Annotated in this window: 185 protein-coding genes, 1 pseudogene, 1 riboswitch and 1 other annotated feature; of the genes and pseudogenes, 46 read left to right on the top strand and 140 right to left on the bottom strand. The window is 44.8% G+C overall.

Features of this window, described 5'->3' with window-relative positions:
• Positions 1 to 242: 242 nt before the first annotated feature.
• Together rpoN and cspD are read right to left on the bottom strand one after the other, a co-directional pair.
• The gene (gene rpoN / locus QYB97_RS17190) at positions 243 to 1,562 is read right to left on the bottom strand and encodes an RNA polymerase factor sigma-54 (RefSeq protein WP_301167245.1); all 1,320 of its coding nucleotides are present in this window, start codon (positions 1,560 to 1,562) and stop codon (positions 243 to 245) included.
• A 117-nt stretch (positions 1,563 to 1,679) separates the two neighbouring features.
• Positions 1,680 to 1,880 (bottom strand): cold-shock protein CspD, encoded by a 201-nt coding sequence (gene cspD / locus QYB97_RS17185; RefSeq protein ID WP_061971998.1) that lies wholly within the window; start codon positions 1,878 to 1,880, stop codon positions 1,680 to 1,682.
• A 263-nt stretch (positions 1,881 to 2,143) separates the two neighbouring features.
• Between cspD and yvfG the strand changes: the two genes are divergently transcribed.
• Positions 2,144 to 2,356 carry a protein YvfG gene (yvfG, locus tag QYB97_RS17180; protein ID WP_301167244.1) on the top strand — a complete coding sequence of 71 codons (213 nt, stop codon included), beginning with the start codon at positions 2,144 to 2,146 and terminating at the stop codon, positions 2,354 to 2,356.
• A 244-nt stretch (positions 2,357 to 2,600) separates the two neighbouring features.
• The gene (clpP, locus tag QYB97_RS17175) at positions 2,601 to 3,200 is read left to right on the top strand and encodes an ATP-dependent Clp endopeptidase proteolytic subunit ClpP (protein WP_301167243.1); all 600 of its coding nucleotides are present in this window, start codon (positions 2,601 to 2,603) and stop codon (positions 3,198 to 3,200) included.
• A 206-nt stretch (positions 3,201 to 3,406) separates the two neighbouring features.
• On the opposite strand, the gene QYB97_RS17170 is transcribed toward clpP, so the two are convergent.
• The 16 genes from QYB97_RS17170 to QYB97_RS17095 all read right to left on the bottom strand — a co-directional run bounded on the left by QYB97_RS17170 (position 3,407) and on the right by QYB97_RS17095 (position 18,514).
• The gene (locus QYB97_RS17170) at positions 3,407 to 3,664 is read right to left on the bottom strand and encodes an HPr family phosphocarrier protein (protein ID WP_301167242.1); all 258 of its coding nucleotides are present in this window, start codon (positions 3,662 to 3,664) and stop codon (positions 3,407 to 3,409) included.
• Positions 3,665 to 3,706: 42 nt separating this feature from the next.
• A complete protein-coding gene (gene whiA / locus QYB97_RS17165) occupies positions 3,707 to 4,651 on the bottom strand; it encodes a DNA-binding protein WhiA (RefSeq protein ID WP_301167241.1) in 945 nt (314 codons plus the stop codon).
• Positions 4,652 to 4,735: 84 nt separating this feature from the next.
• Positions 4,736 to 5,680 carry a gluconeogenesis factor YvcK family protein gene (locus QYB97_RS17160; RefSeq protein WP_301167240.1) on the bottom strand — a complete coding sequence of 315 codons (945 nt, stop codon included), beginning with the start codon at positions 5,678 to 5,680 and terminating at the stop codon, positions 4,736 to 4,738.
• The gene (gene rapZ / locus QYB97_RS17155; RefSeq protein WP_301167239.1) at positions 5,681 to 6,556 is read right to left on the bottom strand and encodes an RNase adapter RapZ; all 876 of its coding nucleotides are present in this window, start codon (positions 6,554 to 6,556) and stop codon (positions 5,681 to 5,683) included.
• A gap of 72 nt (positions 6,557 to 6,628) precedes the next feature.
• Positions 6,629 to 7,087 carry an 8-oxo-dGTP diphosphatase gene (locus QYB97_RS17150; protein WP_301167238.1) on the bottom strand — a complete coding sequence of 153 codons (459 nt, stop codon included), beginning with the start codon at positions 7,085 to 7,087 and terminating at the stop codon, positions 6,629 to 6,631.
• Between the two features lie 235 nt (positions 7,088 to 7,322).
• Positions 7,323 to 8,267, bottom strand: coding sequence for a thioredoxin-disulfide reductase (gene trxB, locus QYB97_RS17145; RefSeq protein WP_301167237.1), 945 nt, complete (start codon positions 8,265 to 8,267; stop codon positions 7,323 to 7,325).
• Positions 8,268 to 8,369: 102 nt separating this feature from the next.
• Positions 8,370 to 9,971 (bottom strand): tetratricopeptide repeat protein, encoded by a 1,602-nt coding sequence (locus QYB97_RS17140; protein WP_301167236.1) that lies wholly within the window; start codon positions 9,969 to 9,971, stop codon positions 8,370 to 8,372.
• Between the two features lie 282 nt (positions 9,972 to 10,253).
• On the bottom strand, positions 10,254 to 11,498 hold the full coding sequence (gene tyrS / locus QYB97_RS17135) for a tyrosine--tRNA ligase (protein WP_301167235.1): 1,245 nt from the start codon (positions 11,496 to 11,498) through the stop codon (positions 10,254 to 10,256).
• Positions 11,499 to 11,545: 47 nt separating this feature from the next.
• Positions 11,546 to 11,768 (bottom strand) — a binding site (T-box leader).
• A 260-nt stretch (positions 11,769 to 12,028) separates the two neighbouring features.
• Positions 12,029 to 12,715 (bottom strand): bifunctional phosphoribosyl-AMP cyclohydrolase/phosphoribosyl-ATP diphosphatase HisIE, encoded by a 687-nt coding sequence (gene hisIE, locus QYB97_RS17130; protein ID WP_301167234.1) that lies wholly within the window; start codon positions 12,713 to 12,715, stop codon positions 12,029 to 12,031.
• Positions 12,712 to 13,470 carry an imidazole glycerol phosphate synthase subunit HisF gene (gene hisF / locus QYB97_RS17125; protein WP_301167233.1) on the bottom strand — a complete coding sequence of 253 codons (759 nt, stop codon included), beginning with the start codon at positions 13,468 to 13,470 and terminating at the stop codon, positions 12,712 to 12,714. The genes hisIE and hisF overlap by 4 nt, the downstream gene beginning before the upstream one ends.
• Positions 13,471 to 14,199 (bottom strand): 1-(5-phosphoribosyl)-5-[(5-phosphoribosylamino)methylideneamino]imidazole-4-carboxamide isomerase, encoded by a 729-nt coding sequence (gene hisA / locus QYB97_RS17120; RefSeq protein ID WP_301167232.1) that lies wholly within the window; start codon positions 14,197 to 14,199, stop codon positions 13,471 to 13,473.
• A complete protein-coding gene (gene hisH / locus QYB97_RS17115; RefSeq protein WP_301167231.1) occupies positions 14,196 to 14,831 on the bottom strand; it encodes an imidazole glycerol phosphate synthase subunit HisH in 636 nt (211 codons plus the stop codon). The genes hisA and hisH overlap by 4 nt, the downstream gene beginning before the upstream one ends.
• Positions 14,832 to 15,422: an imidazoleglycerol-phosphate dehydratase HisB gene (hisB, locus tag QYB97_RS17110; protein ID WP_301167230.1), complete on the bottom strand. Its 591-nt coding sequence runs from the start codon at positions 15,420 to 15,422 to the stop codon at positions 14,832 to 14,834.
• A complete protein-coding gene (gene hisD / locus QYB97_RS17105; RefSeq protein ID WP_301167229.1) occupies positions 15,415 to 16,695 on the bottom strand; it encodes a histidinol dehydrogenase in 1,281 nt (426 codons plus the stop codon). The genes hisB and hisD overlap by 8 nt, the downstream gene beginning before the upstream one ends.
• A complete protein-coding gene (hisG, locus tag QYB97_RS17100; protein WP_301167228.1) occupies positions 16,692 to 17,336 on the bottom strand; it encodes an ATP phosphoribosyltransferase in 645 nt (214 codons plus the stop codon). The genes hisD and hisG overlap by 4 nt, the downstream gene beginning before the upstream one ends.
• Positions 17,333 to 18,514 (bottom strand): ATP phosphoribosyltransferase regulatory subunit, encoded by a 1,182-nt coding sequence (locus tag QYB97_RS17095; RefSeq protein ID WP_301167227.1) that lies wholly within the window; start codon positions 18,512 to 18,514, stop codon positions 17,333 to 17,335. The genes hisG and QYB97_RS17095 overlap by 4 nt, the downstream gene beginning before the upstream one ends.
• 214 nt (positions 18,515 to 18,728) lie before the next feature.
• On the opposite strand from QYB97_RS17095, the gene cax reads away from it, so the two are divergent.
• Positions 18,729 to 19,787 (top strand): calcium/proton exchanger, encoded by a 1,059-nt coding sequence (cax, locus tag QYB97_RS17090; RefSeq protein ID WP_301167254.1) that lies wholly within the window; start codon positions 18,729 to 18,731, stop codon positions 19,785 to 19,787.
• 55 nt (positions 19,788 to 19,842) lie between these two features.
• Here cax and QYB97_RS17085 read toward each other — a convergent pair whose 3' ends face one another.
• Positions 19,843 to 20,085: a zinc ribbon domain-containing protein gene (locus QYB97_RS17085; RefSeq protein WP_301167226.1), complete on the bottom strand. Its 243-nt coding sequence runs from the start codon at positions 20,083 to 20,085 to the stop codon at positions 19,843 to 19,845.
• A gap of 92 nt (positions 20,086 to 20,177) precedes the next feature.
• Here QYB97_RS17085 and QYB97_RS17080 point away from each other — a divergent pair, with 92 nt between their 5' ends.
• Complete coding sequence (locus QYB97_RS17080; RefSeq protein WP_301167225.1) at positions 20,178 to 21,182, top strand: TlpA disulfide reductase family protein; 1,005 nt, start codon at positions 20,178 to 20,180, stop codon at positions 21,180 to 21,182.
• Between the two features lie 295 nt (positions 21,183 to 21,477).
• On the opposite strand, the gene QYB97_RS17075 is transcribed toward QYB97_RS17080, so the two are convergent.
• The 9 genes from QYB97_RS17075 to QYB97_RS17035 all read right to left on the bottom strand — a co-directional run bounded on the left by QYB97_RS17075 (position 21,478) and on the right by QYB97_RS17035 (position 27,644).
• Positions 21,478 to 22,059 (bottom strand): hypothetical protein, encoded by a 582-nt coding sequence (locus QYB97_RS17075; RefSeq protein WP_301167224.1) that lies wholly within the window; start codon positions 22,057 to 22,059, stop codon positions 21,478 to 21,480.
• 87 nt (positions 22,060 to 22,146) lie between these two features.
• On the bottom strand, positions 22,147 to 22,662 hold the full coding sequence (locus QYB97_RS17070; protein WP_301167223.1) for an acyltransferase: 516 nt from the start codon (positions 22,660 to 22,662) through the stop codon (positions 22,147 to 22,149).
• Position 22,663: 1 nt separating this feature from the next.
• A complete protein-coding gene (gene ppaX / locus QYB97_RS17065) occupies positions 22,664 to 23,305 on the bottom strand; it encodes a pyrophosphatase PpaX (protein ID WP_301167222.1) in 642 nt (213 codons plus the stop codon).
• A 23-nt stretch (positions 23,306 to 23,328) separates the two neighbouring features.
• Positions 23,329 to 24,144, bottom strand: coding sequence for a prolipoprotein diacylglyceryl transferase (gene lgt, locus QYB97_RS17060; RefSeq protein ID WP_301167221.1), 816 nt, complete (start codon positions 24,142 to 24,144; stop codon positions 23,329 to 23,331).
• Between the two features lie 27 nt (positions 24,145 to 24,171).
• The gene (hprK, locus tag QYB97_RS17055) at positions 24,172 to 25,107 is read right to left on the bottom strand and encodes an HPr(Ser) kinase/phosphatase (protein WP_301167220.1); all 936 of its coding nucleotides are present in this window, start codon (positions 25,105 to 25,107) and stop codon (positions 24,172 to 24,174) included.
• Between the two features lie 78 nt (positions 25,108 to 25,185).
• Positions 25,186 to 25,716 carry a GNAT family N-acetyltransferase gene (locus tag QYB97_RS17050; protein ID WP_301167219.1) on the bottom strand — a complete coding sequence of 177 codons (531 nt, stop codon included), beginning with the start codon at positions 25,714 to 25,716 and terminating at the stop codon, positions 25,186 to 25,188.
• Between the two features lie 53 nt (positions 25,717 to 25,769).
• On the bottom strand, positions 25,770 to 26,144 hold the full coding sequence (locus QYB97_RS17045) for a phage holin family protein (RefSeq protein ID WP_301167218.1): 375 nt from the start codon (positions 26,142 to 26,144) through the stop codon (positions 25,770 to 25,772).
• Positions 26,145 to 26,174: 30 nt separating this feature from the next.
• A complete protein-coding gene (locus QYB97_RS17040; RefSeq protein WP_301167217.1) occupies positions 26,175 to 27,242 on the bottom strand; it encodes a DUF4097 family beta strand repeat-containing protein in 1,068 nt (355 codons plus the stop codon).
• Positions 27,243 to 27,341: 99 nt separating this feature from the next.
• Positions 27,342 to 27,644: a hypothetical protein gene (locus QYB97_RS17035; RefSeq protein ID WP_301167216.1), complete on the bottom strand. Its 303-nt coding sequence runs from the start codon at positions 27,642 to 27,644 to the stop codon at positions 27,342 to 27,344.
• A gap of 212 nt (positions 27,645 to 27,856) precedes the next feature.
• On the opposite strand from QYB97_RS17035, the gene QYB97_RS17030 reads away from it, so the two are divergent.
• Complete coding sequence (locus QYB97_RS17030; RefSeq protein WP_301167215.1) at positions 27,857 to 28,060, top strand: TMEM199/VMA12 family protein; 204 nt, start codon at positions 27,857 to 27,859, stop codon at positions 28,058 to 28,060.
• A gap of 50 nt (positions 28,061 to 28,110) precedes the next feature.
• Here the strand turns inward: QYB97_RS17030 and uvrA are convergent, their stop codons facing one another.
• Both uvrA and uvrB read right to left on the bottom strand, forming a co-directional pair.
• A complete protein-coding gene (gene uvrA, locus QYB97_RS17025) occupies positions 28,111 to 30,987 on the bottom strand; it encodes an excinuclease ABC subunit UvrA (RefSeq protein ID WP_425589817.1) in 2,877 nt (958 codons plus the stop codon).
• Positions 30,988 to 30,998: 11 nt separating this feature from the next.
• Positions 30,999 to 32,981: an excinuclease ABC subunit UvrB gene (gene uvrB / locus QYB97_RS17020; RefSeq protein ID WP_301167214.1), complete on the bottom strand. Its 1,983-nt coding sequence runs from the start codon at positions 32,979 to 32,981 to the stop codon at positions 30,999 to 31,001.
• Positions 32,982 to 33,442: 461 nt separating this feature from the next.
• Here uvrB and QYB97_RS17015 point away from each other — a divergent pair, with 461 nt between their 5' ends.
• Together QYB97_RS17015 and QYB97_RS17010 are read left to right on the top strand one after the other, a co-directional pair.
• Positions 33,443 to 33,715: a hypothetical protein gene (locus QYB97_RS17015; protein WP_301167213.1), complete on the top strand. Its 273-nt coding sequence runs from the start codon at positions 33,443 to 33,445 to the stop codon at positions 33,713 to 33,715.
• A gap of 67 nt (positions 33,716 to 33,782) precedes the next feature.
• Positions 33,783 to 33,929, top strand: coding sequence for a hypothetical protein (locus QYB97_RS17010; RefSeq protein WP_301167212.1), 147 nt, complete (start codon positions 33,783 to 33,785; stop codon positions 33,927 to 33,929).
• 98 nt (positions 33,930 to 34,027) lie between these two features.
• Here QYB97_RS17010 and QYB97_RS17005 read toward each other — a convergent pair whose 3' ends face one another.
• The 8 genes from QYB97_RS17005 to QYB97_RS16970 all read right to left on the bottom strand — a co-directional run bounded on the left by QYB97_RS17005 (position 34,028) and on the right by QYB97_RS16970 (position 41,453).
• Positions 34,028 to 34,444, bottom strand: a complete 417-nt coding sequence (locus tag QYB97_RS17005) for an anti-sigma regulatory factor (RefSeq protein ID WP_301167211.1) — start codon at positions 34,442 to 34,444, stop codon at positions 34,028 to 34,030.
• Between the two features lie 323 nt (positions 34,445 to 34,767).
• Positions 34,768 to 35,055, bottom strand: coding sequence for a hypothetical protein (locus QYB97_RS17000; RefSeq protein ID WP_301167210.1), 288 nt, complete (start codon positions 35,053 to 35,055; stop codon positions 34,768 to 34,770).
• A gap of 83 nt (positions 35,056 to 35,138) precedes the next feature.
• Entirely contained in the window at positions 35,139 to 36,038 is a 900-nt protein-coding gene (locus QYB97_RS16995; RefSeq protein WP_301167252.1) for a cation diffusion facilitator family transporter, read from the bottom strand.
• Between the two features lie 158 nt (positions 36,039 to 36,196).
• Entirely contained in the window at positions 36,197 to 36,640 is a 444-nt protein-coding gene (locus tag QYB97_RS16990; RefSeq protein WP_301167209.1) for a GtrA family protein, read from the bottom strand.
• Positions 36,637 to 38,352, bottom strand: a complete 1,716-nt coding sequence (locus QYB97_RS16985; protein ID WP_301167208.1) for a DUF6044 family protein — start codon at positions 38,350 to 38,352, stop codon at positions 36,637 to 36,639. The genes QYB97_RS16990 and QYB97_RS16985 overlap by 4 nt, the downstream gene beginning before the upstream one ends.
• Before the next feature lie 36 nt (positions 38,353 to 38,388).
• Positions 38,389 to 39,267 (bottom strand): UTP--glucose-1-phosphate uridylyltransferase GalU, encoded by an 879-nt coding sequence (gene galU / locus QYB97_RS16980; RefSeq protein WP_301167207.1) that lies wholly within the window; start codon positions 39,265 to 39,267, stop codon positions 38,389 to 38,391.
• Between the two features lie 155 nt (positions 39,268 to 39,422).
• Positions 39,423 to 40,409: a Gfo/Idh/MocA family protein gene (locus QYB97_RS16975; RefSeq protein WP_301167206.1), complete on the bottom strand. Its 987-nt coding sequence runs from the start codon at positions 40,407 to 40,409 to the stop codon at positions 39,423 to 39,425.
• Between the two features lie 72 nt (positions 40,410 to 40,481).
• Complete coding sequence (locus QYB97_RS16970) at positions 40,482 to 41,453, bottom strand: CobW family GTP-binding protein (RefSeq protein WP_301167205.1); 972 nt, start codon at positions 41,451 to 41,453, stop codon at positions 40,482 to 40,484.
• A 213-nt stretch (positions 41,454 to 41,666) separates the two neighbouring features.
• Between QYB97_RS16970 and QYB97_RS16965 the strand changes: the two genes are divergently transcribed.
• Both QYB97_RS16965 and QYB97_RS16960 read left to right on the top strand, forming a co-directional pair.
• On the top strand, positions 41,667 to 42,686 hold the full coding sequence (locus tag QYB97_RS16965) for a permease (RefSeq protein ID WP_301167204.1): 1,020 nt from the start codon (positions 41,667 to 41,669) through the stop codon (positions 42,684 to 42,686).
• Positions 42,687 to 42,699: 13 nt separating this feature from the next.
• Positions 42,700 to 43,662 carry a TIGR03943 family putative permease subunit gene (locus QYB97_RS16960; RefSeq protein ID WP_301167203.1) on the top strand — a complete coding sequence of 321 codons (963 nt, stop codon included), beginning with the start codon at positions 42,700 to 42,702 and terminating at the stop codon, positions 43,660 to 43,662.
• A 49-nt stretch (positions 43,663 to 43,711) separates the two neighbouring features.
• Here QYB97_RS16960 and rpsN read toward each other — a convergent pair whose 3' ends face one another.
• The gene (gene rpsN, locus QYB97_RS16955; protein WP_301167202.1) at positions 43,712 to 43,981 is read right to left on the bottom strand and encodes a 30S ribosomal protein S14; all 270 of its coding nucleotides are present in this window, start codon (positions 43,979 to 43,981) and stop codon (positions 43,712 to 43,714) included.
• A gap of 201 nt (positions 43,982 to 44,182) precedes the next feature.
• On the opposite strand from rpsN, the gene QYB97_RS16950 reads away from it, so the two are divergent.
• Positions 44,183 to 45,112: a metal ABC transporter solute-binding protein, Zn/Mn family gene (locus tag QYB97_RS16950; protein ID WP_301167201.1), complete on the top strand. Its 930-nt coding sequence runs from the start codon at positions 44,183 to 44,185 to the stop codon at positions 45,110 to 45,112.
• 36 nt (positions 45,113 to 45,148) lie between these two features.
• Here the strand turns inward: QYB97_RS16950 and QYB97_RS16945 are convergent, their stop codons facing one another.
• The 4 genes from QYB97_RS16945 to QYB97_RS16930 form a co-directional block, all read right to left on the bottom strand.
• On the bottom strand, positions 45,149 to 46,039 hold the full coding sequence (locus QYB97_RS16945) for a manganese catalase family protein (protein ID WP_289478206.1): 891 nt from the start codon (positions 46,037 to 46,039) through the stop codon (positions 45,149 to 45,151).
• A gap of 57 nt (positions 46,040 to 46,096) precedes the next feature.
• Positions 46,097 to 46,321 (bottom strand): YuzF family protein, encoded by a 225-nt coding sequence (locus QYB97_RS16940; RefSeq protein ID WP_301167200.1) that lies wholly within the window; start codon positions 46,319 to 46,321, stop codon positions 46,097 to 46,099.
• A gap of 115 nt (positions 46,322 to 46,436) precedes the next feature.
• Positions 46,437 to 48,179 carry a glycine betaine ABC transporter substrate-binding protein gene (locus QYB97_RS16935; RefSeq protein ID WP_301167199.1) on the bottom strand — a complete coding sequence of 581 codons (1,743 nt, stop codon included), beginning with the start codon at positions 48,177 to 48,179 and terminating at the stop codon, positions 46,437 to 46,439.
• Complete coding sequence (locus QYB97_RS16930) at positions 48,176 to 49,384, bottom strand: quaternary amine ABC transporter ATP-binding protein (RefSeq protein ID WP_301167198.1); 1,209 nt, start codon at positions 49,382 to 49,384, stop codon at positions 48,176 to 48,178. The genes QYB97_RS16935 and QYB97_RS16930 overlap by 4 nt, the downstream gene beginning before the upstream one ends.
• A 390-nt stretch (positions 49,385 to 49,774) precedes the next feature.
• Between QYB97_RS16930 and cls the strand changes: the two genes are divergently transcribed.
• Entirely contained in the window at positions 49,775 to 51,223 is a 1,449-nt protein-coding gene (gene cls / locus QYB97_RS16925; RefSeq protein ID WP_301167251.1) for a cardiolipin synthase, read from the top strand.
• Between the two features lie 165 nt (positions 51,224 to 51,388).
• On the opposite strand, the gene cccB is transcribed toward cls, so the two are convergent.
• Positions 51,389 to 51,712: a cytochrome c551 gene (gene cccB / locus QYB97_RS16920; RefSeq protein WP_301167197.1), complete on the bottom strand. Its 324-nt coding sequence runs from the start codon at positions 51,710 to 51,712 to the stop codon at positions 51,389 to 51,391.
• A 16-nt stretch (positions 51,713 to 51,728) separates the two neighbouring features.
• Positions 51,729 to 52,607 carry a LysR family transcriptional regulator gene (locus tag QYB97_RS16915; RefSeq protein ID WP_301167196.1) on the bottom strand — a complete coding sequence of 293 codons (879 nt, stop codon included), beginning with the start codon at positions 52,605 to 52,607 and terminating at the stop codon, positions 51,729 to 51,731.
• Positions 52,608 to 52,716: 109 nt separating this feature from the next.
• Between QYB97_RS16915 and QYB97_RS16910 the strand changes: the two genes are divergently transcribed.
• Positions 52,717 to 53,823, top strand: a complete 1,107-nt coding sequence (locus tag QYB97_RS16910; protein ID WP_301167195.1) for a citrate synthase/methylcitrate synthase — start codon at positions 52,717 to 52,719, stop codon at positions 53,821 to 53,823.
• 39 nt (positions 53,824 to 53,862) lie between these two features.
• Here QYB97_RS16910 and QYB97_RS16905 read toward each other — a convergent pair whose 3' ends face one another.
• The 10 genes from QYB97_RS16905 to QYB97_RS16860 all read right to left on the bottom strand — a co-directional run bounded on the left by QYB97_RS16905 (position 53,863) and on the right by QYB97_RS16860 (position 63,896).
• On the bottom strand, positions 53,863 to 54,420 hold the full coding sequence (locus tag QYB97_RS16905; RefSeq protein WP_301167194.1) for a bifunctional transcriptional activator/DNA repair enzyme AdaA: 558 nt from the start codon (positions 54,418 to 54,420) through the stop codon (positions 53,863 to 53,865).
• Positions 54,421 to 54,441: 21 nt separating this feature from the next.
• Positions 54,442 to 55,425, bottom strand: coding sequence for a methylated-DNA--[protein]-cysteine S-methyltransferase (locus QYB97_RS16900; RefSeq protein WP_301167193.1), 984 nt, complete (start codon positions 55,423 to 55,425; stop codon positions 54,442 to 54,444).
• Positions 55,426 to 55,514: 89 nt separating this feature from the next.
• Positions 55,515 to 56,555 carry a hypothetical protein gene (locus QYB97_RS16895; RefSeq protein WP_301167192.1) on the bottom strand — a complete coding sequence of 347 codons (1,041 nt, stop codon included), beginning with the start codon at positions 56,553 to 56,555 and terminating at the stop codon, positions 55,515 to 55,517.
• Positions 56,556 to 56,629: 74 nt separating this feature from the next.
• Complete coding sequence (locus QYB97_RS16890) at positions 56,630 to 57,934, bottom strand: murein hydrolase activator EnvC family protein (protein WP_301167191.1); 1,305 nt, start codon at positions 57,932 to 57,934, stop codon at positions 56,630 to 56,632.
• Positions 57,935 to 58,183: 249 nt separating this feature from the next.
• Positions 58,184 to 59,041, bottom strand: coding sequence for an alpha/beta fold hydrolase (locus QYB97_RS16885; protein ID WP_301167190.1), 858 nt, complete (start codon positions 59,039 to 59,041; stop codon positions 58,184 to 58,186).
• A gap of 35 nt (positions 59,042 to 59,076) precedes the next feature.
• On the bottom strand, positions 59,077 to 59,718 hold the full coding sequence (gene ycaC, locus QYB97_RS16880) for an isochorismate family cysteine hydrolase YcaC (protein ID WP_301167189.1): 642 nt from the start codon (positions 59,716 to 59,718) through the stop codon (positions 59,077 to 59,079).
• A 375-nt stretch (positions 59,719 to 60,093) separates the two neighbouring features.
• Entirely contained in the window at positions 60,094 to 60,399 is a 306-nt protein-coding gene (gene cyoD / locus QYB97_RS16875; RefSeq protein WP_301167188.1) for a cytochrome o ubiquinol oxidase subunit IV, read from the bottom strand.
• Positions 60,400 to 60,999 (bottom strand): cytochrome o ubiquinol oxidase subunit III, encoded by a 600-nt coding sequence (gene cyoC / locus QYB97_RS16870; protein WP_301167187.1) that lies wholly within the window; start codon positions 60,997 to 60,999, stop codon positions 60,400 to 60,402. It lies immediately after the preceding gene.
• Complete coding sequence (locus QYB97_RS16865; protein WP_301167186.1) at positions 60,999 to 62,957, bottom strand: cbb3-type cytochrome c oxidase subunit I; 1,959 nt, start codon at positions 62,955 to 62,957, stop codon at positions 60,999 to 61,001. The genes cyoC and QYB97_RS16865 overlap by 1 nt, the downstream gene beginning before the upstream one ends.
• Positions 62,958 to 62,978: 21 nt before the next feature.
• Positions 62,979 to 63,896, bottom strand: coding sequence for a ubiquinol oxidase subunit II (locus QYB97_RS16860; RefSeq protein ID WP_301167185.1), 918 nt, complete (start codon positions 63,894 to 63,896; stop codon positions 62,979 to 62,981).
• Positions 63,897 to 64,158: 262 nt separating this feature from the next.
• On the opposite strand from QYB97_RS16860, the gene QYB97_RS16855 reads away from it, so the two are divergent.
• Positions 64,159 to 64,755, top strand: coding sequence for a cupin domain-containing protein (locus QYB97_RS16855; RefSeq protein WP_356948192.1), 597 nt, complete (start codon positions 64,159 to 64,161; stop codon positions 64,753 to 64,755).
• 48 nt (positions 64,756 to 64,803) lie between these two features.
• Here QYB97_RS16855 and QYB97_RS16850 read toward each other — a convergent pair whose 3' ends face one another.
• The 6 genes from QYB97_RS16850 to QYB97_RS16825 all read right to left on the bottom strand — a co-directional run bounded on the left by QYB97_RS16850 (position 64,804) and on the right by QYB97_RS16825 (position 71,968).
• A complete protein-coding gene (locus QYB97_RS16850) occupies positions 64,804 to 66,000 on the bottom strand; it encodes a PDZ domain-containing protein (RefSeq protein ID WP_301167184.1) in 1,197 nt (398 codons plus the stop codon).
• A 196-nt stretch (positions 66,001 to 66,196) separates the two neighbouring features.
• Complete coding sequence (locus QYB97_RS16845) at positions 66,197 to 67,657, bottom strand: S41 family peptidase (protein WP_301167183.1); 1,461 nt, start codon at positions 67,655 to 67,657, stop codon at positions 66,197 to 66,199.
• Between the two features lie 153 nt (positions 67,658 to 67,810).
• On the bottom strand, positions 67,811 to 69,016 hold the full coding sequence (locus QYB97_RS16840; RefSeq protein WP_301167182.1) for a murein hydrolase activator EnvC family protein: 1,206 nt from the start codon (positions 69,014 to 69,016) through the stop codon (positions 67,811 to 67,813).
• A gap of 37 nt (positions 69,017 to 69,053) precedes the next feature.
• A complete protein-coding gene (ftsX, locus tag QYB97_RS16835) occupies positions 69,054 to 69,947 on the bottom strand; it encodes a permease-like cell division protein FtsX (RefSeq protein WP_301167181.1) in 894 nt (297 codons plus the stop codon).
• Positions 69,937 to 70,623 (bottom strand): cell division ATP-binding protein FtsE, encoded by a 687-nt coding sequence (ftsE, locus tag QYB97_RS16830; protein ID WP_301167180.1) that lies wholly within the window; start codon positions 70,621 to 70,623, stop codon positions 69,937 to 69,939. The genes ftsX and ftsE overlap by 11 nt, the downstream gene beginning before the upstream one ends.
• 472 nt (positions 70,624 to 71,095) lie before the next feature.
• Positions 71,096 to 71,968 (bottom strand): YitT family protein, encoded by an 873-nt coding sequence (locus QYB97_RS16825; protein WP_301167179.1) that lies wholly within the window; start codon positions 71,966 to 71,968, stop codon positions 71,096 to 71,098.
• Between the two features lie 232 nt (positions 71,969 to 72,200).
• Between QYB97_RS16825 and QYB97_RS16820 the strand changes: the two genes are divergently transcribed.
• Complete coding sequence (locus tag QYB97_RS16820) at positions 72,201 to 72,455, top strand: hypothetical protein (protein ID WP_301167178.1); 255 nt, start codon at positions 72,201 to 72,203, stop codon at positions 72,453 to 72,455.
• Positions 72,456 to 72,573: 118 nt separating this feature from the next.
• Here the strand turns inward: QYB97_RS16820 and prfB are convergent.
• From prfB to hpf, 5 genes are all read right to left on the bottom strand, one after another.
• Positions 72,574 to 73,675, bottom strand: a protein-coding gene (prfB, locus tag QYB97_RS16815; RefSeq protein ID WP_301167177.1) for a peptide chain release factor 2 whose coding sequence is annotated in 2 segments (ribosomal slippage) — positions 72,574 to 73,602 and positions 73,604 to 73,675 — 1,101 coding nt in all. Because the reading frame shifts where the segments join, the coding sequence is not laid out codon by codon here.
• A 129-nt stretch (positions 73,676 to 73,804) separates the two neighbouring features.
• Positions 73,805 to 76,318, bottom strand: a complete 2,514-nt coding sequence (gene secA, locus QYB97_RS16810; RefSeq protein ID WP_301167176.1) for a preprotein translocase subunit SecA — start codon at positions 76,316 to 76,318, stop codon at positions 73,805 to 73,807.
• Positions 76,319 to 76,660: 342 nt separating this feature from the next.
• On the bottom strand, positions 76,661 to 77,914 hold the full coding sequence (locus QYB97_RS16805; protein WP_301167175.1) for a dicarboxylate/amino acid:cation symporter: 1,254 nt from the start codon (positions 77,912 to 77,914) through the stop codon (positions 76,661 to 76,663).
• Between the two features lie 83 nt (positions 77,915 to 77,997).
• Positions 77,998 to 78,819, bottom strand: coding sequence for a GNAT family N-acetyltransferase (locus QYB97_RS16800; RefSeq protein ID WP_301167174.1), 822 nt, complete (start codon positions 78,817 to 78,819; stop codon positions 77,998 to 78,000).
• 160 nt (positions 78,820 to 78,979) lie between these two features.
• Positions 78,980 to 79,534: a ribosome hibernation-promoting factor, HPF/YfiA family gene (gene hpf, locus QYB97_RS16795; protein ID WP_301167173.1), complete on the bottom strand. Its 555-nt coding sequence runs from the start codon at positions 79,532 to 79,534 to the stop codon at positions 78,980 to 78,982.
• Between the two features lie 172 nt (positions 79,535 to 79,706).
• Between hpf and QYB97_RS16790 the strand changes: the two genes are divergently transcribed.
• Positions 79,707 to 81,131: an amino acid permease gene (locus QYB97_RS16790; protein WP_301167172.1), complete on the top strand. Its 1,425-nt coding sequence runs from the start codon at positions 79,707 to 79,709 to the stop codon at positions 81,129 to 81,131.
• A 66-nt stretch (positions 81,132 to 81,197) separates the two neighbouring features.
• Here QYB97_RS16790 and QYB97_RS16785 read toward each other — a convergent pair whose 3' ends face one another.
• Positions 81,198 to 81,395: a cold shock domain-containing protein gene (locus QYB97_RS16785; RefSeq protein ID WP_061971922.1), complete on the bottom strand. Its 198-nt coding sequence runs from the start codon at positions 81,393 to 81,395 to the stop codon at positions 81,198 to 81,200.
• A 321-nt stretch (positions 81,396 to 81,716) separates the two neighbouring features.
• Between QYB97_RS16785 and QYB97_RS16780 the strand changes: the two genes are divergently transcribed.
• Complete coding sequence (locus QYB97_RS16780; RefSeq protein WP_301167171.1) at positions 81,717 to 81,989, top strand: YqhV family protein; 273 nt, start codon at positions 81,717 to 81,719, stop codon at positions 81,987 to 81,989.
• A 46-nt stretch (positions 81,990 to 82,035) separates the two neighbouring features.
• Here the strand turns inward: QYB97_RS16780 and QYB97_RS16775 are convergent, their stop codons facing one another.
• The 5 genes from QYB97_RS16775 to QYB97_RS16755 form a co-directional block, all read right to left on the bottom strand.
• Entirely contained in the window at positions 82,036 to 83,277 is a 1,242-nt protein-coding gene (locus tag QYB97_RS16775) for a site-2 protease family protein (RefSeq protein ID WP_301167170.1), read from the bottom strand.
• A 131-nt stretch (positions 83,278 to 83,408) separates the two neighbouring features.
• Positions 83,409 to 84,377, bottom strand: a complete 969-nt coding sequence (locus QYB97_RS16770; RefSeq protein ID WP_301167169.1) for a bile acid:sodium symporter family protein — start codon at positions 84,375 to 84,377, stop codon at positions 83,409 to 83,411.
• 153 nt (positions 84,378 to 84,530) lie between these two features.
• The gene (gene fbpA, locus QYB97_RS16765) at positions 84,531 to 84,671 is read right to left on the bottom strand and encodes a Fur-regulated basic protein FbpA (RefSeq protein WP_301167168.1); all 141 of its coding nucleotides are present in this window, start codon (positions 84,669 to 84,671) and stop codon (positions 84,531 to 84,533) included.
• Positions 84,672 to 84,688: 17 nt separating this feature from the next.
• A complete protein-coding gene (locus tag QYB97_RS16760) occupies positions 84,689 to 85,390 on the bottom strand; it encodes an LrgB family protein (protein WP_301167167.1) in 702 nt (233 codons plus the stop codon).
• The gene (locus QYB97_RS16755; RefSeq protein ID WP_301167166.1) at positions 85,387 to 85,749 is read right to left on the bottom strand and encodes a CidA/LrgA family protein; all 363 of its coding nucleotides are present in this window, start codon (positions 85,747 to 85,749) and stop codon (positions 85,387 to 85,389) included. The genes QYB97_RS16760 and QYB97_RS16755 overlap by 4 nt, the downstream gene beginning before the upstream one ends.
• 208 nt (positions 85,750 to 85,957) lie before the next feature.
• Between QYB97_RS16755 and QYB97_RS16750 the strand changes: the two genes are divergently transcribed.
• The 4 genes from QYB97_RS16750 to dhaM all read left to right on the top strand — a co-directional run bounded on the left by QYB97_RS16750 (position 85,958) and on the right by dhaM (position 88,462).
• Positions 85,958 to 86,287 (top strand): MerR family transcriptional regulator, encoded by a 330-nt coding sequence (locus QYB97_RS16750; RefSeq protein ID WP_301167165.1) that lies wholly within the window; start codon positions 85,958 to 85,960, stop codon positions 86,285 to 86,287.
• Between the two features lie 223 nt (positions 86,288 to 86,510).
• Positions 86,511 to 87,497 (top strand): dihydroxyacetone kinase subunit DhaK, encoded by a 987-nt coding sequence (gene dhaK, locus QYB97_RS16745; RefSeq protein ID WP_301167164.1) that lies wholly within the window; start codon positions 86,511 to 86,513, stop codon positions 87,495 to 87,497.
• A gap of 1 nt (position 87,498) precedes the next feature.
• The gene (dhaL, locus tag QYB97_RS16740; RefSeq protein ID WP_301167163.1) at positions 87,499 to 88,101 is read left to right on the top strand and encodes a dihydroxyacetone kinase subunit DhaL; all 603 of its coding nucleotides are present in this window, start codon (positions 87,499 to 87,501) and stop codon (positions 88,099 to 88,101) included.
• Positions 88,094 to 88,462 carry a dihydroxyacetone kinase phosphoryl donor subunit DhaM gene (gene dhaM, locus QYB97_RS16735; RefSeq protein WP_301167162.1) on the top strand — a complete coding sequence of 123 codons (369 nt, stop codon included), beginning with the start codon at positions 88,094 to 88,096 and terminating at the stop codon, positions 88,460 to 88,462. The genes dhaL and dhaM overlap by 8 nt, the downstream gene beginning before the upstream one ends.
• A gap of 51 nt (positions 88,463 to 88,513) precedes the next feature.
• Here the strand turns inward: dhaM and QYB97_RS16730 are convergent, their stop codons facing one another.
• The 5 genes from QYB97_RS16730 to QYB97_RS16710 form a co-directional block, all read right to left on the bottom strand.
• Complete coding sequence (locus QYB97_RS16730; protein ID WP_301167161.1) at positions 88,514 to 88,750, bottom strand: hypothetical protein; 237 nt, start codon at positions 88,748 to 88,750, stop codon at positions 88,514 to 88,516.
• A gap of 6 nt (positions 88,751 to 88,756) precedes the next feature.
• Entirely contained in the window at positions 88,757 to 89,281 is a 525-nt protein-coding gene (locus tag QYB97_RS16725; RefSeq protein WP_301167160.1) for a hypothetical protein, read from the bottom strand.
• A 43-nt stretch (positions 89,282 to 89,324) separates the two neighbouring features.
• Positions 89,325 to 90,353: a pre-toxin TG domain-containing protein gene (locus QYB97_RS16720; RefSeq protein WP_301167159.1), complete on the bottom strand. Its 1,029-nt coding sequence runs from the start codon at positions 90,351 to 90,353 to the stop codon at positions 89,325 to 89,327.
• Complete coding sequence (locus QYB97_RS16715) at positions 90,325 to 90,651, bottom strand: hypothetical protein (protein WP_301167158.1); 327 nt, start codon at positions 90,649 to 90,651, stop codon at positions 90,325 to 90,327. Before QYB97_RS16715 ends, QYB97_RS16720 begins: the two co-directional genes overlap by 29 nt.
• Before the next feature lie 169 nt (positions 90,652 to 90,820).
• Positions 90,821 to 91,996, bottom strand: coding sequence for a styrene monooxygenase/indole monooxygenase family protein (locus tag QYB97_RS16710; RefSeq protein ID WP_301167157.1), 1,176 nt, complete (start codon positions 91,994 to 91,996; stop codon positions 90,821 to 90,823).
• A 266-nt stretch (positions 91,997 to 92,262) separates the two neighbouring features.
• Between QYB97_RS16710 and QYB97_RS16705 the strand changes: the two genes are divergently transcribed.
• Positions 92,263 to 93,501 (top strand): tetratricopeptide repeat protein, encoded by a 1,239-nt coding sequence (locus QYB97_RS16705; protein ID WP_301167156.1) that lies wholly within the window; start codon positions 92,263 to 92,265, stop codon positions 93,499 to 93,501.
• A gap of 10 nt (positions 93,502 to 93,511) precedes the next feature.
• Positions 93,512 to 94,276: a Nif3-like dinuclear metal center hexameric protein gene (locus QYB97_RS16700; protein WP_301167155.1), complete on the top strand. Its 765-nt coding sequence runs from the start codon at positions 93,512 to 93,514 to the stop codon at positions 94,274 to 94,276.
• A 48-nt stretch (positions 94,277 to 94,324) separates the two neighbouring features.
• Here QYB97_RS16700 and QYB97_RS16695 read toward each other — a convergent pair whose 3' ends face one another.
• Both QYB97_RS16695 and QYB97_RS16690 read right to left on the bottom strand, forming a co-directional pair.
• Positions 94,325 to 97,705 (bottom strand): hypothetical protein, encoded by a 3,381-nt coding sequence (locus QYB97_RS16695; RefSeq protein ID WP_301167154.1) that lies wholly within the window; start codon positions 97,703 to 97,705, stop codon positions 94,325 to 94,327.
• A 185-nt stretch (positions 97,706 to 97,890) separates the two neighbouring features.
• The gene (locus tag QYB97_RS16690) at positions 97,891 to 98,202 is read right to left on the bottom strand and encodes a hypothetical protein (protein ID WP_301167153.1); all 312 of its coding nucleotides are present in this window, start codon (positions 98,200 to 98,202) and stop codon (positions 97,891 to 97,893) included.
• Between the two features lie 422 nt (positions 98,203 to 98,624).
• Here QYB97_RS16690 and QYB97_RS16685 point away from each other — a divergent pair, with 422 nt between their 5' ends.
• Both QYB97_RS16685 and QYB97_RS16680 read left to right on the top strand, forming a co-directional pair.
• Entirely contained in the window at positions 98,625 to 100,451 is a 1,827-nt protein-coding gene (locus QYB97_RS16685) for an acyltransferase family protein (protein ID WP_301167152.1), read from the top strand.
• Positions 100,452 to 100,501: 50 nt separating this feature from the next.
• On the top strand, positions 100,502 to 101,089 hold the full coding sequence (locus QYB97_RS16680; RefSeq protein WP_301167151.1) for a YjgB family protein: 588 nt from the start codon (positions 100,502 to 100,504) through the stop codon (positions 101,087 to 101,089).
• A gap of 47 nt (positions 101,090 to 101,136) precedes the next feature.
• Here the strand turns inward: QYB97_RS16680 and QYB97_RS16675 are convergent, their stop codons facing one another.
• From QYB97_RS16675 to QYB97_RS16655, 5 genes are all read right to left on the bottom strand, one after another.
• Positions 101,137 to 101,316: a flagellar biosynthesis anti-sigma factor FlgM gene (locus QYB97_RS16675; protein ID WP_301167150.1), complete on the bottom strand. Its 180-nt coding sequence runs from the start codon at positions 101,314 to 101,316 to the stop codon at positions 101,137 to 101,139.
• Between the two features lie 192 nt (positions 101,317 to 101,508).
• A complete protein-coding gene (locus QYB97_RS16670; protein WP_301167149.1) occupies positions 101,509 to 102,222 on the bottom strand; it encodes a ComF family protein in 714 nt (237 codons plus the stop codon).
• The gene (locus QYB97_RS16665) at positions 102,219 to 103,718 is read right to left on the bottom strand and encodes an ATP-dependent helicase ComFA (protein ID WP_301167148.1); all 1,500 of its coding nucleotides are present in this window, start codon (positions 103,716 to 103,718) and stop codon (positions 102,219 to 102,221) included. Before QYB97_RS16665 ends, QYB97_RS16670 begins: the two co-directional genes overlap by 4 nt.
• Positions 103,719 to 103,772: 54 nt before the next feature.
• The gene (locus QYB97_RS16660; RefSeq protein ID WP_301167147.1) at positions 103,773 to 104,621 is read right to left on the bottom strand and encodes a DegV family protein; all 849 of its coding nucleotides are present in this window, start codon (positions 104,619 to 104,621) and stop codon (positions 103,773 to 103,775) included.
• A 124-nt stretch (positions 104,622 to 104,745) separates the two neighbouring features.
• The gene (locus tag QYB97_RS16655; RefSeq protein WP_301167146.1) at positions 104,746 to 105,717 is read right to left on the bottom strand and encodes an ROK family protein; all 972 of its coding nucleotides are present in this window, start codon (positions 105,715 to 105,717) and stop codon (positions 104,746 to 104,748) included.
• Between the two features lie 199 nt (positions 105,718 to 105,916).
• Between QYB97_RS16655 and QYB97_RS16650 the strand changes: the two genes are divergently transcribed.
• Positions 105,917 to 107,170, top strand: coding sequence for an ATP-binding protein (locus tag QYB97_RS16650; protein ID WP_301167145.1), 1,254 nt, complete (start codon positions 105,917 to 105,919; stop codon positions 107,168 to 107,170).
• Between the two features lie 53 nt (positions 107,171 to 107,223).
• Here QYB97_RS16650 and QYB97_RS16645 read toward each other — a convergent pair whose 3' ends face one another.
• Both QYB97_RS16645 and QYB97_RS16640 read right to left on the bottom strand, forming a co-directional pair.
• Positions 107,224 to 107,964, bottom strand: a complete 741-nt coding sequence (locus QYB97_RS16645; protein WP_301167144.1) for a response regulator — start codon at positions 107,962 to 107,964, stop codon at positions 107,224 to 107,226.
• The gene (locus QYB97_RS16640; protein ID WP_301167143.1) at positions 107,961 to 109,121 is read right to left on the bottom strand and encodes a sensor histidine kinase; all 1,161 of its coding nucleotides are present in this window, start codon (positions 109,119 to 109,121) and stop codon (positions 107,961 to 107,963) included. Before QYB97_RS16640 ends, QYB97_RS16645 begins: the two co-directional genes overlap by 4 nt.
• A 335-nt stretch (positions 109,122 to 109,456) precedes the next feature.
• On the opposite strand from QYB97_RS16640, the gene QYB97_RS16635 reads away from it, so the two are divergent.
• Together QYB97_RS16635 and QYB97_RS16630 are read left to right on the top strand one after the other, a co-directional pair.
• Positions 109,457 to 110,092 carry a YigZ family protein gene (locus QYB97_RS16635; protein ID WP_301167142.1) on the top strand — a complete coding sequence of 212 codons (636 nt, stop codon included), beginning with the start codon at positions 109,457 to 109,459 and terminating at the stop codon, positions 110,090 to 110,092.
• A 104-nt stretch (positions 110,093 to 110,196) separates the two neighbouring features.
• Complete coding sequence (locus tag QYB97_RS16630) at positions 110,197 to 111,267, top strand: LCP family protein (RefSeq protein WP_301167141.1); 1,071 nt, start codon at positions 110,197 to 110,199, stop codon at positions 111,265 to 111,267.
• A 50-nt stretch (positions 111,268 to 111,317) separates the two neighbouring features.
• Here QYB97_RS16630 and QYB97_RS16625 read toward each other — a convergent pair whose 3' ends face one another.
• The 13 genes from QYB97_RS16625 to QYB97_RS16565 all read right to left on the bottom strand — a co-directional run bounded on the left by QYB97_RS16625 (position 111,318) and on the right by QYB97_RS16565 (position 129,902).
• Positions 111,318 to 115,505 (bottom strand): GH92 family glycosyl hydrolase, encoded by a 4,188-nt coding sequence (locus QYB97_RS16625; protein ID WP_301167140.1) that lies wholly within the window; start codon positions 115,503 to 115,505, stop codon positions 111,318 to 111,320.
• A 229-nt stretch (positions 115,506 to 115,734) separates the two neighbouring features.
• Positions 115,735 to 116,817, bottom strand: coding sequence for a glycosyltransferase family 4 protein (locus QYB97_RS16620; protein WP_301167139.1), 1,083 nt, complete (start codon positions 116,815 to 116,817; stop codon positions 115,735 to 115,737).
• Between the two features lie 225 nt (positions 116,818 to 117,042).
• Positions 117,043 to 117,711, bottom strand: coding sequence for a hypothetical protein (locus QYB97_RS16615; protein ID WP_301167138.1), 669 nt, complete (start codon positions 117,709 to 117,711; stop codon positions 117,043 to 117,045).
• 12 nt (positions 117,712 to 117,723) lie between these two features.
• Positions 117,724 to 119,211: an O-antigen ligase family protein gene (locus QYB97_RS16610; RefSeq protein ID WP_301167137.1), complete on the bottom strand. Its 1,488-nt coding sequence runs from the start codon at positions 119,209 to 119,211 to the stop codon at positions 117,724 to 117,726.
• 74 nt (positions 119,212 to 119,285) lie between these two features.
• Complete coding sequence (locus QYB97_RS16605) at positions 119,286 to 120,008, bottom strand: acyltransferase (protein WP_425589816.1); 723 nt, start codon at positions 120,006 to 120,008, stop codon at positions 119,286 to 119,288.
• A 20-nt stretch (positions 120,009 to 120,028) separates the two neighbouring features.
• A complete protein-coding gene (locus QYB97_RS16600) occupies positions 120,029 to 121,177 on the bottom strand; it encodes a DegT/DnrJ/EryC1/StrS family aminotransferase (RefSeq protein ID WP_301167136.1) in 1,149 nt (382 codons plus the stop codon).
• 35 nt (positions 121,178 to 121,212) lie between these two features.
• The gene (locus QYB97_RS16595) at positions 121,213 to 122,469 is read right to left on the bottom strand and encodes a glycosyltransferase family 4 protein (protein ID WP_301167135.1); all 1,257 of its coding nucleotides are present in this window, start codon (positions 122,467 to 122,469) and stop codon (positions 121,213 to 121,215) included.
• A complete protein-coding gene (locus QYB97_RS16590; RefSeq protein WP_301167134.1) occupies positions 122,402 to 123,625 on the bottom strand; it encodes a glycosyltransferase family 4 protein in 1,224 nt (407 codons plus the stop codon). The genes QYB97_RS16595 and QYB97_RS16590 overlap by 68 nt, the downstream gene beginning before the upstream one ends.
• Positions 123,626 to 123,712: 87 nt before the next feature.
• The gene (locus tag QYB97_RS16585; RefSeq protein ID WP_301167133.1) at positions 123,713 to 125,053 is read right to left on the bottom strand and encodes a nucleotide sugar dehydrogenase; all 1,341 of its coding nucleotides are present in this window, start codon (positions 125,051 to 125,053) and stop codon (positions 123,713 to 123,715) included.
• A complete protein-coding gene (locus tag QYB97_RS16580) occupies positions 125,053 to 126,087 on the bottom strand; it encodes a Gfo/Idh/MocA family protein (protein WP_301167132.1) in 1,035 nt (344 codons plus the stop codon). The genes QYB97_RS16585 and QYB97_RS16580 overlap by 1 nt, the downstream gene beginning before the upstream one ends.
• 291 nt (positions 126,088 to 126,378) lie before the next feature.
• Entirely contained in the window at positions 126,379 to 127,302 is a 924-nt protein-coding gene (locus QYB97_RS16575; RefSeq protein WP_301167131.1) for an NAD-dependent epimerase/dehydratase family protein, read from the bottom strand.
• A 13-nt stretch (positions 127,303 to 127,315) separates the two neighbouring features.
• Positions 127,316 to 128,644 (bottom strand): flippase, encoded by a 1,329-nt coding sequence (locus tag QYB97_RS16570; protein WP_301167130.1) that lies wholly within the window; start codon positions 128,642 to 128,644, stop codon positions 127,316 to 127,318.
• Between the two features lies 1 nt (position 128,645).
• Entirely contained in the window at positions 128,646 to 129,902 is a 1,257-nt protein-coding gene (locus QYB97_RS16565; RefSeq protein WP_301167249.1) for a glycosyltransferase, read from the bottom strand.
• Between the two features lie 446 nt (positions 129,903 to 130,348).
• Here QYB97_RS16565 and QYB97_RS16560 point away from each other — a divergent pair, with 446 nt between their 5' ends.
• Together QYB97_RS16560 and QYB97_RS16555 are read left to right on the top strand one after the other, a co-directional pair.
• Entirely contained in the window at positions 130,349 to 131,368 is a 1,020-nt protein-coding gene (locus QYB97_RS16560) for an LCP family protein (RefSeq protein ID WP_301167129.1), read from the top strand.
• Between the two features lie 211 nt (positions 131,369 to 131,579).
• On the top strand, positions 131,580 to 132,938 hold the full coding sequence (locus tag QYB97_RS16555) for a polysaccharide pyruvyl transferase family protein (protein ID WP_301167248.1): 1,359 nt from the start codon (positions 131,580 to 131,582) through the stop codon (positions 132,936 to 132,938).
• 37 nt (positions 132,939 to 132,975) lie between these two features.
• Here the strand turns inward: QYB97_RS16555 and QYB97_RS16550 are convergent, their stop codons facing one another.
• The 6 genes and pseudogenes from QYB97_RS16550 to tagD all read right to left on the bottom strand — a co-directional run bounded on the left by QYB97_RS16550 (position 132,976) and on the right by tagD (position 140,953).
• On the bottom strand, positions 132,976 to 136,326 hold the full coding sequence (locus QYB97_RS16550) for a CDP-glycerol glycerophosphotransferase family protein (protein WP_301167128.1): 3,351 nt from the start codon (positions 136,324 to 136,326) through the stop codon (positions 132,976 to 132,978).
• Positions 136,327 to 136,457: 131 nt separating this feature from the next.
• On the bottom strand, positions 136,458 to 137,291 hold the full coding sequence (tagH, locus tag QYB97_RS16545; protein WP_301167127.1) for a teichoic acids export ABC transporter ATP-binding subunit TagH: 834 nt from the start codon (positions 137,289 to 137,291) through the stop codon (positions 136,458 to 136,460).
• Positions 137,292 to 137,310: 19 nt separating this feature from the next.
• A complete protein-coding gene (locus QYB97_RS16540; RefSeq protein WP_301167126.1) occupies positions 137,311 to 138,135 on the bottom strand; it encodes an ABC transporter permease in 825 nt (274 codons plus the stop codon).
• Positions 138,136 to 138,165: 30 nt separating this feature from the next.
• A pseudogene (locus QYB97_RS16535) lies at positions 138,166 to 139,317 on the bottom strand (CDP-glycerol glycerophosphotransferase family protein); the annotation flags it as partial.
• A gap of 54 nt (positions 139,318 to 139,371) precedes the next feature.
• On the bottom strand, positions 139,372 to 140,562 hold the full coding sequence (locus QYB97_RS16530) for a CDP-glycerol glycerophosphotransferase family protein (protein WP_301167125.1): 1,191 nt from the start codon (positions 140,560 to 140,562) through the stop codon (positions 139,372 to 139,374).
• On the bottom strand, positions 140,555 to 140,953 hold the full coding sequence (tagD, locus tag QYB97_RS16525) for a glycerol-3-phosphate cytidylyltransferase (RefSeq protein ID WP_301167124.1): 399 nt from the start codon (positions 140,951 to 140,953) through the stop codon (positions 140,555 to 140,557). The genes QYB97_RS16530 and tagD overlap by 8 nt, the downstream gene beginning before the upstream one ends.
• Positions 140,954 to 141,354: 401 nt before the next feature.
• On the opposite strand from tagD, the gene QYB97_RS16520 reads away from it, so the two are divergent.
• Entirely contained in the window at positions 141,355 to 142,119 is a 765-nt protein-coding gene (locus tag QYB97_RS16520; RefSeq protein ID WP_356948191.1) for a WecB/TagA/CpsF family glycosyltransferase, read from the top strand.
• Positions 142,120 to 142,289: 170 nt separating this feature from the next.
• Complete coding sequence (locus QYB97_RS16515; protein WP_301167123.1) at positions 142,290 to 143,333, top strand: glycosyltransferase family 4 protein; 1,044 nt, start codon at positions 142,290 to 142,292, stop codon at positions 143,331 to 143,333.
• Positions 143,334 to 143,393: 60 nt separating this feature from the next.
• Here QYB97_RS16515 and QYB97_RS16510 read toward each other — a convergent pair whose 3' ends face one another.
• The 5 genes from QYB97_RS16510 to QYB97_RS16490 form a co-directional block, all read right to left on the bottom strand.
• On the bottom strand, positions 143,394 to 144,899 hold the full coding sequence (locus tag QYB97_RS16510; RefSeq protein WP_301167122.1) for a glycosyltransferase: 1,506 nt from the start codon (positions 144,897 to 144,899) through the stop codon (positions 143,394 to 143,396).
• A 117-nt stretch (positions 144,900 to 145,016) separates the two neighbouring features.
• On the bottom strand, positions 145,017 to 146,912 hold the full coding sequence (locus tag QYB97_RS16505; protein ID WP_301167121.1) for a CDP-glycerol glycerophosphotransferase family protein: 1,896 nt from the start codon (positions 146,910 to 146,912) through the stop codon (positions 145,017 to 145,019).
• A gap of 54 nt (positions 146,913 to 146,966) precedes the next feature.
• On the bottom strand, positions 146,967 to 148,130 hold the full coding sequence (locus QYB97_RS16500) for a CDP-glycerol glycerophosphotransferase family protein (RefSeq protein WP_301167120.1): 1,164 nt from the start codon (positions 148,128 to 148,130) through the stop codon (positions 146,967 to 146,969).
• A 47-nt stretch (positions 148,131 to 148,177) separates the two neighbouring features.
• The gene (locus QYB97_RS16495) at positions 148,178 to 149,203 is read right to left on the bottom strand and encodes a ribitol-5-phosphate dehydrogenase (RefSeq protein ID WP_301167119.1); all 1,026 of its coding nucleotides are present in this window, start codon (positions 149,201 to 149,203) and stop codon (positions 148,178 to 148,180) included.
• Complete coding sequence (locus QYB97_RS16490) at positions 149,200 to 149,913, bottom strand: IspD/TarI family cytidylyltransferase (protein WP_301167118.1); 714 nt, start codon at positions 149,911 to 149,913, stop codon at positions 149,200 to 149,202. Before QYB97_RS16490 ends, QYB97_RS16495 begins: the two co-directional genes overlap by 4 nt.
• A 402-nt stretch (positions 149,914 to 150,315) precedes the next feature.
• Between QYB97_RS16490 and QYB97_RS16485 the strand changes: the two genes are divergently transcribed.
• Entirely contained in the window at positions 150,316 to 151,398 is a 1,083-nt protein-coding gene (locus QYB97_RS16485) for an acyltransferase family protein (protein ID WP_301167117.1), read from the top strand.
• A 49-nt stretch (positions 151,399 to 151,447) separates the two neighbouring features.
• On the opposite strand, the gene wecB is transcribed toward QYB97_RS16485, so the two are convergent.
• The 4 genes from wecB to QYB97_RS16465 form a co-directional block, all read right to left on the bottom strand.
• Complete coding sequence (gene wecB, locus QYB97_RS16480; RefSeq protein ID WP_301167246.1) at positions 151,448 to 152,593, bottom strand: non-hydrolyzing UDP-N-acetylglucosamine 2-epimerase; 1,146 nt, start codon at positions 152,591 to 152,593, stop codon at positions 151,448 to 151,450.
• Between the two features lie 241 nt (positions 152,594 to 152,834).
• Positions 152,835 to 154,289, bottom strand: a complete 1,455-nt coding sequence (locus QYB97_RS16475; protein ID WP_301167116.1) for a C40 family peptidase — start codon at positions 154,287 to 154,289, stop codon at positions 152,835 to 152,837.
• 526 nt (positions 154,290 to 154,815) lie between these two features.
• Positions 154,816 to 158,328, bottom strand: coding sequence for a S8 family serine peptidase (locus QYB97_RS16470; protein ID WP_301167115.1), 3,513 nt, complete (start codon positions 158,326 to 158,328; stop codon positions 154,816 to 154,818).
• A gap of 212 nt (positions 158,329 to 158,540) precedes the next feature.
• Positions 158,541 to 160,166 (bottom strand): S8 family peptidase, encoded by a 1,626-nt coding sequence (locus tag QYB97_RS16465; RefSeq protein ID WP_301167114.1) that lies wholly within the window; start codon positions 160,164 to 160,166, stop codon positions 158,541 to 158,543.
• A gap of 188 nt (positions 160,167 to 160,354) precedes the next feature.
• On the opposite strand from QYB97_RS16465, the gene QYB97_RS16460 reads away from it, so the two are divergent.
• Positions 160,355 to 160,651: a hypothetical protein gene (locus tag QYB97_RS16460; protein WP_301167113.1), complete on the top strand. Its 297-nt coding sequence runs from the start codon at positions 160,355 to 160,357 to the stop codon at positions 160,649 to 160,651.
• A gap of 56 nt (positions 160,652 to 160,707) precedes the next feature.
• Here QYB97_RS16460 and QYB97_RS16455 read toward each other — a convergent pair whose 3' ends face one another.
• Both QYB97_RS16455 and QYB97_RS16450 read right to left on the bottom strand, forming a co-directional pair.
• A complete protein-coding gene (locus QYB97_RS16455) occupies positions 160,708 to 161,370 on the bottom strand; it encodes a DUF975 family protein (protein WP_301167112.1) in 663 nt (220 codons plus the stop codon).
• A gap of 25 nt (positions 161,371 to 161,395) precedes the next feature.
• On the bottom strand, positions 161,396 to 162,226 hold the full coding sequence (locus tag QYB97_RS16450; RefSeq protein WP_301167111.1) for an alpha/beta fold hydrolase: 831 nt from the start codon (positions 162,224 to 162,226) through the stop codon (positions 161,396 to 161,398).
• Between the two features lie 123 nt (positions 162,227 to 162,349).
• On the opposite strand from QYB97_RS16450, the gene QYB97_RS16445 reads away from it, so the two are divergent.
• Both QYB97_RS16445 and QYB97_RS16440 read left to right on the top strand, forming a co-directional pair.
• Entirely contained in the window at positions 162,350 to 162,844 is a 495-nt protein-coding gene (locus QYB97_RS16445; protein WP_301167110.1) for a GyrI-like domain-containing protein, read from the top strand.
• Positions 162,845 to 163,003: 159 nt separating this feature from the next.
• Complete coding sequence (locus QYB97_RS16440; RefSeq protein WP_301167109.1) at positions 163,004 to 164,035, top strand: acyltransferase family protein; 1,032 nt, start codon at positions 163,004 to 163,006, stop codon at positions 164,033 to 164,035.
• A gap of 112 nt (positions 164,036 to 164,147) precedes the next feature.
• Here QYB97_RS16440 and QYB97_RS16435 read toward each other — a convergent pair whose 3' ends face one another.
• Positions 164,148 to 164,708, bottom strand: a complete 561-nt coding sequence (locus QYB97_RS16435) for an XRE family transcriptional regulator (protein ID WP_301167108.1) — start codon at positions 164,706 to 164,708, stop codon at positions 164,148 to 164,150.
• A gap of 166 nt (positions 164,709 to 164,874) precedes the next feature.
• Between QYB97_RS16435 and QYB97_RS16430 the strand changes: the two genes are divergently transcribed.
• Entirely contained in the window at positions 164,875 to 165,756 is an 882-nt protein-coding gene (locus QYB97_RS16430; RefSeq protein WP_301167107.1) for a DMT family transporter, read from the top strand.
• A gap of 123 nt (positions 165,757 to 165,879) precedes the next feature.
• On the opposite strand, the gene ltaS is transcribed toward QYB97_RS16430, so the two are convergent.
• The 5 genes from ltaS to QYB97_RS16405 all read right to left on the bottom strand — a co-directional run bounded on the left by ltaS (position 165,880) and on the right by QYB97_RS16405 (position 173,907).
• The gene (gene ltaS / locus QYB97_RS16425; RefSeq protein ID WP_301167106.1) at positions 165,880 to 167,892 is read right to left on the bottom strand and encodes a lipoteichoic acid synthase; all 2,013 of its coding nucleotides are present in this window, start codon (positions 167,890 to 167,892) and stop codon (positions 165,880 to 165,882) included.
• A 199-nt stretch (positions 167,893 to 168,091) separates the two neighbouring features.
• Positions 168,092 to 169,453 carry a sensor histidine kinase gene (locus QYB97_RS16420; protein ID WP_301167105.1) on the bottom strand — a complete coding sequence of 454 codons (1,362 nt, stop codon included), beginning with the start codon at positions 169,451 to 169,453 and terminating at the stop codon, positions 168,092 to 168,094.
• Positions 169,443 to 170,114 (bottom strand): response regulator transcription factor, encoded by a 672-nt coding sequence (locus tag QYB97_RS16415; protein ID WP_301167104.1) that lies wholly within the window; start codon positions 170,112 to 170,114, stop codon positions 169,443 to 169,445. Before QYB97_RS16415 ends, QYB97_RS16420 begins: the two co-directional genes overlap by 11 nt.
• Before the next feature lie 243 nt (positions 170,115 to 170,357).
• Positions 170,358 to 172,475 carry a bifunctional glycosyltransferase/CDP-glycerol:glycerophosphate glycerophosphotransferase gene (locus QYB97_RS16410; protein WP_301167103.1) on the bottom strand — a complete coding sequence of 706 codons (2,118 nt, stop codon included), beginning with the start codon at positions 172,473 to 172,475 and terminating at the stop codon, positions 170,358 to 170,360.
• A gap of 460 nt (positions 172,476 to 172,935) precedes the next feature.
• Entirely contained in the window at positions 172,936 to 173,907 is a 972-nt protein-coding gene (locus QYB97_RS16405; RefSeq protein WP_301167102.1) for a bile acid:sodium symporter family protein, read from the bottom strand.
• A 221-nt stretch (positions 173,908 to 174,128) separates the two neighbouring features.
• A riboswitch (SAM riboswitch) is annotated at positions 174,129 to 174,235 on the top strand.
• A 128-nt stretch (positions 174,236 to 174,363) separates the two neighbouring features.
• On the opposite strand from QYB97_RS16405, the gene QYB97_RS16400 reads away from it, so the two are divergent.
• Complete coding sequence (locus QYB97_RS16400; RefSeq protein ID WP_301167101.1) at positions 174,364 to 175,173, top strand: alpha/beta hydrolase family protein; 810 nt, start codon at positions 174,364 to 174,366, stop codon at positions 175,171 to 175,173.
• Positions 175,174 to 175,289: 116 nt separating this feature from the next.
• Positions 175,290 to 176,051 carry a thermonuclease family protein gene (locus QYB97_RS16395; protein ID WP_301167100.1) on the top strand — a complete coding sequence of 254 codons (762 nt, stop codon included), beginning with the start codon at positions 175,290 to 175,292 and terminating at the stop codon, positions 176,049 to 176,051.
• Positions 176,052 to 176,070: 19 nt separating this feature from the next.
• On the opposite strand, the gene QYB97_RS16390 is transcribed toward QYB97_RS16395, so the two are convergent.
• The 3 genes from QYB97_RS16390 to QYB97_RS16380 form a co-directional block, all read right to left on the bottom strand.
• Positions 176,071 to 176,871 carry a putative protein N(5)-glutamine methyltransferase gene (locus QYB97_RS16390; protein ID WP_301167099.1) on the bottom strand — a complete coding sequence of 267 codons (801 nt, stop codon included), beginning with the start codon at positions 176,869 to 176,871 and terminating at the stop codon, positions 176,071 to 176,073.
• Between the two features lie 22 nt (positions 176,872 to 176,893).
• Entirely contained in the window at positions 176,894 to 178,225 is a 1,332-nt protein-coding gene (locus tag QYB97_RS16385; protein ID WP_301167098.1) for a TIGR00366 family protein, read from the bottom strand.
• Between the two features lie 162 nt (positions 178,226 to 178,387).
• On the bottom strand, positions 178,388 to 179,371 hold the full coding sequence (locus tag QYB97_RS16380) for a quinone oxidoreductase family protein (RefSeq protein ID WP_301167097.1): 984 nt from the start codon (positions 179,369 to 179,371) through the stop codon (positions 178,388 to 178,390).
• Between the two features lie 120 nt (positions 179,372 to 179,491).
• Here QYB97_RS16380 and QYB97_RS16375 point away from each other — a divergent pair, with 120 nt between their 5' ends.
• Both QYB97_RS16375 and QYB97_RS16370 read left to right on the top strand, forming a co-directional pair.
• Positions 179,492 to 180,457 carry a D-2-hydroxyacid dehydrogenase gene (locus tag QYB97_RS16375; protein ID WP_301167096.1) on the top strand — a complete coding sequence of 322 codons (966 nt, stop codon included), beginning with the start codon at positions 179,492 to 179,494 and terminating at the stop codon, positions 180,455 to 180,457.
• 220 nt (positions 180,458 to 180,677) lie between these two features.
• Positions 180,678 to 184,562: a bifunctional 2',3'-cyclic-nucleotide 2'-phosphodiesterase/3'-nucleotidase gene (locus tag QYB97_RS16370; protein WP_301167095.1), complete on the top strand. Its 3,885-nt coding sequence runs from the start codon at positions 180,678 to 180,680 to the stop codon at positions 184,560 to 184,562.
• Positions 184,563 to 184,832: 270 nt separating this feature from the next.
• On the opposite strand, the gene rfbD is transcribed toward QYB97_RS16370, so the two are convergent.
• The 5 genes from rfbD to QYB97_RS16345 all read right to left on the bottom strand — a co-directional run bounded on the left by rfbD (position 184,833) and on the right by QYB97_RS16345 (position 189,951).
• On the bottom strand, positions 184,833 to 185,678 hold the full coding sequence (rfbD, locus tag QYB97_RS16365; RefSeq protein WP_301167094.1) for a dTDP-4-dehydrorhamnose reductase: 846 nt from the start codon (positions 185,676 to 185,678) through the stop codon (positions 184,833 to 184,835).
• 1 nt (position 185,679) lies between these two features.
• Positions 185,680 to 186,666, bottom strand: coding sequence for a dTDP-glucose 4,6-dehydratase (gene rfbB, locus QYB97_RS16360; protein ID WP_301167093.1), 987 nt, complete (start codon positions 186,664 to 186,666; stop codon positions 185,680 to 185,682).
• Positions 186,667 to 186,672: 6 nt separating this feature from the next.
• The gene (gene rfbC / locus QYB97_RS16355) at positions 186,673 to 187,221 is read right to left on the bottom strand and encodes a dTDP-4-dehydrorhamnose 3,5-epimerase (protein ID WP_425589818.1); all 549 of its coding nucleotides are present in this window, start codon (positions 187,219 to 187,221) and stop codon (positions 186,673 to 186,675) included.
• 5 nt (positions 187,222 to 187,226) lie between these two features.
• Entirely contained in the window at positions 187,227 to 188,120 is an 894-nt protein-coding gene (gene rfbA, locus QYB97_RS16350; RefSeq protein WP_301167091.1) for a glucose-1-phosphate thymidylyltransferase RfbA, read from the bottom strand.
• Positions 188,121 to 188,331: 211 nt separating this feature from the next.
• Positions 188,332 to 189,951 carry a M14 family metallopeptidase gene (locus tag QYB97_RS16345; RefSeq protein ID WP_301167090.1) on the bottom strand — a complete coding sequence of 540 codons (1,620 nt, stop codon included), beginning with the start codon at positions 189,949 to 189,951 and terminating at the stop codon, positions 188,332 to 188,334.
• Between the two features lie 283 nt (positions 189,952 to 190,234).
• On the opposite strand from QYB97_RS16345, the gene QYB97_RS16340 reads away from it, so the two are divergent.
• Complete coding sequence (locus tag QYB97_RS16340) at positions 190,235 to 190,945, top strand: L,D-transpeptidase family protein (RefSeq protein ID WP_301167089.1); 711 nt, start codon at positions 190,235 to 190,237, stop codon at positions 190,943 to 190,945.
• A 50-nt stretch (positions 190,946 to 190,995) separates the two neighbouring features.
• Positions 190,996 to 191,430: a hypothetical protein gene (locus QYB97_RS16335; protein ID WP_301167088.1), complete on the top strand. Its 435-nt coding sequence runs from the start codon at positions 190,996 to 190,998 to the stop codon at positions 191,428 to 191,430.
• Positions 191,431 to 191,457: 27 nt separating this feature from the next.
• On the opposite strand, the gene QYB97_RS16330 is transcribed toward QYB97_RS16335, so the two are convergent.
• Positions 191,458 to 191,583 carry a DUF3789 domain-containing protein gene (locus tag QYB97_RS16330; RefSeq protein ID WP_301167087.1) on the bottom strand — a complete coding sequence of 42 codons (126 nt, stop codon included), beginning with the start codon at positions 191,581 to 191,583 and terminating at the stop codon, positions 191,458 to 191,460.
• A gap of 230 nt (positions 191,584 to 191,813) precedes the next feature.
• The gene (locus QYB97_RS16325) at positions 191,814 to 192,302 is read right to left on the bottom strand and encodes a VanZ family protein (RefSeq protein WP_301167086.1); all 489 of its coding nucleotides are present in this window, start codon (positions 192,300 to 192,302) and stop codon (positions 191,814 to 191,816) included.
• A gap of 251 nt (positions 192,303 to 192,553) precedes the next feature.
• Here QYB97_RS16325 and QYB97_RS16320 point away from each other — a divergent pair, with 251 nt between their 5' ends.
• A complete protein-coding gene (locus QYB97_RS16320) occupies positions 192,554 to 193,078 on the top strand; it encodes a DUF2179 domain-containing protein (RefSeq protein WP_301167085.1) in 525 nt (174 codons plus the stop codon).
• A 33-nt stretch (positions 193,079 to 193,111) separates the two neighbouring features.
• On the opposite strand, the gene QYB97_RS16315 is transcribed toward QYB97_RS16320, so the two are convergent.
• Both QYB97_RS16315 and QYB97_RS16310 read right to left on the bottom strand, forming a co-directional pair.
• Positions 193,112 to 194,314, bottom strand: a complete 1,203-nt coding sequence (locus tag QYB97_RS16315) for an FtsW/RodA/SpoVE family cell cycle protein (protein WP_301167084.1) — start codon at positions 194,312 to 194,314, stop codon at positions 193,112 to 193,114.
• A gap of 127 nt (positions 194,315 to 194,441) precedes the next feature.
• Complete coding sequence (locus QYB97_RS16310; RefSeq protein WP_301167083.1) at positions 194,442 to 195,005, bottom strand: peptidoglycan-binding domain-containing protein; 564 nt, start codon at positions 195,003 to 195,005, stop codon at positions 194,442 to 194,444.
• A gap of 202 nt (positions 195,006 to 195,207) precedes the next feature.
• Between QYB97_RS16310 and QYB97_RS16305 the strand changes: the two genes are divergently transcribed.
• Entirely contained in the window at positions 195,208 to 195,408 is a 201-nt protein-coding gene (locus tag QYB97_RS16305; protein WP_301167082.1) for a hypothetical protein, read from the top strand.
• Between the two features lie 38 nt (positions 195,409 to 195,446).
• On the opposite strand, the gene QYB97_RS16300 is transcribed toward QYB97_RS16305, so the two are convergent.
• The 5 genes from QYB97_RS16300 to QYB97_RS16280 all read right to left on the bottom strand — a co-directional run bounded on the left by QYB97_RS16300 (position 195,447) and on the right by QYB97_RS16280 (position 199,508).
• Positions 195,447 to 196,007, bottom strand: a complete 561-nt coding sequence (locus tag QYB97_RS16300) for a DUF4825 domain-containing protein (protein WP_301167081.1) — start codon at positions 196,005 to 196,007, stop codon at positions 195,447 to 195,449.
• Positions 196,008 to 196,113: 106 nt separating this feature from the next.
• Positions 196,114 to 196,476, bottom strand: coding sequence for an avidin-fold protein (locus QYB97_RS16295; RefSeq protein WP_301167080.1), 363 nt, complete (start codon positions 196,474 to 196,476; stop codon positions 196,114 to 196,116).
• A 551-nt stretch (positions 196,477 to 197,027) separates the two neighbouring features.
• The gene (locus QYB97_RS16290) at positions 197,028 to 198,401 is read right to left on the bottom strand and encodes a dipeptidase (protein WP_301167079.1); all 1,374 of its coding nucleotides are present in this window, start codon (positions 198,399 to 198,401) and stop codon (positions 197,028 to 197,030) included.
• 23 nt (positions 198,402 to 198,424) lie between these two features.
• Entirely contained in the window at positions 198,425 to 198,805 is a 381-nt protein-coding gene (locus QYB97_RS16285; protein WP_301167078.1) for an MmcQ/YjbR family DNA-binding protein, read from the bottom strand.
• Between the two features lies 1 nt (position 198,806).
• The gene (locus QYB97_RS16280) at positions 198,807 to 199,508 is read right to left on the bottom strand and encodes an ArsR/SmtB family transcription factor (protein WP_301167077.1); all 702 of its coding nucleotides are present in this window, start codon (positions 199,506 to 199,508) and stop codon (positions 198,807 to 198,809) included.
• Positions 199,509 to 199,598: 90 nt separating this feature from the next.
• Between QYB97_RS16280 and QYB97_RS16275 the strand changes: the two genes are divergently transcribed.
• Positions 199,599 to 200,201 (top strand): flavin reductase family protein, encoded by a 603-nt coding sequence (locus QYB97_RS16275; protein WP_301167076.1) that lies wholly within the window; start codon positions 199,599 to 199,601, stop codon positions 200,199 to 200,201.
• A 7-nt stretch (positions 200,202 to 200,208) separates the two neighbouring features.
• Here QYB97_RS16275 and QYB97_RS16270 read toward each other — a convergent pair whose 3' ends face one another.
• On the bottom strand, positions 200,209 to 201,477 hold the full coding sequence (locus tag QYB97_RS16270) for an MDR family MFS transporter (protein ID WP_301167075.1): 1,269 nt from the start codon (positions 201,475 to 201,477) through the stop codon (positions 200,209 to 200,211).
• A gap of 115 nt (positions 201,478 to 201,592) precedes the next feature.
• Between QYB97_RS16270 and QYB97_RS16265 the strand changes: the two genes are divergently transcribed.
• Positions 201,593 to 203,359 carry an ABC transporter substrate-binding protein gene (locus QYB97_RS16265; protein WP_301167074.1) on the top strand — a complete coding sequence of 589 codons (1,767 nt, stop codon included), beginning with the start codon at positions 201,593 to 201,595 and terminating at the stop codon, positions 203,357 to 203,359.
• The last annotated feature ends 69 nt before the right edge of the window (positions 203,360 to 203,428 follow it).

Below are 203,428 nucleotides of genomic sequence, written 5' to 3'. Positions count from 1 at the left end.
GGTAAGGTAGGTGCTTGCACCGGTAAGGTAGGTGCTTGCACCAGTAAGGAAGGCGTTTCGCCGGACTTCAGGAGTTTGCGACAAGGAAGCAGGCGATTACGCCGGCCAGGCTCAGCGCCCGCCCACAAGGTAGGCGCTGGCGCCGGTAAAAGCGAGCGGTCCGGAACGGAAATCAACCACTTTCAGAGATGAAAAGGCTGCAAAACAAAACCTATAAAAAACAGCTCTTTGGGTAAGAGCTGTCATGAATACCTTTTCCGTTTAGATGAGGAGGGAATATTCAATTCTTCTCTATACTTCGCTACCGTTCTTCTTGAAATGTTTAATCCTTTTTCCGCAACAAGCCGTTCGGCGATGGCCTGGTCGGATAGTGGTTTGGCTTTATCCTCGGATTCCACCAGTTTTTTGATCGCAAGCTTTGCGGTCTGTGCAGAAGCGTTCTCGCCGCCCACTGTTTCTATCTTGGTTGTAAAAAAGTATTTTAGTTCAAACGCCCCTCTTGGCGTCTGTATAATTTTGTTTTTCACTGCACGGCTGACGGTCGATTCGTGCATTCCGATCCGGTCAGCGACTTCCTTCAGGGTCATGGGAACCAGGTGCTCGGGTCCCCACTTTAAAAACCGCTGCTGTGCAGATACTATCTCTTTGGCAATCATGATCAGCGTGTTTTTCCTCTGCTCCAGGCTCTTTTGCAGCCATTGAAGTTTTTGGAAGTGCTCCTGCAAGTATTGGGCAGCCCCGCCGGCTTTGGTATGAAGAAGATTGGCATAACCTTCATTCAAGCCGATTTTGGGCATAAATTGTTCGTTAACTGAAAGGGAGTAGCTCCCGTTGTTTTCTGTGACAGATAAATCCGGATACAGATACCCCATATCGGAAGGCTGTGAGAGCTTCCTGCCTGGTTTAGGATCCAGCGACTGGATAAAGTCTCCTGCCTGTTCAGCCTCCTGGACAGTAACAGCGAGGAAACTGGCAATCTGCTTCAGTTTTCTCTCAGCCAGCAGATCCAGATAGCGATCAGCCACCTGATACGGCAGATCATGCTTCGTCATTCCCAATGCCCTCATCTGAAGAATCAGACATTCCCGCAAATTTCTTGCCCCAATTCCGGCAGGCTCAAGCTGGTGCAGCCAATCTATGCATTCATCAAATAAAGCAGAAGTAATGGAGAAGCGTTCAAGCATTTCTTCCCTGGTAATGTCGAGGTACCCGGCATGGTCAATGTTCAATATAAGATAGCGCACCACAGCTGCCTGGTTTTCAGGTATGGGCATATCCAGCACCTGATGCAGCAGATGGTCATGCATCGTCAATTCTGCCGGCTGCATTCTCCCGATCATGTCGGCATCCTGATGAGAATGATTTTTTTGAAGCGCTTTCTTTTTACTTTTCTCGAAAACAGCGGATGATTCGGACAACTCTATCAATGGGTTCTCAACCGCCTGTTCCTGTAAAAATCGAGAAAGTTCATAGCAAGGATATTGCAGGATGGCAATGGCCTGGCGAAGCTCAGCTGTCATAACAAGACTTAAGTTTTGTTGTTGAAATAAACCCAGCTCCATATGAATCCCTCCTATAGCTATGATACTACAGATTGTCAAATGGCAACACTGTTTCTTATATTGAAGCTTTTTTCAGCATTAAAAAAAGAGCCATGTCTGGCTCTTTTTATCGTGCTATTAAAGTTTAGTAACGTTAGCAGCTTGTGGTCCGCGAGCACCTTCAACGATTTCGAAAGATACTTCTTGACCTTCGTCTAAAGATTTGAAACCTTCAGATTGGATTGCAGAAAAGTGTACGAATACATCGTCTCCGCCTTCAACTTCGATGAAGCCGAATCCTTTTTCTGCGTTAAACCATTTTACTTTCCCGTTTTGCATGGGTATATCCTCCTGTCAGCGCGTTTAAAGCGCTTTAAAAATTGGAACCATGTAACATTGCTACTAACTAAAAGCAAAACATTTACCGTTTACATCCAGTCATCATAACACGTATATGGTCAGCACAAATATATCATGGGATTTTCCAATTGTCAAAAGGAGATAGAAGATTATTTAATGTTCACACAATGAAATTTTTCATTAGGGTAGGAACAAGGAATCTGATACGATAGAAGCAGTTGGACAAAAGGAGTGCTATAACAATGGCTGAACAATTTTCAGTGAAATTTTTTGAAGAGAACTTTTTGCAGTATATCGACCGGAACAAAGATGTGTTTACAAAATCCCACGCCATGAATGCCTATTACCGCTCAATCGTGGGTACGCTGATTAACGACCATTTAAATAAGAATGGAGAAATCGTCAGGCGGATCCGCAATCTGGAGGAAGCGTACAACAACATAAAAAATTCGTAAGGTGCAGAAGTTTATATACTTGGGCGACACTCTTTATCTAGTAAAACTTTAGGGAAGATACGTTTAAATCCCGGCAACCCGGGAATGATGAAGATAGTCCAAACATATTGTTAAATAAAGGATTGTTGCGCCTCTACATAGAATTAACAACTAAGAAGCTTTTTGTTTGACCTTTTTTGACCTTTTTTGTATGATGGCAGTAACACATGAAAACACACCCTATAAGGTATAAGGAGGATTATTCATGAATTTAATTCCTACAGTTATTGAACAAACAAACCGTGGCGAACGCGCATATGATATTTACTCCCGTCTGTTAAAAGACCGTATTATCATGCTTGGAAGCGGAATTGACGACAATGTATCAAACTCCATCGTGGCACAGCTGCTCTTCTTGGCTGCCGAGGATCCGGAAAAGGATATTTCTCTTTACATAAACAGTCCCGGCGGATCCATTACAGCTGGAATGGCGATTTATGACACCATGAACTTTATTAAGCCTAATGTTTCTACGATCTGCATTGGTATGGCTGCTTCCATGGGAGCATTCCTGCTTGCAGCCGGTGAAAAAGGAAAACGTTATGTGCTTCCGAATTCCGAAGTCATGATTCACCAGCCGCTTGGCGGAACACGCGGTCAGGCAACGGATATCGAAATCCATGCCCGCCGTATCATCCAAATGCGTGAACAGCTAAACAAAATTCTTTCCGAAAGAACTGGCCAGCCGCTTGAAGTCATCGAACGCGACACCGACCGCGACAACTTCATGCTTGCTGAAGATGCGGTTAAATACGGATTGGTTGACCGGGTAATTGCTTCTGTCGAAGATCCAAAAAACCTGTAAAACAATAGAAAAGCCGCTCACCACTGAGCGGCTTTTTTTCATTTGGAGGGTGGAATGAATTTTTACAACGTCCTGATCTCCATCGGCGTAATTGTTATCCTTCTGCTGATTCTGGCGATGTTCGCCAAAACAAAGAGATAAACAAAAAGGGCAAAAGCGTTTGGTGATGCTGTCATCACCAAACGCTTTTGCCCTTTTTATATTTGTTAATCCCGTTCTGTAATAAAGGCTTCAAGCCCCTTAATGGCCTCTTCTTCATCATGGCCGCTAACAGAGATGGTAATGTCCACGCCTGAACCGATGGCGAGGCTCATGATGCCCATAATGCTTTTTGCGTTGACCCGTTTTCCGTCTTTTTCAACAAACACTTCAGAATTGTAACGGTTCGCTTCTTGAACAAACAGAGCTGCGGGACGAGCTTGCAGTCCTGTTTTCAATTGAACAGTTACCTGCTTTTCAATCATGGCTGTTCCTCCTTGTAAAATAGTAGAAAATAATGGGATGCTTTATTTAGAAATGGGTTGGCCTAAACGAATTTTGTTAGCGATTTCATCAATCTTACGCAAACGATGATTCACACCGGATTTGCTGACGGGTCCGGAGGAAACCATTTCCCCGAGCTCCTTCAGGGTAATTTCCTGATGAGCCACCCGGAGTTCGGCAATTTCGCGAAGCCTGTCAGGGAGTATTTCAAGTCCAACCTCATTTTCAATAAACTTAATGTTTTCAACCTGCCTCATGGCAGCTCCGACTGTTTTGTTCAGGTTGGCTGTTTCGCAGTTTACCAGACGGTTCACCGAGTTTCTCATATCCTTTAAAATCCTTACGTCCTCAAAGTAAAGCATCGCATTGTGCGCTCCGATCAGAGTCAGGAATTCGGATATTTTCTCTCCGTCCTTCAAATAAATAATATACCCTTTTTTCCGCTCGAGCATTTTTGCTTTAAGATCAAAGGTATTCATTAATTCGCAAAGGGCGGCAGTATGTTCTTCATACATGGAAAAAATCTCGAGATGATAGCTTGTCTCAGGATGATTAATGGAGCCTCCGGCAAGAAAAGCTCCTCTCATGTATGATCTGCGGCAGCAGGTTTTTCTTTGTATTTCATCAGCAATGCCGCGATTAAATGTAAAGGTTTCATCTATAATATTTAAATCCTCCAGCAGAGTCCTTGCTTCCCTTGTCAGTCTGACAATATAGACATTGTTCTTTTTCAGTCTCATCTTTTTACGGACAAGGAGCTCCACATGAAAGGAATACACTCTCTTAATCAATGTATAAATCCGGCGTGCAATTGCTGCATTTTCGGTCGGAATGTCCAAAACGATCAGACGGTTGGAAAAAGAAATGGAGCCATTCATCCTAATAAGTGCCGCCAGTTCCGCCTTTGCACAGCAATCCTTGATTTCGAGCTTTGTCAGCTCTTTTTTTGTTTCTGCTGCAAATGACATCTTTTTCTCACCCCTCTCCTATCCTGTACGGTAACGTGAGGGTAACACAGCTGCTATCAGCCTTAATTTCTGATTATGTTCTCCTTACAGCAAAGAAAGAAGAAGTTCAGATACACGTCTCGCATCATGGCGTACTAATGTGCCATATTGAATTATATTATCACTAATAATGTCAAATCCAAAAGATTTTAAACTTTCGATATCACAAACTACCTGCTCGGCTCCTTCTTCGCGATACAGCTCAAGAAACTCGGGAGGAATAATTTCATTGTTTACAATGACGACATCAATGATTTTTTCCCCAAAGTGGTCGATCAGTGCCTGCACATGGTCACTTGCTGAAAAATGATTGGTTTCCCCTTGCTGCGTCATTGCGTTGCAGACATAAACTCTAGGCACCGTTGACTTACAGACGGCCTCCCGAATGCCTCCAACCAATAAATTGGGAAGGATGCTCGTATAAAGGCTTCCCGGTCCAACCACGATTAAGTCTGCCTCATTGATCGCATCAACGCTTGCCTGCAGCGGTTCGATATGGTCCGGTGTCAAAAATACACGTTTAATCGGTTTGTTCCGCAAAGGAATTTTTGATTCACCTGTTATGATCGAGCCGTCTTCATATTCTGCGTTTAAAATCACGCTTTTATTAGCCGCCGGAAGCACCTGTCCCCGCACGTTCAAAACTTTGCTTAATTCCTTGATCCCCATGACGAAATCCCCGGTAATATCATGCATGGCAGCCAGCAGCAAATTCCCGAGGGAATGCCCTGTAATGCCGTCACCCGTTGTAAACCGGTGCTGGAAAAGCTGCTCCACAAGCGGTTCTACCTCTGATAACGCGGCAAGAACATTGCGTATGTCGCCCGGAGGAGGCATGTCGTAATCTTTTCTCAGGCGCCCTGAGCTTCCGCCATCATCAGCGACTGTTACGATCGCTGTGATATCAACCGGAAACCTTTTTAAGCCTCTTAAAAGTACAGAGAGCCCTGTCCCCCCTCCCAGGACGACGACTTTTGATATAGGTTTCATTTATGACTTATCCTTTCCCATGTCACGATGGCTGCTCAGCGTTACAAATTCCTTGGACAGAGCATTTTTGATGTACTCTGCCAGAGCAACCGAACGGTGCTTGCCTCCTGTGCATCCGATTCCGATAATCAGCTGGCTTTTCCCTTCCCGCTTATATTGCGGAATCATGAAGTTTAATAAATCGATCAGCTTTTCAAGAAACGTTTTCGTTTCCGGCCAGCGCAGAACATATTCTGAGATATCCGGTTCAAGTCCCGTTCTTGGGCGCATATGATCGATGTAATGCGGATTCGGCAGAAACCGGACATCAAACACGAGATCAGCATCAATCGGCATTCCGTATTTAAACCCGAACGACATGATGTTCACGGTAAATGGATGCGATTTTTCCGGTGAAAAACGCTCAATAATCTTTTCACGCAGCTGTATCGGTTTGAGGTCAGTTGTGTCGATCACCTGTTGGGCACGGCCCTTCAAATCCTCAAGCATTTCTCTTTCCTGCATGATGCCCTGAAGAGGATTTCCGCTTTTCGCCAGCGGATGCGACCGCCGCGTCTCTTTATACCTGCGGACAAGTGCGGCATCCTTGCTTTCAAGATAAATAATTTGCGGCTGTATGTGCGAATGAACAGGCAGCTGGTCCAGTGTGGTAAAGAGCTGGTCAAAAAACTCGCGTCCCCGCAAGTCCATCACAAGTGCCACCTTGTTCAGCTTTCCATCCGATTCTTCCATAAGCTCTACAAATTTGGGCAGAAGTGCGGGCGGAAGATTATCAACACAGAAGAAACCAAGGTCTTCAAAGCTCTGCATCGCTACGGTTTTTCCGGCACCTGACATCCCTGTTATAATCACCATTTGTACATCCTGCTTTTCCATGGCCGCTCTCCCCCTTGTCGAATCATTTTGTCTATAATATATGTGAAGTCCCGGCCCTCTGATAACTTTTTCTTATGCCGGATCAAGGCGGTACGATAAAAGTTCAAAATCAGGTGTATAAGTGAACGTTCCAAAAATCATTCCTGTTCCGGTGAGGACATAGTCAAGAATGTGATGATCGCCAGGAGCCATGGGCAGGTTTCTTACTTCTGCTGCGGGTTTCCAGGCCAGCTTCCCTTCATCACTTTCCTCCAATGCTTCTCCTTCAGCTTCGGTTGCTAAAAAGGTGAACATCATCCATTCGGAAATAATCTTGTCCTGTTCTTTAATGATAAAATTAAATACACCCTTCAATTGAGGATTCTTGATATAGATTCCTGTTTCTTCACGATATTCACGGATGACTGAATCCCTGATAGATTCTTCTGACTCCATCTTCCCGCCTGGCGCAACCCACCAGCCTCTTCTCGGTTTTTGCAGGAGGAGTACTTCATTTTCGTTAACCAGTACACAGTTTGTTACTCTTTGCACAATGTTCACCTCGATAAGCTGTTACATTAACTTTAGTATACTAAAAATAAGTGCCCCTCACAATGAACTCGTTCCGTCATTTTCCGAGGGTTTTTGCCAGCTGCACAAAAAAAGGGCGCGGAAACTATCCGCGCCAAAGTCTTGCACTTTATAAAAAGGGGGTCAATTCTTATTATTTATAGTACCCCTTTTTTATTTCACCACTGTTACATTCTGATTAAAACACAATTACGGATTAGGCTTGAATCCGTTCTTTCAGTTCCTCTACATAATGCTGAGCAGACTGTGCCGCGATACTGCCGTCACCTGTAGCGGTTACGATTTGGCGCAGTGTTTTTTCCCTGACGTCTCCGGCAGCGAAAATACCCGGAACCCTGGTTTCCATTATCTCGTTGGTCTCAACATATCCTGCCTCATTTGTAATTCCGAGGTTGAGGAACGCTGCGTTCAGCGGAAGCATACCCACATAGATAAACACGCCATCTGCTGAGAATTCCCGCTCTTCACCGGTTTCAGCGCTTACGAGAGTCAGCTTGTTTACCTTGTTGTTTTCTCCGTGAATCTCCTTAACGGTGTGATTCCAGAGGAAATCCACTTTTTCATTATCAAACGCGCGCTGTTGAAGAATCTGTTGTGCACGCAATTTGTCACGGCGGTGGACAATGGTAACTTTGGTGGCGAAGCGAGTGAGATACACACCTTCTTCCACGGCAGAGTCCCCTCCGCCTATTACGACAAGCTCTTTGTTTTTAAAGAACGCACCGTCACAGACTGCGCAGTAGGAAACACCGCGTCCGCCAAATTCTTTTTCCCCGGGCACGCCGAGTTTTTTGTATTCAGCACCGGTTCCGATGATAATGGATCGCGCTTTAAATTGTTTGCTTCCAGTAACAACGGTTTTATATTCTTCACCATCGATAATTTCTTTTACATCGCCATAAGCATATTCTGCTCCGAACTTTTTGGCATGCTCAAACATTTTATTGGATAGTTCAGGCCCCAGGATTGTTTCAAACCCCGGATAGTTTTCTACATCTTCGGTATTGGCCATTTGTCCGCCCGGAATTCCGCGTTCAAGCATTAATGTGCTGAGGTTTGCCCGTGATGTATAGACAGCAGCTGTCATACCGGCGGGACCTGCTCCGATGATTAGTACGTCGTAAATTTTCTCTTCAGTCATCTTGATCCACTCCTTTTGTCCTTCCCCAGAACATCTGTCTTAAGATATCGGATATTGTACCTACATGGTATAGGGCAAAAGCTTTTTCGTCCATCGATTTGCTCAATCTACCCGTTCGAGACCCCGTTTAATAAACTGAATGCGGGAAGCAAGCATGGAGACCGTAATTCCATACAACTCTGCAATCTGGCGCTGTGTTGCCCCGTCTTTTCTTTTTCTTGCCACATAATCGATCGCTGCGGCGATGGCCGTATGATTTCTTAAAAGTGAACTGTCGGAATGAGCCAAAATCATGGTTTCAAGCCACAGGAACGTTACATCATCATCGATGGATGCACCGTTTTCTTTTAAAATGGACAGTATGTTTAACCCGCTTGCCACAATCGGCGACATGGATTCAACCCGTTGTTCGCCGTCTTCCCGTTTAATGAAAACCGGCACCCGGGGTTCCATCTCCAGTAAAAGATGGGCTGCAACTTCCTTCAATACCGAATGCTCCTCCACCTTTCCGCAAAAGGCCTTGAGCACATCCAGGTTTTCTTCGCTATTGTTCCCCCTCATCAGGGTTAAATGCACCAATTTATTTTTTTGAAGGCCGCGCGCTACATTGTTAAATCTCTGTACAAAATCACCGCTTTGCGCATTTTCCGGTTTGGCCATCCAGGGCACCCGGTATTGATAATCTGTTCCTGTAACCGAAAGCGTTCCTTCTTTTGCCTGCTTTAAATAATGAGGCGCCACCTGACCGTCAGGATCAATTTCGTGAGCCTTTGACCAGCAATGAACCGCACGCTCCGGTTTTCCTGTGGCATGGTAAGAAACGGCCAGGAAATGCAGGTAGGCCGGGTCATTAAAATAATAATGCTTGTTGATGGAAGTCAGCCAGCGGTTCGCATAATCATGCTCATTGAAATAACCAAAGGTGCTGCCCAGCTTGTAACGGTGATCGGGATGGATGGGAAAAACCTTCTTGAGGCTCTCCACCAGCTGTGCTGCTTCATCCGTCCGGCCCAGCTGTTCATAAAAAATGGCGAGGTTGCACAACGCATTTAAGTTGCCTGGGTTTTTCACGAGAATCTGGTTCAGCACTCCCAGTGCTTCGTCATATTCTTTTAAATAAAAATGGGTCAATGCCAGATTGTTATAGGCGGCCCAAAATGAAGGATGCTTGCGGATCAAATCTGCCAGCAGAGCCTTTGCTTCGATAAGTTCACCGTTCTCAATACTGCGGCGTGCCTCTTCGTGCCCGACGATCAGCTCTTCTTCTTCAGTCAGCGGCTCACTTCCTGTTTCGAAATGGATGAGGTCCAGCAATTCCATCGCATCATCTGCAAATTCGCCATCCGGATCCTTTTTCATATAAAGAGAAGCATAAGTTTCCGCCTCTTCAAACATTCCCATATGGGCATAATTGTTTGCCATGAAAAAATAGCATTCACTAATGTCCTGTCCCATGGTTTCAAGAACCTGCTCCAAATACAGGTTTGATCTATCGTATTCACCCAGCTCGGCCAATGTGGTGGCCAGCTGGCAATAAAATGTCGGTTCTTCAGGCTGCAAAAACACTGCCCGTTCAAAAAAACGTTTTGCTTTATTCAAATCCTTTTTCCGGTAAGCTTTAATACCCCGATGGAAATAATCCGTTCCATCCTGCATGAAAGGAAGTATTCGCATGTCACTTTCCGCGTGTTTTTCCTTTTTCATTCTTTCCTCCAACTCTATGTAAAAAGGTCCATTACATAGCCTTTTTTTATCTCCGTTCAATTTCAACCCAAAAAAGTATAACACACACTAAAAGTGTCTTACATACCCTTTTTGTAACTTTGTCAAGGAAACTTTCGACAAAGGCTTTTTAAACATTTCAGAATTCCTTATTTATGGATAATATCCTTTCCGCCTAATGGGTGCTGCAGACACTTTTTGTCATCAACTTCTTCCCTGACAGAACATCACCGCCTCCCCAAAAAAGGAAACGGTGACACGGATCTATAACGTCAATTTTAAAAACTTTCTTTTTCCTACTTGAATGATTGTATCATTTTTTATCTCAATCTCAAGTGATATGTTTGTCACTTTTTCGCCGTTCAGTTTAATTCCTCCGTTTTGGATCATCTTGCGCGCTTCGCTCTTCGAGGGAAGCAATCCCAGCTCGACAATGAGATCGACAACCGAAATTTCAGAAGCCTTTTTCCACACGACGGCTGGTATTTCTTCAGGCAGTTTTTTGTGTTGGAACACCTGCTGAAAATGATGGACCGCCCCCTCTGCCGGCTTTCTTCCATGAAACATCGTCACGAAGTTTTCAGCGATCATAACCTTGGCATCACGGGGATGAAGCTTGCCGCATTTCAAATCGATTTTCAGCTGGGTTTTTTTCTTCAGATCAAAACTGGTGGCCAAATCGATGTACTTCGCAATCAATTCGTCTGGAATACTCATGGTTTTGCCAAACATATCATTCGGCTCATCCTGAATCCCAATGTAATTGCCTTTGGATTTCGACATCTTCTCCACGCCGTCCAGCCCTTCCAGCAGAGGAAGCAGAATGACGGCCTGCTTTTCTTTTTGGTAATGCTCCTGAAGCTGCCTCCCCATCAGCACATTAAAATGCTGATCGGTTCCGCCAAGCTCGATATCACTTTCCAGTACAACCGAATCATACCCTTGCATTAACGGGTAAAAAAATTCGTGAAGGGAAATCGGCTTTCCTGCAGAAATCCGCTGGCTGAAATCATTTCGTTCCAGCAGCCTGGCGACAGTAATACTGCCCGCCAGCCGGACGACCTCCTCAAAGTTCAGAGCGCTCAGCCACCGTGAATTATAGTGAAGCTCCACCTTCTCCATATCCAGCACTTTTCCAAACTGTTCAACGTACGTCTGTGCATTATGCTTCACCTCTTCATCTGTCAGCTGCTTCCTGGCAGCCGACTTTCCGGTGGGATCGCCGATTTTCCCTGTAAAGTCCCCGACAATCAACTGGATCATATGGCCGTGTTGCTGAAACTGCTTCAGTTTTTGCAGAACGACAGTATGCCCGATATGAACGTCCGGAGCGGAAGGATCCAGTCCCAGCTTAACCTTCAGCGGCTTCTTTTCAAGCAGCGATTTCGCGATTTTTTGCTTCAGTTCAAGGGCAGGAATGATTTCGCTCACACCATTGGCATACAAAGCATATTGCCTTTCCATCTCTTTTTTTTGGACTGCAGACAGCTGTTCAATATTTTTGTTCATCAAAACCATTCCTTTCTGTTTATAATAAAAAACCACATCCCTCCTATAGAAGGGACGTGGTTTTTCACGCGGTACCACCCTTGTTGAAGCATGGCTTCCACTCGGTAAAATAACGGTTCATGCCGTTCTTTGCTATCAGCCGCGAAATCCGGCGTTCACAAAGAAAGTTTGAGGAGGTAATTCATAAGGATCTTTGTACCGGTTTGCACCTGCCACCGGCTCTCTAAAAACAGGGAGACCGCTACTACTCGTTCCTCTCATTACTTTTTTACGAAATTGGTTTCTCATTAGTTTAGTGTATTGGGGAGATGAATACAAGTGAGGATTTAACATATTTTGAATTTTTCCTGTGGAGAAGGACGGGAAAAGTTTGAATATTTAGTTATGCTCAATTATGATGTATTTCCGCCCAATTTGTTTAATTTATGCCCAATTAATGATGAGTTCCGCCCAATTATCCCGAATTATGCTCAATTCAGCAAATCCAAAAAAAATCCGCCGGCAAGATCCCCGGCGGCCCAACATAAACCTTATTTACGGTCTTTTGATGTATGGCGTTCCTCTAAAACTCCCAAAACTTCAGTAAACGGAAGCTTTTGTTCCTGCAGAAGAACAAGAAGGTGATAAATGAGGTCGGCAGCTTCCCATTTCAGCTCTTCTTTATCGCGGTTTTTCGCAGCAATAATGACTTCTGACGCTTCTTCTCCGACCTTTTTCAGAATCTTGTCCACGCCTTTATCAAACAGATAGGTCGTGTAGGCTCCTTCCGGCATTTCACGTTCACGCTCGGCAATGAGACCCTGCAGCACATTCAAGATATCCTGAGATTTTCCTTGAGCCGTTCCCTCTTTACCAGGCACAATGTCTCCGTAGGACGTTTTCCCGCTCGCTTCTGCCTCAGACCGGTCGACAGCGCCAAAGCAGCTTTCCGAACCGGTATGGCAGGCAGGCCCCTTCGGATCCACAAATACCACGAGTGCATCCTGGTCACAATCCACATGAATATCGATTACTTTTTGGGTGTTTCCCGACGTTTCGCCTTTATGCCAAAGCTCCTGGCGGGAACGGCTGTAAAATACGGTTTCCCCGATCTCCAGCGTTTTTTGCAACGATTCTTCATTCATATAAGCCAGTGTCAGTACCTTCTTTGTCCGTGCATCCTGAACAATGGCCGGGATCAATCCTTTTTCATCAAACTTGATCGAAGACAGGTTCATCGGATCACCACTCCTTTTTCTTTTAGCTCTTTCTTTACTTCCCGCACAGAGGTTTCCTTATAATGAAAAATACTCGCGGCTAAAGCGGCATCAGCTTTTCCATCGGTAAAAGCTTCATAAAAGTGTTCGGCATTGCCTGCTCCGCCTGAAGCAATGACAGGAACGGTGACCGCCTCGCTGACGGCTTTGGTCAGCGCTAGATTAAACCCGGTTTTTTCACCGTCCTGATCCATGCTTGTCAGCAGGATTTCACCGGCTCCCCGCTTGACGGCCTCCCTGGCCCAGTCAGTCACTTCCCACTCTGTCGGCTTGCGTCCGCCGTGCGTGTACACCCTCCAGGAACCAAGGCTTTCATCATACTTGGCGTCAATGGCTGTTACGATACACTGTGAACCAAAATAGTCTGCCCCTTCTGTAATCAATTCAGGGCGCAGCAGGGCCGCTGTGTTTACGGATACTTTATCTGCTCCGGCCCGGAGAACCCGCTTCATATCTTCAAGCGAGTTGATGCCTCCTCCCACGGTAAAAGGGATGGCGAGCTGGCTTGCTACCCGGTCGACCACATCAATCATCGTCTGGCGCCCCTCATGTGATGCTGAAATATCAAGAAAAACAAGCTCGTCCGCACCTTCTCTGTCATAAAAAGCCGCAAGCTCCACAGGGTCACCTGCATCCAGCAGATTTAAAAACTGTATTCCTTTTACCACCCGGCCTTCTTTTACATCCAGGCAGGGTATGATTCGTTTTGTCAGCATTTATTTCACCTTCTCTAATGCTTCCTGCAGTGTAAACCGCCCTGTATAAAGCGCTTTTCCGATAATAGCGCCTCCAATGCCCCGGTGGTCTTCCTTAAGGGCAGCGAGATCATCAAGAGAACTTACACCACCTGAAGCAATAACATCCTTACCGGTTAATCCTGCGAGCTCTCCGATTGCTTCTGTGTTCGGTCCCTGGAGGGTGCCGTCTTTGGAGATATCCGTGAAAATAAACGTTTCAGCACCTTCATTCCCGAGCTTTTCCGCCAGCTCGGACGCTTTGATTTCAGAAGTGTTCAGCCAGCCTTCTGTTGCGACATAGCCGTCACGCGCATCAATTCCGATGGCAATCTGGCTGCCGTATTTACGGAGCATACTGATGACAAATTCAGGATTCGAAATGGCCGCACTGCCAAGAATTACCCGGTTGACGCCTTCTTCCAGGTAAAAGGCGACATCTTCCTCATTGCGGATGCCCCCGCCGATCTGCACGGAAACCTGAAGTTCTTTGGCCACCCTGACCACATGCTGATGATTAACCCGTTCTCCGGCCTTTGCGCCGTCCAGGTCGACCATGTGGATCCACTGTGCTCCTGCTTCGGCAAATTGCTTTGCCATTTCAAATGGAGAATCGCCGTATACAGTTTCCTGGTCGTAATCTCCCTGCAGCAGCCTTACGCATTTTCCGCCGCGCATGTCTATTGCAGGATACAGGATAAATTCGCTCATGCCTTTGCCTCCTCTGCCAAGTTGCAAAAATTGCTCAAGATCGTCATGCCGACTTCCGAGCTTTTTTCAGGATGAAATTGTGTGCCGAAAATGTTGTTCCTGCCGACGACGGCCGGTACATCCCTGTCCCCGTATTGCGCCCCGGCAATCACGGTTTGGGGTTCATCGCTTTGAACCACATACGAATGAACAAAATAAACAAAGCCCTCGTCCAGGTTCTCAATAAGAGGAGATCTGCGGTTGTACTGCAGTTTGTTCCATCCCATATGAGGCACTTTGTATGCTTCTCCGCTATTTGTGACGCCTGAAAACCGCTCAACCCTGCCAGGGAGGAATCCCAGGCCTTCGGTAAGGCCATTTTCTTCGCTTTCTTCGAACAGCAGCTGCATGCCAAGACAAATGCCAAGAAGCGGTTTTCCCGCGGCCGCTTCTTCTTTTATAAAATCTGTAAGACCTGTTCCATTCAGGATCAGCATAGCATCCTTAAATGATCCCACACCAGGCAAAAGCAGCTTGTCCGCTTTAGCCAGCTCTTCTTTTTTATCGGACAAAAAGTAGGGCTGCTTCAGCCGTTTGAGCGCAGAGCTTACCGAATGAAGATTCCCCATTCCATAATCAATGATGCCGATCATTTACAGCATCCCCTTTGTGGAAGGGACACCCTTCACTCTCGGGTCAATGAGGGTAGCTTCATCCAGAGCCTTGGCAAACGCCTTGAAGACCGCCTCGATCATATGATGCGTATTGGTGCCATAGTGAACAATCACATGAAGATTCATACGTGCTTCAAGGGCCAGTTTCCAAAAGAATTCATGCACCAGCTCGGTGTCAAAGGTTCCTACCTTTTGCGAAGGAAACTCTGCACGAAATTCCAAATGCGGGCGGTTGCTTAAATCGATGGCAACCTGTGCAAGGGTTTCATCCATAGGCACAAACGCATTTCCGTAGCGCTTGATCCCCATTTTATCACCAAGAGCTTCTTTAATCGCAGTCCCCAGGCAGATTCCCACATCCTCGGTCGTATGATGATCATCGATTTCGGTATCACCCTCAGCGTTTACCGTTAAATTAAAAAGCCCGTGGCGGGCAAAGCCGTCAAGCATATGGTTTAGAAACGGAACAGGTGTATCAATCGACGCCTGGCCGTCTCCATCTATATCAAAAGAAAGGCCAATCTGAGTTTCTTTTGTGTTTCGTTCAATTGAATACGTGCGGTTACTCATGTTCACTTTCCCCCAGTCTTTTCTCTACTGCCCGGGCATGAGCTTCCAGTCCCTCAAGCCGGGCAAATGCTGCGATTTTTTTTGCATTTTCCTGTATGGCGCTCTCACTGTACATGATGACGCTTGATTTTTTCGTAAAATCATCCACATTGAGCGGCGAGGAAAAGCGGGCGGTTCCGCTCGTCGGCAGCACATGATTGCTTCCGGCAAAGTAATCCCCCACCGGCTCGGACGAGTTCGGACCAAGAAAAATAGCCCCTGCGTGTTTGATTTTACCCAAAAGCTCCATGGGATGCTGTGTCATCACTTCCAAATGCTCGGGGGCGATTTCATTGATGACGTCCACACCCTCGCTGAGACTGTCTACGAGGTAAATCGCTCCATGGGTTTCAATCGATTCTCTGGCAATCTCCTGCCTTGGCAATGATTGCAGCTGGATTTCCACTTGCTCTGCCACCTGGTTCGCCAGTTTCTCGGAGGTGGTTACGAGGACCGCAGCTGCACGGGGATCGTGCTCGGCCTGTGACAGAAGGTCGGCCGCCACATAAACAGGATTGGCGGTTTCATCCGCCAGAACCGCTATTTCGCTTGGGCCCGCAATCATGTCGATATCCACTGTACCGAAGACTTCACGCTTCGCCAGGGCTACATAAACATTTCCCGGGCCGACGACTTTATCCACCTTTTGGATGGTTTCCGTACCATAGGCAAGCGCACCAATCGCTTGCGCACCGCCAGCTTTATAAATGGCGGTGATCCCGCTTTCTCTCGCAGCAACCAGGACACCGGCCGGGAGTTTTCCGTCCTCTCCCGGAGGAGAAACAAGCACGATCCTTCCGACTCCTGCTACCTTCGCCGGCATCACACCCATAAGCACCGAGGATGGATAAGCTGCCGTTCCGCCTGGCACATACACGCCGACTGAATCAAGCGGTGTTATCTTCTGCCCTAGCAGTGTTCCGTCTTCTTTGGTTATGAACCACGATTGCTTTTTTTGCTGAATATGATAGTCTTCAATATTCTTTGCCGCTTCTTTAATGATGGCAATCATTTCGTCATCGACTTCGCTGTAGGCTTGCTCAATCTCTTTTTCCGTCACTTCTAGCTCACTCAGCAGAACTCTGTCAAACTTCTCTGTAAGCTCATACAATGCCGCATCGCCCTGTTCGCGAACCTGGTTTAAAATGCTTTTCACCGCTTTTAGCTGGGCTTCCGAGTCCTGGTCAATATTTCGTTTCAAGCTGTTTAGATTTGCTGCGCGTTCAATCCTCACCTGATCTCCTCCTTGCTCTCCACGACTTTGCTCAGGCGTTCGACCAGTTCGTCGATTACGGCGGCCTTCATGCGGTAGCTTGCAGGGTTCACGATGATCCGGGAAGTAATCTCCCTGATTTTCTCCAGTTCAACCAGTCCGTTTTCCTTTAATGTTCTTCCCGTTGATACAATATCGACGATTCGGTCGGCAAGGCCGATCAGCGGAGCGAGCTCGATGGAACCGTTCAATTTAATGATTTCTACCTGTTCTCCTTGTTCCCGGAAGTACTGTGCCGCCACATTCGGATACTTTGTGGCGATTTTCGGGGCAACCGAATGCTCCTTTAGTTCCGCGAGGCCGGCCACCGCCAGGTAGCAGTCACTGATTTTCAGATCAAGAACCTCATACACGTCCCGCTCTTCTTCGAGCATAACATCTTTTCCTGCAATGCCTACATCCGCAACACCATGTTCCACATAGGTTGGAACATCCATCGGTTTCGCCAGGATAAAGCGCATTCCAGCTTCTTCGATCTCAATGATCAGTTTTCTTGAATCTTCGAACTCGGGAGGCAGCGGATAGCCCGCCTGGCGCAGCAATTCCACTGCTTCCTGAAAAATACGCCCTTTAGGCATTGCGACTGTGAGTAAACTGCTCATCGTGCCTCTCCTTTCTCGCTTTTGCCGATCACATAAATTACGTCTTGAAACCGGCTGCTGTATTCGTCCACATTGCCGATACCCGATATATCCTGAACCACTACAGAATGTCCCTGTTCGCGCAGTTCACGCGATTTGGCAATGGCTTCTTTTCGGTTTTCCGCACTAAAAATGATGCATGTCCTTACAGCTAAAGGTTCTTTCGCACTCAATGCTTCAAGAAGGTAATCCAGCCGGATGCCGAACCCGATCGCCTGGGCACTTCGCCCGAACTCCCCAAGGAGCTGGTCATAGCGTCCTCCGCTGCATAGCGGGAATCCCAATTGGTTGGTGTACCCTTCAAAAACAATTCCTGTATAGTAGCTCATATGGCTGAATAACGTGAAATCAAGAACCACCTTATCCTGCACGCCATAAAGTTCAAGAATGTTCAAAAGTTCCCTTAAGTCACTGATCGCCTTTTTTCCTCCAACGGCTGTCAATTCCTCAGCCGACCGCAGCACGTCCTCTCCCCCGCGGAGGTGAAGAAGGTCCAGCAGCCTTTTTTTATCAATCGATGATAAAGGAAGGTTCTTCACATGACTGGCATAACCAACATAATTTTTTTCATATAAGAAGCGCAGCAGTTCTTCTGCACGGTCTTCGTTTCCAAGCACTTCAACAAAAAGTTCATTCAAAAAACCAATATGGCCAACAGCCACTTTAAACTCCTGTAATCCCGCCTTCGAAAGGGTGGATATCATCAGAGCAATCACTTCGGCGTCGGCACTTGACGTACCGTCTCCGATCAATTCAACCCCAACCTGTTCAAACTCCGCAGGGCGTCCACCCTCCCGCTGCTGGGACCGGAACACCGCAGAGTCGTATGCAAGCCGGATTGGATAAGCAACATCTTTCATGGAGGAAGAAACAACACGTGCGATCGGAGCCGTCATGTCCGGTCTCAGCACAAGTGTTTTCCCTTCTGAATCCAGCAGTTTAAAAAGCTGCTGATCCAATATGGCGGAAGCTTCACCCACCGTATCGTAGTATTCCAGTGTCGGGGTTTGGATGAACTGGTATCCCCAATCACGGATTTCCTGCTCCATTACCGTTCGAACCTGCTGCTTTACTTGATATAAAACAGGAAGAGTATCCCTCATTCCCATTGGCTTTTCAAAAACAAATGGCTTCGACATCGACTCACACCTTCACTTATGCTTTAGTTCGCTAATATACTACCGAGATAAATTATACGTTGTAGTCTACACTTCTTTTTGCGGTTCGTCAATATCCCGCTCATTAAACTGTTGCCTGCTTTCTTTTAAAAACGTTAAAATACGTTACAGGAAAAAAAAAGAGGGAATAATGCTACAAGATCATTAAAATCAAGATAAAGGAGCTTACGTTGTGATCAATCGAATATTTTTTATACTAATCTTAGCCGGTGTTCCTTTGTCTGTGGCAGCGGCCCTGCTACACTGGCCGGCTGTAGCTTCATTCATCATCTACTGTGTCACCATTATAGCTCTTGCCTCCTATATGGGAAGAGCAACGGAAAGCCTGGCCATCGTGGTTGGGCCGAGGATCGGCGGACTGCTAAATGCCACATTTGGAAACGCGGTTGAACTGATCATCTCCATTTTCGCCTTAAAAGCGGGGCTGATTTCCGTGGTGCTCGCTTCGCTGACTGGTTCGGTACTGGGAAACCTCCTGCTTGTGGGTGGGTTATCCTTCTTTATCGGCGGACTCAAGTTCAAGCGCCAGCGATTTAATGTTCATGATGCCCAGCACAATGCAGGATTAATGATTTTTGCCATCGTTGTCGCTTTTGTATTCCCTGAAGTGTTCTCCATGACACTCAATGATCAGGAATCATTTACTCTCAGTATCTGGGTTTCTGCCATTATGATCATTCTTTATCTTGCTGCTCTCTACTTTAAACTCGTCACCCATCGCGGAGTTTATGCCTATGACGAAGAAAAAGGAGAAAATGAGGAACAAGAAACAGCGGAATGGACAAAGTCGAAGTCTATTCTTGTTCTGGGACTTGCCACACTGGCTGTTGCTTACATATCCGAGAATCTTGTCCATACCTTTGAAGAGGTGGGCGAGACGCTTGGCTGGAGTGAAATCTTCATCGGGATCATCATTGTTGCCATCGTCGGTAATGCGGCAGAACATGCCTCTGCCGTTATGATGGCCTACAAAAACAAAGTGGGTGTAACGGTTGAGATCGCCGTAGGGTCAACCCTTCAAATTGCCATGTTTGTCGCACCGGTTCTGGTACTGGCTTCTGTATTCTTCGAAAAGCAAATGTCCCTTGTATTTTCGATGCCCGAACTGGTATCCATGGTCCTGGCCGTCTTTCTCACCATCTCCATTACAAATGACGGGGACACCAACTGGTTTGAAGGGCTTACACTGTTAGCCGCTTATATGATTATGGGCGTGGGCTTCTACCTGCTGTAACCAGACACAAAAAGAAAAAGCTTCAGCACATTCCCTCTTTGTGCTGAAGCTTTTTTTATCCGAAGAAAAGGTCCAAAATGGTTCCAAGCTGCCCTTTCTTTCCTTCCAAAATGGATGGATTGTACACTTCAACATACCCGCAATTCTCACACGAAACAAATAAGTAATGATTATGCTGGAGATCCAGCAGTTTGCTGAGCCCCGAGCCCGTCATGGCAAGCTCCTTCGTTTTACACCGTCCATGGCCGCACTTTACACATTTAAACTTCTCATGGATTTTGTCTTCTACAACGCCCATTTCCTTTCCTCCCAACCAAAAGTGATAACATACTTGTCCTTCTCTTCGTATATGGTAATACTAGTAGTACGCATAGAAGGAGGAGACTGAATATGAAAGACTATATTCAATGGGGGAACCTGCATTTGGATGTACAGACAGTTTATTTGCTTGTTTCTTTTCTGGTTGCTTTTGGTACGGTTTACCTGAAGCTGGGAAAAGCAAAACGGGAGGAATGGCACCTTACCTGGAACGCAGCTCTGCTTTCCGTTTTCGTATGGAAACTAAGCTATTTCCTGCTGCACCCTGTACTGTCCCTCAAACATCCCGTCTATCTGCTCTATTTCTCAGGCGGCAAACCCGGAATCCTGATCGGTGCAGCAGCTGCCCTTGCCTATGTATTCCTTCAGCTTTCCAAATCTTCTCTTTCGCTGTACGCCTTTTTACATATTCTCTGTCTGGAGGGATTTTCCTTTTTTCTTGTCTATGGATTCCTTCGGGCTTTTCTTGCAAAAGATATGCTTGTCTCTATCATTTGCCTGATATCTTCAGGAGGACTGGCTATTTTTTTATCCAGAAAAAAAAACCGCCTTTTTCCCATCTCTGCCGTACTGGTGCTGTTGCTCGCCCTGGGCAGTACATCCTTCCTTTGGCTTAAGCCTGATGAAGCTGAAATAAGGGCAGATGCCGTTTCAACCACCGGGCTCAGACAAGGTAATGTTCCTCCAGATTTTGCGCTAAAAACACTGGATGGCAAGAAAATATCCTTGTCACATTTTAAAGGTAAAACCGTATTTTTAAACTTCTGGGCCAGCTGGTGCCCTCCCTGCCAGGCAGAAATGCCGGAAATGGAAAAGTTTTATAAAGAGAACCGGCATCAGCAGATCGAAATCCTTTCCGTTCATCTCACATCTGAGGATTCTGTCCAGGCCGCCCGTGCCTTTACAGAGAAGCACCGCTTGACGTTTCCTGTTCTGCTTGATAAAACAGGGACCGTTAGTAAAAGGTTTCGTGTGATGACACTTCCGACCACGTTTGTCATCAGCCCTCAAGGCAAAATTGTTCAGCAGCACATCGGTCCATTGAACCGGGAGATGATGGCGTCTTTCATACAATAGCGCCCCTTTATAACAAACAAGGGGCTATCCATGAAGTCTGGAAGCCGTTGATTTTCGTTCCAGGCCACTCGCTTTTACCGGCGCGAGCGCCTCCTTTACCGGTGCGGGCACCTCCCTAGTCTCATCTGTCCCGCTTTACCCGAAGGAGTCCCGCACCTTCCACTACAATCTACTTTTCATGGAAGCTTTTTTAAGCAAAAAGAAGCTGTCTGAAGGTCAATTTTTGACTTTCAGGACAGCTCCTTATGTACTGAACCCAGCCGCCTGTGAAGGCTGCTGGGTTTCTTTTTAACTGCTATTGACTTCTGCGAATGCGTTTCTTTTTCACAAAGCGGGCGGCAAAGTTCTTTACCTCATAATCGCGGCAGAGCAAATAAAAGCGATGATGATGCCCGTCCTTCATTTCCGAAAGCTCACAATTCAGGTGCTCATTGAGTTCGGTTCGGGAAACACTGACGGTATATTTCTTTCCATGGTTAGGAATTTCAATCGTAATATGATTAAGAAAATGGAGTTCTTTCAGCAAGTAAACGGTAGAATCCAGAAGGAGCTGGCAGACCGCTTCCTCCGAACCCAGGTACTGCAGGTAATCTTCTTTTGTAAGAGAAGGCTGATGAACGAACTTTCGATAAGATGTATAATCGCCAAAATAATACACGCTGGCTTTGTCATCGTGAAGTTCATAATGCTTCACAAACGAGCTTCCTTTTAACTTGGAAACTGCAGCACGGAAACGGTAAGCATCCCTTGTCGCAAGATGTTCGGTATTGTTGCTTGCCTGGGCTGCCGGATGCTTGCTCACTTTGCATTCATCCATTAAATGCCCTACTTTAAATGTATTTCTGACAAAAAAAATAGAAAAAGATTTCCGGTTCAAGTTACTTCCCTCCTGCTTACCGAGTTGTCTTGCTTTAAGTATACTCCTATCGTTCACAAAACCCAATAGCCGAAAGCACGACAAAATTCAACTTTTTTCCCGTTCCCGTCCTTCACGCTCTTCTTTCGTATAAATCATCTGCATCGGATTTCCCCCGACAAAGGCGCCAGCAGGCACGTCCTTGTTCACAAGTGTTCCAGCCGAAACGATGGCGCCGTCTCCAATAGAGACACCAGGTAAAATGGTGCTGTTCGCCCCGATCATGACTTCATCCCCAATATGCACATCACCGAGCCGGTACTCGGAAATCAAGTACTCATGGGCAAGGATTGTCGTGTTGTAGCCGATAACGGAATTTCTCCCGATGGTGATCCGCTCCGGAAACATAATGTCCATCATCACCATCAGAGCTACCGCTGTATCCTCTCCTACCTTCATTCCGAGAAAGGTTTTGTATATCCAGTTCTTCAATGGAAGAAAAGGAGTATAGCGGGCGATTTGGATGGCCATAAAATTCTTTGCGACCTTCCAGAAAGGAACGGTAGCGTAGATTTGATAAAGCGAGTTTTTGCCTTCAACTGGATACCGTTCCGTTTTTCTCACGTTATTTCTCTCCTAAAATGGTCAGCAGGTCTGTCATGTGATCGAGCATATAGTCCGGAGAGAACTCCTCAAGGTATTCCCTTCCCCGTATGGTCCACGAAACACCGGCGGTTTTTGTCCCCGCATTTTTACCGGCCAGAATATCATATTTACTGTCACCGACCATGATAGCTTCCTCCGGTTTGGCGTTTAGCAGCGCAAGCGCTTTTTCCACCGGTTCTGCATCAGGCTTCGCACGCTCCACATCATCAAGCGTTACAATCGTTTCAAAGTACTTGTCCAGTCCGACTAGCTTAAGCCCCAAATTGACGGAATTCCTCATTTTGGTCGTAACGATTCCCAGCTTGTATCCATTCTTATGAAGAGCTTCAATGGTTTCGATTACACCTTCAAATTCGGTAACCAGTTCTTCATGATGTGAAAGGTTATGATCCTTGTAAGTTTCGATCAAGTCTTCCACCTGATCTTTGTCAAAATGCTCCATCGTTTCAATCAATGGCATCCCCATGAGGGGGAGGATATGCTCCCGGTTATACTGTTCCGGAAAGAATTTATCCAGCGTATGGAGATACGAGGCGATGATCAGTTCGTTCGTATTGATCAACGTCCCGTCCAAATCAAAAAGTGCGGTATTGATTTTCATAACGTTTCAGATTCCTTTCTTTTTTACCCTTCAAGATAGCGCTTCTCGGCCAATCCGGCTTTTCGGCGGTACGCAATGAGAATGATGGATAAGGCAATTAAAACGAGCGAGATGACCTGTGCAATCCGCAGGTTTGAAGTGAGCATCAAGCTGTCCGTGCGCATGCCTTCCACAAAATAACGGCCGATGGAATACCAGATTACATAACTTAAGAAGAGTTCTCCCCTTTTCAGGTTCACACGCCGGAGCAGCATGAGCAAGACAAATCCGGCAATATCCCACAGGGATTCATACAAAAACGTAGGATGGTAATATGTGCCATTTATGTACATTTGGTTCACAATAAAATCGGGCAGATGAAGCGTGTTTTCCAAAAAGCTGCGGCTGACTTCCCTGCCGTGGGCTTCCTGGTTCATAAAATTTCCCCAGCGTCCGATTCCCTGCCCGAGAATAATGCTCGGAGCCGCGATATCGGCAAGCTTCCAAAAGGATATGCCGCGAACACGGGAAAAGATAAAGGCGGTTAAAAATGACCCGATAAGCGCTCCATGGATGGCGATGCCGCCTTCCCAGATGGCGATGATTTTTCCAGGATGCTTGCTGTAGAAATCCCATTCAAATAATACATAATAAATTCTTGCACAAATGATTGCGATCGGGACCGCCCACATGACAACATCGACAAAAGTGTCTTTGCCCAGTCCGCGCCTTTCCGACTCTCTTACAGCAATCCAAAGCCCAAGCAGGGCACCTAAACCAATGATCACACCATACCAATACACAGTAATCGGCCCCAGCTCAAAGGCAACACGGTCGATTGGTTGAATACTTGAATTCACGGTTCCACTTCCTTTTGCATTCTTTTTCTACAGCTCGATGTCATCCCCTGAAGCAATAGCATCGGTTAATCTGTCATTAAATTGCTTGGCTGCATTCATTCCCATTCGCTTCAAGCGGAAGTTCATGGCAGCCACTTCTATAATAACAGCAAGGTTTCGTCCTGGACGGACAGGAACCGTCAAGATCGGAACTTCCGTTTCCAGTATCTTCATCGTTTCTTCTTCCAGCCCGAGCCGGTCGTAAACCTTTTTGGAATCCCAGGTTTCAAGATGGATAATCAGGGAAATCTTCTTGTAATTGCGGATCGCTCCTGCTCCGAACAAGGTCATCACATTAATGATACCCAGTCCCCGGATCTCCAGAAGATGCTGAATCAGCTCAGGTGCACTGCCCACCAGGGTTTCTTCATCTTCCTGACGGATTTCGACCGAATCATCAGCCACCAGGCGATGGCCCCGTTTAACAAGTTCCAGTGCGGTTTCACTTTTTCCTACTCCGCTGTCCCCTTTAATCAGGACGCCTATCCCATATATATCAACAAGAACACCATGAACAGCGGTCATTGGCGCCAATCTGCTTTCCAGGTAATTGGTCAGCCTGCTCGACAGCCGCGTTGTTGTCATTTTCGTACGCATAATTGGAACGCCTGTCCCGTGTGAAGCAATAAGGAGTTCTTTCGGTACTTCCATTTCACGTGAGATGATGATTCCCGGTGTTTCATCCGTGCACAGCTGCTCCATCCGCTCTCTGCGAATTTGCTGCGGCAATTCACTGATAAACGTAAGCTCCGTTTTACCCAGCAGCTGCAGGCGCTCTGCCGGATAATAGGTAAAATAACCAGCCATCTCCAGACCTGGACGGGAAATATCACTCGTGGTGATGGTTCGGTGAACACCTTCTTCCCCACTGACCAACTCAAGCTGAAACTTATCGATCAACTCTTTTGTATGTATTTTTGCCATGGTATCCTCCTAAAAGTTCTTGCATTCTTTTTTATTGTAACACTATCGGCAATACGGAAACAAAACACAATTTCCGTGTTATTCCCCAGCTTTCGCTTCCCACAAGGTTTGCGGCTGTCCGGTCGCATAAACACGTGTACGGCTTCCATTAAAGAATACCGTTTTTTCATAGGCCATACCCAGCTTTTTTGCCACGGCAATGGACGCTGTATTTTTGGGATGGATCAGTGAGATGAGCCTGGGTTGATGAAGCTGTAATTTACCGTATGACATAAAAAAGCCGGCAGCTTCAGACGCATATCCTTTTCCCCAGAATGGCTTTTTAAGCCAGTAACCAATTTCTGTTTCTTTTCTTCCTTCCACGACCTGAGGAACGAGACCTGCATGTCCGATGGGTTCCCCGCTTTCTTTAAGAACGATGACAAACAGCCCCATTCCATCTTTATACCCAGGGAGAATCCAATTCTCCAGACTGCGTACTGCCTCCTTTTTCGTTTTGGTCAGTCCTTTGCCTATGTATCTGACAATATCAGGCTGTCCCCACAAGGAAGCATAGAATTCATCGTCCTCTTTGGTGTACGCTCGATAGATCAGTCTTTGCGACTCCATGTTTCCCCTCCTTTATAGCAGGAACGTCTTCTATCTTTTAAAAAGAAGCGCCCCTAGCTGGAACGCTTCCTTCTTTGCATCGGTTCAATAATGAAGTTTTGGATGAGCAAATTCAATATTGAAATGATAATGGCCGCCAGGAAAGCTGCTCCAAATCCATCAATTTCAAAGCTCGAGCCCATCACTTCAGCCGTCAGCATCAAAAGAACCGCATTGATGACAATCAGAAACAGCCCGAAAGACAGGACCGTTACAGGGAGTGTCAATAAAACTAGAACGGGCTTGATGAAGAGATTGAAGACCGAAAGAATAATGCTGGCCAACAGAGCAGCGCCAGCCCCCTCCAGCCTGAACGGTTCATAATAGCCGGCTACCACCATAAGAACAACGGTGTTAACAAGCAATGAGACGATCCAATTCGTAAACATGTGCTGCACTTCACTTTCTTTTGGGAGTAATCAGCCTTCCTCTTTCGCCTTGAGTAAAGCAATGGAGCCTGTCTTTGCTTCTGCTTCCATCCGGTAGGCCGGTTCACTTCCCTTATTTGCAATAAAACGGAGAAACTTCTTCGTAACTTCTTTTTTTTGCTCCAAAACTTCCATCCCGTCAAAGTCACTGACAAGCCCGCCAACATAGGTTTTCAGGCTTGCCTCAACTTCGAGAGATCCTGGTAATTCTGCTTCTATTTTACCCGTCACTGTTTTTAAAGATGCATACCCCGAAGCTGGTGTGTCTAAACGGTAATAGATCGAGCCGTTGATGGTCTCAATCCTGATCTGCTCTGCTTCTCCGTTGAGCCGGACAGGGCCGTTCATTGTTTCAGCAATGATGTCTTTCCACTTGCTTTCTTTTAGCGTTATGCTTCCATTTGAAGCTTCGGCTTTTAATTTATCGCCGCTGCACCGGCTGACGAACAGGGACCCGATGGTGGATTTCAACTCCATCTGGCGGCTCTGGCAATCACTCGCCTTAATCCCGCCATTGAATGTCACACCCTTTATTTCGTGGTAGTGCTTTTTGGGTACGGAGATGACCGCGTTCACTTTCTGGTGTTTATTTCTGGAGTAAAACCGAAGCCGTGTCGCATCGCAGTCATAGAAGGTTTCATTACGGAATTTCGTTTTTGCCGCTGTCCCTTCCGGAATTTTATAGACTTCCGCTTCGCATTCGATTTGGACATCGTTCCGTTCCCATGGAACAAGAGTGATAGAACCATTATAAATTTCTATATCAATGTCTTCAAACATCACATGCCGGTCTTCAAAAATATAATGGACTTCCTCATGTGGCCCAAAGTTCAGGTCAAAATCTGCCGTCTTGATCCGCTTAACCACCCGGTTGAAGAATTTCCCTACTTTAAACCCTTTGGAAGGTACTTTTTTATGGTCTTTGTTTTTTTTGCTCAATGTCGCCGAAGGCAGCGCAAACGTTTTTTTATGATTAACCGCAAGCAATAGCTTTTCAGCTTCCTCCGCTGATATTTTGCCTTCGCTAAGCATGTTTAAAATCATTTTTCGCTCTTCCATATCACTTGACGCCTCCTTCAAAGTTTAAAAACCGGCGCCGGCTGTTTCTTGGATGCAGGATTCTTTTCTGTTCCGGTCGGTGGATACCGCACAACCAATTTATGCTTTTAAGACTTTTATTCCCTGAACAATATTCCATGCCATAACTGCCAGTGATCCCAGTCCAAAAAGGACAGCGCACACCACAATGGAGGTCATGCTGAATTCGGTCTCAGCCACAATAATAATGCTTAACGGAATAGTGATGACCGGAAATAGCTGTGAGAGAAAAGACCGCTTCGCATGTCTCATCACGGCTTGGTCCTGCACGGCTAAGTAAATGACTACCGGAAACAAAAACGGGGCAAAAAACATGCTGAAATAACAAAGAGATGACAAAATACGATTTAAATTTGAGCTCATGCTGCATTTCCTCCTGGTATACTGGTGCAATGAAAAGGATTCACCTTTGTAATTCTACCAAAGAAAAAGACATCCTTTAAAAATACGTTGAGTATTTGTTTTTTTCCCTTATTATAAGCTATCTTAGAAGAGGATATTTATTTTCAGCCGGCCCATGATTTTAGGGATACGGCTCCCCCAAGCAAAAAAGGGAAATCTTAATGGAGGATAACATGTTTTCAACCAAAAAAGGAATCAAATCTTTTACAATATTTTTAACCGTGCTTATGGTGGCAGGGATCGTATACAGTGCGTTTTCCGACACAGGAGCCGGCTATTCTGCTGGTGAACGGATTCTGGCTGCCCTGGTCGGCAGTTTGATCGTCCTTTTCATCAACTTTCTTATATACAAGCTATTACTATTTCTAAAAAAATAGAAGAGCTCTGCGATGATTTTCTCGCAGGCTCTTCTTTTTTTGTTCTTGACTTATTTTGTAACCGATTCTTTTTGTTTCAGCAATGCTTCCATCCTGTTTTTATCCCGTTTCAAAATAGGAGCCAAATAACGGCCGGTATGGGATTCGGCAATCCCGGCAAGCTTTTCAGGCGTTCCTGCACCTACCAGGCTTCCGCCTTTGTCCCCGCCTTCAGGCCCAAGATCAATCAAGTAGTCACATTGTTTGATAACATCCAGGTTGTGCTCGATAACAACAACCGAATCTCCGTTATCCACAAGGCGCTGAAGCACTTTAAGCAAACGTGAAATGTCATCTACGTGCAGTCCCGTTGTCGGCTCATCAAGGATATAGATGGTTTTACCCGTTGCACGCTTGTGAAGCTGGGAAGCAAGCTTCACCCGCTGTGCCTCTCCACCGGATAGGGTGGTCGCAGACTGGCCAAGCTTGATGTATCCTAAGCCAACATCCAGAATGGTCGACAGCTTGCGGTTAATCTTTGGAATGTTGGTGAAGAAATCCACCCCTTCTTCCACTGTCATATCCAGAATATCCGCAATATTTTTCCCTTTGTATTTCACTTCCAGCGTTTCGCGGTTATAGCGTTTTCCGTGGCATACTTCACATGGCACATACACGTCCGGAAGGAAATGCATCTCGATTTTAATGATTCCATCTCCGCGGCAGGCTTCACAGCGTCCGCCTTTTACGTTGAAGCTGAACCGGCCTTTTTTATAGCCCCGGACCTTTGCTTCATTGGAAGAGGCAAATACATCCCGGATGTCATCGAACACACCGGTATATGTTGCCGGATTGGAACGGGGAGTCCGCCCGATCGGGGACTGGTCGATATCTATGACTTTGTCAATGTGCTCAAGCCCCTTGATTTCCTTATGCTGCCCCGGCTTTACTTTCGCTTTATGAAGCTTCTGGGCGAGTGCCTTATGAAGGATTTCATTGACGAGCGTACTTTTACCTGAGCCGGAAACCCCGGTTACTCCGGTAAAGAGCCCCAATGGAATTTTCACTTTAACGTTTTTAAGGTTATTTTCGGTAGCTCCCACAATTTCAATGTTCCGTCCGTCCGGCTTCCTTCTTTGGGACGGCAGCGGAATAAACCGTTTGCCTGACAAATACTGTCCGGTCAGGGAGTCGGGATTATCCATAATTTCATTCGGTGAACCTTGTGCGGTAATTGTTCCGCCGTGAGCACCCGCCCCGGGGCCGATATCAATCACATAATCAGCCGCCAGCATCGTGTCCTCATCATGCTCGACAACAATCAGCGTGTTTCCAAGGCTCCTCATTTCTTCAAGCGTACGAATCAGCCGGTCATTGTCCCGCTGGTGAAGTCCGATGGATGGTTCATCAAGAATGTATAGTACGCCCATCAGCCTTGAACCAACCTGTGTGGCCAGACGAATCCTTTGGGCCTCACCGCCGGACAAGGTTCCGGCCGCACGGTTCAGAGACAGATAATCGAGTCCGACATTTACGAGGAATCCGATCCGGTCAACAATCTCACGAAGAATGAGACGGGCGATCGCGCGCTCTTTGTTGGTAAGATCCAGGTTGTCGAAAAATTCTTTGGCTTCGGTTACGGACAGCGCCGTTGCTTCACCTATATGCTGTCCGTTGATCAACACAGCCAGCGCTTCTTTTTTCAAACGGTATCCCTTGCATGCCGGACATGCTTTTTGGCCCATGTAGCCTTCCATTTGCTCCCGGATGTAGTCCGATCCTGTTTCTTTGTAACGGCGTTCTACGTTCGAAAGCACTCCCTCAAAGTAGATATCGCTCGTTTTAACCTGCCCGAAATCATTTTTATAGCGGAAGCGAATGCGATCCGTATTACTGCCATATAAAATTTTATCCAGCTGGTCTTTCGGCAGGTTCTTTACGGGAACATCCATGTCAATGCCAAAGTGATTGCACACACTTTTCAGAAGCTGCGGATAGTATTGTGAACTGACAGGCGTCCATGGTGCAATGGCATTTTCATTCAGGGTTAAATCCCAGTCCGGAATAACGAGTTCCGGATCAACCTCCAGTTTCATTCCGAGTCCGTCGCATGACGGGCACGCACCGAATGGGCTGTTGAAGGAAAATAACCTTGGCTCAAGTTCGCCAATGGAGAATCCGCAATACGGACAAGCATGGTTTTGAGAGAACAACAGCTCTTCTTCCCCCATGATATCCACTGTTACCGTGCCGCCCGCCAAATTTAATGCGGTCTCAAGCGAATCTGCCAGACGGGTGGCGATTCCTTCCTTCACTACGATACGGTCGATAACCACATCGATGGAATGCTTCTTATTCTTCTCCAGCTTGATGTCTTCGCTGACATCCATAAGCTCGCCGTCCACCCGCACACGCACATAGCCCTGCTTCTTGATATCCTCAAGAACTTTGACATGCTCCCCTTTTCGTCCGGAAATAACCGGAGCCAAAATTTGAAGCTTGGTCCGCTCTGGATATTCGAGAATGCGGTCAACCATCTGCTCGATGGTCTGTGACGTGATTTCAATTCCATGATTCGGACAGACCGGCCGTCCGACCCTTGCAAACAGGAGGCGTAAATAATCGTAAATCTCTGTTACCGTCCCAACTGTGGAACGGGGGTTTTTACTGGTTGTTTTCTGGTCGATGGATATGGCCGGAGAAAGTCCTTCAATGGAGTCAACATCCGGCTTATCCATCTGCCCGAGAAACTGCCTCGCGTAGGCCGAGAGGGACTCGACATAGCGGCGCTGCCCCTCGGCATAAATAGTATCGAAAGCAAGCGAGGATTTCCCCGATCCCGACAGGCCTGTCAGAACGACGAGCTTGTCACGTGGGATTGTAATATCTATGTTTTTCAGGTTATGGGCGCGTGCACCCTTAACCGTAATATTTTGATTCGTCGACACTTGTTATCACCTCACCCTTCAGCTTTTAGCTCAAGTATCAAATCGCGAAGCTCTGCTGCACGTTCAAACTGCAGATTTCTTGCGGCATCCTTCATTTCCGCTTCCATACGCTTGATGAAGGCCTCGCGATCTTTTTTGCTCATCTTCTGCTTTGGTGCCTTCGTTGTATACTCTTCGGATTCCTCTGCCGCCTGAGTGGCACGGATGGCATCGTGAACCGCTTTTTTAATCGTTTGAGGCGTAATTCCATGCTCCTCGTTGTACTGAATCTGCACATTACGCCGGCGCTGTGTCTCACCAATTGCGATCTCCATCGACCTGGTGATCTTGTCCGCATACATAATGACATGTCCGTTGCTGTTACGTGCCGCACGGCCGATCGTCTGGATCAGTGAGCGCTCGGAACGAAGGAACCCTTCCTTATCCGCATCAAGAATTGTAACGAGAGAAACCTCAGGGATATCAAGTCCTTCCCTGAGAAGGTTAATCCCTACAAGCACATCAAACACACCCAGCCTCAAATCCCGGATGATCTCGATCCTCTCGAGCGTTTTAATCTCAGAATGGAGGTATCTTACCTTTATACCCATTTCCTGCAGGTAATCAGTCAGATCTTCAGACATTTTTTTGGTGAGCGTGGTCACGAGCACCCGTTCATTTTTGGCGACACGGTCGTGGATCTCACCAAGAAGATCGTCAATCTGTCCTTTGCTCTTACGGATTTCAATGGTTGGATCAAGCAATCCGGTAGGCCGGATGATCTGCTGGATAGGATCAGGAGCATGCTCCTCTTCATATGGGCCTGGTGTTGCAGAAACATAAATATGCTGGAACTTATCCTTTCCTTCAAATTCATCAAAGGTCAACGGCCGGTTGTCTTTTGCTGAAGGCAGGCGGAATCCGTGTTCTACAAGTACATTTTTACGTGCCTGGTCACCATTGTACATTCCGCGGATCTGCGGCAATGTCACATGCGACTCATCGATCACGATCATTGAATCATCGGGAAAATAATCTAGAAGTGTGTATGGAGTGGATCCAATGGGGCGCAATGTCAGATGAAGTGAATAGTTTTCAATCCCTGAGCAAAAGCCCATTTCACTCATCATCTCAATATCATAGCGGGTACGCTGTTCCAGACGCTGGGCTTCAAGCAGCTTGCCGGCGTCATTCAATTCCTTCAGCCGCTCTTCAAGCTCCGCTTCAATCCGCTGGATGGCCAGCTTCATTTTTTCTTCCCGGGTAACGAAGTGGGATGCAGGGAAAATGGCCACGTGGTTGCGTTCGCCGACAATTTCGCCTGTGAGGGCATCAACCTCTGTAATCCGGTCGATCTCATCACCGAAAAACTCAACGCGCAGGCAGCGTTCGTCACGGGAAGCAGGGAAGATTTCCACAACATCTCCGCGCACACGAAAAGTACCGCGGGTGAAATTAATATCATTGCGGCTGTACTGAATATCCACCAAATCCCTCAGGAGCTGATCACGGTCACGTTCCATTCCGGTACGAAGCGAGATGACCATGCTTTTGTATTCTTCAGGGGACCCGAGGCCATAGATGCAGGACACGCTGGATACGATAATAACATCTTTTCGTTCAAATAATGAAGATGTGGCACTATGCCTCAGCTTGTCGATTTCATCGTTAATGCTCGCATCTTTTTCTATAAATGTATCAGACTGCGGAATGTAAGCTTCCGGCTGATAATAATCGTAGTAACTTACAAAGTATTCAACAGCGTTATTCGGAAAAAATTCCTTGAATTCGCTGTAGAGCTGCCCGGCAAGCGTTTTGTTGTGGGCAATGACCAGAGTCGGTTTATTAACTTCCTTGATGACATTGGATACCGTAAACGTCTTACCTGTACCGGTAGCACCAAGAAGCGTCATTTTTTCCTTCTTCTCATTAATCCCGTTCACTAGCTTACGTATTGCCTCAGGCTGGTCTCCTTGAGGTTTATAAGAAGATACGAGCTCAAATGTTTCGCTCACATTCATAACCTCCGTCCTAAATTTTGCTAATAAGATTATAACACAGCAAACCTGTGAAATTCTAATTTTTACGAACAAATATTCGTGCGTTAAATAATGGGAATTAAGAATTGAAAAAGAGAACTTCCTCTCTCATGCATGGAAGAACGTATAGTAGTATGCTACTGTTTTACCTTTTTTTAAAGGAATTCGCTCAAAAGTGCAAAAAAAAAATGCCTGCCTGTGTAAAACCCAAAAGGCAGACCTTTAATGTAATACAGATCAAAAAAAAACCAAAACCTTAAGGCTTTGGCATTAAAGGGGGGTGAGTTGCTTCAAAGCTCTAATACCCCCATTGTCTTTTGTTCAAACGTAAAAATAAAAAAAGTTTTAAAAAAGAGTTTTGAAGCCAGTTAGACAGGGAATTTACAGAATATTCCCTTTTCGTTTTGCTATTTAACAATTAAACAGGAGGTTTTTCCATGAATACTCGCAGGGTTATTGGTATTTATCCTTCAGAAAATAAAGTACTCAGTAAACTTAAGTTACTTAAAAAAGATGGCATGAAAACAGAACACATGATCATCGTCAACCCCTCTGAGCCTCAAAAAAACCTGCCGGCCCCAACAAATATTCTGCAAAAGCTTGTGACTATCGGCGTATCGGAAAGTGAAGCCAAATTGTATGCGGAAGTATTAAAAGAAGGGCAATACATTTTGCTTAATACCGTCACCCAGAAGAAATACTTAACCTGATTCTTTCATACTTAACATAACAGCCGTCACTTTTCCATATAGTGTGTGGAGAAGGAGGCGCTTGCGCATGAACGAAACTGATCAGTTAAAAGCATTGAATCAGCTCTTGGAGATTATTCATTACAAGGGTAATGCCCGGAAGCTGTCTTTTATGAACCGAACCCTTTTTCAATCAAAAAAAGTAAAATCAAAAAATATCACCCGCCTTCGGTAATGAGGACGGGTGTTTTTCTTTTATCTCCATACGCCATGATCAAAATGAAGAACAAAAATCAGCCGCCCATCCCTTTTTTTATAAGGAATTGACGGCTGCTAATTTACTCTCTGTGCACACCATTTGATGGCAGTAATTTCGGTTCCTACTTCCAGCATGGTATGGACATTCAAGAAATCCATTAATTTCTGGACACCCGGCAGTCCTGCCCCCAATCCTCCGGAACTGGTATAACCTGATTGCAGCGCCAGACTGATGTCTTCAATGCCTGGCCCACGGTCTACAGCTGAAACCCGGATACCAGCACGATGGTTTTCCCTGATCGCTTCTACTATGATTCTTCCTTCTCCGGCATAAAGATAGATATTCCTGGCAAGTTCGGATATTACTGTCTTAATTCTTACTTGATCAACTGCACCAAAACCGATCTCTCTTGCCAGCTCCTTTCCCTCCTGCCGGGCGATGGAAATATCGAATTCACGTTTTATTTCAACCGTAACCTGGTGATAGTTCACGGTAAGCACCTCTATTCCTGGATTATTGGTAGGGCTTACTTCCAATTGGCACGGGATATGGGATTTATTTATATGAATAAAAAGTATGCAACACAAAACATTACTCCACATACCTTTCAACAATTTAAGTATTATTCCTTTTTATTTCAACAAATTTGTTTTTATTTGAGGATATATTACTACTATTGGAGGGTTCATCTCTGTTAACTGCTTATTTCGACATTTTTCTCAAATATCCTTCAAATCCCTGTTTATTCTTTTGCTTCTGGTCTCTTGAATCAAAAAAAGCCCCATCCGAAGAGGAGAGGCTTTAGACTTTGTTTCTATTTTCCCGAATTTTCATGCCCTGGCAGCTGTTCATCAGGGGTTGACTGGCCTCCCGCGGATGTATTGTCATCAGGGATAATGTCGACCTGATTTCCTGAAGCGTCGGCTCTTGCTTTACCGGATTCCGAGCTCGGCAGGTTATCCTTGGAGGATCCAAAGTCTGCAATGGATACCACTTTAAGTCCTAAACTGTTTAGATTATCATTTAATTTACTGCGAAGGTCTTTATCAAACGTTCCAGATGCATCTGCCGTATATTCAAACTGAACATTAATCGTTTTCATTTGAATCTCCTCCTTATTCTTATGCAAAACTTATTCCCGTTTTTCTTCAGCATAAACAAGAGTGACTGAGCTCATGCCCTCAGTCACTCTTTATCAGGAAAGTATGGATTGATATGAATAAAGACTTCTGATATGTCCGGAAACCTTGTTTGAAGTTCATCTCTTAAATTTCTGGCGATGTCATGCCCTTCTTTAATGCTCAAATCGAAATTAACCGATATGCGTAAATCCAAAATAATGTAATGCCCGTGTGTTCTGGCTCTCATACGGTCGATTCGCTTTATATCAGGGAATTCCATAACCACTTTTCGATATTGAGAAAGAACCGGCTTCTCAATATTTTTGTCCATGAGGATATCAATCGACGAGCCCAGCAGCTTCAAAGAAATTTTCAGGATGAGAAAAGCCACGATCAAGCTTGCAGCCGCATCTCCGTAGAGCAGATAGTGCACATTGTATTTGTCGCCGATAATGGAAAGAATGACTCCGATAAAAGCGGCCAGAGAAGCCACAATATCCGCTTTATGGTCAAAAGCAATCGCTATGATCGCTTTGCTGTTATACTTTTCTCCAAGTTTCATTGAATTGCGGTACAGAAGATGCTTCGCAATATAGGAAAACAGGGCTGCTGCCAATGCAATGTATTCAGGAGCTTCGGGCTTGCCCAAAAAACCAAGAACTCCTTCTACGACAATATAAATGCTTACAAGAAATAAAATAATGCCAACAAAGCCTTCGCTCAGGACTTCAGCTTTCCCATGCCCGAACGGATGATCCTCATCAGGCGGCTTATTGGAGATGCCGACTACAGCAAGAACCGCGATAGAAGCCACAATGTCCGCAGCCGAATGTATTCCGTCGGCAAACACTGACTCACTTCCGGCCATCAGCCCCACTGCAACCTTCCCTATGGTTAATAGACAGTTGCTGACCAGCGCAAGCCATGCCACCCTTTTTCCAATCTTCTCCCTTTCGTGTACGATTTCCATGTTCCCCTCCTAAAATAATGTTTCCCTTAGGAAAAAAAAATCCCAAACCGCATGCGGTTTAGGATTGGCCGGTCAATTTAAAGTTTGAAGTCATCATATCCATCATTCCTTTAGTCATAAAAACCAGTTTTATAATGATATACTTTTCAACTTCATAAATCAACACTTTTTTCCGTGGTAAACACCAGCCATCTTTGTCCTGCATAATTCAAAACCGTATATAGTCCTGTGCCAATCAAAACCGCTGCATCATCCGCAACGTGCCCATATTCGGGCAGAATGGCATGGATGCTCCATTCTGCCCAACGGATCGCCGCGTAATAGGCGATCACATAACAAGCCAGGATGACTGCGGCAAACCGGATAATACTGCCTTTGACGGGAGACTTGCTTTTAAATGTAAATACCCTGTTTAAGATGTAGCTAACACACGCACCCACCGTATTACCGAAAAATGTCGCCACCCAATACGTGGCATCTGTACCATGAAGCAGAAAATAGATTGCTCCCAAACCAACTAATGTATTAATGACACCTACCATTAAGAACCGTACAAATGAATGATTCATCCACGTTCCACCTGTTTCGTTTTTCATTTCTTCCCCTTATCGGCTGGAGCAGCGGCTGCACGGTAAAGGTAAATGGTCCATGCTGAGTCACGCTGGGTAAACTTCTTTTTGAATTCAAGGTTATTTTCCTTTGCATTGACAATCGGTACGGCTGAAAAAATGTATTCCCCGCCCATACGGGTAAAAACTTTCGTATCAAGCTGCAGATGCTTCACCGTCTTTTTGGAGCTTTTCGTGTAGTTATAACGCTTGCCGAGCTCGGCCGAAAATATGTAGCAGCGATTTCCCCAATCGTCATAATAAGCGGCAAGACGAGGGCTCTTTTCTAATTCCTTATGTATCATTTTTCGAAACTCGTGTTTATAGGACAGCGGATAATAGTTATTGTACGTATCCAGCGTGTAAAAACCATTGTACTGGGCAATCGCGGGATGAATGCCCAAACTGGCCACACGATATGACGATTGCGGCTTTCCAATATAGCTTTCAATTTGCTGGAATTGCTTCTCGGCATAAAATTGTTTAAACGAAGGAGTTTGCCAGAAGCGGTAATAAATTTCCTCATTAAAAAAACACAAAACCACAATCTGCAGCACCAAACAGGCTCGGGCCCACTTGCGCCACTTCTCTTTCTTCCAAAGTATCCATATGCCCAGTGCAAAAAGCACATAAATGACAAGCGGACGCAGGAAGTGATACCTTGCAAAGTTAAATGTAGCGAGAAAGTGAATGTTCTCTTTGACCGGAATCCAGCCTGTGTAAAACCAGAACGCATACCAAACGGACAAGATCACATTAAGTAAAAATAAAAGCTGAAAGAGCTTTACCTGTTTTTCATCGTTTCTTTTGCTCCAGGACTTATACAGCGCTATAAACAACACAGGTAAAATGACAACTGTATGTACCGTCATGACATGGGTATGTCCCAAAAGGAAGTTTTTGAACACGAGCTGCATGGATTCAAGAAACGTCAGGGTAGAAATCTGGAATTCATCCCTGCTGGTCGGTGCCTCCGGAACAACCAGTGAATAAACAAGCCTGTATTCAACCAGAAGATAAAGAGCTGTCATCAGCACAATACTTCCCAGAAAACGCAAGTTCCAACGCTTTTTTGTGATCAGTTCCCAAAGCCAGAACAGACCCAATGCACTGAGAAAAAAGAAAAAGCCAAGAACAAAACTGGAGTACAAAGGAAGAAGAATAAGAGTGAGCCATTCCTTCCACGTATCCTTATGCTTCCTGATTGTCAAAAAAGCCCATAAGGCAAGGGGCTGGCCGAGCGTGCTGAGCATGCCTGAGGGCCAGAACGGTGTAAGTGCAAAAGCAGCTGATACCCAAATTGTAACGGGATAGGCCTTCTTTTCAGGCAGGATGTGCTTTTTCAAAAGCAGGTACATGCCAAGAAAAGCAAAAACCCGTGTGACCGCCTGGCTCAGAGCATAGGCGGTCATCGATGGAAACCAATTGTGCAGCCATTGAATCAGGCTGAACTCTGTGCCAAAAGCGTTGCGCGGCAGGCCATTAATAATCTGGGGCACGACACTGTCCATCGGGCCGAATAACTGGCCGCTTTCTTTCAGCACCTTATACCAGGCAATATTGGAATCCATATTATCATGTACCCTGATGTGTGCATCCTCACCAAGAATAAAAGGAGGCGACAAAAAAAGAATAAGAAGGGCCCATGCCAGTAACAGATGTTTTTTTTCAGGATGAAGATCTGACCAGAACTTAGCCATCTTGTAACTCCTCACATTTTATTCTCAGGTGCTAATTCAAGGCAAATTCAATACTTTTTCTTTTAAATAGTGGAGCAGAGGTTCACGAAGTTCTTCATTTTGAAGAGCGAACTCAACTGAAGTTGTAATGAAACCAAGCTTATCTCCCACATCATATCTATTCCCTTCAAACTCATAGGCATATACGTGCTGCACCTGATTCAGTTTTTGGATCGCATCGGTCAGCTGGATTTCTCCGCCCGCCCCTGCTTCCTGATTTTCGAGAAAAGAAAAAATTTCAGGCGTAAGAATATAACGCCCCATGATGGCGAGGTTCGAAGGCGCTTCACCCTTAGGCGGCTTCTCCACAAAGTTCGCTACCTCATATAAACGCCCGGACTTCGAGCTGGTTTCTACAATTCCATAGCGGCTGGTCTCCTCGTCTGGAACCGGCTTCACACCAATCACGGATGATTCCGTGCGTTCAAATTGTTCCATCATCTGGCGGATACAGGGAGTTTCAGCCTGGACAATGTCATCCCCGAGCAATACGGCAAAAGGCTCATCACCGATAAACTTCCTTGCGCTCCAAACGGCATGGCCGAGCCCTTTCGGATGTTTTTGCCGGATGTAATGGATATCAGCCATTTCTGAAGAACGCTGCACTTCCTCCAGCAGCTTGACCTTTCCCGAAGAAAATAAGCTATGCTCCAGATCAAACGAGTAATCAAAGTGGTCCTCGATGGCCCGTTTCCCTTTTCCCGTAACGATGATGATATCCTCAATGCCGGAATTGATGGCCTCTTCCACGATATATTGAATGGTTGGTTTATCCACGATGGGAAGCATTTCTTTCGGCATGGCTTTTGTCGCCGGCAAGAACCGGGTACCCAAACCTGCTGCCGGTATGATCGCTTTCTTTACTCTCTTCGTCATCTCATCTCTCCTTAGCTATAAATTTCCCTTGTATTCCACCTTTTTCTCTATTATAAATGAATACCCAAAAACAACTTAATCATTCTTAAAAAAATCGTAAAGAGGCACAACTCAAAAAAAACTGCCCAATTATCATTCGGGCAGCAATCTTTCTATTATTTACGGTCATTCGGATAGACAACGCCCAGCTGGCTGCGGACCTCGTCCATAATCTCCATGACAGCAAGTGAATTATCGTGGGAGTTGATCTCCGATTCCAGTTTTCCCTCCTGAATCAAGGAGATGAATTCCTTCGTTTCATAATACATGGGTTCGTGCTCCAGCGAGGCTGAGATATCACGGACCTCTCCCCATCTGTACCGCAGCTCGATCTTTTCAGGAGTGTGGATCCGGTCAATGACAATGCTTCCCTTTTCGCCCTGGATCTCGGAAGGAAGAGAGGAATCGGTGATTTTTGAATACGTAATGACCGCTTCCATCATGTCATAGGTCAGCAAAATGCTGCCCTCACCGTCTACACCGGTTTCCAGTTTGATTCCGCTGGCTTTCACTGACTTTGGCCGGCCAAACAGCACCACCATTGGGTAGATGCAGTATGTGCCCAGATCCATCAGTGCCCCATTTGAGAATTCAGGTTTGAACGCATTAAGGATATTTCCTTCCTTGTACGCATCATAACGGGAGGAATACTGGCAGTAGTTGCCCACATATCTCCTGACGGTTTCAATCTCGGAAAGATGATCCCTGATGGCTTTGAAGCCGGGAAGAAGCGTTGATTTCATCGCTTCCATCATAACTACGTTGTTCGCCTTGGCCGCTTCTGTCATTTCCTTAATTTCAGGGGCGTTGGATGCCAGCGGCTTTTCGCAAAGCACATGCTTGCCATGATTCATTAACTCGATCACCTGCTTGGCATGAAACGAGTTCGGGCTTGCCAAATAAACTGCATCGAATAAATCGGATGAAGCAAATTCGCCAAGATCCGTAAAAACCGTTTTAACACCATATTTTTCTGCGAATTCCCTGCCTTTATCCTCTGTCCGGGAATAGACGGCATTCAGCTTAAACTCTCCAAGATCACCTGCTGCCTTCAAAAAGGCATCGGTAATCCAGTTTGTACCGATTACACCAAAACGTATCACTTATGTATCCTCCTTCAATTCACTGGTCAACAGCCAGTTTATCACATACCCGCTTTGTTCCGGTAAGATCCGTCAGGCATGCATGATTTGCAGAACTTCCTTTTGAAAAGAGACGCGGAGCTCATCAACCGGCATATTGTAGCCGATTAGAATGAGACATGTTGCGCATTCCTGATCTTCCATCCGTTCCATTTCTACTTCTTTTGAGGCAAATTGAAATTGATAGAGTCCGCTGGGAGAAGCAAGCTGCATCATCCCCTTTGCCCGGAGCACACTTTCCGGCAGTTTTTTCAGCCACTTTTCAAACCGGATCCGTTCCACGGCCGGAATGTTTTCGAGTTTAACTGCTTTAAATGGATGCTGGTGATGATGGTGATGGTCATCCGTCTCCCTTTTTCCCAAAGAGACAGAAACCGTGCTCATCCGCTTTTTTAGCAGCTCATCAAGAGGAACATCACCATACACTGTCTCCATGATTTCCACATCGCCTTTTATTAGCTTTCTCATTTTTTTATAGATTTTTTCTTTATTCTTTTCCTGAATCAGGTCCATTTTGTTTAAAAGAATCAGTGTTGCGCTGCTCATCTGGTCGTTCAGCATCTCCCGTATTTCTCTTGAACTGGAAAAAATGCTTCGATAGTCCAGAAATTTGCTGGCATCCGCCAAACTGATGACCGATTGGGTTTCAAAGCCATCCTCAAGCCGCGGATCAGCCAGCGCTTCCAGGATTTCCTTTGGATTCGCCACACCTGTTCCCTCAATCAGGAGAACATCCACCCCGTTTTCATCCTGTAAAAAGAACTGCAGCTCCTCCCGCAGGTCATCCTGGATCGTACAGCAGATGCAGCCATCCAGCATTTCCAGCATTTTTTCACCCTTGAACAGATGTCCTTCCACGTTGACTTGCCCCAGTTCATTTAATACGATCCCCGGCTTAAGTCCTCTTGCTTTAAAATCGGCAAGCATTTTCAGCAATACCGTCGTTTTTCCCGATCCCAGGAATCCGCTTAATATGTATGTTGGAATTTTTTTATAGGTTGTCATCTTCTGATTCCTCCCTTAATACCTTGTATAAATCGTAATCATTATGGTTTATCTTAACACGAAAAAGGAACAGCCTGCCAGAGTAATTGTGTCACCTCCCTTAATAGCCCTTTACTTTCAAAGAGTTTATGATAGGATTTAAATCGTAAACATTACGTTTTAAAGGAGGAAAACCATGTCAACCATAACTGTTGAAAAAAGGAGTCTAACAGAATGCAGGTAAACAAAAATATAGGTGTGTTCCGAAAAGAGTTAATTGGATTTGGTTTATTGTTCATGTTTTTAACCGCCTTCTTTTTTATGGAACAAATCAAAACAGGACCTGTTATGAAGGATCTTCCCGGAACAATTGTTCACGTGAATACGATTTTTCTCAGTATCCTTATTGAGGCTATTCCTTTTATCCTGCTGGGAGTATTCGTCTCGGCACTCATTCAAACCTTCGTTTCTGAGGAGTCACTTCAAAAATATCTTCCAAAAAACCCTGTTCTTGCCGTGCTTCCTGCAGCATTGTTCGGTCTTCTTGCCCCTATTTGCGAATGTGCTATTGTCCCTGTGGTAAGAAGACTCATTAAAAAAGGAATGCCGCTTCACATTGGATTTGTTTTTTTGGCGGCCGCACCGATTGTAAACCCGGTTGTGATTCTTTCAACGTATTATGCCTTCAGGAACGATCTGACCATACTTTATTCCAGGATGGGGCTGGGGATTCTCGTTGCCATTGTGACTGGATTATTTATCTGGATATTGTTCCGCAACAGTGACCAGTTAAAATGGAGCAAAGAAGAGATGGTGAGCAGGCGTGAAGACAGCACTGTAAAGCCAAAAATGAACAGGTTGAAACAAACGCTTTATCATGCGTCAGATGAGTTTTTTGATACTGGCAAATATATAATTATTGGAGCCTTTCTCGCAAGCCTCTTTCAAACGTTGCTCGACCGTGAGTTTCTTCTGTCCATTGGAAACGATGAAATCCGTTCAACCGGAATTATGATGGGACTGGCCTTCCTGCTATCCGTTTGCTCTGAAGCCGATGCCTTTATCGCTGCTTCTTTTAACGGAACTTTTTCCAAAACATCTCTCATTGCTTTCCTTGTATTCGGCCCAATGCTCGATGTGAAAAATGCCATTATGCTTTTTGCCTATTTCAAGTCCAAATTTGTGATGGTCTTTATCACCTTAATTACTGTACTCGTTTTTGGATCGGTTCTGATATTGAGCCATTTTGTATAAGGGGGGAATCGAATTGAGAAAAGATCATGATTGGGGATTTCACATCTACATACGGGGGATTATTCTGTTTGGCTTCATGCTGCTGTTGTTTGCCTTTATTGCCAGCGGAAAGCTGAGTTACTACATCGCCCCCAAAATGAGAATGTTCACCTACTTCGGTGTTGGCGTGTTCGCCCTCCTTGGTACGGTCCAGTTTTTTAGAAGTACATCCAAGAGCCAGGAGGAAGAATTAAATTGTGATTGCGGTACAGATCACCGGCCGAAAGGGTCCCCTATCAGTCAATTCCTTATATACCTGCTCTTTGTCCTTCCCGTGCTTGCCGGCTTTATGATCCCTGAAAAGGCACTGGACAGCTCGGTGGCTCAAAAAAGAGGGGTGAAATTCGGCAGCGGGCTTTACAGCAAACCTGACAACGGGGAAAAATCGGCTGAAAACAGTCAAGCAGAAGAAAAGGAAATTGACGCAGATGAATACCTAAAGGACCCCGAAGGCTATATCAAGAAAATGGAGGAACGAGCAGCCAATGAGCCGCAGGAAGAACCACAAGAAATCAGCTCTTATTATCGGAAGACCTCCAAGTTTCTTCAACGCCAAAAAACAATAACCGTGACGTCGGAAAACTTTCTTGATATTATGGGCGTATTTGATATGCAGCCCGATCCATTTACAGGAAAACAGATTAAGATGACAGGTTTCGTTTACAGGGAACCCGGTTTTCCAAAGAGCCAAGGAGTTGCGGCCAGATTTGCGATGAATTGCTGCAGTGCTGATGCTGCGGTTTATGGAACCCTGATGAAGGGGGAAGCCTTAACTTCCATAAAAAATGATACTTGGGTTACCGTATCCGGAACGCTCGATAAAACAACCTATAAAAAGCAAAACGTACTGATCATTACTATCAGCAAGCTGAAAAAAATCGATGAACCGAAAGAACCCTATGTCTATCCCAGTGTCGGCAGCCTGACCGCAAATTGATAAAAAAAAAGCATTCTTCCCTGTTACGGAAAGAATGCTTGCTTGTATGTTACCAGCTTGATTTTTTCACACCTGGAATTTGACCTTTATGAGCAAGTTCCCGGAAAACAATTCTGGACATTTCAAACTTGCGGATGACGCCCCGCGGCCGTCCCGTTACCTTACAGCGGTTATGAAGCCGCGTCGGGCTGGCATTTCTGGGGAGTTTTCTTAAGCCTTCATAATCTCCGCTTGCTTTTAGTTCAGCTCTTTTTTCGGCGTACCGGTCTACGATGGCCTGCCGTTTTACTTCCCGTTCAACCATTGCTTTTTTTGCCATGTATATTAATCCTCCTTGCTGCTATAAATCGTAACAATTTCGTTTTAAATTTTAACTCTCCTTGCACAACCTTGTCAAAAAAACTGCTTTACTACTGGTTATTCCTTGTGCTTTGGAAGGAGTTATTTGATTAAACACTTTACAAATCGTAACGATTACGATATATTTTGAAAAGAGATTTTACGGAGAGGCTGATTATCAATGAAATATCTTAAACTTATTGCGGTGTTATCCATTTTCTCATTCCTGCTTGCTGCCTGTTCCGGACAAAAGGAAACAAGTTCGAATGAAGATTCTAATAAATTAACGGTCAATACAACCATCTTTCCCCTAAAAGATTTTGCAAGTAAAATCGGGGGGAAATATGTCACTGTAAAGAATGTGGTTCCCGCGGGTGTGGAGCCCCACGATTACGAACCAACCATACAAACAATGTCCGAACTGTCAGATGGGGATTTGTTTATCTATAATGGCGCTGGTTTAGAGGGGTTTGCTGATAAAGCCATTGATACGCTTGATCAGGATAAAACCACTGTAATCAAAGCTACACAAGGAATAAAGCTTGAAACAGAACACGCAGAAGGCGAAGAGAGTGATCATGATCACCACCATGGCGATATCGATCCGCATGTTTTCATCGATCCGGTGCATTCTGTAAAAATGGCTGAAAACATCAAGAATGCTCTTGTAAAAAAGGATCCTAAGCATAAAAATGAGTATGAAAAGAACTTTACAGAATTAAAATCAGAGCTCATGAAGCTTGATGAAAATTACAAAACAACGATACAAAACAGTCCTAAAAAAGAGATACTCGTTTCCCATGCAGCATACGGTTATTGGGAAATAAGATACGGGTTAAAGCAAATTCCGATATCCGGTCTTTCCCCTTCCAATGAACCGACACAAAAGCAGCTGCAATCCATTATCGAGCTGTCCAAAACACATGATATTAACTATGTTCTGTTCGAGGACAACGTGAAACCGCGCGTAGCAGATACGGTGAAATCCGAAGTCGGCGCCGAAGCTCTGTCGTTTCACAACCTTGAATCACCGGCCAAAAAAGACAGCGGTAAAGATTATATCAGCCTGATGGAAGGCAATCTGGACATTTTAAAGAAAGCTCTTCAATAAAAAAGAACCCTGGCAGCTTTGCCAGGGTTCTTCCGTTTATAAATTGGACATGAGACGCTTTAAAATCCGCTGGTAATCGTCCCGGTCAATGCCAGGGGCAAACTCTTCGGGCAGTTCCTCAAAATCCGGCACCTTTCCCCCTTCCGGCATGCCGTCAATCACCGTTAACTGCTGCCCGGTTTCAGGGTTCTTCCCTTTCCAGATTTTGCTGATGTCCCGGTACTCCGGTTCACCCCATGTATAAAGCACATTATAGAGTCCCTGGTCCATAAAGGGTTTTGCATAGTCAAACTTGTTGTTATCGAGGCTCGGAACTGGAAGCATCTTTCCTACCTCTACACCGGTCGCCACTTCAATCGCTTTTGCGTAAGCAATGATATGCGTTCCCCCCCGGACGAGGAGGTAGCCGATCATTGTCCGAGCTGTAGGATGATCCGTCATTTCATAGACCCTCATTTTGTGGGTGCGTGCTCCAATTTCGAGCAGGTAGTTATGAAGCAGGTCTGCCACCAGATTTCCGGAGTTTGTGACGTATTCCCCGTTCCAGGGACGGCCCATTCCGTCCCCCGGATAGGCCGCCTGCGCGGTCGTTGTAAAGTGCAGGGAATAGCGTGCGTCCTTTCCATTCTGTAAAGGAGTCATATCCGGGTCGCCCGGAAAAGTGTTGCCGAATGATAACAAATTAATGGCATTTGCCACAAGCTCCACATGGCCAAATTCCTCAGCTGTGATGCTTGCTACCAGATCATAAAACGGTTTAAACTTTTTCTTTCCGCGAAAATTGAACGATTGATACATGTAATTATTGAGGGTCGACATTTCCCCAAACTTGCCGCCCAGCAGCTCCTGAACGGCAGCCGCCCCGTTCATGTCCCCATGCTCCGGCCTTGGAAGCTCAATCGCCAGTTTATTGACCCGCTTCATCATGGTGCTCCACCTCCGCAATATTCCGCTTAATACCCCATTACGAATTATCCGGCGACGTTACTCCGGAACGAGCTGCGGGTTTGGAACCACCCAGATGATTTGCTGGGTTCGGATATAAAACGAATTGCCTCCTGATTCCACCACAATGTGATCCGGCAGCACCTGTTTAAGCGTTCCCCGGACAGAACCCCTTTCCGTTTGAACCACAATGGACTTTCCAACTACCGTCTGAAGGGTTTGAAACACATAGGGATCACTGACCACCCAGTTGATGTTATTCATGCTGACCTCCCCATCACTGCTTTTACGTTTTGCTATATATATTTATTAGCAGGATGGATACAATAGTCTATCTAAAAAAAGGACAGCCTGGAGCGGCTGTCCTCAATTCATTTCATTACTTATCTTTTTTTAAATCTTCAATGGAATCGATATCCATATATTTCGGAACCGTCAGACCAAGCTTTGTACCTTTAAGGTTTGGTCCAAGATCCTCAAACTTGCCTTTGTATTTATCATAATAATCCTTGTGAGTGGTTGGCAGCCAGGCCGCAACCATGGCATCAGCGCTTCCGCCTGCCACTCCGGCAAACATCGGGCCGGCCTCAACTTGCTGAAGTTTTACTTTATACCCTTCTTGTTCAAGTGCTTTGGCGATCACATTCGTACTTGCAATTTCAGACTCCCAGGCTACATAGACAAGGCTGACTTGTTTGCCGTTGCCTTTTGGTGCGCCCTTCGTCCATTTTGCCACTTGCTTTTTATGTGATTTCACCCAATCTTCTGCAGCATCTTCGGGTTTTGCCCCATCCTGGACTTTCACCATCACATCTTCCATATCGGATGATTTCCAGAAGAACTGATCCAGAATTTTGTTGGCGCCTGGATTCTCCTGTTTAAATCCTTTACGTGTCAGTGTATGGATGGACTCACCCTTACCGAACGAACCTTTAGGATCCTTCAGATACTTCAGATCATATTTACTGAACATCCAGTGCGGTGTCCAGCCGGTAACGATAATTGGCTCTTTCTTTTCATACGCCTTTTTCAATTCCGCGGTCATCGCGGCAGAAGAACCTTCTTTCAGCGTCCAATCGTTTTTCAAGCCATAATCCTTCATCGCTTTTTCAGTGGCTTTCATTAAGCCAGCCCCAGGATCAATACCTGTAATTTCGTAATTGACCTGGTCACCGACATTTTTAGAACCTGTTTGGTTCGTACCGGCTGCCTGGCTGAATGCTGTTATGCCATAAGCAATAACAAGAACTGCTGCGAGAACGGAATATACCCATTTCTTGCTGATGATGTTACCAAAAAGCGGTTTACGAAGGTTTTGTGAAACACGGTCTAGAATAATCGCAATGATAACGATGGACAGACCAGCCTCGAAACCTTGTCCTACTTTAATCTGGGTAACTGCCCGGTACACTTCGGCTCCCAGCCCTGGTGCACCTACCAGTGAAGCGATAACCACCATGGATAACGCCAGCATAATGCTTTGGTTGATCCCGGCTAAAATGGTCGGAGCGGCCAGTGGCAGCTGCACTTTGAACAGCTTTTGACCCGTCGTTGAACCAAATGCCTCCGACGCTTCAATGAGGTCGCCAGGTACTTCCCGGATCCCGAGGTTCGTCAGGCGGATCGTAGGCGGTACCGCAAAAATAACGGATGCCAGAATACCAGGCACGACTCCGATTCCGAAAAACAGGATCGAAGGAATCAAGTAAACAAATGCAGGCATCGTCTGCATAAAGTCCAAAATAGGAGTAATGATTTTTTTCGCGGTATCGTTCTGGGATGCCCAGATTCCAAGCGGGATACCGATGATAATCGTCAGAACGACGGATGAGAGCACGAGTGCGATCGTTTGAACCGTCGCATCCCAGTACCCCAGGTTATCGATCAACAATAATCCTATCAAAGAAAAAATGGCTACACCCCACCTGCTCGTATAGAGCGCGAAAAGAGTAATAATCAGGATCAATAAAATAGGAGGACCGATATCAAGCAGCTTAACAAGATTATCAAGCAGCCCTTCAATAAAACCTGTAACAGCACTAAATAGCGGGTCAAATGTGCTCGTAATCCAGTCCACCAAGTGGTCCATCCATAGTGCTAAAGGGATTCTCGGAAAATTCATTCGTCATCCTCCTTTCCGTTCAGCCCATCACGGTTTCCGGCAAGTGCCCCGATGACCGCACCCCGGATAATAATACCTTTCAACCGTTTTTCTTCATCCACGACGGCAAGGGGTATATGAGTGTTTGCCATGGGTTCAAACAAATCGGAAAGCAATGTTTCCTCCGTCACTGTTAATACGTCTTTATACATCACATCTTCAATCGTTTTGCCTTCTTTCACGGCCATTGACGCCGCATCCGCAGTTACTGCTCCAAGCAGGCGCTGCTTGCGGTCTACGATAAAGATGCTGGAATATCCCTGGTCCTTCATGATTTGGAGTGCCACCCGCGGTCCTCTGTCCGGCGAGATCTTCTCTGCGCGTTTCATAACATGTGAAGCGGTAAGTACACGTGATAAGTCCACATCTTCCACAAACCGTTCAACGTATTCATTCGCAGGATTCATCATGATTTCTTCAGGCGTTCCAATTTGAATAATGCTGCCATCCTTCATGAGGGCGATCCGGTCGCCGATTCGAAGAGCTTCATCCAAATCGTGTGTAATAAAAATAATCGTTTTATGCATGGAGTCCTGAATTTCAAGCAGCTCATCCTGCATATCTTTACGGATCAGGGGGTCAAGTGCACTGAACGCTTCATCCATCAGAAGGATATCTGTATCGCTAGCTAATGCTCTTGCCAGTCCAACCCGCTGCTGCATACCTCCGCTCAGCTGGGATGGAAGCTGATTTTCAAACCCTTTCAATCCAACCACTTCAAGAGATTTCATTGCCTTTTCTTTTCGCTCTGCAGCAGAAACATTTTGAATTTCCAAGCCGTATTCTGTGTTTTCAAGCACGGTTTTATGAGGGAAAAGTGCGAAGTTCTGGAAAACCATGGAGATGTTTTTTCGCCGGACCTCTCTTAATTTAGCCGGCGGCATTTTGACAATATCCTGATTATCGATCAAGATTTCACCGCTTGATGGATCAATCAGCCGGTTAAGCATTCGGATTAAGGTTGACTTACCGCTTCCGGACAGCCCCATGACCACGAAGATCTCACCAGGATAGATATCAAACGACGCATTATTTACACCAACCGTACTGCCTGTCTCTTTAAGAATCTCTCTCTTGGAGTGTCCTTTTTTCAGCATCTGTACGGCTGTTTTAGGAGATTTCCCGAAAATTTTCGTTACATTTCTTACACTTACTTTTGCATCCATTCTTTCACCTCTGTATTTTCGACATTTTACGACAGCGTTAACAGCAACTTTTTTATTATATAGAAGTTTCCTTACTGCACCAAATTATGTATTCTAGGTTATAGAAGTATAAGACCAGTCGCTATTAGGAATGCCTTTGATTAGCCATAATATACTTACATATCTTAAGACATCCTCCTAAATACTCTGATATGCTCCTTTACAGCACACCATTTTATCCATATAAATGGAAAATAATGCTGATTCATATATAATGGAAGGAGATAAAGAAGGAGTTTTTTCTTATTTATATACTAAGAATTACGACTATGTCAGAGGAATATGATATGGTAAACATCTAGGTTTTACACCGATCCTGTCAGGTAAGGAGAAACTATGGAAATATTCTCAATGCACATTTTTTCTTACGTTTTAATGTTTTTTTCCATCTTGAATATATTGCTCGCCGCCATCATCGTTTTTAAGGAACGGAGAGATGCCAGTTCCACCTGGGCATGGCTCCTCGTCCTTGTCTTCATTCCTTTAGGCGGCTTCTTTCTGTATCTTATGCTGGGACAAAATTTGAACAGGCACCGGCTCTTCCATTGGGATGACCGCAAGAAGCTGGGACTTGAGAAGATGTTAAAAAGTCAGATGGCTCATATCCGGGAAGGATCCTTTGAATTCAGCAGCGAGCCAGAACGGTCGAGCCAGGATTTAATCTATATGCAGCTTCTAAACAATGAAGCTCCATTTACAAGCGACAATGCCGTTGATATTTATACGACAGGCGGAGAAAAGTTTAAAAACCTTCTTCGTGATATTGATCAGGCTCAGAACCATATTCACCTTCAGTATTACATTATAAAAAAAGACAATCTCGGCCGGAGAATACGTGATGCTCTTATTGAAAAAGCAAAGCAGGGAGTAAAAGTGAGAGTTCTTTATGATGAGCTCGGATCACGGACTCTTCCCAAAAACTTCTTTGCCGATCTTCGCAAAGCCGGCGGGGAAGTGGAAGTCTTTTTCCCAAGTAAATTCGCTTTTATTAACTTTCGTATGAACTACCGCAATCATCGTAAAATTGTCATTATTGATGGGAAAATTGGGTATGTTGGCGGGTTTAATATTGGTGATGAGTATCTCGGCCTCAGCCCGAGATTTGGAAATTGGCGTGATACCCATCTGAGAATTCAAGGGAAAGCGGTTCTTTCCATGCAAACCCGCTTCATTCTTGACTGGAACCAGGCATCCTATGGACACGATATTGATTATGACCCGGTTTTGTATCCCAAGGAGGAAACCAAGGGAACCGTAGGCATGCAGATTGTCACGAGCGGGCCAGAATCAGAGTGGCCGCAGATCAAGGATGGCTATATCAAAATGATTTCGATGGCCAAAAAGTCCATCACCATACAGACCCCATATTTCATCCCTGACGCCAGCCTGCTGGACACGCTGCGCATTGCCTGCCATTCGGGCGTCAACGTGAATATTATGATTCCCAACAAGCCCGATCATCTCTTTGTCTACTGGGCCTCGCTGTCCAATATCGGCGGCTTGCTGAAGGCAGGAGCCAATGTCTTTATTTACGATAACGGCTTTATCCATGCAAAATCCATCGTAGTCGATGATGAGATTTCCTCTGTCGGTACGGCCAATTTCGATATCCGCAGTCTTAAGCTGAATTTTGAGATTAATGCTTTTATCTATAATAAAGATGTCGCCAAACGGCTCATCCATTCTTTCCAGGAAGATGTCAAACTCTCCAGAAGACTCACATGGGAGGAATACCAGAATCGCTCCCGCTCCATCCGGTTCCGGGAATCCATCTCTCGGCTTCTTTCACCGATATTGTAGAAAACAAAAAACCGCCTTGAGGGCGGTTTTTTTGCTAGCTGTCTCTCTCTTCGGTAAACCGCCTAGCGGTTTTCTATTTTGGATGCTTCTCGACGTAAACCGCCTAGCGGTTTTCTATTTTGGATGCTTCTCGACGTAAACCGCCTAGCGGTTTTTTATCTCTGTTTACTTGTGTTCACTCTTCAGCCACTTGGCAACAAGCCTCGCGTCTCCACCGGTTAATATCCCTGCAGGCATTCCGTTTCTTCCTTTCAGAATGACGCTCATGATCTCTTTTTCGGAATATTTATTTCCGATGTTCTTTAGAGACGGACCTGTTCCCCCTTCCAAATTGTTACCGTGGCAAGATGCACAGTTTTGCTTATACACACTCTCAGCGGCTTCCATATTTTGTCCTTCGTGATATTTCTTCTTTTCGTCTGCATTGTTGGACGAGCAAGCGGTGAGAAGAAGCATCGCCAAACTGAACATCGCGAGTTTCTTTTTCATGGGGTTATCTCTCCTTTTATATTCTGTGGCCGGCTACAAAGGAAAGGAATTCCCTTTGCTTTCGGTGGTCGTACTTACTGAGCGCATAGGTGTTGGCTTCGGGAAGCGGGATAGAGGGGCAGTCCACCTCCAGCATCCGTCCCTCCAGCAATTCCCTCCTGACGGTCGATGCAGGCAAAAAAGAAACACCAAGCCCTTCCACGATAAATCTTTTTGTAATATGCACCTGTGATACTCTCATCATTCGCACGCCCGGATACCGGGTTTTGATGCTTTTAGTTAACGCTCCCCAATACCCTGGATGATTATGTGTCAGCAGATAGTTAGATTCCAGCACTTCTTTTTCATCCAGCGAAGGTGCAGATTCCAGGTCCCTTCCATCATGGGCGCAAACAAACATTACCCTGTCTTTATAGAGAAGATCACAGATCAGATCGGGATTGGCAGTGGGCAGGCATGACAGGCCGATATCTACCTCTTCATTCAGAACGGCTTGTTCAATTTGCTCAGACTCTATAATTTTAACCTCAATTTCGGTTTCCGGGTGTTGATTTAAGTAACGTTTTAGCACAAATGGCAAAATCGTATCGGCAATAAGCGGTGAAATGGCCAAAATCAGCTTGCTGCTGTAGCCCTGGCTGAAGGAAGCCATATCTTCCAATCCGTTTTCGTAATGAGCAATCAATTTTTTTGCATGATCAAGATATCGTTTTCCCTCTTCCGTCAGTTTAACTTTCTTTCCCTCCCGGTGAAAGAGTAACGCCCCGATCTCTTTTTCAAGCTGTTTAATGTGGACAGTGACTGACGGCTGAGATATGTAAAGCAGCTCGGCCGTTTTTCTAAAATTCCTTGTTTCCGCCGCGGTTATGAACGTATAAAGCCAGTTAAACTCCATGGATTTCTCCTTATTAATGATCTTAATCAATTTGTTTAAAAATGTTTAATTTTCCTAATTATATATCCATCATACAATAGAAGCAAAGATGAACAGGAGGAGAGGAAAAATGAATACAGCCAAAGGATTAAAAGGGGTAGTTGCTGTGGAGACTTCCATCAGTTCTGTAGATGGAAAGAATGGAATTCTCTTATACAGAGGTCTCGATATATGCGAAGTGATGAAAAAGGCTTCCTTTGAAAAGGCCGCGTATTTTTTATGGTACGGAAAATGGCCGGATGATTACGAATTGACCACCATAAAAAATGAGCTGAGCCAACATCGCATGCTTTCTTCAGAAATGAAGCAACTCATTGACGGCCTTCGGAAAAACATGGACATGATGAGCGTCATCCGGACAGCTGTCTCTTCTGAAGGCACCATGGATTACAGCTGGAAGCCGACGATCGGACAGGCCATTCGATTGACCGCCCAGGTGCCTTCAATCATTGCTTACCGCAAACGAACATTAGAAGGGAAAGCTCCGGTATCTCCTGATCCCGCCTTGAACCATGTTGAAAATTACCTCTGCATGCTCTATGGTTCTGTTCCTTCAAAAGCCCATGCCAATGCGCTCGAAGCGTATATGATTCTGACACTCGAACACGGAATGAACGCTTCCACATTCTCTGCACGGGTGACGGCTTCCACCGAATCGGACCTGGTGTCTGCAGCCACATCCGCCATTGGAACAATGAAAGGGCCGCTTCATGGCGGAGCACCATCGGGCGTCATCGATCTTCTTCATGAGATTTCAGAGGCAACCCATATCGAGAAGGTGCTCAGAGGAAAATTATCAAAAGGAGAAAAACTGATGGGATTTGGCCATCGCGTGTATAAAACACTTGATCCGCGGGCCATTGCCCTAAAAGAACGATTGCTGCAAACCGCGGGTGAAGATCCATGGCTTGACCTGGCTTTGGAAACCGAGCGCATAGCAGTTGAACTGCTGAAGGAATACAAGCCGGGCCGGGCTTTATACACCAATGTGGAGTTTTATGCCGCCGCCATCATGAAAGCCATCCAAATGGAACCTGAACTGTTCACCCCCACGTTTACTGCCAGCCGGATGGTCGGATGGACCGCACATGTGCTTGAGCAGTCCGAAGACAACACCATCTTCCGACCCGAGTCTGTATATATAGGGCCAGATCACAGTGTCGCAGGAAAAATTTAAAAAACAAAAAAACACTTTCGCTGCGATGGAAAGTGTTTTTTATATCCCCTCTTTTATACTCCTGAATTCACTTGGCGAGCAGTTCAGGTTGGTTCGGAAGACTTTATAGAAGTTTGACGTGCTCTGAAAGCCTGCCTCATAGCAGACTTCAAGGTTGGTCATGCTGGTGTTCGCAAGCAGGTGAACCGCTTTATCAAGCCTGACCTTTTCCAAATAAGTCCGGGGCGTTTCACCTGTCAACTCCTTAAATTGGCGCTCCAGGTAAAACGGGCTGACACCGGCATGCTGGGCAATGTCCTGTAATGTGAGGGGTTCTTTAAAGTGGTCGACAAGAAAGCCTTTCACCCTGGTGATAAGCTCAGTCTGAGGAGAGAGCCCGGCATCCGGCTGGCATCTTTTGCATGCACGAAACCCCGCTTCCATTGCTTCAACCCTTGTCTCATAGAATTCGACGTTAACCTTTTTCGGTTTCCTTGAGCGGCAAGAAGGGCGGCAATAAATTTTTGTCGTTTTCACAGCTGTATAAAATAACCCATCATAAGAGCTGTCACACGCCATAATTTTTTCCCACATTTCATTAAATGACAGACTGGCCATCCCTTTCGCCCCCTTTTCCTCTTATTGTAAAGCTTTGCTTTTTTCGAGTTCAAGAAGAAACTGTTTCCTGTCCAATCCCCCGGCATATCCCCTCAGGTCCCCATTATCCCCGATCACCCGGTGGCAAGGAATAAGGATACAGACACGGTTCTTTCCGTTCGCATTCGCAACCGCACGTACGGCTGTGGGACGTCCGAGATGATCTGCCTGCCCTTTATAGCTTCTGGTAGTGCCATAAGGAATCTCCTTCAAAGCATCCCAGGCTTTGAGCTGAAAATCGGTTCCAATCCTCGCGACAGGTACAGTAAACCGTTGGAGGCCGCCTGTAAAGTATTCCCCCAGCTCTTCTCCCAGCTGCCTGCTTAATGCGGTGGCCCGTTTTTTGAGATTGGCTTTGAATTTCTTCTTTAGATAAAGAAGCTCGGTTTCAAGCGCACGGCGGTCCATAAACTCCAGCAGACAGCATTCCCCTTCATAAAAACAGGCGATAAGCACTCCGACCGGCGTCCAGTACCTTTGATACGTAATAGTACGTGTATGATCAAGATCCTGGTTGTTTTCACTTTTTAGCAGATGGTTCACGCGCTTCACATACATGTACTTCTGCAGGTCACCGTCATGCTGCTGTTCAAACCACCTTCTTGCTGCGAGATACGCAGAATCTCCGGGAGAAACCTGCTTTAAATATTTTTCCGGGTGGTCCGCTTTTTCGATCAGCCCGGTGAACGTTTCAACCTCATCACGATCCGTTCCGCAGGTAAGAGGATGGCAAACCTTGCATTCCCGAAAGCCAAAAGCGATAAGATCAAAAAGCCTCCTGGAAAAGACCGTATTTTCCTTTTGCGGGGGGCCGGCACTGCACCCGAAACGGCAGGCAATCCCTGTCGTTGTGACACCGGTATAATACCCCGCTTCCTCCTTTTTCAGCAGCCTTTCATACAAGACTTCATGCTTTGAATCACGGGGTTCAATAAACTCATACCGCTCCTGGACTTTCGTGTTCATTCAGCCATCCACCTCTTCCTTTATTCTGTTCTTATTCTAACAGTCTCTTACCCCAAAAAGCGTCCTCATTCTTGCTCTTATGGTCCGTGTTAATCGATGATCTCCGGATTAGCATGGATGATGGCTTCTGCTGTATCCCAGACAACAGGCAAAAAATCGAGAACTTGTTGAGATTTCTGTGTAATTGCGGAGTTCGATGATAGTTCAAGCTCGTCCAGTAACTCGTGAAAGGCAGGAAGAAGTGAAGCGTGCAGATCAGGGCTGGCATCAGCTGCCAAAATGGTATGGCAGCGGGTGAAGGTTGCCGCAATCCAGAATACGGCTTCCCTGTGTAATCCTCTACTGATCAGGTGCCTGCTCCCTTCGATAACGATCGGCCTGCTGTCCACGGAAATATCCGTACTGAAAAAGATGGGCGTCTTGGAGACGTTAACCGTGGCATCAAACGTTTTTTCCAGCTGGGTCAAATGATATTCCACTCGCTCTGGTGTGAAATGGCTGTATCCTGACAGATTGAGCAGTTCCTCATAAATTCCATGAAAACCATAATGTTCGAGTACCTCTTTCGCTTTGGCAAAACGAAGCCGGATGGTCGGGTTGCGCAGAGCAGCTACCAAAAGAATGTGGGTCGTTACCCCTGAAGGAAAAAGAAATCCCATCACCTGTTCATGAAGCGGCGCTTCGGAACGGATGGAAGCCAAGCCATTTCCGACTCGTTTTCCCGCGTCCCCGCATCGTTTAAGCACCCACCTTTTTTGAGCAAACTGCGCAGAAACAACTTGATGCAAGTGTTTCAGGACACTATCAGGGTCATAGATGATGGTATCAACCCGGAAGCTCCCCGCCAGATGATAGGAAGAGAGGACCTTTTCAGGCGAAGAAAGCTCTCCCTGAGAAAGATATGTTACTTCCAGCAGTGTCCCTCTATAAACGAACTTTCCGAGTTTCATAGGCGGATCCTGAAGTGAAATCACCAAAACAATGTCTACATCCGAACCCACCGGCAGTTCTTCGTCATCACTCTTTTCAATGGTGGAACCGCTAAAATAGGCGCCAAGCACCCATTCATTTGACTCCGCAAAATTCCTGGCCCAGTCTGCGCCATTTTTCTTTGCTTCACCAATCTTCATCCTTCTCACCTCTTTTATTGGATTAAAAAAGGGAAGCTGGAGTTGTCTGTCTCCTGCTTCCCTCATGTTGTGGATTAATGCAAATATGGAATGGGATTAACCGCATTGGATTTCGCGTAATTCCATTGTCCTTTATGAAGTTCGAAATGTAAATGCTGACCTGTGGAATGACCTGTATTGCCCATTGTTCCGAGTCGTTGTCCCTGTTTTATGCTTTGTCCCGTACTGACCATACGCTCGCTCATATGTGCATAAACGGTAGTGTACAGCTGTCCGTCAATGTAGGAGGAAACAAATACACAATTTCCGTAGGAAGACGACAGGTACGACCGGGCTACCGTTCCATCTGCTGCTGCTACAATCGGATTCGATGCTCCTCCTGCTGCAACATCTATACCCGGGTGGAAGTCACTTCCGCCAAAGCGTGTTCCATACGGAGAGGATACATAGCCTTTGGTTGGCCAGATAAAGTTAGCCGATACACTTGGCGTGCTTTGTTTCGGAGTAGGCGCAGGTGCCGGTGCCTGACGGTTTTCCTTTTCAGCCGCACGTTTTTCTGCTGCCTGTTGCTGAGCAGCCTTTTCTGCTGCTGCTTTACGTGCTGCTTCTTCCCGCTTGCGCTGTTCCGCTTCACGCTTGGCTCTTGCGATTTCTTCTTTAATCGCTTTTTCCTGAGCAGAAAGAATTTCGTTTTTCTCTTCAATGCTTGTCACATCTTCATGAAGATGTGTCTCTTTTTTCTTTAAGGATGCAGACAATCTGTTTTTCGCCTCTTTTTGGGCTTTCAGTTTGTCATTTAGTCCATTAAGTTCCTGAAGCTTCGAGTTCAAAGAATCCAGCTTTTGTTCCACATTCTGTTTCTTTTCTTCTACTTGAGCTTTATCCCGCCTCTGCTCTTCAAGAAGAGCTTTATCCGATTCAGCGATCAGGTTTAGTGAGATCAAGCGGTCGAGAAAATCGCCAAAGTTTTGTGAACCCAAAACGACTTCCAGATATTTAACAGCGCCACCGCTTTCGTACATGGAGCGTACACGCTCTTTCAAAAGCGCATCCCGCTCTACAATCCGCTTTTGAATCTTGGCAATCTGATCTTTCAAACTATCTATCTCTTTTTTCGTATCATCAATTTCTGTTTTCTTTGTCTGGATGTCTTTCTTTGTTTGCTCCAGATTGGACTCGATCTTTTCCAGCTCTTTAAGTACCTGGTCCTGCTGTCCTTGAACTTCTTTAATTTCCGAATTCTTTTTCTGCTTCTTTGCTTCATTTTCGGCTTGTTTCTTATGTATATCACTCAAGCTTTGTGCATTGGCAGAAGTGTATGAAAAAACCCCGAACCCAATGCTAAGTGATAAAAAAGCCTTTAAAAATCTTTGTTTCAATTACTTTTCCTCCTTAACCTTACTCCGACAACCCTCTGTAATTCCCATCCGTAATTATATCATTAACAAACTGAACTTTTTGGACAGTTATATTACATCTGTATTTCAAATTGTTACAAAGAATGCGGTTATAGGACATAAAATGTTAATTTTCGGGAGTTATTTACAGGATTAACGGAAAAAAGAAGTCACCTGTTGGCGACTTCTTTCAATCTCTTAATAAATATATGTCGGGGCCTGATATTCCCCTTATACAATATTACTTTGTACTCTATCTTTTAAGAATACTAGCAGTACTTCATTAAATTCCTTCGCATGTGTTGCATTGAAACCGTGCGGGGCGCCCTCTATTAAAGCAACCCTGGAATCTGGAATGGCTTCATGGGTCCGCTTCCCGCTATATTCAAATGGCACAATGGCATCCGAATCACCATGAATCACAAGGACAGGTATATTAACCTTGGCTAAATCCTCTCTGAAATCCGTTTTACTAAAAGCCCCTATACATTCCAGTGTTCCTTTAGGAGATGCTCCAGCAGCGATATTCATATTGTAAAGGCGAAATGCTTCACTGACTAAGCCGGTTTGATGTCCAGCAGCAAAAAAGTTTTTCGTAAATTCATCAAGGAAAGCCAGGCGGTCATTTTTCACTCCATTTTCAAATTCCTGAATGGCGGCATCATCCAATACTCCCTCGGGATGATCTTCAGATTTATAAAGAAATGGCGGTACAGCTCCTGCGAACACGGCTTTTTCCAATCTGTTTGTTCCATGGTTTCCAATATAGCGGGCTACTTCTCCGCCGCCCATTGAAAACCCGACCAGTGTCACATTTTGGAGATCTAAGTGTTCCAGCAGCATATGTAGATCATTGGCAAATGTGTCATAATCGTAACCGGTCCATGGCTGAGAGGATTTTCCGAATCCCCGGCGGTCATACGTTATCACTCTGTACCCAGCCTCAACGAGAACAGGGATTTGGTATTCCCAGGATCGTCCGCTTAACGGCCAGCCGTGAATCAATACAACCGGTTTTCCGGTACCATAATCCTCATAATATAGTTCAATCGGTGCTTCATTTTCTGTTCCTACCGTAATTTTCGCCATTCCTCCACCTCCAATTTATTCATGAAAAGTCCGCTTTAGACAGTCTGCTTACTGTCGTTCTGAGCTCCTCTATAACTTCCCATTAAGTTTTGATAACCAGGAAGATGACTGGAAATTAAAGCAGCAAAACCTTCCACATCGTTGCGCCAATCGCGCTGAAGTTCGCATGCGACGCTAAACCAGTTCATAAGCTGTACACCGCCATGGGCCATACGTGTTAGTGATGCCTCTGCTACTTGTTTATTAAATGTTCCGGAAGCATCGGTAACAGCAAATACTTCAAAGCCGGCATTTATTGCAGAAAGCGCCGGAAAAGCAACACAAACATCAGTAACTACACCAGCGATGATCAGTTGTTTTTTTCCAGTCGCTTCAATCGCTTTGACAAAGTCTTCATTATCCCATGCATTGATCTGTCCGGGACGGGCTACTCTGGGCGCATCAGGAAAAAGGTCAACCAATTCTTGCATTAGCGGGCCATTAGGTCCATTTTCAAAACTGGTTGTTAGAATAACCGGTAAATCAAAGAACTTGGCAGTATCAGCAAGAGCCAATACATTATTCTTAAACTCATCCACACCATAATCACGCACAAGCCCGGAAATAAGCCCCGTTTGATGATCCACCAGAAGCACTGCAGCATCATCCTTGGAAATACGAGTATAAAGATCAGACATTTTATAACCCTCCTAAAATTAGAATTTAAATAATTTTTGGATTTCTAAATACGTTTATGAAAAGAAAGCTATTTTTCTGAGGTGAGTTTTAATGCGGTTATTCTGTTTGACTAGAAAAGGATTAGTCACCTCCTTCTTTGAAACTACTTTATCTTAACAAACTCTTCTGGCTGTTATATACATTTTTTTAAATCTTAGAAATAATTTAACTTATTTTACATTAGTTGTAATCTGACTAAAGGAGTATTCTTCTCTAGCCCTTTTTATTTATTTCTTCTAACGGAAAGAAAAAGAGGGAAATGAGTTACATTCCCTCTCTAGAAGATGGTTATCTATAATTCTCCTATTACGTTGCCTCTCCATTCATCAGATCACCTAGTGAACTTGTGAATTGAAGGTCATGATCCAGATGGAGCCAGCCACAATGGTGAACACCATCACCGCGCCGAGAATGAGCGCCATGACGTGATACCTTGGCTTTTCGCCCTCCCCTATGTGCATAAAAAAGAAGAATTGAATGATAAGCTGCAGCACAGCGATCAACAATATAGCAACGGTTAGCAGCGCTTTGTTCATTACATGCTGAATTACGAGCCACAGCGGCAAGGCTGTTAGAATCAGTGAAAACAAGAAACCAAGAATGTAAGTTTTGGCTGATCCGTGGTTTTCATGACTGTGCATTTACATCACCCCCAGCAAGTAAACGACGGTAAAGATGAAAATCCAGACTACATCGAGAAAGTGCCAGTACAGCCCGACGATGGTGACCTTCTCTTTTGTGTGCGCGTCAATACCGTATCGTCCGATCTGCACCATTACACCGGTCATCCAGATCAATCCAAATGAAACGTGAAGACCGTGCGTGCCGACTAGTGTGAAAAAGGAAGAAAGAAACGCATTTGTTGAAATTGCCGCCCCTTCCGATGCCATCTTGGCAAACTCTGTGATCTCCAGTCCCACGAACGACAATCCTAGCAAAACGGTAACCGTGAGCCAGCCCAGGAGATGCTTTTTGCTTCCCTTTTGCATGGCGAGTGAAGCCAGCCCGCTCGTAAAACTGCTGGCGAGGAGGATCAGCGTTTCTGCAGTAAAGCCTTTGACCTCGAACAGTTCCCGTCCGGTCAAATCGCCGTCCGTATGTGTCCTAAGCACAGCGTATACGGCAAACAAACAGGCAAAAATAATACAGTCGGTCACAAGAAAGATCCAAAATCCAAGCAGTTTAAATGTATCGTGGTGATGCTCCTGATGAGCATCCATCGAGATTGCTGGTTGTGCCATCACACGACCCTCCCTAAAGAAGACTCTGTCGCTTTAATTTCATCCACGGGAATGTAGTAGTCCGTGTTTCGCTGGAAGGAACGGGCCAGCAGGCATATGCCCACTCCGGCAAGGCCGGCAATTCCCACGCCGATCCACTCGAAGGTAAGCCCGAATCCTGCCACAAACCAGCACGCTGACATCAAAAACGGAATCCCTGAGTTTTTCGGCATATGAATCGGTGCATATTCTTTCATTTTGTTCGGAACCGCAGCTCCATACCTGTGGTTTTTCATGTCCCACCAGGCATCATCACTTTTCACTTCAGGAAGATGGGCAAAATTATAGTGCGGCGCAGGCGACGGGATCGACCATTCCAACGTCCGGCCATTCCATGGATCGCCGGTCAAATCCCGCTCACCATGCTTGATGCTGTAGAGAATCTGCCAGACCTGAAAAACAAACCCGATTCCCATGAGAAACGCACCAGCCGTTGACACCATGTTATACGGCGCCCAGCCCATGTCCCAGCCGTACGTATACACCCGGCGTGTCATGCCCATGAACCCGAGCGCATATTGCGGCATGAAACATACATAGAATCCGATATTCCACGTCCAGAATGCCCATTTACCAATGCGGTCGTTCAGCTTGAAGCCGAACATTTTCGGCCACCAGTAATAGAGTCCGGCCAAATAGCCGAAGACCACGCCGCCGATCAGCGTCTGGTGAAAGTGGGCAATCAGGAAGTAGCTGTTATGGTATTGGTAATCTGCAGGCGCGGCCGCGAGCATGACGCCGGTTGCGCCGCCAACGAGAAAGCATGGAATAAATGCGAGCGTCCAGAGCATGGGCTGTGTCATCGAAATCCTTCCCCGGAACATGGTGAACAGCCAGTTGAATATTTTGACTCCTGTCGGAATACCGATCGCCATGGTTGTGATCGCAAAGAACGTATTCACATCGGCTCCGGCTCCCATGGTGAAAAAGTGGTGGACCCAGGTGAAGTAGCCGAGTACAGAGATGATCATCATGGAAAAGACCATCGATTTGTAGCCAAAGATTTTCTTTTTGGAAAACGTGCTGACAATCTCGGAATAGATGCCAAACGCCGGGAGGACCACGATATACACTTCAGGATGTCCCCACATCCAAATCAGATTGACATACATCATCGGATTTCCGCCGCCGGTTGCCGTAAAGATATGAGCGCCGAAAAAACGGTCAACAAACAATAAGGCGAGCGTAACCGTCAATACCGGGAACGCAAAAATAATGGTAATGCAGCTGGACAGAACCGACCAGGTGAACAGCGGCATCTGCATTAATTTCATGCCCGGTGCGCGCATTTTTAAAATCGTAACAAGAAAGTTGATTCCCGTCGCAAGGCTGCCGATCCCCGAAATTTGTATACCCCAGATATAAAAGTTCTGTCCTGGACCGGGGCTGCCGGCCAATTCGGAAAGCGGAGGATAGCTGAGCCAGCCTGCGTCCGGAGACCCGCCGATCACAAAGGACAAGTTAAAGAGCAATGCGCCAAAGAAGAACAGCCAGAAGCTCATCGCATTCAGAAACGGATACGCCACATCCCTGGCTCCGATCTGAAGCGGTATAACAATATTGAAAAGCGCAAACATGAACGGCATCGCCATGAAAAGAATCATGATTGTTCCATGTGTGGTGAAAATTTCATTGTAGTGCTGCGACTGCAGAAAATGAGTGTTCGGCATCGCGAGCTGCATTCTCATCAGAAGGGCATCCACTCCGCCCCTGAACAGCATCAGCAGGGATGACACCAGGTACATAATTCCGATTTTTTTATGGTCGACGGTTGTGAGCCATTCGCGCCACAGCCAGCCCCATTTTTTGAAATACGTCAGAAAAACAAGAATGCCAAGCAGCGTGATGATGATGGACACATCTGCGCCATAGATTAGAGGATCCCCCGTTACAAAGAATCCTTTCGCTTTTTCTCCCACTTGTTTTTCCCCCTTTCGTTTCTATTCGTTATCGTGGTCCATCATCGACATGTCGTGCCCGCCGTGTTTCATTTCAGGCTTCATGTATTTACCTCCGTTGCGGTCGATTGTCTCGGTGAATAATTTTTCAGGATAGGAAGAATAGGTTTGCTTTCCCGCCAGGCCTTTTTCAGCAAGCTTCTCATATTTGGCTTCCGTCAGTGCAGGAGCGGTCTTTTTCACCTGCTTTGCCCATTGATTAAATTCAGCCTGCGGTTTGGCTACCACCTTAAATTTCATATGTGCGAATCCTTTTCCGGTAAAGTTGGCACCAGATCCATAATAGGTTCCCGGCTGATCCGCCTGCAGCCACAGCCTCATCGCCATGCCAGGCATGGTGTATTCCTGGCCGCCAAGCTCAGGAACCCAGAACGAGTTCATCATCTGGTCGGATGTTAAATGAAACTGAACCGGAACACCCGCCGGGATTTCGGCATAATTGACGGTGGCAATTTTTTGGCCAGGGTATTGAAACAGCCACTTCCAATCAAGGGAAGTTACCTGAATGGTGATTGGCTTAACATCCTCCACCGGCGGTTTTACAAGGGAATAGGTGGTTTTTGCCGTGTACACCCCCAGGATTCCGATAATAATAATCGGAACGCCCCACCAGACAATCTCTAAAATTTTGCTGTCGTTCCAATCCGGAGTATAGGGAGCCTTATTGCCCGGTTTATCACGGTACCTGTAAACAATGTAGATCAGCAGCCCCAACACAGGGATGACTACAACAGCACACAGCACGGCGGATAAAATAATTAAATGAAGTTCCTTTTCCGCTACTGGACCGGATGGATTGAAAATCAGATAACGCCGGTCACAGCCAGACAAAAGCAACAGCAGACCCGCTGCTAATATGGCAACCTTCCAAAGGCGGACAGTTAACAATGGCTTGATCATATAAACCTCTCCTTCCAATCACGTCTTCTTTTATGTGTAATAAGTACTACCTCATGCTATAACGGCAGGGCTAATCTCATATGTGATAAATGTCACTGATCCAGGCTGTTTTTATTTGGGGTGTGCAGATTGTCACAAAGTGGACAAACGAAAAAACCTGCCCTTCATGCAGGCAGGTTAAGTAAGACAAGGATGATTCACGTTATATGGGCATTCGCATAGCCTAATGTAATGATGTCATGAGGGAAAGAAGGAGTGGAACATGGCTCAAAACTTGAATTACGCGTCCCCTTCCGTACAGTTCACCGCGACCATTAACAAGAACGTTGTAACAAAAGACCGGCAAAATTACATCAATGTATTGGGAATTAACGAACTGAACACACTGGACAACGTATCTCTGCTGGATATCTTTTTAAGCAGCAGTAATGTGGTGGAACCGCATTACCATCAAAATGCGGCTGAACTGGTGTACTGCATTGCAGGCGCTGCTGTTGTTTCCATTTTCAACCCGTTTACGAAACAATATATGAACTTTTCCATTGGTCCCGGGCAGGTTGCCAATGTTCCTCAAGGCTGGTGGCATTATGAAGTGGCCACGACGGATCAGACCCATTTGCTGGCCATATTCAACTCGCCGACACCTGATGTTATTTTGGGGTCTGATCTGCTGAAGTTTACTCCTGCCAACATTATGGCCCACACCTATTGCATGAACGAAAATAAGTGGCAGCAGACGGTAAACCCTGTCCAGCCCACGATGTTCATCGGCCCTCCAAAAGATTGCGGCACCCGTCCGGAACCACAAAACGCCAAGCGGTATTATCAACAGCCGTATTATCAGCCGCCATACGGTTAATATAAAAAAGGCATACCCGCTTACAGGTATGCCTTTCGCTTTGTTAATTTATGAAACTTCCACACTTTTTCTCTCGGCTACTTCGTGAACAAACAACAATCCTAGTTCATGGTGTTCGTTTTCATAGAGTGAAGACTGGGCAAACCGGATTTCTCCCTGGTGATCAAGGATTTCAAGTTTACAGAAGGCGGCATTGATCTGGAGTGCCTGGTAAAACTCACTTTCATTGCTCAGCGAAACACCATTTACCTTCATAACCACTTCGCCAACCTGAATCCCCATCTTTGCAGCAGGAGTCCCCGGCACTACGCCGAGAACAACAAGGCCTTTGTTGCGGCGTGTAAAGAAAGGTTTTCCGTGATCGTCCTTCTGGCTGTTGATGACCGTAATCAGTTCCCGGCCAAGCATGCCCCCGATGAGGGCGATGACAGCCAGCAGCGGAAGACCGGTGAATACACCGACAAGCGTAATAATTACAATCAATGCACCGAGCGCTAACACCTGCTTACCTGTAGCTTTAATGGCCTCCTGCGGCAGCGAATGGGCATTCAGCTGGCGAAAGCCTACAGCAAACGGCACAAGCAGGATGGAGTAACCTACAGCCTGCATTCCGAACAGCGGCCAGTCTCCCTGCGGAGGAATGGCGCCCATCGGGATGAGTAAAAATTGCGGCACAAGCCAAAACCGTGTGGCTTCATGGGCACCGATATACTGTCCCCGTTTTCCTTTCAGCAGCCGGGGTGACGTCCGGCTGGAGCCTTTCCAGACAATTAATATACCTTCCTGGATGACCAGCAGTGCCATCAGGATGCCGAGTGAATCAAGGGGCGTACTCTGAATGTCCCTCACCCACTTGTCAATAAAACCGGTACCTGTTTCAAATCCCGGTAAAAACAGCGCAACAATGGCGGCCAGTCCGACCGCATAAGCAGGGTTTAAGAACCTGGTCTTCAGCGTTAATCCGAGCAGCAAATACATTAGCCCGATCAATGCCACCATTCCCATCGGGAGCGCCACTCCTGCCCCAAGCAGGACGGCCGAGAACAGAATACCGATCAGCAAACCGGGGAAAAAGGATTGGATCAGGTTATCTATTACCGGATGAACCTTTACTTTAAATTCCTTTCGTTCCCGTTTCACCCGCTTAAAGCCTATTACAAAAGCCACAATTACAAATACGTATGAAAGTGGATGTAAAAAAAGACCCGCTACTCCATTAAGCAGCTCTTTGATGTATATCTCCATTGAACAAATCTCTCCTTAAAGCATCTTCTCATTTTTATGAATTCCGGCATCCGCCTGGAATGTTATTCTTAAAAAGTTTATCTGATTAATCATTTTAAGTATAACCTGAAAAGATGCAGGCGTGTAAAAAAATGTGTGGATTTTGTAAATTCATTCATAAGAAAACCCGCAGGCTATAAGCCTGCGGGTTTCTCTCTTATTTCTTTTTGTTTGCGGCAATTTCCAATGCTGTCTGAAGCTGGAGGTCGTTTTTCTTGTTGCGGATTTGTGTAATGATTTTGCTTTCGATTTCACCTGCTGTTTTTTGATCGATTTTTCCGGAAGCTGACAGTTTGTTGGCTTTTTGGAAAGCCGTAACGGCAGTTTCTGTTTTCTCATCGAAATATCCATCTGCACGGCCGGGATCGAAGCCCAGACCTTTCAGCATTTTTTGTGCGGTTTTCACTTGTTCGCTGTTCATATCATAAGCAAGCGGTTTTTCAATGCTGAGCGGGCTGGAATAGAAGTAAGCCGGCTGCTTGACCGCATAGTTCGGTTTAATCCCCTTTTTATGGATCCAGTTTCCATCCGGTGTCAGCCATTTGGCCAGGGTCAGCTTGACGTTGCTGCCGTCCCCAAGGTCAATGGTCTGCTGAACAGTGCCTTTGCCAAAGGTTTTTTCACCTACAAGAGGGTATCCTCCCGCTTCTTTTAAGGCTCCTGCCATAATTTCAGATGCAGATGCACTTCCCCCGTCCACAAGCCCTACGATTGGGTAGTCTTTCTTTTCTTTCAGTTCGGAAACATAGCGCTGCTTGTTTCCTTTACGGTCCTGGATTTGAACGAAAGGTTTACCCTCAGGAATAATATCCTTCAGCATGCTGTCCACAGCGTCCAGATACCCGCCCGGATTCCCCCGGACATCGATGACAAGGCCTTGAATATCCTTGCCTTCCAATTCACTCAGTTTTTTCTTGAAATCTGCCCCGGTGTCTTCCGAAAAGGAAGTAACATTCAGCACACCGATTTTCTTTCCAGCCACTTTTTGTACATTCGAATAGACCGTTTCAATCGGAATCGTATCCCGTTTCACATCAATTTTCAGGGTGTCATTCACACCTTTTCGTTTGATGCCAAGGGTTACCGTTGATCCTTTTTTTCCGCGTATTTTCAGGACTGCCTTGTACAAATCAAGGCCTTCCAGACTTTTTCCGTCCACTGAGACAATCTGGTCATTCGGCTTAACTCCTGAACGCTCGGCAGGAGAATCCTTGAACGGAGCAATGACAGTCACTTTGCCATCGACCATGCTCACTTCTGTTCCGATTCCTTCAAAGGACGAATCCAGTGATTGGGTAAACTGGCTCGCTGTGTCTTCATCCATATAGACAGAGTATGGATCCTTCAAGGTTTTTACCATTCCGTCAATGGCGCCTTCCAACAATTTGTCTGAACTCACCTTTTGATAATACCTTGAGGAAATCAGCTGATAGGTTTTCTGAAGCTTAGCAAATTCCTCATCTTGATTGACTGGTGCTTTCGTGCTTTTCAGCTCATTGACCGTTCCTGCATTGCCGATGGACTGGTCGTTTTGTGACCATTTCATCCAGCCGTACATGCCCCCCGCTCCAATTACAAGCGATAATACCATAAGAAGTGCAACAACTTTTCTTTTCAATTTCGCTCACCTCGTTTGTTTGCAGAAAAAGGCATCACACCTTGCGGATGCGATGCCACTTTCAAAGTAAGAGATGGACCTGATGTATGTCCGTGTGACTCCTACTTTATATTATGAACAGCTTGTATTTTTATGTCCATATTTTTCTTCTGTTTACATATATGGACGCGGGTCAACCGCATTGGATTTGGATGCATTCCACGGTCCTTTGTGGAGCTCAAAATGCAGATGCTGACCAAATGAATGGCCCGTATTCCCCATATAGCCGATCAGTTGTCCACGTTTTACAGAACCGCCCTGTACGACACGCTCTCTCATGTGAGCGTATACGGTTGTCCAGGTCTGGCCATTAATGTTATGCGTAACAAAGATTACATTTCCATAAGAGGAAGAATAATCAGAACGGATAACGGTTCCGTCAGCCGCTGCGTAAATCGGAACTTTCCCTGCCTGGGCGATATCCACGCCGGCATGGAATTTGTTCCAGCGTGAACCAATTCCGGATGTAAAGGCACCGGCAGCTGGCTTCATAATCATTCCAGAGCCTGTGTTGGAAGCACTTTTCCCTGCGCTGCCACTGGTGCTCTGTTGTTCATTTGCCTGTTGGGCGCGTGCCTTCTCTTCTTTAATCGCCTGCTCCTGGCTGTTTAACAGCTCAGCCGCATTCTCATATTTCTCAACATCGTCTTCGATCTTGGAATGCTTTTTCTTTAAGGATGCCATTAATCTTGTTTTTTCTTTCTTTTGAACATCCAATTGCTTCTTCAACTCTTGCAGTTCATTCATTTTATCTTCCAAAGCAGCAAGCTTGTCTTCCACGGTCTTTTTCTTCTCAACAAGCAGTTCTTTATCCTTCTGCTGCTCTTCAAGAAGCTGGCGGTCCTGATCGGCAATCAGGTTCAGCGCCACTACCCGGTCAAGGAAGTCACCGAAGTTCTTGGATCCGAGCACCACTTCGAGGTACTGGACAGCTCCGCCGCTTTGATACATGGAATTGATCCGGTCCTTTAACAGCTTGTCCCGTTTGTCAATCCGCTTCTGAACAACATCGATTTCCTTCTTCAACTGCTCAACTTGATCTTTTGTATTATGAATCTCTGTTTCTTTTTGGCTGATCTTGTTTTCTGTATCAGCAGTTGATTGATCAATTCGTGCAATTTCGTTTCGCGTTGCTTCCTGGTTCTTTTCATTCAGTTTAAGCTTTGCGTTTGCTGCGTCTTGTTTCTTCTTGTTTGCCTCTTTTTTCTCTTTTATGCTCTTTAGCGTTTCTGCGCTGGCTGTCGTAGATGATTGGTAGGCTGTTAAACCGCTAAGAGCGAGGCTCAATGATAGTGTTAATGCTGCGAACTTTCTATTCAACTAAAGTCCTCCCCTTTTTCTACCCCTGTTTAATGGCTTATACTTTTAGGAATTTGCGTACGGAAGTCATGCTTCCCCAAATCCCAATCAATCCGCCGATCACCGCCAGCATTACAGAAAGCTGAAGCACCATCGGATACACCGGCAATAGTTTCACGAACACGGTATCAAGCTGGTTGTTCACTTGTCCATGCAGGAACTCATATCCAAACACCACCACGAGAATCGGGATAACCGCTCCCGTCAGACCAAGCACAAAGCCTTCAATAAAGTACGGCCAGCGGATAAATCCGTTTGTCGCCCCGACCAGCTTCATGATTTCAATCTCTTTGCGGCGTGAAAGAATTGTAAGTTTAATTGTGTTGGAAATGAGGAACATTGCTGTAAAGATCAATCCAACAATCAGGACAAGTCCTACATTTCTGGCAACGCCTGTTACTTTGAACAAGCGCTCAACGGTTCCCTGTCCGTAATCCACTTTCTTGATATGGTCATACTTTTCAATTTCAGAAGCGACCGTTGAAGTGTCCTGGGGCTTCTTGGTTTTGATGATAAAGGCATCAGGCAGTGGATTCTCATTTTTCAAGGATGAGAAAGCCTTTCCTTCATCTCCAAGACTCTTGATTAATTCCTGAAGCCCGTCTTCCTTGGACTGGAATTTCACTTCATTTACATTTGGAATCTGCTCCATTTTCTGCTGCAAATCGTTGTATTCGGTTTGTTTGGTCGTGCGGTCAATATACGCCCGAATTTCCACATCGCCCTCAATCTGGCTGGCAAGATGGTTCAAGTTCAATAACACCACTAGAAAAACGCCGACAAGCAATAAAGTAACCGTTACCGCACTAACGGAGGCAAATGACATCCAGCCATTTCTTCCGAGACTTTTAAATGCTTCTGCAAAGTGACGTTTTAGGGTTCTAGACTTCATAACCGTATTCCCCCTTCTGTTCGTCACGCACGATTCTGCCGCCTTCAATGGCAATTACGCGCTTTTTGAAACTGTTCACAATATCTTTATTATGGGTGGCCATGACTACCGTTGTGCCACGTTCGTTGATTTGTTTAAAAATATCCATGATCTCCCATGCGGTTTCAGGATCAAGGTTTCCTGTAGGTTCATCAGCGATAATTACCGGAGGATGGTTTACGATGGATCGTGCAATGGATACACGCTGCTGTTCTCCGCCTGAAAGTTCATCCGGAAACGAACGTGCCTTATTCTTCAAACCTACGAGATCAAGCACTTCCATGACCCGCTGGCGAATGACCTTTGGTGTTTCTTCAATAACTTCAAGCGCGAAAGCAACGTTCTCATAAACGTTCAGCTTAGGCAGCAGCTTGAAATCCTGAAAAATGACGCCGATTTTTCTGCGCATTTTTGGAATATGCCGTTCTCTTAATTTCGCAAGATCGGTCCCCTGAATCAGAATGGAACCCTTCGTCGGTTTTTCTTCCCGGTACATGCACTTAACAAAAGTGGACTTACCGGCACCGCTTGGCCCGACTACATAAACAAATTCCCCTTTATCTATGTAGATATCAATCCCGTTTAACGCCATAACGCCATTGGGATATGTTTTCCATACATCCTTCATTTCTATCAACGAAAATCACTTCCTTAATTCATTAAATCTATATTTCCAAACCACTTATTTCATTCGACAATCTATTCTAACCAATTCATATAAAATCGGTGTTTTTTCCCGTAATTCCTATTATAACATCGGATTTTGCTATTTTTATTACAATTTTATTTCAAGTTGGTAACTTATCGAATCAAAACAAGGGACTATTTGCCTATCTTTCAAATACGTCAAAAAATAAATTACGACAGGTTTCGCATTTTTCCTGATGACTGCGGGCGAAGCGCTTTACCCTGCCATTGCCTGTATCAAGCTTTATTCCATGACGATTTGGTAATCCAACAAACATACCCTTTCGTCCGCTTGTGCCCCGCCCTGTCGGTAGAAGTAAAATAATCAGTTGATATCCATAATTTCTCAATATTTCGCAACTTTTTTCACCTAAGAAAAAGAAGCGGATGAAAATTCATCCACTTCTTTTCTTAGTATAAAATTATGCCCGTTTGAACCCTTCTCCCAGCACTTCGTTTGCATTGAGCAAGATCACAAATGCAGAAGGATCCACTCCTTTTACATATTGCTTTAACTTTGTAACTTCGTATTGTGCCACTACACACATGAGCATCGGACGCTCGTCCTGGGTATAGCCGCCAAACGCATTGATCTTTGTCACACCACGGTAAAGGTCGGTCAGTATCCCCTGCCGCATCTCTTCTTCCTGGTCTGAAATAATTAAAGCCACCTTGGACACTCCAAGCCCCATCTGTACCACATCGATCGTTTTCGCGGTCAAGAACATGGCGATTAGCGCATAAAGTGCTTTTTCCAGGCCAAAAACGAGGGCAGAGGTGAGCACGATGGTTCCATCGATAAAGAGGATGCAAGTCCCAAGCGATACACCCCAGTATTTATGAACAATCTGGGCAAGCAAATCTACACCGCCTGTTGAGGCCTTTCCTCTGAAGACAATGCCAAGCCCGGCACCGACACCCAGTCCGCCAAATAAGGCACCGAGCAAGGGATCATTTGTTGCTGGCCCAAATCCGGTAAAAAGAAATACAAACAATGGCAGCACTACTGTACCGATCAGTGTTTTCGCGCCAAATTGCTTTCCGAGAAAAATGAGTCCGGCAAAAAACAATGGAATGTTCAATGCCCATTGCACATAGGATGGATCCCATCCTGCTACCCATTTCAAAATGGTGCTGATCCCGCTTACTCCGCCAGAGGCAATCTTGTTGGGCAATAAAAATACAGAAAAAGCAAGGGCAACAAAGGCTGACCCGATGACCACAAAAATATATTCCAAAGCGAGTTCTGCTTTCGGCGGCAAAACTCCTCTGCGTCTTCGCAAAGCTGTCATCATTCGTTCTTTTACCTACTTTCCAAAAAGTTCTCTAGTACTAAAATCATAAAATCCGACTCATTATATCACTACTAGTCTGCCCTGTGAATGCGATTCCGATGACGCGGTAAAGGAATAAATGATAGAGTATGACTTCGATTTTTGGTTTTGTCGAAACATTCTTAACCTTTCCAGACAAAATTCGGTTAAAATTGAATAAAACTCCGAGACAGAAAGGACGATGTATAAAAAAATGGATGAGAAAAAGATGTATCTTCTCATTTTGCAGCGTATGGAGGAAGCACTGAGCAGGCTTGACGGCTATCAAAAAAAGCTGGACACCATGGAACGCAACTTTGACCGGTTTGAACAGGATTTGGATTATTATCATTCAGCTGTGCTGCAGCGGTTTGAACAAATGGAGCATTACATTTCTTATCTTGAACATGAAATTGAGGTCCTGCAGCGCAGTGTTCCTTTGCCTGACCCATCCCTGCCCCTTCAATAAACTACATATGCACCATGCTTAAAGCAGTCCGGAGAACCCCGGGCTGCTTTAAAAAAACAAAAAGGAGCTGCCAGAAGTCAATTTTACTGACTTTCTGTACAGCCCCTTAAAACATAACTTATTTAATTTTAGAACGAAGGTAAGCGTCAATGAAGGATTCGATATCTCCGTCCATTACCGCCTGAACATTTCCCATCTCAGTGTTGGTGCGATGATCTTTTACCAGGCTGTACGGGTGGAATACATAAGAACGGATCTGGCTTCCCCAGCCGATTTCTTTTTGTTCCCCGCGGATTTCCGCCAATTCGGCCTGCTGTTCTTCAATCTTGCGCTGCAGCAGCTTGGCCTTCAGCATCTTCATGGCGCGGTCGCGGTTCTTGATTTGTGAACGTTCCGTTTGGCAGGACACTATGGTGTTTGTCGGTATATGCGTAATCCTGACGGCAGAGTCGGTTGTATTTACGTGCTGTCCGCCCGCTCCGCTGGCACGGTACGTATCCACTTTCAAATCTTCCGTGCGCACTTCAATTTCTGCATCATCATTGATTTCTGGCACCACATCACACGAAACGAACGACGTATGGCGGCGGCCGGATGAGTCAAACGGAGAGATCCGGACCAAACGGTGAACCCCTTTCTCCGCTTTCAAATAACCATAAGCATTGTGCCCTTTGATGCCAAGGGTAACACTCTTTACGCCGGCTTCATCTCCCGGAAGGTAGTCCAGCGTTTCGACTTTAAATCCTTTTCGTTCTGCATAGCGTGTATACATGCGAAGAAGCATGGAAGCCCAATCCTGCGACTCTGTTCCGCCGGCACCCGGATGAAGCTCAAGAATCGCATTGTTTTTGTCATGAGGCTGATTTAAAAGAAGCGAAAGCTCAAACGTATTCAATGCATCGGATAATGCTTTCAGATCGCGTTCCAGTTCTTTCTGCATATCCGCGTCAAACTCTTCCTTCAGCATTTCATGCGCTACTTCCAAATCTTCATAACGGCCGTTCAGATCTTCAAACTGGTTGACCTGTTCCTTCAACCCGTTCGCTTCACCAATCACGGTTTGAGCCGCATTTTGGTCATCCCAAAATTCCGGAGCACTCATTTTTTCATCAAGCTTAGCTATTTTCTCTTTCTTTTCATCGAGGTCAAAGAGACCCCCTGAAGTCCGCTAATCGCTTAGCCATAATATTGAGTTCTTGCTTAATTTCTACTAATTCCATCTCTGCCACCTCGTATTTTTGGTTCATCCTCGTGAGTATATGCTTAGCTGCTGTAAATAGACACAGCAAAGAGAGTCTGAAACCTCCGACTCTCCTTGCACCTTTTCTTATTATATCATCCCGGCGGAATTAATTCTCCGCTCCGTGACATTGTTTGTATTTTTTGCCGCTTCCGCAAGGACAAAGAGCATTGCGTCCGATGTCCTGTTTCTTTTTCGCCGGCTTGCGTTTTGTTTCCTGCTTATCGCTCGGAACCACTGCTTTTCCTTCTGCCACCTGCTCGCGCTGCATGTTTTGTTCCACTTGGGCTTTCATGATGTACATGGAAACCTCTTCTTCAATGGCAGCAACCATCGCTTCGAACATTTCAAACCCTTCAAACTGGTATTCGCGAAGCGGATCATTCTGGCCGTAGGCGCGAAGGTGAATCCCCTGGCGGAGCTGTTCCATCTGGTCGATATGATCCATCCATTTGGAGTCAACCGCACGTAGGATAACGGCTTTTTCAAACTCACGCATATGCTCAGGTTCAATGAGTGCTTCTTTCTCGGCAAAGGCAGAATGTGCTTTTTCTTTCAGAAGCTCAATGATCTCTTCCTGATCAAGTCCTTTAAGGTCTTCAACCGCTACATCTTCTTCATTCAGGAAGGTTGCAACGGAATAGTTCACAATTTCATCAAGATCCCATTCTTCCTGCACGATTTCTTCCTGTGTATGAGCTTTTACAATTCGGTCAATGGATGAATCCACCATCTTCAGAACAATATCTCCAAGATTATCGGCATCGAGAACTTCCTGGCGCTGCTTGTAGATGATCTCACGCTGCTGTCTCATAACGTCATCATACTGAAGCAATTGCTTACGGGCGTCGAAGTTGGAGCCTTCCACCCGTTTCTGTGCAGATTCAACGGCTTTGGTAACCAATTTGCTTTCGATCGGTGTATCTTCGTCCATTCCAAGGCGTTCCATCATGTTCATCATGTTGTCTGAACCGAATCGGCGCATCAATTCATCCTCCATGGAAATGTAAAACTGGGAAGACCCCGGATCTCCCTGACGTCCGGAACGTCCGCGAAGCTGGTTGTCAATACGGCGGGATTCATGGCGTTCTGTACCAAGGATGTGAAGACCGCCCACTTCACGGACCCCTTCTCCAAGCTTGATATCTGTACCACGGCCTGCCATGTTGGTCGCAATCGTCACCATGCCTGTCTGGCCGGCATTTTCAATGATTTCTGCTTCCCGTTCATGGTTTTTCGCATTCAATACATTATGCGGAATGCCTTTTTTGCGAAGCATCTGGGAAAGCAATTCTGATGTTTCAACAGCAACTGTACCTACAAGGATCGGCTGCCCGGTTGCATGGCGCTCCTGAATTTCTTTTACAATGGCACGGAATTTTCCAGCCATGGATTTATAAACAAAATCGGAATTATCAATACGGGCGATCGGACGGTTCGTCGGAATAGCCACTACTTCCATGTTGTAAATATTGCGGAATTCTTCTTCCTCCGTCTTCGCTGTACCCGTCATACCGGATAGCTTGTTATACATACGGAAGTAGTTCTGGAACGTAATGGTGGCAAGCGTCATGCTCTCACGCTGAATTTCAAGGCCTTCCTTTGCTTCAATCGCCTGGTGAAGCCCCTCACTGTATCGGCGCCCTGCCATCAAGCGGCCGGTGAACGGGTCAACAATAACAACCTCGCCGTCCTGCACCACGTAATCCACATCAAGAATCATAATGATATTAGCCTTCAACGCCTGGTTAATATGGTGGTTCAGCGTAACATGGTTATAATCATACAAGTTATCAATGTTGAAATATTTCTCTGCTTTCGTAATTCCCTCTTCTGTAAGCTGAACATTTTTCGTTTTAATATCAACGGTATAATCTTCTTCTTTTTTCAGCGTACGGACAAACATGTTAGCCATCATGTACAGCTCGGTTGACTTTTGGGCTGAACCCGAAATGATCAGCGGTGTACGCGCCTCATCGACTAAAATGGAGTCAACTTCATCGACGATAGCATAGTTAAGCGGACGCTGAACCATTTGTTCCTTATAAACAACCATGTTGTCCCGAAGGTAATCAAAGCCGTATTCGTTGTTGGTTCCATAAGTAATGTCAGCAGCATAGGCTTCGTGTTTTTCTTCTCTGGACATATCGGAAATGTTCAATCCGACGGTGAGACCAAGGAAGTTGTACAGCGGGCTCATTAACTCGGAGTCACGGCGTGCCAGATATTCGTTGACCGTAACGACATGGACACCCTTGCCTTCAAGTGCATTCAAGTACACCGGCATGGTCGCCACGAGCGTTTTACCTTCACCTGTTTTCATTTCGGCAATGTTGCCTTCATGTAGAGCGGCTGCCCCCATGATCTGAACAGGATAGGGACGTAAGCCGAGAATACGGTCTGCCGCTTCACGAACGACCGCGAATGCTTCAGGAAGAAGGGCATCAAGAGATTCCCCCTTGGAGATGCGCTCTCTGAATTCCCCGGTCTTTTGGCTTAGTTCCTCGTCCGAAAGACCCTTCAGGGCATCTCCCAGCCCATCCACCTGGTCGGCAATTTTTTGGTATCTATTTAAATTTCGATCATTCGTGCTGGGAAAAATTTTTTTAAGCAATCCTATCATCTGTTAACGCTCCTCTGTTCAGGAAATAAGTGCTATTACTTATTCTATCAGTTTGTGAATTTTACGACAAGAAAGCCGAAATTTCTATGGCTGTCAATTCAATTATTTTTACGGTCTTTCACAAACTCTCTGTTTCCCAGTATAAAGAAAAAACGATACAAGTGGGGAAATGTAAAAGAATTTACAAAAACCAAAGCATGACTTTTGCCCTGTTTCCCAAAAGACGGGGAAAGGAATTTCATCTAGGATGAAAAGGAATTTCATCTAGGATGTACGTCCACTGATTGTTTTAAACCCAATTATGTAAAAAAGGCACAGCCGCGATTGGCCGTGCCCCGGGGATTATGCTCCCCTTTGTTCACCAAGTCTCATGACGGTTTCTTTCATCCTTTTTTTGCCTTCCACAAGACGGGCGGTAAGCATGCTGGCTACATTGTCACCCGTTGCATTGAGCAGGGTTGCCGGCGGGTCGATAATGGTAGAGATAGCTGCTGCAATCGGCAGCGCCTCCACCGGAAAACCGAACAAGGAAAGAATGAGCATTTCGCCAATCATTCCGCCTTGCGGTATCGCACCCATGACCATTCCGACAAGCAAGGAAACAACGAGCACAAGCAGGTAGTTTCCGATACCGGAAAAACTATGTCCGAAAATCCCAAAAAGGAACGTGATTTTAAGAACTCCGCCCATGACTGAGCCGTCTTTATGAAGTGTTGCGCCAAGCGGCACAGCCGTTTCACTGATGTCATCCGGAACACCCATTTTTTTCGAAGCTTCCAGGTTAACCGGAATGGAGGCTGCCGAACTGCAGGTTGCCAGAGCGGTCAGCGATGGAGAAAGCATGTTTTTCCAGAAAAGACGAACGCCGTCTTTTCCGTTCGCCATAAGTGCATAAAGCGTAAAGAATCCAAAGAAATAAATAAGAGCAAGCGGATAATAGTAAAGCACCGCACGAAAATAGGAACCAAGCAGCGTGGGTCCAAATTCCCCGATCAAGGCAGCAAAATAAGCGCCGAGCCCGATAGGAGCATAATACATGACCAGACTGACCATTTTCAGCATCACTTCACTGCCAGATTTCAGGAATGATGCGAACGGCTTTCCTTTTTCACCAATCATGGTAACAGCGATACCCATAAGTACTGAAAATAAGATAAGTGCAAGCATGTTGTTGCGCGAAAACAGCTCAGAGAAATCAGAAACCGTCAGTGTTTGAACAATTTGGTCCCCGACGGAAACCTTTTCACCGGCAGCTTCCGGTTTAACAAGATCGATGTTTACCCCTTTGGAAGGTGAATATATTTTCACACCAACCATCGCGATAACCGAAGCCACGACCCCTGTAAAAAGAAAAACAACCATCATTGATCCCATTACTTTTCCAAAGCGTTTCACACCGCCCATTGAAGCAATGGCCGATGAGATGGAAAAGAAGACAAGCGGAACAACGATCATAAACATCGCATTCAAAAATAAATCACCAAACGGCTTTAAAACAGCGGCATCCTTGCCCTGTGTAAAACCGATGATGCTTCCGATCACAATGGAAAGCAATAGTATGAGCGGAAAACGGTAGGTCTTTAAAATTTTCTTCATCTCAATATCCCCTTTTTCATGTTCATGTAGATTATAGGCATCATTGTCAAAAAACACAATGTGTTATTGAGCCCCTTCCTGTACTAAAGCGAAAAACGGTAATAGTCCTGTGTGCAATAAGATGTAAAACCACAGGATTCATAGAGTTTCAGTGCATTGCTATTATCTGCTTCCACATCCAGGGACAGCGAATGGCCTTTCGACTGTTCCTGGGAGATCAGAGACTTTAGCGTACTCCTGCCAATCCCTTTTCCCTGTTCAGCCGGGGTTACCGCAAATCCGTAAATCCAGGCTTCTCCTCCCTCAGCAGCCACTCTTACCTTTCCTACCGGTTTTCCGTCTTTTTCTATCACATACCGATTTAGTCCCTTTTCATTTTTTATTCGCTGATTGTGTTCTTTGGCCTTTGACGGGGAAAAACCAAAACACTCAACATCCAGCTGCATTTCAAACTCTTGGTCGGATGGACTGGAGATTCTTAAAGAGATATCATTTGAAGCCTCATCTGCACTTCCCTGCCACTTCATCTGGTGCTCGGAAAAAGCATACAAACATGGCACTTGTTTTAAAAAGGCTTGGCCAGATGATGAATTCTCAGGTGTATTCAGCAAGATTTCTTCATACTCTAGTTTGGCATGCTGGATGGCTTTCTTTAAAAGCTGTGAAAAGATTCCTCTCCTCCGGTATGCAGGCAGTACCATTCCACACAATTCTGCCTTGCTTCCAAATCCGTAAATCCCCAGAAAGGCACAAAGCTTCCCTTCCTCATAATGAAAAAAGTTCTCCTTGCTGTTTCCGTTTCGCAGCTCAAGCATATCCCAGTTCAATTTCAGCTGCAGATCTTCTGCTGTTTCGCACTGATGCTGAAGGTTTTTTAACTCTGACAGCTGTTGATGGTATTCCATGAAAAGCCCCCCATTTTCTATATCCTTTTCATTTCTCGCCTCACTATGAAAAGTCCTTTATGCAAGGAAAGAAATACACCAGAAAAGCCGGCAAAGGAGCACATTTAAGTGCTCTTTTGCCGGCTGTTTTTTTGTTGTCATTATTAAGTTTCAAATCGATTTATTCCGGACTGATCAGACCGTATCTTCCGTCTTTTCGTTTGTAAACCACATTAGTCGTGCCGGTTTCTGCATGATTGTAAACAAAAAAGTTATGGCCCAGCAGATCCATCTGAAGAATCGCTTCCTCCGTATCCATTGGCTTGAGGTCAAAGCGTTTCTCACGGACAATCTCAAATTCGTCTTCCTCTTCGTCCACAACCAGGGTTGTAGTTGCATCTGCACTGTTGGCAATCATTTCATGAATGCCTCCATTTTGTTTGGAACGGCGGTTCACCTTCGTTTTATGTTTACGAATCTGACGCTCTAATTTTTCAATTACGAGGTCGATTGCCGCATACATATCCGTATGGCTTTCCTCTGCTCTGAGCAGCAACCCTGTCATCGGAATGGTTACCTCGACAGATTGGGTGTTGTTGTAAACTTTTAGATTGACGTATGCGTCAGTATTCGGAGTTTCGTTAAAATAGCGCTTTAGCTTTGCAACTTTCTTTTCAACATATTCCCTTAAAGCTGGAGTCACCTCAATGTTTTCTCCACGAATGTTAAATTGCATATCTTAACTCCTCCTTTCGTGATGTATATATATTTCGTTATACCCGTTAACAATTCCTTCATAAACTTTAAAATATCTTGACAATATTTTTTCTTTCTCGACATTTTTCGCCAAGCCATAGAAAAATTAGTTTCGGGCACAATGGGTATGTAAGGTATTAGGAGGGATCGGAATGCATAACCAAAATGTTGTTAAACAAAGTGTGAAAAACGTTCAAAAAGGCAAGGTAAAAAAAGGGGAATCTCATAAACTCGCCTGGTGGCAGCTTTCATTGATTGGGATTGGCTCTGTAATCGGTGCGGGATTTTTTCTTGGTTCCGGCCTGTCCATCCATTCAGCCGGGCCTTCGGTACTGATCGGCTATCTGCTGGCCGGTTTGACGGCCTATTTTGTTTTCAGCGCTCTTGCTGAAATGACGGTACAGGATCCTCAGCCCGGCTCTTTCCGGACGTATGCCGGCCAGGCATTCGGCCATCCTGTCGGTTTTATGAGCGGCTGGATTTACTGGACAGCAGGTGTCTTGATCATGTCGAGTGAAGTAACCGCTCTGGCGATCTTTACACAGCTTTGGCTGCCCCATGTGCCCCTCTGGCTCTTATCCGTCGTTTACTCTGTACTGGCCCTCGGGATCAATCTTCTGGGTGTGAAAAACTTTGGCAGCATTGAATCATTCTTTGCGGTCATCAAAATTTCCACTCTTGTTGCGTTTATCGGATTTGGAATTCTGGCTGTAGCTGGAGTCATTTCCCCTGACAGCGCTAAAGCAAGTCTCTCATCGGCATCGTTTGCACAAGGTTTTTTTCCGAACGGCTTCTCCGGATTCTGGTCTGCCATGATTTTTATCCTGTTTTCCTATGGTGGGATTGAAGTGCTTGGAGTCCTCTCTACAGAGCTGAGAAATAAAAAAGATGTGCCAAAAGCCGGCACATTTCTCGTGATCGCACTAACGGTATTCTACGCCGTTAGTATTCTCTTTATCTTGATGATGGTTTCCTTTCGTGTCATTAATGAGGACAAAAGCCCGTTTGTTAAAGCACTGTCAAGCTTTCCCATTCCTTATCTGGAAACGATTTTTAACGTTATATTGATCAGTGCCGCATTTTCTACCATGGTGGGGGCTCTGTTCTCCATCACAAGCATTATGGTTTCCCTGGCAAAAGACGGAGATGCTCCCGGACGCCTTCAGAAAAAGAACAGCAGGGGAGTTGCCGCAGGAGCCTTGGGCTTGAGCGGAATCGGGCTTGCCATCTCCGTCCTTTTCTCCTTTTTGTTGCCGGACACAGTGTATGAATATATGACAACCTCGGCCGGTATCATGCTGATCTTAAACTGGCTGATCATCCTGTCCTCCCATATTAAAAAACGGAGGCAGATTGGCTCGAGCAATGAGCATTACCGATCCGCAGCTTATCCGTTAACGTCCTATCTGGGGATTGCTCTCATTGCCTTTACCATCGCAGGGTCTCTTTTGCACACCAATCAAAGAGTAGGTTTTTACATCAGCCTTGGCTTTGTAGCCGTCATTTTCAGTGCCTATTACCTCGGTTCAAGGTTTGGGAAATTTAAAAAGGTTCACAAAACTGAGGAAGAATATTGACGGACATAAATAACCCAGCATTCAAAAGAATGCTGGGTTATTATCCGAAGTATCGGCTAGTTATTATTATAGTTTGGTTACGTTAGCTGCTTGTGGTCCACGAGCTCCGTCAACGATTTCAAACTCTACTTCTTGGCCTTCGTCAAGAGACTTGTAACCTTCAGAATTGATGGCTGAGAAATGTACAAATACATCGTCCCCATCTTCTCTTTCGATAAAGCCAAATCCTTTTTCTGCATTAAACCATTTTACTTTTCCTTGCATGTACTTTCACTATCCCTTCGTCATGACGATCTGTATAGGAACCCTATACAATCATAGTATTACATATTTAAAAAATTGTTGTCAAACGCATCATTTAGCGAATAGTAAGAAGTTTTGTCGAATAATCTTTTTCTTTGCACATTCTTGTAAAATCCCCTATAAATCTACACATTTGACCGGTTATTTTACCCCTTATAAAAGCCTTTTGCTTTCGGCTTCTACTTTGTGGTGGACAACATATAGTATAGGGACAGCCATTTTTTGTACGGTTACATAACGGCCGTGACAACGTGCGGAATGCACTTCATGGGGGTTGACTGTATGTTTCAAGTATTTGAAAAAATTGTCCTTGGCATGGCCGCAATCAGGGTTCTGTCCGGGCTGTGCGAGGTAAGTGCCGCTATCCTGATGCTCCGTTTCAATTCTGTTGAAAAAGCCTTGCTGATCAATTCCACATTATCCATTATCGGTCCCTTTATTTTCTTCTCCACCATGTCGTTAGGGTTAGTCGGCATTACGGCCAAGATCAGCACGGCAAAATTGCTGTGGATTCTGGCCGGTCTTGGCCTCATTGTTTATGGAATACGAAAATAATAAAAAACGCCCGGTTCCCGTGAAAATGGAAGGCCGGGCATTTTTATCAGCGCTGAAGCAGTTCGCGGTGGATTTCCATAATGGTGTGCCCATACATAGCGAAATATGACAATACACCAGCCAGGGCAAGGTACAAAATAAGGACCACAATTTTTGTTTTCAGACTGGCCACATAATAATTTTTACGGCGGTCTACCTCTTTTTCCTGAGTTTCCGCTTCTTCCTTTACTGCCGAAAGATAGGCTTCCACCACTTTTTCGGGATGACCGCCTTCAGGGACACCACTCAGGTGATCTTCCCCGTACTGGAGCTCCTGCTCCGCAAGCAGCCGTTCCCTTTCCTTCATGACTTCATGCTTATACAGCATAAGGAAATACTTTTCCCGCTTTTCCAGCAGATTGATTTCCGTCAGCATGGCATGTTTTTTCAGCCGCTTCTTATCATGTACAAAAGGGACGGCAGAGCCCGAAGGCAGATTGCGGATGAGCCGTTCCCGTTCCACTCTTCCCTCATCGATAAAGGTATCCACGATATACGGGAAATTCGGAAGGTCACGATACTCGTCCATCTCCCGGACGAGCGAATGAATTTTCTCTTCTTCCTTCTGATGCAGCTCAAGCGACTGCTTGCTTTCCTGCAGTACATAATCCTCTCTCACCCTTCTCCACCATGTAGCAATCCCGAAAAGGAAGATGATAAAGATGATGGGATCAGGAGAAATAAACATATAGGGGATCATACAGATCAAACCCAGCAGCCAAAGCTTGGTGGACAGGACACCGACAATGCGCCCTCCATCAAGCGGTGATACCGGGAACAAATTGAACAGGTTAATAAATGCGCCCAAAAAGATGACCAAACCCCAGAAAGGCGAGCCTTGCGTTTCATACAGGTAAACCGCAGGAAGGAACGAAACCAGGCCAAACAACGGGCCGGCATAAGCGACAAATGCTTCATCCTTCGCGTTTTTCGGCATTTCCTTCATGCCGATCACCGCTCCCATAAACGGTATGAAAATCGCAGGAGAAGTCGCTATCCCCTTCCTTTTCATAGCGACCAGGTGACCCATCTCATGGACAAACAGCAAATAGACGAGCGCCACGGCGAATTTCCACCCGAAAAACATGGCATAGGCACCAACGGATACAAACATGGAAAGCAATGTTGCAAATTTCCCCAGCTTTAATAATCCAAAGACCCATTTTAATTTACTTAAAATAAATAATCCGATTCCGGCTAAAACCGTCCATGTCCTGGACTGGTTTTTCTTTTCAGCTCTTTCAGCCATCCAACATTCCTCCAATAACTTCAACGGAAAGAAAGTAAAAAACTGTCATTCATATAAAACCATACCATATATACGGATGAAAGAGAAAAAAGTTACAAATCACAAAGAAAAACTGCTGTAGGTTCGGCAGTTTACGCAGTTTTAGAGGAGGAACGGTCTCCCTTCGCCTCTAATTTTTCAGCTTGCTTTCTATAATAAGTAGCCACAAGCGCACCCGAGATGTTATGCCAGACACTGAATATCGCACTCGGCACGGCAGCAAGCGGAGAGAAATGAACACTTGCCAGTCCAGCCCCCAGCGCAGAGTTCTGCATGCCCACTTCGATAGAGATGGCTTTTTGTTTCGGCGGGCTCATCCTGAACAAGCGCGCTGCCCAGTATCCAAGCAGCAATCCAAGCATGTTATGAATAATAACCACCGCAAAAATGGCAAGACCCGTGGCGGCAATCTGTTCTTTGCTTCCGCCTACCACTGCCCCGACGATCGCCACAATACAGATAACCGAAACGAGCGGAAGGACCTTTACACCGGCTTCGACCTTTTTTCCAAGCAGCATCTTTACAATGATGCCAAGCACGATTGGAATGATGATCATTTGTGCGATCGATATGAAGAGTGCTCCCGGTGAAACAGGAAGCCACTTGCTTGCAAATAATAAAATCAATGATGGCGTCAAAACAGGTGCAAGCACGGTTGATACAGACGTTACAGCAACTGACAGCGCAGTATCTCCTTTGGCGAGGTAGGTCATGACATTGGAGGCGGTCCCCCCTGGACAGCACCCAACCAGAATAACACCAACTGCCACTTGCGGTGACAACGGCAGTAAGGTTGCCAGCCCGAATGCCAGCAGCGGCATAATGATAAATTGTGCTGCAACCCCGACGGCCACGTCCTTTGGCCGTTTGGCGACTTCTTTAAAGTCAGAGCCGGACAGGGTCAGCCCCATACCGAACATAATGATCCCCAGCAGCCACACGATATACTCTCCGATCCATGTAAACCCTTGAGGATAAATAAAAGCGGCCACTGCCATAAATAGCACCCAGACCGCAAAGGTATTGCCGACAAATGCACTGACTTTCTCTAACGCTTTCACACTTCTCACTCCTAAATTTTTGTATTCTTTGTATTATAACGTATATTCTGAATTTAACAACAATCATTTTTCCTTAAAAAGGGCAAAAGAAAAAGCAAAGAAACCTCTCCCCGGAGAATGGGTTCTTTGCTTTTTTATTGGATTCTCTTATTTTTAACAAAAAGGCTTCATTTTTAAAATTTGGTATTCTTTCAAAAGCTCTTCTAAAGTCAGTTCATGAAGATGCCCGTTTTCAGATTTATAAAAGCCCGCTTCAATCAATTTTGTAATTAGAATTTCCTTTTTCTGTTCCATTACAAAAATCCCCTTTCTTACAAATATGCTATTAACAGCATGCCCATTGGAATGATTACTGAAACCAGAATGGCCGTCGTTGTCATTCCCACACTTCCCATTGCCCCTTCTTCCTCTCCCCATTGAAAGGAGCGGTTCGCGCCAAGCGCCTGGGCGGAGATTCCCATCGCCAGCCCCCGTGCCGTTTTACTCCTGATGTTGCATCCGTCCAGCACATGAGGACCGACGATCAATGAAAAAAGGGCAGAAATCAACACAAAGAGAATGGTAAGCGGGGCTGTACCGCCAAGAGAGCCGGACACGGACAATGCTACTGGAAGTGTAGCTGTTTTCGGCAGCAGGGACGCCACTGCTTCACCTTTAAATCCCATCAGGAACGCAAATGCTACAGAAGAGACAGCACCCGCCATCCCGCCGCTAACGATGCCTACAGTAATTTTTTTTATGTTTTTCTTAATCAGCGGAAATTGCTTGTAAATAGGTATGGCCAGGGAAACGATTCCCGTCTGAAGCAATAGGGAAAATATTTTGCTTCCCTTTTCATAGGACTTCACGTCCATATGCAGGAACGGAAGTAAAAGAAAAAGAAGCAGCGTCACCGTATATAATGGGTTAAGCCAGGGTTTATGATTGGATTTCCGGTAGATTCGAAGGCCGAATAGATAGGTCGATGTTGTCGCAGCAATACTTAAAAGTGTGTTGCCAAACGTGATGCTCATTCGTTTCTCCTCCTTTTTCTCTTTTCATATAGTTCCACAGAGTAACCTGTTCCTAACAAAATGCACAAACTGCTTAAGGAAAGAACAAGAAGCACTTTCCATAGCTGGATATGAACCGCCCCCCAGTTTAAAAACAAGCCAACGACCGGCGGAATAAACAGCAAGGTCATATGTCGGAGATTAGAGTCCGCGGCACCCTCCACCCAGCTTAATTTCACCATTCCTGCCAGCAGACCTAGCAAAAGCAAAAACATCCCCAGCATACTTCCGGGTAACGGCAGGTGAAAAATGGATGACAGGATATTTCCGGCTGCCAGGGCGGTGAGGACGATCATAAACTGCCCGATGATGCGTAACAAACGGCATCTCCCCCTCGTCCGGATTGATTGAATTCAGTATACGAAAGCTTTTGTAAAAAATCTCTCAACCTGTAAGATAACCTTCCGCCCTTTTTTCAGGCTCCAAAACATATGTCAGAAAATCTAACATACTTCTTTTCATTCTATTCAGAAAGCTTTATAGTAATGGAAAGAACTTCGTGCCACCACTGATAAAGGAGTGATGTGGGTGTCTTATGAGAGTTCACCATATAAAGAGAAAAAAGTGATTTCCATCGGCACGGTTAAGGATTTAACAGGGTTATCGGTGAGGCAAATCCGGTATTACGAGGAGCGGAATCTAATCTTTCCCGCCCGTACGGAAAAAGGCACACGCAAGTATTCCTTTTCAGATGTGGAGATGCTGATGAGCATAGCAGACAAGAGAGAAGACGGGGTTCAGACGCATGAGATCAGGAAGGAGCTGAAAAAAGCACAAGAGCACATCCAAAAGGAAAAATTGCGGGATACGATGATTAGGGGGCAGTTGAACGCACATTTTAATATGATAAAAAGATAAAAAAACCAGTTTCTCAGAGTCTAGACCTGAGAAGCTGGTTTCTATTTTTCTGCCGTTTTTATAGCTGGATGAACTTTGTAACGGACAATGTGTGGAACCCATTCATTAATGCGCCCTGCACCAGCAGGGCGTTTCTTTGTGAAAAGAAGGTGATTGATAAGATAAGCAGAAGGGAATACAATGTAAGCGTTTCGAATTTTCATACTGATAAGGAGAGATGACGTTGGATAAACTCTTGCAGGATCCCAATCGATTTGTATCAGACATCGTTGATGGACTCGTTCGCTCCCATCCTGATTACTATGAAAAGGTAGAAGGTGTTAATGTCATTAAACGTAAAAACGGCACCCCTTCAGGCCAGGTGGGGCTCGTTTCGGGAGGAGGCAGCGGCCATGAACCCGCACATGCAGGCTATGTCGGTGAGGGTATGCTGAGTGCCGCCGTATGCGGAGAGGTCTTTACCTCGCCGACTCCCGATATGGTGCTTGAAGGAATCAAGGCAGCTGACGGCGGTGCAGGCGTTTTGTTGATTGTGAAAAATTATTCCGGCGATGTGATGAATTTTGACATGGCCAGAGAACTCGCTGAACTTGAAGGCATTCAGGTTGAAACGGTTATTATTAATGATGATATTGCTATTAAAAATAGAGAAGACCGGCGCGGCGTTGCCGGAACTGTTTTTGTTCATAAAATTGCCGGTGCAGCGGCAGCAGCGGGCAAATCGCTGCCAGAAGTAAAAAAGGCAGCAGAAAAAGCCATCAATCACGTCCGTTCCATCGGCATGGCCCTCTCCCCGTGTTACATGCCTGAAAGCGGCAAGCCTGGCTTTGAGCTTCACGAAAACGAAATGGAAATCGGAATCGGCATCCACGGGGAAAAGGGCATTGAGCGAAAAGCGGCCGCACCAGTGAGTGAGATTGTGACGGAGCTGCTCGACCGGCTGACTGCTGAAGTGGCTGACAAAAGAATTGCTCTGATGGTAAACGGAATGGGCGGCACTCCGGTCTCTGAGCTGTACCTCACCTACAAATATGTGAGTGAGCAATTGGAGCAGAAAGAATACACCATTGCCCGCAGCTACACAGGAAACTATATGACGTCTCTTGAGATGCACGGTTTTTCGATTACCCTGCTGGCTGTGGACGACGAATTGCTCGGGTACTTGGATGCCCCTTCAAAAACGATAGGATTTCCAGTGAGGAGTGAATAGGATGAAGCTGACAACGGAAGGTTTAAAAACCGCATTGCTGAAGACCGCGGACCAAATTGAAAAACAAAAAGACGAACTGACGGACCTTGACCGGGAGATTGGCGACGGTGACCACGGCATCAACATGTCACGGGGATTTACTGCCGTAAAAAAAGAACTGGAGGATAAAGATTCCTTCGCAGATCTTGGGGAGCTTTCAAAGCTTGTAGGCATGACCCTGATCAAAACCGTCGGAGGCGCATCCGGTCCCCTTTTCGGCACTGTTTTTGTCAAATTCGCGGGCAAGTGGAACGGCAAAAGCTTTGTCGAAGGCGATGAATTATACGACGGGTTTAAAGAGGCAACAGACGGTGTGGCGGCACGCGGAAAATCAAAAGCCGGCCAGAAAACGATGCTGGATGTGTGGGAACCTTTTACGAATGCGCTTAAGGGCGATGAGCCGCTTGAGACGGTGATTGAAAAAGCGCTGGCCGATACAAAGGAATTAAAAGCGGAAAAAGGACGAGCTTCGTATTTCGGCGATGCCTCCAAAGGACTTCAGGATCCCGGGGCGCTGTGCAGCTCCATTCTGCTCCGCCAAATTGCGGAGGTGCTGAATGGTTAATTTGATCCTTGTGTCACACAGTGAAAAATTAGCTGCTGGCTTGAAAGAGCTGCTTGCTGAGATGGCTGCGAATGTGGAGATCCATAATGCCGGCGGGCTTGACGGCGGAAAAATCGGAACCGACGTCTCCCGGATTGAAAAAGCATTCTCTTCAGTTACAGATGATGCCATCATTCTAACCGATATCGGCTCTGCCACCATGAACGCCGAGATGGCCCTCGAGCTCTATACCGGTGACCGGAACATCCAATTCAAGGATGTTCCACTTGTGGAAGGTGCCTTCCTTGCCGCTGTACAAAGCGGGCAGGGCCTGTCCGTGGAGCAGATCGTGCAAGCACTGGAAACAGAGTTTGCCAGATAGGATAGGAGAAACCCCGGGGTTAATAAGTTCCCGGGGCTTTACTAATTTTCATTATAAATAACGCCAATGAATTTCCCCGTCAGGATAGATAGCTGGCAGATCAATTCCTTTTTGGCAACCCTGATCGTTTATTACATACCAATTAGAAACATCTAACCATGCGCTATCGTATTTCTCCCCATCAAATTCATGTTGTTCATCAATCAGTGCATTCAGAAATCCTGTTGAATCTTTCCATGACTTCGCTATGATGGATTTCCCCAGCAAACCAAGTGGTGAAAAATTCAATTCGCTTTACATATCTAGTAACGTATCTCTAAGGGAAGATATCTTTTGAATTTCGTATTGGTAATTGCATTTGCCTTTAAAGGTTTTCTCCATTGCATGAAAAAAATCGGCGGCTCCACTTAGTAATATATCGATGAGATCTTTTTTGGGGAGAACTACTTTAGTCCTATAATCAGCTTCTAATACATAAAGTACTAAGTCCTTAGATATTGACTTAAGTTTAAGTTTAACTGGCTGATCTGGAAAATAGGTTTCACCCTCACCAGTGGAAATAAGACTCTCAGTTACATTTAGGATATATGCCCACAACTGGTCAACTAAATCCCAACAGTCAACATTAAGCAAAAACTCATCAAGATGTTTTAAAATAATTGCGCCATTAAGATAATCAAAATCTAAAGAGTTTCCAATGCTTAATAATTGTTTTTCATCCTTTACTTGGACGAAATACTCTTCAATGTTAGATTTTATAGTGTTAAGATCATTTATTTCTTTCTCTGGTCTATTTAATAGAGTATTGATATAAAACATATTTCCCACCTACTATTCAGGATAAAATTGGCCAACACGTCCCTTATTGAAACCAACTACATACTTGTATCCCATTATAACTTCCCTTTATTTGATAACTGGACGTTGCACCATTTTTAATCAAAATTTCTCGATTTTGATTCATAACAGATTCTATAGCATCTGCTACTTCATCAATAGACATATTTTTATTCAAGAATGACTGCTTTGCTTTCGTAGAACCGTCCCAAAACTCAGGATGATGTCGACTAAGAATATGTTTCATTCCACGTTTGTCTAATAAAAAGTTTTGATTTTCAAAGATAAAATTTTTGCCTTGAAAACTATTTAAAGCATTAACCAATTTACTTGATTCAGCCTTTGTAACACTTTTAGCAAAAAAGGTTACTAAATCGTTGGCTTTATACGACCCACCCATATGTAGCCCGATTCCAGCTCCAGGAATACCGGCTATTGCTTTTTGGGGACTAAACTTCGGAAAAATTGGAAGGTTCATAACACCTTTTAATGCGTTACGGAAGGCATTCTTCATCACATCAGGATGCAGTACCTTCATCATGCCGCGGAAGGCTTCGGTGGCCTTGTCCCCCATCTTTAGGACCTTCGCACCTTTGATGATGGCTTTGCCGCCCAATCCAGCCAGCTTGGCAGGCGGGAAAATAGTAAGCGCAGTCCAGCCGGCGGCCTGCAGCCTGTCCCAACCGTCCAGTTTTTCGCCGGTCACAGGGTCATATTCCGCAAAGATACGTACCACATCGTTTACTCCGACGAGCTCCATTCCCCATTCCTTAGCTTGATTGAACCATCCCTGATCGGCTTCGCGAAACTGCGCTTCCGTCCGTTTTACAACAGCCTGTGCGTTGTTCATCAGGGTCTGATAATGCTCAAGCTTTTGAACCAGGCTGTGGCAGAGCCCTCCAGCACTTGTACTGTCTACATCCCAGTAAGTCGCATGAAGAAGATTATAGTTCCATTTTAGCGAATCTTTTATATCGTCGCATTGATCTTCGAGCTTTTGAAGATCAGCAGCCAGGCCTTCCAGCTCATTGGGATTGACGCTGATTCGACTCATGAAGCTTCTCCTGCCTCTCCATCTCGTCGGCCTGTTCTCTCAGCCTGGCGGCTTCACGCCGCAGCGCATCTTTCAGCTGTTCTCCGAGGCTTGCCGAAGCAAAGTGGGTGCTTGCCGCTTCCGACATTATTTGCTGATAGGTTGCTTTGCTTTTGCTTTCCCAGCTCGATGCCCTGGTCAACACCCGGTTGCGGTCCCATCTCAGCTGATCCAATTTTTGCATGGACTCCTGAACTTTACCGTAATACCAGTCCAGCATCTCAGCCTGCATCCGGTACTTTTGCTTATCAAATATCATACGTTCACCGCCTGCTCAGTCTCTTGTGTTTCTATTGTAAGAAACAAAAAAGGATGGAGGTACTAGACTAAGTTACTAATAATTGTAATTATTCGGGATAATTGGACTAGAAACGACAAAAAAAGCGCCGATTCTCCTCACTGGACAATCGACACTTGGTGTTGCCGTTTTATACTTTTGCCATAAAAGCCTGATGGGCGCTTGAAGGATTTTCAAACCAGCGAGCTACATGATCCGCTTTCTCCTGATCCTGTGCCCCGCTAAGGAGCATCTGAATGACATGACCGGGAAGCGGCTGAGTCATCGCATTGGTCCATTCGGTTACTTCTTTAACAAAAGGTTGAATCCTATTCCAATATAAAACTCCCAGCTCCTCACCCCAACGGTCATTATGCTTGTGTTCGATCAGCAGGTCAGATAGCTGTTCCGCACAGTAGGACGACAAGTTGCACCCTTGGCCCGTTATCGGATCATTCAGCACCACACTGTCTCCGCATCCCAAAACGAGTTGATGATTCTGCATCACATAAGGCCTTCTCACCTCTGGCGTAATGGCGACCTGGAGAAAGCTGTTTTCATCACTTAACGCAAACTGTTCATCAACAATACGGCTGTGAATTTCCGGGAAGAACATCTCCACTGCTTCTCTCATTTTAATCGTAAAAGCTTCCGGTGATTTGATTCCTTTAAACATATCAAGCGGACCACCAGGGACAGCTGTGATAAACAGGATTGTGACCGGACCGTACTCTGTTTCAGCAGGAATCTCAAACATTTCCCCAAGCTCCGGAATCACCGTTACACTGACTCCGCATGGTGTCACAGGCTTTACCCCTTTAAAGTAGCCAACAATGCATTTTCGCTGCGGCTCCCGAAACGGAGTAAGATCGTTCTCAATCGGAAATGGAAAGAGCGGACCATTTTTTCCCGTACAATCCACTACAAGATCATATTCTTCACCAAGTGCCTCTCTCTCTTGATCTGTAATCTTTTTTTGCTGAAACGCAACACCCTTTTTCTCCAAATCCTCTGCATATGTTGAATAAGAGAGCCGCTGATCCACGGATAATGCCTGCCTTTCGAGCCTTCCTGCAAACAGCTTTTGGTCTCCGACGGTAATATGAATGCTCTCAATCATCCGTTCAGTCTTCCAATCCGGCATATGGAACCTTTTTTCCCGTTCACGCGCCGGTCCGAAATGGACTTGTGTGGACATGACTCTCCCGCTGCGCACTTGCTCCGGTGTGCGGTGAGAAATGATCGTAACATCGAAGTCTTCCAATAAAGCATAAGCCAGCTGTAAGCCAGTTGTACCGCTGCCAATAATACCAACCCGTTTTTTCAAAGGCTCCCACTCCTTCTGATTATTTTCCTTATGCCTAACTTCTTTTTAAAAGCAAGAGTTCCTCTTCATTCTGAAAAAACAGGAGAATAGAACAGCATTCGCCAATCTATTTCCTAGGAAATATGGCATATTCCTTCCTTTTTCCTGCTGCTTCCTCATTTGTTGACAAAAGACTGCCAGATGTACCATAAATTATATGTATAATAGGAAAAATCAGTTATTCAATGTGCTATGATGAAATGGATGATGAGGGATTGAGGTGGATTATGATTAGAGGAGAGAAGATCAAATATTTCAGGGAAAAAAATAAATTGACCCAAAAACAGCTCACTTCGGGGATTTGTTCTGTTCCCTACCTGAGTAAAGTGGAGAACAACAGCATTGTTCCTTCCAAAGAAATACTGGGATTACTGTGCAAAAAACTTAACATCGAATATGACGAACTGCTGCAGTCTTCCTCCACCGATGAAATAAAAAAATTAATCTACACGTGGTATGACGACATAAAAGCAAGAAAGCGGTCGGCCACAAAAGACCATTACATCAGCATCGAAAAGAAAATGAAAGGCATTAAAGATATTGAGCTGCTGTCAATGTTCCACCTGTGTGCCACCCGGCATTTTCTTCTGCTTCGCGAATTTGACAGTGCGGAAGAGCACCTGGCTCATACAGAAAAATACATTGAATACACGCCGAAAGAAACAGAAGCCTATTACTTTTACTTTTCGGGGCTATATGAATATCTGAAAGGGCATTTCCAAAAGGCGCTCGAGCTCTATCTGAAGGCCAAGGATTATGTCAATGAACCAGAGTACCATTATCAGCTCGCCTTGATCTACAGCCGTCTGGGCAAAATCACCCTTTCCATCTTTCATTCCGAAAGGGCGATGGAGGAATTTCATAAAAACATTCAATTCAAGAAGGTTATTGACTGCTATATTCTTCTCGGAATTAATTATAACCGGATCAATGAACACTCCACTGCCATTACATACTTTGAAAAAGCGCGTAAAGGCATCGAATCCTTGCCGGATATCGGGCATTTACGAATACATATCTATCACAATATGGGAATTGTATACCATAAAATGAAGAAGCCCTGGGAAGCTATTGATTATTTCTTAAAATCACTGAATGAACGCGATGACCTTCAGGGCGGAGAACTGACCATCTATCTTCTCGCCAGCAATCTCTTCCAGCTCAATGAAAATGAAGATGCCGGACGTTGGATCACCAAAGGCCTTGAGCTGTTAAAGGGAGAACTGAACGAAACATACTGTCTGCTGAAGATTCTTCAATTTCAGGTTTCAAAGCGCCGGAATGATGAAGACTACAAAATATTTTTAGAAGAAATCGCCCTGCCGATCTTTCAGAAAAAAGACGAGTTTATGTATATCCGCATGTGCTATGAACAGCTTGGCGACTACTATTACAGAAAAAAACAATATAAACGCTCGAGTGAATGTTACTGCTCTGCGAACCAGGTGGAAAGCTCATTCATTTAGAGGAGGCAATATGAAGCTATCTCAATTCAAAAAAACCATTGCGACACTGTTCCCTGCTGAATTACTTGCTGTTCATGATGACTTTGGATGGGTGAGCGAAAAAAAGGACGACGTTCATCGACTCGGTTATTGTACCAATCTCTCACTTGAAGCTATTGAATCTGCGGCCAAGCAAAACGTGGACCTGCTGCTCACCCATCATGATGCCTGGGATTTCCTTTACGGACTGCGTGAGGCTTGCATCGAGAAGTTGAATCTTTACGAAATGAACCATTTCTACATCCACGGTCCGCTCGATTACGCGGAATTTGGCACATGCACTTCACTGATGAATGCACTAGGCATCGATACGATGATTCAGCCTGCTGCCTATGATGAAGGAGACGTTCCCGGGATCGGCGAATTCTCTGCTCCTGTGCCGTTTGAGTCTCTCGTCAGTAAAGCTTCATCCGCTTTGGGCGAACCGGTCAGGGCCTGGAAGCATCATGGCCGTCCTGTCAAACGGATCGGAATCGTGACAGGTGCCGGACATTCATCGGATAGTATTAAGAGAGCACTGGATGCTGGCTGTGACACGTATATAACCGGTGAAGCCACGCTGTACACTGTTCAATATGCACAGTTCACGGGGATCAATTTGATAGCGGGCTCACATACCTTTACCGAACTCTTTGGTGTAGAAAGCCTCGCAAATAGGATAAAAGAAGAGCACGCGGAAGTTGAGCTTGTAAAAATTGAAGAGTCTCATTTTGAAGCAAGCGGATGGGCCCGCTGATGCCGGATTATAAAAAGGACAGTTCCTGACACGGAACTGTCCTTCTCCTTATTTCCAGGCACCAAACCATATGCCCCATTTTCGCTGAAGCTGTTCTTTCAGGGTTGGGGATTCAATTCCCTTCTGCTTTTTGAACTCATGATAGCCAGCAAATCCGATGAGCAAAATTCCCGCGATAAGCAGGTACACCCACCATGGCATATTGCCCCAGTAAGGCCGGGTTTGCACGAAGACATTAACAATGAGCACGATCAGACCGCTGAAGAAATAGCTTTTCTGCCTGGATACAAAGCCATACAGAATGCTGAGCACAGCGAGAGAACCCAAAATGACGGCATCAGCAATTTTGTAGCTGAACATGGCATCCAATATCAAGATGATGGAAATCAGGCCAATTAGGCTGTATTGCACGATCATCACTGCCTTTTCGTTCAGGTTCCATGTTTTGCAGGTGATGAAGTAGCTTAATAGAATCCATGGAAGCACATAAAGTTCGGTGACAATCACGCCTGGTACATGGAACATATCGATAATGGTGTAGTAGGTTAGCAGTCCGACAGCCATTGAGACGGTTTGAAGGCTCTTTTGAACAACCGGAACCGCAGCAATCCGCATGGAATGATGGTACAGCAGCACCGCAACCAGGAACAGTCCGCCAATAAACACCCATTCTACCGCCTGCAGGCAGCCGGTCCACACATAGATCAATCCTGCAATTCCATACAAATCTACCTTTTCTCCATTTTCAGGATGATAGAGTTTTTCATAAATGAACATTCCGACAGCCGTAAACAGCATGCCGATCGCATACCAGACGAGCGCACTTAATTGTGCGGATAGGCTGTAGAGGTCAATCATGTTGGCCATCATCAGCCAAAAAAAGATGAGCGGGAACGCAACTGCAATTCTCCAATTTCCTTTAAGAGATTGGAAGAAAGCCATGAATATGAGGACCACGCCTACATAAAACCAAAGAGGCAGCACCTCTCCCGCATAATAGGAATCCGCAAGATACTCGGCCATGACGAGAATGGAAAACGGAACGATATACCATCTGAGCCGCTCCTTCCAGATGGCCGAAACGACAAAATAAGCAGCCAGCAGCACCAAACTGTACAGCAAGCGAATCTCATTGGGGAACCATTCGTTCACGGTAAAACCGAATGCCATGGACAACACTGTGAGACCTGCATACAAACTGTATTTAAGTTCTGCTTCATGGACAGAACGCCAGACATAGAGCCCGTAAAGAACAGTAAGAAGGAAATACGGCAACGTTTCCCCTGAAGTGATAAAGGTATAAAACACTGCATACAGAAGGGCAGCCTGGCTTACAACCAGAGCCGGAAGATGACTTTGGCGGTCCACCCGTTTCAATGCCTCCCCCGAAACAAACAGCAGCGCTGACAAGATGATGAGGGTGAGCCGTTCATTCACGGGTTCTGCAATTAAGTGAAGGAACGAATAAAAAACAAAGAACAACCCCACCTGTGCGATTCCAAATCCAATGTACTGTTTAAAATAGCGGGTGCCGACAAATACCATTAACGCAAACAGCACGCTGCATAAAAACCGGATCCAATAAGCTTCCGTACTGAACGAAGCCAGGAAGCTCACAAAGGAAGTGAAGATAGCACCCACGAGAGCATATTGCCCCAGAATTCTGCTGTTTTTTCTCCAATAATAAAGAGCAGCCAGAAGGATGGTTCCAATTCCGATTGACAGTGCCCTGTCCGGATCTGAAATCATGGCCATACCCGCTGAAAATCCTGTGAAAAACCCAAAAACAGAAACACCTGCACCCGCAATCTTTTGAGCGATCTCTTTTTCGAGCTTATAATGACGGGCAGAAATACCTGTCAGAACAACAGAGAGCAATGCTGTCTCCCAATATTCCGGAATCAAAAGAGTGAAACCAAAACCGATCAACAGGAACGCGCCTCCGACATACAAGCCAGAACGCAGGAGAGGCTTTATCCATTGACCTGCCAAATAGGTTACCAACCCTGAAATTCCAATCGCCAGTGCCCAATACTTCATGCTTTTTGAGCTTGCGAGATGATAAACTTCTGATGAAGCAATGAATATATAAAAGGACGCCAGGTATGGAAACAGACGAAATGCCGTATTATGGCTTAAATAAATGAAGTTTCCGGCAACCACAAGGTAACCAAGCAGCATCCATACGCTTCCTTCTCCCCCGGAGAGCATTAATCCTTTGCCAGTCACCAGTAAAAAGGCTATGACCGATACGGCTGCGTTGGCCGCCTGATAGTACTTTTTCAAATTCTCTTTTGAAAAACGGTCAACACCAAGCAAAACTACCGGCACCAGGGGAATCAGTACAAGCGTCAAACCGGCACCTGCCGCCTGTTCAATAAGCTGGTACAATCCGTAGGAGATAAACGCCATAAAGAACAATTCATACTCGGCCCGCTTATTGACTATCCTCATGGCCAGATACAGAATAGCAGTTAAAATTAAATTAAAGCTCTGGGAAAGCGGCTGGTCAAAGGAAACAATAATAAGAACGGAAGATAAAATAAGGTTGGCCTGAATAAAGACCGGAAGTACCTTTTGGCTGGTTTCTTTCCTGTCCCGCTTTTTCCGCACATGATACCAATAGATATAGCCTGCGTTTCCGAGCGCATACAAAAAATAAAACACATTTTTCTCTGCACCTAGTGCGAGCAAAATAAAGCCGTAGCCAATGGCTGAGGCAATAAGCGTAAACCACGCAAACAGTTTTGATCCGAAGGACTTGGTGAATTTCCAGTAAATCGGCAGACATACCAGGCTCGTAATGGCGCCCAGTACATACTTTCCTCCTCCCGAGAAACTCAGCCAGCTGCCAAAAAGTTTGAAGAACCCTGCGGACAGTATAGTAATCGGCAAAAAGAGCGCAAACAGCACAAAAAAAGCAAATGCCGTTTTCTTAATGTGCAGCACCTGTTGAGAAAGAACACCCAATCCGCCAAACAAAGCCGCAATTCCGCCAACCATCATGGTTTTGGCCAACGGCGAGAAAACATCCCATTGGCTGGTTGCCAGCGTAAGGCCGCCAACAAGCAACAGAATGACCCCGGCTGCCATAAGCAGCGTGAGATTCCTTTCACGTTTTTGTTCAGCACTCAGCGCAGGCTTGGGCGGAACTGCTGGAACCGGTCTTGGTTTTGGCAAGGCTTGAGCCGCCGGCGCAGTACTCGTGAGAATCGGCTGCTGAACCGGCTGGTCCAAATGATTTTGGAGTTCAACCTGAGGCTCCCGTTCCTCCTTCAACGAGAAAGATGGTTCTTTTCCTTCAGCGGCCCTCCGCTGATCTTTTTCATATCTGTTGATCCCTTCAACGACCCTTAAATAATCGTCATACTTTAAATAGCCCTTTTCTTTTAGCTCGAATAAGTCCTTGATGATTTCTGGACCCTTCATGTCACACCTCGCTTTGCCTCATCTCCGGCAGATGAATCCTTATTCATTTTATGTATCATCCACATTATACATCACTTTTGGAAAATAAATGGTTGGAAATTCAGGGGGAACTGATAGAAAATTAAAAAGCCTTAGAGACACTATTCCCTAAGACTGCCGTTACTAAATAAACCATCCTCTATTTCTTACTGCGACTCATCCAGCTTTTCCTTCCTCTCCAGTTCGTTCACAAATTGCCTTAGACGATTCGCTTCCCGCTTCAGTGCCTCTTTTAGCTGTTCTCCCGTACCCGCTGCTGAATAATGGGTGCTTGCTGCTTCCGACATGATCTGCTGGTAGGTATTCTTGCTTTTGCTCTCCCAGCTTCCGGCCTTTGAAAGAACATGCGCACGCTCTCTTCCCACCTGATCCAATTGGTTCATAGATTCTGAGACTTTGCCTGAATACCAGTCGAGCATCTCTGCCTGCATCTTATACTTTTGTTTATCAAACAACATCCGTTTCACCGCCTGCCTTTTCTCTCCCTTCTCATTGTAAAGAAGAGGTAATGCCTTATGAACTAGCCATTTTTACTAATAAATAGCATCTTTTAGATATTTTTACCTGTTGCGCATGACATTTCTCCCATTCCCGCTGGATTGGCAGTATAATCCTTGAATGTAAAAAACCAATTGGACTATAGTTAATCATAGGAAATATTCCCCTGTACTTCGGCAGGATTTAACAAATACTTTTGTTGAAAATAGTAGAAACGGTTTGTTTCCTTACTCTCCAAAAAGAACTAAACTATTATGGGAGATTAAAAGACTTGCGTAATGTGAAGGGAGAACGACAATGTTGATCACCAACAGCAGTCCTCGCGCTGAAGAAGCATTTACATATAATCGAAACAACCTTTTTTTGGTTAGGGGGGAATTTCATGCCTGAACCCACCCAGAAGAATAAAAGGTACATGCCCGGAATAGACGGGCTAAGAGCACTGGCGGTGCTGGCAGTTATCGCCTACCACTTGAACCTCGGCTGGACACCCGGCGGTTTGCTTGGTGTGGGCATCTTTTTTGTTTTATCCGGCTACCTGATCACAGACATCATTGCAACGGAGTACCTCAGGACCGGAAAAATAGATTTCAGGAAATTTTGGATCAGAAGAGCGAGAAGGCTGCTGCCGGCTCTGCTGTCCATGCTGTTCGTTGTCATCTTGTGGATCCTGCTGTTTGAGCATTCCTTTCTACTGGACCTCTGGGGTAATTTGCTTTCTGTTCTTTTATACTTCAGCAACTGGTGGCTTATTTTTCATAAAGTTTCCTATTTTGCTCAATTCGGTCCGCCGTCCCCGCTAAACCATCTTTGGTCTCTGGCGGTAGAAGAGCAGTTCTACTTACTGTGGCCTCTCCTGCTGCTGGCGGGCTTGCGGTTCATTGGAAAACGGAACATTCTCCTTCGGTTCATTCTTGGAGCTGCTGCTCTTTCGGCCATTTTAATGGCGCTTCTTTATACACCGGGACAGGATCCGAGCCGTGTGTATTACGGAACGGACACGAGAGCTTTTTCCTTGCTCATCGGTGCTGCACTGGCACTTGTATGGCCGAGCAGAAAGCTTTCCATCCATCTGCCAAGAGAACCAAGGATTGCACTGGATATTGCCGGGACGACCGGCCTTGTTGGGATTCTGCTGCTCATTGTGCTGACCAGCCAGTTTGATTCCTTTTTGTACCGCGGTGGAATGGTGCTGCTGTCTGTTTGTACGGCGCTACTTGTTGCTGCACTTGCCCACCCTGCAAGCAAACTCGGCTCTATTATGGGATGGAAGCCGCTTCGCTGGATCGGTGTACGGTCGTACGGCATTTACTTATGGCACTTTCCAGTCATCGTGCTTACCCATCCGTCACAGACAACTGGGGACGCCTCATGGCTTGGATGGATGCAATTTGCGTTAATCATAATTCTGGCGTCGCTTTCCTGGCATTTTATCGAAGAGCCTGTACGCCAAGGTGCTTTTAAAACTTGGAAGGAAAAGCTGGCACTTCCTGCAGTTTCTTGGAAACGCACGACGCTGCTGCAGAAATCCATTCTTGGGTGTTCCGCTGCTGCTATTTTAATTATCTTGTTTACCGTCGTGATTCCAGGCTTTCAAAAGCTTGAAGCCGGACAGGAAAAGAAAGCTGAGCATGCATATGTTCATCCTCAGCCTGAAAAAACTGAAAAACCGAAGGATCAGCAAAAGGATAACGCTAAGCCAAAAGCTCCACCAAAAAAGGACCCTAAACCCGCTGCGAAACCAGAAGACCATCGGATTACGGTTATCGGTGACTCCGTCATGGTGAATGTGGCTCCGTATCTGAAGAAAAAATTCCCGGATGCAACAGTGGATGCAAAAATAGGAAGACAGCTGACAGATGCACCGAAAGTCATTGATCAGATGAAATCCAAGGGAAGTCTCGGAGATACTATCGTGATTGGGCTCGGAACCAATGGCCCCTTCTCCAAACAGCAGCTGATCAGTGTACTTAATGAAGCTGGCAAAGATAAAAATATCGTTCTTATTAACAGCAAGGTGCCCCGTCCCTGGGAAAAAGAAGTCAATCAAACCATTCAGGAAGTGGCTGCCCATCATCCGCACACCAAGCTTGTCAATTGGAACCAGGCAAGCAATGGTCAATCATCCTACTTTTATGAAGATGGGGTGCACCTTAAACCGAAAGGGGCTCTCGCCTATGCAAGATTGGTGGAGCGTGCATTAAATTAAGGTTTCAATATTTAACAGCTGTGGAAAAAACTATATATAGGAGGGATACAATGTTACCGAAGAAACGAGCAATTACGCTGATGACCGCTTCACTGCTCACGGGCTCCGTTTTAGGAACAGGCATGATCTCCTTTAACGGCACAGCACATGCTGCATCTGCCAAAGTATCTGATCAGAGCACAGCGGCGGAAAAAGATGCCGCCGAAAAATTGACCACCATCTATTACAGTGCTTATGAAGGCCACTTCCCGAATAATGCGTTTGATTTTTATATCGGGAAATCAACGAAGGCAGACGTTCATGAAAAATGGGGACCGCCAAGCACGCCTATATCCAAAACCAGTGACTTTGAGATTTATCATGCCGAAATGGGAAATCCCGGCTACGCTTTTTCTTATGACAAAAATAACATCATCAAAGAAATCAGGAATCTCGGAACCAATGTCGAGCGTGACCACAGCATCGGCGGAATCACCGTGAAGATGCTCGGTGATGAAATTGGAAGTGCCGACCACATCCGGCACCTGCGGGAAACAGGAGAAACAAGCTATATTTATGAAACCGGTGATTTTGAACTGGAATTTATTATCGGCAAAAATGGAAAAGCCGATCATGTGAACCTGCTAAGAAATCAATAAGACGAATGAATGAGCAACGGCCATCGGGCCGGTGCTCTTTTTTCATGCTATAATTTCCTCCTGATTATCCAGTACTCATAAAATTTGCGGGCAACTTCCATCAGATCAGCTTGATATTGACCGGCATCGATCTTGTTTTTAATGTGTTGAAGCTTTTCATGCCTGCAAGTGGCGGGCTGATTTTTATATGGATTCATATTCAGGTAATTTATTCTGTTAATCTTCATGAGTTACACCTCTTCCGCAGATAAAAACATCTGCCTGACTACTCTTTATATCGGATTAACACGGAAGAGATGAAGGTTTTAGACAAAAATAGGAAGTAATAATCACTTCATATGGTACGACGGTCCCATCTTTCTGCAACTTTCCTCTGTTGAATGGTATCAGGCACTTTTCACCTGTTTTCCATTTGCCCGCTACCTCCCCACCGTCATGGACGAAACCTCAAGAGCACCAGCTTCCCTCAGGACTTTCGCCGCCTGGCGGATCGTGGCGCCTGTCGTATAAACATCATCAATCAGAAGAATGCTCTTCCCTTTTACTTTCCCCGCTTCCTTTGAAGCTTGAAAGATGTTCTCCTGAATGTTCAGCCGCTCCTTTCTCGACTTTTTGCTTTGCTTTTTTTCATGAATAACCCGTTCCAAGGGAGATACTATTTCTCCACCCAGCAGCTCCGCCATAAGCCTCGCCTGGTTAAATCCCCGCTCATAGTGCCTTTCCTCGCTTAACGGAACAGGGACAATCATCTTTCCCCTGAATTCCTTCTTGTACAATTTGCAAAATGGAGTTTTCAATCCCTGAACGAGCTCGGCATCTCCTCTGTATTTCAGCGTGCTGATTACCTTTCTCAGAAAATCATTGTAAACATACAATGACCGGTTTTTCGTCAGTACTCCGCTCCATTCCTCGTGTTCCTCCCAACGAACGCAGTCAGTGCAGCATTGTTTTTGTCGATATTGCTCGGGAAATAACCGAAAAGACCTTCCGCACATTCTGCAGCATTCCCCGTTAATCGCCTCAAAAGATGAAGAGCACTCTTCACAAAACGACAGTGACTCCGAGAGCCCCGCTATAAACTGCCAGCTGACCGGTTCAAAAAATGCCTCATGGCAGTACACGCAATAATTCATAAACCCGCCTCCCTGTTCATTTGCTCGATATGCCGCTTCGCCTGAACCATCGCTTTGGTTTTCCCATAATGGAAAAAGAGAACTTCACCGGCAGGATCATCCTTGCTGCGGCCGGCACGTCCGGAAATTTGGACAAGCGCACTTTCACTGAATATCTCTTCTTCTGCTCCAAGGACCGCCACATCGGTAAACGGTATCGTTACACCGCGCTCCAATATGGTGGTCGTCACCAGAATAGGAGTTGCACCATGCCTGAACCTCATTACTTTAACCTTTCGATCCGGGTCCTCTGCATGAACTCCCTCAATCTTAGCGTTCACTTCCTTCAAAATCGGCACAATCTGGTCCAGCATTCGTACAGAGGGGACAAAAAGAAAGCTCTGCCTGTTCCTCTCCATCTGACGGCTGATCCAGTTCATCACATAACGGGGGAGTTTGTTCCTTTTCAACCCTTTTTTCCAGTGACCGCACCAGACAAAACGGGGAACGGGAAGAGGGAATCCGTGATACCGCTTCGGAATTTTTACAAAAGGAAGCTTGCCGTCTTCCGCCTGTTGTTTCATATTCCTGTCAGGAGTCGCACTTAAATAAACGATGAGTGCTTCTTCTTTTTTGGCTTGCTGAACGGCAAATGCCAGGGTTTTATCATAAGAAAACGGGAAAGCATCCACTTCATCAACAATGATTAAATCAAAGGCCTCCCGATATCGGAACAGCTGATGAGTCGTGGAAAGGATAAGCTGGGCACCTTCTAACTTATCCATACTCCCTCCGTAAAGACATGACAAAGTAATACCCGGGAATATTCTCCTGAACCGAGGGAGTAATTCAAGCACCACGTCAGTTCTTGGAGTGGCGATACAGACCCTCTGACCGTCTTTCAATGCTTTTTCTATTCCTTGAAAAAGCACCTCGGTTTTTCCCGAACCGCACACCGCCCAGATGAGCAGTTTATCCTTCATGCCAATCTTCTCCACCAGCGTATCGGAAGCCTTCAGCTGTTCAGGTGACAATATACCCTCCCACACCAGTTCACTGTTGCTGTCCCTCCATTCCAATTCAGGGCCGCACCATGAAACGAGCGGTGTACATTGGCTGATCCGGCCCATCATGATACAGTTCCGGCAGTAGGTGCATTGGGGTTCCTTGCAGCGGTAGCAGGAAAACGACGCAAACAAACGGTTTTCGCTGTTTCCGCAACGGCTGCACTTATCATATCCTTGTTTAGTTTCTATTCCTTTGCTGTAGCGGATAAAGCCATGATTATAGTGTTCTTGTATCTCATCCAAAGAAAGGGAAAGTTCATCCAGTAAGAGGAGTTTTCCAGATAGTTCAGCTTGAAGCGTGGGGTTATACGAGAAGTCTTCATTAATAAGAGGCTGGTCAAAATCAGGGAGATTGTAAAAAGAGGAGGCAGTAAATAGGTGGTTATGCGGTGCTAAAGATTCAGGTGCTATCCTTGTTTTTCCATCAACAAAAAAGGAGACAAACCTCATGACGTTGTCTCCTGTTGATAAGGAATTTTCATAAAAATCCCTCCAGATAATGATTTAATTTTTCATCCAGGTAATGCCGAGAGAACCTTCACCGAGATGGGTGCCAATCACCGGGCCAAAATAATCGATGGCTACGCTGGCATTCGGGTATTTCGTCTGAATTTCTGCTGCGATTTCTTTTGCCTCTTCCTCACGCTGGGCATGGATAACGCTGACGTAAAAGCTTTCTTCAGGAATGACGGATTGACTCATCAGCTGGTGGATCCGGCCGATCGCTTTTTTCTTTGTACGGATTTTTTCGAATGGAACGATCTTTTTATCCTGGAAATGAAGGACCGGCTTAATTTGGAGAAGGTTTCCGAACAAAAGCTGAGCCGCATTCATTCGCCCGCCCCGGTGCAGGTGGTTCAGGTCATCCACCACGAAATAAGCTGGAATCCCCTGCGATTTGATTTCGTTCAGCTTCTCCATGATCTGCGCTCCATCCGCACCTTCGTTAGCCATATCCACAGACGTATATACGTAATGAGCTTGGGGGGCACAGCTGATTTCGGAATCAAACACATGAAGCTTTATGTTTTCTACCATATCCGCCACGCTCAGTGCACTTTGATAGGTGCCGCTGATGCCGCTGGACAATGTAATCATCACCGCTTCATCATATTCCTCTGATAACGCCTCAAGTGTATCTGCCAGTTCACCGATGGATGGCTGCGACGTTTTCGGGAGGTCTCCTCCCTTCCCCACCATCTCATAAAAATCATCTTTTTTGAGTTCCACTTCTTCCTTGTACGTTTCATTGCCAAAAATAACGTTGAGCGGAATCATTACAATGTTTTTTTCTTTTCTGACGTGCTCCGGTATGTAGGCAGTGCTGTCTGTAATAATAGCTACCTTCTTCATTGTAATTTCCTTTCCTGACAGAGATTTATTCATCCTCTCTTCTACGATAGTAGTTTACACGAAACAAGCGCCGTTTTCATCAAAACGGCGCATTTCTTTGTTTTTATTTACATTCTGTGCCCTGCTAACACTTTCCTGCTTCCACTTTTTCCTTATGCATGAGCTGGCAAAGCGCCAATGCTCCGTATATTGCCGACTGATCCTCAAGGCCTGCGAGTACAAGCTCAGTGGGGCAAGGTACAAATTCATCGAGCATGCTTCTGATTTTTCCGATAAACCACTGACCCGATAACGCCACTCCCCCGCCTAAAACGATCACTTGCGGATTAAGCAGTGCGGCAGCATTGACAATGGCCATTCCCATGTGGACAATCCCTTCACGAATAATCCCGTTCGCCAATTTGTCTCCCTGATCCGCCAAGCTGAAAACATCGGACGTTTTAATATCTCTAAGCTGCTCTTCCGAATATCCGCCCTCAAGCCGTTTCGCTTCCTGGTAATGGTGGGCGATGGCTACCCCACCCATTTTGCTGCTCAAAAATCCGTATCCATCTCTGATCGGGGCAAATCCGCCAGAGGCAGCCTCAGGGTCACTGATCATATGCCCCACTTCGCCTGATGCCCAATGAGCACCCCGATAGATTTGCCCGTTCACCATCATTCCCGCACCAATGCTTGTTCCAATCATGAACAATAGAACATTATCCTTGCCTTTGGCAGCACCGTAATACACTTCCCCCAACAGACCTGTGTTCACATCATTATCTATATACACCGGAACATCCAGCAAAGCTTCCGCTTCCTCCTTCAGCTGATAGTCCTTCCATTTTAAGTTGGGTGCATTAAACACGATTCCCCTGGCAGGGTCAATGATTCCTGGTGCCCCAATGCCCACAGCCGAAATTTCATTCCAGCGGATATTTTTTTCTTCTGCCATTTCTTTCGTCTGCCTTGCCAGTTCCTCGAGTACTCCCGAATCCACAAAATCCTGTGTGGAAAATTCACGGCTCGCAACAATCGTTCCATCCGGTGTAAAAATGGCGCTTTCCACATTAGTTCCTCCAATGTCCACGCCGATAAAATATTTTTCTCCCATATATATGGCACACTCCCATTATTTTATTTTTTCATTGAGTTTACCCTCAAATGAAGGTCAGGAAACGGATGAAGCCACTGATCGGGCCCAACTTCTGAACTCAGTGAAAAAGGTGGCAATTTGTAACAATGAGAAGGAAAATATCGAATCTGTAAGAAATTAGTTCAATATACTCAGTTAGAGGAGGGGCTTTACTATCATGGAACATACTTTATACATCGAAGTCTTACCAATTGCAGCTATGATATATTTTGCCACATTGGATTTTGCTGTAATCACCATTTCCCATGTCTCAACAGCCGTCCTCTTTATTTGCTTGCTTTATATGGCGGGAAAATGGAGTGACCAACAGCTGAAGCTTAAATCTGCCCAGCTGCAAGAAAGCAAGCAGCAGAACCATTCCTTAATTGAACTTAATCCTGATGGTGTTTATATCATCAACAAAGATCGAAAATTGACTGTGGTGAACCGATCGCTCGAAGAACTTACGGGATATACATCCGAGGAACTGATAGGAAAGCCATATTTCTTTCTTTTAGCCCATGCCAATCCCAGCCGGCTTGAATCGCTGTTTCAACGAACACTTGGCGGCGAGTCCCTGCAGGTTGAAACCCGAGTCATGAAAAAGGAGGGGAGCGAGTTTGATGCCGAAGTGACGAACATTCCCTATTACGTGGACAACGAAATTCGTGGAATTGTTGGAACGATGAAGGATTTGACGGTCGTTCGGCGCGTGGAACAAAAAATCCGTGAATCCGAAAAGTTAGCCGTTGTCGGAGAACTGGCTGCAGGGGTCGCCCATGAAATCCGCAATCCGCTGACAACACTCAAAGGATTTACACAAACCTTGATGAACACGCCTTCTTCTCCTGAAATAAAGACCTATTTGACCATTATGCTGGACGAAATTGAGTCCATTAATCTCATCACCAATGAATTTATGGTGCTGGCCAAGCCACACATGACCATTACTACATCCCTCGATGTGGTTCCCCTCATCAAGCAGGTGACCAAGCTTTTGAATACCCAGGCAAATCTTAATAATGTCATACTCAACAGTGAATTTCCGATTGAAAGCGGAAAGATCCTTGGAGAGGAAAACCAAATCAAGAAAATGCTTGTCAATCTTATTAAAAATGCGATTGAATCGATGCCGGATGGGGGTAATGTTACTGTAACAGCAACAACAGGAGAACAAGGGACTTTGCTTCTCTACATTAAGGATGAAGGGGTAGGCATGTCTGCTTCAGAACTACAGCAGCTCGGCCATCCGTTCTATACGACCAAAGAAAACGGTAAAGGCCTTGGACTGGTGGTCAGCAAAAAGATTATTGAGAACCACCATGGAAATTTGCGTTTTAAAAGTAAACGGGGACAGGGAACCATCGCTGAAATTTCCCTGCCCGCACTGGGAGAGACCATAAAAGCGGATGACACGCCATTAATCAGTTAAACTAAAAAAAGCCAGGCTCACTTAAGCACCCGGCTTTCATCACATGTACTTTTCTATTTCACTTTGACCCAGCCATTTTTGATTGCTTCAACAACAGCTTGCGTACGGTCATTTACATTCATTTTTTGAAGGATATTGCTCACATGATTTTTTACTGTTTTTTCAGAAATAAACAGGTCCTCTCCGATGCCGCGGTTACTTTTTCCATCAGCCAGCAATTGTAGAACCTCGCATTCACGGCGGGTCAGGATATGCAGCGGTTTTCTGTATTCCACTTCCTGCAGACCAATTGTATTCGTGTTTGAACTATTGGTCTTTGTCGTTGTTGACAACCGGCGGAATTCATTCAGCAGATTATACGTAATTTTCGGATGAAGATATGCTCCTCCTTCGGCCACTACCTTAACTGCTTCAATAAGCGAATCTGCATCCATTTCCTTTAACAGATAACCGGAAGCACCGGTTTGGACCGCATGGGTCACATAGGTCTCATCGTCATGAATGGAGAGGATGATGACTTTTGTCTCCGGAGCCTTTTCGACCAGACGACGAGTGGCTTCCACACCATTAATGTTTGGCATGTTAATATCCATCAGCACCACATCCGGATGGTGTTCACTTACGATACCTTCAGCTTCGGAACCATCGTCACCTTCTGCGACAACAGAAAATTCTTCTTCCATATCAAGAATGCGCTTTACACCTTCTCTGAACAAACGATGATCGTCAATAATAGCAATTCTTGTTTTTTCCGGTGCGTCAGCACTGGACTCGTAAACATCTAGACTTTTCATTCTGAACCCTCCCGATCTCGTATAGGTATTTGGATATAAACCCCGGTTCCATAATTTAAGCGTGATTGAATCCTGAGCGTTCCCTCCAGGAGTTCTACGCGTTCTCTCATGCCAATTAATCCAAACGAATTGGTTTTTTGCTGCTCCTGAGCATTAAAACCTTTTCCGTCATCCTTTATAAATAAAGATACTCTGCGGTCCGTGAATTCTATTTTTACTGAAATATGTTTCGGATCAGCATGCTTGCATGAATTCTGGACGGCTTCCTGAATTAACCTGAATAATGCTATTTCCATTTTCGTATGAAATCTTCGTTCATTCCCGATTGGCACGAGCTCGATTTCAATACCTGTACTTTCCTGGACGTTGCGCAGGTATTTTTTTAAGGTTGGGATGAGTCCTAAGTCATCAAGCGCCATGGGCCGGAGATCGTATATGATTCTTCTCACTTCTCGCAGTGAGGCCCGGACCATCTCGCGTAAATCTCTGATTTCACCGACTGCTGCTTGTGTACCTTTTTCCTTAAACACCTTTTCAACAAGTTCGGAACGGATCAGCACATTGGCCATCAGCTGGGCTGGACCGTCATGGATCTCGCGTGATACACGGCGGCGCTCTTCCTCCTGGGCTTCAATGATTTGCAGGCCGAACTCCTGTTTTTGTTTGGCGTCTTCCACAAGCTCATTAATTTTCATAAGATCCCCGCTTAAGTAATTCAAGACAACCGAAATCTGTCCGACAAGCGATTCCGCCTTCGACACGGTCTCTTTCAGTCCATTTAAGCGTCTTTCCAGATCATCTCTTTTTTCACGCAATTGTTTTTCTGTCTGGCGGGCGATCGACATTTCAATCTGTATGGCGTTTGCACTTTCATAAGCCTCGCGGATGTCTCTCTCACTGTACTTCTCAAAATGCTTGCTCACTTGGGCAAGCTTTGATCTGGCGATTTTTGATTTCTCTTCCAGCAAATCCGACCGGTCGATGGCTTCAAGTGCTTTTTCTTTTACGTCTTCCAGCTCTTTGGCCAGACGCATAAATTCTTGTCTGGATTCTTCGCTGATATCAAAAACCTGGGTCTGGCTTACTTTAACGGTATTCATGGTTTCTGTAAGAATGCCATCTAAAAGCCGTGGGTCGATTTGTGTTTTAGCTGCCATCTTGTAAATATCCTCCAATGCAAACGATAAAGAAGAACAGACTTTAGTTCGAGAACCATCTTACCTAATTTGGGATTAGTACTTTCTTACCATAAATCCAAATAAAAACATTTATTCCATATAAACTTCGATACAAAAAGGAATTTTATGTCTTTTATCCAAAGAAATTTGTAGGAAAGACTATACCGCCTTATAATGAAGGATAGCACTAAATCCCTTGTATTTGTAGCTTTTCAGGAGAATTTGCACGTTAAATTTTCATTACTTGCCCAATTGCTATTTTAATTCATAATCGAAGCTGATTATTAAATTCATAAGTAAGGAGCACCCTAACTATGTTATCCAACTATCTTACCGTGAAAGAAAACGGAGAACACGAGATTGTGATAGAGCGGTCCCGCTTTATTGCCCACATCGCCCGTGCAGCTACAGAAACCGAAGCCAACGAGTTTATTCAATCCATAAAAAAAAGGCACCACAGCGCCAATCATAACTGTTCAGCGTACCTCATCGGGGAGCACGATCAGATCCAAAAAGCAAATGATGATGGCGAGCCCGGCGGTACAGCAGGGGTTCCCATGCTCGAAGTGCTCAAAAAACGCCGCTTAAAAGATGTTGTTGTGGTGGTGACCCGCTATTTTGGCGGAATCAAACTTGGCGCCGGCGGTCTGATCCGTGCATACGGAAAAAGCGTGAGTGAGGGACTGAATGCCATTGGTGTTGTAGAACGGAAACTAATGCAAACCGTTCATACAAAAATTGACTACACTCTCCTTGGCAAAGTCGAAAATGAATTGCGGTCCTCCCCTTATCTCATTAAAGAGATCAACTATCAGGAACAGGTTGAAATTATAGTGTATGTGGCGGCAGAAAACTTACAAATTTTTAAAGAATACGTAATAAACCTTACAAATGCAAATGCTACAATAGAAGACGGCTCTCTTGAATATCTGGAAGAAAAAATTCTGTAAAACTATCCCCAATTAACTCAGATTTTGTCGAAGACTATGGACTGTAGGGCAAAATGGTTGACAGATTAATCAGGGAATTTTCCCTTTAAAGTGAGGAATAAAACATGAGCTATTATAACGAAGAAAGGCAGCCGACAAGGCTCGTCAGAAGGAAAGTCAGGAAGCGGAAGCGCCGTCCTTTCCGCCGTTTACTCCGCCTGATGCTTGTTCTTTTGGTCCTATTGATGCTTGGCGGCGTGGCGTATGCAGGGTATCTCGCGTATAAAGTGAAAACAACAGCGGATGACAGCTATAAAGGCCTGGCCAATGGCAATCAATCTGAGATGCGCATGGATAAAGTCGCTATGGGTAAAGACCCTGTTAACATTCTCTTGATGGGAGTGGAGAGCTATAAAGGATCACCAGGGCACACAGACGCTTTGATGGTGCTTACGGTTAATCCCGATACGAAAGAAGCATCTATTACCAGCATTCCACGGGATTCACGCGTGTATCTGCCGGTAATTGGACGCAAAAGCAAAATTACACACGCATATGCTTACGGAAAGAAAGGCCATAAGGAAGAGGCAACGATTGATGCTGTTGAAAATTTCCTTGATGTGCCGATTGACTACTACGTTCGTACAAACTTTCAGGGCTTCAAGGAAGTTGTGGACTCCGTTGGCGGCATAGACGTCAATGTGCCGTTTGACTTTGACCAGAAAAACCTGAAAGGCAAGAAGCTTTACTTCCATAAAGGCAAAATGCACTTGAATGGTGATGAGGCATTAACCTACGTTCAAATGCGCAAACAGGATGTCCGTGGCGATTTTGGCCGGCAGGACCGTCAGCGGCAAGCGATGGAAGCTGTTGCCCAAAAGGCGCTCTCCATTAAATCCATCTCACGGGCGGATAATCTGCTTCAATCTGTTGGAAGCAATGTACAAACCAACATTTCGCTTAGAGAATTGTTTGGTATGAGAAACTTCTACAGCAGCATTCAGAATAAAAAGCTGGAACAACTTAAAATTGGCGGACAGGATGAATACATCAATGGTCAGTATTTCTTTGAACCTGATCCAGCTACTGTCCAAAAGGCCAGTGAACGAATGAAAGAAATTTTGGATTACAAAGGAAAAGGAGCTGCTTCATCGGACAGCAACAGCACCGGTAACAGCAGTGAATCCGGACAATAAAACCATAAGACAAAACAACACCCGCCGAATCCGGCGGGTGTTTTCTGTTGCTATTTCAAAAGTTTAAGCAGGGCGTGGGCATCGGCTGCCAAAGCTTTTTGCGCCTTTCTGGTAATCTCTTTGTCCACTGCTGCCGTTTTCAATTGACTGATTGCTTTTTTCATATATGCTGCTGCATTGGTGTACTGTCCTTTTTCTTCAAAAACCTTAGCCACCTTTACATTTTGGATCAGGTCATTTTTTAAAGGATTCTTAAGTTCACCGGACTGGGCATAAGATCGGATTGAGGTTTCCAATTGGTGAATATCACCTGCAAGATCCCTTCCGAGCAGCTCCACTTCTGCCAGTTTCGTGTTTTCCGTAAATTCCAGTCTGTAAAATTTGTATTTTTCCGGATGTTTAATGGAAAAACTTCGCGTCTGGAGCCGCCATGAAAATTGCTCATTTTCCCTATCATCCAATATCGTCCAGCGTTCGCCGTCAGCTGATCCTTTGAGCACCCAGTTTGCCGGTTCGGCTTCAGTTCCGTCAGCTCCGGACGTCAAGGTGTACATCTGTACCCTTTTCGCCTCATTATAGGCATATTGAATAACTGGCTTATCACCTTCCAGTGTTGCTCTGGTCGTTGAAGTATTATCGAACAAAGCATCAAGACTACCTCCATTTCCATCGCTCGCTTTTCCACTGCTATGATCGATCAAGTCACTCATTGGATGAGGCGCAAGACTTGATCCATTCGTGGAAGACGGGGTTATGGAAGCAGGAGCATCCTTTTTTCCGCTTCCCCATTTGGATGGCTTTGGCCCCATATCAAATTCCAGACGGGCGCCATCAGCCAGGTCGGAATGGAGCAGGTACGTTTTGCTGTAACTTTTTCCGTTAACTTTTAATCCCTGGATGTATTTATTTTTCTTGCTGTTCTTTGGTGCGCTGATGACAATTTTCTTGCCGTTTTCCAAATGAACGGTTGCCTTTTTGTAAAGAGGAGCACCGATGGCATATTCCGGGCTGCCCATCTTTAATGGATAAAAACCGAGTGCACTGAAGATTTGCCAGGCTGACATTTCGCCATTATCTTCGTCTCCGGCATATCCCTGTCCAATTTCGCTTCCGATATACAGCCGCTCAAGCACCTCCCTGACCTTCTCCTGCGTTTTCCACGGCTGTCCGGCATAATTGTACATATAGGCAATATGATGTGCCGGCTGGTTGCTGTGGCCGTACATGCCCATACGAACATCCCGCGCCTCTCTCATCTCGTGGATAACACCGCCATACGCTCCGGCATGCAGCCCGGTTTCCGGAGTGCTGAAGAACTCGTCCAGCTTGTCGGCGAGCCCTCTTTTGCCGCCATACAGATTGGCCAGTCCCTGTCCGTCCTGCGGCGCATGGAAGGCCATATTCCAGGCATTCGTTTCTGTATAATCCCCGCCCCATTCACGGGCATCAAAAGCTTCGGCAGATGTGCGCCACTCTCCATTTGCCTTTCTTCCCATGAAAAATCCAGTATCAGGATTAAACAGATGAACATAATTTTGTGCCCGGTTCAGATAATATTTTGCGTCAGTCTTATATTGAGCACGGTCCGGATCTTCATTGCCCGTCTCCTTGCTTAGTGCCTTGGCCAAATTCGCGATGCCAAAATCATTGATGTACCCATCCATCGACCACGATAAGCCTTCTCCTGTCGATGTGCTGGTATATCCGTCAAAAATGGACTGTGTGATTCCCTTTCGTCCCGTCCCGGCATTCGGGCTGACAACAGAAGCGTTTTTAATGGCGGATTGATAAAAACTCTTCACATCAAAGTTCCGGACACCTTTTAAATATGCATCCGCAAAGGCCACATCAGAGCTGGTGCCGACCATCAAATTCGCATAGCCCGGAGAGGACCATCTGGACACCCAGCCGCCATCACGGTATTGCTGGACAAAACCGTCAATCATTTCCCCGGCCATTTGCGGAGTAAAGAGGGAATAAGCGGGCCATGTTGTACGGTATGTGTCCCAAAAGCCATTATTTACGTATGTTTTTCCATCCACAACCTTTGCTCCGGTTGCCTCTGGTGAGCTTGTGCCCGCTGGCGGAGAAAACGGACTTGCATATTGATAATGAGGATTATCCTTGCTGCCTGTGTTTTCAAATCCTGAGTTCGGATATAAGAACAGCCGGTACATGTTGGAATACAGTGTCACAAGCTGGTCTTCACTGGCACCCTCCACCTCAATTTTACTCAGGAGCTTTTCCCACTTTTGCTGTGCTTTTTCCTTAATGGACTGGAAGCTGTCTTCTGCCTCTATTTCCTGCTCCAGGTTTTTCTTGGCCTGAGCAACAGAGATGAGGGAAGTTGCAATCCTCATGGTAACGGCTTTCTTTTCTTTCGTATTGAAGCGGACATAAGCGGTAACATTATCTCTGCCTTTGCCTGTCAGCTTGCCTCCGTCAGTCATCGGCTGGTCAAATGTGGCATAAATGTACATTCGGGAAGCACCGGTTGACAGTCCGCTTTTTACATCCGAATAGCCGGTTACCTCTCCTTTTTCCTTGTTGATTGAAACGCCTCCATTGTTGTTTACATTGTCAAAAATGAGGCTGGAGGTGTCTCCTTTAAAGGTAAAACGCTGCATGGCCGCATGGTCGGTCGGAACCATTTCAGCTTCGATTCCGTTGTCAAAAGTCACACCGTAGTAGTGCGGCTTTGCGGTTTCATTTTCGTGCTTGAACGGAAGAGCCCGTTCCTTTCTGTCCGCATCCGGCTGTTCAGCTTCTGAGTCGGACGGCATGACCTGAAACGTCTGCCGGTCTCCCATCCACGGGCTTGGCTCATGGCTTAGGGAGAAAGCCTGGATTTCCGGCTGGTTGTTTGCGTTATTGCTTTGATTATAGCTGTATAACCAGCTCGCAGATCCTGCGTCAGTAGCCGGTGTCCAGAAATTGAAGCCATGAGGAACGGCAACTGCCGGAAAGTTGTTACCCCGCGAAAATGTGCTGTTGGACTGTGTGCCGCGCAAAATGTTAACGTAATCGGTCAGATGAGTGTAGCTCTTTTGCACAGGCTTACCTGTAATTTTGATGTCATCCACCGTTCCCCGGAATACACCCGGCCCTTTGGGGTTGTCATAGGCAACAAGAACGCGTTTAATGGTTTTGCCCGCTGCCACTGAGCCAATTTTGGAATGCTTATAGTTCCATTGATTCACATACAGGGTTTTTGATTTCCCCTGTTTCTCCGGGGTCACCGGGATGCCGTGCTGATCCACCGCACCCAATTCATGGAGGTAGGTTCCATCGGAAAATGCGAGATCAACGGAGGCGTAGGAACTGGAATAATCATTTTGATCACTGTCGGTAAATTCCGGATGGATGAAATAGGAGAGCTGCGTTTTTAAATTGACTTTGATATTTACGTCAAATACTTTGTTATAGGAGTAAGCTCTGCCCTTTTCAAGATGTGTGCCTGAATAGGTAAATGCCTTGGTCCCGGTCCAGCCGGCTTTTGTTTTCGCCGTATAGGACGTCAGAGGACCGCTGCTCACCTCGGACTTCATATCGGCTGCCGGAGGCTTCGGTACATCAATGCCATTGGAGAGGGCAATTTCAGACACCTGTGTCAGGCCGTCTCCTGCGTTCTTTGTGATGTTGAGTCTATAATACAAATAGGGTGTTTCATTGTTGAACGTGTAGAGCTTCCGTTCAAAGCGCTTCGGGAAATCTTCATCATTTCTTGTGTCGAGCACCGTCCAGCTCTTGCCGTCGTTGGAACCCTGAAACTCCCATGCTTTCGGATCCCGGCCATCATAATCATTGGCGGAAGTGACAGCATACTTTACCACCGTTTCAGGTTTGGAAAGCTTGAACTGAAGCCAGCCAGTTGGCTCAAAGGCGAGCCATTTTGTGTTGACATCCCTGTCGATCAGCTTTTCCCCGATTTCGTTCGGCGGATTTTCAGCACTGACACGCACCTCCTCCACCTTGTTCGTAATGTCTCCCTGAATGCCATCATACTGAACATTCCCGTCAATTCCCGATGACATTTTCTTTCCTCTTGAATCAGTCTCCACCGTGTTTTCCCATGTGGGCTTTTGCTGATCATATTCAAACGAGCTAAAAAAATCTGTCACTGCCTTCGTCTCCGGTTCGGCGTGTACCCGTGCAATCCCTGATGCGCTTAGCATGCCGACCGCCATTGCAGAGGAAAGAAGTACGTGCGCAACTGCCTTTCTGTTCAACTGAATCATGCCTGGACCTCCTTTTTAATCGTGACACCCATCAAACCGCGGAATGACTCACCTCCTGAAATAAAAACACTTCATACATCTGAAAGCGTTTACATATAGTATAAGAATAAATTCGCCCTGCAAATGGACCAAATATCTGCATTATTTTAGGATTACCTTCATTATTTTAAGGCAAATAAAAAAGCGCCAGGCTTGGGATAGCCTGACACTTTCTCTCGTTATTTTGCGGTTAGTCTTTATCCGGGCTGTTAACCTGCATGGTTCCGATAAACTTCTTGTACAGAAACAGCACCGGGCGGTATTTATGATGCACGAGGCCAATGATTTCGGCAATCACTTCAAGCATGAGCAATAAACCGATAACAATCACTACAGAGCCCCATAACGTACTGGATTCAAAAACCACGGCCGCCACACTGAAAATGATGCTGAGTGCATAGATGACCAGCACGGTTTTGCGGTGCGACCACCCAAGGTTGATCAGGCGGTGATGCAGATGCCCTTTGTCCGGAGCTGAAATCGGCGTTTTGTTTGCCATTCTCCGGATGATCGCAAATGACGTATCAAACACAGGTACGCCAAGTATGATAATGGGTACGACAAAACTGAAAAGCGTTACGCTTTTGTACAGTCCAAGCAAGGATAAAATGGAAATGGAGTATCCGAGAAACAAGGAACCCGCATCTCCCATGAATATTTTAGCCGGGCTGAAATTGTACATCAGGAATCCTGCCGTTGACGCCGCAATGATCAGCGCCAATGTAAGGATCATCATGTTTCCGTTTAATCCAGCCATGATTGCAATGGTAACCATGACAATGATGGACACGCCTCCCGCGAGGCCATCAAGCCCATCAATCAGGTTGATCGCATTGGTGATGGCGATGATCCAGAAGATCGTCGTAATGTATGCCCATGGACCTAAATGAAATGTACCAACAAAAGGTATGGTTATCAATTCTATCGTTAACCCGGTAGAGGCAACGAGAAGGGCGGCAAAAATCTGGCCGACCAGCTTCACTCTCGCGCTTAATTCAAATTTATCGTCAATCATGCCGATCATCACTATCATAATCGCGCCAACAATAATCCCGGTTAGCTGCATTTCATACAGGCCCGAGACAAAATATCCGACCACCACTCCGAAGAAGATTCCAACTCCTCCCCAGCGGGGCATTATTTTATCGTGAACTTTTCGTTGATTTGGTTTGTCAGTCACATTCAGGCGGATCGCCAGTTTGATAATAAAAGGCATGGCGATCGCTACCACCGCGAATGAGACTAACGCGGCAATGATCAATTGAACATTCATGTTATCCCTCTTTTTTTACTCTTCAATGGATTTTAAGCAAAGCTCCACCCTGCTTATGTTGCCCAACAACACCCCATGAAAATTCGCATTCATCTCTTCAGAAATTATATCTCGAAACGGTCATAAACAAAAGTAAAACTATACTTACTGCTTCGATTCCCGCTTCACTGAGGGATTTTTACTTTAGCCATCTCTTCTTTATACCACCAATTGAGAGAATTAACGCTACTTTTTAAAAATTTCCGGAAGCAGAAGCAGTGATGCACTAAGAAGTAATCCGACCAGGAGACCTAGTATAGCTTTTCGTTTCGGATTGGCATTCGTGTCTGTTGTATCTACTTTTTCAAGTAATTTCGGATCTTTTATTTTAAGCGCCCTGGTTTTGAGATCAAACAGATATTCTTCTTTTTTAATTGTTCCTTCGCCTGAAACCTGGGTTCCCTCTACCTTTTTAATCTGATCCTTAAGGGTTGTTCTCCATTTTTCAGACTGATTGCCGCTCTCGTTCATAAAGGCCTTTACCACAGACTTCAATTGGGCTTTTGCTTTGTTTTTATTTTCATCACTAAGGCTCAGGGTGATGATGGTATCTGTTTGAGGCACAACCTGAAGCTTTTCTTTTAGCTCTTTCTCTTCATCCTTGCTCAAGCCTTTGACCGAACGGAGAAATTCATCACTTAAAAGATACTCTTTCGCACTGTCAGGGGTATTCAATGTTGCGTTTTCAGCAGACCCCAGTTTAATTTTGGCATCCGCCTGGGAAGTGCCTGGTTCCCTGGATGCTATAAAATAAGCGATCACAGTGGTTAATATCGGTATCAGCAGCAATAAAATAAAGAACTTTTTAAATCGGTGCCAGATGCTTTCTGTAATTTCTTTCATTTCCTTGTCCATACACTTACTCCCTTACTTCATTGGTCGATATGGCCGCTCATTTTGTTTCACTCTCCAATAATTAATAAAACTTAAGGAGAATGCGAAAAGAAGCCAAAGATAGTTTAATGATATTTGTGAGCTTGGGCTGATGCAGGAAAGCGAAAAAGCGATCATGCCGCCAAGCAGCCCTTCACTGATCATTTTTTCATAGCGGGTATAAGATTGTCTGAAAATGCGAAAAAGCTGCAGGATCACCCATAAATACAGAAGGATATACCCGATAAAAATCATTGCTCCATAATTGGCCAGAATTTCCATCCACCAGTTATGGACATTGATGATTCCCTTTGTCGGGTACTCGGCAAAATGCATCAGATAGTATTTTGAGTTTCCTGAGCCGATTCCAAATCCAAAACTTCTCTCAAAAAATAACCATGCGTTTTTGATCAGGTTGGACCGGATATCCACCGAGGTGATTTCCGCTTCAGGAGCATCCGAAGTCATGAGGGATATCAGTATGCCTTCCACCTTTGTCACAACAGCCATGAGCTTGGCCGGGTACATGGCTGCCAATGCAACTCCCCCCGCTGCCCCAAGCAGAATCAAGGCTTTTTTGACGTTCCGGTTCGTTAAAAAAACAAACCAGAACAACAGTCCCAGTGGGATGGCAATATAATTTGCCCGGGATGACGTGTAAACAAGTACATAGAGAGAAACAAGCATCACCGATCCGCCCGCTGCTTTTAACAGCCATGATTTTGTACGGTGCACAAAAGCCAGGGCAAGAAAAAAGCTGACAGAGATAAAGCTGGCAAAATCATTTTCGTTCACGAACACAGAAGTCGGAATTCCTTTTTGATAGTCTGCCACCTGATTGATCCTCGAGATGGCAAGATGGTTGTGCGTGACATGGTTCCAGAGCCCGATCGCCGTCAATACTGCAAACATCACGAGCCAGATCCAGTACACATGTATATATTCCTCTTCTTTTTTCAGCAGAAGCACCATAAAAAAGATGAGGGAAATACCAATGACGAGGAAGATCAGATCAACCGCTCCCATAGAAAAAGAGCGTGTCCAACTTAACGAAAACAGGGCATACAGCACCCAAAACAGGTGAAAATATAAAACCGGTTTGATCTTCACCTTGTCCCATTGCAGTCCTTCCCTTCGGTAAAGAGCAAGGTACAGGAAGACAGGAACCATGACCATGTACACTATCCTGTATGGAAACATAGTGATTGGCCCAGCCGGAATGCTGAGAATGCCGGCTCCAAGAAAGGAAGTAAAAACCAGAAGATAGAACAGCAATGTTGTAAAAGGAATCTCCTGGATAACCGGTCTGGCCGCAAGAAAAACAGCAATCAATATGATATAGCCCACTAGCGCTCCTGAAAGCAGAACAGGTGACTGGACAGGTACTCTGCCGAGAAGCCAGCTGCCTGCAAATGCAGCAAACAAAAGCGCAAGGATGACTTGAGTTATTTTTGATTCAAGAATATTACGCAAATCCGGCATTTTATTTCCACCTCCTTCGCCTTCCTCCAAAGTAGTGCATTCCTGGCTGTGATTGAGGAAAACACGGCAGAAGGTTACGCTTCCTGGTTTTTGAGCAGCTGGTCATCAGGTACTGATCTGAATGTTCTGGCCGGATGTCCTGCTACCAGGGTTTCACTCTCGACATCTTTGGTCACGAGGCTTCCTGCGGCAACTGCTGCTTCCTGCCCGATTACCTTGCCTGGAAGGATCGTTGAGTTGGCTCCGATTCTTCCTCCTTTTTTGACGGTAACTCCCTTAAAGTGCTTAAAACGTTCCTTCGACCGCGCCATATAATTATCATTGGTCGTTACCACGGCGGGAGCGATAAATACCAAGTCTTCCAATTCCGAATAAGCTGTAATGTAGGCATTGGTTTCAATTTTGCATTTCACACCGATGACACAGTCATTTTCGACGGCTGCTCCCCGGCCGATAATGGTTTTTTCACCCACCGTTACACGTTCCCTTACTGTTGCCAGATCCGCAACAAAAACGTCATCCCCAAGTTCGGCACTTGCATAAATAATAGAATTGGTTCCAATCGTCACACCTGAACCAATCTGTGCCGGCGGCAGGGTTTTCAGCTCCGGCAAGGCCGAGTTTTTTGCTCGCGCCGGCTGCTTGCCGATCACCGCATTATCCTGAATGATGCAGTTATTGCCAATTGTAGCTCCGTCATAAATGACCACGTTATGGCCGATGATGACATTCTCTCCAAGTTGGACATTTTCTCCGATTACCACGTTACTTCCCTGGCTGACTGTCAATGGATACACCTCTTTTCCCCTTGTCCTGATTATGCGAAGGATGTTTCTTTCTTTTCTTTGGCAGGATGATTGTTGAAGTAGGCAGCAATTTGTTCCACCACATATTCCTGCTGTTCTCTTTTCAATTCAGGAAACATTGGAAGAGACAATACTGCTTCTGCTGCTTTTTCGGTTTCAGGCAGATCGCCTTCCTTGTAACCGAGCTCACTGAATACAGGCTGAAGGTGAAGCGGCTTTGGATAATAAATCATGGACCCTACGCCCTTCTCTTTCAAATACTCCTGCAAACCGGTTCGGTCAGGCACCTGAATCGTATACTGGTGGAAAACATGGTAGTTGTGCTCTTCCACGAATGGTGTTACGACGAGATTTCCAAGCTTTTCATTCAGCAGTTCGGTATATAGAGCAGCTTTTTCGCGGCGTGCTTCGCTCCATGTGTTTAAATGAGGAAACTTTACATTCAAAATGCCAGCCTGAAGTTCATCCAGACGGCTGTTGTATCCCAAAATATGGTGGTAGTATTTCGGTTTGCTTCCATGAACGCGGATGACACGCATAGTTTCTGCAACGTCTTCATCATCAGTGATGATCATACCGCCGTCCCCATAGCCTCCGAGGTTCTTTGTCGGGAAAAAACTGTAGGTTGCCGTCGTGCCAAGCTCCCCGACATTTTTTCCTTTGTACTTGGATCCGATGGCTTGAGCCGCATCTTCAATAATGGCGAGGTTATGCTTTTTGGCGATTTCAGCAATTGGTTCCATGTCCGCCATCTGTCCGTACAGGTGCACAGGAATGACTGCCTTTGTTTTTTCAGTAACAGCTTCTTCAATTTTTGCCGGATCAATATTGTACGTTTTTGGGTCAATGTCCACGAATACAGGTACTGCGCCAGCTCTTGCGACTGCTCCTGCAGTTGCAAAAAAGGTAAAAGCGGGTACGATGACTTCATCCCCTGCTTTCACGCCGCATCCAAGCAGGGAGATATGAAGGGCGTCACTCCCGTTTGCCACCCCGACACCGTATTTGGCAGAGCTGTAATCCGCTACATCCTTCTCCAGCTTTTTTACGTTGTCCCCAAGGATGAATCGGGATCCAGACATGATTTCTTCCAAGCTTGCAAAAATCTCCTCTTTCAATGACTGATATTGTTCTGATAGATCAAGCATAGGCACTTTCATTCATGATCCCTCTTTCTCTGTATTTTAGGTTTATCTTAATTTCTTGAAAGCTGGTACGCCGGCGTTTCCGCTTCGCGATCACGGTAGGCACAAATGTCCAGAAAACGGTCTGCCAGCTTTGTGATGTTGTGCTTGTCATTCACATAACGGTAGCTGCTGCTGGCGATTTCAGCTTTTTCTTCCCCAGTCAGATTAAGCAGTTCCACCAGCCCGTCAGCAAATGCGCCAGGCTTTTCGGGAGGCACGGTGACCCCCGCTTTTGCTTCGGACACAATATCATTGTAAACATTGCCTGCAAAAAGAATCGGCTTTCCGATTAACAGGTAGTCGTTCAATTTATTAAGTGAAATTCCGTATTTATAGAGTGTAGTGTCGAGCATCGAAACCAAAAGCACATCCGCAAGGTCAAGCGTTGGCATAACTTCTTTTTTCGGTATGCCGTCAAAAAAGTAGACATGCTCATAGTCACTCGCCAGCTTCTTCAACTTCTCTTTTTCAGGGCCGTCTCCTACAAGAACAAATGCTGCCTGGTCGGCGGGAATGAATTTCGCGCTGTTGACGACGGTTTCCAGAGAATTTGCCACTCCGTGGGAGCCTACATACATGGCCACCTGCCCGTGCCTTTCTTTAATTCTCTCGATTTCATCCTGCAGAGAGCTCTTGCCTTCCTTTTCTTCCATCCGGTCCATATTGATCCCGTTTGGAATCACATGGATGATGCTTTCGTCCACTCCCATTTCCTTGATATACTCTGCGGCTCCGGGAAGTGTAACGATAATCTGATCCGCCCGTTTGTATACGAACTTTTCGATGGCTCCAAACATGAGAACGGCGGGATGGTATTTTGACATCGAGCCAAGCTCAATGAGCGTTCTCGGCCATAAATCCCTGATCTCCACAATATAGGAAGCTTTTTTCCAGCGGCTTAAATAATAGGCAGCCAGACAGGCAAACAAATGAACCGAAGATCCAACGACGGCATCCGGCCGTTCCTTCTTCATCATTCCTCTTAACAGCGCCATGAAGAAAAACGAAATCATGTTCAAAATGCGCATAACTCCGTTCCCCTGGTAGGGAAGCGTCCACAGCCATTCAAAAATGACGCCATTGACGTTCTCTTTGTAATTTTTCTTGTGCTTGTTTCTCCAGACAAATTTGTAAGCCAGGAAGCTGCTTGCGAAAATCCTGATTTTATGGTCTTTTTTTACCAGTTCATGAGCAATGTCATAGTGTCTGGTTATTCCTGTTTCCGATGGTTTTAATGCTACGTGATTTAATATCCATACCTTCATCTGACTCACTCCATATTAAAGACCTGTCGCCGGCCGGGGCCAGCCTTTTATATAACGCAATCAGTTCCTGGCTTTCTTTTTCCCAGTTGTATTTCTCGATGACCGCTTTTCTTCCGTTCTCGCCCATCTGTCTTGCTTCCTCCGGATTCTCCATCAGCCATTTCATGGCGTCCGCTATGGCCTCTGGGTCCAGCGGATCGACACACAATCCGCATTGGTTGCCGATCACGAAGTCTTCCCATAACGGAAAGTTGGATGCGATGGAAGGAATGCCCGCAGCCATGTATTCAAACAATTTGATCGGATACGACACCATGTAACGGGGCTCAGGCCGAATCAGAACGAGGCCTGCGGTGGACTGGGAAAGCACTTCTTTTACTTCGCTTCGCCCGAGCCAGCCTTTATGGTCAACATGGGGCCACCCTTCCTTCTGTTTCATTTCCTGCTCAAGAGCCGGAGGAGCGAACTTCCCTGCAAGCACCAGCTCTCCCTCGTCTCCCCGTCCATTCAGGAATTCAATCGCCAGCAGCATTTCCTTAATGCCGCGAAGCTCAGTGATTCCGCCAATATACAAAAAGCTGTTGTCTTTTCTTGGTTTCAGCCCAGCCCTTGGCGAGTTTTCAATCAGTTCTTGCAAGATCGGAAAGTTGTGAACCGTCACCGTATTTGCATTATAGGTTTTGAAGCGCCTGGTAATCGTCGGTGTGGCCGTAACGACGGCATCAAATTTAGCCGCTGCAAATTTTTCCATCCTTCTGACCGATACCGATATATTTTTTCGGAGCGGCTTTGGAATCCATTGCTTGGACAATACCTGCTCCGGCACATCTTCATGAACATCGTAGATGACCTTTTTGCCTTTTCTTTTAAGAAGAAGTCCAATGACCATAAGTTCTGGATCATGAAAATGATAAACCTCCGCATCAATTTCAATGGCTGCCCTGTAAACAGATTTTGCCGCATCCACCATGCGCTTATAACGGCTGCCTGAGGCTGACGTTATGCCGACTACTTTTACGCCGTCTATTATTTTATTTTCGGTATTGGGTGCTACTAAATATACATCGTGCCCCGCATTTGCGAGTGACCGGCACTCTTTTACAAAGATACGGATATCATCAGCGGGATGAACAGAAGTTAAATGACAAATTTTCACGGTGGTTCACTACCTTCAGTTTGTGAGTTTACCATTGGCATGGAAAACCAGACCGGATGGGCCTGGTTTTTTCTTTTGTGACTGGTTCTACAGCAGGTGGTACGTTTTTACTTTGGAAGAGAGTTCTTTCATTGCGTTTCTTGTATCAAAGAGTACCGGGCTGTGCTCGGCGATCAGTTCATAGTCAAATGCTGTGTGGTCGGTGGTCAGGAGAACCATGTCCGCATTCTCAAGGACTTCTTTTGTCAGCTCGTGTGTTTCCACGATGCCTCCCATGTAGCGGAAGGTTTTGACATGAGGATCAACGACGGTAAACCGTGCACCTGCGGTATCAAGTTTTTCCAGAATCGGAATAACCGGTGACTCTCTCATATCCTCGATATCCTTTTTGTACGCGACGCCAAGGATGACAATAGTGGCACCATTCATTGCTTTCTTTTCCTGGTTAAGAATTTTCATGCTGCGCTCGAGTACAAAGTCTGCCATGCTGTTGTTGATTTCTCCCGCGGTTTCGATCAGGCGGGTATGATAGTTGTACTCACGAGCCTTCCAGGTGAGGTAAAACGGATCAATTGGAATGCAGTGGCCGCCAAGTCCTGGTCCCGGATAAAAGGCCATGAAACCGTATGGCTTTGTTTTCGCTGCATCAATCACTTCCCATACGTTGATGTTCATTTTGTCACACAGGATGGCCATTTCGTTGGCAAGGCCGATATTGATGTTCCGAAAGGTGTTCTCAAGAATTTTTTCCATTTCAGCTACGGAAGGGCTGCTTACTTCATGAACTTCGCCTTCAAGCACTGCGCGATAAAGGGCTGAAGCAACCTTGGTACAAGCCGGTGTTACACCGCCGACAACTTTTGGTGTGTTTTTTGTATTAAACACTTTATTGCCAGGATCCACCCGTTCCGGAGAATATGCGAGATGAAATTCCTTTCCGCATTTAAATCCAGAGGACTCAAGGATCGGGCGAAGCAATTCCTCTGTTGTACCCGGATAGGTCGTGCTCTCAAGTACGATGAGCATGCCTTCATGGAGAAACTTCGCGATTTCTTTACCTGAGCTTTCTACATAGGATGTGTCAGGCTGGCGGTAAATATCAAGCGGTGTTGGAACGCAGATGGCAACTGCATCCACTTCTGAAATCAGGGAATAGTCGGTGGTTGCCCGGATCTGTTTTTTGGAAGTGAGCATCGCCAGTTCCTCATCCACCACGTCCCCGATATAGTTAATGCCGTCGTTCACCATATCAACACGGCTTTCCTGGACATCAAAACCAATGACCTTATACCCTGCCTTCGCCTTTTCGACAGCGAGTGGAAGTCCTACATAGCCAAGTCCCACCACTCCGATGACTGCTTCTTTCGTTTGGATCTTGTTCAGCAATTGCTGTGTTACATCCCGTTGTGTTTGCTGTAGGGTTTCCATTAGTTTAAAACCTCCTGAGGTTGCATTTTTACCGGCTGATTGCTTTCGGCTGATTCATACAGTGCGAGGACAAGCTCCAGTGCCTTTTTGCCGTCCTCACCCGTAACGATGGGTTCCCGGTTCTCTTGAACCGCTTCGACCATATCTTCGATAATGCATTGATGGCCGGGTTTTCCGAATGGGTCTTCCTTAATGGATTTCTTCAGTTCCTCTGTCTCTTGTTCAGTTGTTCCTTCAACCACCCAGTGTTCCACGTTGACCGCGGTTGGCCCGCCAATTTTGATGCTTCCTTTTTCGCCGAAAATGGCGAGGGATTCTTCAAAGTTTTTTGGGTAGATGGTGGTCGCTGTCTCAATCACGCCCAGTGCCCCGCTTGTAAATTTAACGAGACCGGTGCAAACATCTTCCGCTTCTATATCACGGATGCGGGTTGCGCTCATGCTGAATACCTCATGAACACCGCCCATCATCCAGAGCATTAAGTCCAGGTTGTGGATCGCCTGGTTCATCAGAACACCGCCGTCGAGCCCCTTTGTTCCTCTCCAGGGAGCCTGGTCATAATATGCCTGGTTTCTGTTCCAGCGGACAGTAGCGTTAACGTGGCTGATTTTGCCGAGCTTACCGCTTTCCACAGCTTCCTTCAGCTTTTTCATCGCCGGACGGAACCTGTTCGGGTGAACGACTGCAAGCTTTACGCCATTTTGTTTACACGCTTCAATCATTGCGTTTGTGTCATCCATTAAAAGAGCAATCGGCTTTTCTACAACAATGTGCTTCTTGGCTTTTGCTCCCTGTACGGCCAATGACGCATGAAAGCCGCTGGGTGTGCAAATATTGATAACATCTATATCCTTGTCAGCCAGCATTTCCGTATAATCTGTGTATGTTCTGGCATTATACGCGTTACTGTAAAATTCCATATTTTCCGGGATCATGTCACAGACAGCGATAAGTTCCGCCCCTTCTGCCCGATCAATGGCCTCTGCATGTTTTTTAGCAATATGGCCGCATCCTACAATCGCAAAATTAAGCATCGACAAAACTCCTTCACTCTGGCTTGCTTTACACTAGATTTCTTCGTTTATTTTATAGTATTTCCAAGCGAATTCAGGTAAATTCTCGGTTAAGAGATTGTTAAGCCAATTTACAAAAAGACGCTGTTTTTGCGGTCTTTTTCATCAAAGTCTTACGGCGTCTGCGATCCGGGATTTACATTTCCTTAATAAACGGCTTCGTGAACGGTTCCCCTGATCTCCTGTGCATATAAAAAAGCACCCTCCTAAAAACAGAAGAGTGCTTTATATATATTCTTGCCCTGTATTCAATTATGTTAAATTCTCGGCGCGCTGCATTTGTCTGACCGTTTCCCGTATGCCGTCAGTCAAGGATATTTCGGGTTTCCAGCTCGAAATGTTCTTGAACCTTTCATTGTCCAAACAGCTTCGGTAGATATCTCCTTCACGTGGCTCTCCATAAACAGGCTTAAGCTCACTGCCCATTTCACTTGCCATAATCCGGTACAGGTCATTCACGGTAATTTCCTCATTGGAGCTCACGTTGTAAACCCCGTCTTCTACCTGCAATGCGGCACAATTGGCACGTGCAATGTCCTCCACATAAATAAAGTCGCGGGTCTGTCCACCATCACCAAATATGGAAACAGGCTCTCCATTGAGCAGCTTATCCAAAAAGATCTTAATGACTCCGCCTTCTCCGTCCTTTGTCTGCTTCGGACCATAAATATTGGAATAGCGGAGAATGGAATAGCCGATATCATTTGCCTGACAAAAAGCCGAAACATACATCTCGCACGAAGCCTTGGAGACGCCATACGGAGCGGTTGGCACCAGGTGTTCACCTTCTTTGAGCGGTACCTGTTCATTGTTGCCATAAACGGCTGCTGTGGAGGCAAAAACAAACTTCTTCACGGAAAGCGACCGGGCCAATTCCAGCATCCGTACTGTTCCCTCAATGTTCAATTGCATGTCGTTCAGGGGATCGGCGACAGAAGACGGCACACTGGTCTGGGCCGCCAGGTGGATGATGGCCTCGATCCCGTAAGGCTCCAGCACCTCTTTTAGCGAGGGATCCAGGATGTCGCCCTTTATGATCACATCATCCAATTGGACATTGGCTGTGCTGCCTGTTAGAAAATTATCCAGCAGAATCGGGTTGTACCCCTCATTTTTCAAAGCCTTTTTCGTAAAAGTGCCGACAAATCCGGCACCGCCTGTAATCAATACATTCATGCTTTTCCCTCCGCTAATACCTGAGTTTTAGTTTGCGAATGACTTTCTTATAGAATTGCAGATCGCTTTTCTTTACGAGCAAAAAACGGTGATATGGTTCGTTCGTGACTTTTTTGTAAAGAAAGATTTTGACCACAAAGCTGACAAAATACGTAATGGTCGCCGAAAGAGCGGCACCGCTTAAACCAAACTTCGGTATAAGAACCACGTTTAGAAGCAGGTTAAACAGCACGTTAAAGATGGATAGATACATGTTCAATTCCGGCTTTCCTCTTCCCGCGATGTCGTTGGACAAAATCTTTTCAACGGAAAGCAATGCGACACCCGGCAAAATGATTCGAAGCAGGTTTGCACTGTTTTCATACTGCTCGCCAAACAGTGTGACAATCAAATCTTTTGCGATAAGCGTCCCGGCCAAAGCGATAACAAACGTGATCGCCAAAATATTCCTCGATACCAGGGAGGTCAAATGGTTCCGTTCTTCTTCCGTTTCGATGGCAGCAATTTTCGGGTAAAGTACATTTGACACCGATGCCGCAAAAATGGCAAGTCTCTCCCCAATATTCATCGCCGTAACATAAATCCCCACTGCCGAATCCACCATGAAGAAACCGATAAGGAAGATAACAATGCGGTAGTTCAGAAAGCTGGCAAAGTTACTGATATGTGCTTTCAAACCGTATTTCACTGACTTGCGAAAGTACTCCCATGAAAACCCCCGAATATCAAAGCGCAATTTATGCCTTTTCTTCAGCTGGTACACCATGTAGATCACGTTAATCAGGTTCCCGGCTATAAACGCCATGATGGCGCCTTCCAGACCAAGCCGGAAGATCAGTACAAAAATGGCCACAAAGGTCAAAATACCAAGCTGGTTGACCACCATCGCAGTGTTGAACAGCTTAAAGTCCTGCAGCCCCTGAAACACCGTCTGGAAATATTCACGCAAAAACATGAATGGCAGGGCAAGCAGGCATAAGTACAAGAGAAGATGCGGCGTATGACTGAAGAACTTATCCGAAAAAAAGTAGATAACGACCGCACCGACAACTATGCTGACAAGGCTCAGCAAAGTTCCGATAATAATATTATTGTTGTAGACGGTATTGAGCTTAACCTCCCCTTTACTGATGTAATAAATGGTGGAGGTGTTGATGCCCAGCGTCAAAAAGGTGAGCAATACCGTAGGAAGAAGGGTGATCAGCGAGTATTTACCCTGCCCTGCGGGGCCCAGAATCCGGGCAAGCACCACCAGCAGGAGAATACCGATCACGATGTTCGTCACCTGTCTCGAAAACGTCAAGAAACTGTTTCTGACAAAGCTTCGGTTGCCGTCGCTCATATCACGAACCGCTCCCATTCTTTACACTAATTAAAAATCTGTGGTAATTCTTTTCGGCATTGTATTCCTGTTCCCATTTACCATAGGCATGGTCACGATAGGTTTGTTTTTGCTCAAGTGGCAGCGCCGCAAATTTCTCAATATAACCCGCCAGTTCTTTTGCAGAGACATCAGAGGGGATCAGAAAGCCATTGCTTTCATCGACCAGTTCCCGGACCCCGCCTACATCCGTTGCAATAACGGGAATTCCTGTACTGAAAGCTTCCATAATCGTCACCGGAATTCCTTCACTTGCGCTGACATTAACAAAAAGGTCCACCGGACTGGTCCTGTAAAATTCGAAGATCTGCTGCTGCGTCCAGTGCCCCTTGAAATCAATGGCAATGTGGTCATCCAGTTCTTCCTTTGCTTTTCTTTCCAGCTGTTCACGCTCTTCGCCATCCCCGATATGAGTCCAGTGGACCGGAATGGTTGTCTGCTTTAAAGCATCAACAAGCAGGTCCAGCCGTTTCACAGGCTTCACATACGAACAGGTTACAATCCTCAATATACCGTCGCCTGATGGTGAAGACTTAAATCCTGGTTTTTCTGTACCCAAACGGTGAACAAGAAGATTAGCTTCTTCACCGGAATACTTGCCTTCCAAAAATTTTTTTCCATCCTCAGAGATGATATTCACTGAATTCAACGCATTAATCACCCGTTCCTGAAACGGAAGATAAGGAGGTGAATGCCTGTAATCATATACATCTCCGCCGTGCGCCCGCGAAACTGCCAGAAGTTCCGGATAGGTTTCCTTCAGCATAGCCAGCGCAACAGCAGCCGGCGTCAGCCAATAGGAGTAAAACACGGCATTCTTTATTTCGAACTCCGGATCATTGAGCCACTTTTTCTTTAGTTCATCACGAATTCTGAGGGCATGACTTAGCCAGTTGGCCAGCTGCATCAGCCCTTTGCTTCCAAATGCCCTGGCTTTTGGAAGCTCTGCTGAAAGCCAGCGGCGTCCCTGGGGATCGGCGGTTACACTGTAAAAGGTATGAATATACTTTTTCGTGCCTCCCGGTCTTCCCGGTATGGAGTGCAGTCCAATATGATCAGGAACACTCCGCACTTCCCCGCTCCCGTTGACTGAAGCAATATCTATTTTCTCAAATAGGTTCGCCATATACTTCATTTCGGTTTCCAAGAACTGCTCCCCGGGCAGATAGGGATAACGGTTGGTTATAAGAATCATGTGCGTTCTTGCTGTTTCATTCACGTTTTGCAATGTGTTCACCATCCTTGATATCCATGCTGCTTTCTTCATTCTTTCCAAAAACAAGCCCGTATAAGGCCGTTCTCTTAATCTTTCGAAGGCCATTTTCATTTGTGAAACCTTACTTTTTCCGTAAGGAGGCCTGAATTCTTATGATAGGGGGTTAATGTTAACGCACCTTAAATTTTTCATGAAACTTTTGTAAAATAATGCGTGATTAGGCTTTACAACACCAATATTCTTCATTAATATGTAATATTCTTTATAATTTTTTTATTGAATTTACACAACTTTAAAGGTATCTTTATTGTATGCTTCCATAAATTTACGTTCCTTATGTCGAGGCTATTCGACAAGGGACCGGAAGATTGTCTGTTGTTCCATCAGTAAACGAACCACATTATTAACTCATATAGATAGAAGAAGAGATAAAAAGGAGAATATAATAGATGGACCGTCAACAAATTCGGAAAAAGAAGAAGAAAAAAAGACGCATCAAGTTTATCGTCTTTCCACTGCTTCTTATTCTATTAGGAACAGTCGGTTTCGGATCTTATTTAACGTATAAATTAGCGAATGCTTCAACAAAAGCGCAAGAGACGCTCTCAAGGGGAGGAAAGTCGAATCTCCGCCTTAATGCCATTGACCCTGGCAAAGATAACTTTTCTGTTCTGATCGCAGGTATTGACGACAGTAAACACCGGAAAGGCGAAAAGGGATTTGAAGGCAACCGTACCGATGCCCTCATTTTAGCCACCTTTAACCGGGAAAATAAATCCGTAAGAATGGTCAGCATACCGCGTGATTCCTACGTTCAGATACCCGGACGGATCAACAAGGATAAAATTACACATGCACATGCCTATGGCGGCATCGACCTTACTGTTGATACCGTGGAACATTTGTTTAATCTGCCGGTAGACTACTATGTACGCGTTAACTTTGACGCTTTCTTGCAAATTGTAGACACGCTAGGCGGCGTGGATGTGGATGTGAAAAAGAAAATCGTGGAGCAGGACAGCAAAGACCGTCCGAAAGCCATTACCATTGAACCCGGCAAGCAGAGGCTGAACCCTGAGGAAGCTCTTGCTTATGCCCGTACCCGTCATGCCGACTCTGATATCATGCGGGGAGACAGGCAAAAACAGATCGTGGAAGCCATCATTAAAGAATCCACACAAATCAAGTCCATTCCAAAGTATGGCCAGCTGATTGAAAACGTCGGAGACAATATGTCCACAAACTTCACACTCGGCAACATGGTTGCGCTCCTTAAATACGCGAAATCAGTAGACAACATCGAGTCGCTGAGCCTGAAAGGAAGCGACGCAAGAATCAATAATATCTATTATTATTCCTTGGACGAGCAATCTGTACTTGAGGTTCAAAATAAATTGAAGGAACACCTAAACTACAAGGGAACAGGAACAGGAACAGCAAATACAAGTTCAGACAATAGTACCAATTAGAAATAAAGCTGGCCGTCATGGCCGGCTTTTTCTTTTTCCGCTTATTGAAATAACTGGATTTTTACCCCTAATTTTCAAAACAAAGATCATTTGACATTTTTCGACAAAGCCATTAAGCTTTTAAGATAGTTAGAGAACGGGTATAGACTTAGGTTGCATAAATTTTAAACTACAGATAGAAAACAGGGGGATTTGAAAATTGAGTAAAAATATGATTATTCGTGCCGGAATGGCACCGTACGACAATTATGATCCAACAAAGATTATTATGAACAATTCCATCGGTGGAAATGTGGGTAACCTGGTGTATCAATACAGTGCATTCCGTACCCTAATGACTGAGGGAACAACCATTACACCGGACCATTATGACTATGATTCTAAGTATGCGGATGAGATCAACGAAAAGTACGATGCGTACATTATTCCTTTGGCAGATGCCTTCCGTGAGGACTTTGTCCCCTCATTGCGCAAATATACCAAGTTAATCAAAAAGCTGAAGATTCCAGTGGTTGTGATCGGCGTTGGACTTCGTGCGCCGTTTGAGCCGAAACTCGATGAAAGCTTCTCTTTTGATGAAGATGTCAAAGCTTTTGTGAGCGCGGTATTGGAAAAGTCATCCATTATTGGATTGCGCGGCCAAATTACATCTGATTATCTTACAAGACTCGGCTTCCGTGAAGGAACGGATCATACGGTTATTGGCTGTCCTTCCATGTATGCGTATGGACGGGAACTTAAAATACGCGAGACAAACATCACGCCAGATTCTATAGTAAGTGTTAACTCTTCACGCCTGTCACCTAAGAACGTGCTTGATTTTATCGACCGAAGCATGAATCAGTTCCCAAATCATTATTTTATCCCTCAGTGGATGAAAGAAATGGTCATGACGTATGTGGGTGCTCCTTCGGTATCCGACGCGAAGGACAGCTATCCGAACCGAATGTCCCACCCATTATACCTGGAAGACCGTGTCCGTTATCCGCTTAATGCCACCGGCTGGTTTGATTTCCTTAAACAAGCCGACTTAAGCTTCGGCGCGAGACTGCACGGAAACATTGCCGCTGTTCTGGCAGGAACACCAAGCATCCTCATTCCAAAGGATGCACGTATGAGAGAGCTGGCTGAATACCATAACCTTACTCATATTATGGCCAATGAAATTACCGAGCAAACCAATATAATGGATCTTGTCGAAACGCTTGATTTCCAATCCGTAACCAAAAATCAAGGTCAAAACTTCGATCATTATATTGATTTCCTTAACAAGAATAATCTTGATCATATCTATAAAGAAACAATGACTCCTTCTTCTGTACCACTCGATGACAAAATGGCCCAAATCAAGGTTCGTCCTCCGATTGGCACCATTACGGGCTGCACGAAAGAAGAGATGGCTAAGCGCTGGGAAAGCTATTATCCAAAAGTGAACGAAAAAGCTGAAAAGGCCAAGAAGAAACTGACAGCGAAAATCAGCGAAAAAGATAAAATCATTAAAAAGCAGCGCGGAACACTAAACCGTAAAAGTGTAAAACTGGCATTAAAAGTAGCCGACATCGTAAAATAACAAAAACGCCCCATTTCTGGGGCGTTTTTTCTTTTATTTAAGCAAAGAAACGGTCGACGACCCGGCTCGCTGCACCGCCATCTTCAAGGCTGCAGTATTTCTCATGAAAAGCCGCATATCGCTCACTGTAGTCATGCTTAACCGTTTCTATATTTTTAATGGACTGTGTCACTTGGTCGGATGTTCTCAGCAGCGGCCCGGGTGCTTCCTTTTCAAAATCCATATAAAAGCCCCGCAGCTGATCACGGTACATCTCAAAATCGTACGTAAAGAAGAGGATCGGCCGCTTCATATTCGCAAAGTCAAACATGACCGAGGAATAATCAGTGATCAAAATGTCAGTCACGAGATACAAATCCTGAATATCAGGATAGCTTGAGACATTGTAGACGAAGCTCTTATATTCTTCAGGAATGGATACCTTGTTGCTGACAACTACATGCATTCGGAGCAGGAGCACATAGTCATCCCCCAGCTCGTGCTGCATTTGTTCAAAATCGAATTGCAGTTCAAAGGTGAATTTATTGTTTTTGGACGTTTGATTGTCCCGAAAGGTCGGTGCATACAGAATGACCTTTTTATCTTCCGGTATGCTTAACCGCTGACGGATGCTTTCTGCCACCTGGCTTCGGTCATCCCTGTAAAAAATGTCGTTTCGCGGATATCCGACCTCGAGCATCTCGCCATTGTAGCGGAACGCGCTTCTAAACGCCTGAGTGGCATATGGACTTGGGGAAATCAGATAGTCCCATGTCTTGGTTGCCTTATGCACACGTTCGACATATCCTTCGTCCCGGCCTTCCACCTGTTCAATATCAAAAAGCATCTTCTTCAGAGGTGTCCCGTGCCAGGTTTGGATATAAGTCGTTTGCTTCCGTTTTCCGAGATAGGTCGGGAAGTTCTGATTGTTAACCCAGTACTTTGCTTTTGCAAGATAGTAATAATAGCTTGGGCTAAGCCGTTTAACAACTTTTGTGTCAGGGTCCATGAACATGCCTTTTTGATTGTAGATCCAAACCTTTTTATAGTTGAGTCCACGCCTGAGAATTTCCTCATAAATGGCCCGCGGGCTGTCCGCATACTGCTTCCCTACCCCGCTTTCAAAAACAATCAGATTTTCATCAACCGGAAGGAATCGCTGTGCCATTTTATAAAAGAAACGCATGGACGGATAATAATATTTGCTTCTGCGGTACCTTCGGAAAAAGGCCTGAATGAGTTCATCATCCTCCAACGCACGGAACCAGTGCTTTTTCGCGGGGAATTCCGCAACCGCTTCATAAATACGGTCATTATGATGACGGTCCCTGTATTTCAAAAATTTGTACGAACGCCTGATGTATTGTTCTTCTGCAGCAAAGTCACGTTCTCCGTATTTTTTCACCTCTGAAAGAATCTCCTCAGCATCGAGTACGATTTTCCCTGGCAAATCATTTTCCAGATCAAGGTGTGACGGCCGTTTTCCGATAAAGCGGTTTTGGTCAAACTGATAATACAGAATTGGTTTATGAAGAAAGCTGAAATCAAACCCGACCGATGAATAATCGGTAATCATCATGGCGCTTTCCTTCAGCAGCCGCTGAACATCTACTTCTCCCTGGCTGATCACACGCACTGGGGAGCCGGTAAAATAAGAGGTGAATTTCTGCATGTTGGGATGCAGACAAAACACGATCTCAAAATTCAGCGAAGCCGCCAATTGATGAAGCTCTGGATGATTGATAAGCTCCCGGTAGCGTTCAAAATACTCACTTTCGATGAAGACTTCATCGGTGATAATCCAGTCCCGCCAGGTTGGAATAATTAACAGCTGCCGTTTTTTCTCAACATCTTCAGCGAGCAGGCTGTCAAACCTTGAAAGCCCGGTAATGGCCACATCGTTTGGATTGTAGCCAAAATCATGGACAATCATATTTTTTTCAAAGTCTGAGCTGACCAAAAACAGGTCGGTATCAAATCCCGGCGCCTGTTTCCCATAGTTGGCCACCATATTTTTGGTCCCCATGACTCCATGCTGCAAAAAGATTTTTGTGGCTTTTATGGCTTTTTTATACTGTTTGGTTCGCAATGGATACAAATAATCCGGATGATGCGAACCGATCACTTTTTGTGCCATAAAGGTATGGAAAATGTGTTCCTTTGATTTAAAGTAAAGAATGTTGCCGAGTGCTTCCACATTTCTTAATTCCGGGGAATCCTTCTCGATCACATAATACACATCCTGCTGCGGATGCTGCTTTCGTACATAGTTGAAGAAGTGGTATCCTGTATCCTGCGCTTTATAGGGGCGCTCCCCCACCAGCCATATGTTTCGTTTTTTATAAAATGGCCGCAGAAGCCATGCCCAGCGCTTGATTCTTCTGAGGTACTCGTAGGTGCTCTTCTCGAATTCATCCACTTGAAGTGAAAGATTAAACCCTTTAAAGGTAAAATAAGGCGCGAGGGCATACGTTTTTTCGCCTGCCCTGGCATAGCCATCCCTCAAAAAATACTTAACCTGGAATCTTGGCCGGCCAATTCTGACAAGAACCGGCGGATGAGGAAAGCCAAAGCTCAGTTCAAAGTAGAAATCATAAATATCCTGGCCGTACATCGGATCATTAAACAACGGCTCGAAATCCACATTCACTCCATATTTGTAGCGGTGCATTCCGAACTTCAGCCGCGTTTCTTCCTGCATCTTTTCAACTTCAGCCGGAAGCCGTTTTTCCACATTGGTATCACGGCCCTTTAACAGCAATTGAATGCTTTTGATGCCCGCATCCCTTGTGAAAAGTTTTCCGTTAAAAGAGAGCTTGTCCTTTCGGAAGTACATCTCATCAATCTGCACCTTCGGCTTTATGTTGACCATTCCGCGGGTCACAAAAGACACGTTTCCTTTTTTTGTAACATAAAGATATGAACTTAAGCCTTCTTCGGATTGAAAAGGTATAAATTCCATATAGTCCATTTCAGCAAATCGGCCGAGACGGATGGGGTAGCAAACATCCTGCCCGCCATCTTCCCGGGGATAAAAAACTGCCTGGTCCATCTTTCCTTCCAGGAAGTCCTCCTTTACCTCTTCAGCAGGCCGCTGTATTCCCAGGTACAGATCAAAGTTCATTCGTTCTTCACCGGGAAAACTGGAATCGATGTCGCTCACACGGATATCAAACGAAAAACTGGAGGACGGATTAATTTCTGCCACCTTCATCATCTCTCCGGTATTCCGTGATAAAAACAGAAGCTCCCTGACGAGGGCATGTGTTCCCAGCTGTCCCTGAACGGTGACCTTCTCCTCCGTTTGGCTGATTATCAAACGTTTCTTAAATGTCTTTCTTTTGCCAACCTTTTTTTCTGGCCGCAGCATATGTATGATTCGATTTAAAATGCCCGTTCGACTTTTCATTCTTCCATTCTCCCTCTATCACTTTGGTTCACAGGTGTAAGCGCATACTTGCGGTATATCAGAAAAAGGGTGCCTGACGTCTTTATGAACGCAGCACCCGTTCTCTTCAACAAAGGCTTTCTCCGAGCTTGTTACTTTGCAGATGAGGTTTGCAGCTTGTCTCCAGGCTTGTTCTGGCCGCTCTGCTTAAGCTGTACTTGTTGCTTGAAGCGTTTCTTCTCTTCCTTGGACATGGCTTTGTATTCCTTGAGAAATTCCTGATATTTCGGAAGAATTTCTTTCATTGGCCCGTAGGCACGAACTTCACCATATTCCAGCCAAAGAATCTTTTCACAGAACTTTTTCACCTGGCCCATGGAATGGCTGATGAAGAAGATGGTTTTGCCCTGTTCTTTAAATTCGTTCATCTTGTCCAGGCATTTATCAGCGAAAGTTTGGTCACCTACCGACAAGGCTTCGTCAATAACGAGGATATCCGGGTTTACTGTCACCGAAATGGCGAATCCAAGGCGCGACTTCATTCCGCTTGAGTATTTTTTTACTGGCTGGTCAATGAACTTTCCGATCTCGGCAAATTCAATGATTTCCGGTTCAAGCCGTTTAATGTCCTGCTTGCTGAAGCCAAGCATCAAACATTTCAGCTCTATGTTTTCCCGTCCGGTCAGCTCGTTATTTAAACCTGAAGCAATCGCGATCAGTGAGACTTCTCCATTTAATTCAATCGTCCCTGATGTGGGCGGAATAATCCCGGATATAAGGTTGGACAAGGTTGACTTTCCTGACCCGTTCACACCGACAATCCCGATGACATCACCCTGATTCGCTTCAAAGCTGATATTTTGAATCGCATAAAAGTCCTCGCCATAGCCCTTTGGCAAAATAATATCGAGCAGCTTTTCGGCCGGCTTTTTATACATCTTATATTTTTTTGTAACATCGCGTACGATAACGGTTTGGTTACTCATGTCCATCTCTCCTGTATTCTTACAAGTAATCCACGAATCGGTTTCTTAATTTCACGTGGAGTGCGGAACCGATTATGAACAGAACCAGAACAAAGCCCCAGAAATACAGCGTGTGTTCCCAATGTTCAAAAAACCATGCCCTGCTTAACATAGCGTCCCGGTATCCTTCAACAATATAACTAAAAGGATTCCCTTTTAAAATAAGATTAATGAATTCAGGAAGTTTCTTAGGATCTGGAACCCATAAAATCGGTGTAACGTAAAACAGCATCCGCATAATTGACTGTACAAACATCTGGACGTCACGAACGATTGTAGAAAGGGTCGACGTGATCAGTGACAGTGAAAAGACAAGTGCTATAGCTGCCAACATATAGTAGGGAAGCTGCAGGTAATAAAGCGAAATCTTTCCGTGATCCGTGAACTGAAAGATGACGGCGATCAATGCGAGCAGCATCACATTCGGATAGAATATCGAAAAAATGACATAGCTCGGAATGACACTTAACGGAAAGTTCATCTTGGCGATAATCTTGATGCGGGTATAGATCGCTTTAGAGCCGTTTAGAATTGCCGGACTGATAAAGAACCAGACGATAATCCCCGAGACCAGCCATTGCAGGAAGGGAACCTCATGTCCTGCTGTTCCCACGCTTCTTCCCTGCCGGATTCCCATCCCAAACACCATCCAGTATACAGCTACCTGAATGGCCGGATTGATGACCTCCCAAAGCATTCCCAAATAGTTGTTATTATTCTTTATCTTAAGCTCATACATCGATAGACGAATCATGAGGTAGAAGCTGTTGATTTGTTCATTTAATACTTTAAAAGCTGAAATCATTGTTTGTAATCCTCTCCCAAAGAGATTGGTTTAGAATACTTTTTGAACGGCTTTGTGAGAAGATTGTCCACTTTCCAAATAGCAAAATCGTTCATAAAAGTTCTCGAAAGCTTCGGAGTGAACCTTAAAGTTCGCCTCTTCATATTTCCTGATCGCTTCAATTACTTCCCCGGTTGTCTTTACGAGCGGCCCGGGAGCATTGTTTTCAAAGTCAAAATAAAATCCCCGAAGCTTGTCCCTGTATGTTTCAATGTCATAGACAAAGAAAATGATCGGCCGCCGCAGATTCGCGTAATCAAAAAATACCGATGAGTAATCCGTAATCATCAGGTCTGAACACAGATATAAATCCCGAATGTCTTCATGATAGGAAAAATCGAAAGCAAAACCTTCATATGGCGAGAGATCAAAGTTCTCTGCTACAAGGTAATGCATTCTTAATATGATAACATATTTATCTCCAAATGCTTTTCGCAAAGCATGTAAATTCAGTGTCAGTTCAAACTTATAGCGTCCTCTTTCATAAAACTGGTCATCCCTCCATGTCGGTGCATACAGGATGACTTGTTTGCCGCTTGGAATTCCAAGCCTCTTTTTTAGTTTTGCCACTTGTTCCGGGTTATTTTCAGTATACAGTACGTCATTTCTGGGATAGCCGCATTCAATCACTTCTTTATCAAACTGAAAAGCCCTCCGGAAAATCTCAGTGGAATAAGCATTAGGAGAAATCAGATAATCCCATTTCTTTGATTCCCGGTGAAAATTCTTTTTATAGGCGTCGGTTGTTGTTCCAGGCATATGAACCTCTTCCATGTCGGCCGCCAGGCGCTTCAGCGGCGTTCCATGCCACGTTTGCACATAGGTCGTATGATGAGGCTTTGGAATCCACAGCGGCAGCCTGCTGTTTGTTACCCAGTACTCGGCCCTGGCCACATAAAAAAACCATTTCAGCGTGAACCGGACCGCATATGAAATGCTCTCTTCCTTAAACGGTTTCTCTGACCCTTCGGCCACACTCCACACCAGCGTGTATTCGGGCTTGTGCAGCTTCATGTACTCATAAATAGCTCTGGGATTGTCACTGTATTGCTTACCTAGAAAGCTTTCGAACATCACCAATTTTTTCTTAGGGGGAAGAAACCCAGCAACCTTAAAAAAGCAGTGATATATCCGCTGGGCAATGCTTATCCCTCTCCATCTTTTCCATAACTTTTTCAGCTTTATGCCTGCCATTGCTTACCCCTCGCCTGTCCCCGTTTGATGCTTGTTATCCAACAAATACGAGATTAACTTTTCACTTGAGTTACCCTGATGGAATTCATTCCACTTTGTTTTAAATTCCTGCTGCCTTTTCCATTCAAAGGACTGATTACGGATGACGCTTATAATCTCCTCTGTGGAATATACGACCGGTCCGGGTATAAGCGCTGCGTAATTATCCCAAAGACCTCTTTGATCTGTATATTCCTTCAAATCATACGGATAGAAAATCATCGGTTTATCGAGCAATGCGAATTCATACGGAATAGAAGAATAGTCCGTTATCAAATAATCCACAATGAGCATTAAATCATTAACATCATGGTGGAAAGAATAATTGTAAACAAAGCCTGGGTACTCTTCTTCATAATGAACGGTGCCTTTTAACGCCGGATGAAGCTTTAAGATGACGGCATAGCCCGCTCCCAGTTCGTTTTGCAGTTTCCCCAAATCAAGTTCCAGTTCAAACTGGTCCAACTGATGGTCCCGATAGGTAGGGGCATACAGGATGAGCTCCTTGTCCTTCAGATCAGGATTGTCATGAAGCAGCTGCTTTTTAATACCGTTTTGCTTAAGTTCATTAAAAAAAAGGTCAGTTCGCGGCAGGCCCGTCCGCAGGAACTGATCTCCGGAAAGAGCAAAGGCTTCCCTGAAGATATCCTCCATTGCCCGGGAGCCCACAGCGATTTTATGGAATTTTTCATACACAGACAAAAACCGCTTTTGCGCCTTGAGACTTCTGCCTTCAACAGAAGCATCGCGGATTCCAAATCTCTTGATCGCACCAGCGGCATGCCATATTTGAATACATTCCGTATTTTCCTTGAATTGAATTCCAGCCAGGAAGCCATAATAGTTGTCCAGAATGATTTTTCTGGAGGTGGCCAGCCAGTAAATGGACCTGAGGGTTCCGGAAATATTTTTGTTTTGAAATTGTATCACGTTCGCATCGGGATAATCCTTTAATCCCGACACACTTTTTTCGGTTGTGCATAAAAAGGCGGCTTTTTGATCGTCACGCTTTTTCAGCGCTTCATATAAATAAGAAGCGTTGTCGCCAAATGAAAGAACAAAAGCCAGCCTGTCTTGTGATGGGAAAAGCTTAAAAAGATTGAAAAGAATGTTAAAAAGAATTAAATAGACCGTTATTGCGAGTTCTCTACCCATTTTTAATGCTAAAAAGGTCATCCTTAATTTGTGATGTTGAAATCCCTATTGTTCTCGGCAGATAAACGACTTCACAATATTCTTTAAGGAAATCAAATTTACCTTCCCAGTCGTCTCCCATAACAAAGATATCCACCTTGTGATCCACTACATCTTTAATCTTTTGATCCCAGCTTTTCTCTTCAATCACTTCATCCACGTATCGAATGGACTCTAAAATCATTTTTCGGTTTTCGAAGCTGTGATATGATTTTTTATTTTTAATCGCGTTAAATTCATCTCCGGAAAGACCCACAATCAGATGGTCTCCCAGGTCTTTTGCACGTTTCAGCAAATTGATGTGTCCCCAATGAAGCAAGTCAAATGTCCCATAAGTTAATACTTTTCTCATGGCCTTCACACTCCTACTAGTTTATATGAAAAAATTACCTGTCCTGCTATTTTTGGCTCATGTTTTAAATCTATTATTAAAAGGTAAATTTCACGTAAAGATTATCGGGTGCCTTTGCAACCACAAAGCTTTACTTTAAAGACAAAATACAAGTGACATTTACAAAAAATTAATCATACTTTTACAAAAGCAGATCATTCATGGTATAATAATTCGTAAAAAGACTTGCATTTTGTTACCCTTACTCATAATATAATCTTTAAGTTTTTTTTACAAGGTCTTAATGATTTTTTTACATTTCCTTCTGTTTCTGGAAATGCACCTTTTTACAGGCAATTAGAGATTGTCAGTTTGGTAGTTTAATAGCCTGCATGCGTCTTCGTATGAAAAGTGAGGATCTGATGAATATGAAAAATACAGTGAATATACTAGGAATAAACTTTATAAATACAACCGTTAAACAATTCGTCCACACGCTTGGATCCCACATCGAGAATCGTGAAAAGACATTTGTTGTCACAGCGAACCCCGAAATTGTTATGGATGCCCGCAAAAATGATACATTGATGAACATTATTCAAGGAGCAGATTACGTGACAGCCGATGGGATTGGAATTGTTAAATCGGCAGGTCTTCTCGGCGTTCCCCTTCCTGAACGGGTACCGGGATTTGATGTCACCATGCGGCTTCTGAAACTTGCGAATAAAAAAAGCCTCAGCGTCTATTTGCTTGGCGGCAAGGACCGTGTCGTGGAAAAGGCAGCTGACCGGATTAAAAGCGACTTCCCGAATGTGAAGATCGCCGGCTATCATCATGGTTACTTTGACTTGAATGATGATCAGATCATGAAGACAGTGGAAAGCACAAAGCCCGATATTATCCTTGTGGCATTGGGTGCTCCCCGCCAGGAGCAATGGATTTCACAAAGCATGCCATCGTTCGACCATGGGATCTTTATCGGTGTCGGCGGCACCTTTGACGTCATTGCCGGCGAGGCAAAACGAGCGCCGGAAGTTTGGCAGAAGATGAACCTGGAATGGTTTTACCGTCTGCTCAGGCAGCCTTCCCGCTGGAAGCGCCAAATGGCATTGCCGCAATTTGCATTTAAAATTCTACAGCAAAAGATGCTTAAAAATATTACTCCAGCTGATAAGCCCTTCATATAAGGGCTTATTTTTTTGTTGTTCCATCCTAACAGCTTTTACAAAATTTGTAGTTTTTATACGTTAATTTTAGATGATTATGATATAATCCATAAAGAGATAATCTTCAACAAATACTTAAATAAATCGACAATCCTTTTCGTATAGAACATGGATCGATATGAGGTGCATTAATGTTAATTGTGACATTGCTTATCTGTTTTTTTGCCTCACTGGGTCTTACTCCTTTCATCAAAAAATTTGCTCTGGCAATCGGAGCAGTTGACCGGCCATCCGATCGGAAAGTTCACGCAACAATGATGCCCCGCCTTGGCGGATTGGCCATATTTATCAGTTTCATACTTGGCATACTGATCGCCCATCCACCGGATCAAACCGTTTGGCCCATTGTTCTTGGGGCATCCGTAATTATATTGACAGGCATACTGGATGATAAAATTGAGCTTTCTCCAAAACTCAAACTCCTGGGACAGATTGCTGCAGCCTTAATCATTGTTTTCATGGGGGATATCCAGGTTAATTTTATTAACCTTCCCTTTAATGGAAGGCTTGAACTGGAATGGTTCAGCGTCCCTGTAACGGTGATTTGGATTTTGGCGATTACAAACTCCATTAACCTGATTGACGGACTGGACGGGCTTGCTGCAGGCGTTTCCTCCATCGTCTTCATTACCATCTCCATCATGGCGCTGATCATGGGGGATATGTTTGTCCTCATCATTGCGTCTGTGGCTTTGTTCAGCACGCTTGGCTTTCTTTTTCATAATTTTTACCCGGCCAAAATTTTCATGGGTGACACGGGTGCGCTCTTCCTTGGCTTTATCATCGCCGTCGTTTCCCTGCTTGGATTTAAAAACGTGACCATGTTTTCATTGGTCGTTCCGGTGATCATCCTGGGAGTACCTATTTCAGATACGATTTTTGCCATCATCCGCAGGATTGTACACAAACAGCCGATTTCATTGGCGGATAAGTCCCATCTTCACCATTGCTTGCTCCGGTTTGGGTTCTCTCATCAAAAAACCGTTCTTATTATCTATGCAATGAGCTCAGTTTTCGGACTGGCCGCCATTATCTTTTCCACGTCCACGCTTTGGGGATCCATAATTATTCTGGCGCTTCTCACCATTGGAATTGAGTTGGTGGTTGAGACTGTTGGACTGGTCAGCCAAAATTACAAGCCCGTTTTGAACGCGATAAAAAGACCGCATAAATAAAACGAGCTGCATGCTCATGCAGCTCGTCCAGGCTTTCAGACAACGTTCTGAAAGCTTTTTTTAATGGCTGATTTTATCGAACAGTGTTTCCCAGCGCTGCAAATGCAGCTCTTCATTCCATTTTGCTTTTACTTTTTTATATCCTTCCCCGCCCATTTTCTTCGCCTTCTCCGGATCATTCAGCAGCTCAAGCATATAGTGGGCCAATTCATCCTGGCTCCGGTTTTGAACGAGATATCCGTCAACACCATGGTCAATGAGATCAGAAGGGCCGTATTTGATATTGTAGCTGATCACAGGTGTGAAGTTAGCCATTGATTCCAGGATCACAAGGCTGAGCCCCTCATATTTTGAGGTCAGCAGCGTAAAAAGGGATTGCTTGAATACATGTCCCACCTGGCTGCAATATCCTTTTAACTGAACATGCTCCTGTAAATTCAATTCAGCGATCAGTTCTGCCAGCTGGTCCTCCGCCGGTCCTGAACCATGGATTTCAAGCCGGGCTGCTGGAAACTGGGAAACCACCTGTTTAAAGCTTCTGATGGCCTCATCAAGCCCTTTTTCTTCATGAAGCCTGGAGACAATTGAAATCAAGTGAGGATCCTTTTGAATAGAAGTGGTATCCTCCATAGGTGTAACAAAGTGGGGAATAACATAAATGTTCCCCGGATCTTCGTATTGCTCTTCAATGTCCTGCTTCTGTTCTTCCGTTAATAGCACCAGGGCATCTGCCTCCTTGAAGCGGTCGAGCAGTTCTTTATGATTCTTTTTCACGGCACTGCCCTTCTGATGCGGATAGGAAAAATGGTTGGAATGCACAGCAAGGATCCTGTATGCCAGGTCTTTTTCTATGTTCAAAACTTTGGCAGCGCTGCCTGGCCCATCGCAAATAACATAGGGCTTCTCCTCCGCCTGCCTGCACATTTTATTCAGCCAGCTGACATGAAAATCCTCATTGGAAGCATACAGCTTGCAGGAACGGTCATGGGCATCAAACAGAAAGAGTTTCTCCTGCTCTCCTGTGTCCCCGTTAAACCAGCGGCTTAAATAGCAAAAACCATCATCCGTGCAGTAATTCTTCACTGTTGCCTTTTGTGTGGCCGGGTGGTAAGAAACCGTTCGATACACTTGTCCCTTATAAAAATCCTCCCGGCTGGTCCTTATCCTGCTTTCATTGTAATAATCAATATATTCAAGTTCTCCAGCCGCATCACGTTTTTCATCTTTAATCAATATACCATTTTTAAAGTAACGTTCATGCTGCTTTCCATGATGGATAAAATACTCTTCTTCAGCATTTGAATGGTCCTCTTCTTTTGTAAAGACTGAGGTATTTCGCAATTTGTAAAAATCATATACATCAATAATATCCACGTCCGGATGCAGACGCCCCATTTTCTTGAGCTCTGCTTCCACCTCTGGATAGTTCTTCTTGAAATTTAGCGTTAATAGGGAAACACTGTAGCCCCGCTCACACAGAAGCCAGGAGCGATTGAGCATGACCCTTGTGATTCCGCCTTTATCAATGTCGATATTGCCGATAACCATATATACCTTTTTCTTCATGACTGACAGACCTTCCTCTTTGTTGTAATTCCTGTTCCTTTCCCGTTCCGTCCCCCAGTCAATCCTATAAGGTAAAAAAAGGATGAAAGAGAGAAGATCCCTTTCATCCTTAAAAAATTATGATTGATGTTCTTCTTCGTCCTCTTCTCCGATGCCGAGGAAAATACGGTCAACTACCCGTTCACTTGCCTTCCCGTCAATGTCATCAAAGAAGTATTTCACAAACGGCTGTACCTTTTCCATTTTAAAGTCTTCCCTTTTAATGGTGGAAACGAGCTGGTCTGTGGTTTTCACAAGCGGACCAGGGATGAAGGAATGGTAATCAAAATAGAAATCCCTTTTCTGAATGTATTCTTCCACATCATAGGCAAAGAAAATCATCGGTTTGTTCAACAGTGCATACTCAAAGCAAACGGATGAATAATCGGTAATCAGAATATCAGTCACAAACAGGAGATCATTGATTTCCCGGTAGGAAGAAAAGTCATAGAAAAATTCGCTGTATTGATATGGAATACTAAAATCATTTTTAACAAAAGGATGAACTTTGAACAAGAAGACGTATTCATCTTTCAGTTCTTCATAAATCTTATCAAGATTAAGCATTTCCATATTATAGTGTGCGGATTGCTGTCCGTTCCCCCTGAAGGTAGGCGCAAAGGTAATCACCTTTTTATCCCTTAAGAACGGAAATTCTTCGTATAACCGTTCCTTCACTTCATGCTGATAAACTTCATCAAAGAAAACGTCCGTCCTCGGTATTCCGGTAGGTACCACATGCTCTTCTGAAATACCGAAGCCTTCAGCATAATACTTGCCAATATTATGTGAGCTGACGATGGCTTTTGTGTAATTCCGGTGGTTTAATGATTTCGGAGACGGTCCGCCCGGTCTTCCCAAACGGCTGAATCCAAACGTCTTAAATGCACCAACTGCGTGCCAAAGCTGAACCAGCTCAGCGTTATCCCTGATTTTCAGTGGATAGACAAGCGGATAGAAATCATCCAGGACAATGTATTTTGATGTTGCCATATCATACGCGAGACGGGTTAGTTCGCCGAAGCTCTTTTTAACCCCGACCCCTTTTTTCAGCATGAAATGGTAATCGAAATCGAGATCTCGTTTCAGCATTTCTTCATACACAAACTGAAAATTCCCGCTCATATCTTCACGGCTGTCAGAGGCAAACAATACCTTTTTCTCCTTGACCGGGAAGAGGCAGCAAAAATTATAAATCTGTTTAAACACTTTGGAATAAAAGAATCGGTAAAATGGCGTTCTTTTGATGGCTTCATCCATGTCGAGTTCTGCTGGATCAAAATCCTTCAATTTGGACGAAACCAGTTTTAACGTTTTTACTTCCTGGTCATAGGTGGCCAAAAGGTTATATTTCAAGTGCCTTCTTGCGGAGAAGTATTCCATTTTGGCAGAGTAAAAACCATTTGGCAGGTAGGACTCTATATTTCCAAGCGGAAATTTTTTTCTCACAATGTCTTGTCCTGGAACATTCATTTCGATTTCGATAAAAAACGTATATTCAGAATCAATGAGCGGTTTGTTGCCCAGCTCAATGCGGGAAAAATTAATCTCCCCCTGGAATCCTGACCATTTATAATCATCACTGATGTTTTCATTAGAATGCAGTCCGTCAATTTTTATATCCTGCAAAGGAATATGAATATCAGGAAGGTTTTTCTTAGTGGCCATATTGACCAATATCAGCCTTTTTTTCACATAATCATCATCATGAATAGGGATATCTTCCAGGTAATAATAACCTTTGATCTTCATTACCGGACCCGTAAAGGACAAATGAGTAACTTTTCTGCGGGGCACCAAGTTATCCCTCACACCCGCCATTTCCTTTATAAGAGGAAGCGTTGGCTCCAACCGGTCTTTTCTTATGATAACGTGCCTGTCATTAATAATTAAATCCTGATCAGGAACTTGCTCCTGCTGGATTTTATTTCTGCCCAGCACCCTTCTCAATTTCCTTTTAACCCTTGTAATCATCTACTGAACTCCAATCTATTCCTCATTTCTGCTGTATCAAGTTGAATGAATGTTTTATTTCAAAATGGCGTTTACCAAGCGTTCAGCTGCATTGCCATCCGCATAGTCAAAAAATCGGTCTTTGAAAGCTTTGACTTTCTCATAATCATACTCACCCTGCTTAATCCATTTTCCAAGTCTCATTGTATCGTTGAAAAACGGGCCAGGGATGAAGGACTGGTAATCATAATAAAAGTTTCGTTCAGATTTATATTCTTCCAAATCCGTTGCAAAAAATGCGATGGGACGGCCCAGGAGGCTGTATTCAAATATAACGGATGAATAGTCTGTAATCAGAAGATCTGAAATAATCATTAATTCATTGATGGTGAAGTCCTGCTTGATTTCAAACACAAACTGGTCAACAGAAGGCTCAATCGTCACCGGGGTTTTAATATACGGATGCAGGTGCACAAGCAGGGCATATTCATCCCCCAGCATCTTTTGCAGTGCTTCAAACTGGATCGGACATTCAAACTGATCCTGATAATGGCTCTTCCCCCGGAAAGTTGGGGCATACAACAGCAATTTCTTGTTTTTCAGCTGCGGATATTTTTGATAAAAAAGCCCCAGCACCTTCGCATGCTTGTCTTTCATGAAGAAGTAATCCGTTCTCGGTATTCCCCATGGTTTGATTTTTTCTTCTTCCATATCAAAAGCTTCTGCATAAAAAGGAATAACCTCTGATGAACTGACTGCCACCTTTGTATAATTCGAATGGATCTTCACATGTTCCAAATAATTGCGGCTGGGGCCAAACGAGTTATCAATCGTACTGTAACCAAACTTTTTAAATGCGCCGGCCGCATGCCATAACTGTATAATTTCCGAGCCTTTTCTGGGCTTGATGCAATAAACAGGAAAGTAATAGTCATCAATAAAAAAGTATTTGGAAGTCGCCAGATGGTAGCTTGCCTTAATCATGTGCAGCACGTAGTCCAGCTTTCCCGCAAACGAGGAATCGAACTTTTTTAATAAGAAAAATGTGTCATATTGCTGCTTCCTGGTTCGCTTAATCTCTTTATAAACATAAGCAAGATTACCCGTGAGCTTATCGGCTCGATAAGACGCAAAGGTAACCTTGTTCATTTTTAATGGAAAGAGGATGGAACAAAGGAAGAAGATCACGCGGATAAATTGCTTCACTGCGATTGTGGGCAGCAATTTCAAGAATGACATTTTCCATCCTCCCCTTTCATTTTTTTATGGCAGGGAAAGATATTCAATTAAATTTTCCACTCCATAATTGTTTTTCCCCATGATGTCGTTAAATCTTTCTCAAATGCATCGATGATATCCTGAATAGTACGTACTTCGTGCACGGAACCAACGAGCAGTTCAAGGTACTCGACCACTTCCGGAATCTCTTTCATAAATTCAACGGTGTTGACGAAGTCGGCTCTTCCGCTTCGGCTGCTTCCAATGACCGTTAATCCCTTCTCCAGAATCATGCGGGTGTTAATTTCCACAGGGTATTCTGAAACGCCGAGAATCGCAATGGAACCTTCCGGATGAATGTAATCAATGATTTGGTTGATCGCGTCCTGGCTGCCTTTGCCGCCTGCACATTCAAATGCATGATCAATCTGGAGATCATCAGGAATTTCATCGATATTGTATGCTTCATCAATGAAGGAAAAGTGCTCCATCTTGTATTTGGTTTTCCCGAACAGGTAGACCTTGCTGTCCGGGTAACGTTTCTTCAGAATGAGGGAAGAGATAAAGCCAAGGTTTCCGTCCCCCCACACTCCAAACGTATCCCTTCTGGTGTGCGCCTTTTGTTCAAAGCGTATAAGCGAGTGCATCGTAATGGTAATCAGTTCAATAAAAGCAGCCACATGAGGGCTCATATCTTCCGGAAGCTGAACCAGCCTGTCTCTTCTGAGGAAAACATAGTCCTGCATAAAACCGTCATACCCGCTGGAACGGAACTTACTGGACCTTAAATAGTTTTCTCCAATAATGTCATCCTCTTCTGTCGGGGTATTAGGGACCATAACCACCTTGGTGCCTGTTTTGAATTCTCCTTTGGAATCATACACAACCTTGCCGATTCCTTCATGAATTAATGCCATCGGCAATTTTTTGGCCATGGCATGTTTACCGCGGGTTCCTGTATAATACCGCTGATCCGCAGCGCAAATGGATAAGTGTGTCGGGCGAACGACCACATAATCAGTCTGAAGCGACTCGTCATTGTATGTCACTTCAAATTGGCGTGGAGACACTAACCGATAAACTTGGTTAATCATCGGCCAATACTCTCCTGAATAATGGCATTTGCCACTTTGAGATCATACGGTGTGGTTACTTTGATGTTGAATACTTCGCCCTTTACCAACTTCACATTTTCCCCTTTGAGCGCACAGATTTTGCAGGCGTCAGTCAGGATGTTTTTTTGTTCATCACTTAGGGAATGATAGTGGTCCACAAGCATTTTAATATTAAAGCTTTGCGGAGTCTGTCCTTGATACATTGCGCTCCGGACAGGAATATTGGAGATGATTTCTCCGTCTGTGGATTCAATAATCGTGTCAATTGCTTCAATAACTGTATCAACAGCTCTGTATTCCAAAGCGGAATCGATGTTTTCTTCGATGATCCTGTGCGTCAGAAACGGACGGACGGAATCATGTGTAATGATGACATCATCATCATTAAGGCCGAATGTTTTTTCAATATAATTAATTCCGCTCATGATAGAATCATTGCGGTCTTTTCCGCCTTCAACGACAACAATGCGGTCATCACCACTAATATATTTTCTGATGATATCTTTTGTATGAATAATCCACTCTTTAGGTGAAACCACCAGGATTTTATCGAACCGATCGTTTAGAATAAACTTTTCAATCGTATGAATAATGATGGGTTTGTTGTTCAATGTTAAAAATTGCTTGGGCATGTTTATATTCCCCATACGGGTTCCTTTTCCACCCGCAAGAATTTCTGCATAGATCACAAATGTCAGCTCCTTTTTCAGTAATACATCCTCTGATCTCTTTCTCTATTTAAAGTACCCTTACTTACATATTCGAAATCAAGTATATTTTTTGACGTTATTTATCGCATCTTGTTGATTAATGTCAAAATAAAAGTCTACCTTAAAATATAACATCATTCATCTATACTTGACAATCGACAGACAATTATTGTCAATAAATTGTAATAGGTCATTATACCTCGACAACAAATGTATCCTTATGACGAAAAATGTGGAGATAAAGGTTTCAATACCACAGAAAACGGTTACTAACAGTATGCTTGGTAAATTCATACATGCGGTTGACGCGTTTTACCGCCTTTCGTTAGAATAAATAACCGTATATTGCCGGAGTTTGGTAAACAGAGGAAGGAGGAGAATATGGCCAGCAAACGTATACCATGGTTTGATAACATAAAAGGTCTGTTGATCTTCATGGTTGTATTCGGACATTCAATCGAAATCTACAGAGACTGGGCCGGAAATACCCTGCCTTTATACTTGTACAACGCGATATATACCTTTCATATGCCCTTATTCATCATCATCAGCGGCTATTTCTACCGGCCGAACAAGTTCAAGCGAACCGTCCAGCTTTTTGCCGTCTTTTTGATTTGGCAGCTGATCAATGGGGTTTTCTCAAAATTAATCAATGACCAGGAGATGATTTCTCTTCACTCTGACAGCAGGGTCCTTGATATTCTTCAGCCCTACTGGACCATGTGGTTTTTGTTGGGAATTATCGTATGGGGAATGATTACTCCTTATGTAACGAAATTACGATATCCCCTCGTTGCATCCATCGCACTTGCGATTTGGGTCAGTTACGTGAATGATGTAACAAGCTGGTTTTCACTAAGGAAGCTTGTTAACTTCTATCCTTATTTCTTGATCGGCTATTTATTGGCTGAGAAAAATGTGTTAAAAGCTCTGGCAGCGCGCTCCAAAACGTGGAGAATGCCGGGGAAATGGATATCAGCCGCTGTTATTATCGGATTTCTTGGATTCATGGTGATATTCACAAACAACAACTGGGATACCGCCATTACATTTATGAGGGACTCATATAGCCATTTCGAATGGTCATTCCTGAAAGGTGCTCTCATTCAGGTTGCCATTTATGGCGGAGTTACCGTGCTATCCATTGCCATTATGTTGTTAACTTCTCAGGACAAGCAGCTAGTTCTGTTCAATAAATTAGGGATCTATTCCATTTTCATCTATCTGGTCCATTCATCCATTGTTCGTGTGTATAGAGGATTGCTTCCCGACCAGGTCGCTGAACATCCTGTGGCACTTATTGCTGTAGCCGTTCTATTCGCCCTCTTCACTTGCTGGTTCATCACCAGAAAGTTCATGGTTGGATTATTCAAACCGCTGGTGGAGCCGAAGCTGGATTGGCTGTTTAGAAATGAAGAGAAGCCTCATACCCCATCGGTGAAAAATAAAGAATTTGTTTCCTGATAAAAAGGGATGCCAGCATGATTTGCCGGCATCCCTTTTATTATGTCGCTTATGCGCGAAAAGCATCTGGACGTTCCGTTCTGAGTCCGTAGTGATAAAGTATGGCTTCAACGATCCGGCGGGAGGCCTGCCCATCGCCATAAGGATTGGAAGCTTTCGCCATTTCCTCATAGGCCTGGTGGTTGTTAAGAAGTTCACTCGTGCATGAGTAAATGTTTCCTTCTTCCGTTCCAACCAGCCGTAACGTACCTGCCGCAATTCCTTCCGGCCGTTCTGTATTGTTCCGGAGCACCAGTACAGGGACACCGAGAGAAGGAGCTTCCTCCTGCACCCCGCCGCTGTCAGTCAAAATGAGATAGGCCCGGGAAGCAAAATTATGAAAATCGATAACTCCGAGTGGATCAATTAAATGAATTCTCGGATCGTTCCCAAGAACTTCAGCTGCAAGCTCTCTAACAGCCGGATTTAAATGGACTGGATAAACGACCTGCACATCTTCATAATCTTCGACAAGCTTTTTGATGGCTTTAAAAATATTCCGCATTGGCTCACCCAGGTTTTCCCGGCGGTGAGCGGTAACGAGGATCATCCGGTCATTCCCGACTTGATCAAGCACATCATGAGTATAAACCTCTTGAATGGTCGTTTTTAATGCGTCAATAGCCGTATTCCCTGTGATAAAAATGGCGTCCCCGTTTTTGTTCTCATCGAGCAGGTTTTTTGCTGCAGCACCCGTCGGTGAAAAATGCAGATCTGCCATCACTCCTGTGAGCTGGCGGTTTAACTCCTCAGGAAAGGGCGAGTATTTATTCCACGTACGGAGCCCGGCTTCGACATGGCCGACTTCGATTTGCTGGTAATAGGCAGCAAGGCTTGCTGCAAATGTGGTCGTTGTATCACCATGGACAAGCACAAGATCCGGCTTCACTTCGGTGAGGATGCCTTCGAGGCCTGCCAGGGCTTTGACAGTAATCTGGCTTAACGTTTGGCGGTCCTGCATAATATTCAGATCATAGTCTGGTACGATGCTGAAGGTATCAAGCACCGCGTCCAGCATTTGACGATGCTGGGCGGTTACCGTAACGACTGGTTCAATTTCTTCAGGATAATTCTTTAATTCCATGACGAGGGGAGCCATTTTCACCGCTTCCGGACGGGTTCCGAAGATCGTCATGACTTTGATTTTCTTTTTCATCATCTTTTACCTCGCTCATTCAGGGCAGCCTAGTCTCTGCCTTGATTCATTAGTGTCTCATGCTACCTTTATTTTATCTTTCCGTCAATCCTGCTACAAGAATCCAAAAAAATATCTAAATTTTGGTTTAACATCAGAAAAGGGCGGGTACTTTCTTAATATAAGCCACCACCTAACCCCTAACCCCAAAAAAGAACGTCCATCCTTCGGGATGGACGTTCTTTTTGCACTTTTCTGCTTATTAATAAAGCTGCTTGGACCCGAGATACCGGCTGCTCCAATACGATAAACCGAGATCACTTACGGCTACCCCGGAAGATCCGCTGTGCACGAAGCGGTTGTTTCCGATATAAATGCCAGCATGGGAAGGACCTTTTTTATAGGTTTCAAAAAAGACAATATCCCCGACTTTGGGGCTGCTGACGGCTTTCCCCACATTCCATATGGAAGCTACTGTCCGCGGAAGCTGGATATTTTGCTTTTTGAACAGATACACCAAAAATCCGCTGCAATCAAATCCCTCGGAGACAGTATCACCGCCCCAGGTATATGGCGTTCCAACAAGCTCTGCTGCATCCCCCACAAGATTAATGACATTAAAAAGCTTTGCAGGCGTTTGCGGTTTAGCTGGTTCAATCCCCTTCTTTTTCACTTCCGTCTTGATTTTTTCGAGGGTCTTGCTGTCTGCGATTCCGGTCATGGATAGAGCGTTTGCCTTTTGGAAGGACTTCACGCTCGCTTCTGTAATTTTTCCGAAAACCGAATCCACTTTGTATGTATAAAAACCAAGTACTTTTAAGTTGGATTGAAGCTGATAAACCTCCTGGCCGGCAGCGTTAAGTTTTAGCCCTTGAACAGTTGGTGTGCTGCTTTCAGGCTTTTCATTCTTTTTCCCGGCTTCTGCCTGGAGTTTCTCCATTGTTCTGCTGTCTGCTACTCCTGTCACGGGAAGCTTATAAGTCCGCTGAAATGATTTTACGCCTGCTTCTGTAATTCTGCCAAAGATGCTATCCAGGTTGTACTTGTAGTATCCCAAGGCTTTCAAATTGGACTGAAGCTCATACACCTTTTGGCCTCTGTCATTCTTTTGAAGTCCTTCAGGAACAGCTGGTGCCGGTGTTTTAACCGGTGCCGGAGATGCAGATGAAAAAATGGCCTTTTGCGTTTTATCGTCTGCAACCCCTGTTGCAGAAAGGTGGTTTGCACGCTGGTAGGACTTAACTGCTTCTGCAGTAATTCTTCCGTAATAGCCCGTGATTTTTGAGTAAGTAAAAAATTTGAGTTCCTTCAGCCGTTTTTGCAGCCGGTCCACCTCATACCCTTGTGAACCTTGTTTCAGGGTGTTGTAGCCTGACGGTTTTCCCGCCTTAGGAGCCGGAGTTGCTGTCTTTTGGGTTATTGCCTTTACCGTCATCTTGCCAGTTACACCATCAATTACAAGCTGATGTTTTCGTTGGAAGTCTTTGACGGCGGTGGTGGTAAGCGGTCCGTAATAACCGGTTATGTACTTGGCCTTTAAATAACCTTGCTTCATCAGTTCCCTCTGCAGTTCTTTTACATCGGGATTCTTCATTCCGTTTTTCAACACCTGATCTCCTAATGCTGCCTCTCCTTTTGATGGTAGCAAAAGAATAGCCCCCGCACACGCCGAGGAAATGACCAGAGTTTTGACCGCATTCGCGTTACCCTTTTTCAAATGTAAATTCCTCCTTATTCGACCATAAGTGCCATATACTTCTAAATATAGCGGAATGAAACAGTTAAGCACAAGTAAAATTTTAAATTTTTTGTATATTCAGGAAGAAAGGTGGTGATTTCTCCATTACCTATTCCTTTCGTACAGAAAACCGGGACCGGAGTCATTACTTTTAAAATATCGGTAAACTTTTATGTATCTTTAGTCACTTTTCTTTTTTCATTCGGAAGGCATAAAAAAAGAAAAGGGGGCTGTTCATTAAGGTTCTTTGAAGCTCTTGAAAGTGTTACTTTTCGTTCCGGGTCGCTCGCTTTCTACGGGGCGTGCGCTGAGCCTCTTCGGCGCTTTGCGCCTGCAGAGTCTCACCTGCCACGCGCATCCCGCCGGAGTCTCGCACCCTTCACTCCAAGTAACTTATCAATGAAGATGTTCAACAAACTTAATGTTGCCAAATGAAAAAGGGGCTTCCAGAAGTCAATTTGATGACTTTCTGGACAGCCCCATCTTACGTTTTTAGTAAAATCGATTATCGGATCTCGGCTTTCAGCTTATAAGCATGAACAGAGGCATTGCCATTGAGGTCCTTGACCTTAATGTGGTACGTTCCTTTGTCCAGTGTGGTATAGAGCACTTCAGCATCACCACTGCCGTAGTAATCGCTTTTTGCCATCTGCTTGCCATTCTTGTAAACCGTAATCACACCATCAATGTCGAGTGAGGTATCGAGCGTCAGCTTTACTTTTGATTTTTTGCTGAGCGTCCATTTGTACCAGTCGGCATCCCCGCCACTTTGGCTGACCACATTGAAATAGCCAGTTCCACTATAGGATTTGCTGTTTGCTTTTTTTAGGGAAAGCGGTTTGGACGGTTTATTTCCTTTAATGACTGATTTGGCATCTTCATCTTTCCTCATTGCCGATTGAACTTGAAGAGTATACGGAATGAATGAAAGTTCTGGTGTGTTATCAAAATAGCCCATTCCAAGCAAGAAATATCCCTTGCCCTTTTTCGTTTGGAACGATCCTCTTGTTTCAGAACCGTAGATTCCTTTATACACCTCGCGTGCCGTATCTGCTTCGAAGTCATCCAGTTTATGGTTGCCGTTTTTATCATCGATCAATAAAACCAGTCCGTAATAATCCTGCAGCAGCTCACTTGGGTACTTCGCTTTCAATGCTTTTGTTACTGTTCCCTTCGTCAGGGAAACATTGGAGATTCCTGTCTCTTTGGCCTTGTAGTAGAAAGCATCGATATCTCCAGTGGTTGAGAACATGCCAGTTGCTTTGTTGTTTTTAAGATCTTTCACATGATTAAGATCATCATTTGGCTCATTCTTATCATTCGTATTGGTTACCAGAAGCTTGGAGCTGAACTGGTAAGGATCATACAGCATGGAATCTGACATATAATCGTTGCTGACACGGATAAAATATTTTTTTCCTTTCTTAAAGTCAGCAATAACATGATCCTGCATCTCTCCTGTCCACCAGTCCACATTTTCTGCGACGTATCCGAGATCAAGATACGAATCTCCGTTTTCATCCTTTGACTTGATCAGTTGATACACTTCGAAACTATACTTTTCCCCTGTTCCAAAGTTGAAATTATAGATGCTGTCCTGCTTTGGCGTGAAAGAATACCAGTCTTCGTCAACTTGCTGTTGAAGACCAGCTGTTCTTTTCGTTCCAAGTGAGTACGGCAGCGCATTGTCCACGATATCCTGAATATCAATGCCATCCTCATCTTCCTCATCATCCATGATGATGATAACACTTTGGGCATGCGAATCTTTACGTTCTTTCTGTTTAAGTGACGCATATTCTTTCACGGTAATTTTCTTCGCTGCCAGTTCTGCTTCAGGTGATTCATCTTCATCCGTATATGGCAGGCCGTCCTCATCCGGGCCGATCAGCTTGCTCTCTACTGAAATAGCGTACGGAATAGCGGAAGGTTCAGGAACATCGGCTTCCATCATGGACTCGTCCATGAAAAAGTCAAACATTCCATCCATGATCTCTGCCTGGTTGGTTGTGCCTACCATGTAATTCACACCAGGTACCGCCTCAAATACAATGGTTTCTCCCTTTCCATAACCATTGGCGTTCTGATAGAACATTGGCTCCATCATTGGATCTTCAGATTCCTCATCACTGATTACGCCTTCTTCCGGATCCTCCTCATAAGGCTCCTCGGCATAAACCTTCAGCATGCTGTTCACACCTGGTACACCGCTTGTTTTCACCTTCACCACCTGAGGCTTGTCTACCTTAAACGTGTAGAAGTCCTCATCTTCATTTTCCCCAGTAAAGGTCCCATGGTCACGGTACGGAAACTTTGAAATGTTAGATGGCTTTTCCATCGTATTTTTGTCCTTCGGAATGGCCGAAAGCCGCTTGATTTTCAAGGAATAACGGGAGGCGGCAGATTTGGAATCATCATAGTTTCCATTCACATCACTTACCCCGATGGCGATTGTTCCGCTAAATGGCGCTTTAAAAAGTTTTCCTTCCGTGCCATTCTTTTTCAGCTTGTCCACATCCACCATGGTTTTGCTGTCTTTTCCGTAAAGATGGATTTTGTACTTAAGATCATAGTTTTTGGATCCGGTAAGGGACGTTTGGATATATTCCCCTTTTTTCACTTCAAACTTAAACCATTTCTCTTCATATGCTTTGGTGATTTTGCCTTCTTTTACATATTCCTTGTTGATTTTAGGAGATATGGAGGAGGCGGCTTGAATCACTTCACGCTCCGTTTGTGGCCGTTTCACACTGGCAGGTATTTTCTTCACATTGAACTTCATCGCTGCCAATGGCTGAATCAGCCCGTGTGCATATTTTGAATCAAAACCTTTGGCACCCAAATCCTTGGTGGTATGTTCCAAAATGTACTCTACCTGTGCCGGTTTAAGAGTTGGATATTTTGATAGAATGAGAGAAGCGGTACCCGCAACCACAGGAGTCGCCATACTGGTTCCGCTCATCGTTTCAAAGGTTGATTTCTTTTCATAGTCATACAGAGGAGCATAGACGTTTTCCCCGGGCGCTACAATGTCTACTGACGGACCATAGTTGGAGTACCAGGAAAGCTTATTTTTAGAGTTTGTGGATCCTACGCTGATAACTCCTTCATAAGCTGCAGGATAGGAAAGCTCATCCGTCTCCTCATTGCCGGCTGCTGCGACCACTGTTACATTTGCCTTTACTGCCGTTTTAACCGCCTCTTCAATCAGCGGAGAAGACGCATAGCCGCCCAGGCTCATGTTGATTACTTTGGCTCCGTCCTTCAGGGCGCGCAGAATGGCATCAGCAATGGAATAATCGTATGCACCATTCGCACGGTCGAACACATCATAGGACAGAATTTTCGAATTTGGGTTGACTCCATATCCGCCAACGCCATTTCCTTTTTTCGCCGCAATGATCCCGCTGACATGTGTGCCATGGAAGTCCGGCAAGGCCTGGTTCATTGGATCATCCACATTTACGCTTTTAACCACCTGGCCTTTAAGCTCCGGATGGTTCCGGTCTACGCCCTGGTCAATGACAGCCACTTTCACCGCATTTTTACCGGCAAGCTTTTGCGCCTTTTCAATTTGCAGAAGGGACAGGCTGTATTGCTTGCTTACCTTAGGGTCCGGGGTGGAAAGAGTTTTGGACAGTACGCTCGGAGAAACTCCTGTTACTTTCCCCATCTTTTGATAGGCTTGCATCGCTTGTTCCAGTTTCTTTTTATTGCTCACTCTTACAACCGCCATATTGTACTGGCTGTAGGAGCGAATCACTCTTGTACCGGCTTTTTTATGATCATTTGCCGTCAGTGGCTTGGTGTACTTGATCACCAATGTATCATCACTGAACAGTGGCTTGTGACTATCCTTTTTGTTTGCTTTTTTCACATTTTCAAGTGCAGCCGATACACTAGTTGTTTTCTTACCCGTGGATGGTGCTTTCACTTCCGCGTGCACGGCAGAATAGCCTGTCACCAGCAAACTGGCCGACAAACCTACCGCGGTCATTTGTTTTTTCCAATTTTTCATCTGGGCTCCTCCAAAATTCATCATAAAATCCTGCTTTTTCACTGTCCTTGCGCCAATGGTCCGCTTTTCCTTCCACCCCGCTTTTCCAATTCATTCTTCTATTATATTTTACAAATATTAGTAAATCCATCTTTTTTTTACAAAACTGCGAATCTATTTTTTTCGAAATAAAAAGACTCTCCTCAAAAGGAAAGTCTCGTTGTATCGTGTTCTTATTTAAGTTTCAGCGTATATGATTTTGTGGACCAATGATTGTTTGCTTCGTAAACCGTTATATAATTGGTGCCGCTTTTAAGCTTGGCAGACCAAACCTCTCCCTTGCCGATACCATTCTTATCCTGGATTTTTTCATAGGTTAGGAGTCCATTCCGGTCCATGCGGTTCACGGCAATAACCGGATCCATTCCCTTAACGGCAGATACTTCAATTCTCACATTTCGTTCTTTGGCAAGCTTGAATTTAAACATATCGCCGTCAAAAGGAAGGTTAAAGCGGTCTGTATAGGATTTCCCCAGACTGACGGACTTGGCTTTGGAAGGCTGTTCGGCAGCATCGCCAGCTGTTGATGGCATTTTAACCTGCAACGCCTTCTCAATGTCCAATCTTCCATAACCGTACAGATCAGAAAGGCCTGCTGTATTTTTATACCTGTCTGGCGTAAATGCCGATTTTTCAAGCATATACTCGATCTGCTGCGGCTTTAACGATGGGTTCTTGCTTAATAAAAGTGAAGCTGCACCTGATACCATCGGTGCTGAAAACGAAGTCCCCGATACATCTTTGCTGCCATACGTACCGTTTCTCTTTGTTGTCATTATATCTGTTCCTGGTGCGGTGAGATCCAGCTGCGGCCCGCGGCTGGAGAAGGGTGCAATCACATCGTTATATCGTGTCGCACCAACACTGATCACCTGCGGATATGCTGCAGGGTAATTGACACCATATGCGGGATGGTCATTCCCAGAGGCGGCAACCAGGGTAATTCCCTTGCTTACAGCTTCCTGAATGGCATCGTACTGGGCCTGGCTTGGCGGTCCTCCGCCAAAGCTCATATTGATGACTTTGGCGCCATGATCTATCGCATAATGAAGGCCGGCCACAATACTGGAGCTTGGGAAGCTGACCTTGCCACCGACACGGACAGGGAGAATCCTGACATTATTGTTGATTCCGCTGATGCCCCTCTTGTTGTCGACCGCAGCTGCAATAATACCCGACACTTCGGTTCCGTGCCCCACCGTATCATCCGCTGTTTTAAAGTTGTTCACAAAGTCCTTGCCTTTTAACACCTTGCCTTTCAGGTCCGGGTGATCCGCGTCCACCCCGGTATCCAATACGGCCACGATAACCGGTTTCTGTCCTGCAGGCGGCTGGACCAGATTTTTTGTCCATTGAATCTTTTTCAGCGCCCACTGCTGGCTGTACAGCCGGTCGTTAGGTTCTCCTGCAGTTCCTGTTTTTTGAGCAAGGTAGTTGGGTTCTGCATAATCAACAGCAGGGTCTTCCTGAACCTTAGTCATTACGCTTTCGTAATCCTGCTGCGACGAAACAGCAAAAACCTGTATTCCTTCTTCCTTCAGAATGTCAGGTTCGGTAACTGGTGTGAGCCCGTATGATGAGGGGCTGAAATTTTCCGTTTGTTTTGTTTTCACGATCAGTTCTCTTTTATTTACCTGAGCTAAATCGATCGTGACTTCAGGTTGATTAATTGTTTGTGTACCAAAATATGTATTTCGTTGAATAAGTCCATTGTCTTCTGCATTAGCTGTGGTGCCAAACAGACCTGCTCCAAAGATTCCTGCGGTTAGAACCGCCAGCGAACGTTTAAATACTTTCATGCTTTATCCCCTATTTTCAGTCATAGTTTTATTGCATTATTATATCACCTTTCTTTTCTAGTAAAATGAAATATTTTAAAAATATTGGAAGCATCCTTTGAGACATTATGTTACAAATAGACACAATTCGGGTATTGATTGGAAAGTTATTTTCATTATTTAAATAATAAGCAGGGAGGGAAAGAAAAATGTTGAAGGTAATTGGCGTTTTTAAAACCGAACAGGAAGCGGTTGAGCAGCGGGATGAAAGAAAAGCGGCACATGAAAAAGGAACCTTTATCATAGTAGGCTCATATGAAACCATCGAGGAAAAAGAAGATAACGAACAAATCATCCAGCATTTTTTGGACCAATCCGACAACTCTTCTTTTTCGCAGAACCTTTCAGGAAAAGAGCGGCTTGTTTTTCTCGGAGTTGCCCATGAAGAAGCAGAACATTATGGATCCCACCTGGAAACGGGAGAGTTTTTGTTATTGGAGGATTAAGAGGATGATTTTATTTTAAAAAGGCATTCTGCCCATCGCAGAATGCCTTTCATACGTTATTCCTTTAATCCGTCGCCGGCTTTGGCCTGACGGATTTCATTATAGAACTCCGCTGAAGACGCCGTCATGTATGGTGTCAGCCAGAGAAACCCCAGACCAAATGGAATGGTTGCTAAGATGATCCAGCCAATAAAGCTGAGCTGGAGAAGGAAAAACTTCCACTTATACCCGTCCATCAGCCGGCGGCTTTCCGTAATCGCCTGTAAAACCGGCAAATCCGGATTGTCCTTCAGCACATAATAGGTCTGTGAATAAGCAATCCCCTTTATGATGCCCGGCACGATCAAAAGCACTGTCCACAATGCAGTAAACAACCAAACAAGAATGGTCGTTCCAATCAGTTTTAAAAAGGTTCCAATCTCTCCAAAAGGACTGAACATGCTTTTTACGCTCTGCGGTTCTCTTCGGATCAGCCCGATAAATACCCAGCTATAGCCGATGACCGCAGGATAAAGAATCAGTCCGACAATGAGGGAAGTAATATCCCCTTCAAAAGTATCCCCTAAATAATAATTGTACCATCCGCCGCTGGCATACACACTGAGCAATTCAGGAATAATGAACGTAAAAATCCCCAAAATGACCGTCAGCAGAACCGCAAACCCCCATTTATTTTCCAGTGCAATCAATGCTTCTTTTTTTATCTCTCTAATTCTCATGAATCATTCACCTTTCTGTTTTCTTTCAACGTTCATTTTCCACTTCTTCCGCCCTGCTCAGCCAGTCGTCAACGAGTGCATGGAACACAGCCGGCTGTTCAATCTGCAGGTTATGCCCCGCCCGGTCCAGTATGGCAAATGAGGCTCTCGGAAACTGATCCAGGATGTCCCAATGATCTTTATATCCTACCACCGCGTCCTGCCGCCCGGTAAAGAAAAGTGCAGGCTTTCCAAAGGGCTCAGTGAGAGTAAGGGGAAAAGAAAAAGGATAATTTTGCTCAATTCGTTCTAAAAATGCGGAATCAGCCATCATGATTCCGGGAGAAATCTCCTTTCTCATCCGCTCTAACGTATAGTGATCCTGCACCACAGCGATGGAGCTGAACCCCAGCGCTTCGGCTTCGTCTTCAGAAAGCGACGCGATCAGTTCATCATCCCTCTTCAAAACCGTATGCTCTGGCAGGATTCGTTTTTCGCGCTCTGCATAGATCGGTGAGCAAATGGTCAGCAGGCCATTCACCCTTTCACCGATTTTCGCCACGATTCCTCTTGCCAGGTACCCTCCATACGACTCTCCAGCCAGCAAAAACGATTGGCCAGGAAGAATGGCCTCGATAAAACGCAGAACAACCTCAAGCATATCATCAGTGCCTTTTATCCAATCTTCGCCTTTCGTCCGGCCCATGCCCGGCAGGTCCAGATAAATGCGCTCATAGCCTTGTCTGTCTGCAAATATCGGTTCCATGCACCCTTCCATCAAACGGTAGTCAAGGGTAAACCCGTGAATCATAACGACTGGCTTTCCTTTTCCGAATCTTTCATAATGAACTTGAATATCTCCCAGGTCGCAAAACATACAATATCGCCCACCTTTTCTCACATCATTCATTTTTACATAACACTCTTATAGTACCATTAATGGAAGAAAAAGCTTTATTCATTTTAATCACCCAGCCAACCCATAATAGGAGGACCATTTATGCAGCCAAAAATCATGGTTAAACCCGCATTCACCGTGCTCGGCTATGAGCTGAAAACAACCAGCGGGGAAGGAAAGAACTTAAAGGAGATTCCTGTGTTCTGGCAGGATTACCTCAAAAATCCGCAAATGAGAAAAGCAATCCCAAACAAGAAAGACCCATCCGTGGAGCTTGGCATATGCACAAATTTCAACCCGGAAAACGGTTCCTTCAGTTATTTGATTTGTTCAGAGGTAACAACAGCAGAAGAAGCACCTTCCGATCTGGTCAAAAAGCATATCCCCGAAACCAAGTTTGCGGTGTTTACCACCCCGCTTGTCCCGGATGAGGAGTTTTCCTGCAGCATTCAAGAAACATGGCAGTATGTTTTTAAAGAATGGTTCCCCTCATCAGGCTATGAACATGCTGGCGGGCTTGAAATTGAATGGTATGACGAACGAAGTACAAATCCCGATTCCATGCAGATGGATATCCTTATTCCCATTAAAAATTAGGAAAAGACGGCATCCCTTAAAATGGGCTGTCGTCTTTTCTGTTAAGGTTTTATAAAAATTCTATAAAGGTTTATTAAGATTGGCAGAATCCATTGCTCCCTTTTCTTCTTCATTGGTATGGTAATGGTGACTTGTTTTACTGAAAAGGGGGCTAAACCCGTGATTAAAGAATGGAATCTTTTGCGAACCATCGCCTGTCTGAGCATCGTTTTCCTGCACAGCACCTCCCAAACTGCGGTTTCGGCTGGAGGTTATCCGGCATCTGAAGCATACAGCGTCCTTCGTGTGGCGTTATGCTATGCCACCCCTACCTTTGTCATATTATCCGAGATTATTCTCGCCAACCGGTACCCGGATGCGCTGCCTAAAAATTTCTGGCAGAAGCGGCTGAAGTGGATTCTTGCACCGTTTGTTGCATTTGCTGTGATTGATGCCCTTGTGAGCTACCACCTGAACCCCGCTGTCGATATTGGATTAATGATACAAAAGAACCTTCTCGGAAATTATGAAGGATATTTCGTGCTTATTATTTTTCAGTTTTACGCCCTGCATTATTTAGTGACAAAATATAAGATTCCAGTCTCCTGGCTGCTTCCGGTCAGCCTGATTGTGATGAGCCTTCACTTTCAATTCATGGAAGGATCACACCAGATGATCAAAGAAAATCTGTCGTATTTAAAAGTGCCGTTTACTGCCTGGTTTGCATATTTTGCGGTGGCCTATGCCATTGGCAAGCATTACAAAACAGTGGCGGCAGCGCTTCAGAAATACCGATACTTTACGATTGCGGGTGTTGCAGCAAGCCTGGCCATTGTTTATATCTTTTATAAAGCTGGATATATCGGTGTTGGCTCCAAACGCCTTGACTTGTTTCCGTTAACCGTGGCTGTCAGCCTGTTTATTTTAGCCTGGGGACAGCGTATGAAAGGAAACCGCGTCATTAATCTTATCAGCAATTATTCCTTTGGCATTTACCTGGTTCACTGGCAGGTTCAGCGTTACCTTGCCTCCTACACGGCTGAACTTTTTGAACAAACGTATCTACAGGTATTTTCACTCTTTTTCATTACTCTTATTCTTTCCATGTGCATCATTAAATTGGTTTCCCTGCTGCCAGGCGGTTCTTATCTTGTCGGCAACATCCAAAGAAAAAGAAGGAGCGTTTCTGTACCGCTTCCGAAAACAGCATAAACAAAAAAGCATTGCCTTTACGGGGCTGTTCCAAAGGTCGATAGTTGATCGACTTTTGGAACAGCCTCTTTTTAAGAAGTGGTTGAAGTCCACTTACGTGGGGAGAGGCTACTTAAATTAATGATGGCGTTAGTACGAATAAAATATGATTCGGTTCATCACTCTTGTTCAGAAATCGATGTTTAACATGTGGTGGAATGCGTACGACATCGCCTTCATTTAAAAAATATTCGGTACCTTCCAGTTCGACATACGCTTGTCCTTTCATGACGACAGCAATTTCTTCTTTATTGTCGTGTGAATAGTGACTTTCCGTAGTGATTGCCTGTGGCTTTAAATCCATCATTAAGAGTTCAATATGGGCTTTCATGAAGTCAGGTGTTAACACATCATAGACAATATGATCACTATTCTCACGATATACTTTCTTTCGATCCTTTTTTCTCGAAATGAGCGAATCCGTATCAATTTCATTAATGAAGAGGGTAAAGAGCGGCACATTCAAAGCTTGCGCAATAAGTTTTAGTACACTTAGCGAGGGATTGGCTTGTCCCCTTTCTATTTGGCTGATAAGTGAAGTGCTAATTCCTGCATATTCGCCGAACTCACGAATGGTCATACCACTCTTTTTACGATAATTTAAAACCGTTTGCCCGAGGCGATGATTGTTCATAGTAAAGATCCCTTCTACAATAATGTAGGTTTAACCCCTTTTGTGCTGACATCCTAAACATAGAAAACTAATACTTTTTTCTATTACATAAATATTTTATACTTACTCCTGTACATTATAATTAATTTTATTCATTATTGTAAACGCATGTCTAGGAGGAGCAGAATTGAAACCACCCCTTAAGTCTTACGCAATCTTATTTTTTGGCGTATTTGCATTATCGACTTCAGCCATCTTTGTGAAATTAGCAGATGCACCTGCGACAATTACAGCATTTTATCGGATGCTTTTTGCAGCGGTAATGCTTTTGCCATTTTTAGCAGTCCATAAAAAGAACCGAAAAGAACTACGTTTGTTGTCAAAAAAACAATGGGGACTGGGATTATTATCAGGCGCATTTCTAGCCGTCCATTATGTATTGTGGTTTGAATCACTTAATTACACATCTGTAGCAAGCTCGACGGTTATCGTCACATTACAGCCACTCTTTTCGATGGCTGGCGGCTATTTTCTATTCAGAGAGCGCTTCAGCAAAGGGGCTGTAATGGGCTGCCTCGTAGCGATTGCAGGAAGTATTGTTATTGGATGGCAGGACTTTCAAATTAGTGGACAGGCATTATTTGGCGATATACTTGCTTTTATTGCGGCAGGCATCATAACAGCCTACTTCTTCATTGGCCAGCATGTTCGTAAAAGTTTATCTCTTATCCCATATTCAGTTATTGGCTACGGGAGCAGTACATTACTTTTAGGGGTTTTTGCCTTTAGTCAACAAACGACCTTCTTCAATTATTCGGCATCAACATGGTGGAACCTTATTGGATTAGCGTTTATTGCAACAATTCTAGGGCAAACCATCTTCAATTGGCTGTTGAAATGGCTAAGTACTTCTGTTATTTCGATGAGTATATTAGGAGAGACAATTGGAACTTGTATCCTCGCTTATTTTATTTTGGATGAGGTCATTTCATTACAACAAGGTATCGGTATCGCACTTATCTTGATCGGGCTGGCATTATTTTTACTACAGCAAAGAAATAATGAATAATCACTAGATATTCCGTAAGCATCACCTGCATGATACTTTTTTAAACTATAAAAAAAAGCTTGTAGACATGAGACTTTGTCTACAAGCTCCAGCATGGCCATAAAGGCAATGCTTTTTCTAGAATTATTGCTGTTCTTGTTTCTGTTCAGCATCAGGAGTATTTTCCTGCTTTGGCTGATCTTCTGACTTCGCTTTGCTGGTGTCTTGTTCACGGTTATTATAATCATACTTCGAACGGTCTACCGGCTTAAAGTCGCGCGGTGTGTAGAATCGAAGCAAGTCACCATAAACCACCTTGTCAGACAGTGAAAGTGCATTTTCAGTATATTCCTGCTCTTTTTGAATTTCTTTATTCTTTTTCACGGGTTCTCCCGTTTTCGCATCAAAGTATTTACCGTTAATGGCTGTAACCTTTGGACTCACAAAGCTACCATTACGGAAAGGCACAACCTGCTGATGCTGCTTCGACAATAAGTCAGTACCAAATTGAACATACTCTTTGGTATCAACTCCCAACAAGTGAAGCAGGGTTGGAAGAAGGTCAATTTGTCCGCCATATTGATGCTGTACGCCGCCCTTCATGCCTGGAACATGAATCATTAACGGCACTCGCTGCAGCTGGGCATTATCAAATGGTGTAATTTCTTCTTTATTCAGTACTTTCGCCATTGCATCGTTATGGTTTTCAGAAATACCATAATGGTCACCATACATGACAATCACAGAGTTGTCATAAAGACCGGAAGCTTTTAGCTGATCAATAAACCTCTTTACACCTTCATCCAGGTAACGTGCAGTCTGGAAGTAGCGGTCAACCGATCCGTCTCCAGTATCATCCGGTCCGATGGACGCTTCTTTCTCATCGATCGGATAAGGGAAGTGGTTGGACAATGTAATGAACTTTGTATAGAACGGCTGCTTCAATGTTTTTAGCATTGGAAGAGATTCTTCAAAGAATGGCTTATCCTTGAGGCCATAGTTAACAACATCTTCATCATTCATATCATAATGGCTGGCATCGAAGAATTTGTCATATCCAAATGATTTATACGTCTCATCCCTGTTCCAGAAAGTTTTGTAGTTCCCGTGGAATACAGCTGATGTATATCCTTTTTGCCCCAGGATCGCAGGTGCAGCCTGGAAGGTGTTATTACCATTTGTCGTAAATACAGAACCTTGCGGAAGTCCATAGATGGAGTTTTCAAGCATAAATTCTGCATCAGATGTTTTACCTTGTCCGGTTTGGTGGAAAAAGTTATCAAAGTACAATGTATTTTTATCTTTTGTAAATGAGTTTAAGTAAGGTGTAACTTCCTGGCCGTTCAATTTATAGTTGATCAGGAAATTTTGGAATGACTCCAAATGAATGTAAATTACGTTCATGCCTTTTGCTTTAGCAAAGTATTCAGGGTTCGGCTTGGCATAATTTGCATCTTTATAATTCAGTACGTCTCCCATATCACTGGAATCTGCGGAGGCTTTCTGAGCTGAAATACGCATGCTCTGGATTGCATCATAAACAACGTAATTGTACGTTCCCAAATATTTAACAAGATAGTTGCGGTCAAACGTTCTTGTCAGCAGCTGCGGACGGTCCGTTTCTGCAAGTCCGATGTTAATGACCAGCAGTGCAATCGCCGATACGAGCACGACTTGAACCTTGCGCCGGGCCATACGTACAGGCTCGGGTTTGATGAACTTTGCAAACAGCAGCACCGCAAGAATGATTGTATCGATAAAATAAAGCGGATCATACGGCTTAAGCAGTTCCCAGATGCTTCCGCCAAGGTCGCCAAAGTTTTTCGTTTGGGTAAGCGTAGGCATCGTAATAAAATCATTAAAGAAACGGTAGTACACAATATTTGCATATAATACAAACGACAAGAAGAAATTAAGTACGATCGTCCATACATAGGCTCTCCTGCCCTTTGCAAATAACGCTAAACCAAAAAAGAAAATGGCTGAACTGATCGGATTGATCAGCAGCAAAAACTTCTGCATTTTATTTTCTATACCAAGATTAAATTCAACAAGATAGCCTGTATACGTTTTTAGCCAAAAAAGCACAACAGCTAAAAGGAAAAAACCAATATGCTTCTGAACAACATTTTGGCCAGTTTTAAAAATACCCTTCAATTCTTTCACCTCTTCTAGTACCTCTATGAAATTAAGGTTTTCTTAGATCGTTGTTTCGTCTGCCATTAATCGCACCTGTAAATTTTAGTCTATTTTATTATAAATAGCAAAAGTGAAAATATGATGAAAAGCTAAGATTTAATTTTATTTTTGTTTAATTTTCCTTAAAATATCATCGCCTAGCCGTCCTTTTCGTTTATTATTGCGGAATTTTAATTTTAAAAACGCTTCCTTTACCCTGCTTGCCCTCCACATGGATGGATCCGCCATGGGAGTCGACAATCCATTTGGCAATTGAAAGCCCCAGACCGTGTCCCCCGAATTGTTTTGAACGGGATTTGTCTGTTCGGTAAAAACGTTCAAAGATATGAGCGCGTTCTTCTGGCTGTATCCCTATTCCCTCATCTTCAACCGAAATAACAAGGAATTTAAATTTTTCTTTACGCTCCATCCTTGACTCCAGCAAAATTTCCGCTTTTTCGGGTGAATACTTAATGGCATTTTCAAGCAGGATATAAAGCAGCTGATCCAAACGTTCCCGGTTTCCGAATACAAACAGCTGATCCTGCATGATCATCTTTAATGTTATACGCTTTTCGCCTGCAAGGGTTTCAATGGATTTCATGACATTCTCCGACAGCTCTTGAAAATTAAATACCTCTTTTGCCAATTCGGTATTTTCCGCATCGGAGCGGGCAAGGGTAAGCAAATCTCCGACAAGCTTAATCATCCGCTTTACTTCATATTTCATATTGGAAACAACAGAATGTGAAAATTCATCTTCATTCAGTTTCCTTTCCATTTCCAATGCATTGATGGATGAAAGCAGCACACTCAATGGTGTTCTGAGCTCGTGCGAGGCATCTGCGGCGAACTGGCGCTGTTTCATATAGGAGCGCATAATGGGAGACATTGCTCTTCTCGACATGAAGTAACTGGTGAAGAAGGCCACAAAAGCAAAAACAACAAGCAATACAGCAAAAATATTTAAAAGGCGGTCAAATAATTCCACCCGGTTGGAAATACTTTTGCCTACATATAAAGTACCTATGAACTCGTTGCCCTTGTATACTTTTCTTCCTGCCATCATCAAGTCGATGTGCCGGTTGTTCGGGCTTTCTTCCCACGGCACATAGTAAGACACATTCAATTTTTCGTATTTAATTTCATTCGGATCCGGATTCCATCCTTCAAGCTTTCGGTAGAGCTTGGGACGGAGCTTGTGATAGAGCTCATCCCCTGTCAAAAGCTTTCCTTTTGCATCGACGACATAATAGAAAAACTGTTCATCGGAAAGCATGACAAAATTCTGTATGGAAGGCTTTTTCCCTTTGATCAGTTTTTCCTTGATGACCATAACTTCCTGATCCACCAGCTTCTTCAATTGGTTCTCCTGGGTGTTGACGATAACCCCGTACATCACGAAATAGACGATCACCATAAACAGGATTAAAAACAGCAAAAGAATTCCCGTATAAATCATGGTCAGCCGCCATTGTGTCCGGCTGAACAAATTCATATTTTTCAAAGGGTTCCAGCGGGTCATAAACTTAGTTTTCAAGTCGATATCCCACCCCGCGCACACTTTCAATAACTTCCTTTTTGGTCAGCTTACCCAGCTTTTTACGAAGCAATTTCACCGTAGCATCCACCGTTTTGGCAGAAACATCGGCATCGATTCCCCATACCCTGTCCAATATGGTTTCCCGGTGAAGTACCTGTCCTTTATTGCGGACGAGTAAATCAAACAGCTGAAATTCCCTGGGTGTCAGCTGGATTTCCCGCCTGGAGGAATTCACCTTATAACTCGTCCGGTTCAATACAATATCAAAAAGCATAACTTTTTCTTCCACAATAGGAGCAAAGTTTCTTCTGGAAAGCGCACGGAGCCTGGCCAGAAGTTCATCAATTTCAAACGGCTTGACTAAATAATCATCCGCACCGGCGTCCAGCCCATTGATCCGGTCCTGAACCGCATCCTTTGCGGTAAGCATTAAAATCGCCTGGGAACAGCCCTCGTTTCTCAATCTCCTGCAAACGTCGAGGCCGTTTTGTCCCGGCATCATCCAATCAAGAATCACAATATCAAAATCACGGGCAAGAGCCGTCTCATAGGCATCCTCGCCATTGGTCACCCACTCCACATGATATTCATTTTTTTTGAGCATATGGACAATTAACTTTCCAAGATGGATGTCGTCTTCAGCAACAAGAATGTTCATGAAAAAGAAGGCTCCTTTTCTCTAATCATTTCAACAATTGATGATAGCATAATTACTGTCCGGAAGAACGAAAATCCTGACGAATTCACATAATTTCCTTGTTTTATTGTTCTTCAATTTTCAACAGTTTAGAAAGATAGAGTAGACAAAAACCATTTTACGTGTCATAATTACCACATAAACGAACATACGTTCGTGTAAATCAATAAATAAAAGCCGGTGATCTCCACCGGCATCATTCATCTACGATTTAAATACTTGCTTCACAACCTGTTTGGTTGCATTTCCTTTTTCCCACCCGCAAAATTTTTCATAAAAACGTTCATAGTTGCCTTTATACTGTTCCATGACTTCATCAATATTTTCAATTGTGCGAATCACATCCTCACTGTCTCTTAACAGCGGGCCTGGAACTTCCTCTTCCATATTAATATAAAACCCTCTGAGTGTGTCCCGATACTTTTCCAGATCATAGGTGTAAAAAAGAATCGGACGCTTCAAATTCGCATAATCAAAAAAGACGGAAGAATAGTCTGTAATCAGAATATCCGAAATCAGGTACAGATCAGCGATGTCATTATGTTTTGAAAAGTTGTAGGCAAATCCTTCAGCCCCGGAAGTATCAATATCATCAGCGATAAAATAGTGCATTCTCAAAAGAATGACATACTCATCACCCAATCTTTCCTTCATCTGCTGAAGATTAAGCCGCAGCTGGAATTTGTATTTTCCGGGTTCATAAAAATCATCATCACGCCATGTTGGCGCATATAAAATTACCTTTTTATCTAAAGGAAGGCCAAATTTAAGTTTGAGCTCATCCGCTTTATGGTCCCTCTCGGCATCATGCAAAATGTCATTTCGGGGATAGCCAAACTCGAGCATTTTCTTTTCAAACTTAAAAGCACTTTTAAAGATATCTGATGAATATTGATTGGCGGCAATCAAATAATCCCATCTTCTTGACTGTTTATAAAAATGGAGTTTGTATTTCGGATTAGCGGAATGAATTTCATTCATGTCAAAAACGAGTTTTTTTAGCGGTGTTCCATGCCATGTCTGCAAATAAATGTTGCCCGGACGCTTGTCCAGATGCATGGGAAGCCTGGAATTGCTGACCCAATATTTCGATGTTGCCAAGTGATAATAATAAGCCAGGCTAAAGCGCTTCACCTGCTTTGCATTTCCGGGTATCTTCCGCTTTTCATTAAAACTCCATATAAACTTGTAGTCCTTATAGTTCTGATGCATTTCTTCGTAAATATTCTTTGGACTGTCAGAGTAGTTTTTCCCCAGGAAGCTTTCAAATACAATTTTCTTCTGTTTCATCGGCATACGAATAAAGAAATTCCGATAAAGAAAGACATATACTTTTCTCCTGCTTTTAACCGCCCTTTTGGCATTGCGGAGAAGATGATGGAGTTTGATTAATCTGGCATAGCTGGCTTGTTTCTCATTTCTAAGCTGGTTGATCTCTGTTTTCACAACCACATTTAATTTTTTGAGTGCCTTTGGATTAACCTTTTTTGCAGCAATTGATATGGAATTAAAGGATTGAGGCACTTGCTTTTGATCAGCCAGAAGCATAATAACCGATTTACGGTAATAGTTCAGAAACTGCCGGTCAAGAAATTTTGATACCGCTCCATTACCTTCATACTGGTCCTTCAACAGATTATAGACGGCCATGTAATCCCGGACCACTTTATCCTTATCCATTTGAGATAGTGCCGGATTGGTAATAGGGTCATTCCTTACCCTCTTATAATAGAGACATTCAGTTATGTAAGGATACTTCTTCATATTTATCATACAAGGAATGAGGAATTCCACATCGGAATAGTTTTCTACGTTTTCAGAAAATCTTAGCTTATTTCCTTTAACAAACTCCATGGAAATTAAGCGGTTGAGGACCGAGTAGTTTTTAAAGAGGCGTGTTTTGTTGCGGTTCTTTAAAACCTTACTGTTTCTTTCTTCTCCTGCCTCTTCAGGCTTAACCGTAACCTTTTTAACTCTTCCGGTAAGCATGCTATGACTGCCAATATGGTGTACATGCCGTTCAATCGTGGACAACGGGAGGTAATCATCACTGTCCAAAAAATAAACAAAATCTCCAGATGCCCGATTGATACCGGCATTTCGGGCCGCTCCCACACCCTTTCGCTGGATGGAATCGACCAGATAAATCCTTGCATCTTTGTTTGCATACTCTTCGAGAAGATCCCTGCACCCTTGATCTGATCCATCATTGATCAGTAAGATCTCCAGATCAGTATAGGTCTGGTTTATGACAGATTCCAGACATTCCGGCAAAAATTCAGTTGTGTTATACACCGGAATAATAACGGATACCTTTTTCATTCTATTTCCCCCTGTATCGATTCTCTCTCTGTTTCAAATGGTTAAAAATATAACAACTTGAAGATTATACCATACCATTTGGGAATAAGTAGGATGAAAATCGGGTACCTTTTTCCCTGAAAAAGGTTTTAACCTCTTCAAATCCGGTAATATTAACAATCATGAATGGTAATATAATCACAAAAATTTGTAATACGTACATATAAAGGATAAGACATATTACCCCTTCTTTCGACAGCAGGCAGGTATTTTCACAAATAAGCAAGAAAAAAACAAGAAAACAAAGAAGAGAGGAGAATGGTGATGAGCAATGAAGTGGTTAAACAACGCATTCACCAGCATTTCAACAGAAAAAAGATAAAGGATGAGCAGCTCGAGACACTGCTGGTACGTTTCATCCTATCCGTAAAAAAGGATAAATAACGATAAAAAAGGAGCCCAATCCAATGGACTCCTTTTTTTATGCTGATGTGCTTTCTTTGTGTGGCCGGGACTGCCTGCCGAAATGTTTGGACAGTACAAAGCCATAGATCGATGCAAGGATCTGCTGAAAAAGCATTCCGATGATGACAGGCACGGCTGTCATGGGAGCAAAATAAGTGAGGGCAATAACCGACCCCGCACTGATGTTTCTCATCCCTCCGCAGAAAACCATTGAAACCATCGTTTCTCTATCATATTTCAGCATTATACTCACTAAAAAGGACACTAAATAGCCGCTGGCTGCGATAAAAAAGACAATTAGTCCAATCCACATCAGCTTTTTATCCACATGCTTCAGGTAGGGAGCTGCTACCGACGCATTAATCGCGACGACAACGGCCATGCAGACTTTTGATACGGGGGCAATTCGTTTACCCAGTGTTATTTTGATGTTCCCTTTGGTCAAGTGATTTAGAATCATACCGACAATAGAAGGAATAACAATCATGATCAGAAGGTCCCTGACCATCGGCCATTCCTCGATGGCTACAGATTCCCCGACAAAGAGAGACAAACTGTATGGAACCACAAGAGGCGATAATAATGTATCTATTAATATAATGGATAACCCAAGGGTGCTGTTCCCTTTGTAAATGGAAATCCACATGCTGCTCGTGATTCCGCACGGAATGACCATCGCAAGCACCAATCCTGTGATGGTATAAGGATCCGTGGAAAACGCAATGTGACCGACGGCCCAGGCCCACAGGGGCATTACCACGTGAAGAATGGCCAATCCAATAAAGATGGGCGCAGGCCGGAACAACGTATTGCGCAAATGGGTGAAATTTGAGCCCAGACTGCCCGAAAACGTCATAAACGCAAAAATCCACGGAACGAGAAACAGAAAGTTTTTTAACTCATGTGTCAACAGCATGCCCAGAAGTACACTTATCGGGGTGATAATGGGCATGAACCGTTCTAGCTGACGATTGATTTTTTCTAACACGCTTAGCCTTCTTCCTTATCCTTCTAATAATCTATTATGTTATTATTTTACAATATAAAATATTTAATGCCAAGACGCTTTAACTCATTACTGTAAAAAAGACAGGGACAAATAAATCATTTTTGATACCTTTTCTTAAATGTGTCATATTCTAAAATCAACTATTCTTATACGATTGACAAACTATTAAAAATATCATACATTAAATTAAAATTATATACTTCTTATCCAGAGAGGCGGAGGGAATTGACCCTGAGAAGCCTCGGCAGCAGACTCCCCGGTGAGCACTGTGCCAATTTCAACAAGCTGTTTGCTTGGAAGATAAGAAATGAGTTGACCACATTCATTCAACCCCCTTCTTACGCTTCAGAAAACATAAGAAGGGGTTTTTATTTATTAAAATTCCGACTAAAAAGATGAGATTAGTTATTTATAAACTATTCAGGAGATGGTTAAATGGAAAAGCAAGGTTACTTTCTATGGAAGGATTACAAGTTAACCGCTACTGTTCATTATCCACGGCACACATTGGGAATTCCTCAGGCCAAATTGCCAATTGTCATCATTTGCCATGGCTTTACAAGCAACCGGATCGGAGTGGACCGCCTTTTTGTTAAAACTGCTCAGCAGCTTACTTCAAGCCAGTTTGCCGTATTGCGTTTTGACTATGCCGGATGCGGGGAAAGCGAAGGCAGTTATGGAGAAAATACCTTTCAGGATTTAATCAGCCAGACACAAGCCGCGATTGATTATGCCACAAAACTGCCTTGTATCGATTCCAGGGAGATTATTCTCCTTGGCCATAGTTTGGGAGGAGCTGTGGCGGTTCATACGGCCACAATCAATCCAAGAGTGAAAGACCTTATTCTATGGGCTTCGGTTGGTAATCCCTACGAAGATATTGTGAATATCGTCGGCAAAAATGAATGTAAATGCTTACCTGAAAAAGGTTATGTTGATCATCTGGGATATTCCTTAAAAGCTGATTTTCTCCAGTCTCTTCAGGCTTACCATCCCATAAAGGAACTCTCACGGTTTACAGGGGACGTTTTACTTCTCCATGGAACAGAGGATAAAGACATTCCAAGCAGATACTGCAGCCATTTTTCTGACAGCGCCCGCACTAGGTCCCGTGGGGATACACAGTTACAGCTCATTAAAGGGGCAAATCATACCTTTTCCTCTATCCATCATTTTAATGATCTGCTTGCCCAGACCTTGAACTGGCTTAACCGGCAGTCACTTTCAGAACGCATCACGATCTAATGGATCATGATGCTTTTTTTATGGAAAGACACTATGTAAATGGATAACGTAGTATAATAGCATTTGTGATTTCAAGGTTATCGGTAATATATAAGTAAGAGGAGAGAACCAAAATCGTGAAGACAAAGCTTCTTAAAAACCTGCTCATTGTAACGATGGTATGTTTACTCGCCGTGCTATCAGCAGGATGTTCAGCAGTACAAGAAAGCAGCTCGCCGGAAAGTCAGAGTGCTGCAGTGAAAGGCATGCCCGCTACCGTCACATATGTTGTGGATGGAGATACAATCGATGTTAAATTCAAGAACGGAAAAACAGAACGCGTCCGAATGCTGCTCGTGGACACTCCCGAGACGAAGCATCCCCGGCTCGGTGTCCAGCCTTTTGGCCCGGAAAGCTCCAAGTTCACAAAAACAGAGCTGACCGGCAAAAAAGTAGGCGTTGAGATGGATGTTTCCGAACGCGACAAGTACGGAAGATTGCTCGCTTACATATGGTTAGGCAAACAAAATTTTAACCAGCTGCTCCTGGAAAAGGGGCTGGCACGGGTCGCTTATGTTTATCCGCCCAATACCAAGTATGTGGACCAGTTTCGCGCCACACAGGAAAAGGCCCAGCAAAAAGGGGTTGGAATCTGGTCCATCGAAAACTATGCCCAGGAGGATGGTTTTCATGAAAATTCCAAGAACACTTCCTCTAATGGAAAGAAACAGCCTGCTTCAAATGAAAAGCCAAAGGGGAAATGCAACATAAAAGGGAATCAGCAGTCGATGATCTACCATGTTCCCGGCGGTCAATCATATGATGTAACCAAAGCCGAGATCATGTTTTGCTCGGAGTCAGAAGCGCAAAAAGCCGGCTACCGAAAAGCAAAAAGATAATTCCAGACTAAAAGCCGAATCAGCTTAAACGAGCTGATCCGGCTTTGACTTTTGTTCCAATCACTACCGTTGCTTCGAGATCCGGGGAAAACGCTACTTTTGAAAGGAATCCCTGCTCCTGAAAAATACGTAATGTTTCTGCTGATTGTCCAGAGCTTGTTTCCATGAGCAGAAATCCTCCCGGTGCAAGCCAGGATCCTGCTCCAATCACTGACCGCCGCTGGACATCATGCCCGTCCAGTCCGCCATCCAGTGCGATCCGGTCTTCGTGAATACGCGCTTCTGACGGAAGCGATGACATCGCATTTGTAGGAACATATGGCGCATTTACGACAAGAACATTGACGCTGCCACGCAAGTTTTTCGGCAATGGTTCATAAAGGTCGCCTTCAAAAACCACCCCGTCTGCTTCCCGGACATTCCGGATCGCACATGTGACAGCTTTTGAATCAATATCAGCCGCATAAAGTCTGATGCCGGGTTTAAGCTTAGCGAGGACAGCCCCCACCGCTCCCGAACCGCAGCAGAGATCCAGTACAGTATCTCCCGTCCTTGTTATCGCTGCCGCCTCATTTACGAGAAACTCGGTGCGCCTTCTTGGAACAAAGACATGAGGATCCACCTCAATCCGGAATCCGCAAAATTCTGCGTAACCCATCACATGTTCAAGAGGAAATCCTGCTGCCCTCTTTTCTGTCATGCTGTCCAACTCTTCAGGAGACCCCGATGCAGAGAGCAGCAGCCGTGCTTCTTCTTCCGCATAAACACAGCCGGCAGCCCTCAGCCGTGCCGCAATCCCATTAAAAACAGTAACACTCACCAGCAGTCCCTCCTTTTTGCAATTAAAAGAACGACAAACCTACCGCAAAGATAACACCGGAAACCAGGAGCGTCGTAACACAATAGCCCATAATGTCCCTCGCCCCGAGGCCCGCAATTGCCAGTGCGGGCAGCGCCCAAAACGGCTGAGCCATATTCATCCAGGCTTCACCATAGGCAATCGCCATTGCGGCAACGCCCGAGTCAACGCCAAGCTCCTTTGCCGCAGGCATGATGAAAGGACCCTGAACCACCCAATGCCCGCCGCCTGAAGGTACAAAAAAGTTTACAAATCCTGAGCTCAAGAAGGCAAAGAACGGAAAGGTTGAAGGGTTTGAGATGGAGATAAACGCATTGGTTATCATGCCGCCCAATCCCGAAAGCTCCATCATCCCCTGAATTCCAGCATAAAACGGAAATTGAATCAATATGCCTGCGGTACCTTTGGCAGCATTGGTAACTGCATTCATGTAAGAAAGCGGTGTTCCATGCAGTAGCAGGCCCGTTGTGAAAAACAGTAAATTAACCGTGTTAATATCAATTTTAAATCCATTTTGAACTATGTAATAAACAATATACGAATACCCAAGAACGGAAATGACCAGGCTGAGCAGCCGGCTGTTTTCCATGGAAACGGCGAATGTCTTTTTTGTTTCTACAGGAGCCATTGCCGTGGATGCAGAAACCTCGTCTTCCGCTAATAATTTCGGATCAATTCCAAGCACATCTTTTCCCGTTGGCATCATCATCTTTGCCATGATCGGCAGAACAATGAGCAGCGCCAGCGTGATAAACAAATTATAGCTTGTAAAAATCGTATCGGTGAGCGGAATCAGTCCTGCCGTTTTCTCCATTGGATTTCCCGGTGTAGCCGCCACAAGAGGAACTGAGCCTGATAATCCTCCATGCCAGGTCAAAAATCCGATATAGGCGCAGGCGATCAGAAACCGGTAGTCGGAGCCCGGAATACGCTTGGCGACTTCCTTTGCAAACAGTGCCCCTACAATTAAACCAAATCCCCAGTTGATGAAGCAGGCAATTCCTGAACCTACGACAACAAGAATCACACCCTGTACGGGTGTTTTGGCCACTCCGGCAAGTTTGACCATCCACTTCCTGATGAGCGGAGAACTTGCCAGTGCATGTCCGGTTACAAGGACAAGGCTCATCTGCATGGCAAAGGCGAGCAGGTTCCAAAATCCCGATCCCCAGAACTCTACCATGTCGAGAGGACTGTGATGGGTAAAAATCACCCCTGAAAGAAAAAGAATGATGGTAAGAATCAACGCAAACACAAAAGGATCCGGTAAAAACCGTTGAACAAGAGTTGTAAAAAAGTTCGAGAGCGCTTTCATTGTTTTGCACGACCTTTCTGCCTGACCAGGCTCTTAACACTTTTAATAGATGCATTCGTTAATTATTCAGTCTACGAACCTGAAAATCCTGTCTGTTTATCGTAAAATATGTAAAAAATTAGCGAATCTAATAAACAGAGCACCTTACAGAAAGGGTTAATTTTACTCTTCATTTACCATTAACACGATTTTTCCTGTACTTAACCGGCTTTCTACCCAGCCATGGGCTGCCGCTGCCTCCTCAAGACGAAATTTCCTTCCAATATTGATCCTCAGGCGGCCCTCCTCCATTAGTTCAAACACATGGGGTGCAATTTTCTGCAGTACTTCAGGCCTCTCTTTTCTTGTTGTACCCAGACTAAAGCCCAAAACTGACCTGCAGCTCGAATGCAGCTTGCCGGCTGGGATGGTGCCGTACTCCCCGCTCGAATTCCCAAATACCACGAGCCGGCCGTACTTGGCCAGGCAGTCAAAGCTTTGGTCCGTCAATTTTCCTCCTACTGAATCAAGGACAATATCTGCCCCTTTTCCATTTGTCAGCTCGTTTACCTGCCGGGATATATCTTCTGTTTCATAATTAAGTACATAATGGGCACCCGCGTCATTTGCGATTTGCATTTTCTGCTTGTTTCCTACGGTTCCAATCACCATGCCTGCCCCAAGGGCAAGGGCTGTCTGCACAGCTGTAGTACCCACACCTCCGGCTGCGGAATGGATGAGAACCGTTTCTCCTTTTACCATTTTCGCAATATCTGCAAGAAGATAATACGAAAGAAAGGAAACGATTCCGCAGGAGCCTGCTGTTTCAAATGTCATGCTGTCCGGAATGGGAAACGTTAATTGAGCATCGGCCGCTATATATTCCGCATATGAACCATCATGAGGAAAAGCAAGCACACGCTGGCCTTCATGAAGATGCTGCACATCAGGACCAACCTTCTCCACAACCCCTGCTGCCTCCAGTCCAGGAATAAATGGAAGTGTCCCCTTTCCTTTTGTCCCCACCCTTGCTTTAATATCGGCATAATTGACAGAGGTGGTCTTTACTTTGATTAGCACCTGATCAGAACCTATCTCTGGCACAGCTGTATCCGACCATACCAAATTTTTTGAACCTCCAAAGTTATTAACAATAATTGCTTTCAAATGATTTCCTCCTTTTTTTTCTTATCGTAACAGAACACGAAAGACCTGGAGCATGGTTTCACAAATATTTCTCAGCTTCTGGTAAACTGAAAAAAAACCACACAGACAGGATGGGATCAGATGACGGCACGTAAATTGCTCATTGCTCAAAATATTGACGCTTCTTATGTGGAAAAGGTACAGAAGATCATTCCCGATTGGAACATTGTAACCGGAAAGGACAAGGAGATTTGGCAAAAAGAAGCTCCTGAAGCAGAGATCATTGCCGGCTGGAAAACAGGTATGGAAGAGTATACTCTCGAGCATGAAAACCCATCATTGAAATGGGTTCAAACCTGGAGTGCAGGGGTTAACAATCTTCCGCTCGACCGTCTTTCCTCCCGAAATATTCAGCTGACCAGCGCCAACGGTGTCCATGCTTTTCCTATTTCAGAGACCATTTTTGCGCTCATGCTCGGACTTACAAGAAAAATACATACATACGTGCGCAGCCAGCAATCCAAAACATGGGATCACTCTAACCTCAAGCTTGAAATCCATGGCAAAACCCTTGGCATCCTCGGTACAGGCGCTATCGGACGTGAAACAGCCAAGATTGCCAAGGCCTTTGGAATGAAAGTGCTGGGAATGCGACATTCGGGTAAGCCCGAAGAATATATTGACGAAATGTACACCTCCAAACAGCTTCACAATCTGCTTCCTGAATGCGATTATGTGGTTGTGACCCTGCCATTAACCAAGGAAACGAATCGCATGCTGGGCAAAAAAGAATTCCATCTCATGAAAAACACCGCATTTCTTATTAATATTGGACGCGGTGACATTGTGGTGGAAGATGATTTGATTGAGGCGCTGAATACTGGAGAAATTGCCGGAGCGGGCCTTGATGTATTTGAAAAAGAACCGCTTGAAACCAGCAGCCCGCTTTGGGAGATGGAAAATGTCATTACCACTCCCCACACCGCAGGATCTACCGAGTATTACGACCAGCGGGTCATTGAAGATATTTTAATTCCTAATCTCAAAGACTACCTGGATGGAAAATATCCCTCCATTAATGCCGTCGATTACAATAAAGGCTACTAAAAGAGAAAGGCATCTTCCTTCTTCTTTGACTTCCCGCCGTGCTGAACATTTCAGCACGGTTTCCTTATGTCGAAATAGATACACGTCCCCAGATTTTGATTTACAGACAAACTTTTGTCCTATTCCCATTCTTCGAAATAATTGAAAAAACTCTACAAATTTCCGGGACTTTCGTGATATATTATTTGGGCAGTGCAAAATACGGAAAGGCTGTGAATCTATGTCATTTACTGGAACTTTCAAGAAATTACTGGCCTCATCACTCGCCATCGGGCTTGTTTCCTCGCAATTGGCAAACCCGACGTTTGCCGAAGCAAAACCAGCCAAAAAAACTGCTACAAAAGAACCATTTAAATTATCCGCTCCATATGTGGATTTCTCCAACGGTACAAATGCTTCTGTCACCGTTACTCCAAAAAACGGAAACCCTGGCAAAGAAGCAGTTGTTTTCCAGCTGATGAAAGGCAAAAAGCCTGTATCACAAGCAGCTGTTGAAACCGACATCAAGAAGAGCTCCGAGTTTTCAGCACACTTCAATTCCAAAAACCCATCCTACTGGGTCCAGGTGTTTGTCGTAAAGAATTACAACGGCGATACCAGCAATTTTGGCAAGAACCTCGCAACACCGGTTTCCACATCGCCTACCAATCTTCGGATCATGGAAACTACCGATATTCATACAAATCTTGTAGCCTATGATTATTATAAGGCCGCACCTTCCGATGTCCTTGGTTTATCCAAGACAGCCACACTTGTAAAACAAGCACGCAAAGAAGTTAAAAACAGTGTTCTCGTAGACAATGGGGACTTGATTCAGGGAACACCGCTTGGAACATATAAAGCCAAAATCGATCCTTTGAAAAAAGGAGAAATCCACCCGGTCTATAAGGCTATGAACCAGATGGGCTATGACATGGCCACATTTGGCAACCATGAATTCAACTATGGATTGGACTACCTGCAGAATGCCATTAAAGGTGCAAACTTCCCTTATGTTAACGCCAACGTCTTTAAGCTCGATAAGGACGATAATCCATACAACAATAAAAACAAGTTTACACCTTACAAAATTGTAAAGAAAAAAGTGGTTGATCAGAATGGCAAGAAAACCACGCTCAAAATCGGCTATCTCGGTCTCGTGACACCGCAAATCATGGATTGGGATAAAAACAACCTTGAAGGAAAAGTGATGACGCGGGGAATCATTGAAACTGCAAAACGCTTTGTGCCGCAAATGAAAAGAGAGGGCGCGGATATCATCATTGCTATGACGCACTCCGGGTTCAATGGCGATACCAAAAACCAGGAGGATGTTATCTACTCACTGAGCAAAGTGAAAGAAATCGATGCCATCACCTTTTCACACACCCATAAAGTGTTCCCGGCAGCGGACGAAAAGTCACTTGATCCATTGTTTAAGGACGCACAAGGAAACGTTCTTCCTGGTGTCGACAACGCAAAAGGAACGATCAATGGTGTTCCTGCGGTTCAAGCCGGTTACGGCGGAAGCAACCTCGGAATCATTGACCTCAACCTTCAAAAAGTAAAGGACAAATGGAAGATTTACAATACGCAATCCTCCACAAAAGCCATCTACGATAAAGCGACAGGCTATAAAGCACCTGAAGACGCTAAAATCGTGGATGCGGTTAAAAAAGACGTTGATGCCACTGTGAAGTATGTCAACACACCAATCGGCAAAACGACAGACGATATTTACAGCTATTTTGCGCTGGTGAAAGATGACCCATCGGTCCAGGTCGTTACTAATGCCCAAAAATGGTATGTTGAAAACTACATCAAAACCAACAAACCGCAATACAAGGATTTACCGGTTCTGTCGGTTGGCGCTCCATTTAAAGCAGGACGAAATGGCGTCGACGAATACACGGAAATTAAAAAAGGCGACCTGACCATCCGCAGTGCTGCTGATTTGTATTTATACGATAACACGCTGAAAGCCATTAAAATCAAAGGATCTGATGTGAAAGAGTGGCTTGAAATGTCAGCCGGCAAGTTCAATACCATTGATCCTGGCAAATCAGGAGAACAAGCGCTGTTAAATGACAATTTCCCTGTTTACAACTTTGATGTCATTGATGGGGTAACGTATCAAATTGATGTAACAAAGCCGGCCCGCTATGATGTTAAAGGCGCAAAAGCAACTGATTCCAGCCGGATCAAGAATCTTGAATACAATGGACAGCCGATTGACCCGGATCAGGAATTTATTGTTGTCACTAACAATTATCGTGCTTCCGGCGGCGGGAACTTCCCAGGCATCAAGGGCGCAGAATATGTCGTGGATTCCGCAGATGAAAACCGCCAGATCCTGATGGACTACATCACAGAACAGAAAGAAATTACGCCTACAGCCGATAACAACTGGTCCATTGCACCTATCCAGGGAGATGCCAACGTTACGTTTACCTCTTCACCAAACGGTGCAAAGTACTTAACGCCTGAAAGCAAAATTTCCTATACTGGAAAAACGGATGACAAAGGCTTCGGCATTTACAAGTATGACCTGAAAGGCAGTGAGTCAGAAGACTTTACCTTATCCATCATGCATACAAACGATACACACGCTCATCTTGATAACGTGGCCAAACGCATTACCGCCATCAAAAATGTGCGTGCACAAAAGCCAAGCTCTTTGCTGATTGATGCGGGAGATGTATTTTCCGGAACGCTTTACTTTAACGAATTTAAAGGACAAGCAGACCTTGATTTTATGAATCTTGCAAAATATGATGTGATGACATTCGGCAACCATGAATTTGATCTTGGCGCAAGCCCGGATGGCCACAAAGCTCTATCCGATTTTATAAAAAAAGCCGGCTTCCCTTTCGTCAGTGCGAACGTGGACTTTTCGAAAGACAGCCTGTTTGACGGTCTTCAGTCCAATGAAATTACCTCTTCTCCGAAAAACGGAAACATCTACACTGGCATTGTAAAAGAAGTAGATGGAGAAAAAGTGGGGATTTTCGGATTAACAACCGAAGAAACAAAGGATATCTCAAGCCCGGAAGCTGTAGTATTTAAAAACTATAAAGAAGAAGCCGAAAAAGCGGTAAAAGGATTTGAAGACCGCGGCATCAACAAGATCGTCGCTGTAACCCACATCGGGTATGATGATAATCCCGCGTATGATAATGACCTTGAGCTTGCCAAACAGGTAGACGGAATTGATGTCATTGTTGGCGGACACAGCCATACCCAGCTTGATCAGCCTGTTGTTATATCTTCTGATGAAAACGGAAAAGACAAAGATCCAACCGTTATCGTTCAAGCCTACCAATACAGCGATTTCCTCGGAACACTTGACGTTGATTTCGATAAAAACGGAAAAGTAGTGAAGGAAGACGGCAAACTGATTAAAGTGGCTGATCAGCAGGAAGATCCTGAGGCAGCAAATCTTCTTAAAACCTATTCTTCAAAAATCGAAGAACTAAAGAACACATCTACAGGTGCAACAGCGGTCAACGCATTGGAAAACCCCCGTTCTTCCAATGGCGGACCAAGCGTACGAAGCAACGAAACACCGCTTGGGAACCTTATTACAGACGGAATGCTTGATAAAGCCAAGCAATTTAATTCAAAAACAGTGATTGCCCTTCAAAACGGAGGCGGAATCCGTTCAGAAATCAATGCAGGTGACATTACACTTGGCGAAGTGCTGACCACTCTTCCTTTTGGCAACACACTGGCTACGATGAATCTGACCGGAGCAGAAATCCTGCAGGCGCTTGAGCACAGTGTGGACCAGGTACCAAACGAAAGCGGTGCATTCCTGCACATGTCTGGTATGAAAATTAAGTTCGACAGCTCAAAACCGGCCGGAGCGCGTATCGTTTCTGCTGAAGTAGAAGAAACACCTGGTCAATATACAGCACTTGATCCAGCGAAGGAATATGTTGTAGCAACCAATGCTTTTACAGCAAAAGGCGGCGACAACTATCCAGTGTTCAAAAAGGCCTACGAGGCTGGCCGTGTAACTGATCTTGGCTTTGCCGACTGGGAAAATCTTCGGGACTATGTCGCGAAACTGAAAACAGTAGATCCAAAAGATGAAGACCGCATCGTTGATGTGGCAAAACAATAAGCAATATGCATAAAAGAGCTGTCCAGGAAGTCAGTAAAATGACTACTGGCAGCTCCTTTTTCATTTGCAGCAAAGAATTGGGTAATCATCTTCATTGTAAGGTTACTTGGAGTGGAGGGTGCGAGACTCCTCGAAAATGAAGAACACATTTTCTTCGTGCGATGCATCGCTGCCGAAGCATTCCTTGTCCTGCAGGGGAAGCGAGCGACCTGGAACGGAAAGTAACGCTTTCAAGAGCTTTCAAAGATACCTATTTGGAAACCCCTTTTTTTATTGTTCCATAGTGTCCAAAAACCGCTGCAGTGCGTCTTGCCAGGAAGGAATGGCAAATCCTGTAACTTTAACCTTATCCAGTGACAGCAGGGAACATTTCGGCCTTGCTGCTTTCTGGACAAATTGGCTGGAATCAACGGGAATAATCCTTACCTGTTCATCCTTCAATATGGCTTGTGCAAAGTCATACCAGGTAGCCTGGCCCTTATTCGCAAAGTGATAGATGCCGCCTGCTATGTTTTGGTCCATAATATAAAGCATAAATGCAGCCAGATCCACCGCATAAGTCGGGCGCCCCAGCTGGTCATCAACCACCTTCAATGTGTCCATCTTTTTCGCCAGTTTCAGCATCGTATACACAAAGTTTTTGCCATGCTTGCCGAATACCCAGGAGGTGCGGATGATGTGGGCAGAAGGCAACTCCTTTAATACAGCCTTTTCCCCTGCGAGCTTGGCAGCACCATATTCATTGAGAGGATTTGCCGGATCTGATGGTTTGTATTCTCCTCTGTACTCCCCGTCAAAGACATAATCCGTGCTGATAAAAATAAGCTGTGCTCCAATCGCTGCCGCTGCCCTGGCAATATTGGCAGCGCCCTCTTTATTTACCTTCCAGTTCAGCAATTTACCGGTATCTTCGGCTTCCTCCACATTGGTATAAGCAGCACAATGCAAGATCCAGTCTGGGCTAATTCTGAAAATCTTTTCAGCTACAGCTTCTCCATCAGTAACATCAAGTTCACTTCTTTTAAAAGGAAACATCTCATGCTTCCCTTCTTGTTGCAGCAAAGAAACCAGTTCACAGCCAACCTGGCCGTTGGCACCAGTAACCACAATTTTCATCCTAGCTTCCCAACTTGGCGCGCTCTTTTAAGGGCCGCCACCACTTTTCATTTTTTAAATACCATTCAATGGTTTCGGTGATCCCTGTATCAAATGTGTAGAGAGGTTTCCAGCCCAATTCCCTCTCAATTTTGGCAGGATCAATCGCATATCTCCTGTCATGTCCCAATCGGTCCGGCACATACTTGATTCTTTCTTGAGGCAGTTGCAGAACGTCCACGATCAGTTGAACGATTTCATTATTTGTCCGTTCATTATGTCCGCCCACATTGTAAACCTCACCAGACTTTCCTTGATGAAGAACCAAATCGATTGCAGAACAGTGATCGATAACGTGTAGCCAGTCCCTGATATTTTTCCCGTCTCCGTAAATGGGTAAATCTTCTCCATCCACACCGTTTGTGATCATTAACGGAATCAGCTTTTCCGGAAAGTGATAAGGACCATAATTGTTGGAACAGCGGGTAATATTCACATTCATTCCATAGGTCTCGTGATAAGCACGAACAAGCAAATCAGCGGAAGCTTTGCTTGCTGAATAAGGGCTGTTGGGAGCAATAGGACTTTCTTCTGTAAAGTATCCGGTGTCACCCAGGGATCCGTACACCTCATCTGTAGAGACTTGAACAAATTTATCAATCTTGCATTTTCGTGCGTTATCCAGTAACGCCAGTGTGCCCTGAACGTTCGTTTCTATAAATATCCCAGGGTTCAAAATACTTCGGTCAACGTGCGACTCTGCCGCAAAGTTCACAATGGCATTAATGCTGTGCTGCACAATAAGATTTTCCAGTAATGGACGGTCTGTAATATTCCCTTCAACAAAAACATGCTGCGGGTTATCCTGCAAGTCATCCAGGTTATGAATATTTCCCGCATAGGTCAGCAAATCCAAATTAATGACTTTAAAGTGAGGATACTTGGTCAGGATATGACGTACAAAATTGCTTCCGATAAATCCGGCGCCACCTGTAACCATCAGGTTCATTGGAAATCATTCCTTCCAAATAAAATTGTTTTCAGCATCTTTCAATACAGGATGGCAGCTGTCTTTTGATGAAAGAACCGGATTGGTAACTGGCCAGGTGATGGAGAGTTCCTTGTCATCCCAGGCAATTCCCCGGTCATGCCGTGGTGAGTAAAATTCATCTACCTTATAAAGCACAATCGTATCCTCAGTTATTGTGCAAAATCCATGGGCAAACCCTTTGGGAACATAAAGCTGTCTCTTATTGTGTTCACTAAGAATATAGCCGTCCCACTCACCATAGGTGGGGGATCCTTTACGGATATCAACGACCACATCATAAATCGCACCTCTGGCTACTCTGATTAATTTGGTTTGTGCACGTGGAGAAATTTGATAATGAAGCCCCCTTAGTACCCCTGCCTCCTTGGAGAAAGAATGATTCTCCTGGATAAAATCCTCTTCAATCCCTGATTCTTTAAATATACTTTGATTATAGCTTTCCATAAAAAATCCCCGGTGGTCATCAAAAGATTTAGGTTCCAGCAGTTTAATGCCTTCCATTCTTCCCTTCATACTGTTCAAGCTGATCCCCCGTTCTGTTCTTTATCCTGTTCAACGATTCGAAGCAGATATTGACCATACTCATTTTTCTTAAGAGGTTCAGCAAGAAGCTTTACCCGGGTGCTGTCAATGTACCCCATACGAAAAGCGATCTCTTCCAGACAGGCTATTTTCAACCGCTGTCTTCTTTCTACCATTTCAATAAATGAAGAGGCCGCAAGCAAACTTTCGTGAGTCCCTGTATCGAGCCAGGCGAATCCCCTGCCTAAAATTTCAACCTGAAGTTCACCGGCCTTTAAATACAGGTTATTAACATCCGATATTTCAAGTTCTCCCCGATCAGAAGGTTTAATGCGCCTGGCAAACTCTATTACACGATTATCATAAAAGTACAAACCGGTCACTGCAAAGTTACTTTTTGGTTTTTCCGGTTTTTCTTCAATAGAAATAGCTCTTCTGTTTTCATCAAACTCCACCACACCAAACCGTTCAGGGTCGTGCACATGATAACCGAAAACAGTGGCTCCTTTTTCTTTAGAAGCCGCACGCTGAAGCATTTTGGACAGACCTTGCCCATAATAAATGTTATCCCCCAGGATTAGCGATACAGATTCATTTCCAATAAATGATGCACCGATAATAAAAGCTTGTGCCAATCCTTCTGGCTTTTCTTGGATGGCATAGGAAAGGCAAATGCCTAAGTCCCCCCCATCACCGAGCAACTGTCTGAACCGGGGTGTATCTTCCGGTGTTGAAATAATAAGTATGTCTTTGATGCCAGCCAGCATTAAGATGGAAAGCGGATAATAAATCATCGGTTTGTCGTACACAGGCAGCATTTGCTTGGAAATCGCCCGTGTTAACGGATACAGCCTTGTGCCGCTTCCACCCGCCAAAATAATCCCCTTCATGGCTGTTCCTCCCAAATGGAACGTACCCACTAACAAACTCTTTAGCAGGTATCGCTAATTAGACGAACATGTTCCTTTTTGGTTTTTAGCGTCTCCTATTATTTTATTGTTTTCCATTTGCAAAAAGTACAGTTCCTTATTGGCCGGGTATGTTTACAATTGCTTTTAAATTGAAAAAAGACTGCCAAATGGCAGCCTTTTTTGCTATTTCTTATTGTTTGATCCAGCCTGTAACGGCCTTCTTGTCTTTGTCCCTGCCTTCAACATAGAACCAGTTGTTCCACTTTTTCGTTGCGGTTACCGTCTGTGGTGTGAGGTTCGCAGCGGTTTTCTTGGAATCAAGCGGCAATAAATACAACGGTGTGGCATCTGCTTTCAGAACAATTTTCTGATTGACTGCCGCCGGCTTGAATTCGATAATTTTGGTGTCCTTTTTAATCCATAAATCATAATTAAATTTCGTCTTTACCGCATAATAGCTGCCATACGACTTGATGGCTTTCACTTCACCCGGATAAAGATTGCTGGTGGATTTTTTAGTTAATATCGGAGAATAGTAGAGCGGTGTGCTCTCCTTCACCAGGAAGCTTTTTGGACTTGTATGGAAATCGGTCACGGTGCCTGAAACATAATTGTCCTTCAGGATCCACTTCTTTCCGTAATCCTTCGTATTGATTCTGAAATAGCTCCCCTTCGTTCCGATTACCGTCAGCTTTTGAGCTTTAAGCTTTGTACTCGTTTTATAGCCTGAGCCTGGACGGTCGTATAAGTTAAACGGCGCGAAAGTGGTGATCACTTTGCTTGTTTTAGTAAACTTCTTTTCCCACAGCTTTTTCCCTTCATTGGCCACAAACAATGCCGCTTTCCGGTTGCGTTTCCATTCTTCGTTGATGACCGAAACCGGCGGATTGGTTGCACCGACATGATAGCTAAGCTCTGGGGTAAAGGCCGGACGCCCATATTGGGTGATGAACCAGTCTTTGTATCCTCCGCCCTTTTTGCTGTCATTCGGTTTTACCAATGGATAGCCTGTCATGGACGAGAACGTTTTAGCCATCGCATAATCGCGGTTATAATTTTCCTTTTTATTCAGGTAGTGCCAATACAGTATGCGGCCTGAGGTATGATAGGATATGGTGACTTCAGGATCCACATAAGGAGTGAAATTGTAGAGCAGCTTCACTTCCGGTGCCTCGAGAGGCTTTGTTCCTTTGTACATCTGATAAGAAGGGCTTGGTGCTTCAGTTCTTGGAATCTCATTCCAGCCTGCCGGATATTGGCGGTTCAAATCAATGCCCTGGGCATTGGATTTCCATCTCTTGAAGTTGGTGCTTCCCTTGTTCATTTTAATCAGCCCGCTGTGTGAGGATTTTGGAAACTCCTTAAGACCGGACTGCTGAAGTGTCACTCCATCAGGATTGACCATCGGCACAATCCAGATCGACACATCGTTTAATAGACTGCGAACATTATAGCCTTCATAAGTAATATTTTTCTTATATGCGTCCGCATAGGCATCTACCATTTCCATGGCAATGTTGGTTGTAATCCACTCTCTGGCATGATGGGACGCATTATAAAAGACGGTGGCATCCCCTTTTCCAAGCTTAATTGCCCAGATTGTTCTTCCATATTTGGTTGTGCCAAGCGCACGATACTGCACCAAACCTGGATACGCTTTTGCCAGTTGCTTCATATCTGTGGTCATCTCCGAGTATGTATACGTCTGAATGGGATCCACATAGCTGGCTGCTGAAGCTGACGGTGTAAAGCTGAAGGCAGACAAGCCGACAACAAAGGCCAATACTAGAGACCAAATCGCTTTTTTCATCTTTTTCCCCCTATAAATTCGTTGTTTTCTCCCTAACTCTCTAATTATACGTTTTGCCCTGAATTCAGAACATATGAAGAATTGCGTATCTTTTTGTTAAATAAAGGGCACCGTCTGTTTTTACAAGTCATACACGCCATTCTGACTCTGTTTTTTCTTCTAGTAAAAAATACACATTCTCTGCAAGATTACTAGGTTCTTATGCTTAAAAACAGTGCACACGCTTTCTTGCTCTAGAAGAAATTGTATAATAAAAGAAAAACGGTAAGGAAAGGATTGAATCATGAAAAAATTTCTCAGTTTTCTCGTTTTAGGTATTCTCGTCTTCAGTGTCGTTACACCGGCTTACGCAAGTTCCATCCCTTCTCACCAAAAGAAACTTCTCAATAAGGTCTATAAAGAAAAGAAAGCAAAACAAGCGGTCTTTGTCACAGCAGACAAAGCGGATGAATTCACAGGAAAAATTACTGCATATGAATATGTGAAGAAAAAATGGGTCAAGAAATATTCCATGCCGGCTGTCATCGGCAAAAACGGAATCAGCCCTGCCAAAAAAGAAGGTGACGGCAAATCTCCTGCCGGTATCTATGATATCGGGCAAAGCTTTGGAACGGTCAAGAAACCTTCAGGAATCAACCTCAAGTATACGAAAACCGATCAATACGACTATTGGGTGGACGATGTAACGTCCAAGGACTACAACAAATGGATTGTTTATAAAGGAGATCCGAACAAACGCTGGAAGTCATTTGAAAGAATGCAGCTGGAGCCTTTGTACCATTATGGTGCAGTGATTGAATATAATATGGACCCCATCGTTAAAGGTGACGGAAGCGCCATTTTCTTTCATGTATGGAGAGCCTCCGACAAACCAACGGCGGGCTGTACGGCTACTTCCAAAGACAACGTGCTGAAGCTGCTTCGATGGATGGATCCTGCAAAAAAACCGGTATTTATCCAGGGGACCGTAAAGCAAATGAAGGAAATGTACTGAGAACTATAAAAAGCACGGGGTCTAACTAAAAAAGCCTGGGGGCAATTTTTATGATGAAGTGGGTACTTGTGTTTGTCCTGTTAATTGGCGGCATTGGGTACTTCGGCTATAAAGCTCTGGTGACTTATGGAGCCAATAAGCTGGTAAATGAGGTTTCAACGCAAATTGTGGACAGCAAGGATATCGACAAATTGATGGATGATCCTGATATTGAACAATACGTCGAGGATGGAAAAGATCTGGATTCGCTTGCAAAGGAAAAGGACCTGCCGTTTCACACCAAGGAAAAAGCCATGAAAACAGTGATCAACAAGGTGGGGCTGGATCAGCTGAAAGAAATGAAAAATAAAGCACTGGATGGTGTCTCCCCTGAGGAAAGAAAGGAAATGGAAACAACGTTAGAGGAGAAGCTGTCTCCCAAAGAAATGAAAGCATTGAAACTGGTAGCTTTAAAAGAGATCAAGAAAAGACAGCAGGCCCAATAGTGAGAATAAAAGGTGCAGTGCACCTTTTTATTCTTCTTTGTCCCTGTGCTGTCTATCGCTAATTTCATCTGAACGTTTGGATACAAACATCAAACTCATGATAAACACGGTCAGGATTGAGCCGACAAAGCATCCAGCGATAAACATAAGCATTATTGACCCTCCTCCAATACCATCTTTTCTATAGTTTTCGTCTTTACACGTTAACTTTAGGGTTGATTGGACAAGCTACACCTTCTATCATAAAGCGTCGCCGGTTAAAAGACTGTCGAAGATCATGGATCAACTCTTGAATAGCACGACAAGAAAAAGCAAATCACGCAAAAAAACTCCCAATACCGGGAGTTTTTTCTTTCTGACCGGGGACAGATTATCTGGCCTTGTTACGTGTTCCTTCTGAAATACCTTCTGTATAGCAGCAAAGCAATCAGGATGCCCGCTGCTCCCCCGCAAGCATCAATCATTACATCCTCCACATGGGGAGAACGGCCGGACGTAAAATGCTGATGAATTTCATCAGATGCGGCATAGGCCACTGTGAAAACAAAGGAAAACAACACTGTTTTTCCTTTTGAGAAATAAAAACGAAGTGCCCTGAAAAGCAAAAATGCAAGTAAAAAATACACAGAGAAATGAGCAGCTTTGCGGATAAAAAACTCTACAAAACCTGCCGCGCCCAGCGCATCTACACTGACTTCACTGCCCGCGTACTGAAAGGATACCGAGGAGAAAAAGCCAGCCAGCTTTTCATGATTTAAAAATCGAGAGAGAGTTGGCCTCATATCCTGTTGTTTATAAGGAGTGGCCGACGAATAAAATATGCCGCCTGCAACAAGCAGGACAGGAAGCCAATACCAAGTGAACTGTTTCATCCAAACACCAGACTTTCACAATAGAATTCTTTTACAATTCTACTATGATATGAGTAGTCTTTGTATTATTTTTATTTTGACAGCGTTTTCATTTTTATATAGCGTTTTGCTGCTCATCATTAAGGTTAAATATATACAAAAATACGTGGCAATTAGAAGAAAAAGAACGAAACACAGACTCAATAATAGGAAATGATACAAGGCTGTGTTACACTGTCACGAGAAATCAACGATAGAAGGAGGACATCCACATGTGGCAGCCTTTAATAATCTTTCTCATGCAGTTATCCCTTCTCCCAATCGTGACTCTCCGTACCATACTTCTTGTTAAAGGAGAAACACGAAAGGCCAGTGTGATTGGAATAGTAGAAGCAGCGATCAATGTGCTTTCACTCGGTATCGTGTTTCAGGATATGTCGAACGTTTGGAACATTGTCGCTTATGCGCTTGGCTTCGGGGCCGGCTTAAGGCTTGGCGGCGTACTGGAAAATAAATTGGCCATCGGGTATGTTACCCATCAAATAAATTTGCTGGACCGTTCTGAAAAACTGGTCAACCGTCTCCGTGAAGAAGGATTTGGTGTGACAGTGTACCAGGGTGAGGGACGAGAAGACAATGCCCGCTTCCGGCTTGACGTACTTTCCAAGCGCAGCAGGGAAAGAGAACTTCTGCAAATTGTGAATGAACTGGCGCCAAAAGCCTTTCTGGTCTCGTTTGAGATCCGTAGCTTTAAAGGCGGATATTTAACAAAAAGCATGAGAAAGAAGCAAAGATAAAAAAAGAGGCACAGCCTGGGGCTGTGCCTCTTTTTAGTGAGCGGGTTTCTTTTTTTGAAAGGAAACAACCGTACTGGAAGATGAATAGTTTACGTGTTTGGCCACTGGAACCGCCTCTTCATCTGCCGACTTCTTTTTCATGTTCACAAAAGCTGATACATTGGTCAGAACCCCCATCGAAAACATTAAAACAAGAAGCGAAGATCCTCCGTAGCTCAGGAAAGGAAGCGGAACACCGGTCACCGGAAGCAGCCCTGTGGCCGCCCCCAGATTAATGAAGGACTGTACACCAATCATACTTGAGATCCCAAAGGCCAGAAGACGGCCAAACGTGTCCTTGCTCCTCAAACCGATAATAAACCCTCTGACAACAATATAAAACAATCCGATAAGGGCGGCCAGGACACCGGTAAACCCGAACTCTTCCGAGACATTGGCAATAATGAAGTCTGTTTGTCCCTCTGGTAAATATCCATATTTCGTAATCCCATTGCCAAGACCGACACCATCCATACCGCCTGCGGAAATGGCGACATATGAATTGATCAGCTGATACCCTTCCTTCTGATGCTCAAACGGTGCATAGGCCCCCTTAAAACGGGAAACCTGTTCATTGCTGGCACCAAACATAAAAAATGCAGCCATTAACACAATGGAAGATAAAGAAAGAAACATCAGATGCCGAAAACGCAGCTTTGCACAAATCAGGATGCATGCGCCTATTGATACCAGAATCAGCATGGACCCAAAATCAGGCTGTATAAGAATAAGTCCCGCAATCAAGGCGACGACAATTAACGGAGGCGCTACCGCCCGGTTAAAATCAGAGATATACGACTGTTTTTTTGCAAGAGCAGAAGACAGATAGATAATAATCGCCAATTTGGCCACTTCAGCCGGCTGCAGGTTAAAGCCTCCGAGGCTGATCCACGACTGCGCGTTGTTTACTACTTTTCCTAAAAAGAACACCAGAACCAGCAAAGAGATGGTCACCAAAATTAACGGTTTAGTCAGTTTCATGTACGCTTTATACGGAAAGATTAACGCAAAGCAAAAGACGAGCATGCCTGCGAGAATAAAAATCAGCTGCCGTTTGAAAAAAAAGCCAGCTTCAAGATCATAATGGAAGGCTATCCAATAACTGCTGCTGTAGATCATAATCAAGCCAAAGACAGCCAGTCCAACGGTGGCAATAACCAGACTGTAATCTACATTTCTTAATAGTTTTTTTAGCATAATCTATCACCCGATTATATTTTACTATATACTGGAACCCTCCTGTTGAAAAAGTGTGCGACAAAATCTGTTGAATGAAACAAAAAAAAGACAGCGTTCGAGACGCTGTCTAGCTGTTTTACTATTTTTAAATATTATCCGCGTAATTAAACAAGATATCCCACGTTTCGGGTCCTACAATACCATCCGCCTGCAGACCAAATTTCTTCTGGAATTCCTCCACAGCCATTTTTGTTTTTGAACCGAACATGCCGTCAATGGAAACGTTAATTTCCGCTTCGTTCAGCCGGGCCTGAATCCGTTTCACATCCTCTCCTTTATCTCCCTGTTTGATGAGATGGCCTGGATACGGAAAGATATCTATATTGAGTACCGTCCATGTTTTCTTTCCGACGATTCCATCAATTGCAAGTGCGGAACGGGCCTGAAACATTTTTACTTTTTTCTCTGTCATTTTCCCAAAGATACCATCCACATAGATCGGGAATCCTTTTTTATTGAGCTGGTTTTGAACCGTCCGAACGTCTTTGCCGCTGTCTCCCCTCTTAATTAAATGGCCGGGATATGGTTTTCCTTGCTGAATAACTTCGGATTTCTGTGGCGTTTCAGCATGGGCGGCAAGGGGCACCACTCCTTGCATAGCCAAAGCTCCAGCTGCCGTTAAACAGATAAACGTTTTCTTTACATTCAATTCATCGACCTCCCATTTCTATTTTGAAATAGCGTTCCTTCTACCAGTTACCTAACAGCACAGCTGTGAAACCTATTACTCTCAAAACAGGAAATAATACCCACTAATTCCTTTTTAATAGATATTTTACTTTTCCGTAACATGCAGGAGTCTGGAAAGCGTTGAAGAATGTTATAAACATAACATTATGGGGGTGCGATTGTTGAACAAAGATACCTTTGAGCTCTTTCTAGTAGAGGCTGCAACTGAGAACAAACGACAGCGGGCTGTATATACTGTCTCCTCGGTGCAGGAAGCATATGATAAGTTTATGAGCGAATTGAAAGCGAATCCGGAAGCCAACCAAAAGTTGAAATCACTCACCATCAAAAGCGGTACTGTTTCATACGATATCTTCAGATAAAAGGAAGAGAAGGCCATCGAAGGCTTTCTCTTCCTTTTCTAAAAGAACTTTTTATAATGAACTGCCATTTCTTTTATTTCTGATTCATTGGTTTTCAAAAAGTGTGACACAGCTTTTTTGTCCCAGCTCTTTTCACCCTTGGGAAAGTCGGTAAATTGCCTGGACATAACAGACACAATTTTCCCCCGTGAAATGGTTAGATGTGATTCATTTTCCTGAAAGCTGAAGCCTTTTGCATTGGGGATAAGCAGTGTCATGTACATGGCGTTAAAATAAAAATTCTTGAACGCCCTGTCTTTACCGTTAAACCAGTACTCATTAATCTCTTCCTCTGTCAATGCCCCATCCTTCTTATGGCCATAAGTTATTTTCATCGTTTGGGTTGTGAGATCCAAGGTCTTTAACGTATCTCCTCCAGCAAGGTTTCTGATGATTTCCAAATCCTTTGAAGAATCACCGACATACGTACCTGCATTTTTCCTGAGAACCTCCGTATTCACTTGATCTATGGTCTTAATCTTAGGCTCGTTTCCGTTTGAACAACCGGAAAGTATCAGCAGTACTACGATGATGAACAGTTCTATTCCCTTTTTCCCCATCTGCTCCCTCCTTTTTATATGTATGCCCCCTTTCAAGATACCATACATTCCCAGTGGGTTTTGACGAACAAAAAGAAAACGGTGCACATGCACCGTGGGTATTTCGTTAAACACTCGTTTTAAGTTTTCTTGCGGTTTGGCTGACAAGAGAATAACACAGCATTTTTTCCTTGGACCAGCCATTTTTCCCATGCCAGCTTCCTGATAATTTAAGGGTGCCATCAGAAAGACGTTCAGAAAACAGCCTTCCCTCGCCGCTCCTCAGTTCATTTTTGTGATTAACATGATGGTACGTAAAATGCAGTTCTCCGTGCTGGTTGATCATACCGACAAACCTTCCGCATTGGATCTCTTCTCCTGTATAAGTGGCACGTACAATGAACCCTTCCTGAATGCAGGTGAAAAAAATAGGTGAATCCGCATCGTGTACCGGCACTGACACAAACTTTTTATTGTGATAGGTCGCCATTGGTTTACACGCCTCTCCTTTTATTCTCAGGCTTGTAGTACTTATCTTTATGCAACTATACGGAATTATGGCTATAAAAAATAGAAATCCGTTACATTTTCTAACCGCAAATTTTAATGGATAAATCGCTTGTACTTAGATTATGACACTTCTATAAAAATCCTTGTCAGATTAACGTGCGGGAATTGTCTACTTCTATTTTCTTATCGCCTGTACTTATGTTTATCCGCCATTTCATAGAGATAAACGACATATGCCCGCATATTTCCCGGAAAATATTCGACATCAAGAAATAATCTATCGCATTTACGAAAACTGTACCGGCTTATTTGAGCTTGAACAGCCTTTGCAGCTTCCTTTCTGTTGTCCGAATGTGATCACGTTAATGGGTTTACGACGATCCTGGGGTTTGCTCCCCGAGCAATTACACCTGTTATTCTTCGCAACTGTCACCTCCTGCTACTAAACTATTCCGTTTAGTTTACACTGCCTGTACATCTGCCGCACAAAAAAACCCTGCTGTGTAAACAGCAGGGCACTACAAAATGTTATTATTTCATTTCGGCCAGATCGCTCCAGTATTGGCACAGCACGCGCAATCCCTTATCAAAGTTTTCTAAATGAAAGTGCTCATTTGGCGCGTGGAAATTTTCACTTGGCAGGCCGAATCCCATTAAAACAACCGGCAAATTAAACAATTGTTTAAAAGTCGCTACAATCGGAATAGAACCGCCGCTTCTAATGTAGGAGGTTTTGACATCATATACCTTTTCATAGGAAGCTCCGGCAGCTTGAATATAAGGGTGATCAATGGGTGTGAGAAAAGGATGACCCTGGTCAAATGGCGTTAATTCCACATCCACACCAGCAGGAAGATGCTTTGTAATATGCTGCTTGAGAAGCTCCACAATTTTCCCTGGATCCTGATTCGGCACCAGGCGGCACGAAATCTTTGCGTGTGCAGCGGAAGGCAATACGGTTTTCAGTCCCCCGCCCTGATAGCCGCCATAAATGCCGTTCACTTCAAGTGTCGGCCGTGTCCATGTCTGTTCAAGATAGGAATACCCTTCCTCGCCAGCCAGCTCATTGACTTCAAGTTCCTGTTTTACCCCCTCCTCATTGAATGCCAATGAGGTAAACTCCTCTTTTTCCTGCTCGGTTGCTGTTAAAACATCGTCGTAAAAGCCTTCAACCAGTATGCTGCCTTCCTCACTGCGGAATGAATCCACAATTTTTACAAGGGCGTGTATCGGATTTTGTACACCCCCGCCGTAGAGACCGGAATGGATATCGCCTTTCGGGCCCCTGACATCGATTTGAAGTCCGCATAAGCCCCTTAATCCGTAAGTGATTGATGGCTTTCCTTTTTCAATCATTCCGGTATCAGAGACAACCACAAGGTCTGCTGCTAACAGGTCTTTATGCTCTTCCGCAAACGCCGGGAGATTCGGGCTCCCCATTTCTTCTTCTCCCTCAATACAAAACTTGAAGTTAAGCGGCAATGTGCCGGTCGTTTCAAGGATGGCTTCCAATGCTTTTAAATGCATAAAGGTCTGCCCTTTATCATCACTTGCTCCTCGGGCATAGATCTTTTCATCACGTATTTCCGCAGAGAAAGGCGGGCTGTGCCAGAGTTCCACAGGATCTACAGGCTGAACATCATAATGGCCGTAAATCAGTACGGTTGGCTTGCCTTCCGCTTTCAACCAATCGCCATAGACGACGGGATGCCCTTTCGTTTCATAAACGTTAACGTTATTCATTCCTAACCTTTTCAAAGAACCGGCCATCCATTCCGCCGCTTCTTCAATATCACCCTTATGTTCAGGCAGTGTGGAAATACTCGGGATGGCCAAAAAATCGGTCAATTGGCTCAAATGGATTTCTCTGTTGCACACCAGATAATCTTCTATTTTTAAATTCATGTTATGTACTCCCTTTCCTTCATTTAATGATCATGTACCATGTTTATCAGCCGTTTGGGCGCTGTTCGGCAATAGGCTTCAAAAATAAGGCTTTTCATTTCACTCCAGTTGAACTCTTCTGAATGGTATATAGCGGTCCATCCATGCTGGCCGATATAGGCCGGCCGGAAGAAACGCTCCTCCTGCAAAAGGATTTCCTGTGTTTCGTGCAGTGTCTTTATCGCCAGTGAGGTTCCCTGTTCATTTTCTCCCATAATGACGAAGGGTTTGTCCCTCACCCGGAAAGAAGTATGGCCAAAGCCATCAATATGCTCCAGCGTTTCGGGCAAAACGATACAGATTTCACGGACGTTTTTCAGCATTCTTAGTCCTGACTCGGATACCACCTTTTTATGGACGGACATTTTATCGTTCCTCCTCCAATGAAAGATCAATTCCAAATGTTCTCATGAATCCTGTTATTCCCTCTTCCGTAATTTTTACTGCTCTGTTCTGTGGAACACGCAGCATCCAGCCAAGCTCTATAAACCGTTCCAACAAAGCATTCCCTAGTGACCCGGCCAAATGATGGCGCCGTTCACTCCAATCCAAACACCGCATAGAGAAAGAGCGGCGTTTCTTACCTGTTTTTTCAAGATCAATTCCCAGCTCATTAAAAAAAGAAATGCCTCTTTCGGTAACTAAAAAGGTTTCCTGCTCATCCTTAAGATAACCGGCTTTCAGCAAAGCATCTGTCACTGTAACTCCCGCTTTTCCCGCAAGGTGGTCGTAACAAGTTCTTGCATATCTTATCGCCTTATCCTGTGTGGACTGCTTAAGTGAACTGATTTTTACAGGCGGAGCAAGAAAAAGAAGGGATTCCATTACATTGGCGACCTCGTTGTTAACAATGCCGTAATAACGGTGCCTCCCCTGTTTTTGTTGGGCAATGATGCCCGCTTCTTGCATTTTAGACAGGTGAAAGCTTGCCGTTTGCGGTTTTATTCCAGCCATTGAAGCAAGTTCACTGGCTGTGTGAAATCTGCCATCCATGAGGACGGTGAGGATTGCCGCACGTGAAGATTCACTTATAATCGATGCAATTTCAGCCACATTCGATTTTACCATTTGGTCATCGCCTCCCTTGCATCCATACTTCGATGAACATCGAAGAATTCCTGCTCTACAATAAAGACAAATCATAAAGGAGCAAAACTGATGAAAAATATTCAAACCCTTACACCAAAAATACTCTACTATGGTACTCCTGTTATCCTTCTCACTACTGTAAATGAAGACCTTACCACCAACATCAGCCCCATTTCATCCTCATGGGCACTTGGAAACAGTATTGTTATGGGAATTGGACTTGGCGGAAAAGCGATTGAAAATCTTAAGCGCACTCCTGAATGTGTCTTAAACCTTCCTGATGCCTCTCTCTGGAAGCAGGTCGAAATGCTTGCTCCTTTTACCGGAATTGATCCAGTCCCGGATTTTAAACAGAAATTAGGTTTTACTTATAAAAAAGACAAGTTTGGTGTTGGTGGCTTTTCAGCACTTCCATCCATCTGCGTTAAACCTGATCGAATTTTAGAATGTCCCATGCAGATCGAAGCCAAAGTAAAACACATTCGCATTCCGGAGTACGCACCCTTCTTTGCTATCGTAGAAACGGAATCCGTTCATGTGCATGCCCATTCAAACATAACAAGTGGAGAAAACCATGTAGACCCAGCCAGATGGAATCCATTAATCTATAATTTCCGGCACTACTTTGGCCTTGGAAAAGAGCTCGGCAAAACCTACCGTTCAGAAACCTGATATCTTGCTAGATGGCAGCTGCTTTTTCCGCTGCCTTCTTCTGACTTTTGTTCAATGGACCGGTGACCTTAGTAAAGCAATAGATTCCCAGCATGCCAGATACGAGATAGGCAAGCGCCATTCCCCATGAAGGAACGAAGGCGCCAATCGTAATCCCGGCGGCACCGAGAATTTTCGCCACCTGAAAGGTCAGTCCCTGTACAGCCATGTAGGAACTTCGTGCATCATCATTCACGATATCAGCCATAATCGATTGTTTAACCGGCACATACATGAGTTCACCGATGGTCGCCACGAAAATACAAAGCACCAGCAGGATGGCAGAGTTGCTGTATCCAAGTACCGCATAGCCTGCGGTATACAGCCAAAAACCCGTATAAATCACTTTATGGTCAGAATACTTTCGCATCCACCTGGTCACCCATATGGTGCCTAAAACGATAAGTACCGTATTGAAAGTCCGCAGCCAGCTGATCATCCGTAATCCGTCAAGGTGATACGTGAACATATCGCCCAGCGATACACTGTGTGATACATACTCTTCCTCCAGCCGGACAGAGATGTAATTACCCATTTGGAACTCTATCCCCACGATCAAGGTTGAAGCGATACAGAACCATAAAAACAATTGGTCCTTCATCACCGTTTTGTAACTGGCTGCCATGCCCTTAAAAACATTGATCTTTTCAGAAACAAAAACCGTCTGGGTGAAAGACTCCTTCATAACATAAGCTACAAGATAAAATGTAACGGCGCTTACCGCGGTAATGGCGATAAACAATTCGAACCGGTGAGACTTGAACAGAAAGCCGCCGACAATAGATCCGAGTGCGATGGACAGATTGACCGCCCAATAATTGATGCTGTACATAAATTTTCGGTTTTCCTTCGTACTGACGTCAATCAGCATTGCTTCTGCTGCCGGGTTCATCAATCCTGAGCTGATGCTTTGGATGAGCATCATGAACGAGGTAATCCATGCGGAGTCATACCATGGTGAATTGGCGGCAGTCATGAACATGAAGGCTATGACAGTAATCAGCTGCCCGATCACCATCACCTTTTTCCTGCCGATCCGGTCTGCGACATATCCACCATAAAAACCGACCAGAATGGAGACGAACACGTTGATTAAAAGGATAATCCCTGCCAGCGCCTGGCCGAGTTTATCCGAGAGGTAAATCGCCATGAACGGAAAGATCATGGTTCCCACCACACGGGTCATGAACGAGGTAATGATCCTGATTTTGATATTTGGGTGCAAATCCTTAAACATTGCAGTTCCCTCCTTTTACCAAACCCTTTATCTGCTATTTATTTTCCTCTAGTAAAAGGGGAAGAAAAAGTGTAAAATTCAAAAAAGAATTTCACCTTTTAGGGAGAGAACCAGCATGGAAATCCTTGATTACTATATTACTCTTCATCTTCAGCATCCCAACCTTAAAGATGACCGACCCGCAGAAGTCACTGTCAGCCAGCTGGAATCCTTGTTCTATTGCACGAAACGGAACGTCAACCTGCTGTTAAAGCGGATGAGCGAAGAAAAATGGATCACCTGGGTTCCCGGCAAAGGGCGGGGCAACCGTTCCAAAGTGCTTTTTCATTATGATCTGGAAGAAGCAGCAGAAGCTTATTTTTCAAAGCTTCTCGCCAAAAACCAGATTGCAGAAGCCGCAGAGTTTATTAAACGTCCCCTGTTGCCGGAGTACCTCGCTCAAAAACTGCAAATGCGAATGCAGAACAACTTTGGCCTTCAGGTGAAGCAAACCGTGTCGAGTTCCATGGACTTGCTCAAGATCCCGATGAGACGGCCTCTCGCGGCCCTGGATCCTGCCTTTTCGTATACAGCAGCGGAAGCTCATTTTGTCCGCCAGATCTTTGATACACTGAACAACTATAATTCGGCCACCGGAGCCTTCGAGCCTCACCTTGCCCATCACTGGGAAGTGAATTCGGAATATACCAAATGGACATTTTTCCTGAGGAAAAGCGTAAGATTCCACCATGGAAGAAACCTCACTTCACAGGATGTCAAATACACGCTGGAGCGGTTAAAGGACCCTGCTGTCCAATCACCGTTCCGCCACCTTTTTTCTGAAATACAATCGATCGAAGCTTTTCATGAATACGGAGTAACCATAATGCTAAAGCGGCCGAATGTGTTCTTTCTTCATTATCTCAGTTCCTACAACGCGGCAATTCTTCCTCAGGACGTCCCCCTCGTCACAGGGAGAGAACTGATTGGAACAGGTCCATTTAAAGTAACGGAGTATAACGATCGTGTCTTTGTGCTGGAAGCCTTTGATGACCATTTTAACGGACGTCCGCTTCTTGACCGTGTCGAGCTTTGGTTTGTGGAGCTGGATTATGACCGGATCGTCGATTATGAATTGCCCGGAAGCGGAACAACCAAGAACCGTTATATGAAAGTCAACAATACAGGTTCCCGTTATATTGTCTTTAACTTCCAAAGGGAAGGACCTCATCATGACCTTTATTTCCGCCAGGCCATCCATGAACTGATTGATCCCAGCCAGCTCATTTCTGACCTCGGCGGCCGGCGCAGCAGCCCGGCCAGCAGCTTTTGGCCAGAGCGCAGCGAGCAATCCGCCTTCTCCCCATCCTCACTGTCTCGTGCCCGTTCATTATTGAATAAAAGCACATACAACGGGAAGGTTCTTACGTTCAACTATCAGAACTACACGAATGAAGGACTTCGGGAGGCAAAATGGATTCAGAATCGGTTTCGGGAGGCTGGAATTTACGTCAATCCGGTACCCTATTCGCTCCTGGATTCCGAAGAGCTTGATGGAGAAATGATCTCAAAGGGCGAAGTGCTTGAACGGGATGCACAATATGGCTTCCTTTCCTTTTTAAAAGGTGAACGGAGCATGCGCTCTCTCTTAACTTCTGAGCAACTTGGAATTCTTGATCATTACCTCGAGCAGTTCCTGCAGGAAGAGAGCTATGATACAAGAGAAGAAATTATCGACAGTATTGAAACCTATTTATTTAATGAAAAAATCCTTCTTCATTTATATCACATTGCCAAGGAGTGGAACTATCCTGCTTTACTGAAGGGGGTCCATCTGAACGATTTTGGTTGGGCTGATTTTAGAACGCTGTGGGTGAAGCCCGAGATCAACAAAACGACATAAAAAAGACCAACCCTTCGTTGAACTATACCCTTAAAAATAGACAGTTTAATAAAAGCCTAGGCAGCTAAA

The sequence above is a fragment of the Fictibacillus fluitans genome, assembly GCF_030418125.1.
Lineage (GTDB): Bacteria > Bacillota > Bacilli > Bacillales > Fictibacillaceae > Fictibacillus_C > Fictibacillus_C fluitans.
This window is presented reverse-complemented; position numbering and strand designations above follow the sequence as displayed.

Excerpts from the sequence above, each read along its gene's own strand:
- QYB97_RS16410 (WP_301167103.1), bottom strand. The coding sequence starts at position 172,475 with ATGAAAAAGGTATCCGTTATTATTCCGGTGTATAACACAACTGAATTT.
- QYB97_RS16275 (WP_301167076.1), top strand. The coding sequence starts at position 199,599 with ATGAAAAATATTCAAACCCTTACACCAAAAATACTCTACTATGGTACT.
- dhaL (WP_301167163.1), top strand. The coding sequence starts at position 87,499 with ATGAAGCTGACAACGGAAGGTTTAAAAACCGCATTGCTGAAGACCGCG.
- QYB97_RS16465 (WP_301167114.1), bottom strand. The coding sequence starts at position 160,166 with ATGAAAGTATTTAAACGTTCGCTGGCGGTTCTAACCGCAGGAATCTTT.
- QYB97_RS16790 (WP_301167172.1), top strand. The coding sequence starts at position 79,707 with ATGCATAACCAAAATGTTGTTAAACAAAGTGTGAAAAACGTTCAAAAA.
- QYB97_RS16965 (WP_301167204.1), top strand. The coding sequence starts at position 41,667 with ATGCAGGTAAACAAAAATATAGGTGTGTTCCGAAAAGAGTTAATTGGA.
- QYB97_RS17010 (WP_301167212.1), top strand. The coding sequence starts at position 33,783 with ATGAACGAAACTGATCAGTTAAAAGCATTGAATCAGCTCTTGGAGATT.
- QYB97_RS16515 (WP_301167123.1), top strand. The coding sequence starts at position 142,290 with ATGTTAATTGTGACATTGCTTATCTGTTTTTTTGCCTCACTGGGTCTT.
- QYB97_RS16670 (WP_301167149.1), bottom strand. The coding sequence starts at position 102,222 with ATGAATTATTGCGTGTACTGCCATGAGGCATTTTTTGAACCGGTCAGC.
- tyrS (WP_301167235.1), bottom strand. The coding sequence starts at position 11,498 with ATGAACAAAAATATTGAACAGCTGTCTGCAGTCCAAAAAAAAGAGATG.
- QYB97_RS16785 (WP_061971922.1), bottom strand. The coding sequence starts at position 81,395 with ATGCAAGGAAAAGTAAAATGGTTTAATGCAGAAAAAGGATTTGGCTTT.
- QYB97_RS16505 (WP_301167121.1), bottom strand. The coding sequence starts at position 146,912 with ATGATTACAAGGGTTAAAAGGAAATTGAGAAGGGTGCTGGGCAGAAAT.
- QYB97_RS17050 (WP_301167219.1), bottom strand. The coding sequence starts at position 25,716 with ATGGAGTCGCAAAGACTGATCTATCGAGCGTACACCAAAGAGGACGAT.
- QYB97_RS16690 (WP_301167153.1), bottom strand. The coding sequence starts at position 98,202 with ATGTTGTTTGATAAACAAAAGTATAAGATGCAGGCAGAGATGCTCGAC.
- cls (WP_301167251.1), top strand. The coding sequence starts at position 49,775 with ATGCACATTTTTTCTTACGTTTTAATGTTTTTTTCCATCTTGAATATA.
- QYB97_RS16400 (WP_301167101.1), top strand. The coding sequence starts at position 174,364 with ATGGAAAAGCAAGGTTACTTTCTATGGAAGGATTACAAGTTAACCGCT.
- hisA (WP_301167232.1), bottom strand. The coding sequence starts at position 14,199 with ATGAGCGAATTTATCCTGTATCCTGCAATAGACATGCGCGGCGGAAAA.
- QYB97_RS17080 (WP_301167225.1), top strand. The coding sequence starts at position 20,178 with ATGAAAGACTATATTCAATGGGGGAACCTGCATTTGGATGTACAGACA.
- tagH (WP_301167127.1), bottom strand. The coding sequence starts at position 137,291 with ATGAGTAACCAAACCGTTATCGTACGCGATGTTACAAAAAAATATAAG.
- QYB97_RS16485 (WP_301167117.1), top strand. The coding sequence starts at position 150,316 with ATGGCCAGCAAACGTATACCATGGTTTGATAACATAAAAGGTCTGTTG.
- QYB97_RS16635 (WP_301167142.1), top strand. The coding sequence starts at position 109,457 with ATGTTATCCAACTATCTTACCGTGAAAGAAAACGGAGAACACGAGATT.
- QYB97_RS16560 (WP_301167129.1), top strand. The coding sequence starts at position 130,349 with ATGGACCGTCAACAAATTCGGAAAAAGAAGAAGAAAAAAAGACGCATC.
- fbpA (WP_301167168.1), bottom strand. The coding sequence starts at position 84,671 with ATGGAACAGAAAAAGGAAATTCTAATTACAAAATTGATTGAAGCGGGC.
- QYB97_RS16630 (WP_301167141.1), top strand. The coding sequence starts at position 110,197 with ATGAGCTATTATAACGAAGAAAGGCAGCCGACAAGGCTCGTCAGAAGG.
- hisIE (WP_301167234.1), bottom strand. The coding sequence starts at position 12,715 with ATGAACCTGTCTTCGATCAAGTTTGATGAAAAAGGATTGATCCCGGCC.
- QYB97_RS16860 (WP_301167185.1), bottom strand. The coding sequence starts at position 63,896 with ATGATCAAGCCATTGTTAACTGTCCGCCTTTGGAAGGTTGCCATATTA.
- QYB97_RS16540 (WP_301167126.1), bottom strand. The coding sequence starts at position 138,135 with ATGATTTCAGCTTTTAAAGTATTAAATGAACAAATCAACAGCTTCTAC.
- QYB97_RS16665 (WP_301167148.1), bottom strand. The coding sequence starts at position 103,718 with ATGAGGTTTGTCTCCTTTTTTGTTGATGGAAAAACAAGGATAGCACCT.
- whiA (WP_301167241.1), bottom strand. The coding sequence starts at position 4,651 with ATGTCATTTGCAGCAGAAACAAAAAAAGAGCTGACAAAGCTCGAAATC.
- QYB97_RS16435 (WP_301167108.1), bottom strand. The coding sequence starts at position 164,708 with ATGAACAATCATCGCCTCGGGCAAACGGTTTTAAATTATCGTAAAAAG.
- QYB97_RS16375 (WP_301167096.1), top strand. The coding sequence starts at position 179,492 with ATGACGGCACGTAAATTGCTCATTGCTCAAAATATTGACGCTTCTTAT.
- rfbA (WP_301167091.1), bottom strand. The coding sequence starts at position 188,120 with ATGAAGGGGATTATTTTGGCGGGTGGAAGCGGCACAAGGCTGTATCCG.
- QYB97_RS16930 (WP_301167198.1), bottom strand. The coding sequence starts at position 49,384 with ATGGATGCAAAAGTAAGTGTAAGAAATGTAACGAAAATTTTCGGGAAA.
- QYB97_RS16415 (WP_301167104.1), bottom strand. The coding sequence starts at position 170,114 with ATGAACATTCTTGTTGCTGAAGACGACATCCATCTTGGAAAGTTAATT.
- QYB97_RS16600 (WP_301167136.1), bottom strand. The coding sequence starts at position 121,177 with ATGAAAGTGCCTATGCTTGATCTATCAGAACAATATCAGTCATTGAAA.
- QYB97_RS17170 (WP_301167242.1), bottom strand. The coding sequence starts at position 3,664 with ATGATTGAAAAGCAGGTAACTGTTCAATTGAAAACAGGACTGCAAGCT.
- QYB97_RS17160 (WP_301167240.1), bottom strand. The coding sequence starts at position 5,680 with ATGAAACCTATATCAAAAGTCGTCGTCCTGGGAGGGGGGACAGGGCTC.
- QYB97_RS16615 (WP_301167138.1), bottom strand. The coding sequence starts at position 117,711 with ATGGACAAGGAAATGAAAGAAATTACAGAAAGCATCTGGCACCGATTT.
- rpoN (WP_301167245.1), bottom strand. The coding sequence starts at position 1,562 with ATGGAGCTGGGTTTATTTCAACAACAAAACTTAAGTCTTGTTATGACA.
- ftsX (WP_301167181.1), bottom strand. The coding sequence starts at position 69,947 with ATGAAGTCTAGAACCCTAAAACGTCACTTTGCAGAAGCATTTAAAAGT.
- QYB97_RS16700 (WP_301167155.1), top strand. The coding sequence starts at position 93,512 with ATGAAGCTATCTCAATTCAAAAAAACCATTGCGACACTGTTCCCTGCT.
- QYB97_RS17045 (WP_301167218.1), bottom strand. The coding sequence starts at position 26,144 with ATGTTTACGAATTGGATCGTCTCATTGCTTGTTAACACCGTTGTTCTT.
- QYB97_RS16500 (WP_301167120.1), bottom strand. The coding sequence starts at position 148,130 with ATGTCATTCTTGAAATTGCTGCCCACAATCGCAGTGAAGCAATTTATC.
- cspD (WP_061971998.1), bottom strand. The coding sequence starts at position 1,880 with ATGCAAAACGGGAAAGTAAAATGGTTTAACGCAGAAAAAGGATTCGGC.
- QYB97_RS16915 (WP_301167196.1), bottom strand. The coding sequence starts at position 52,607 with ATGGAGTTTAACTGGCTTTATACGTTCATAACCGCGGCGGAAACAAGG.
- QYB97_RS16580 (WP_301167132.1), bottom strand. The coding sequence starts at position 126,087 with ATGCTTAATTTTGCGATTGTAGGATGCGGCCATATTGCTAAAAAACAT.
- QYB97_RS16300 (WP_301167081.1), bottom strand. The coding sequence starts at position 196,007 with ATGGGGAAAAAGGGAATAGAACTGTTCATCATCGTAGTACTGCTGATA.
- QYB97_RS16520 (WP_356948191.1), top strand. The coding sequence starts at position 141,355 with ATGAATATGAAAAATACAGTGAATATACTAGGAATAAACTTTATAAAT.
- cccB (WP_301167197.1), bottom strand. The coding sequence starts at position 51,712 with ATGAAAAAGAAACTCGCGATGTTCAGTTTGGCGATGCTTCTTCTCACC.
- QYB97_RS16685 (WP_301167152.1), top strand. The coding sequence starts at position 98,625 with ATGCCTGAACCCACCCAGAAGAATAAAAGGTACATGCCCGGAATAGAC.
- rapZ (WP_301167239.1), bottom strand. The coding sequence starts at position 6,556 with ATGGAAAAGCAGGATGTACAAATGGTGATTATAACAGGGATGTCAGGT.
- QYB97_RS16495 (WP_301167119.1), bottom strand. The coding sequence starts at position 149,203 with ATGATTAACCAAGTTTATCGGTTAGTGTCTCCACGCCAATTTGAAGTG.
- QYB97_RS16725 (WP_301167160.1), bottom strand. The coding sequence starts at position 89,281 with ATGTTTTATATCAATACTCTATTAAATAGACCAGAGAAAGAAATAAAT.
- QYB97_RS17040 (WP_301167217.1), bottom strand. The coding sequence starts at position 27,242 with ATGGAAGAGCGAAAAATGATTTTAAACATGCTTAGCGAAGGCAAAATA.
- hisF (WP_301167233.1), bottom strand. The coding sequence starts at position 13,470 with ATGCTGACAAAACGAATCATACCCTGCCTGGATGTAAAAGAAGGCCGG.
- QYB97_RS16945 (WP_289478206.1), bottom strand. The coding sequence starts at position 46,039 with ATGATGAAGCGGGTCAATAAACTGGCGATTGAGCTTCCAAGGCCGGAG.
- QYB97_RS16340 (WP_301167089.1), top strand. The coding sequence starts at position 190,235 with ATGAAAAAATTTCTCAGTTTTCTCGTTTTAGGTATTCTCGTCTTCAGT.
- QYB97_RS16445 (WP_301167110.1), top strand. The coding sequence starts at position 162,350 with ATGCAGCCAAAAATCATGGTTAAACCCGCATTCACCGTGCTCGGCTAT.
- QYB97_RS16800 (WP_301167174.1), bottom strand. The coding sequence starts at position 78,819 with ATGGAATACCATCAACAGCTGTCAGAGTTAAAAAACCTTCAGCATCAG.
- clpP (WP_301167243.1), top strand. The coding sequence starts at position 2,601 with ATGAATTTAATTCCTACAGTTATTGAACAAACAAACCGTGGCGAACGC.
- cyoC (WP_301167187.1), bottom strand. The coding sequence starts at position 60,999 with ATGGCACAACCAGCAATCTCGATGGATGCTCATCAGGAGCATCACCAC.
- QYB97_RS16280 (WP_301167077.1), bottom strand. The coding sequence starts at position 199,508 with ATGGTAAAATCGAATGTGGCTGAAATTGCATCGATTATAAGTGAATCT.
- galU (WP_301167207.1), bottom strand. The coding sequence starts at position 39,267 with ATGACGAAGAGAGTAAAGAAAGCGATCATACCGGCAGCAGGTTTGGGT.
- QYB97_RS16900 (WP_301167193.1), bottom strand. The coding sequence starts at position 55,425 with ATGAACACGAAAGTCCAGGAGCGGTATGAGTTTATTGAACCCCGTGAT.
- hisH (WP_301167231.1), bottom strand. The coding sequence starts at position 14,831 with ATGATCGGCATCATTGATTATGGAATGGGGAATCTTCATTCGGTAAGC.
- QYB97_RS16510 (WP_301167122.1), bottom strand. The coding sequence starts at position 144,899 with ATGAAGAAAAAGGTATATATGGTTATCGGCAATATCGACATTGATAAA.
- QYB97_RS16940 (WP_301167200.1), bottom strand. The coding sequence starts at position 46,321 with ATGAATAACATCAACTGGGTGGTCAGTGATCCCTATGTGTTTCAAACC.
- QYB97_RS16680 (WP_301167151.1), top strand. The coding sequence starts at position 100,502 with ATGTTACCGAAGAAACGAGCAATTACGCTGATGACCGCTTCACTGCTC.
- QYB97_RS16805 (WP_301167175.1), bottom strand. The coding sequence starts at position 77,914 with ATGAAGAAAATTTTAAAGACCTACCGTTTTCCGCTCATACTATTGCTT.
- QYB97_RS16370 (WP_301167095.1), top strand. The coding sequence starts at position 180,678 with ATGTCATTTACTGGAACTTTCAAGAAATTACTGGCCTCATCACTCGCC.
- QYB97_RS16585 (WP_301167133.1), bottom strand. The coding sequence starts at position 125,053 with ATGGAAACCCTACAGCAAACACAACGGGATGTAACACAGCAATTGCTG.
- QYB97_RS16450 (WP_301167111.1), bottom strand. The coding sequence starts at position 162,226 with ATGTTTTGCGACCTGGGAGATATTCAAGTTCATTATGAAAGATTCGGA.
- QYB97_RS16820 (WP_301167178.1), top strand. The coding sequence starts at position 72,201 with ATGGATGAGAAAAAGATGTATCTTCTCATTTTGCAGCGTATGGAGGAA.
- yvfG (WP_301167244.1), top strand. The coding sequence starts at position 2,144 with ATGGCTGAACAATTTTCAGTGAAATTTTTTGAAGAGAACTTTTTGCAG.
- QYB97_RS16595 (WP_301167135.1), bottom strand. The coding sequence starts at position 122,469 with ATGAAGGTATGGATATTAAATCACGTAGCATTAAAACCATCGGAAACA.
- QYB97_RS16625 (WP_301167140.1), bottom strand. The coding sequence starts at position 115,505 with ATGATTCAGTTGAACAGAAAGGCAGTTGCGCACGTACTTCTTTCCTCT.
- QYB97_RS16985 (WP_301167208.1), bottom strand. The coding sequence starts at position 38,352 with ATGGCTAAGTTCTGGTCAGATCTTCATCCTGAAAAAAAACATCTGTTA.
- QYB97_RS16905 (WP_301167194.1), bottom strand. The coding sequence starts at position 54,420 with ATGGCCAGTCTGTCATTTAATGAAATGTGGGAAAAAATTATGGCGTGT.
- QYB97_RS16315 (WP_301167084.1), bottom strand. The coding sequence starts at position 194,314 with ATGCTAAAAAAACTATTAAGAAATGTAGATTACAGTCTGGTTATTGCC.
- QYB97_RS16610 (WP_301167137.1), bottom strand. The coding sequence starts at position 119,211 with ATGCCGGATTTGCGTAATATTCTTGAATCAAAAATAACTCAAGTCATC.
- QYB97_RS16575 (WP_301167131.1), bottom strand. The coding sequence starts at position 127,302 with ATGAATGTATTGATTACAGGCGGTGCCGGATTTGTCGGCACTTTTACG.
- QYB97_RS17140 (WP_301167236.1), bottom strand. The coding sequence starts at position 9,971 with ATGAAAAAGGAAAAACACGCGGAAAGTGACATGCGAATACTTCCTTTC.
- QYB97_RS16265 (WP_301167074.1), top strand. The coding sequence starts at position 201,593 with ATGGAAATCCTTGATTACTATATTACTCTTCATCTTCAGCATCCCAAC.
- QYB97_RS16650 (WP_301167145.1), top strand. The coding sequence starts at position 105,917 with ATGGAACATACTTTATACATCGAAGTCTTACCAATTGCAGCTATGATA.
- QYB97_RS16335 (WP_301167088.1), top strand. The coding sequence starts at position 190,996 with ATGATGAAGTGGGTACTTGTGTTTGTCCTGTTAATTGGCGGCATTGGG.
- QYB97_RS16760 (WP_301167167.1), bottom strand. The coding sequence starts at position 85,390 with ATGAGCATCACGTTTGGCAACACACTTTTAAGTATTGCTGCGACAACA.
- cyoD (WP_301167188.1), bottom strand. The coding sequence starts at position 60,399 with ATGCACAGTCATGAAAACCACGGATCAGCCAAAACTTACATTCTTGGT.
- QYB97_RS16660 (WP_301167147.1), bottom strand. The coding sequence starts at position 104,621 with ATGAAGAAGGTAGCTATTATTACAGACAGCACTGCCTACATACCGGAG.
- QYB97_RS16695 (WP_301167154.1), bottom strand. The coding sequence starts at position 97,705 with ATGAAGGGTCCAGAAATCATCAAGGACTTATTCGAGCTAAAAGAAAAG.
- QYB97_RS16550 (WP_301167128.1), bottom strand. The coding sequence starts at position 136,326 with ATGAAAAGTCGAACGGGCATTTTAAATCGAATCATACATATGCTGCGG.
- QYB97_RS16855 (WP_356948192.1), top strand. The coding sequence starts at position 64,159 with ATGGCTCAAAACTTGAATTACGCGTCCCCTTCCGTACAGTTCACCGCG.
- QYB97_RS16295 (WP_301167080.1), bottom strand. The coding sequence starts at position 196,476 with ATGGCGACCTATCACAATAAAAAGTTTGTGTCAGTGCCGGTACACGAT.
- QYB97_RS16935 (WP_301167199.1), bottom strand. The coding sequence starts at position 48,179 with ATGAATTTTCCGAGAATCCCTTTAGCACTATGGATGGACCACTTGGTG.
- QYB97_RS16285 (WP_301167078.1), bottom strand. The coding sequence starts at position 198,805 with ATGTCCGTCCATAAAAAGGTGGTATCCGAGTCAGGACTAAGAATGCTG.
- hprK (WP_301167220.1), bottom strand. The coding sequence starts at position 25,107 with ATGGCAAAAATACATACAAAAGAGTTGATCGATAAGTTTCAGCTTGAG.
- QYB97_RS16705 (WP_301167156.1), top strand. The coding sequence starts at position 92,263 with ATGATTAGAGGAGAGAAGATCAAATATTTCAGGGAAAAAAATAAATTG.
- QYB97_RS16970 (WP_301167205.1), bottom strand. The coding sequence starts at position 41,453 with ATGACAACCTATAAAAAAATTCCAACATACATATTAAGCGGATTCCTG.
- trxB (WP_301167237.1), bottom strand. The coding sequence starts at position 8,267 with ATGACTGAAGAGAAAATTTACGACGTACTAATCATCGGAGCAGGTCCC.
- QYB97_RS16910 (WP_301167195.1), top strand. The coding sequence starts at position 52,717 with ATGAATACAGCCAAAGGATTAAAAGGGGTAGTTGCTGTGGAGACTTCC.
- QYB97_RS17095 (WP_301167227.1), bottom strand. The coding sequence starts at position 18,514 with ATGTCGAAGCCATTTGTTTTTGAAAAGCCAATGGGAATGAGGGATACT.
- QYB97_RS16320 (WP_301167085.1), top strand. The coding sequence starts at position 192,554 with ATGTGGCAGCCTTTAATAATCTTTCTCATGCAGTTATCCCTTCTCCCA.
- QYB97_RS16455 (WP_301167112.1), bottom strand. The coding sequence starts at position 161,370 with ATGAGAATTAGAGAGATAAAAAAAGAAGCATTGATTGCACTGGAAAAT.
- QYB97_RS16290 (WP_301167079.1), bottom strand. The coding sequence starts at position 198,401 with ATGAATTTAAAAATAGAAGATTATCTGGTGTGCAACAGAGAAATCCAT.
- QYB97_RS16715 (WP_301167158.1), bottom strand. The coding sequence starts at position 90,651 with ATGATATTTGATAAGCAAAAGTACCGGATGCAGGCTGAGATGCTGGAC.
- QYB97_RS16895 (WP_301167192.1), bottom strand. The coding sequence starts at position 56,555 with ATGAAGATTGGTGAAGCAAAGAAAAATGGCGCAGACTGGGCCAGGAAT.
- QYB97_RS17000 (WP_301167210.1), bottom strand. The coding sequence starts at position 35,055 with ATGAAAACGATTAATGTTCAGTTTGAATATACGGCAGATGCATCTGGA.
- QYB97_RS16780 (WP_301167171.1), top strand. The coding sequence starts at position 81,717 with ATGTTTCAAGTATTTGAAAAAATTGTCCTTGGCATGGCCGCAATCAGG.
- QYB97_RS16620 (WP_301167139.1), bottom strand. The coding sequence starts at position 116,817 with ATGAATGTTCAATTGATCATTGCCGCGTTAGTCTCATTCGCGGTGGTA.
- hpf (WP_301167173.1), bottom strand. The coding sequence starts at position 79,534 with ATGCAATTTAACATTCGTGGAGAAAACATTGAGGTGACTCCAGCTTTA.
- rpsN (WP_301167202.1), bottom strand. The coding sequence starts at position 43,981 with ATGGCAAAAAAAGCAATGGTTGAACGGGAAGTAAAACGGCAGGCCATC.
- ycaC (WP_301167189.1), bottom strand. The coding sequence starts at position 59,718 with ATGTCTGATCTTTATACTCGTATTTCCAAGGATGATGCTGCAGTGCTT.
- QYB97_RS17035 (WP_301167216.1), bottom strand. The coding sequence starts at position 27,644 with ATGAGCTCAAATTTAAATCGTATTTTGTCATCTCTTTGTTATTTCAGC.
- QYB97_RS16675 (WP_301167150.1), bottom strand. The coding sequence starts at position 101,316 with ATGAAGATTAACAGAATAAATTACCTGAATATGAATCCATATAAAAAT.
- QYB97_RS16990 (WP_301167209.1), bottom strand. The coding sequence starts at position 36,640 with ATGAAAAACGAAACAGGTGGAACGTGGATGAATCATTCATTTGTACGG.
- secA (WP_301167176.1), bottom strand. The coding sequence starts at position 76,318 with ATGATAGGATTGCTTAAAAAAATTTTTCCCAGCACGAATGATCGAAAT.
- rfbD (WP_301167094.1), bottom strand. The coding sequence starts at position 185,678 with ATGAAAATTGTGGTTACTGGTGCCAACGGCCAGGTTGGCTGTGAACTG.
- QYB97_RS17085 (WP_301167226.1), bottom strand. The coding sequence starts at position 20,085 with ATGGGCGTTGTAGAAGACAAAATCCATGAGAAGTTTAAATGTGTAAAG.
- QYB97_RS16555 (WP_301167248.1), top strand. The coding sequence starts at position 131,580 with ATGATTATTCGTGCCGGAATGGCACCGTACGACAATTATGATCCAACA.
- wecB (WP_301167246.1), bottom strand. The coding sequence starts at position 152,593 with ATGAAAAAGAAAATCAAAGTCATGACGATCTTCGGAACCCGTCCGGAA.
- QYB97_RS16850 (WP_301167184.1), bottom strand. The coding sequence starts at position 66,000 with ATGGAGATATACATCAAAGAGCTGCTTAATGGAGTAGCGGGTCTTTTT.
- QYB97_RS16720 (WP_301167159.1), bottom strand. The coding sequence starts at position 90,353 with ATGAGTCGAATCAGCGTCAATCCCAATGAGCTGGAAGGCCTGGCTGCT.
- QYB97_RS17030 (WP_301167215.1), top strand. The coding sequence starts at position 27,857 with ATGTTTTCAACCAAAAAAGGAATCAAATCTTTTACAATATTTTTAACC.
- QYB97_RS17015 (WP_301167213.1), top strand. The coding sequence starts at position 33,443 with ATGAATACTCGCAGGGTTATTGGTATTTATCCTTCAGAAAATAAAGTA.
- tagD (WP_301167124.1), bottom strand. The coding sequence starts at position 140,953 with ATGAGAAAAGTATTAACTTATGGGACATTTGACTTGCTTCATTGGGGA.
- QYB97_RS16825 (WP_301167179.1), bottom strand. The coding sequence starts at position 71,968 with ATGATGACAGCTTTGCGAAGACGCAGAGGAGTTTTGCCGCCGAAAGCA.
- rfbB (WP_301167093.1), bottom strand. The coding sequence starts at position 186,666 with ATGAACCTGATGGTTACAGGTGGCGCCGGATTTATCGGAAGCAATTTT.
- QYB97_RS16470 (WP_301167115.1), bottom strand. The coding sequence starts at position 158,328 with ATGAAAAATTGGAAAAAACAAATGACCGCGGTAGGTTTGTCGGCCAGT.
- ppaX (WP_301167222.1), bottom strand. The coding sequence starts at position 23,305 with ATGAAAATCAATACCGCACTTTTTGATTTGGACGGGACGTTGATCAAT.
- hisB (WP_301167230.1), bottom strand. The coding sequence starts at position 15,422 with ATGAGTAACCGCACGTATTCAATTGAACGAAACACAAAAGAAACTCAG.
- QYB97_RS16530 (WP_301167125.1), bottom strand. The coding sequence starts at position 140,562 with ATGGGTAGAGAACTCGCAATAACGGTCTATTTAATTCTTTTTAACATT.
- QYB97_RS16270 (WP_301167075.1), bottom strand. The coding sequence starts at position 201,477 with ATGTTTAAGGATTTGCACCCAAATATCAAAATCAGGATCATTACCTCG.
- QYB97_RS16640 (WP_301167143.1), bottom strand. The coding sequence starts at position 109,121 with ATGGCAGCTAAAACACAAATCGACCCACGGCTTTTAGATGGCATTCTT.
- rfbC (WP_425589818.1), bottom strand. The coding sequence starts at position 187,221 with ATGAAGGGAAGAATGGAAGGCATTAAACTGCTGGAACCTAAATCTTTT.
- QYB97_RS16345 (WP_301167090.1), bottom strand. The coding sequence starts at position 189,951 with ATGAAAAAAGCGATTTGGTCTCTAGTATTGGCCTTTGTTGTCGGCTTG.
- QYB97_RS16775 (WP_301167170.1), bottom strand. The coding sequence starts at position 83,277 with ATGGCTGAAAGAGCTGAAAAGAAAAACCAGTCCAGGACATGGACGGTT.
- QYB97_RS16325 (WP_301167086.1), bottom strand. The coding sequence starts at position 192,302 with ATGAAACAGTTCACTTGGTATTGGCTTCCTGTCCTGCTTGTTGCAGGC.
- QYB97_RS16570 (WP_301167130.1), bottom strand. The coding sequence starts at position 128,644 with ATGAGCGACGGCAACCGAAGCTTTGTCAGAAACAGTTTCTTGACGTTT.
- QYB97_RS16950 (WP_301167201.1), top strand. The coding sequence starts at position 44,183 with ATGAAATATCTTAAACTTATTGCGGTGTTATCCATTTTCTCATTCCTG.
- QYB97_RS16655 (WP_301167146.1), bottom strand. The coding sequence starts at position 105,717 with ATGGGAGAAAAATATTTTATCGGCGTGGACATTGGAGGAACTAATGTG.
- QYB97_RS16460 (WP_301167113.1), top strand. The coding sequence starts at position 160,355 with ATGTTGAAGGTAATTGGCGTTTTTAAAACCGAACAGGAAGCGGTTGAG.
- dhaM (WP_301167162.1), top strand. The coding sequence starts at position 88,094 with ATGGTTAATTTGATCCTTGTGTCACACAGTGAAAAATTAGCTGCTGGC.
- hisG (WP_301167228.1), bottom strand. The coding sequence starts at position 17,336 with ATGAGCAGTTTACTCACAGTCGCAATGCCTAAAGGGCGTATTTTTCAG.
- QYB97_RS16330 (WP_301167087.1), bottom strand. The coding sequence starts at position 191,583 with ATGCTTATGTTTATCGCTGGATGCTTTGTCGGCTCAATCCTGACCGTG.
- QYB97_RS16885 (WP_301167190.1), bottom strand. The coding sequence starts at position 59,041 with ATGGCGAAAATTACGGTAGGAACAGAAAATGAAGCACCGATTGAACTA.
- QYB97_RS16385 (WP_301167098.1), bottom strand. The coding sequence starts at position 178,225 with ATGAAAGCGCTCTCGAACTTTTTTACAACTCTTGTTCAACGGTTTTTA.
- QYB97_RS16645 (WP_301167144.1), bottom strand. The coding sequence starts at position 107,964 with ATGAAAAGTCTAGATGTTTACGAGTCCAGTGCTGACGCACCGGAAAAA.